188 protein-coding genes, 2 tRNA genes, 1 other RNA gene and 1 pseudogene (1 of these 192 cut by a window edge) are annotated in these 203091 nt (G+C 33.9%); 110 read left to right on the top strand and 82 right to left on the bottom strand.

Going from position 1 to position 203091, the window contains the following annotated elements; all coding sequences use genetic code 11:
- Positions 1-243 precede the first annotated feature (243 nt).
- From FVB9532_RS08175 to FVB9532_RS08165, 3 genes are all read right to left on the bottom strand, one after another.
- A complete protein-coding gene (locus tag FVB9532_RS08175) occupies positions 244-1002 on the bottom strand; it encodes an HNH endonuclease (RefSeq protein WP_150544718.1) in 759 nt (252 codons plus the stop codon).
- Between the two features lie 41 nt (positions 1003-1043).
- Entirely contained in the window at positions 1044-1364 is a 321-nt protein-coding gene (locus FVB9532_RS08170; protein WP_150544717.1) for a hypothetical protein, read from the bottom strand.
- 375 nt (positions 1365-1739) lie between these two features.
- Positions 1740-2156 carry a hypothetical protein gene (locus FVB9532_RS08165; protein ID WP_150544716.1) on the bottom strand — a complete coding sequence of 139 codons (417 nt, stop codon included), beginning with the start codon at positions 2154-2156 and terminating at the stop codon, positions 1740-1742.
- Between the two features lie 496 nt (positions 2157-2652).
- Here FVB9532_RS08165 and FVB9532_RS08160 point away from each other — a divergent pair, with 496 nt between their 5' ends.
- Positions 2653-3195, top strand: a complete 543-nt coding sequence (locus FVB9532_RS08160; protein WP_150544715.1) for a hypothetical protein — start codon at positions 2653-2655, stop codon at positions 3193-3195.
- Between the two features lie 270 nt (positions 3196-3465).
- On the opposite strand, the gene FVB9532_RS08155 is transcribed toward FVB9532_RS08160, so the two are convergent.
- The 3 genes from FVB9532_RS08155 to hisS all read right to left on the bottom strand — a co-directional run bounded on the left by FVB9532_RS08155 (position 3466) and on the right by hisS (position 6585).
- Complete coding sequence (locus FVB9532_RS08155; RefSeq protein WP_150544714.1) at positions 3466-3864, bottom strand: hypothetical protein; 399 nt, start codon at positions 3862-3864, stop codon at positions 3466-3468.
- A gap of 298 nt (positions 3865-4162) precedes the next feature.
- On the bottom strand, positions 4163-5155 hold the full coding sequence (locus tag FVB9532_RS08150) for a 2-hydroxyacid dehydrogenase (protein ID WP_150544713.1): 993 nt from the start codon (positions 5153-5155) through the stop codon (positions 4163-4165).
- Between the two features lie 59 nt (positions 5156-5214).
- Positions 5215-6585: a histidine--tRNA ligase gene (gene hisS / locus FVB9532_RS08145; protein WP_150544712.1), complete on the bottom strand. Its 1371-nt coding sequence runs from the start codon at positions 6583-6585 to the stop codon at positions 5215-5217.
- Between the two features lie 97 nt (positions 6586-6682).
- Between hisS and FVB9532_RS08140 the strand changes: the two genes are divergently transcribed.
- Positions 6683-7924, top strand: a complete 1242-nt coding sequence (locus tag FVB9532_RS08140) for an ABC transporter permease (protein ID WP_150544711.1) — start codon at positions 6683-6685, stop codon at positions 7922-7924.
- 4 nt (positions 7925-7928) lie between these two features.
- Here FVB9532_RS08140 and FVB9532_RS08135 read toward each other — a convergent pair whose 3' ends face one another.
- From FVB9532_RS08135 to rpsF, 4 genes are all read right to left on the bottom strand, one after another.
- A complete protein-coding gene (locus tag FVB9532_RS08135; RefSeq protein ID WP_150544710.1) occupies positions 7929-8405 on the bottom strand; it encodes a DUF6495 family protein in 477 nt (158 codons plus the stop codon).
- Positions 8406-8479: 74 nt separating this feature from the next.
- Entirely contained in the window at positions 8480-8929 is a 450-nt protein-coding gene (gene rplI, locus FVB9532_RS08130; protein ID WP_150544709.1) for a 50S ribosomal protein L9, read from the bottom strand.
- 13 nt (positions 8930-8942) lie between these two features.
- Positions 8943-9239 carry a 30S ribosomal protein S18 gene (rpsR, locus tag FVB9532_RS08125; RefSeq protein WP_150312930.1) on the bottom strand — a complete coding sequence of 99 codons (297 nt, stop codon included), beginning with the start codon at positions 9237-9239 and terminating at the stop codon, positions 8943-8945.
- 3 nt (positions 9240-9242) lie between these two features.
- Complete coding sequence (rpsF, locus tag FVB9532_RS08120; RefSeq protein ID WP_150544708.1) at positions 9243-9581, bottom strand: 30S ribosomal protein S6; 339 nt, start codon at positions 9579-9581, stop codon at positions 9243-9245.
- A 164-nt stretch (positions 9582-9745) separates the two neighbouring features.
- On the opposite strand from rpsF, the gene FVB9532_RS08115 reads away from it, so the two are divergent.
- Positions 9746-10456: a LytR/AlgR family response regulator transcription factor gene (locus FVB9532_RS08115; protein ID WP_150544707.1), complete on the top strand. Its 711-nt coding sequence runs from the start codon at positions 9746-9748 to the stop codon at positions 10454-10456.
- On the opposite strand, the gene priA is transcribed toward FVB9532_RS08115, so the two are convergent.
- On the bottom strand, positions 10453-12903 hold the full coding sequence (gene priA, locus FVB9532_RS08110; protein ID WP_150544706.1) for a replication restart helicase PriA: 2451 nt from the start codon (positions 12901-12903) through the stop codon (positions 10453-10455). The genes FVB9532_RS08115 and priA overlap by 4 nt on opposite strands.
- Before the next feature lie 133 nt (positions 12904-13036).
- Between priA and FVB9532_RS08105 the strand changes: the two genes are divergently transcribed.
- Positions 13037-13447: an OsmC family protein gene (locus FVB9532_RS08105; RefSeq protein ID WP_150544705.1), complete on the top strand. Its 411-nt coding sequence runs from the start codon at positions 13037-13039 to the stop codon at positions 13445-13447.
- A gap of 50 nt (positions 13448-13497) precedes the next feature.
- Here FVB9532_RS08105 and FVB9532_RS08100 read toward each other — a convergent pair whose 3' ends face one another.
- From FVB9532_RS08100 to nadC, 4 genes are read right to left on the bottom strand one after another with little or no spacing between them, the layout of a single operon-like run.
- The gene (locus FVB9532_RS08100; RefSeq protein WP_150544704.1) at positions 13498-13920 is read right to left on the bottom strand and encodes a DUF2147 domain-containing protein; all 423 of its coding nucleotides are present in this window, start codon (positions 13918-13920) and stop codon (positions 13498-13500) included.
- 4 nt (positions 13921-13924) lie between these two features.
- On the bottom strand, positions 13925-14488 hold the full coding sequence (locus tag FVB9532_RS08095; RefSeq protein WP_150544703.1) for a chalcone isomerase family protein: 564 nt from the start codon (positions 14486-14488) through the stop codon (positions 13925-13927).
- 27 nt (positions 14489-14515) lie between these two features.
- Positions 14516-15436, bottom strand: coding sequence for a YihY/virulence factor BrkB family protein (locus tag FVB9532_RS08090; RefSeq protein ID WP_150544702.1), 921 nt, complete (start codon positions 15434-15436; stop codon positions 14516-14518).
- The gene (gene nadC, locus FVB9532_RS08085; protein WP_150544701.1) at positions 15437-16294 is read right to left on the bottom strand and encodes a carboxylating nicotinate-nucleotide diphosphorylase; all 858 of its coding nucleotides are present in this window, start codon (positions 16292-16294) and stop codon (positions 15437-15439) included.
- Between the two features lie 43 nt (positions 16295-16337).
- On the opposite strand from nadC, the gene FVB9532_RS08080 reads away from it, so the two are divergent.
- From FVB9532_RS08080 to FVB9532_RS08055, 6 genes are all read left to right on the top strand, one after another.
- Entirely contained in the window at positions 16338-17189 is an 852-nt protein-coding gene (locus FVB9532_RS08080) for a hypothetical protein (RefSeq protein WP_150544700.1), read from the top strand.
- Positions 17189-17662 carry a 23S rRNA (pseudouridine(1915)-N(3))-methyltransferase RlmH gene (gene rlmH / locus FVB9532_RS08075; RefSeq protein ID WP_150544699.1) on the top strand — a complete coding sequence of 158 codons (474 nt, stop codon included), beginning with the start codon at positions 17189-17191 and terminating at the stop codon, positions 17660-17662. The genes FVB9532_RS08080 and rlmH overlap by 1 nt, the downstream gene beginning before the upstream one ends.
- Before the next feature lie 62 nt (positions 17663-17724).
- The gene (locus FVB9532_RS08070; RefSeq protein ID WP_150544698.1) at positions 17725-18297 is read left to right on the top strand and encodes a non-canonical purine NTP diphosphatase; all 573 of its coding nucleotides are present in this window, start codon (positions 17725-17727) and stop codon (positions 18295-18297) included.
- A 75-nt stretch (positions 18298-18372) separates the two neighbouring features.
- Complete coding sequence (locus FVB9532_RS08065) at positions 18373-20145, top strand: DEAD/DEAH box helicase (protein WP_150544697.1); 1773 nt, start codon at positions 18373-18375, stop codon at positions 20143-20145.
- An 83-nt stretch (positions 20146-20228) separates the two neighbouring features.
- Entirely contained in the window at positions 20229-20999 is a 771-nt protein-coding gene (locus FVB9532_RS08060) for a carboxypeptidase-like regulatory domain-containing protein (RefSeq protein WP_150544696.1), read from the top strand.
- Between the two features lie 64 nt (positions 21000-21063).
- Positions 21064-21921, top strand: coding sequence for a YjiK family protein (locus tag FVB9532_RS08055; protein WP_150544695.1), 858 nt, complete (start codon positions 21064-21066; stop codon positions 21919-21921).
- On the opposite strand, the gene FVB9532_RS08050 is transcribed toward FVB9532_RS08055, so the two are convergent.
- Together FVB9532_RS08050 and FVB9532_RS08045 are read right to left on the bottom strand one after the other, a co-directional pair.
- Positions 21900-22559 (bottom strand): TrmH family RNA methyltransferase, encoded by a 660-nt coding sequence (locus FVB9532_RS08050; protein ID WP_150544694.1) that lies wholly within the window; start codon positions 22557-22559, stop codon positions 21900-21902. The genes FVB9532_RS08055 and FVB9532_RS08050 overlap by 22 nt on opposite strands.
- Positions 22560-22622: 63 nt before the next feature.
- Positions 22623-23822: a CHRD domain-containing protein gene (locus FVB9532_RS08045; protein WP_150544693.1), complete on the bottom strand. Its 1200-nt coding sequence runs from the start codon at positions 23820-23822 to the stop codon at positions 22623-22625.
- Positions 23823-23940: 118 nt separating this feature from the next.
- On the opposite strand from FVB9532_RS08045, the gene FVB9532_RS08040 reads away from it, so the two are divergent.
- Together FVB9532_RS08040 and FVB9532_RS08035 are read left to right on the top strand one after the other, a co-directional pair.
- Positions 23941-24624, top strand: coding sequence for an SIR2 family NAD-dependent protein deacylase (locus FVB9532_RS08040; protein WP_150544692.1), 684 nt, complete (start codon positions 23941-23943; stop codon positions 24622-24624).
- Complete coding sequence (locus tag FVB9532_RS08035; RefSeq protein ID WP_150544691.1) at positions 24617-25180, top strand: hypothetical protein; 564 nt, start codon at positions 24617-24619, stop codon at positions 25178-25180. The genes FVB9532_RS08040 and FVB9532_RS08035 overlap by 8 nt, the downstream gene beginning before the upstream one ends.
- Here the strand turns inward: FVB9532_RS08035 and FVB9532_RS08030 are convergent.
- Entirely contained in the window at positions 25170-25355 is a 186-nt protein-coding gene (locus FVB9532_RS08030; protein WP_150544690.1) for a hypothetical protein, read from the bottom strand. The genes FVB9532_RS08035 and FVB9532_RS08030 overlap by 11 nt on opposite strands.
- 161 nt (positions 25356-25516) lie before the next feature.
- On the opposite strand from FVB9532_RS08030, the gene purB reads away from it, so the two are divergent.
- Positions 25517-26851 (top strand): adenylosuccinate lyase, encoded by a 1335-nt coding sequence (purB, locus tag FVB9532_RS08025; protein WP_150544689.1) that lies wholly within the window; start codon positions 25517-25519, stop codon positions 26849-26851.
- A gap of 70 nt (positions 26852-26921) precedes the next feature.
- Complete coding sequence (locus FVB9532_RS08020; protein ID WP_150544688.1) at positions 26922-27485, top strand: pentapeptide repeat-containing protein; 564 nt, start codon at positions 26922-26924, stop codon at positions 27483-27485.
- A 46-nt stretch (positions 27486-27531) separates the two neighbouring features.
- On the opposite strand, the gene FVB9532_RS08015 is transcribed toward FVB9532_RS08020, so the two are convergent.
- The gene (locus tag FVB9532_RS08015; RefSeq protein WP_150544687.1) at positions 27532-27882 is read right to left on the bottom strand and encodes a 4Fe-4S dicluster domain-containing protein; all 351 of its coding nucleotides are present in this window, start codon (positions 27880-27882) and stop codon (positions 27532-27534) included.
- Positions 27883-27947: 65 nt separating this feature from the next.
- Here FVB9532_RS08015 and FVB9532_RS08010 point away from each other — a divergent pair, with 65 nt between their 5' ends.
- The 6 genes from FVB9532_RS08010 (at position 27948) to FVB9532_RS07985 (ending at position 32824) form a co-directional block, all read left to right on the top strand.
- Positions 27948-28991 (top strand): acyl-CoA reductase, encoded by a 1044-nt coding sequence (locus FVB9532_RS08010; protein WP_150544686.1) that lies wholly within the window; start codon positions 27948-27950, stop codon positions 28989-28991.
- Between the two features lie 69 nt (positions 28992-29060).
- Positions 29061-30125, top strand: coding sequence for a 3-phosphoserine/phosphohydroxythreonine transaminase (gene serC, locus FVB9532_RS08005; RefSeq protein WP_150544685.1), 1065 nt, complete (start codon positions 29061-29063; stop codon positions 30123-30125).
- Positions 30126-30150: 25 nt separating this feature from the next.
- Entirely contained in the window at positions 30151-31113 is a 963-nt protein-coding gene (locus tag FVB9532_RS08000) for a D-2-hydroxyacid dehydrogenase (protein WP_150544684.1), read from the top strand.
- Between the two features lie 206 nt (positions 31114-31319).
- Complete coding sequence (locus FVB9532_RS07995) at positions 31320-32078, top strand: septal ring lytic transglycosylase RlpA family protein (protein WP_150544683.1); 759 nt, start codon at positions 31320-31322, stop codon at positions 32076-32078.
- 1 nt (position 32079) lies between these two features.
- The gene (locus FVB9532_RS07990) at positions 32080-32490 is read left to right on the top strand and encodes a DUF6146 family protein (RefSeq protein ID WP_228482271.1); all 411 of its coding nucleotides are present in this window, start codon (positions 32080-32082) and stop codon (positions 32488-32490) included.
- Positions 32491-32494: 4 nt separating this feature from the next.
- Positions 32495-32824 carry a DUF6787 family protein gene (locus FVB9532_RS07985; RefSeq protein ID WP_150544682.1) on the top strand — a complete coding sequence of 110 codons (330 nt, stop codon included), beginning with the start codon at positions 32495-32497 and terminating at the stop codon, positions 32822-32824.
- 60 nt (positions 32825-32884) lie between these two features.
- Here FVB9532_RS07985 and FVB9532_RS07980 read toward each other — a convergent pair whose 3' ends face one another.
- The 3 genes from FVB9532_RS07980 to FVB9532_RS07970 form a co-directional block, all read right to left on the bottom strand.
- Complete coding sequence (locus tag FVB9532_RS07980; RefSeq protein ID WP_150544681.1) at positions 32885-33433, bottom strand: type 1 glutamine amidotransferase domain-containing protein; 549 nt, start codon at positions 33431-33433, stop codon at positions 32885-32887.
- Positions 33434-33544: 111 nt separating this feature from the next.
- A complete protein-coding gene (locus tag FVB9532_RS07975; protein WP_150544680.1) occupies positions 33545-34534 on the bottom strand; it encodes a YihY/virulence factor BrkB family protein in 990 nt (329 codons plus the stop codon).
- 76 nt (positions 34535-34610) lie between these two features.
- The gene (locus tag FVB9532_RS07970; RefSeq protein ID WP_150544679.1) at positions 34611-35801 is read right to left on the bottom strand and encodes a proline dehydrogenase family protein; all 1191 of its coding nucleotides are present in this window, start codon (positions 35799-35801) and stop codon (positions 34611-34613) included.
- Between the two features lie 93 nt (positions 35802-35894).
- Here FVB9532_RS07970 and aroB point away from each other — a divergent pair, with 93 nt between their 5' ends.
- Positions 35895-36962, top strand: a complete 1068-nt coding sequence (aroB, locus tag FVB9532_RS07965; protein WP_150544678.1) for a 3-dehydroquinate synthase — start codon at positions 35895-35897, stop codon at positions 36960-36962.
- Between the two features lie 76 nt (positions 36963-37038).
- On the opposite strand, the gene bcp is transcribed toward aroB, so the two are convergent.
- Positions 37039-37494, bottom strand: coding sequence for a thioredoxin-dependent thiol peroxidase (bcp, locus tag FVB9532_RS07960; protein WP_150544728.1), 456 nt, complete (start codon positions 37492-37494; stop codon positions 37039-37041).
- Positions 37495-37807: 313 nt separating this feature from the next.
- Here bcp and FVB9532_RS07955 point away from each other — a divergent pair, with 313 nt between their 5' ends.
- Positions 37808-39166 carry a hydroxymethylglutaryl-CoA synthase family protein gene (locus FVB9532_RS07955; protein WP_150544677.1) on the top strand — a complete coding sequence of 453 codons (1359 nt, stop codon included), beginning with the start codon at positions 37808-37810 and terminating at the stop codon, positions 39164-39166.
- A gap of 157 nt (positions 39167-39323) precedes the next feature.
- Positions 39324-40004, top strand: a complete 681-nt coding sequence (locus FVB9532_RS07950; RefSeq protein ID WP_150544676.1) for an endonuclease III domain-containing protein — start codon at positions 39324-39326, stop codon at positions 40002-40004.
- 17 nt (positions 40005-40021) lie between these two features.
- Here FVB9532_RS07950 and FVB9532_RS19460 read toward each other — a convergent pair whose 3' ends face one another.
- Positions 40022-40171 (bottom strand): hypothetical protein, encoded by a 150-nt coding sequence (locus FVB9532_RS19460; protein WP_194716508.1) that lies wholly within the window; start codon positions 40169-40171, stop codon positions 40022-40024.
- Positions 40172-40232: 61 nt separating this feature from the next.
- The gene (locus tag FVB9532_RS07945) at positions 40233-40823 is read right to left on the bottom strand and encodes an RNA polymerase sigma factor (protein ID WP_150544675.1); all 591 of its coding nucleotides are present in this window, start codon (positions 40821-40823) and stop codon (positions 40233-40235) included.
- A gap of 241 nt (positions 40824-41064) precedes the next feature.
- Here FVB9532_RS07945 and uvrA point away from each other — a divergent pair, with 241 nt between their 5' ends.
- Both uvrA and FVB9532_RS07935 read left to right on the top strand, forming a co-directional pair.
- Positions 41065-43851, top strand: a complete 2787-nt coding sequence (gene uvrA, locus FVB9532_RS07940) for an excinuclease ABC subunit UvrA (RefSeq protein ID WP_150544674.1) — start codon at positions 41065-41067, stop codon at positions 43849-43851.
- A gap of 342 nt (positions 43852-44193) precedes the next feature.
- A complete protein-coding gene (locus tag FVB9532_RS07935; protein WP_150544673.1) occupies positions 44194-45288 on the top strand; it encodes a hypothetical protein in 1095 nt (364 codons plus the stop codon).
- Between the two features lie 60 nt (positions 45289-45348).
- On the opposite strand, the gene FVB9532_RS07930 is transcribed toward FVB9532_RS07935, so the two are convergent.
- From FVB9532_RS07930 to FVB9532_RS07915, 4 genes are read right to left on the bottom strand one after another with little or no spacing between them, the layout of a single operon-like run.
- Entirely contained in the window at positions 45349-46797 is a 1449-nt protein-coding gene (locus FVB9532_RS07930) for an oligosaccharide flippase family protein (protein ID WP_150544672.1), read from the bottom strand.
- A complete protein-coding gene (locus FVB9532_RS07925; protein WP_150544671.1) occupies positions 46798-48090 on the bottom strand; it encodes a glycosyltransferase family 4 protein in 1293 nt (430 codons plus the stop codon). It abuts the gene before it with no gap.
- A 15-nt stretch (positions 48091-48105) separates the two neighbouring features.
- Positions 48106-50532, bottom strand: a complete 2427-nt coding sequence (locus tag FVB9532_RS07920) for a YfhO family protein (protein ID WP_150544670.1) — start codon at positions 50530-50532, stop codon at positions 48106-48108.
- A 42-nt stretch (positions 50533-50574) separates the two neighbouring features.
- Positions 50575-50868: a DUF4834 family protein gene (locus FVB9532_RS07915; protein WP_150544669.1), complete on the bottom strand. Its 294-nt coding sequence runs from the start codon at positions 50866-50868 to the stop codon at positions 50575-50577.
- 101 nt (positions 50869-50969) lie between these two features.
- On the opposite strand from FVB9532_RS07915, the gene FVB9532_RS07910 reads away from it, so the two are divergent.
- A complete protein-coding gene (locus FVB9532_RS07910) occupies positions 50970-51950 on the top strand; it encodes a transporter (RefSeq protein WP_150544668.1) in 981 nt (326 codons plus the stop codon).
- 60 nt (positions 51951-52010) lie between these two features.
- Here the strand turns inward: FVB9532_RS07910 and FVB9532_RS07905 are convergent, their stop codons facing one another.
- The 4 genes from FVB9532_RS07905 to FVB9532_RS07890 all read right to left on the bottom strand — a co-directional run bounded on the left by FVB9532_RS07905 (position 52011) and on the right by FVB9532_RS07890 (position 57301).
- On the bottom strand, positions 52011-52613 hold the full coding sequence (locus FVB9532_RS07905) for a hypothetical protein (RefSeq protein ID WP_150544667.1): 603 nt from the start codon (positions 52611-52613) through the stop codon (positions 52011-52013).
- A gap of 85 nt (positions 52614-52698) precedes the next feature.
- Entirely contained in the window at positions 52699-53958 is a 1260-nt protein-coding gene (locus FVB9532_RS07900; protein WP_150544666.1) for a cysteate-C-fatty acyltransferase, read from the bottom strand.
- A 147-nt stretch (positions 53959-54105) separates the two neighbouring features.
- Positions 54106-55146 (bottom strand): cysteate synthase, encoded by a 1041-nt coding sequence (locus FVB9532_RS07895; protein ID WP_150544665.1) that lies wholly within the window; start codon positions 55144-55146, stop codon positions 54106-54108.
- 91 nt (positions 55147-55237) lie between these two features.
- A complete protein-coding gene (locus tag FVB9532_RS07890) occupies positions 55238-57301 on the bottom strand; it encodes a S9 family peptidase (protein ID WP_150544664.1) in 2064 nt (687 codons plus the stop codon).
- Positions 57302-57409: 108 nt separating this feature from the next.
- Here FVB9532_RS07890 and FVB9532_RS07885 point away from each other — a divergent pair, with 108 nt between their 5' ends.
- The 7 genes from FVB9532_RS07885 to FVB9532_RS07855 all read left to right on the top strand — a co-directional run bounded on the left by FVB9532_RS07885 (position 57410) and on the right by FVB9532_RS07855 (position 62932).
- Positions 57410-57724, top strand: coding sequence for a YbaB/EbfC family nucleoid-associated protein (locus FVB9532_RS07885; protein ID WP_150544663.1), 315 nt, complete (start codon positions 57410-57412; stop codon positions 57722-57724).
- Positions 57725-57779: 55 nt separating this feature from the next.
- Positions 57780-58334, top strand: coding sequence for a hypothetical protein (locus FVB9532_RS07880; RefSeq protein ID WP_150544662.1), 555 nt, complete (start codon positions 57780-57782; stop codon positions 58332-58334).
- The gene (locus FVB9532_RS07875; protein WP_150544661.1) at positions 58335-58742 is read left to right on the top strand and encodes a hypothetical protein; all 408 of its coding nucleotides are present in this window, start codon (positions 58335-58337) and stop codon (positions 58740-58742) included.
- A gap of 547 nt (positions 58743-59289) precedes the next feature.
- A complete protein-coding gene (gene nhaC / locus FVB9532_RS07870; RefSeq protein WP_150544660.1) occupies positions 59290-60771 on the top strand; it encodes a Na+/H+ antiporter NhaC in 1482 nt (493 codons plus the stop codon).
- 64 nt (positions 60772-60835) lie between these two features.
- Positions 60836-61552: a bacillithiol biosynthesis deacetylase BshB1 gene (gene bshB1 / locus FVB9532_RS07865; protein ID WP_150544659.1), complete on the top strand. Its 717-nt coding sequence runs from the start codon at positions 60836-60838 to the stop codon at positions 61550-61552.
- Between the two features lie 90 nt (positions 61553-61642).
- A tRNA-His gene (locus FVB9532_RS07860) sits at positions 61643-61718 on the top strand.
- Positions 61719-61849: 131 nt separating this feature from the next.
- On the top strand, positions 61850-62932 hold the full coding sequence (locus FVB9532_RS07855; protein WP_150544658.1) for a hypothetical protein: 1083 nt from the start codon (positions 61850-61852) through the stop codon (positions 62930-62932).
- Positions 62933-63082: 150 nt separating this feature from the next.
- Here FVB9532_RS07855 and FVB9532_RS07850 read toward each other — a convergent pair whose 3' ends face one another.
- The 5 genes from FVB9532_RS07850 to FVB9532_RS07830 all read right to left on the bottom strand — a co-directional run bounded on the left by FVB9532_RS07850 (position 63083) and on the right by FVB9532_RS07830 (position 80178).
- On the bottom strand, positions 63083-64006 hold the full coding sequence (locus FVB9532_RS07850) for a leucine-rich repeat domain-containing protein (protein WP_150544657.1): 924 nt from the start codon (positions 64004-64006) through the stop codon (positions 63083-63085).
- 67 nt (positions 64007-64073) lie between these two features.
- Positions 64074-72173, bottom strand: a complete 8100-nt coding sequence (locus FVB9532_RS07845; RefSeq protein ID WP_150544656.1) for a LamG-like jellyroll fold domain-containing protein — start codon at positions 72171-72173, stop codon at positions 64074-64076.
- Positions 72174-72585: 412 nt separating this feature from the next.
- A complete protein-coding gene (locus tag FVB9532_RS07840) occupies positions 72586-74565 on the bottom strand; it encodes a cytochrome-c peroxidase (protein ID WP_150544655.1) in 1980 nt (659 codons plus the stop codon).
- Positions 74566-74705: 140 nt separating this feature from the next.
- Positions 74706-78185 carry an alkaline phosphatase PhoX gene (locus tag FVB9532_RS07835; protein ID WP_150544654.1) on the bottom strand — a complete coding sequence of 1160 codons (3480 nt, stop codon included), beginning with the start codon at positions 78183-78185 and terminating at the stop codon, positions 74706-74708.
- Between the two features lie 157 nt (positions 78186-78342).
- Entirely contained in the window at positions 78343-80178 is a 1836-nt protein-coding gene (locus FVB9532_RS07830) for a cytochrome-c peroxidase (RefSeq protein WP_150544653.1), read from the bottom strand.
- A 212-nt stretch (positions 80179-80390) separates the two neighbouring features.
- On the opposite strand from FVB9532_RS07830, the gene FVB9532_RS07825 reads away from it, so the two are divergent.
- Both FVB9532_RS07825 and FVB9532_RS07820 read left to right on the top strand, forming a co-directional pair.
- Complete coding sequence (locus tag FVB9532_RS07825; protein WP_150544652.1) at positions 80391-81224, top strand: hypothetical protein; 834 nt, start codon at positions 80391-80393, stop codon at positions 81222-81224.
- Between the two features lie 111 nt (positions 81225-81335).
- The gene (locus FVB9532_RS07820; protein WP_150544651.1) at positions 81336-81638 is read left to right on the top strand and encodes a hypothetical protein; all 303 of its coding nucleotides are present in this window, start codon (positions 81336-81338) and stop codon (positions 81636-81638) included.
- 132 nt (positions 81639-81770) lie between these two features.
- Here FVB9532_RS07820 and FVB9532_RS07815 read toward each other — a convergent pair whose 3' ends face one another.
- Positions 81771-82790, bottom strand: a complete 1020-nt coding sequence (locus FVB9532_RS07815) for a threonine aldolase family protein (protein WP_150544650.1) — start codon at positions 82788-82790, stop codon at positions 81771-81773.
- A gap of 187 nt (positions 82791-82977) precedes the next feature.
- On the opposite strand from FVB9532_RS07815, the gene FVB9532_RS07810 reads away from it, so the two are divergent.
- The 5 genes from FVB9532_RS07810 to FVB9532_RS07790 all read left to right on the top strand — a co-directional run bounded on the left by FVB9532_RS07810 (position 82978) and on the right by FVB9532_RS07790 (position 88115).
- Positions 82978-83352: a methylglyoxal synthase gene (locus tag FVB9532_RS07810; protein ID WP_150544649.1), complete on the top strand. Its 375-nt coding sequence runs from the start codon at positions 82978-82980 to the stop codon at positions 83350-83352.
- Positions 83353-83440: 88 nt separating this feature from the next.
- Positions 83441-84536, top strand: a protein-coding gene (gene prfB / locus FVB9532_RS07805) for a peptide chain release factor 2 (protein WP_150544648.1) whose coding sequence is annotated in 2 segments (ribosomal slippage) — positions 83441-83503 and positions 83505-84536 — 1095 coding nt in all. Because the reading frame shifts where the segments join, the coding sequence is not laid out codon by codon here.
- 94 nt (positions 84537-84630) lie between these two features.
- Positions 84631-84972, top strand: coding sequence for an arsenate reductase (glutaredoxin) (arsC, locus tag FVB9532_RS07800; protein WP_150544647.1), 342 nt, complete (start codon positions 84631-84633; stop codon positions 84970-84972).
- A gap of 73 nt (positions 84973-85045) precedes the next feature.
- Positions 85046-85444, top strand: coding sequence for a hypothetical protein (locus tag FVB9532_RS07795; RefSeq protein WP_150544646.1), 399 nt, complete (start codon positions 85046-85048; stop codon positions 85442-85444).
- Between the two features lie 127 nt (positions 85445-85571).
- Entirely contained in the window at positions 85572-88115 is a 2544-nt protein-coding gene (locus FVB9532_RS07790) for a TonB-dependent receptor (RefSeq protein ID WP_150544645.1), read from the top strand.
- Between the two features lie 135 nt (positions 88116-88250).
- On the opposite strand, the gene FVB9532_RS07785 is transcribed toward FVB9532_RS07790, so the two are convergent.
- On the bottom strand, positions 88251-88433 hold the full coding sequence (locus tag FVB9532_RS07785; RefSeq protein WP_150544644.1) for a hypothetical protein: 183 nt from the start codon (positions 88431-88433) through the stop codon (positions 88251-88253).
- 193 nt (positions 88434-88626) lie between these two features.
- On the opposite strand from FVB9532_RS07785, the gene fumC reads away from it, so the two are divergent.
- Positions 88627-90024, top strand: coding sequence for a class II fumarate hydratase (gene fumC / locus FVB9532_RS07780; protein WP_150544643.1), 1398 nt, complete (start codon positions 88627-88629; stop codon positions 90022-90024).
- A gap of 413 nt (positions 90025-90437) precedes the next feature.
- Here the strand turns inward: fumC and FVB9532_RS07775 are convergent, their stop codons facing one another.
- A complete protein-coding gene (locus tag FVB9532_RS07775) occupies positions 90438-90836 on the bottom strand; it encodes a copper resistance protein NlpE N-terminal domain-containing protein (RefSeq protein WP_150544642.1) in 399 nt (132 codons plus the stop codon).
- Between the two features lie 5 nt (positions 90837-90841).
- A complete protein-coding gene (gene ccsA, locus FVB9532_RS07770; protein ID WP_228482270.1) occupies positions 90842-94072 on the bottom strand; it encodes a cytochrome c biogenesis protein CcsA in 3231 nt (1076 codons plus the stop codon).
- Positions 94073-94345: 273 nt separating this feature from the next.
- On the opposite strand from ccsA, the gene FVB9532_RS07765 reads away from it, so the two are divergent.
- The 20 genes and pseudogenes from FVB9532_RS07765 (at position 94346) to FVB9532_RS07670 (ending at position 111138) form a co-directional block, all read left to right on the top strand.
- A complete protein-coding gene (locus FVB9532_RS07765) occupies positions 94346-95095 on the top strand; it encodes a Rossmann-like and DUF2520 domain-containing protein (RefSeq protein ID WP_150544641.1) in 750 nt (249 codons plus the stop codon).
- Positions 95088-95612, top strand: a complete 525-nt coding sequence (locus FVB9532_RS07760) for a KdsC family phosphatase (RefSeq protein ID WP_150544640.1) — start codon at positions 95088-95090, stop codon at positions 95610-95612. Before FVB9532_RS07765 ends, FVB9532_RS07760 begins: the two co-directional genes overlap by 8 nt.
- A gap of 80 nt (positions 95613-95692) precedes the next feature.
- Complete coding sequence (locus tag FVB9532_RS07755; protein ID WP_150544639.1) at positions 95693-96604, top strand: geranylgeranylglycerol-phosphate geranylgeranyltransferase; 912 nt, start codon at positions 95693-95695, stop codon at positions 96602-96604.
- A 7-nt stretch (positions 96605-96611) separates the two neighbouring features.
- The gene (locus FVB9532_RS07750) at positions 96612-97193 is read left to right on the top strand and encodes a Maf family nucleotide pyrophosphatase (RefSeq protein ID WP_150544638.1); all 582 of its coding nucleotides are present in this window, start codon (positions 96612-96614) and stop codon (positions 97191-97193) included.
- 46 nt (positions 97194-97239) lie between these two features.
- Positions 97240-97785, top strand: a complete 546-nt coding sequence (locus FVB9532_RS07745) for a mechanosensitive ion channel domain-containing protein (protein ID WP_150544637.1) — start codon at positions 97240-97242, stop codon at positions 97783-97785.
- Positions 97786-97812: 27 nt separating this feature from the next.
- Positions 97813-98214, top strand: a complete 402-nt coding sequence (locus FVB9532_RS07740; protein ID WP_317132290.1) for a DoxX-like family protein — start codon at positions 97813-97815, stop codon at positions 98212-98214.
- Positions 98211-98945, top strand: a complete 735-nt coding sequence (locus tag FVB9532_RS07735; protein ID WP_150544636.1) for a DUF2071 domain-containing protein — start codon at positions 98211-98213, stop codon at positions 98943-98945. Before FVB9532_RS07740 ends, FVB9532_RS07735 begins: the two co-directional genes overlap by 4 nt.
- A complete protein-coding gene (locus tag FVB9532_RS07730) occupies positions 98912-99691 on the top strand; it encodes a class I SAM-dependent methyltransferase (protein ID WP_228482269.1) in 780 nt (259 codons plus the stop codon). The genes FVB9532_RS07735 and FVB9532_RS07730 overlap by 34 nt, the downstream gene beginning before the upstream one ends.
- A gap of 5 nt (positions 99692-99696) precedes the next feature.
- Positions 99697-100122: a hypothetical protein gene (locus tag FVB9532_RS07725; RefSeq protein ID WP_150544635.1), complete on the top strand. Its 426-nt coding sequence runs from the start codon at positions 99697-99699 to the stop codon at positions 100120-100122.
- A gap of 512 nt (positions 100123-100634) precedes the next feature.
- Positions 100635-102290 (top strand): phage tail family protein, encoded by a 1656-nt coding sequence (locus tag FVB9532_RS07720; RefSeq protein ID WP_150544634.1) that lies wholly within the window; start codon positions 100635-100637, stop codon positions 102288-102290.
- Between the two features lie 6 nt (positions 102291-102296).
- Positions 102297-102638, top strand: a complete 342-nt coding sequence (locus tag FVB9532_RS07715; protein WP_150544633.1) for a hypothetical protein — start codon at positions 102297-102299, stop codon at positions 102636-102638.
- A 158-nt stretch (positions 102639-102796) separates the two neighbouring features.
- Entirely contained in the window at positions 102797-103204 is a 408-nt protein-coding gene (locus tag FVB9532_RS07710) for a hypothetical protein (RefSeq protein WP_150544632.1), read from the top strand.
- Positions 103205-103235: 31 nt separating this feature from the next.
- A complete protein-coding gene (locus tag FVB9532_RS07705) occupies positions 103236-103571 on the top strand; it encodes a hypothetical protein (RefSeq protein WP_150544631.1) in 336 nt (111 codons plus the stop codon).
- 307 nt (positions 103572-103878) lie between these two features.
- Positions 103879-104139 carry a hypothetical protein gene (locus tag FVB9532_RS07700; protein ID WP_150544630.1) on the top strand — a complete coding sequence of 87 codons (261 nt, stop codon included), beginning with the start codon at positions 103879-103881 and terminating at the stop codon, positions 104137-104139.
- A gap of 315 nt (positions 104140-104454) precedes the next feature.
- Positions 104455-104916 (top strand): YrhA family protein, encoded by a 462-nt coding sequence (locus FVB9532_RS07695; RefSeq protein ID WP_150544629.1) that lies wholly within the window; start codon positions 104455-104457, stop codon positions 104914-104916.
- A gap of 99 nt (positions 104917-105015) precedes the next feature.
- Positions 105016-105285 (top strand): annotated as a pseudogene (locus FVB9532_RS07690) (zincin-like metallopeptidase toxin domain-containing protein); the annotation flags it as partial.
- Positions 105286-105319: 34 nt separating this feature from the next.
- Positions 105320-105607, top strand: a complete 288-nt coding sequence (locus tag FVB9532_RS07685; RefSeq protein WP_150544627.1) for a hypothetical protein — start codon at positions 105320-105322, stop codon at positions 105605-105607.
- A gap of 141 nt (positions 105608-105748) precedes the next feature.
- Positions 105749-108235, top strand: coding sequence for a PIG-L family deacetylase (locus FVB9532_RS07680; protein ID WP_150544626.1), 2487 nt, complete (start codon positions 105749-105751; stop codon positions 108233-108235).
- 122 nt (positions 108236-108357) lie between these two features.
- Entirely contained in the window at positions 108358-110043 is a 1686-nt protein-coding gene (locus FVB9532_RS07675; protein ID WP_150544625.1) for a sodium:solute symporter family protein, read from the top strand.
- Between the two features lie 117 nt (positions 110044-110160).
- Positions 110161-111138, top strand: a complete 978-nt coding sequence (locus FVB9532_RS07670; protein WP_150544624.1) for a Gfo/Idh/MocA family protein — start codon at positions 110161-110163, stop codon at positions 111136-111138.
- A 52-nt stretch (positions 111139-111190) separates the two neighbouring features.
- Here FVB9532_RS07670 and FVB9532_RS07665 read toward each other — a convergent pair whose 3' ends face one another.
- Both FVB9532_RS07665 and FVB9532_RS07660 read right to left on the bottom strand, forming a co-directional pair.
- Positions 111191-112036, bottom strand: a complete 846-nt coding sequence (locus tag FVB9532_RS07665) for a DUF2911 domain-containing protein (RefSeq protein ID WP_150544623.1) — start codon at positions 112034-112036, stop codon at positions 111191-111193.
- A 48-nt stretch (positions 112037-112084) separates the two neighbouring features.
- A complete protein-coding gene (locus tag FVB9532_RS07660) occupies positions 112085-112597 on the bottom strand; it encodes a hypothetical protein (RefSeq protein WP_150544622.1) in 513 nt (170 codons plus the stop codon).
- A gap of 99 nt (positions 112598-112696) precedes the next feature.
- On the opposite strand from FVB9532_RS07660, the gene FVB9532_RS07655 reads away from it, so the two are divergent.
- From FVB9532_RS07655 to FVB9532_RS07645, 3 genes are read left to right on the top strand one after another with little or no spacing between them, the layout of a single operon-like run.
- A complete protein-coding gene (locus FVB9532_RS07655) occupies positions 112697-113158 on the top strand; it encodes an SRPBCC family protein (RefSeq protein WP_150544621.1) in 462 nt (153 codons plus the stop codon).
- Between the two features lie 2 nt (positions 113159-113160).
- The gene (locus tag FVB9532_RS07650; RefSeq protein WP_150544620.1) at positions 113161-113856 is read left to right on the top strand and encodes an SDR family NAD(P)-dependent oxidoreductase; all 696 of its coding nucleotides are present in this window, start codon (positions 113161-113163) and stop codon (positions 113854-113856) included.
- Positions 113856-115166: a cryptochrome/photolyase family protein gene (locus FVB9532_RS07645; protein WP_150544619.1), complete on the top strand. Its 1311-nt coding sequence runs from the start codon at positions 113856-113858 to the stop codon at positions 115164-115166. The genes FVB9532_RS07650 and FVB9532_RS07645 overlap by 1 nt, the downstream gene beginning before the upstream one ends.
- On the opposite strand, the gene kdsB is transcribed toward FVB9532_RS07645, so the two are convergent.
- Both kdsB and FVB9532_RS07635 read right to left on the bottom strand, forming a co-directional pair.
- Positions 115163-115915, bottom strand: coding sequence for a 3-deoxy-manno-octulosonate cytidylyltransferase (kdsB, locus tag FVB9532_RS07640; protein WP_150544618.1), 753 nt, complete (start codon positions 115913-115915; stop codon positions 115163-115165). The two genes, FVB9532_RS07645 and kdsB, sit on opposite strands and share 4 nt — an antisense overlap.
- A gap of 49 nt (positions 115916-115964) precedes the next feature.
- Positions 115965-117398, bottom strand: coding sequence for an ATP-dependent DNA helicase (locus FVB9532_RS07635; RefSeq protein WP_150544724.1), 1434 nt, complete (start codon positions 117396-117398; stop codon positions 115965-115967).
- A 121-nt stretch (positions 117399-117519) separates the two neighbouring features.
- Here FVB9532_RS07635 and FVB9532_RS07630 point away from each other — a divergent pair, with 121 nt between their 5' ends.
- Genes FVB9532_RS07630 through FVB9532_RS07615 form a run of 4 tightly spaced genes read left to right on the top strand, consistent with a single transcriptional unit; the run spans position 117520 to position 119914 of the window.
- Positions 117520-118170 (top strand): hypothetical protein, encoded by a 651-nt coding sequence (locus tag FVB9532_RS07630; RefSeq protein WP_150544617.1) that lies wholly within the window; start codon positions 117520-117522, stop codon positions 118168-118170.
- Positions 118154-118981 (top strand): DUF3822 family protein, encoded by an 828-nt coding sequence (locus FVB9532_RS07625; protein ID WP_194716507.1) that lies wholly within the window; start codon positions 118154-118156, stop codon positions 118979-118981. Before FVB9532_RS07630 ends, FVB9532_RS07625 begins: the two co-directional genes overlap by 17 nt.
- Entirely contained in the window at positions 118978-119517 is a 540-nt protein-coding gene (gene rsmD / locus FVB9532_RS07620; RefSeq protein ID WP_150544615.1) for a 16S rRNA (guanine(966)-N(2))-methyltransferase RsmD, read from the top strand. The genes FVB9532_RS07625 and rsmD overlap by 4 nt, the downstream gene beginning before the upstream one ends.
- 19 nt (positions 119518-119536) lie before the next feature.
- A complete protein-coding gene (locus tag FVB9532_RS07615; RefSeq protein ID WP_150544614.1) occupies positions 119537-119914 on the top strand; it encodes a hypothetical protein in 378 nt (125 codons plus the stop codon).
- Here FVB9532_RS07615 and rnpB read toward each other — a convergent pair.
- An RNA gene (rnpB, locus tag FVB9532_RS07610) (RNase P RNA component class A) lies at positions 119907-120210 on the bottom strand. The two genes, FVB9532_RS07615 and rnpB, sit on opposite strands and share 8 nt — an antisense overlap.
- A 119-nt stretch (positions 120211-120329) precedes the next feature.
- Between rnpB and FVB9532_RS07605 the strand changes: the two genes are divergently transcribed.
- From FVB9532_RS07605 to FVB9532_RS07575, 7 genes are all read left to right on the top strand, one after another.
- Entirely contained in the window at positions 120330-122069 is a 1740-nt protein-coding gene (locus tag FVB9532_RS07605; protein ID WP_150544613.1) for a DNA polymerase III subunit gamma/tau, read from the top strand.
- A gap of 2 nt (positions 122070-122071) precedes the next feature.
- Entirely contained in the window at positions 122072-122653 is a 582-nt protein-coding gene (gene miaE / locus FVB9532_RS07600) for a MiaE family protein (RefSeq protein WP_150544612.1), read from the top strand.
- A gap of 16 nt (positions 122654-122669) precedes the next feature.
- On the top strand, positions 122670-123353 hold the full coding sequence (locus FVB9532_RS07595) for a response regulator transcription factor (RefSeq protein WP_150544611.1): 684 nt from the start codon (positions 122670-122672) through the stop codon (positions 123351-123353).
- Between the two features lie 56 nt (positions 123354-123409).
- Positions 123410-124714 carry a HAMP domain-containing sensor histidine kinase gene (locus FVB9532_RS07590; RefSeq protein WP_194716506.1) on the top strand — a complete coding sequence of 435 codons (1305 nt, stop codon included), beginning with the start codon at positions 123410-123412 and terminating at the stop codon, positions 124712-124714.
- A gap of 90 nt (positions 124715-124804) precedes the next feature.
- The gene (locus FVB9532_RS07585; protein WP_150544609.1) at positions 124805-126124 is read left to right on the top strand and encodes a TolC family protein; all 1320 of its coding nucleotides are present in this window, start codon (positions 124805-124807) and stop codon (positions 126122-126124) included.
- Positions 126124-127224 (top strand): efflux RND transporter periplasmic adaptor subunit, encoded by a 1101-nt coding sequence (locus tag FVB9532_RS07580; protein WP_150544608.1) that lies wholly within the window; start codon positions 126124-126126, stop codon positions 127222-127224. The genes FVB9532_RS07585 and FVB9532_RS07580 overlap by 1 nt, the downstream gene beginning before the upstream one ends.
- A 21-nt stretch (positions 127225-127245) precedes the next feature.
- Positions 127246-130344, top strand: coding sequence for an efflux RND transporter permease subunit (locus tag FVB9532_RS07575; protein ID WP_150544607.1), 3099 nt, complete (start codon positions 127246-127248; stop codon positions 130342-130344).
- An 89-nt stretch (positions 130345-130433) separates the two neighbouring features.
- On the opposite strand, the gene FVB9532_RS07570 is transcribed toward FVB9532_RS07575, so the two are convergent.
- The 9 genes from FVB9532_RS07570 to FVB9532_RS07530 form a co-directional block, all read right to left on the bottom strand.
- Positions 130434-131333 (bottom strand): Ppx/GppA phosphatase family protein, encoded by a 900-nt coding sequence (locus tag FVB9532_RS07570; RefSeq protein WP_150544606.1) that lies wholly within the window; start codon positions 131331-131333, stop codon positions 130434-130436.
- Between the two features lie 162 nt (positions 131334-131495).
- Positions 131496-133562 carry a polyphosphate kinase 1 gene (gene ppk1 / locus FVB9532_RS07565; protein ID WP_150544605.1) on the bottom strand — a complete coding sequence of 689 codons (2067 nt, stop codon included), beginning with the start codon at positions 133560-133562 and terminating at the stop codon, positions 131496-131498.
- Positions 133563-134051, bottom strand: coding sequence for a SixA phosphatase family protein (locus tag FVB9532_RS07560; protein WP_150544604.1), 489 nt, complete (start codon positions 134049-134051; stop codon positions 133563-133565).
- A gap of 37 nt (positions 134052-134088) precedes the next feature.
- Positions 134089-134739: a pyridoxamine 5'-phosphate oxidase gene (gene pdxH / locus FVB9532_RS07555; protein WP_150544603.1), complete on the bottom strand. Its 651-nt coding sequence runs from the start codon at positions 134737-134739 to the stop codon at positions 134089-134091.
- A 158-nt stretch (positions 134740-134897) separates the two neighbouring features.
- Complete coding sequence (locus tag FVB9532_RS07550; protein WP_150544602.1) at positions 134898-135806, bottom strand: ribonuclease Z; 909 nt, start codon at positions 135804-135806, stop codon at positions 134898-134900.
- Positions 135807-135859: 53 nt separating this feature from the next.
- A complete protein-coding gene (locus FVB9532_RS07545; protein ID WP_150544601.1) occupies positions 135860-136108 on the bottom strand; it encodes a hypothetical protein in 249 nt (82 codons plus the stop codon).
- 141 nt (positions 136109-136249) lie between these two features.
- Positions 136250-136969, bottom strand: coding sequence for a hypothetical protein (locus tag FVB9532_RS07540; RefSeq protein WP_150544600.1), 720 nt, complete (start codon positions 136967-136969; stop codon positions 136250-136252).
- Between the two features lie 729 nt (positions 136970-137698).
- Positions 137699-138136 carry a hypothetical protein gene (locus tag FVB9532_RS19690; RefSeq protein WP_150544599.1) on the bottom strand — a complete coding sequence of 146 codons (438 nt, stop codon included), beginning with the start codon at positions 138134-138136 and terminating at the stop codon, positions 137699-137701.
- Positions 138129-138611 carry a Panacea domain-containing protein gene (locus tag FVB9532_RS07530; protein ID WP_150544598.1) on the bottom strand — a complete coding sequence of 161 codons (483 nt, stop codon included), beginning with the start codon at positions 138609-138611 and terminating at the stop codon, positions 138129-138131. The genes FVB9532_RS19690 and FVB9532_RS07530 overlap by 8 nt, the downstream gene beginning before the upstream one ends.
- Positions 138612-138793: 182 nt before the next feature.
- On the opposite strand from FVB9532_RS07530, the gene FVB9532_RS07525 reads away from it, so the two are divergent.
- Positions 138794-139231 carry a hypothetical protein gene (locus FVB9532_RS07525; RefSeq protein ID WP_150544597.1) on the top strand — a complete coding sequence of 146 codons (438 nt, stop codon included), beginning with the start codon at positions 138794-138796 and terminating at the stop codon, positions 139229-139231.
- Between the two features lie 63 nt (positions 139232-139294).
- Here the strand turns inward: FVB9532_RS07525 and FVB9532_RS07520 are convergent, their stop codons facing one another.
- From FVB9532_RS07520 to pyrR, 3 genes are read right to left on the bottom strand one after another with little or no spacing between them, the layout of a single operon-like run.
- A complete protein-coding gene (locus FVB9532_RS07520; RefSeq protein ID WP_150544596.1) occupies positions 139295-139642 on the bottom strand; it encodes a ribonuclease Z in 348 nt (115 codons plus the stop codon).
- Between the two features lie 3 nt (positions 139643-139645).
- The gene (locus tag FVB9532_RS07515; RefSeq protein WP_150544595.1) at positions 139646-140575 is read right to left on the bottom strand and encodes an aspartate carbamoyltransferase catalytic subunit; all 930 of its coding nucleotides are present in this window, start codon (positions 140573-140575) and stop codon (positions 139646-139648) included.
- Positions 140576-140582: 7 nt separating this feature from the next.
- Positions 140583-141122 carry a bifunctional pyr operon transcriptional regulator/uracil phosphoribosyltransferase PyrR gene (gene pyrR / locus FVB9532_RS07510; protein ID WP_150544594.1) on the bottom strand — a complete coding sequence of 180 codons (540 nt, stop codon included), beginning with the start codon at positions 141120-141122 and terminating at the stop codon, positions 140583-140585.
- A gap of 120 nt (positions 141123-141242) precedes the next feature.
- Here pyrR and FVB9532_RS07505 point away from each other — a divergent pair, with 120 nt between their 5' ends.
- Both FVB9532_RS07505 and FVB9532_RS07500 read left to right on the top strand, forming a co-directional pair.
- On the top strand, positions 141243-142508 hold the full coding sequence (locus FVB9532_RS07505; RefSeq protein ID WP_150544593.1) for an NRAMP family divalent metal transporter: 1266 nt from the start codon (positions 141243-141245) through the stop codon (positions 142506-142508).
- Positions 142509-142522: 14 nt separating this feature from the next.
- The gene (locus tag FVB9532_RS07500) at positions 142523-143368 is read left to right on the top strand and encodes an aldo/keto reductase (protein ID WP_150544592.1); all 846 of its coding nucleotides are present in this window, start codon (positions 142523-142525) and stop codon (positions 143366-143368) included.
- A 63-nt stretch (positions 143369-143431) separates the two neighbouring features.
- Here FVB9532_RS07500 and dnaK read toward each other — a convergent pair whose 3' ends face one another.
- A complete protein-coding gene (dnaK, locus tag FVB9532_RS07495) occupies positions 143432-145366 on the bottom strand; it encodes a molecular chaperone DnaK (RefSeq protein WP_150544591.1) in 1935 nt (644 codons plus the stop codon).
- 270 nt (positions 145367-145636) lie between these two features.
- Between dnaK and FVB9532_RS07490 the strand changes: the two genes are divergently transcribed.
- A complete protein-coding gene (locus FVB9532_RS07490; protein WP_150544590.1) occupies positions 145637-147070 on the top strand; it encodes an L-serine ammonia-lyase in 1434 nt (477 codons plus the stop codon).
- Between the two features lie 35 nt (positions 147071-147105).
- On the opposite strand, the gene FVB9532_RS07485 is transcribed toward FVB9532_RS07490, so the two are convergent.
- The 5 genes from FVB9532_RS07485 to FVB9532_RS07465 all read right to left on the bottom strand — a co-directional run bounded on the left by FVB9532_RS07485 (position 147106) and on the right by FVB9532_RS07465 (position 150950).
- A complete protein-coding gene (locus FVB9532_RS07485; RefSeq protein WP_150544589.1) occupies positions 147106-148728 on the bottom strand; it encodes a dihydroxyacetone kinase subunit DhaK in 1623 nt (540 codons plus the stop codon).
- 153 nt (positions 148729-148881) lie between these two features.
- A complete protein-coding gene (locus FVB9532_RS07480; RefSeq protein WP_150544588.1) occupies positions 148882-149454 on the bottom strand; it encodes a GFO_1091 family lipoprotein in 573 nt (190 codons plus the stop codon).
- A gap of 9 nt (positions 149455-149463) precedes the next feature.
- Positions 149464-149988: a GFO_1090 family protein gene (locus FVB9532_RS07475; protein ID WP_150544587.1), complete on the bottom strand. Its 525-nt coding sequence runs from the start codon at positions 149986-149988 to the stop codon at positions 149464-149466.
- A gap of 4 nt (positions 149989-149992) precedes the next feature.
- A complete protein-coding gene (locus tag FVB9532_RS07470) occupies positions 149993-150454 on the bottom strand; it encodes a PG0215 family putative anti-sigma factor (protein ID WP_150544586.1) in 462 nt (153 codons plus the stop codon).
- A complete protein-coding gene (locus FVB9532_RS07465) occupies positions 150441-150950 on the bottom strand; it encodes a GFO_1088 family ECF-type sigma factor (RefSeq protein ID WP_150544585.1) in 510 nt (169 codons plus the stop codon). Before FVB9532_RS07465 ends, FVB9532_RS07470 begins: the two co-directional genes overlap by 14 nt.
- Positions 150951-151065: 115 nt before the next feature.
- On the opposite strand from FVB9532_RS07465, the gene FVB9532_RS07460 reads away from it, so the two are divergent.
- Positions 151066-152457: a GFO_1087 family putative carboxy terminal peptidase gene (locus tag FVB9532_RS07460; protein WP_150544584.1), complete on the top strand. Its 1392-nt coding sequence runs from the start codon at positions 151066-151068 to the stop codon at positions 152455-152457.
- Here the strand turns inward: FVB9532_RS07460 and FVB9532_RS07455 are convergent, their stop codons facing one another.
- A complete protein-coding gene (locus FVB9532_RS07455) occupies positions 152458-153684 on the bottom strand; it encodes a multidrug effflux MFS transporter (RefSeq protein ID WP_150544583.1) in 1227 nt (408 codons plus the stop codon). It abuts the gene before it with no gap.
- A gap of 146 nt (positions 153685-153830) precedes the next feature.
- Between FVB9532_RS07455 and FVB9532_RS07450 the strand changes: the two genes are divergently transcribed.
- The 3 genes from FVB9532_RS07450 to FVB9532_RS07440 all read left to right on the top strand — a co-directional run bounded on the left by FVB9532_RS07450 (position 153831) and on the right by FVB9532_RS07440 (position 156101).
- Positions 153831-153905, top strand: a tRNA-Pro gene (locus tag FVB9532_RS07450).
- A 405-nt stretch (positions 153906-154310) separates the two neighbouring features.
- The gene (gene eno, locus FVB9532_RS07445) at positions 154311-155594 is read left to right on the top strand and encodes a phosphopyruvate hydratase (RefSeq protein ID WP_150544582.1); all 1284 of its coding nucleotides are present in this window, start codon (positions 154311-154313) and stop codon (positions 155592-155594) included.
- 36 nt (positions 155595-155630) lie between these two features.
- Positions 155631-156101 carry an HAD family hydrolase gene (locus tag FVB9532_RS07440; protein WP_150544581.1) on the top strand — a complete coding sequence of 157 codons (471 nt, stop codon included), beginning with the start codon at positions 155631-155633 and terminating at the stop codon, positions 156099-156101.
- Positions 156102-156572: 471 nt separating this feature from the next.
- On the opposite strand, the gene FVB9532_RS07435 is transcribed toward FVB9532_RS07440, so the two are convergent.
- Positions 156573-157286 carry a hypothetical protein gene (locus FVB9532_RS07435; RefSeq protein WP_150544580.1) on the bottom strand — a complete coding sequence of 238 codons (714 nt, stop codon included), beginning with the start codon at positions 157284-157286 and terminating at the stop codon, positions 156573-156575.
- Between the two features lie 354 nt (positions 157287-157640).
- On the opposite strand from FVB9532_RS07435, the gene FVB9532_RS07430 reads away from it, so the two are divergent.
- The 3 genes from FVB9532_RS07430 to FVB9532_RS07420 are packed head-to-tail and all read left to right on the top strand — an operon-like array spanning position 157641 to position 160186.
- Positions 157641-157829 carry a hypothetical protein gene (locus tag FVB9532_RS07430; RefSeq protein WP_150544579.1) on the top strand — a complete coding sequence of 63 codons (189 nt, stop codon included), beginning with the start codon at positions 157641-157643 and terminating at the stop codon, positions 157827-157829.
- Positions 157830-157872: 43 nt separating this feature from the next.
- Positions 157873-159522, top strand: coding sequence for a tetratricopeptide repeat-containing sensor histidine kinase (locus tag FVB9532_RS07425; protein ID WP_150544578.1), 1650 nt, complete (start codon positions 157873-157875; stop codon positions 159520-159522).
- Between the two features lie 4 nt (positions 159523-159526).
- On the top strand, positions 159527-160186 hold the full coding sequence (locus tag FVB9532_RS07420; protein WP_150544577.1) for a DNA-binding response regulator: 660 nt from the start codon (positions 159527-159529) through the stop codon (positions 160184-160186).
- A gap of 181 nt (positions 160187-160367) precedes the next feature.
- Here FVB9532_RS07420 and FVB9532_RS07415 read toward each other — a convergent pair whose 3' ends face one another.
- The 5 genes from FVB9532_RS07415 to FVB9532_RS07395 all read right to left on the bottom strand — a co-directional run bounded on the left by FVB9532_RS07415 (position 160368) and on the right by FVB9532_RS07395 (position 165734).
- Positions 160368-160856, bottom strand: coding sequence for a DUF4168 domain-containing protein (locus FVB9532_RS07415; RefSeq protein WP_150544576.1), 489 nt, complete (start codon positions 160854-160856; stop codon positions 160368-160370).
- A gap of 166 nt (positions 160857-161022) precedes the next feature.
- Complete coding sequence (locus FVB9532_RS07410) at positions 161023-161919, bottom strand: NAD(P)-dependent oxidoreductase (protein ID WP_150544575.1); 897 nt, start codon at positions 161917-161919, stop codon at positions 161023-161025.
- Between the two features lie 129 nt (positions 161920-162048).
- Positions 162049-163593: an acyl-CoA carboxylase subunit beta gene (locus FVB9532_RS07405; protein WP_150544574.1), complete on the bottom strand. Its 1545-nt coding sequence runs from the start codon at positions 163591-163593 to the stop codon at positions 162049-162051.
- A gap of 89 nt (positions 163594-163682) precedes the next feature.
- Entirely contained in the window at positions 163683-165128 is a 1446-nt protein-coding gene (accC, locus tag FVB9532_RS07400; protein ID WP_150544573.1) for an acetyl-CoA carboxylase biotin carboxylase subunit, read from the bottom strand.
- Positions 165129-165248: 120 nt separating this feature from the next.
- The gene (locus FVB9532_RS07395) at positions 165249-165734 is read right to left on the bottom strand and encodes an acyl-CoA carboxylase biotin carboxyl carrier protein subunit (protein ID WP_150544572.1); all 486 of its coding nucleotides are present in this window, start codon (positions 165732-165734) and stop codon (positions 165249-165251) included.
- A gap of 108 nt (positions 165735-165842) precedes the next feature.
- Here FVB9532_RS07395 and FVB9532_RS07390 point away from each other — a divergent pair, with 108 nt between their 5' ends.
- Positions 165843-166157 (top strand): antibiotic biosynthesis monooxygenase family protein, encoded by a 315-nt coding sequence (locus tag FVB9532_RS07390; RefSeq protein WP_150544571.1) that lies wholly within the window; start codon positions 165843-165845, stop codon positions 166155-166157.
- Here the strand turns inward: FVB9532_RS07390 and FVB9532_RS07385 are convergent.
- On the bottom strand, positions 166154-166567 hold the full coding sequence (locus FVB9532_RS07385) for a DUF6691 family protein (RefSeq protein WP_150544570.1): 414 nt from the start codon (positions 166565-166567) through the stop codon (positions 166154-166156). The two genes, FVB9532_RS07390 and FVB9532_RS07385, sit on opposite strands and share 4 nt — an antisense overlap.
- A 91-nt stretch (positions 166568-166658) precedes the next feature.
- Complete coding sequence (locus FVB9532_RS07380; protein WP_150544569.1) at positions 166659-167210, bottom strand: YeeE/YedE family protein; 552 nt, start codon at positions 167208-167210, stop codon at positions 166659-166661.
- A gap of 171 nt (positions 167211-167381) precedes the next feature.
- Between FVB9532_RS07380 and FVB9532_RS07375 the strand changes: the two genes are divergently transcribed.
- Entirely contained in the window at positions 167382-167810 is a 429-nt protein-coding gene (locus tag FVB9532_RS07375; protein WP_150544568.1) for a PepSY-like domain-containing protein, read from the top strand.
- Between the two features lie 88 nt (positions 167811-167898).
- Here the strand turns inward: FVB9532_RS07375 and FVB9532_RS07370 are convergent, their stop codons facing one another.
- The 6 genes from FVB9532_RS07370 to FVB9532_RS07345 all read right to left on the bottom strand — a co-directional run bounded on the left by FVB9532_RS07370 (position 167899) and on the right by FVB9532_RS07345 (position 172823).
- A complete protein-coding gene (locus FVB9532_RS07370; protein WP_150544567.1) occupies positions 167899-169233 on the bottom strand; it encodes an MBL fold metallo-hydrolase in 1335 nt (444 codons plus the stop codon).
- A gap of 18 nt (positions 169234-169251) precedes the next feature.
- Positions 169252-170145: a sterol desaturase family protein gene (locus FVB9532_RS07365; protein WP_150544566.1), complete on the bottom strand. Its 894-nt coding sequence runs from the start codon at positions 170143-170145 to the stop codon at positions 169252-169254.
- 94 nt (positions 170146-170239) lie between these two features.
- Positions 170240-170851, bottom strand: coding sequence for a class I SAM-dependent methyltransferase (locus tag FVB9532_RS07360; protein ID WP_150544565.1), 612 nt, complete (start codon positions 170849-170851; stop codon positions 170240-170242).
- A 1-nt stretch (position 170852) separates the two neighbouring features.
- The gene (locus FVB9532_RS07355) at positions 170853-171659 is read right to left on the bottom strand and encodes a sulfite exporter TauE/SafE family protein (RefSeq protein WP_150544564.1); all 807 of its coding nucleotides are present in this window, start codon (positions 171657-171659) and stop codon (positions 170853-170855) included.
- Positions 171660-171723: 64 nt separating this feature from the next.
- Entirely contained in the window at positions 171724-172359 is a 636-nt protein-coding gene (locus tag FVB9532_RS07350; RefSeq protein ID WP_150544563.1) for a Crp/Fnr family transcriptional regulator, read from the bottom strand.
- 11 nt (positions 172360-172370) lie between these two features.
- Positions 172371-172823, bottom strand: a complete 453-nt coding sequence (locus FVB9532_RS07345) for a cytochrome c (protein WP_150544562.1) — start codon at positions 172821-172823, stop codon at positions 172371-172373.
- Between the two features lie 143 nt (positions 172824-172966).
- On the opposite strand from FVB9532_RS07345, the gene FVB9532_RS07340 reads away from it, so the two are divergent.
- Positions 172967-175150: a T9SS type A sorting domain-containing protein gene (locus FVB9532_RS07340; protein WP_150544561.1), complete on the top strand. Its 2184-nt coding sequence runs from the start codon at positions 172967-172969 to the stop codon at positions 175148-175150.
- A gap of 333 nt (positions 175151-175483) precedes the next feature.
- Here the strand turns inward: FVB9532_RS07340 and FVB9532_RS07335 are convergent, their stop codons facing one another.
- Positions 175484-175738, bottom strand: coding sequence for a type B 50S ribosomal protein L31 (locus FVB9532_RS07335; protein ID WP_150312745.1), 255 nt, complete (start codon positions 175736-175738; stop codon positions 175484-175486).
- Between the two features lie 161 nt (positions 175739-175899).
- Here FVB9532_RS07335 and FVB9532_RS07330 point away from each other — a divergent pair, with 161 nt between their 5' ends.
- From FVB9532_RS07330 to FVB9532_RS07300, 7 genes are read left to right on the top strand one after another with little or no spacing between them, the layout of a single operon-like run.
- Entirely contained in the window at positions 175900-176436 is a 537-nt protein-coding gene (locus tag FVB9532_RS07330; RefSeq protein ID WP_150544560.1) for a DUF4199 domain-containing protein, read from the top strand.
- An 8-nt stretch (positions 176437-176444) separates the two neighbouring features.
- Positions 176445-177401 (top strand): glycosyltransferase family 2 protein, encoded by a 957-nt coding sequence (locus FVB9532_RS07325; RefSeq protein ID WP_150544559.1) that lies wholly within the window; start codon positions 176445-176447, stop codon positions 177399-177401.
- Positions 177402-177455: 54 nt separating this feature from the next.
- Positions 177456-179171: a phospho-sugar mutase gene (locus FVB9532_RS07320; RefSeq protein WP_150544558.1), complete on the top strand. Its 1716-nt coding sequence runs from the start codon at positions 177456-177458 to the stop codon at positions 179169-179171.
- A gap of 13 nt (positions 179172-179184) precedes the next feature.
- Positions 179185-181011 carry an ABC transporter ATP-binding protein gene (locus FVB9532_RS07315; protein ID WP_150544557.1) on the top strand — a complete coding sequence of 609 codons (1827 nt, stop codon included), beginning with the start codon at positions 179185-179187 and terminating at the stop codon, positions 181009-181011.
- A 17-nt stretch (positions 181012-181028) separates the two neighbouring features.
- On the top strand, positions 181029-181580 hold the full coding sequence (locus FVB9532_RS07310; RefSeq protein ID WP_150544556.1) for an RNA polymerase sigma factor: 552 nt from the start codon (positions 181029-181031) through the stop codon (positions 181578-181580).
- A 14-nt stretch (positions 181581-181594) separates the two neighbouring features.
- Positions 181595-182095: a hypothetical protein gene (locus FVB9532_RS07305; protein WP_150544555.1), complete on the top strand. Its 501-nt coding sequence runs from the start codon at positions 181595-181597 to the stop codon at positions 182093-182095.
- A gap of 3 nt (positions 182096-182098) precedes the next feature.
- Positions 182099-182521, top strand: a complete 423-nt coding sequence (locus tag FVB9532_RS07300) for a hypothetical protein (protein ID WP_150544554.1) — start codon at positions 182099-182101, stop codon at positions 182519-182521.
- Positions 182522-182523: 2 nt separating this feature from the next.
- Here FVB9532_RS07300 and FVB9532_RS07295 read toward each other — a convergent pair whose 3' ends face one another.
- Positions 182524-183588 carry a WD40/YVTN/BNR-like repeat-containing protein gene (locus FVB9532_RS07295; RefSeq protein WP_150544553.1) on the bottom strand — a complete coding sequence of 355 codons (1065 nt, stop codon included), beginning with the start codon at positions 183586-183588 and terminating at the stop codon, positions 182524-182526.
- 139 nt (positions 183589-183727) lie between these two features.
- On the opposite strand from FVB9532_RS07295, the gene FVB9532_RS07290 reads away from it, so the two are divergent.
- The 14 genes from FVB9532_RS07290 to FVB9532_RS07225 form a co-directional block, all read left to right on the top strand.
- Entirely contained in the window at positions 183728-184942 is a 1215-nt protein-coding gene (locus tag FVB9532_RS07290; protein ID WP_150544552.1) for an RsmB/NOP family class I SAM-dependent RNA methyltransferase, read from the top strand.
- A 6-nt stretch (positions 184943-184948) separates the two neighbouring features.
- The gene (locus FVB9532_RS07285) at positions 184949-186832 is read left to right on the top strand and encodes an endonuclease (protein WP_150544551.1); all 1884 of its coding nucleotides are present in this window, start codon (positions 184949-184951) and stop codon (positions 186830-186832) included.
- A 117-nt stretch (positions 186833-186949) separates the two neighbouring features.
- Positions 186950-190636: a phosphoribosylformylglycinamidine synthase gene (purL, locus tag FVB9532_RS07280; RefSeq protein WP_150544550.1), complete on the top strand. Its 3687-nt coding sequence runs from the start codon at positions 186950-186952 to the stop codon at positions 190634-190636.
- 216 nt (positions 190637-190852) lie between these two features.
- On the top strand, positions 190853-192238 hold the full coding sequence (locus FVB9532_RS07275; protein ID WP_228482268.1) for a glycosyltransferase family 2 protein: 1386 nt from the start codon (positions 190853-190855) through the stop codon (positions 192236-192238).
- 308 nt (positions 192239-192546) lie between these two features.
- Complete coding sequence (locus FVB9532_RS07270) at positions 192547-193158, top strand: hypothetical protein (protein WP_150544548.1); 612 nt, start codon at positions 192547-192549, stop codon at positions 193156-193158.
- Between the two features lie 252 nt (positions 193159-193410).
- Positions 193411-195198, top strand: coding sequence for an AMP-dependent synthetase/ligase (locus FVB9532_RS07265; RefSeq protein WP_150544547.1), 1788 nt, complete (start codon positions 193411-193413; stop codon positions 195196-195198).
- A gap of 220 nt (positions 195199-195418) precedes the next feature.
- Entirely contained in the window at positions 195419-195976 is a 558-nt protein-coding gene (locus FVB9532_RS07260; protein WP_150544546.1) for an RNA polymerase sigma factor, read from the top strand.
- Positions 195966-196517, top strand: a complete 552-nt coding sequence (locus tag FVB9532_RS07255; RefSeq protein ID WP_150544545.1) for a DUF4179 domain-containing protein — start codon at positions 195966-195968, stop codon at positions 196515-196517. Before FVB9532_RS07260 ends, FVB9532_RS07255 begins: the two co-directional genes overlap by 11 nt.
- Entirely contained in the window at positions 196498-197589 is a 1092-nt protein-coding gene (locus tag FVB9532_RS07250) for a DUF4097 family beta strand repeat-containing protein (RefSeq protein ID WP_150544544.1), read from the top strand. The genes FVB9532_RS07255 and FVB9532_RS07250 overlap by 20 nt, the downstream gene beginning before the upstream one ends.
- A gap of 329 nt (positions 197590-197918) precedes the next feature.
- The gene (locus FVB9532_RS07245; RefSeq protein ID WP_150544543.1) at positions 197919-199358 is read left to right on the top strand and encodes a BspA family leucine-rich repeat surface protein; all 1440 of its coding nucleotides are present in this window, start codon (positions 197919-197921) and stop codon (positions 199356-199358) included.
- A 183-nt stretch (positions 199359-199541) separates the two neighbouring features.
- Positions 199542-199994, top strand: a complete 453-nt coding sequence (locus FVB9532_RS07240) for a MarR family winged helix-turn-helix transcriptional regulator (protein ID WP_150544542.1) — start codon at positions 199542-199544, stop codon at positions 199992-199994.
- Between the two features lie 2 nt (positions 199995-199996).
- Complete coding sequence (locus FVB9532_RS07235; protein ID WP_150544541.1) at positions 199997-202402, top strand: 3-hydroxyacyl-CoA dehydrogenase/enoyl-CoA hydratase family protein; 2406 nt, start codon at positions 199997-199999, stop codon at positions 202400-202402.
- 88 nt (positions 202403-202490) lie between these two features.
- Positions 202491-202838, top strand: coding sequence for a four helix bundle protein (locus tag FVB9532_RS07230; protein WP_150544540.1), 348 nt, complete (start codon positions 202491-202493; stop codon positions 202836-202838).
- A gap of 98 nt (positions 202839-202936) precedes the next feature.
- A protein-coding gene (locus tag FVB9532_RS07225) for an acetyl-CoA C-acyltransferase (RefSeq protein WP_150544539.1) crosses the window boundary here: on the top strand, positions 202937-203091 show its start. It continues 1033 nt past the right edge of the window; the window shows 155 of its 1188 coding nt (coding positions 1-155); it begins with the start codon at positions 202937-202939; its stop codon lies beyond the right edge, outside the window.

The following is a 203091-nucleotide window of genomic DNA, read 5'->3' as shown; positions in this document are numbered from 1 at the left end:
AAAATTTTCAGTTTAAAGGGTTCTGAATACCGTCTGATTACTTTGTCGTTTTTGTACATAATGTTTAAAATTATGTAGCCTTTATTCAGGACGGGTCAAAATGTTTGCCAACGAGTTTGTATATGGTTTGTTGCGTGGTTAAGCAACTAATTTAACAAATAAAAACTGAATAGAAAGTCTGCGAGGACTTTCGTAAGTAGGAGAGAAGCCAGCAATAAATTATATACGGCGTTAGCAAACGTACTACCACCATTCGGCGTATAAATCTGTTGTTTCAATAATATTTCCTGACTTCGTTAAATTACAGGATTGACATAGTAATTGAATATTCGTAGGGTCATTTACTCCAAATAAATTGAGAGGGACTATGTGGTCATAATTTTGTCTTCTGTCAGTAGAAAGTATGCCAGACAAATCTGTAGAGCATTTAATACACCTACCTTTATCCCTAGAATAAACTGCTTTTTTTACCCATTGTGGAATATTTTTTCGGGCAATTTTACCTTTTTCTGTTAAAACACTTTCTTCATATAAAGTGTCAGAAACTGTTTCCGCTATTTTTTCATTAAACTTTAATAGTAGACTTCTATTATTGAATAAAAGATAAAAAACATTATCAGCTATAATATTAAACAATTTTCTAAAATCGTTTTCTTTATTAATCCATATTTCAGTGAATTTGTCATTATACAAATCTAGTTCATAATCGTCCAGTTTTTCTAAATTTTTGAATGGATTTTTAGAAGGAACAAACTCGAGAAAAAGTTCATAAAAACTTTCAATGTGATGAGTGTAATCTCCTCCATATTTTCTTATATCTCGATTGTAATCATTCCAAAGTGTTGTTTCTATATAGTGATGAAGTAATGTTTTTCTATTAAAATTTAAACTTCTTTTTATAAAAATATCTTCATCATAATTCCACAATCCAATTTCACTTTGAATGTTTCCATCAATATGACTTGCAAAGGAATAAGTATGATTTAGATTTTGTTCAGTCATTTGAATGCAGGTTTGTGATTTTCGTTTCTAAAGCAATCTTCTTAATCTTGGATTTGATTTAAAATATCAATACTCGCATCAATTATTGTAATTATTTGTTGTTGGGTTTCTGAAGTCCAAACACTTTCCTCAAGTTCCACTAGAGCATCCTTATGTTCGCCTTCAGAATTATCAACAATTAATTTAGATAACACTTTAGATAATGCTTTTTTTCCATTTAAAGTTGGTTCAGGTACAAAACTGTTGTAAACATCTTGCGCGGCAATTCCAAAAGGGTCGCCATATTTGCCGCAGTTATCAAAAGCTGCTCTTGCTAATCCTTCATAGCGAAATGCTGGGTCGTGGTGGTCTGTATGTATCATAATTTTGTTTTTTTTTATGTTTGCTAACATGCGAATAAACGCAATTGCGTTTATTTACCATGTATCGATGATCTAAATATAAGATTTTTTATTTTTATACTTGCGGGTTAGCTAAAGGCTTATAAATTTCGGTGGTTTAGTGGGGTAAAAGCTATAGGACATCTTAAATCTACTCCATTTAACAAGAGACGATTGGCAAAACTATACCGAAACAAAAGTATAGTAAGCGTTTATTATACGTATATTCAATAGCTGTCAAAAATAATTAAAACAAACTTTGCCATTGCCAAATCTGGATGAATATATGATGATGCTTATAGCAATACTTTAGTAAAATGTTAATGAGTTTTTACTTGTTTTTACTACAGTACTTTGTTAGCTACTGTTTTTTTCTTTTGATTTTTCAGTTAGGAATTTAGTTAGCTTTAATAATTCAAATTGCTCATATTTAATTGGTCCCAAAATATCTTTCGCAAATTTTTCTGTTTCCTTTTCATTCCATTTAGAGATTGCTTGATAAGAACTTTTATCCAATACATTTAATCTTTCCAGAATAGCTTTTCCAACATAATTATCAAATTCATATCTAAATTCAGAAATTCCAGCGTTATTATTCCGCTTCTTAATTTCAGAAAAACGAGCTTCAAATTTTAATTCTATTTTTTTTAGAATTGAATTTCCAATTGGACTATTTGCGAATTGATTTGATTCAAACAAGTTCAGATTTCCATAGTTGACTTTATTCAGAAGTTTATTTATAAAAAGCAGTTCAATCTCATTAAATTCGTTCATCTTGTATTCTGATTTTAACTTGAGGCTAACGTACGTATGACAAAACAAGTGGTGTGATATGCATTTTAGTTATACTACTAATCTAATTATTTTTTTCTTTTAAAAGTTATTGTTGTGATTAGGTGCTCAGCAAGACTTACTGCTTCTATCCTTCTCTAAAAATACCTAAAAATCTCTAAAACGTATTAGGATTTGACTTAAAATGATTTTGGGAAGTGTTCTGTTTTATAGTGCAACTCTCCTACTTTATATAGTAAAACCAACAATTAAAACGTTTTTATCAAAAAAAAGCATTTTTTTTTAGCAATCACTTTTATTATTAACATTTTTAATCTACTTTTATTTAAAATTAATGCAATTAATGCGTTAGTTTAAATTGAAGTCAACTACAACCTATCTTCCCCACACTGTCGTAGTTTTTAAAAATTGGTACAACGTATTCGACAAAGTCGTTACAATTATATTTTTCATTATTAACCATTAAATTCATTTTATCATGAAAAAAATTAATTACCTAGCCATTTTTATTTGTTTACTATGTTTGGGGTCTTGTCAAAAAGATCAAATCCACGAGGAAGAATTAGAATCTAAGGATTTCTCTCTTTCTGCAAGTGCTACGCCGGAATGTCCATTAAACTACAACTTTATTGGCTATGCCGATGATGGTACAGCACCAATTACTGATCCTGTTACCGGACAAAGGACTTTTTTATTTAAATACGACTTTTCAAACAATTCTAGTTGCAATAACAAAAGGGAAAAAATAGAAGTTTACATTGAATTTAGATCAGACCCAGACATTTGGTGTGTAGGCTATCCAAGTAATAATACTCCAAGTAGTCATACTTATTTAACTCCCATTACTTCACTTAGCGGTACGCAACTCGTCTATTATAATCCTATAAATCAATTACAAGATAAAGTTTTCATGTACAGAACTGTAATGAAAGTAAGAAGTTGTTTTGATTTAGTAGAATGCTATGTGGAAGGACCTTGGCAAGGACCTCTATGTTCTTATATCTGGGAAGAATTTTTATAGAAGACAGTAGTGTCTTATCAAATAATTTAAGGCTCTATATAACAAAAACCATTCTAGACTTTAGGATGGTTTTTTATTTCAGAAAGATAAGCTAACCCCTTTTCGGTTATACCAACAAATCTCTTATCTTTTTCAATAATATATTCGATTAAACTATTTTGTAGAAGCCTATAAAATATATCGCGATCAAATTTTTGTATAATTTCTTCTTTTTCTAATTGTTTCGAATCACTTAGAAAATCTAATAAAATGAATTCACCAAGCACAATTCTAAGAAATCGGAGAATTAACTTTTAAAGCTGTTTCATTTATTTCTTTTTTCAACTCTTCATTTTGAGTTCGCATCTCTTTAATTGTTTCATCTTTCTTCTCATTAGTTTTAGTAAGCTGTTCTATCTGTTCACGCAAGTGTTCTAATTCCCTCTTGCCTGTTTTAGCCTGTTCTAATTTAAAATTATCCTTAGCAAGTGTAATTTCCTCTTTAATGTGTGTTTGCCTTTCTGTATAAGACGATTTAATATTTTCTATTTTAGACTTCCAAACTACTTTTGCTATTAAGTTTGATATATAAGGCAAAGCCAACACATAAAATAAAGCAATTGCTAAAGGAATAGCCAAGCTTGTCCACCACCCTAAATAATTTTCAATTAGATTAATTTTGGTTTCCACATCTTTTATAGAAACAGCAACAAAAACAGCTCTCCAATTAAAAAATAACCAAGAAATTAAAAATGAAGAAATTAAAGAATTCTTAATGTCATCTATAAAAGAAAAGTATTTGAGGAATTTTTGGAACTCATAAAGCTAGTTTAAGTATTTAAAAATAGCTAAAAACTAATATTATTTTCAAAACCTTTCTATCTTCAAAAAATTTCCATATATTTATTCAAAATAACCAGTAGTTCTGGTTGTTTGAGTTAAGGGGACTACAACAATTAACCCCACAGGTTGTAGTTTTTTATCAACTTCACTTGCTGACCCTATTTTCATTTTCTTTTCCGGCTTGAAAGTCCAGGATATTCTGAAAAGTAACTTTCGCTATTTCCTGTAAGGCTTCTTTGGTTAAAAAACCTTGATGCGCAGTAATCAATACATTGGGGAACGAGATTAAACGCGCAATCTGGTCGTCTTGTATAATATTCTCTGATAAATCCCGAAAGAATAAATGTTCTTCCTGTTCGTACACATCAATGCCCAAATACCCTAATTTGCCTTCTTTTAAGGCTTCAATGGCATCACCGGTATGTATCAACGCTCCACGACTGGTATTAATGAGCATACAGCCTTTTTTGAGTTGTCGCAGACTCGTGGCATCGATTAAGTATTTGGTTTCGGGAGTTAACGGACAGTGCAGCGAAATGATATCTGACTTCTCCAATAAGGTTTCTAAACTTACATACTCCACACCCATGGCTTTTACTTCGTCATTTTCAAATTTATCGTAAGCCAACAGTACATCGGTAAAACCTTTCATGATTTTACAGAAAGAAGCTCCAATTTTTCCCGTACCAATCACGCCAATGGTTTTGTTTTGAAGATTAAAACCTTGTAAGCGTTCCAAAGAAAAGTTACCATCCCGTACACGGTTATAAGCTTTGTGGGTTTTTCTATTTAAGGTTAGGATCAAGGCCAAGGCATGTTCAGCAACAGCTTGAGGAGAATACGCCGGAACGCGATAAATGTTGATATTGAATTTTTCTGCTGCATCCAGGTTCACATTATTAAACCCGGCGCAACGTAATACCACCAACTTCACACCTATTTCAGCTAATTGTTCGAGGGTTGCTGCATCTAAATGATCGTTGACAAAAACACAAACGCCATCGTAACCTCGGGCCAACGCCACCGTATCTTTGCTCAAGGAAGCCGAAAAATATTTAAAACTGACTCCTTGTTGCTGATGGTAGGTTTCAAAAAAATCTTTATCGTAAGATTTGGTACTAAAAAAGGCAATTTTCATAAGCTTAGATGAGTTTTAATCACCTAAAATTACAAAAATTGCCTTGTAGGAATTATGATTTATCTCAGTTTCTGGATAATTTCATCTAAGTGAATGGTTTCTTGTTCCCCACTTGCCATGTGTTTGATGGTATATTTTTCGGCTTCCATTTCTTGGGTTCCGGCCAATACCACATACGGAATATTTCGGCGATTCGCATGCGTCATTTGTTTTTTCATCTTCGCACTGTCGGGATAAACCTCTGCATTAATTCCGGCATCACGTAAAGCCCGAACAGCTTTCATGGCGTAAAGGGCTTCTTTTTCTCCGAAATTGATAAAAATAATTTTTGTGTTTTCTTCAACTGCTTCCGGGAAAAGATTTAATTCTTCCAAGACTAAATAAATTCTATCTAATCCAAAGGAAATACCTATACCGCTCATGTTTTTTAAACCGAAAATTCCGGTCAAATCGTCATAACGGCCACCGCCACCAATCGATCCCATGTGGACGCCTTCGGGAGCCGAGATTTCAAAAATTGCCCCGGTATAATAATTAAGTCCGCGGGCTAACGTGACATCTAAATCTAAGTTCGCCGTGTTTAAAGGCATTTCTTCAATAGCACGCTGAATAAACTCTAATTCTTCTATTCCCTTTTTACCCACTTCTGAAGTGGAAAGAATAGCTTTGAGTCCGTTGATTTTTGCAGAGAAATCTCCATTTAACTCAAAAATCGGATCAATTTTCTCGATCGCTTCTTCAGAAATTCCTTTTTCCTTCATTTCTTTCACCACGCCATCTTTCCCTATTTTATCAAGTTTATCGAGCGCTACGGTGAAATCAATGAGTTTATCGCTTTCGCCAATTACTTCGGCAAAACCAGAAAGTATTTTTCTGTTATTTAATTTAATAGTTACGCCATTCAGCTTTAACGAAGTAAAAACCGAATCATACAAGTGTACAAATTCTACTTCTTGCCAAAGGCTATCGCTTCCCACCACATCGGCATCACATTGATAAAATTCCCTAAACCTTCCTTTTTGCGGACGGTCGGCACGCCACACGGGCTGAATTTGATAGCGTTTAAATGGAAATTCTACTTCATTTTGATGTTGCACTAGATAACGCGCAAAAGGAACGGTTAAATCGTAACGAAGGGCTTTTTCTGAGATCTTCGGGGTAATTTTCAAACTATCTTTTTCAGCATACAAGTCATCTTTTACTTTATTTAAAAAATCTCCACTATTCAAAATTTTAAAAATAAGTCGGTCCCCTTCTTCCCCATATTTTCCCATCAAGGTGGAAGAATTTTCAAAACTTGGCGTTTCGATGGGTTGAAAGCCAAAATGTTGAAATTGCTTTTTGATGGTTGAAATAATATAATTTCTTCTATTTACTTCTTCCGGAGAAAAATCCCGGGTTCCTTTTGGGATACTTGGTTTTTGTGCCATAACTTTATTTGAAAGTGCAAAGATAATTAAAGAAAATACAAATTATAAGTAACTTTTAGGCTTCTGGATAGTCTTATCAATAAAGTCATTCATATTTATGTTCTCACTGGCCAAAGAAAACATTAAAATTGCGCTGAGTAGCATTAGGAGTCAGCTACTTAGAACTATTTTAACCGTCATCATCATTACGATTGGAATTACCGCATTAGTTGGAATTTTAAGTGCGATTAATGCTTTGGAAAATACCATTTCGAGTGATTTTGCTTCCATGGGAGCGAATACTTTTAACTTGCAACGCTACGATTTTACCATACAAACTCGTGGCCGCGGTGAACGCGAGAAAATAAATCCCATCATTAGTTATCGGGATGCGAAAGAATTTAAAGAAAAATACAACTTCCCCTACACGCAAACTTCTATTTCTTTTACCGGAACGGCTGGTGCCGAAGTAAAATACCAGACTAAAAAAACAGATCCTGAAGTAAATGTACTGGGGGTAAATGAGAACTTTTTAGCGAATTCTGGTTTAGAAATTGAAAGCGGAAGAAATTTCTCTTATTTTGATATTGAAAACAATGTGAATGTCTGTATTCTGGGAGCCGATTTTAAGGATGCACTTTTTAATGGTATGGATCCGGTGAATAAAACCATTAGCGTACGCGGAGCTAAATTTAAAGTGATCGGAATTTTAGAGAGTAAAGGTTCTACCTTTGGGAATAATGAAGATTTGCGGGTATTGATTCCTATTCAAATTGCCCGTTCGCTTTATAACCAGCCTTACATTAATTATAATATTAGTGTGATGGTAGATGATAAGCAGATGATGGAAGGTGCGCAAGATGAAGCGATTATTACTTTTAGGAATATTAGAAAGTTACAGCCTAAAGAAGAGAATAATTTTGGGATTATGCGCAGTGATAGCCTCATTAACCAAATTTTGAAAATTACGGGCTATTTAAATTTTGCTGCTTTTATAATTTCGTTTATCACTATTCTAGGTTCATCGATTGCGTTGATGAACATTATGTTGGTTTCGGTGACGGAAAGAACCCGTGAAATTGGCGTGCGAAAAGCCTTAGGTGCCAAGAAAAATACGATTGCTTTTCAGTTTTTTTCTGAAACTATTATCATCGGGCAATTAGGGGGTATTTTCGGAATCATCTTCGGCATGTTAATTGGCTTGTTGGTAGCTTCGGTGGCCGGTTTAAGCTTTAGCATTCCTTGGTTGGCAATTGGGATTGCCACCGGAGTATCGCTAATTATCGCTATCCTTTCCGGTTTATTCCCCGCCATAAAAGCAGCCAAACAAGACCCGATTGAATCCTTAAGGTATGAATAGAAGTTTATTCTACTTCTATTAACTTTTCAAAATACTGAAATAAATCACCTTGGGTAATGTTTGCTCCTTGTTTAATGAGCGCAAAAATATCTTGATTTCGGTCTTCCACAATGGCTTTTGTTGAAGTATAAATTTGCACTTGATCATTCAACAAATTATCTTGTAACCAAGCATACCCTTCTTTGGTTCTAATGTCTATAGTTGGGTTTTCTACTTTCACCCCTACTAAGGTCATTTGGGCTTCCCCTATTTTAAACAAAAACATTTGCTGTTTCGAGAAATGTTCTAAATATTTTGCTTGGTTTAATACCCCTTCCCAAACCAAATCGCTAAATACATCTAATTCTTCTTCAGCTACTTTTGGTTTTTCTTGTTTAATTTGAGCCCATTCTTCTGCGGTAATAGATTGTGCAGCCAAGAAATTTATAAATTCCTGATGCATTTCTTCCAGTTGCTCTTTTGTTAATCGGGTGTATTTCATTCTTGGAAATTTTTTATTATAAAAAAGCCTACTCTTTTTTACGAGAGTAGGCTGTACATTTATAAAGGGAAATCTTAGTTTTCTCCTACTACATCAAAAGTTAAAGAAGCGATTACTTCTCTGTGGAAACGAAGTTTAGCTTCGTATTGTCCTAATCTTTTAATGTTACCACCAAAGATAGAGATGTATTTTTTATCGATATCGATACCTTCTTTTGCTAACTGTTCACTTAAGTTAGCAGCGGTAATACTACCAAATAATTTATCTCCGGCTCCAGCTTTTGCAGTAATGGTAAGATCTAAAGCGTTTACCTTTTCTGCTTGCTTTTCTGCCTCTTCAATGTTCTTTCTTTCTTTATATGCTCTTTGCTTTAACGTCTCTTCCAACATTTTTTTAGCTGAAGGAGTAGCAAGCTCTGCATATCCGTGTGGGATTAAGTAGTTTCTCCCGTAACCATTTTTAACAGTCACGACATCATCTGTAAATCCTAAATTTTCTACGTCTTTCTTTAATATTAATTCCATAATGTCGTTTCTTTTATTTTAATAAATCACCAACGTATGGCATTAAAGCTAAATGGCGACAACGTTTAATAGCTTGGGCTACTTTTCTTTGGTATTTTAAAGAAGTACCTGTTAACCTACGTGGTAAAATTTTACCTTGCTCGTTTACAAATGCCATTAAAAAATCTGGGTCTTTATAATCGATATACTTAATACCAGATCTTTTAAAACGACAGTATTTCTTTTTCTTAGAAGTTTCTATGTTAAGCGGAGTTAAGTATCTAATCTCTCCGTCTTTTTTACCTTTTGCTTGTTGCTCTATAGATGACATAACTTATGCTTTTTGTTTTTTACGTTCTACTCTTTTTCTAGCCCATTCAACAGCGTGTTTGTCAAGCTTTACAGTTAAGAAACGCATCATACGCTCATCACGTCTGAACATTAATTCTAAAGGCTCGATTACCTCTCCATCTACCTGGTACTCAAATAAGTGATAGAAACCACTTTTCTTGTGCTGAATTGGATAAGCTAATTTTTTTAAGCCCCAATTCTCTTTGTTAATCATCTTTGCCCCTTTGGAATCAAGAAAATCTTCGTATTTCTTAACTGTTTCCTTTACCTGATCTTCAGATAAAACGGGATTCAAGATGAAAACAGTTTCATAATGATTCATAATAAAAAATGTTTAAATTAAATTGCGTGCAAAAATAATACTTTTTTTAAATTTACCAACGAAAATACTTATCAAATATTTTAATATATTGTGATTGCTAGGTATTCAAACTTGTGCAGTTTCAATTAAATTCGTAAAATTGTTTTTATTTATTCATTAACCCTATGAATATACCCAAATTAAAATGTTTAGTAGTAGACGACTCGACCTTACAGCGTTTATCTATTATCAAACTTGTTAAAGATCACCCACGATTAGAGCTGGTAGCAGAGCATAACAATGCTTTAGATACCAAGCGCGAACTAGAGAATTCTAAAATTGACTTAGTTTTCTTAGATATAGAAATGCCTATATTGTCCGGTTTTGACTTGTTGGATAATTTGAAAGTAAAACCTGAAATTATATTTATTACAGGAAAAACCCAATATGCTTTTCAGGCATTTAATTATCAGGCGATCGATTATTTGCAAAAACCGGTAAGCAGAGAGCGCTTTAATCAAGCTGTTGAAAAGGCCATCGATCAATACACATTGAAAAATGATAAGGTAAACCCTGTTGATGAAAACTTCATCTTTATTAAAAGTAACCTAAAAAAACATCGTCTTTATTTAGATAAGGTAAAATACGTAGAGGCTTTTGGTGATTATGTGAAAATTTTCACCGACACAGAAGTGTATACCGTATTATCTACGATGAAAGGTTTTGCAGAAACTTTGCCTAAAGAACAATTTTTAAGGGTTCACAAATCTTATATCGTTAATCTTTTTAGAATTAAGAACTATAGCAGTAAGCTTGTTTTCTTAGAAGACAAAAAAATTCCGCTGAGTAGAAATAGAAAAAAAGATTTGGAAGAAAGCCTTTCCGGTATTGCTTAATAAGGATCTACATTTATAATCACCCGTATTTTTCGGTAATTAGCAATAGATTGGTAACTTTTTAAAACCTTTTGAAGGTAATCTTTTGTCTTTTGAAGTGAATTTTTAGGTGGGATTTTTATAATGATATTTTTATAATATTCATTTCTAATTCTGGCTACCGGAGGAAATTCAGGTCCCAAAACATGATCGTGAAAAGCTTGCGCCAAAGCTTTAGCCAACCAAGAAGAAGCCTCGTTCACCATATTATAATCCCTTCCCTTCAAGGTTAACTTAATCAATCGGTAATACGGCGGATATTTAAAATTATAGCGATCATCCATTTGTTCTTTATACATCGCCTCATAATTGTTGGAAGATACTTGCTGAAGGATTTGATGATATGGGTTATACGTTTGGATGAGTACTTTCCCTCGCTCTTTGGTACGTCCTGCCCTACCTGCTACTTGCAATAACAATTGAAAACTTCGTTCGTGCGCCCTAAAATCAGGGAAATTCAATAAACTATCGGCATTCATCACCCCTACCAAATCTACATTTCTAAAATCGAGCCCTTTGGTTAACATTTGTGTTCCTACCAAAATATCGATTTGTTGCTGTTCAAAAGCAGTGATAATTTTTTCGTAGCCGTATTTCCCACGCGTGGTATCTAAATCCATCCGGCCAATTTTATGATCGGGAAACAAGGCTTCCAACTCCGTTTCTACCTGTTCTGTCCCAAAACCTTTGGTGGTAATATCGTTACTTCCACATGCAATACATTGTTGTTGCATCGCCATATGATAACCACAATAATGGCAACGCAATGAATTGTTATGCTGATGATAGGTTAAACTTACATCGCAATTGGGACATTGTGGAGAATGCCCACAGGTGTTGCACTCTAAAATTGGAGAAAAACCTCTTCTATTCTGAAAAAGAATTACTTGCTTACCTTCTGCCAAGGTTTCTTTCATTTCTTCTAACAATCTATCAGAGAAATGACCGGTCATTTTTCTTTTTTTATGCTTTTCTTTAATATCGACCAGTTCAATCTTAGGCGGAAGCACATTCCCGAAGCGCTTAGTGAGTTTTACCAATTCATATTTATGCACTTCGGTATTGTGATAACTCTCCAAACTTGGTGTTGCAGAGCCCAACAACAACTTACTTTTAAAAAAATTCGCTAATACGACAGCAGTATCCCGAGCTTGGTATCTTGGTGCAGGATCGTATTGTTTAAAAGTAGCTTCATGAGATTCATCTATAATAATTAATCCCAGCTCCTGAAAGGGTAGAAAAATAGAAGACCTCGCTCCTATCACAATTTTTCCTTTGGTATGATGAAGTACATGTTTATAAACTTCAACCCGTTCGTTTACAGAATATTTACTGTGATACACCAATACTTCTTGCCCAAAGTAAGCTTGTAACCTACTAATAAGTTGCGTAGTCAACGCGATTTCAGGAAGCAAATAGAGAACCTGCTTTCCCTTCGCTATAACTTCTTCTATTAATTTGATGTAAACTTCTGTTTTTCCTGAAGAAGTCACCCCATGCAACAAGGTAACTTGATTGTTCTGAAAATGGTTTTTTATTTCTGAATAAGCTTGCTGTTGTTCCTCATTAAAATGAAGCTGAATATCGTTGACCTCCCCTTCAAAATTTACTCGGTCTTTTTGAAGCGTATATTCTTCCAATACCGCTTTATCGATAAGTGATTTAATTGAAGAAGCGGAAGCACCACTTTCTTTTATCAATTGCTTTTTCTCAATAGGCTTTTTTAACTTCGCTTGAAGTGAAAAAAGCTGAAGTATAATTTCCCGTTGCTTAGGTGCATTACTTAATTCTTCCAGTAATTCATGAAGTTTTTGTTCTCCGCTAAATGCTGAAGTTAAGCGTATATATTTAATAAGTTTGGGTTTGTATTGCTTATAAAGTTCTTGATTAACAATAATTGCATTTTTTGCTACCAAACTGTTCAATACGGGAAGTACAGTTTTCTTTTCTAAAATCTGCATCACTTCATGAATTTTCAAGAGAGATTGATTTTGAAGTGCTTCTACTATCAAGAATTCCTCATCGGTTAACTCCTCTTCATCAAATTCACCTTTTTTATTAAGTTCCACGACCGTTTCACTTTCCAACAAAAAGGCACTAGGCAATGCAGCTTTCATCACTTCTCCTTCTGCACACATATAATAAGAAGCAATCCAAGACCAAAACTTAAGCTGCTGTTTTGTAACGATAGCTCGTTCATCTAAAATTTCTTCAATTAATTTAGCTTCATAATGTTGTGGAGCTTCATGGTGAATTTTAGCGACTACTCCGGTATAGACCTTAGATTTGCCAAAAGGAACTGCCACGCGCATTCCCACTTTCAATATAGCGATATCTTCTTCTGCTATTTGATAGGTAAACAGCTGGTCTAAGTGAAGCGGTAAAATAACATTGGCAAATGCTTGCATCAGGATTCAAGTTTCTATTACAAAAATAGTTTTCTTTGGGAGAGCGTCAAGTTATTTTAAAATTGAAATTCGTTAAGCTTTTAATAATAGTTTTCCTGAATGCGAAAGTCTACTTAATTTTAAAATAAAAAATATGATTAGAAAAGCAACAGCCGTTTGGCAAGGAACTTTAAAAGAAGGAAAAGGACATTTATCTACTGAAAGTGGAATTTTAGAGGAAACACAATATTCTTATAAAACACGCTTCGAAGATGGAAAAGGAACCAATCCGGAAGAATTAATTGGGGCAGCACATTCAGGGTGTTTTACGATGCAACTTTCAGCATTTTTAGCAGAGCAAGATTTTCCTGCAGATGAACTAAAAACTAAATCTGAGGTTACTTTTAAAGATGGTGCAATTAGTAAATCTCATTTAATACTATCTGCTAAAGTACCTAATATTTCTGAAGAAAAATTTAAAGAAATTGCTACAAAAGCTAAAGAAAGTTGTCCGGTTTCTAAACTTTTAAATACCGAAATCACTTTAGATTATACCTTAAACTAAGATTAAAATATTTAGTTAGCATAAAAAATCCGGCAAATTGCCGGATTTTTTTATTTATCTCGTTGCCATTGAACGGTTTTATAAAATATACCTACATAGCCTCTTACATTTAAGAGATCAGGATTATCTTCATCTAACCAAATTTTAGACCGATATACTTTACCATCGTCAGGATTCATAATGGTTCCATCTACATAGCGTTCTCCATCCTTATGAAAATGCTTCATCAACACCAATCCTTCTATCTTTTTATTTTTATCTTCTCCTTTACATTTGGTACAAAGTTTATCGCGCTTTTCTTCGTTTAAAATGCGAGTTACTCTACCATATACTTCTCCGTCTTCTTCATAGATTTTGACGATAGAACGAGCTTCTCCGGTTTCTTTTTTAATTATTTTCCAATTTCCCAACACACTTTGTCCTAACATTAATGCTGGAAAACATAAAAATAGAAATAGGGCTTTTACATTCATTAGATTAGTCTTTACCTAGCATTCCTTCTTTTAAATCATCATCTGCGGGGCGATTGGACAACCAAATACCGAAAAGGGCTTTTTTAAAGTCCATTCCTTCCACAGTTCCTTTTTCTTTACCGTTTTTATAAGCTACTACTCCTTTTCCAGGCTGATAGGTAATATCAAATACATCCCCTTTATTGATTTCTTCTTTAAAGAAACCTATGAATTTTTTTATTCTGCTTTCCAATGGAGCGATATTTCCTTCGGTTGAATTCTCAAAACCTTCTTCAACGGCATTAATCATTTTATCACTACTGATTAATTTGGAAACTATATGCAATTTTACAGCCATCGCTTCATCTGCATCCATTATTTGATTGGCATCACTTGATGGAGTGGTTAAATACAAACCTCCAGCATAAAGATCTATCCAAAGTTTTTCGCGTACACCCGCACCATTCAATTTCACGGTATATTCGCCAAAAGTTTCAGAGGCAGGTAAGGTTACCCCTCCTACTTTTTTTTGTGCAGAAGACACGGCCACCACACAAAAAATCATAATAATTCCCAGTATTTTTTTCATAATCAATAATTTTAGACCCTTAAAATATTAAAAATTTTGTTTCAAACGGTTAATTGATGCATTTAATTCAAAGCCTAATAACAAAATATTAGCATTAAGCCAGATATAAACCATCAAAATTAACAATGCTCCAATAGAACCGTAAAGTTTGTTGTATGTGCTAAAGTTTTCAATGTAAATAGAAAACAAAAACGTCGTGAGCATAATTAAGAGCGTTGTAAAAAACGCTCCTACAGAAAAGTAACGTGAATTTCTTCCTTCTTTGGTACCAAAATAATATAAAGTGGCCACCGCATTATAAATTAAAAGGATAAAAACCAAGTACCTTCCCATCTTTGCCCAATAAAGATTATCAGAAAATATGCCAATTGCTTTTAAATCTTCAATAATATAAGTTAAATACACAAATGCAATAACCGCAAAAAGCAACATTAGCGCAATAATAATTGAGGTTCCCAGCGCAACTAGGTATTGCCTGACAATAGATCTGTTGATGGTGGTATGATAGGAAAATTCAAAGCCGGTGAAGATGGCATTGATACCATTGGTCATTAAAAAAATAGAAAGAAAAAAGGTAAAAGATAGCAATCCGGCACGTGGAGTATTAACGATATCGGCAAAAATCTCATTGAAAAATTCTGAAGTTTGCGGCGGTAAAAGCGTGTCCATAAACACCAACACTTGCAATTGAAAATCGTCGATGAACCATACGTAGGGGATTAAATTTAAAATAAACAGCAAAAAAGGAAATATCGCCATAAAAAAACTAAAAGCGATTGATCCTGCCCGTGTAGAAAAAGTCCCTTTGATAATTCCTACGGAATAAATCTCCCAAAGGTCGTAAAGCGATAAGCCCTCTAAACCGGGTAAAATGACTTTCTTGGCTTTCTTAACAAACCAACTAAGCCCAGGAATTTTTTTAAGTTTTTTCTCTACTTCTTCAGACATTTACACTGCCTTTAAGCTCAAATCCAAATTATAAACCGAATGGGTTAATGCTCCACTGGAAATAAAATCTACTCCACAATCGGCATAATTTTTAGCGGTTTCTAAAGTAATTCCACCACTTGATTCAGTTTGGCATTTTCCATCGATTAATTGAACAGCCTTTTTGGTATCTTCATAATTAAAGTTATCAATTAAAATACGGTGTACACCGGAGTTACTCAATATTTCTTCAATTTCATCCAGATTTCTGGCTTCCACAATAATTTTTAAGTCTAAGTCCTTTTCCTTTAAGTACAATTTAGTTTTATCGATTGCTTTGGTAATTCCGCCGGCAAAATCAATATGGTTATCCTTTAACATGATCATATCATACAAAGCAAACCGGTGATTTTCACCTCCACCTATTTTTACGGCCCATTTTTCCAGTGCACGTAAACCGGGAGTGGTTTTTCGTGTATCTAAAATTTTAGTTTTTGTCCCTTTTAAAATCTTGGCAAACTCATGAGTCTTGGTAGCAACAGCACTCATGCGCTGCATCGCATTTAAAACCAACCGTTCTGCTTTTAATATAGACTGGCTATTTCCCGATACATATAAAGCTACATCCCCATCCACAATTTGCTCACCATCATCTATAAATTTCTCTACAATTAATTCTTTATCTACATATTGAAATACTTGATATGCAAAATTAACCCCAGCTAAAATCCCATTATCTTTAACTAGAAGTTTAGCTTTTCCTTTAGCATATGCAGGGATACATGCCAAGGAGCTATGATCGCCGTCACCTACGTCTTCACGAATGGCATTTTTTATAATTAAATCTACTTCTTTTTGAAATTGTTCTTGAGTAATCATTTATTTTCTATTTTAGTAGTACTAAATTATTTCGAAAAATATTTTGAACACATTATTAAACTTTTCATTAGTTGTACTTTTATCTTTGATTTTGAGTTGGAAATCAAAAGCGCAAGAAAATCTCTACTTTGATGAAACTTCAACCCAAATTAATAAAGCAGAATTTACTAAAAAATGCAATTCTAGCTATATATACAAATGTATATCTTATCCTACAGACACTTTAGTTATAAATAAAGTTTTTTTTAAGTATAAATTTGGTAAAATCTCACCTGAAAAATTTCAACAGATCAGGAAATTACTTATAAAAGACGGTAAATATAAAATAGAAAAGAATCAAATCATTATCATTAAAAAATTTGATAGTCTATATAATTACGAAAGAGAAATTGAATATCATAAAATTCATGAGAAAAATTACAAAAAGTATAAAGCTATAAATGATAGCCTAGGATATGAAAAGTATCATATTCATCAACATGATTTTAATAAAAAAATATTCCAAAAATCCTTAAATTCCTGGATAAGAGAAAAGCAAAAATGTATTGCTAAATTTGAAAAAAAATTTCATACTAAAGTGATCTATCTCCACGAAGACGATATTGAACAAGAAGAAAATTATAATAATTTCTCTTGGGTTAAAGATAGAGGCATTATAAAAAGAATTTTTTTTAGTGACAATAATGTTCATGATTTATTGATTCTCAAACCTAATGGGGAATACCTTTTATCTGGAGGTCATTTTATCGATAGGTATTTAAAAAAAATTCTCCAAAACCAAGACTGGAGTCAATTTAAAGAAGATTGGATAAAATCTTTAGAAGCTGATAATCCACATGGTAAAGGGATTTTTAAAGAAAGGAGAAGTATTTATCACAAAAAGCATTGTTTCTAATGACCATTAAATTACTCGCTGTAGGAAAAACCGATGATAAGGATCTTCAAAAACTTATAGACCACTATTTTAAGCGCTTAAAACACTATTGCAAGTTTGAAATTGAGCTTATTCCAGATATAAAAAAATCTAAAAAAATGGATGAGCAGCTTCAAAAACAAAAAGAAGGTGAGCTTATTTTAGCCAAAACGCAGGCTTCTGATATTTTGGTGTTATTAGATGAAAACGGAAAAAACTTTTCTTCGGTTGGGTTTTCTAATTGGTTACAAAAACAGATGAATACAGGAATGAAGCAACTTATTTTTGTAATTGGCGGTCCGTATGGTTTTTCTGAAGAAGTTTACCAACGTGCCAATCAAAAAATTTCCTTATCAAAAATGACTTTTTCCCATCAAATGGTTCGCCTCTTTTTCACAGAACAATTGTATCGCGCTTTTACCATTTTAAAAAATGAGCCCTATCACCATCAATAATTTCTAGGAAATACTTCTTCAACAGGAAAACTTTTATAAATTTCAATTTAAAAAATAATCGTATGCGACTTGTATTTGCCACCCACAATAAAAATAAATTCAAAGAAATCCAGAGCCTACTCCCCCATCACATCGAATTACTTTCATTGGATGATATTGGTTGTACTGAGGATATTGAAGAAACCGGAAGTACGATTGATGAAAATGCCATCATCAAAGCTAAATACGTAAAACGCAATTACGATTACGATTGCTTTGCAGACGATACGGGACTTGAGGTAGATGAATTAGGTGGAGAACCCGGTATGTATTCTGCACGTTATGCGGGAGAAGAAAAAAGCAGCGATGCTAATATGAATAAATTATTAAAAAAACTTGATGGTAAAGCCAACCGAAGAGCACGCTTTAAAACAGTAATTGCTTTAACTATTCAAGGAAGAGAAACACTTTTTACTGGAATTTGCGAAGGCAAAATCACGAAAGAAAAAAGAGGAAATGAAGGTTTTGGTTATGATCCCATTTTTCAACCCGATAGTTACGAGCAAACTTTTGCTGAAATGAGCCTTTCAGAAAAAAGTACCATCAGTCATCGGGCAAGGGCTTTTACGCAACTTACTGACTATCTTTCAGAATAAAAAAATAATACTTAACTATTTATCGCAGAAGCTGTAAAGGAATGATTACCTTTGCAGCTTATTTTATTTTTTAATATGAACAAATTTGAACAATTAGGCTTACAAGCCGAAATCGTGAATGCCGTGAATGATATGGGGTTTGAAGCTCCTAGTGAAGTACAAGAGCAAGCGATCCCTATTTTACTGGACCAAGAAACAGACCTTGTTGCTTTGGCCCAAACCGGAACCGGAAAAACCGCAGCATTTGGTTTTCCTTTAATCCAAAAGATCAACATTAACAGTAAGAAAACACAGGGTTTAATTTTATCACCTACTCGTGAACTGTGTTTACAGATTACTAATGAACTTAAGAATTACGCAAAATACCTTCCGCAGCTAAATGTGGTAGCTATTTATGGTGGTGCTAGTATTTCAGATCAAGAACGCCAAATTAAAAGAGGAGCACAAATTATTGTGGCAACTCCAGGGCGAATGAAAGATATGGTAGGCCGCAGAATGATCGACATTTCTGAAATTGATTATTGTATCCTCGATGAAGCCGATGAAATGTTGAACATGGGGTTCTATGAAGATATTACCGATATTTTATCTCATACTCCTAAAGAAAAGAAAACTTGGCTTTTTAGCGCAACCATGCCTAAAGAAGTAGCGAGCATCGCCAAAAAGTTTATGTCTAATCCTGTAGAAATCACAGTAGGGACTAAAAATGAAGGTGCTAAAAATGTTTCTCACGAATATTATGTGAGTCCAGGAAGAGATCGTTACCAAGCTTTAAAACGCTTAGCAGATGCTAATCCTGATATTTTTTCGGTTATTTTCTGTAGAACTAAACGCGATACACAAAAAGTTGCTGAAAAATTAATTGAAGATGGTTATAGCGCTGCAGCAATTCATGGAGATTTAAGTCAGAACCAACGTGATTTGGTGATGAAAAGTTTTAGAACTCGTCAAATCCAAATGTTAGTAGCTACAGATGTGGCTGCGCGTGGAATTGATGTAGATGATATTACCCATGTGATCAACTATCAATTACCTGATGAGATTGAAACCTACACCCACCGAAGTGGTCGTACCGGTCGTGCCGGAAAAAGCGGGGTTTCTATGGTGATTGTAAGTAAAAGTGAAGTTCGAAAAATTAAAAGTATCGAGCGAATCATCAAACAATCTTTTGAACAGAAAGATATCCCAAGTGGAGAAGAAATTTGTCAAGTACAACTTTTCCATTTAGCAAACGATATAAAAGATACTAAAATCAATCATGAGATTGATAAATTCCTTCCACAGTTAGAAGAAATTTTACAGGATTTTAGCAAAGAAGAATTAATTAAAAAATTCTTTTCGGTTGAGTTTACCCGTTTTCATAATTATTACAAAGACGCTACCGATTTAAATGCTAAAGCTCAAAACGATAGTTTTAGTGACGATGATAATTCTACCCGATATTTTATCAATATTGGTGCAAAAGACGGTTTTGACTGGATGTCTTTAAAAGACTTCTTAAAAGAACATTTAGATTTAGGAAGAGATGGTGTTTCTAGAGTTGATGTAAAAGATAGTTTTTCTTTTTTCAACACAGAAACCAGTGAAAAAGATAAGGTTTTAGCCGCTTTTGAAAATTACCAACATGAAGGAAGAAGCGTAAATGTTGAAATTACTAAAAATACCGGTGGCGGTAGAAAAAGTAAAGGAAGAAAAGGTGGCGGTGGTGGCCGAAGAAGAAACGATTTTCAAAATAAAAACTCCGGTGGTGGAAGAAAGTCTCCGAGAAGAGAAAATTCTGACAGTAAAGGAGGGAGTAGAAAATCGAATATCAAAAGCTCGATCAATAGAAGAAAAAGAAAAAAATAATAGTCTTGGTGTAATTTTTGAAAGTTTTTAAGGTCTATTGAAGAAATAATTTTTATTTTTCTTTTTTTACTGAATCGTCAATGATGCAAAAAATTCTCTTTTTTACTTTATTTATATTTTTCACGTTAACAAGCTTTGCTCAAGAAGCCGATTCTACCGAAGTGATTAGAGGTAGGGTTTTAAATGCAGCAAACGATCTTCCTTTGGAAGGCGTAAATATTGTTAACTTAAATGATGTGATTGGTACCAGCACAGCGCAGGAAGGAGAGTTTCAAATAAAAGCTTCTATTAACGATACCTTGTTTTTTTCTTATTTAGGTTACAAATCTATTGAAGTAAGGGTAACCCACGACTGGAAAAAATTTGGAGAAGTAAAAATAAAAATGACAGAAATTGGTATCGCGCTCGAAGAAGTAACGGTAAAGCCTTTAAAACTTACCGGTTACTTAGAAATCGATGCCAAGAATATTCCTATCTACGAAAATTACAGATACAGTATTTCCGGATTAAATTATGGTTACGAGGCCGGCGACAGTCAGCCTGGCGCTTTTACCCGCACGATGGAATCTATATTTAATCCGGTTGATTTTCTCTACAATGTCTTTGGCAAAAAACCAAAGCAAATGCGCAAATTGCGCAAAATGAAAGAAGATGATGAAATTAGAAATCTTCTCGCTAAAAAATTCAACCGAGAAACCTTAGCTGCTTTACTACAAGTCACCCGTGTAGATATCGATGAAATTTTACGTAACTGTAACTATTCAGAAAGCTTTATAAAAACAGCTAACGATTTGCAAATTCTAGATGCAATTAGTGGTTGTTACGAAGAGTATAGAGTACTTAAAAAGAAATAAGTTTTTTTAGATCTATCCTATCTAACGGCATAGCTTTTGTATTTTTAAAGAAAAAAACAAATCTATGAGCAAGCTGGTTTTCTTCCTTTTCTTTTCGGTATCATTGGTTTTTGGGCAAAACCAAAACCTAAAAGAAATCAAACATCTTTCTAAAAAACTTGCTGAAATTAGTGGTATCGAAATTTTAAAAGGTTCAGCTCTTATTTGGGCGATTAACGATTCTGGTACCCCTAATGTGGTTTATGGATTTACCCAACATGGAAAACTCAAAAAAGAAATAGAAATTGAAAATGCAGAAAATGTAGATTGGGAAGATCTTGCGAAAGACAATCATGGGAACCTTTACATTTCAGACACCGGCAATAACCATAGCGATCGTGAAGACTTAACAATTTATATCGTTGAAGATTTTCTTCAGCAAAAAAAGAAAGCTAAAGCTAAAAAAATAGAGTTTTCTTTTGAAGATCAAGATGAATTTCCTGCCGACGATGATGATATGAATTTTGGTTCTGAAGCGCTTATCTATAAAAGCGGAAATTTATATCTATTTACAAAAAACAGAAGTAAACATCCCGACGGTACCGTAAATGTATACAAACTACCCGCTAAATCCGGCAAGTATAAAGCAAAAAAAATAGGCTCTTATAAAACGTGTAAAGGTAAAAGGGAATGTTGGATTACTGCAGCAAGTATTAATACAGAAGAAAACGAAGTAATTTTATTAAGTGAAGAGCACGTATGGAAACTTAGTAATTTTAAAGACGATGATTTTTTTGGTGGAGATATTCAGCAATATGACATCCCAGGTAAACGCACTCAAAAAGAAAGTATTTGTTATAAAAACAGTACTACTGCTTTCTTAGCCGACGAGAAAGAAGGTAAGAAAAAAGGTAGAAACCTTTATGAATTCTCTTTAAAATAACGTTCAATAATCTTATCGCTGCTTTTAATGGAATTGGTTGCCCAATGCAGTCGTACATCAAATTTTTCTTCTTCGGTTAAACGCCAATTAATCTGACTTTTCTTTAAGCGTGAAGTTAAGTTTTGAAGAATAATCGCAGCAGAAACCGAAATATTTAAACTTTCAGTAAAACCGGCCATTGGTATTTTTAAATAGCTATCTGCTTCCTTTAGTAATTCTTCACTTAAGCCCTCTTTTTCTGTTCCAAAAAAAATAGCAGCGGGTCTTGAAATATCAAAATCATCTAACATACAAGCATTATTATGTGGTGTTGTCGCTACAATTTGATAACCTTTTTCTCTCAATGCCCGAATTGAATCTGAAACTGTATGGTAACGATTTACATTCACCCATTTTTGTGCGCCCATGGCAATTTCACGATCAATTTTCCGTAGGTTTCTTTCTTCAATAATATGAACATTTTGTACCCCAAACACATCACAACTCCTAATCACCGCACTCGTATTGTGTAATTGATAAACATCTTCTGTCGCAACGGTAAAGTAATTGGTGCGCTCTGAAATAACTTTATCAAATAATCCTCTCCTACGGGGAGTTAGGTAAGTTTCTATATAATCTAAAAGTTCTTGATCTCTCACAGGGTAAAAATAAAAAAACCCGACATAATAGCCGGGTTTTTATTACTTGTTTATTGACAAATATTACTCTGCATTAGCACCAATGTTACCTTGGGCAACAAGAGTTGCTAAATCATCTGCACTTAAATGTACATTTACATAACCATCATATCCAGAAATATCACTATACATAAAAGGATTTCCGTTGTCAAATTGGCTTACGTTAGTTCTACTAATTCCAGTTGCTCCATTTACCGGGGTAAAGGTAAATGCTATATCTCCACCTTCTGCTGCAGAATTCATATGAATATGTGCAGGGTGTTCTCCATCTTCTGGAGTGTTTGCTAACATAATAGTCGCTAAAGCTTCACCATTCATTCTTTCTTCAAACATTACTGAACCAGAAATCCCTGGGATAGCAACCTCATTTAAAGTATAAGAAAGAGATTCTCCAGTCAAAGAATTTTGACCTATATCACCTTGCGCAACAATAGTACCTAAATCATCAGCACTTAAATGTACATTTACATACCCATCATAGTCCATAATATCATCATACGTAAAAGATTGTCCTCCATCTAATTCGCTCACGTTGGTCATACTCATTCCGGTATCTCCATTTACAGGATTAAAGGTAAACTTGATTTCTCCACCTTCTGCTGCTGTATTTGCATGAATATGTGCTGGATGCATTCCTCCTGCAGGTGTATTATCTAACATAATAACTGCTAAAGCTTCACCATTTTTTCTTTGGTGAAAAGTAACCTCTCCTGAAATACCAGCTACAGCTCTTTCTCCTAAATCATAAGTAAGCGATTCTTCAGTTAAGTCATTTTGACCTATATCTCCCTGAGCTACTAAAGTACTTAAATCATCAGCGCTTAAATGCACATTAATATAACCATCATAATCAGTTAGTTGTTCAAATGTAATTGCCGTACCATCATCTTTTGCAGAAACTATAGTAGTACTCATTCCTGTGTCTCCATCTACTGGTTCTAAAGAAATAGCAATTTCACCACCTTCTGCTGCAGTATTGTTATGAATATGTGCAGGATGCATTCCTCCAGCAGGTGTACCTTCTAAATCTAATACAATTTTAACAGTACCATTTTCTTGTTCGGTAAAAGTAGCTTCACCTGAAATAGAAGGATCTGACACAGACATTAAATCGTAAGTAACACTTTCTCCATCAAAAGGAGTAGTACCATCATCATCGTCACTACAACTAATAATTAGTGTCGGAATTGTGACAAATAAGAATAATTTTAATAAATTTTTCATCATTTTTGCTTTTATGAATTAATAATGTTCAAATATTATATTTTGTTTCCTAAATGTTAAGTAAACATTTATTAAACATTACCCAAAATTTTTACTAGCCTGTTAAACTTTTAACAAAATGAAAACTATTGTCATATTAACCGGCGCAGGAATGAGCGCAGAAAGTGGAATAAAAACTTTTAGGGATGATAATGGCCTTTGGGAAGGTCACGATGTGATGGAAGTTGCTTCTCCTCAAGGTTGGGAAAAGAATCAAGAACTTGTACTCGATTTTTACAACAAACGGAGACGACAACTAAAAGAAGTAGAACCCAATGCAGCGCATAAAGCTTTAGTAAAGTTAGAAGAAAAATATAAAGTAGAAATTATCACACAAAATGTAGATGATTTACACGAGCGCGCTGGCAGTTCTAATGTAACTCATTTACACGGAGAGTTATTTAAAGTACGAAGTACTTTTGATGAACACCTTATTCTAGATTGGAAAGACGATTTACACCTAGGTGATTTCTGCGAACACAACCATCAATTACGTCCCCATGTGGTATGGTTTGGAGAGCAAGTCCCTATGCTGGAAGTGGCTGTTGAATTAGTTGAAAAAGCAGATATGCTTATAATTATTGGCACTTCTATGCAAGTTTATCCTGCCGCAAGTTTAATGCATTATGCGCCAGAAAATACACCGGTTTATTTCATAGACCCAAAGCCATCGATTGATTCTTCCAAAACTATTGAAGTGATCGCAGAAAAGGCCTCTGTTGGAGTTTCAAACCTTGTTGAAAAATTACTTCAAGATGAATAAAAAGCTTTTAGAAGGTTTAATTGATCTTAACACTATACCTGAAAATCGAAAAGTTTTCACACAGCAACTTATAAATCAACCTCAGCTTATTAAAGAAGTTATTCAAATAGCCGGTGACGAAAAAAATGAAATTGCAGGGAAAGCGGTACGAGCTTTAGAATTGGTTTGTAAAAAAAGTAACGCACTTATATTTCAGCATAAAACGGAAATTTATAAGTTAGCTAAAAACTCCAATAGAGACGATATTATTAGGCCCATTGCAAAAATTTTTGAGCTATGGACGCTAAATTTCTATAGCAAAAAGCCTTCTATTTTATTTCAACCAAATGACAAAGAAAAAATCACTGCTATCTGTTTCGATTGGATAATTACCCCACAAAAAGTAGCTCCACAAGCTTATAGTATGCAGACGCTATTTTTATTAGGAAAAGAAATAGATTGGGTACATCAGGAATTAAAGCTAATTTTAGAACAAAATTATGCTACCGGCACTTCAGGTTATAAAGCCCGTGCGAGAAAAATTATTGGAAAAATAGAAAAACAAATTACATCTTAAACCACTTCTCCATTTCTGTATCTAATTCTTCCACAGAAATATTCCCAAGGTTTCCATCGTACTTCATCTGAAGTTCTCGTTTTTCCAGCACAATAAGCCTACCAACAACCTCATCAATAGTCATGTAATCAGGAAAGTTATCCAATTCCTTTTTTAAAATTTCCTTACTTATCATTTTCAATTGTAAAAGTCCAACAATATACAAATTATTTTAAATGAAATAATATTTTACTGAATAACAAATAGTTAATTCAACTCAAAAATAACTTTTACATTCAGTTTTTTAGGTGACAGTTAAGTTTTATATTTACTGCTTTAATTTTTTAAAATAAACCTATGAATCCGCTTCAGGCAATTTCACCCATAGACGGGAGATACGCTTCCAAAACCAAAGACTTAATATCCTATTTTAGTGAAGAAGCACTAATAAAATACCGTGTAAAAGTAGAAATTGAATATTTTATTGCTCTTTGTGAGTTACCACTGCCTCAACTTCAAAAAGTAGAAGCTTCTTATTTTCCCCAACTTCGAAAAATTTATGAAGAATTCACAATCGAAGATGCCCAAGCGGTAAAAGATATTGAATCGATTACCAATCACGATGTAAAAGCGGTAGAGTATTTCATTAAAAAAGAAATGGACAAACTGGGTTTAACAGAATCAAAAGAGTTTATACACTTTGGTTTGACCTCTCAAGACATCAACAATACTTCGGTGCCATTAAGTTTAAAAGATGCGATTGAAAAGGTTTATCACCCTTTTTTAAATGAGGTTTTAGATAAATTAAAAGAATTAGCTGAAGACTGGAAGCAAATTCCACTTTTGGCAAGAACACACGGTCAGCCCGCCTCTCCTACCCGATTAGGAAAAGAAATTGAAGTTTTTGTAAAGAGGATTGAAGAACAACTCGACACTTTAAAAACCATCCCAACGGCCGCGAAATTTGGTGGAGCCACTGGAAATTATAACGCACACAAAGTAGCCTATCCAAGTATTGATTGGAAAAATTTTGGAACTCAATTTGTAGAAAGATTAGGAATGAAACACTCCTTCCCTACTACTCAAATTGAACATTACGATTATATGGCCGCAACTTTTGATGCTTTAAAACGTATCAATACGATTTTAATTGATTTAGATCGTGATGTTTGGACGTATGTTTCTATGGATTACTTTAAACAAAAAATCAAGAAAGGTGAAGTAGGTTCTTCTGCGATGCCGCATAAAGTAAACCCTATTGATTTTGAAAATAGTGAAGGAAATTTAGGTGTGGCCAATGCTTTATTTGAGCATCTTTCAGCTAAACTTCCAGTGAGTAGGTTACAACGTGATTTAACCGATAGCACTGTTTTGCGAACGATTGGAATGCCTTTAGGACATACCATTATTGCTTTACAATCTACCTTAAAAGGATTGAATAAATTATTGCTGAATGAAGAAAAACTGAATGAAGATCTGGAAAAAAATTGGGCGGTAGTTGCTGAAGCCATTCAAACCATTTTGCGTCGGGAAGCTTACCCAAATCCTTATGAAGCTTTGAAAGGATTAACACGTACCAACGAAAAAATCACCGCTAAAAGTATTGCCGACTTTATTGAAACCTTAGAAGTTTCTAAAGAAATAAAAAATGAACTTAAAGCCATTACTCCTCAAAACTACACAGGGATTTAAAAGTAAATAAGTTTTTAAATGATCATAAAAAAGCTCGAAGTTTATGTAACTTCGAGCTTTTACTTTTATAATGAAATTTCACCAAGACGAAACGTTTAGAAATATTGATTTTTCTGAAGAAAAAGAAATTGCTGAATTTGACAATTGCAGTTTCTATAATTGTAAGTTTAACAACAAAAACCTTTTTGGATTTAATTTTACAGAATGTGAATTCTTTACCTGTGATTTAAGTTCAGCTAATCTCAAAAATTGTAGTTTAAATAATTGTCATTTTGAAGAATGCAAACTCTTGGGCTTACGATTCGATATGTGCAATCCTTTTCTATTTGAAGTCAACTTTAAAAAATCGCAGCTTAATTTTTCTTCCTTTTTTCAATGCAACATGAAAAAAACGAATTTTGAAGATTGTAGTCTACAAGAAGTAGATTTTACAGAAGCTGAATTAGAAGGGAGTAATTTTGAGGATAGTATTTTAACCGGTGCTGTTTTTGAAAGAAGTAACCTAACCCAATGTAATTTCACAACCGCTCAAAATTTCAATATCAATCCGGAAATAAATATCCTAAAAGCAGCCCAATTTAATAAAGAAAACCTGAGTGGACTGCTTTTAAATTATCAGATTAAAATACATTAAAAAAGCCTTCCAAATTCAGAAGGCTTTTTTAATGCAATAACTCGTACTATTCGTGATGCATAAATTTTTGTTTTCCTAAAAGTTTTTCTTCAGATTCTACGTGGTCTTCATCAGGAACACAGCAATCTACGGGACATACTGCAGCACATTGAGGCTCTTCGTGAAAACCTTTACATTCTGTACATTTATCAGGTACTATATAGTAAAACTCATCGCTAATAGGTTCTTGAGCTTCTTCTGCATTGGCTTCTTTTCCTTCAAGAGTCACAATATCTCCTTCCAAATCTGTTCCGTCTGCATATCTCCAATCGTCTGCACCTTCATAAATAGCCGTATTTGGACATTCAGGTTCACACGCTCCACAATTTATGCATTCGTCTGTTATAATTATAGCCATTTTTTTATTTTTAGTTATGTAACTTTGTGCAAAAATAAAGCCATTAGCCTACATAACCAAATAATATGACGCTAGAAGCACGCAAAGAAGTATTTATAAAATTAGGGGATTTTTTAAGCGAGTTTATTAGGAATTCACCTTCCGTAGAAAATAAAAATTTCCATCAAAAACTTCAGGAAAAAGTAAACATTTCCGTTCACTACAATGGATGGTTCACAAAAGAAAATATTCATTTTTCTTTGGCTCAATGGGCTTCAGCTTTAAAAGAAGAAAATTTAGAACATTGGCTGTCTAACTATAATTTTCAGGAAAAGGAACCGAAAACCGTAGCCGTAATTATGGCGGGAAACATTCCGTTGGTAGGTTTTCACGATTTTCTTTCGGTGTTAATTTCAGGAAATAAAATACTCATCAAGCAATCTTCTGATGATAATCAATTATTACCGGTGTTAGCTGAATTTCTTTTAGAAGCAAATCCTTCCATAAAAGAATATATTAATTTCACCCAAGATCGCTTAGAGAATTTTGATGCGGTCATTGCCACTGGAAGTAATAACACTTCGCGTTATTTTGAATATTATTTTTCTAATAAACCGCATATCATCAGAAAAAATAGAAATTCGGTAGCGGTATTAACCGGAGAAGAAACCAAAGAAGAACTACAACCCATAGCAGAAGATATTTTTAGATATTATGGATTGGGCTGTCGAAATGTTTCTAAAATTTATCTTCCGGAAGATTATAAAATAGAACAACTTTACCAAGCTATTTATGATTGGCATCCAATTCTAGATTCAAATAAATATTCCAATAATTACGATTATAACAAAGCGGTGTATTTAATGAGTGAATTTAAAATATTTGATAACGGATTTTTAATTCTTAAAGAAGATAAATCCTTCTCCTCTCCTATTGCCACCCTATTTTATGAAAAGTATAGCAACTTGGAAATCCTTCAGCAAAAGCTAAAAGCAGAAGAAGAGAAAATTCAATGCATTGTTTCTAATAACTTAGCCGATAATCATATAGCATTTGGTAAAACTCAGCAACCCGGGTTATCAGATTATGCCGATAACGTAGACACCTTAGATTTCCTGTTAAAATTATAATACAAAGCTTTTTATTCGGTTATATACTTTGTAATTTTAGCAAGCTTATTATACCACAAAACAACAATTATGAAAAAACACAATTTTAGTGCAGGACCTTGCATTTTACCACAAAGCGTATTTAAAGAATCAAGTGAAGCCATCTTAAATTTTAATCACTCAGGATTATCTATTTTAGAAATCTCCCACCGAAGTAAAGATTTTATGGCGGTTATGGAAGAAGCCCAACATCTTGCTTTAGATTTATTAAGATTAGAAGATAAAGGCTACAAAGCGCTTTTTTTACAAGGTGGGGCCAGCACCCAGTTTTTAATGGCAGCTTATAATTTATTAGAAAAGAAGGCTGCTTATTTAAATACAGGAACGTGGTCTTCTAAAGCTATTAAAGAAGCAAAATTATTTGGAGAAGTAGAAGAAGTTGCCTCTTCTAAAGATAAAAACTTCAACTACATTCCTAAAAATTATAGCATCCCTGCTGATGCAGATTATTTACATTGTACCAGTAACAATACCATTTTTGGTACCCAAATAAAAGAATTCCCTACTGTAAATATCCCTTTAGTTTGTGATATGAGTAGTGATATCTTTAGCCGGGAATTAGACTTTTCTAAATTCGATTTAATTTATGCCGGAGCTCAAAAAAATATGGGGCCTGCCGGAACTACCTTAGTCGTTGTAAAAGAGGATATTTTAGGAAAAGTTTCCCGTCAAATTCCTTCTATGCTAGATTACCAAGTTCATATTGGTAAAGACAGTATGTTTAACACGCCACCGGTTTTTGCCGTTTACACTTCTATGCTCACTTTACGTTGGATTAAACAAAAAGGAGGTATTGCAGGTGTTCAAAAGTTAAATGAAGAAAAAGCAGCCTTAATGTACGGCGAGATAGACAGAAATCCATTATTTGAAGGTTTTGCTGCCTTGGAAGACCGTTCCATGATGAACGCCACTTTCAATTTAAAAGATGAAAAGCTAAAAGACCTTTTTGAAGATTTAGCAAAAGTTGCACACATTAATGGAATTAATGGGCACCGAAGCGTTGGAGGTTACCGCGCATCGATGTACAATGCATTGCCTAAAGAAAGCGTTGAAGTCTTAGTAAACGTAATGAAGGAGTTAGAAACCCAAGCCTAAAGTTAAATAAACACAACAAATTATAATGAAAGTATTAGCAAACGACGGCGTTTCACAAAGTGGAATTGATAAACTTGAAAATGCCGGTTATGAAGTAATTACTAAAAAAGTAGCGCAAGAACAACTCATCGATTATTTAAATGAAAATAAAATTGATGTGATCTTAGTAAGAAGTGCTACCAAAGTTAGAAAAGACATTATCGATGCTTGTCCGGACTTAAAAGTTATTGGTCGTGGCGGTGTTGGTCTTGACAATATAGATGTTGACTATGCTAAGGAGAAAGGTGTAAAAGTAATTAACACTCCTGCAGCATCTTCTGCGAGTGTAGCAGAATTGGTTTTTGCCCATTTATTAAATGGTGTTCGCTTTTTAAAGAATGCAAACCGGGATATGCCTTTAGAAGGTGAAAGTAAATTTAAAGACTTAAAGAAAAGCTATGCAAAAGGTGTTGAACTAAGAGGGAAAACACTTGGAATTATTGGCTTTGGTAGAATTGGCCAAGCCACTGCGAAAGTAGCCATTGGTCTTGGAATGAAAGTTGTTGCCGCCGATGCTTTTCTTGAAGAAGCAACGATTGAAGTAGATTTCTTTGACGGACAAAAATTAGATTTTCACATTAACACCATTAGTAAAGAAGAAGTTTTAAAACAATCAGATTTTATAAGCCTTCACGTTCCTGCTCAAAAAGAATACGTCATCGGTAAAAAAGAATTAGAAATGATGAAAGACGGCGCAGGACTAATCAATGCGGCCCGTGGTGGAGTAATAGATGAAGTAGCTCTGGTAGAAGCCTTAGACAGTAGAAAATTAGCTTTTGCAGGATTAGATGTTTTTGAATCTGAACCAAAACCGGAAATTAAAGTTTTAATGAATCCACATATGTCGTTAAGTCCACATATTGGTGGTTCTACCAACGAAGCCCAAGATAGAATTGGTGTAGAACTTGCTAGTCAGATAATCGATATATTAGGAACTCCTAAAAACTAATTTTAATATACTTATAGTTCATTAAGAAATTAAAAATTCGTCTGTTCGAGTGATTTTGTGAAGTGAAACGAAGCAAAATTGTATCGAGAACTAAATTATAACTTCGATCCCTATTCTCGATACAAAAATCTTAATAGATTTTCACTCGAATTGACACTTTTTTAAAATTGTAAAATGCACTAGAAGGTCTCATATATCTAAATTTTATGCTGAAACTAATCACTACTATCTGTTGCTTTTTGTTTTTTAGTACTAGCCTTTTAGCGCAAGTACAAACGGGAAAAGCTTCCTTTTATTCCGATAAATTTGAAGGAAGACGAACCGCCAGCGGAGTGAAATATCATCATAATAAAGCTACAGCAGCCCATCGCCATTTACCATTTGGTACAAAAGTGAGGGTTACTAATTTAGCCAATAACAAATCTACCGTAGTCGAAATTAATGACCGGGGGCCATTTGTAAGTGGAAGAATTATTGATCTTTCTAAATCTGCAGCTGAAAAATTAGGCTACTTGCCTATTGGAGTAACCGATGTAGTGATTGAAGTAGTAGGTAATTCAACAGACACCATTGATGACGTGAATTTACCTTCTGAAACCGAAACTGCTTCTACAGACAATCCAACAAGTAACAATTCAGAAATTACTTCTACTCCAATGAATGTAGAACCCAATGAATTTTATGAGTTGGATATAGACCGAATAGAACCAGATTGGTTTGGTGTGCAAGTAGGAAGTTTTCAGGAAGTAGCCAATTTAATTCGTTTGGCAGATAATTTAAAAATAAGCTATCAAAAAAATGTGACCGTTCAAGTAAAAACTGTACAGGACATTAAAGTATATAGTTTAATTTTAGGTAAGTTCAATACTAGAAATCAAGCTGAAAGTTTTAAAGATACAGTTTCTATAAAATATCCGGGAAGTTTTATAATAGATTTTAAAGCCCTACAGCAAAACAATAATTAATTTGAAAAATCTAATTGCCATAGTAAGTATTATCGCCATGATTGCTGCTTGTTCTTCAGCTCAAAAATCTGGTGATAAGACTAGTATAGGCAATTCTTCCGTAAAAAACGATACCATTAGGATTGCCAATGATAGTTTGGATTATGAAATTATCATATTTGAACAAGGCTTTAATTCTTGGCTAGCTACCCAACAACCCAGAGGGTTTTACAACCAAAATTATTTAGAACAAAAAAACTGGCGATATGTGGTTACTTACAATAGTAGAGTAACGAGCTATCCATATAGTATTACCGGATTATATCCACAGCAAATAGATTATCAACCTGAAATAGATTATGGTTACGAGGTAAATTATTTACTCTATAATTATTTCTTATATTTTCAACGGGAATACAATCAAAAGCTTTGACTAGATGAAGAAATTAAAAGAAAGGTGGGGAATTCACTCTAATTTTCAATTGGTTATTATTTTTATTGTATTCGCTATTACCGGTTCTTCTTCCGTTTACGTGGCCAAACCATTTCTAGAATATGTAAACTTAGACAGAGCCCATTTTCACGAAGGTTTTTGGGGAGGCTTTGGTTATTACACATTACGAATATTATTGATTTTCCCTTTCTATCAAGTTTTGCTCATCGTGATAGGAAGCATCTTTGGTCAGTTTAAATTTTTCTGGAATTTTGAAAAGAAAATGCTCAACAGAATGAGCGGTGGTTTACTATTTTCTTCAACTAAAAAATAAAAAAATCCGTAGTTTCTCAACTACAGATTTTTTCAACTTAAACTATTTACAAATTAAAAATTAAGCATGTTGTAACTCATGCTTACCTTCTTTAATTTCTTCAATTAATTTATCGTTAAAGGCTGGTAAATCATCTGGTGTTCTACTGGTCACAAAAGCTTCATCTACCACTACTTCTTTATCTACCCATAATGCTCCTGCATTTTCTAAGTCTTTTTTAATGGAAGGATAAGAAGTCATGGTTCTGCCTTCTACCACTTCTGCATTAATTAAAGTTTGAGGACCGTGACAAATCGCTGCTACCGGCTTTGATTGTTTAAAGAAATCCCGCACAAATACAAGTGCATCTTCATTGGTTCTTAATTGGTCAGGATTTAATACTCCTCCAGGTAATACTAAAGCATTATATTGTTTAGCAGAAACTTGATCTATTGTTTTATCTACCTCAAATTCTTTTCCCCAATTATCTACATCCCAACTTTTAATTTTTCCGGGTTTTATACTAATCACATCTACCTTAAAACCTTCTTTTTCCATCGCTTCTTTAGGGGAAGTAAATTCACTTTCTTCAAACCCATCAGTCGCTAATATTGCAATTCTCTTTTCCATAACAATTTTTGTTTTTGTAGTTAATTTTCTTTTTCACTCAAATTTAAAAAATTATTATGCAAGCTTGTATTAAAGATATTTTAAACCTTGTTACGAGTAAGTTAAACTCTCTTAAGAAGGCTGATTCTCCTCTGCATGTTCTCCTGGACCATCAGTTTCAAGTTCCCTTAGTTTTTTTCTCTTTTTTTTTATTTCTTTCTCTTTTTCTTTGAGTTCTTCCATTTCTTGTCTTTCAGCAGGTTCTGCTAAACTGTTGGGCTGAATATTATAGCCTTTAAATAGCGCAAATTGAACGGTAAATTCTGCCCCGAAAAGCATAATAATACAAGAGTAAAAAACCCATAACAAAATTAAAATAACAGAAGAAGCTCCACCATAAACTGAAGTGGGATCACTTTTTCCAAAATAAAAACCGATAAGAAACTCACCTATTAAAAATAAGAGGGTAGTAATAGAAGCACCAATAAAGGTAACCCTCCAACTAATTTTTATATCCGGTAGAAGTTTAAAAACACCGGCAAAAAGAAACCCGATAAAAATATAGGAAATTAGAAAATTGAAGACTGAAAGTGCTGCGGAAGTAATTTCTGGTGCGAAACTCTGCAAATAATTTCCCAAACCTTGAATTACTGCTGAAATAACCAAGGAAACCAACAGCATAAAACCAATCACTAAGATCATTCCTAAAGAAATAGCCCTATCTAATAATATACGCTTAAAGTTTTCTTTTTTAGGCCTTACTCCCCAAACCCGATTCATAGCTTTCTTAAGTTGAAAAAATGCTCCGGTCGCTCCAAAAAGTAACATTCCTATTCCAAATAAAATAGTAAACACAGAACCTCCTTCTAAAAAAGCGTTGGAAATCATGGTTTCTATAGCTTCCGCAGTTCCTTCTCCTATAAACGTACTAATCTCTGAAGTAATTCTATCTTGTACCGCATCGCGTCCGTAAAAATAGCCTGCAATGGTAATCACAATCACCAATAAAGAAGGCAACGAAAATAAAGTGTAATAAGCGATGACTGCACTTTGCTCAAATGGATTATTTTTCATCCATTCGACATAAGTATTTTTTATGAGCTTAAAATATTTCTTCAGCATTGAATTGATCTAGAGCTTAAAAATAAAACATCCCACAAGTTAATTGTGGGATGTTTTAGTTAAAATAACTTAAAAGTTAGGCAATGGTTTTGGTAAACGTACCTTCCCTTCGCTGTTTTTCCTCACGAAGTAAAGCCAATTCCCTACCGGTTTGTCCTTTAACTGAAGTATTTTCCTGCGCTCTACGTATTAAGTAAGGAATAACATCTTCTACCGGTCCAAACGGAACTAATTTAGCAGCATTGTAGCCATTTAAAGCTAAGTTGTAAGTAATATGATCACTCATCCCAAACAATTGACTGAACCAAATTCTATCGTCACGTTTGTCTATTCCTTTTTCATCCATTAACTGCATAGTAAGGTAAGAACTCACCTCGTTATGTGTACCTATATATAACCAAATATCGTCTAGGTTTTGCATCGCATAATAAAGTACCGCATTAAAATTCACATCGGTTGCCTCTTTATCTTCACAAATGGGAGTTGGATAACCTTTTTTCTCGGCACGGGCATTTTCTTTTTCCATATAAGCTCCGCGAACAATTTTAGCTCCCACTTTATAACCTTTGTTTTTAGCCCTTTTATGTAAATCTTTTATATATTGAAGCCTATCCCAACGGTAACACTGTAACGTATTATAAACAATTACTTTTTCCTTATTATACTTTTCCATCATTTCTTCCAGCAAATCATCGGCAGCATCTTGCATCCAAGATTCTTCGGCATCGGCAAGGATTCTCATATCTAAATCATAGGCCAATTTACAAATCCCATCTACCCTATTTCTTACTCGGGTCCACTCTTCTTGATCTTCTTTCGTTAATTCTTCTTTAGAACTCACTTTTTCCCAAATTTCAAAACGTCCTATTCCGGTAGGTTTAAAAACAGTAAACGGTATTTCTTTCTTTCCGTCGGCAAATTTTACAATTTCTTTTTTTGTCTCCAGTGTTTCATCAAACACTTCTTCAATATCTTCTCCCTCTTTAGAAAAATCGAGTACGCTATGCACATGCATTTTATACATTTTCCCTATAATATCTTCGCATTCTTTCATTGTTTCGCCACCACAAAACATTTCAAAAATAGTTTTCTTGATTAATCCTTGAATGGGAAGTTTTAAGCTTAAGGCCAAATTAGTAGCCCTAGTACCAATAGCCACCATGGTAGGTCGGTTCATCATTCCAAATACAAAAAGGGCTTTTTTAAGTTCTTTATCTGTTCGTAAAGCGAAGGCTCGCTTCGTGTTATTAAATATTTTTGTAACCATTAGAAATTTTTAATTTTTCGCAAATATACTGCTCGAAATAACAATAATTTCAAATTTCTAAGTAATTTCGAATCACATTTAACGTATATTTTAATGAAATCCATTCAGTCTGTTAATAATATTATAGTTTTTGGCCAGGAAATATATGCTCAGTTAAATTCCTATATAAAAGATATTCAACCTTCTAAGTTATTTTTATTGGTAGATGAACATACGCAAACCCATTGTGCTTCTTTTTTTCTACAGCAGTTAGAAACAGATATTGCTACCGAAATTATTGAGATTGAAGCCGGCGAAGAGCATAAGACGATAGAGACCTGCAACGGAGTTTGGCAGACTTTATCTGACTTAGATGCCGATAGAAAATCTTTAATGTTGAACCTTGGTGGTGGCGTGGTCACCGATTTGGGTGGATTTGTAGCCAGTACATTTAAACGCGGTATTTCTTACATTAATATTCCCACTACGCTCTTGGCCATGGTTGATGCCTCTGTAGGCGGAAAAACCGGCGTAGATCTAGGAAACTTAAAGAATCAAATTGGAGTGATTAGTAATGCCGAAATGGTTCTGATTGATGTTGGTTACGTGGCGACGCTTCCGCAGAATCAGATGAAAAGTGGTTTAGCTGAAATGCTCAAACACGGTCTTATTCAAGACCAAGCTTATTGGGAAAAAATGAGTGACCTCTCACAGCTTTCTTTAACCGATTTGGAGCAACTTATTTATGAAAGTGTTCTCATTAAACATAAAGTCGTTACTGAAGATTTAAATGAAGATGGGATTCGAAAAACTTTAAATTTCGGACATACTCTCGGTCATGCGATTGAATCTTATTTTTTAACTCATCCAAAAAAGAAAACTCTTCTTCACGGAGAGGCTATTGCGGTCGGGATGATTCTCGCTGCATCTATTTCTAACAGAATTACCGGTTTATCGCCAGAAGAAGTTGCTGAAATTAAAACAGTTTTATTGCAGACTTTCGAAAAAGTAAGTTTTGAAGAAGCGGATATCGAGCAAATCATTGAACTTTTAAAGTACGACAAGAAAAATAGCCACGGCAACATCAACTTTGTGTTATTAGAAAAAATAGGACAATGCAAACTAGATTGCATCGTCCCAAATGATTTGATTTATCAAGCTTTTGCTTTTTATGCTGAGTAAATTTTATAACTAGCGAAATTAAATTTCAATAAACACATCTCGACTACGCTCGATGTGACATCGTCTGATCATAAAATTATTCTCCTAAAATCTGTTCGGCGTGCGCTTTGGTTTTCACCTTCCCGATTACTTCTTCAATTTTTCCTTCTTCATCAATAATAAAAGTGGTTCGGTGAATACCGTCGTATTCTTTCCCCATAAACTTTTTAGGACCCCAAACCCCAAAAGCATTAATCACTTCTTTATCTTCATCGGCTAATAAAGGGAAAGGCAACTCGTGTTTATTTTTAAAATTGGTTTGTCTTTTGGCAGAATCTGCACTTACCCCTAAAATTTCATAACCTTTTTCTTGAAAAACTTCCCAATTGTCCCGCAAATTACAAGCTTCTGCGGTGCAACCTGGTGTACTTGCTTTCGGATAAAAGAACACTACTAATTTCTTTCCTTTATAATCGCTTAATTCATGTACATTCCCGTCTTGATCTTTTGCTGAGAATTGTGGAGCGGCATCTCCTACTTTTAATGTTGTCATATCTTTATTTCTATGTTCAATATTTACTTGCTGAAAAGTATGAACAATAAGAAGCATTCACAAGAATTTTAGAAATAATTAAAGCTTGTTTTAATATGAAAAATTTAAAACATCGATAAAATCAAACTTACAAATTCAATATAATTCAGCAAAAAAGCATTTTCCTTGTGAGGTCAATAAATATAAGCAATTAGGCTTTATTTTACTTGTTTAAAATACTTCGACATAATAACTTCGTAAGTCAAAAACCTTATTTAAAAAGCTTGATTTCTGTATTAGATTTCAAGTTTTTTCAGTTTATAAACTTCAACAAATGAAAATAGGAATAGATAGCCTAAGTTACGATATCCCAAAAATTCAATTACCTATAAAAGATTTAGCGATTGCCAGAAATATTGAACCGGCCAAGCTCGAAAAAGGTCTCGGACTCATAAATATGGCGTTCCCCGATGTGCATCAAGACGCCATTGTTTTTGCAGCTAATGCACTTACCAAACTTATCGAACAGGAAAACCTGGAACCTTCAGAAATTCATCGAATTTATGTAGGTTCAGAAAGTGGTATCGATGCTTCTAAACCTATTGGTTCTTATTTGGTAGGGATGATGGATGATTATTTTGATGAAAACAAATTTACGCATTGCGATGCAGTAGATTTCACCTTTGCTTGTATTGGCGGTGTCGATGCGTTTCATAACTGTTTAGATTTTGTACGCAGTAATCCCGATAAAAAAGCAATTGTAATTTGTACAGATATTGCAAAATACGATTTAGAATCTACCGGAGAATATACACAAGGTGCAGGAGCTGTTGCTTTATTAATAAGTGCAAATCCACGTTTAATCGAGGTTGAAAATAACTTCTCAGTAAGCACCAAAGGAGTTTTCGATTTCTTTAAACCGCATCGTACAGTAAAAAAAGAAAACATAGGGATCACCAATAATGAAGCCTGGGAAGGTGTGTTAGAAAGTGAAATTGAAATCTTTAAAGAACAACCGGTTTTTGACGGACAATATTCTAACGATTGCTATATCGAACGTACAACCGATGCTTATTTTCAGTTTAAAAAATTAAAAGAGGAAGAAGGCATTTTATATGATTCTTGGAAAGCCATTATTATGCACCTTCCCTACTCTTTTCAGGCAAGACGCATGTTTGCTGAAATTTATGCGGCCGATCATCCAGAACTAGCAAAAGAATACCAAAAAAATGATCCGGAATATTTTTCTAAAATTAAAGCTTTAAGCAAATCTGAAGAATACCGTGCTTTTGTAGCCGAAAAATTTGCTCCGGCAGAACGTGCCTCTTCCTTAATAGGAAATATGTATACGGCATCCATGTTTATGGGAATGCTTTCTACCTTATGTGATTATTATGAAAAGAAAGAAAATCTAACCGAGAAAACACTTGGTTTTATTGCCTACGGAAGTGGTGCGAAATCTAAAGTTTTTGAAGGAAAACTAGTTGAATCTTGGGAAAAAGTGATTGAAAAGCAGAAGCTTTTTGAAAGCCTTGAAAAATCTAAAACTATCGATATTAATACTTACCATCAACTTCACAAAAAAGAAAAAACAGTAAGTGTGATTACTCCTCAAAAAGAATGGATTTTAGAGAGCATCGAAACAGAAAAGCCTAACTTAATAGGCGCACGTTATTATAAGTGGGTGAAATAGTTTTTAGTTCTAAATAAAAATATCGTCATTCAGGATTTATTTCAGAATCTCATAAAGCTGATTAATTCATAATCATGAGAACCTCAAACAAGTTCAGGTTGACGGTTATTGAATAACTTCAAAATTCATACTTTTGAATTCAAAATTTAAAATCACCATGAAAAAAGCTGAAAAAGTTCAATTTGTGATCGATACCTTAGAGGAAATCTATCCTAAGATTCCGATTCCATTAGATCATAAAGATCCGTATACGTTATTAATTGCAGTTTTACTTTCAGCACAAAGTACCGATGTAAAGGTGAATCAAATCACCCCACTTCTTTTTGATAGGGCCGATAATCCCTATCAAATGGTAAAACTTACGGTAGAAGAAATTCGGGAAATTATTAAACCCGTAGGACTTTCTCCAATGAAATCAAAAGGTATCCACGGACTTTCAGAAATTTTAATTGAAAAATATAACGGAGAAGTTCCTGCCGATATGGAAGCTTTAGAAAGTTTACCCGCCGTTGGGCACAAAACGGCCAGCGTAGTAATGGCGCAAGCTTTTAATGTTCCTTCTTTTCCGGTAGATACACACATTCACAGATTAATGTACCGTTGGAATTTATCGAATGGCAAAAATGTACAACAAACCGAAAAAGATGCGAAACGATTATTCCCCAAAGAACTATGGAATAAACTTCATCTTCAAATTATTTGGTATGGTCGGGAATATTCTCCCGCTCGTGGTTGGAAATTAGAAAACGATCCCATTACCCGAACCATCGGAAGGAAGTCAGTTTTAAAAGCCTATGAAGAAAACCTCACTAAAAAGCAAAAAAGAACCCGTAAGTAAATACGGGTTTCATTTTTTTAATTAAGTAAGTTTTCATATTGCATATGCTTACCATCGAGCACATTAAGTGCTTTCGAATAATTTAAAAGAAAACTAATGGTTTCTTTTTTGGGTCTTAGTTTTTCCACCTTTTCGTTTGGTGATTCGTTGAGGTAAAGTTTGGCCATTAGCGACGTTTTTTGTTAGTTTCATATTAATAACGACAAAAAAAACGCCTTATTGTATCTTTTAATATTTTGTAAGCACAATATTATGTTTATCGATAACTTTACGTAAGTTGATTAATGCATAACGCATTCTTCCCAAAGCGGTATTTATACTCACATCGGTACGCTCAGCAATTTCTTTAAAACTCATATCTTTATAAATACGCATCATCAAAACTTCTTTTTGATCTTCCGGTAATTCTTTGATAAGCTCACGAACATCACTTTCTATCTGGTCTTTCACCATGAGCTTTTCTGCATTCAGTTCATCATCTTGAATCACAGAAAAAATATTAAAATCACCATTATTATCAAATTTAGGCATACGATTGTTTTTTCTAAAATAATCGATCACCAAATTATGAGAAATACGCATCACCCAAGGTAAAAATTTACCTTCTTCATTGTATTTACCTCTTTTCAAAGTTCTTATTACCTTAATAAAAGTATCTTGAAAGATATCTTCGGTGACATCCCGATCAAAAACTTTCGAAAAAATAAAATTATAAATACGTTGTTGGTGCCTATTAATTAATTTAGAAAGCGCCTCTTCACTTCCGTTTAAATATTGCCTAACAAGAGTAGCATCTGTAGTCGTTTCGATTTTTTTCATAGTGGTTACCTCAATTCTTAAGAAAAATCTTAAGTCAATTAAACTTTGGATTAATAAATTTTAACTTGAAGTAACTCTGCTATATAGGCTTCTAGACTTTTAGGGTTTGAAAGTGCTAAATATAACAACATATTTTTAACAAATACAAATAAGTTAAAAATTTTAACATTTATATAAACATATTCATACTTTACAAGCCCGCATAGATTAAGTATCTTCGCAAATTATTGTAAAAACAGCTATGACTCAAGATATTGCTCAAATAAACCCTAAGGAAAATATCATTATCAAGGGAGCAAAGCTCCATAATTTAAAAAATATTGATGCCGTCATTCCGCGTAATAAACTCGTGGTCATTACGGGGCTTTCCGGTTCAGGGAAATCTAGTTTAGCTTTCGATACTTTGTATGCGGAAGGTCAGCGTCGTTATGTGGAGAGTTTATCTTCTTACGCACGTCAGTTTCTAGGACGTTTAGATAAACCTAAAGTAGATTATATTAAAGGAATTGCTCCTGCCATTGCGATTGAGCAAAAAGTAAATTCTACCAATCCCCGTTCTACGGTGGGTACATCTACAGAAATTTACGACTACTTAAAATTACTTTATGCTAGAATTGGGAAGACCTTCTCTCCTATTTCTGGTGATGAAGTAAAAAAAGATACGGTAACCGATGTCGTCAATTACATTAAAGATTTTCCTGAACGTGAAAAACTTTTACTCTTAGCTCCTATCTTGGTCGAAAAAGGTCGAAGCTTGGAAGAAAAAGTAAAAGTTTTATTACAACAAGGTTATAGCCGAATAAAAATTAAAGATGAAGTAAGTAGAATTGATGAAGCTAATTTAAAAAATGTAAAGCCGAAAGATACTTTTCTGGTGGTCGACCGAATCATTAAAAAAGACGACGAAGATTTTTACAATCGATTAGCAGATTCTATTCAAGCCGCTTTTTATGAAGGAAAAGGAGAACTTTTTATAGAAAACCTTTCAGACCATAAAATCCGTCATTTCAGTAATAAATTTGAGTTAGATGGAATGACTTTTAATGAACCCAATGTTCATTTATTCAGTTTTAATAATCCTTATGGTGCTTGCCCAAAATGTGAAGGCTATGGAGATGTAATTGGTTTAGATGAAGATTTAATTGTTCCTAATACTTCACTTTCTATTTACGAAGAAGCTATTTTCCCTTGGCGTGGTGAAAGTATGAGCTGGTATAAAAATCAGTTGGTGAATAATTCACATAAATTCGACTTTCCTATTCATAAACCTTATTACGATTTAACAGACGCACAAAAACAATTACTTTGGGATGGTAATCGTTATTTCACCGGTTTAACCGAGTTTTTTGAAGAATTAGAAGCGAAAGCTTACAAAATACAAAATCGGGTGATGCTTTCCCGTTACCGTGGCAAAACCAAATGTCCCGTTTGTAAAGGTAAACGATTACGCGAAGAGGTAAACTATGTGAAAATTGGTGGCGCTCCGATTACTGATTTAGTTGAAAAACCCTTAGATAAAGTAGCCGTATTCTTTAAAGAGCTAGAACTAAGCGAACACGACCAACATATTGCGAAACGCTTATTAAAAGAAATTAATAACCGTTTGGCATTCCTATCGAACGTAGGTTTAGATTATTTAACGCTGAATCGAAAATCGAATACACTTTCCGGTGGAGAATCACAACGAATTAATTTGGCAACTTCGCTAGGGAGTAGTTTAGTCGGTTCGATGTATATTTTAGATGAACCTTCCATTGGTTTACATCCTAAAGATACTGAAAAACTCATTGGTGTTTTAAAAGATCTTCGTGATTTAGGAAATACAGTAATTGTAGTTGAACACGATGAAGATATCATGAAAGCTGCCGACGAAATTATCGATATAGGTCCTGAAGCCGGAAGTTTTGGTGGTGAAGTTGTCGCTACCGGCAATTACGATGAAATTTTAAAGTCGAAGTCACTTACTGCTCAATATTTAAATCATTCTATGGAAATTGAAGTTCCTAAAAAACGTCGGGACTTTAAATATTATATCGATATTATTGGCGCACGGGAAAACAATTTGAAAAATATAGATGTTCGTTTTCCTTTAGGCGTTTTTACAGCTGTTACAGGAGTTTCAGGAAGTGGAAAAAGTACCTTGGTTAAACGCTTGCTTTATCCTTCTATCTTAAAAGAAACCGGCGGTTATGGAGAAAAAGTGGGTCAACTAACCAAAATCGATGGGAAATTCAGTAATACCAAACATGTGGAGTTTGTAGATCAGAATCCTATTGGACGTTCTTCACGTTCTAATCCGGTAACCTATATTAAAGCCTACGACGATATTAGAAACCTATTTGCTAATCAGAAATTAGCCAAAGTGCGAGGTTTTAAAGCGAAGCACTTTAGTTTTAATGTAGATGGTGGAAGATGTGAAACCTGTAAAGGTGAAGGAGAAGTAACCATTGAAATGCAATTCATGGCCGATGTGCATTTAGAATGTGAAACTTGCCACGGAAAGCGTTTTAAGAAAGAAGTATTAGAAGTAAAGTTTGAAGACAAAACCATTGATGATGTATTGAATATGACCATTGATGACGCTATTGATTTCTTCAAAAAACATAATGAATCCAAGATTAAAAAGAAATTACAACCTCTACAAGATGTTGGTTTAGGTTATGTAACTTTAGGACAAAGCTCTTCTACCCTTTCGGGCGGTGAAGCACAACGTATAAAATTAGCTTCTTTTTTAGGAAAAGGAACCACTAAAGATAAAGCGCTCTTTATTTTTGATGAACCTACTACCGGACTTCATTTTCACGATATTAAAAAATTACTCAAATCTTTTTACGCTTTAATTGAAAAAGGCCATTCCGTCATTGTGATTGAACACAATATGGATTTAGTAAAATGTGCAGATTATGTTATTGACCTTGGCCTTGAAGGAGGTGAAAAAGGAGGCCATTTGATTGCTACTGGAACACCGGAAGATGTAGCAAAAAATAAGAAATCGTACACGGCTAAATATCTTAAAGAGAAATTATAAATTGGCACAGTAATTGAAATATTATTATACATAATTATCGATGTAATTCGTTTACATCATAATTAATTTTTTTGGTTGGTTAGTTGGAAGACCCTTAAGCAAATGCTTAAGGGTTTTCTCTTTTTTTAATATAGTTAATTCGAAATATTTCCTCATTTCGTCGTCACCCTTAACCTATCCATGGAATAGGCAGGTTTTATGAAGGGGTCTCATTTTGATTTTTATCAATTTCAATTTAAAAAAATTCTTATTAAATCAATATAAACCTAATAATCAAACATTTAAAATTATGGCACGCACTTTGTTTTAACTAAAGCATATTAACTTAAAAATTCCATAATTATGAAAAACTTAATCACCTTAGTAGTTTTAACCTTGGTTGGTTTAACTACTTCCGCTGAAAATAAGTCGAACGTATCGACTTATAATTATGGATATGGTTCTTCTATTATTTTTGTAGAGCGAAATGTAGAATTTGCTATTTATCCAGATGGTCAGTTTGATTTTTATTACCAACCCCGAAGCAAGTTTAATTTCAATGTTAGCACACCAAACGTAAATATAAGTTATAACGGTGGATATAATTATGACCCCTATGTTCAATATGACGATTATGGAGCAGTCATCCAAATTGAATCGATTCCGATTTATTATGATTATTATGGAAGAATCATTCAGGCCGGAAATACGCAAATTTACTATAACAGTTTTGGTCGCTTAACACGAGTTGGTGGTCTAAATATCTTTTATAACAACTACGGAAACTTTGCTCATTTTTCAGGATTTATTAATGTGTATAATAGAGGATATGTGTACAGACCTTGGCATCAATACTATTCTGTTCCTATGAGATCAAGATGTATTGTTTACTCAAGACCTTATCGTACGTATTACCGACCTAATCGTGTGAGTTATAGAAATTACCGAAAACACTATAATGTAAATAGTAGAAATAGAAGTAACTTTTATAGACCTTCTCAACGAGTAACTCACTACAATAGAGGTAAACGTACCAGCACCAGACGTGAATTGGCTAACAGAAGATCTAATGTTACAAGATCCAGAACAAACGCTACAGCAACAAGATCAAGTTCATCAAAAAGTAATAATGCGGTTAGAACCAGAAACTCAAACACAAAAGAAATTAGAAGAAATGACAAAAGGGCTTTAAGCACAATCGATAGAACCCCTACAAGAAATTCTTCTACTAGAAGTACTATTAATAATAATAGAGCTGTTGAAAAAAGGAATAATTCAACACCTATATCAGCAAATAATAGAAACAATTCACGTCGTGAATTATCAAGAAGTACGATAAGTAGAAAACCTCAACAGGTAAATTCTCGTACATCTACTACAAGAAATATTTCAAGAAGTACGGAAGGCAATGCTAGAAGCAAATCTACTAATGCTTCCCGTTCTTCTAGATTAAGATAGTTTTTGGTTGGTTAGTTTTTTCCCCTTTCAGAATTGACTTCGGTTGATGATGAAAGGGGTTTATTTTTTACGCTGCTTAAGAAATTGTGTAAGCTCTTCCGATAAATTCATTTTATACACTACAAAAACATACAATGCAGTAGTTACTAAACCTTTAATCGTAATACTGGCTAGCGGATGAATATTGAATTCCCAGAAATAAAACAATAAACTCGTTACTACAATCAAGATGCTAATGGGTAAAGTTTTCTGCGTAAACGGATGCATATGAAATTTTTTATACACCAAATATAATTTTACACTAAAGAATGCAAAAAAGGTAGAAAAGGTAGCAATCGCTGCTCCCCAAATTCCCAGGATCGGAATAAAAACAATATTAAATACAACCGCTAAAATCACTACGCCAATCCCAATCATTAATACCCATCGGTAATAATCTGAATTAAAGAGAATACTATTACAGTTGCCTAAGAAATTTTCATAGAGTTTAATTCCGCATAAAAAAACAATGATTCCCGTTTCAATTTGATATTCCTGCGGAATCAATTCATAGAGTTGTTCTACATTTGTAATAATTAATGCGAAAATCAATCCGCTCACCAATAGCAAACTCACCGAAGTCTGTTTATAGAGCTTTGCCAATTCCTGTTTCTTATTCTTATTTAAAAACATGGCCGTGATGGGCATTGCAATTTGCTTCATCGCACGGGATGGAACAGCAATAACTGAAGCGATATAAACTGCTATCGCATACACAGAAACTTGTTCAATAGGCAAATAATGCTCGATCATCACTTTGTCTAAATCTAACAAAGCCGTTGAAATTGAACCGGCGATCAATATTAAAAATGAATATTTAGCCACCCTTGAAAAATTATGGGGAAGCTTAAAATCTAATTTTGGCGGAAGTAATTTAAATGCATACACCATTAACACCAACATCCTAAGAATATAAATAGCTGTAAGCGAATAAATAAAACCATTTAAGCCTAAGTACTCAAAATACACTGCTAGAAGCAAAACGGTCACTCCTACCCGATGAAAAACTTCTTTCATAAAGTTGCCAAAAACACTTTTATAAGTCAGTTTAGCCCAAGCATAAAAAACTTCAAAATAAGCGATGGCCACACTAATTAAAAAAATGAGTCCTATGTAATTTTGAACCGCTTCATTGGTGTCAAAATAATCTAGCAAAGCTTGATAAAAAATAATTCCTAATCCCCCAATCACCACACTCACCACCAATGGAATGATCAGCATCGTGGTCAATAATCGGTTTTTTTCGGTATCAGAATTATAAGCCGTATAAAACTTAATTAAGGTATTGGGAGCACCAAATCCCATTATTGGCCAAACCAATGTACTTGCCGAAAGTAAAAATGTAATTAACCCATAATGCTCGGGCTCTAAAAAATGGGGATACAAAAACAATACATTTAACGCACCCACAGCAAAACCTAAATAAGTGGTTAAAATATTATTGAATGATTGTTTTAATACGATGCCCATTTAGCTGAATTGTTGAATAACTTTTGCCAATTTTTTGGTTAACTCTTTTCTATGAAATTGCTTAATTTTTTCTGCGGAAGAATGCACTGCTAATTTTCCCACTTTATATTCTTGGTACCAAGTGTAAAGTTGATGTTTTATTTCTTCTTTGGAAGTATAATCAAAATATTTTCCGACCTCTGTTTCATCCAACAATCGAATCACATCCCAATCTGTGGGTCCCATTGCTAAAATAGGTCGGTTAGCTTTTAAATATTCAAAAAACTTCCCGGGAATAATTCCTTTCGTTTCTTCTTTATCAATTTCAATGAGCAATAACACCTGTGCTTTTCGCTGCTGTAGTAAAGATTCTTCATGAGATAAATAACCTTTTTCAACTAAATAATTACCCAATTGATGTTCTTTCATGGAAGAAACAACACTTTCACTCACTTTTCCTGCCAGCACCAATTCAACATCGTTCTTAAAGTCTTCTTTTTCATCAATAAGTTCTTGTAATGCTCGCCATAAATTTTCTGGATTCCGTTCAGAAAGTAATGAGCCTATGTGAGCTAATCGAAATTTTTCAGCTAATTGGACTTGTTTCACTTCATCCTCATCAAAACCATTTGTAATCACCGTAATCGGTTTCTGAGTAATGGCTGAAAAATCCTTTTTCGTAGTAAAACTCGTCGTTAAAATATGATCTGCGGTTTGTAACACTTCCCGCTCTAAACGAAGATGCTTTTGCTGTGCATTTTTAGTTAATTTCAGTTTTTGATGATAGCCAATTTTTGTCCACGGATCCCGAAAATCAGCAATCCAATTCATGGGTAAACACTCTTTTAAATGCTTCCCGATTAAATGCAAACTATGTGGCGGTCCGGTAGTAATTACCGTTTCAATTTGATGTTCTTTTAAATAAGAGTAAAGAAACTTCACCGATGGTTTCACCCACAGCATTCGTGCATCGGGAATAAATAAATTACCACGTACCCAAAGCATCATTCTTTGTAAAAAACCTTGCTCCTTTTCGTCTTTAATAATTCCGGAACTAATGGTTTGTGATTCCTTTTTAGAAAAAATTCCTGCTAATTGATAGGGTTCCCTAATGGGTTGTTTTATAATTTTTATTCCATCAGGGACTTCTTTTTCAAAACTTTTATCGACAATAGGATAATGTGGATTTTCAGGAATGTAAACAATGGGTTCAACATCAAAATCACGTAAATACTTAACAAACTTTAACCAACGTTGCACGCCGGGACCTCCCGCAGGAGGCCAATAATACGTGATAATAAGTACCTTTTGCATCGCACCAAATTAGATTTAAGCCGATTTTCTTCGGAAAGTAATTACCAAACCACCGATTAATAAAATAGCTAATAGAGCTCCACTTGCCAAGGTGATGGTGCTTCCGGTTTGAATGATTTCTGGTTCAAAAGTAAATTTAATTTCATGATTTCCTGCCGGTAACATCGCTGCCCGTAAAACGTAATCAGCTTGGAGTATCGAAATTTCTTTACCATCTACCGTAGCTTTCCAACCATGAGGATAATAAATTTCAGAGAATACAGCCAACCGATCTTCATGGGTTGAATAAGAATAGACCAACTCGTTAGGTTGGTAAGATTTCAACTGAATTTGAGCCGTAGAATCTGTCGTGAATTTTTGCTGCGGAATTTCTGCTGAAAACTTTTTATTCACAATTGCGGTTTGCTTGGTATTTAAGCTATCTAAAGCTAAAATTTCTTCGTTCGCATTACCTACAAATTTCACTTCATTGACAAACCAAGCGTTTCCATTTGCTTGCGGATTGGGTTGCGCCATGACTTCCCCTTGATTCGATAAAATAATGTATTTGGTATTCAGCATATTTAATACCTGCTGATTGCCATCGTAAATATAAAAATCGAATAATTCCTGAATTCTACCCGGTTTTGCCGCGTGATAACCCCCTAAAGAATTATGAAAATAAGAAGCTCGAGCAGAGTTTAACGGACTTCCGGAAAAATCTAATACTCGATAATGACCATTGTCTTTTAAAATTTCCTGATCGGCAGCGTTTGCCTGAAAAGGTTTTTTCATCTGACGCTCTTGTACAAAATCTTCATTATTTACATAACGACGATCTACCCCTACCAAATCGATTACAATCAATAAAGCAAGTCCGCCAATAGCCAAACCTTTATTGACTTTATTTTTTAAATATGCCCAAATGAGTCCGGCTGCTAATGCCACAAATATTAAACTTCGAATGGTATCGGCATTAAAAATAGCTTTTCGGTCTTCTTTTAGTGCTCGTACAAAACTTTGTCCTAATTGTTGTAAATACTGTCGGTCTTGATTCCCGACAAAATCAAAGAATACAGATTTTGCCACTAGAAATAAAACGGCTAAGCCTCCCGTGATGATGGTTGCCCATTTTAAAGCATATTCCTTTTCTTCTTGCGTTCTTTTATTGCTGAAGAATTTTGAAAGTCCATAAACCGCCATTAAGGGTAAACATAATTCTAAAATTACCTGAGTTGAAGAAACCGCTCTAAACTTATTGTATAAAGGAACGTTATTAATGAAAAACTTAGTAAGCGGCGCAAAGTTATCTCCCCAGGAAAGCAACAAAGCTAAAATAGAACCACCCACGATCCACCATTTAAATCTTCCTTTTACTAAGAATAAAGCCAATACAAAAAGGAAAATAACAACTGCACCAATATACGCCGGCGCACCGATAAAGGTTTGATTTCCCCAATAGGTAGGTGCCGAATCTGCAAAACTTATCGCTTGCTGTGGGCTGGCTCCCATTTTCAGCAATTCATTATAAAGCTCAGAATCTTTTCCTAACTTCTCTGCGCTAGAGCCTCCCATAAAACGTGGGATAAACAAGTTAAAAGTTTCAACTACTCCATAACTATATTCAGTAATGTAATCGTATGAAAGTCCATTCGTATTTTCTTGTTGCTCGCCACTTGGAGTAATGGTTAAACCAGTATCTCCACGCGTACTAAAATCAGCATATTCTTTAGTAGCCAAAATGTTGGTAGCATTGGTTCCTATAGCAATAAGTACAGCAACCATCATGACTGCTATTGCTACAAAATACTGCTTGATCTGTTTCTTTTTAAGAAAATCGATGAAATAGGCAACTCCTAACACAATGACTAACAGCATTAGGTAATAGGTCATCTGAAAGTGATTGGCATTTATTTCCAACGCCATTCCTAGCGTAAGCAGTAAACCACCCCAGAGGTATTTTTGCCGAAACGTGAGAATAATTCCCGCTAATACAATGGGCATATAAGCAATGGCATGAGCTTTTGAATTATGCCCGACACCGAGAATAATAATGAGGTAAGTAGAAAAACCAAATGCCAATGCACCGAGAGCCGCTAATTTATAATCAACTTTTAAGCATAAAAACAGGATGTAAATACCTATAAAATAAAGAAACAAATAATCTGCGGGACGTGGTAAAAATCGTAAAGCACGATCTAATTCTTTAATATAATTATAAGGATATTCTGCTCCCAATTGGTAAGTAGGCATTCCACCAAAAGCAGCATCTGTCCAATAACTTTCAGTATCGGTATCTTCCTTAAACTCTTTATGTTGATGAGACATCCCAATGTACTGGGTAATATCACTTTGAAAAATTACTTTCCCCTGTAAAACCGGATTAAAATAAGCTAAGGCAGCAATGATAAATCCCACAATAATAACTACATGCGGAATAATTTTCTTCAAGTTAATGGACATAGTTGTTTCAAAATCGTTTAGCAGCTACTAAGAACGGAAAAATTATTCAATTTCTTCAAAATCTATGTATTCCCCCACTTCTTTATTTTCGTTTCTGGAATTAGATTTTTTCTTACCTATATTTTCTTTAGTTTTTTGTTGTGTTCTATTTTGCTGAAAAGGGGATTGAGCGTTTTCACCTTGGTTAAAATTCTGAAAGGCTTTTTCTCCCAGTTTTTTCATAAAGTATTTTAAAATAAGAGGACCAAACCACTTGAAAATGATCTTGATTCCGAAGTAAATCAAAAGAATAATCAGTATAATTTTTATAGCTCCTATCAATGATGCTTCTTGCATAATTTTTTTAATACAAAACTAAAAATTACTGGCCTTAAAAACTTGATAATACCTATAAAAATTACTAAAACTATTCTATATTTGGTTAAAACTAACTTTTTATGAAGATGAAAAACTTCTTAATGACCGGATTGTTGTTTTGCGGGCAATTTTTGTTTGCTCAATATACAGAAACCATTAACTCTAACCGACCTGGAAGATCTCAAGGTGCATTTGCCGTTGGAAATGGCGTTTTACAAGGAGAATTTGGAGGTCGTTATGGGAAAGATGAACATTCCTTATTAAATACGGAAACTTCACTTTGGGGATTGGATTATGAAGTTAGGTATGGCTTTTTAAAAGAAAGGTTAGAAGCCAATTTAAAGGGATCATTTTTAAACGCAAATGAAAAATATATGATGGGTGCTAACACTATAGAAAGCACTTACCGAAATTTGGAAAGCAACACATTAGGCTTAAAATATTTGATTTACGATCCGCACCGCAAAAAAATGTTGGAAGGCCCCAATTTATATAGTTGGAAAGCTAACAATACCTTACATTGGGACGATTTAATTCCTGCTGTATCTGGTTACATAGGATTAAATTTATTATTGGGTAGTACCGATAATCCTTTTATAGGACCTGGAAATGATGGTATTTCTCCACAAGTAGCCATTATCACTCAACATAACTTAGGAAGATGGGTGTTTGTCATGAACCTTATTGGAGACAAATTTACGAACGATTTACCCACCTATTCCGGAATTTTCACGTTAACTCACGCGTATACGCAAGAGCTATCCTTTTTTGCGGAAGCTCAAATTATAAAAAGTGATTTTTATAGCGATGATATTGCCCGCCTTGGAGCTGCTTATTTATTTAATAAAGATTTTCAAGTTGATGTTTCAGGTTTAGTAAATTTTAAAGATACACCTTCACGCTGGCAAGTTGCTCTAGGAGTTTCTTACCGAATTGATATGCATTCTACCGACGAATATATTATGGAAGATAACGATAATTCAAAGCAAAAAGAAGATGCAACTAAAGCGGTAGATAAAAACCGAAAAGACGGTTTTAAAAAACAAATTGGAGAAGATTAATTTCATTTTCAATTACGAATACAAAAAAACCCGATGATTAAATTTTCATCGGGTTTTTTATTAATAACACTTACTGGCTTTTTCAACAATCGCCGGTATATCTTTAAAGTCGTATTTGTGTTTATTTTCTTTTAATTCAGCAATTAACTGTTTGCAATTAGGATAGTATTTTTTTATGTGTTTTCTAAAATAACGAAAGCTTCTGGCATATTTTAGTAAAGGTAGTGCTTTTTCAAATTCAGCATCATATATATAATATTCACTTGTCATCCCATACATCACAAATCCCCCACCGGGTGTTGCACCGTGCATCTGCCTTCCATAAAGTGCTGGAGAAATAGTTTCGTTAATTACCCTAAAAAGTTGATACTTCCGTTTTTTTACAGGTATGTATTTATATAAACCGTTTTTTCCTTGTATTTTAACGATAACTTTTTCTATTTCTTCTCCATTTCTATACTTTTCTTTTTTCGCTTCTTCATTTTCTTTAAACTGAAGGCTGTTACCATAACTTTTTAGGTATTTAGCCGAAACAGGCAATCTTACTAAACCTTCTTTCACTTCTCCATTATTAAAATAAATTGTTCCTTCATAAAATTCCAACTCTTGCGAGAAAGAAAATAAAGGAAATAAAAGAAGTGCGAAAATGATTAGTTTTTTCATCTTTATAGAATTTGAAATTCTTATAAAAATAAAAAAATCCGATAAAATTATCGGATTTTTTAAACAATCTGTAATGTATAAATTTTTAAGCTCCCATAGCTTGGGCAACTGCTGCTGACAAACGTTTGTATGTCCCGTTTTCTAAACGCTCTCGAATTGCTGAAAAAGCATCTAAGGTTTCTTCCACATCCTGTAAAGTATGGGAAGCCGTTGGGATCATTCTTAGTAAAATTAATCCTTTTGGTATTACCGGATACACTACAATAGAACAGAATACTCCGTGATTTTCACGAAGATCTTTTACCAAGGCCATCGCTTCAGGAATACTTCCTTTTAAATATACCGGGGTTACACAACTTTGGGTAGTACCAATATCGAAACCTCGATCTTTTAATCCGTTTTGAAGTGCATTTACATTCTCCCAAAGTTTTTCTTTTAACTCTGGCATAGAACGTAACATTTCCAAGCGTTTTAAAGCTCCTTCAACCAATTGCATTTGAAGAGACTTCGCAAACATTTGAGAACGTAAATTGTATTTTAAATAATCAATCACTTCTTGATCTGCCGCAATAAATGCTCCGGTACTTGCCATCGATTTTGCAAAAGTCGCAAAATAAACATCGATATCATCTTGCACACCTTGCTCTTCTCCTGCTCCTGCTCCTGTTTTTCCTAAAGTACCAAAACCATGAGCATCATCAACAAACAATCTAAAATTGAATTTTTTCTTCAATTCAACAATCTCTTTCAATTTTCCTTGTTCTCCACGCATTCCGAAAACACCTTCAGAAATTAAAAGGATCCCACCGCCTGTTTGTTCAGCGATTTTAGTAGCTCTTTCTAAGTTTTTTTCAATGCTTTCTACATCGTTATGCTTATAGGTAAAGCGTTTCCCTAAGTGTAAACGAACTCCATCAATGATACACGCATGTGCATCTACATCATATACAATAACATCATCTTTACCTACCAAAGCATCAATGGTAGAAACCATCCCTTGGTAACCAAAGTTTAACAAATAAGCTGCTTCTTTATGTACAAAGTCTGCCAATTCATTTTGAAGTTTCTCGTGTAAGTCTGTATGACCACTCATCATACGAGCTCCCATCGGGTAAGCTGATCCGTATTTTTTACCAGCTTCTGCATCTACTTTTCTAACTTCCGGATGATTAGCTAAACCTAAATAATCGTTCACACTCCAAGTAATCACTTCTTTTCCTTGAAATTTCATTCGATTGCTAATCTCTCCTTCAAGTTTTGGAAATACAAAATATCCCTCTGCTTGATCTGCCCATTTCCCTAATGGTCCTTTGTCTTTGTATATTTTATCAAATAAATCCTTCATAAGATTTTAAGTTTAAACCAAGTTTCAAAAATAAAATTTTTATACCGAAATACGAGAAGTAATACTTATAATTGTTAACATTTATAAATAAAAAAGCACCTTAAACGGTAATTTAAGGTGCTTTTTTATAATTTTCGGTAAAATTCATTATTTTATGAATTCTATTTTTTCTGCTCCTACGTTATTTTCACTATCAGAAAACCCTTGTTCATGCATCCAATCGTCACTATATATTTTACTCATATAACGTGAACCATGATCTGGAAAAATCATGACTACATTACTGTTTTCATCAAACTCTCCTTCTTCTTCTAATTGTTTAATTCCCTGAAAAACAGCTCCACTAGTGTAACCTACAAATAAACCTTCGGTTCTGGCAATATATCTAGCGGTATGTGCACTCGCTTCATCAGTGACTTTTACAAATTTATCGATGACATCAAAGTCGGTAGCGGTTGGAATTAAATTTTTCCCTAATCCTTCAATTCTATAAGGATAGATTTCATCTGGATCTAATTCTCTGGTTTCGTGATATTTTTTCAACACAGAACCAAATGCATCTATTCCGATGACTTTAATATCCGGGTTTTGTTCTTTTAAGTATCGTGCCGTTCCAGAAATGGTTCCTCCGGTACCACTACAAGCTACTAAATGAGTAATTTTCCCTTGGGTTTGCTTCCAAATTTCAGGTCCGGTACTTTTGTAATGAGCATCGATATTCAACTCATTAAAGTATTGATTGATATAGACTGATCCTTTCATCTCTTGATGTAAGCGTTTTGCCACCTCGTAATAAGAACGGGGATCGTCTGGAGCAACATGAGCGGGACAAACATATACTTTGGCGCCCATTGTTTTTAGCATATCTATTTTATCTGCAGAAGATTTAGAACTTACGGCTAAAATGCACTCATAGCCCTTTATCACACTTACCATAGCGATACTAAAACCGGTATTTCCCGAGGTAGTTTCTATAATTGTACTACCGGGATGCAAAATACCTTTCCGTTCGGCTTCTTCAATAATATGAAGAGCTATCCTATCTTTTGTGGAGTGTCCCGGGTTGAAGGCTTCTACTTTGGCAAAATAATTACCTTCTAATTCTTTTGTAACTTTATTGAGCTTAATGAGCGGGGTATCACCTATGAGTTGCAATACGTCATTATAAACCTTTAAGTCTTCTTTCATAAGTTGAACTTCTTTTTAACATATAAAAATGTTCCCATTTAAAGCGGAAACATTTTCGCAAAACATCGCAAATTTACAATAATTTTTTTAATCAATTGCTAATTCCTTCTAAGTCTAATATAAAAGCATAATCTTCAGCTACTTCTTTTAGGGCTTCAAACCTTCCTGAAGCACCGCCGTGCCCTGCATCCATATTGGTATGTAGAAGTAATTTATGGTGATCTGTTTTTAATTCCCTTAGTTTGGCCACCCATTTTGCAGGTTCCCAATATTGTACTTGAGAATCGTGAAAACCGGTGGTTACTAAAATATGAGGATATTCTTGTGCCACCACATTATCGTAAGGCGAGTAAGACTTCATATACTCATAATATTCTTTTTCATTAGGATTTCCCCATTCATCATACTCTCCCGTCGTTAAAGGAATACTATCATCTAACATCGTAGTGACTACATCTACAAAAGGCACGGCTGCAATCACCCCGTTATACAATTGTGGAGCCATATTTAAAATTCCTCCCATCAACATTCCGCCTGCCGAACCGCCCATGGCGTATAAATGTTTTGCTGAAGTATACTTTTGTTCAATTAAATATTTGCTACAATCTATAAAATCGGTGAACGTATTTTTTTTGGTGAGCATTTTTCCGTCTTCGTACCAGTTTCTACCTAAATATTCACCTCCTCTTACGTGAGCAATGGCAAAAATGAATCCACGGTCCAATAAACTTAACCTAGAAGTGGAAAAGGAAGGATCGGTGGTATGACCATAGCTTCCATAGGCATATTGCAAAACCGGATTGCTTCCGTCACGCTGAATTCCTTTTTTATAAACCAAGGAAATAGGAATTTGGGTACCGTCTTCTGCCGTTGCCCAAATACGTTCTGATAAGTAATTTTCTTTATGGAAATTGGGATCTTGTACTTGTTGTTCTTTTTTAACTTCACTTTCTTTGGTTTCCATATTAAAATCGATCACCGAAGCAGGCGTCGTTAAGGAGTTATACCCATACCGAAGTATATTGGTATCAAAATCAGGATTATTGCCGGTGTAAGCCGTGTAGGTTTCATTATCAAAAGGCAAGTAGTAATCCTCTTGATTGTCCCAACTCATAATCCTAATTCGGTTTAAACCATTATAACGTTCGCTAAGCACTAGATAGTTTTTAAAAATATCCATATCTTCCAGCAATACCTCTTCGCGATGCGGAATCACTTCTTCCCAATGTTCTGAAGTAGTTTTATCGACCGATGTTTTCATCAACTTAAAATTCTGTGCACCATCTTTATTGGTGATGATGTAAAAACGATCTTCAAAATGAGAAAAACCATACTCCACTCCACGAACCCGTTCTTGAAACAACTGAAACTGTCCGCGAGGCTTATCGGCATCTAAAATTCGGTATTCATCACTCATTGTACTGCTCGAACCAATGATGATGTATTGTTTAGATTTTGATTTATAAACATAGGTATTAAAGGTTTCATCTTCTTCGTGATAGACCAAGATGTCATCGTCCGGGTTTTCCCCTAAAATATGCTGATAAACCTTGTCAGAACGAAGGGTTTCTTCGTCTTTACGAGTGTAGAAAAGGGTTTTATTATCGTTGGCCCAAGTAGAACCACCGGTAGTGGTTTCAATTTTTGTTGGAAGAATTTCTCCGGTTTCCAAATTTTTAATCTGAATGGTATATTTTCTTCTACTCACGGTATCTATACCAAAACTAACGAGTCTATTGTCTGGACTTACACTAATTCCGCTTAATTTGAAATAGGAATGACCTTCGGCCATTTCGTTACAATTGAATAGAATCTCTTCTTTGGCTTCCAAAGTTTCTTTTTTTCGGGCATAAATAGGGTAACCTTTTCCAACTTCATAACGTACGTAATACCAATAGCCGTTTGATTTATAAGGCACGGAAGAATCGTCTTCTTTAATTCGGCTTTTCATTTCTTCAAACAAGTTTTCCTGAAATTGCTTGGTATGCGCCATCATTCTATCGTTATACGAGTTTTCTTCTTCTAAGTATTTCACTACTTCAGGATTCTCGCGCTCGTTTAACCAAAAGTAATTATCTATTCGTGTGTCGCCGTGAATGCTTAATTCTTTGGCTATTTTTTTAGGTTTCGGTGGACGTATTTCTTCTTTTATCATCTTAATGACTTCTATTTTGAATGCTTACAAAGGTAAAATTTCGGCAGAAATGAGGAAGCATTCTAAGTATTTAATAACTTTGTCGTTGAACCAAAAAATAAAAAAGCTATGTTCGGAGATATGATGAACAAATTAAAGGAAGCGCAAGCGAAGGTTGAAGAGACCAAAAAGCGCTTAGATACGGTAACGATGCAGGAAAAATCGAGTGACGATTTGCTAAAGGTGACCATCACCGGAAACCGTGAGATTAAAAATATTGAAGTATCTGAAGAATTATTGGAAGATAAAGAACAATTGGAAGATTACCTAGTGTTAACGCTCAACAAAGCGATTAAAAGGGCTTCTGATATGAACGAAGCAGAATTAGGTGCTGCCGCAAAAGATGGTATGCCCGATATCCCGGGAATGGATATGTTTAAGTAAATATAAAAACGGAGGTAATTTTATTTAACCTCCGTTTTTTATTAAATGCCTCGCTTTGCTGAAAAGAATCATTCAAGTTATAACCTTTTTTCTGCTTATTTTTATTCATATAGGTTTTCTTACTGTTTTTTTAGTTGAAAAATTTAATGAAATCTGGGTCTTATTGGGAGTAATTATAGCATCAGCAATTATCACTTACGCCTATTACCATATTTCTCCTGACAAGGAAGATTTCTTTTTAGCCGATTTACAAGATGTTTTCTACATAGGGATTGGTGCCGTAATCACCTATTTTTTAAGTGTAGATATGGAACTCGGGCCTGTTATAGCAGCAGCTGCTTGTGGAACTGTTGCTTCTTTTATACCTGATTTATTCTCCGCTTCAAAAAATATGGAAAAAATACCTACAAGGGTTTATTGTGGTGCTTTTATTGGTATGACGGCTCCGCAAGTAGCTTATGGTTATGGTTTTATTTTATTCGCCTCTCTCCTAGCTGGTGTCTTATTTATCGGGACAAAAAATTACCTGAATGGTTTTGGCGGAAAACTGGGTACCATTGCTTTTGGAGGTGTGGCTGTTACTTCTTTTTTAATTTATTTATTTTTTTAGATGGAAGTCATAATACTCATCCTTACCGGAATCTTAGGAAGTTTAACCACTTATGTACTTCACAATTACTTGGGGCAAAGTGATGTTCGTGCTTCTGCCTTACCATCCTTAATTGTTGCCTTATTCTTTTTTATATTCCCTGAAATTACCTCAAGTTTTCTTCAACATAAAATTCCTATCATTTTTATAGGTGCCTCTTTTGTAGGAATGGTTTCCAATAAAGTATTGCATCATTGGTTATATATAATTTTGGCTGGTGCTATTTTTTCCATCATATACATTAATTTAGGAAGCTTCTTTAAAGGATTTGGTGGTAGTTTAGGAAATGTGGCTTGTATTTCGGTAATCACTACACTAGGTTTAGCTACCTTAAAAAAGCACAAGGGTATTAAAAAAAGAAAGAAGTGACAGATCCAGAGAGATTATAGTTTAGAATAGATTAAATTTAATTCGGCTTCAGGAAAGTTTATTAACAAGAGATAAATCTTTACTTGAAGTAATTGCTATTCTTGAAGAGTTGAAGCTTTTTGCAATACAAATAAAAAGGGAGTATCTTTTAAATAGGATATAAACTATTATAAAAAAAAGCGATATCAGGATTATGATTTTAAAGTTACCTAAAATCTCATAATCACTGATTTAATTTATGAGATTAATTAATTTTTCCATAAATTTTTTAGTCCTAGTCGGTACATAAATTACAATACAACAACCGGTAGCTCCTTTCCTCCCGTTTTTTAAAACATTCTAAGTAGTAGAACCAATACTAAAAAAGTAGGATCGATAAGAAGATTCAATAATTATAAAACTAGAAATCCCTCAACAAACCGCTGAATTATTTCTATAAAATATAGAAAAAGGTACTTTTTTAAGATTTTATGTATAGATATATAGATTTTTTTATCCTAAAGTTTTTATTATTGTAAGAAATAACTTCATTTAACAGCACTAAATCATGCAAGATACTTCTAATGAAATTGTTAGCCAAAATAAAGAATTAAGCATTTGGGAAGCATTGATCCCGGTTATTGCTTTAATAGGAATGCTAGCCTATAACGTATTTATTTTTGGAGAGGATGCATTAGGAGGTTCCAATCAGTTTATTTTATTAATGGGTGGTGCCGTCGCTGCACTTGTTGGTGCTTTTAATAAAGTCTCTTTTGATAAAATGATTGATAAAGTGGCCCATAACATTCAATCTACTACAGGAGCTATTCTTATCTTATTAATGGTAGGTGCGCTTGCCGGGACTTGGTTAATCAGTGGAATTATACCCACCATGATTTATTACGGACTTCAGGTGCTCAACCCTACTATTTTCCTAGCAGCTTGCGTGATTATATGTTCGGTAATTTCTGTAGCTACCGGAAGTAGCTGGACTACCTCTGCTACTGTGGGGATTGCCTTAATAGGAATTGCCGATGCCTTGGATATTTCCACCGGAATGACTGCGGGAGCCATCCTTTCCGGAGCCTATTTTGGTGATAAAATGTCGCCGTTAAGTGATACTACCAATTTAGCTCCTGCGATGGCGGGAACCGATTTGTTTACCCATATTAGGTATATGACAATTACTACTGTACCCACCATCTTAGTTACCCTTATTGTCTTCATTATTATTGGTCTTAATTTAGACGCTTCAGGGACAGCAAATACTGAAGGAATTTTGAATTCAATTGAAAAAACATTTTATGTAACGCCTTGGTTGTTTGTGGTACCTACACTTGTTATTATTCTAATTGTAAAAAAGACTCCACCGCTTATAGCCTTGCTTTTAGGTACACTTTTAGCTGCGGTTGCAGCCTTAATCTTTCAACCTGAATTAGTTGCTTTATTAGGCGGAAGCGAACAATTAAACTTTAATACTGCTTACCAGGGAATTATGAATTCCATTACGATAGAAACCGCTATAGAAACCGATAACAAAGTACTCAACGATTTATTTTCTTCAGGAGGAATGCAGGGAATGCTCGGTACTATTTGGTTAATTATCTGTGCGATGGTTTTTGGTGGAATTATGGAAGCCATTGGTGCTTTGGCAAGAATAAGTCAAGCTTTACTCAACCTGTTTCATACCACGTTTGGGCTATTTGCCAGTACCGTCGCCAGTTGTTTAGCATTAAACTTAACTGCGTCCGATCAATATTTAGCTATTGTAGTTCCAGGCAAAATGTTTTCTCAAGCTTATAGGGATAAAGGCTTAGCTCCTGAAAATTTAAGTAGGTCTTTAGAAGACTCTGCTACTGTAACTTCGGTTTTAGTCCCTTGGAATACTTGCGGAGCCTATCATAGCGGGGTTTTAGGTGTTCCCGTAGCGAGTTATTTAATGTATGCTATTTTTAACTACTTGAGCCCTTTTACCACTTTACTTTTTGCAGCTTTCCATATTAAAATTAAGCATTTAACTCAAAAAGATGCTGATGTTGCCCAAGTTTAAGATATCTATAAACTTGGTTTAGCAACAGACTTCTTATCTTTGCAAACCATACAAATCAACAAAAATGAAATTAGATATTTTAGCTGTAGGTGCGCATCCTGATGATGTTGAATTAAGTTGTGCAGGAACTATAGCCAAAGAAATTGCCAACGGTAAAAAAGTAGGTATTTTAGATTTAACCCGAGGTGAATTAGGAACCCGCGGAAGTGCAGAAATCAGAGATCAAGAAGCTAAAAAAGCAGCAGAAGTTTTAGGGGTTTCCTTGCGTAAAAACCTTGAGTTTAGTGATGCTTTTTTTATTAATAATACTTCTCATCAATTAGAAATCATTAAAGTTATTAGGAAGTATAAACCGGAAATTGTTTTGTGTAATGCCATCGATGATAGACATATTGATCATCCCAAAGGTAGTAAACTAGTTAGCGACGCTTGCTTTTTAAGTGGTTTACGCAAAATTGAAACTTATTGTGATGAAAATAAGCAAAAGGCTTGGCGGCCTAAATTTGTATATCACTATATTCAATGGAAAGATTTACAACCGGATATCGCAGTAGATATTAGTGGATTTATGGATAAAAAAGTAGAAGCGGTAAAAGCGTACCAGTCTCAATTTTTTGATCCCGAGAATAAAGAGCCCTCCACCCCTATCTCTAGCGACAACTTTTTAGATAGTGTTACTTACCGGGCACGGAATTTAGGTAGGCTTATTGGTGTAGATTATGCAGAAGGTTTTACTGTAGAACGCTGTCCTGCAGTGGATTCTATTTTTGATTTAATTTAATTGAAAAAATGTTTTGCAAAATTGAGGAATTCAACTAAATTTGCATCCGCATTTGCTAGGTGATGCTTAGCAAAAGTTCTTCAAACAAATGGTGGTTGTAGCTCAGCTGGTTAGAGCGCCTGATTGTGGTTCAGGAGGTCGTCGGTTCGAAACCGATCTTCCACCCTTTTTTAAAGTCCCTTCCTTTATTGGTTGGGACTTTTTTTATAGCTAGATTTCACTGACAATAACCGAAGTCTGCTTAAATAATTTTGGCACTATCATTGAAAATGAACTTTCATAACTAATTTATCTATTATGAAAAAATCATTACTATGCCTAACAGGTTTTCTATTTTTACTTTCCTGTATTGAAGATGAAAAACCAGCGAACACCACCTCTTTGAAAAAAAATATAGAGATTGAAAATAATATAAAATCACTTCAAAATCCATTAGCTTCTTTTAATGAAGTCGAAACTCAGGAATTTCAATTAAATTTAACAAAAGACAGTCTTCTTGTAGGAAAAAAAGGAACACTGATTTATTTTAATCGAGATAATCTTGATGTTGGTGCTACCAATCTGCTTACTTTTATATTAGAAGAGTATTATGATTTTAAAGATTTGGTAGCTCGCCAAATATCTACACAAACGAAAGATGGAAGATTATTAGAAACTTCTGGAGTAATTCGTATAAAAGTAAAATCTGATGATGGCAGCGATATTAAATTAAAAAAAGGCAAAAATATACAAGTTATTTTTCCCGATGATAGAATCGTGAATAATGATATTTATTATGGTGAAAGAAATAAAAAAGGTATTGTGAAATGGGAAAAAGATACCACATTAGTAGATACTACTATCTTAGATTATCAATTTGTAAAAACATATGGTATAGATAAGTATATAAGGATTAAAGTCCCTAAAGACTCCTTGGACTATTATTTAGAGTTGAATAAATCGTTTTCGATTGCTGATATTGCTATTGATTCTCAAGATACTAATTCCATTTATAACCCCATTATTGATCCTGCGAAAATTAATTTACAACAATTAAAATGGATTAATATTGATCGCTTAACAGAACCAGATTTTTTAAAAAATGTAACATTATCAAACCAAAGACTTACCGATTATTTTTCTGTTTATATACTTTACAAAGAACTCAATTCTTTTTTAAATTATAATTTTCGAGAGGCTAAAGCTGAAATAACTTTAGAAAAAATTCCTATAAAAGGAAAAACTCAGTTGCTAATAGTACAACTTACTTCTGAAAACGAACTAAAATCACAACTCATTAATTTAGGTGAAAAGAATCGTTACATTATGAAATTGAAAAAAACTTCTATCGAGAAATTGAGTGAGTTACTTAAAAATAGTACAACCAGAGACAGTATTTAAAATTCAACTGTTCAGCGTTAGTTAAATGAGGCTTTGTAATAGAACCGACCGACTATTAATAAAAAGACAGTAAAGTTTTATAAAAAGCAACTAAAAAATATTAAGCTACTCCAAAGTTTCAATTAAATCAAGGTCATACAAACCAAAAACCTAAAGATAAACTTTACAGTTAGGAAGTTCTTTTTTAATCCTAGTTTTTTCTGCTTGAGAAAAGTTATTGTTTAAAGCGATTAAGGTTTTTAAATTCTTTAACTTTTCAAGCTCGTTCGGTAATTGAGAGAGATTGTTGTTAGAAACTATCAACATTTGCAAAGTTGAGATTTCCGTAAGTTCTTCGGGTAAAGTCGTTAACTCATTATTATTTAAGATTAAAGATTCTAGACTTTTCAGCTTTGAAATTTGTACAGGTAATTCTTTAAGCTGGTTATGTTCTAAATTTAACTCTTTTAAATGGGGTAAGGCTAGCCAACTCCCATCCAATTCATTAAACTGGTTGAAACCTAAATGCAACAAGCTTAGGTTTTTCAATTGGCTTATTTCCGAGGGAAGGTAACTAAGCTGGTTATTGTCTAACTCCAATACTTCTAGATTTTCACAATTCCCTAATTGGGAAGGAATAGATATTAGCAAATTAAGGGAAAGGTGAAGGTTTTTAAGCTGTGATAGCTTTTCAATTTCTGAAGGGATTACAGCAATATTATTACTGCCTAAGTCAAGGCTTTGTAATTTATCTAATTTTTCAATTTTGCTAGGAATATAAGTAAGTGAATTGAGTTTTAAATTCAGATGGTTTAAATTTTTCAGTTTGAAAATTTCTCCATCCCATTTGGAAATGTTATTCCGCATTAGGTTGAGAAATTCTAACTCCTTCAGATTTTGCAGTTCACTAGGAACAAAAAATAAATGCTGATCGCGAAGATTGAGTTGTCTGGCAGACTTTGCTTGTAAAGCTTCTTCTACCGAATAATAAATAGAGTTTTCAATAGGATTAGGGATTTGCGCTTGAACACTACCTACTAAACTTATCGTTAAAATAAAAATTGTGAATAAGGTATAATACTTGAATTTTCTCATGCTTTCAAAAATAAAAAAGACCGGTAAAAACTTTACCGGTCTCTTTTTTAAATTATTATTATCAATCTTACTGGTTTGTTAAGACTTTATATCTTCCAGATTTTCCAGCTACATCTACTTGAATAATCAACATTTGATGAGCTTGAATGGATTCTGATAGATTAAGGTTTATCTTCCCATTTACAAGTTTTGTATTGGAAAGTTTTTTAACCCTTCTTCCCAGTAAATCGAATACCTCAACATTTATATTTTCTGTTGAAGCGTCTTTCACTTCAATATAAACTTCCCCTGAAGTTGGATTAGGATATACTGCGACCTTACCTTTTAAAGCGTTATCCACACTTAAAGTTTCAACTTGAATATATTCAGATTTTTCCATTTCACTGTTTCCTGCCACGTTAGATGTTTCCAATTTCACATTAAACAGACCATCAGCAGTATAAGTTACCGTTGGGTTTTCTTCTGTGGAAGTGGCCGGATCCCCACCTTCAAACGTCCAGTTCCAAGTGTCGGGATTATTGGTACTCAAATTGGTAAACGTAACTGTTTCCCCTTGTTGAATTTGTACTTGATCTGCCACAAAATCGGTTACCGGAGCTTGTATTCCTAGGTTTTCATTTAAAGAGAATACTACGGTAGAAGAAGCATTGATGGTAACATCATTAAACGTTGCGTCTTGTTGTGGTTCGTTATTTCCACTTGGATGTTGTACAGAAAAGAAACCATATTTAAAATCTGGAGAAAAAGTTAATCCTGTTGGTTCAGAACCATTGGGCATAGAAGCAAATAATTCAACTTTAGGATTGGCTTGCGTATGGTCTGGTCTAACTACCCAAATATAGTTGTTCCCCCCATCTTGTAATACCCAAAGGTTTCCTTTGTCATCAAAGGCAAGGTTATCATTACCATATCCCCAAGGTTCTGAGAATGTTCCCTCAGCAGTTTCGATATCATAATTCATTCCTCCTAAGAAGGTTTCAAAATTGGTTACTGAATTTGTACCATTATCGGTGAATCGATACGTTCTTCCTCTTCCTTTAGCAGTGAAATAAATTTGACCGGTGGTTGGATGAATTTCACAATCTTCCACTCCATTAAAATTGGTTCCCCCTAGCGTTGCAGCAGTGGTGTTTAAATTATTACGCTCAGCTTGCGTATCGTTAGGTACTTCGATCCACTCAGCAGTACTAGAGGTTGGTTCATCGCCTACCAATGGTAAATCTAACTTAAGTACGTAAACTGTTCCTGACGTTAAATCTCCCGGTGTATCCATCACGTATTTGTAAACACAGTGGGTTCCCCCGTCTTCACCATAATAAGCAGTAGTGGCATCTGGGGAAATCACCACATTTTCGTGATTCATTCTTCCCATCGCCCAAAGCTTTTCTTGACCATTACCATAATCCATTACTTGAGCAGTTTCCGGATCAATTTCCACTAACCAGCCTACGTCTTGGTAACCATCACCATTTTCATCTCCATTATTGGTAGATTCTTCTGCAGTAACTACCGTTCCCCACGGGGTAATCCCTCCGGAACAGTTTCTGGTAGTGGTTGCTAAAACATTATTATAGAGATCTACCGGCTGACTGTAATCTACTTCCCATAGATGATTATCGGTATTTAAGTGAAGATCGACAATGGAAACTCCCCCCGGTGTGTTTTCGTGGTTCACCGATAAATATCCGTTTTCACTACTTCCGTCGATTGGGATATAAGCCGTAAAGTCGTTATTACCAGGTACGTTCCCAGAACCATCCAAATAAGCATCTCCTTGCTTAAAGATCAATTGAAATCTATGGGTGTCTGAAGGAATAATTAAATTTGGCGTTTGAGCGGTTGGTACGATGGAAGTAAAACAACCTATACGCGGCTCATCACAATCAAAATCTATGGCCTCCACATTTTTAATGTATAGATCAAAACGCATATCAGAACTTTGACCGTCACGATTGTGCACCTCAACTGCAATGGTATTTACCCCAGCTTGAAATGCTGATTTCGGTACTTGATGAATTTGATAGTTAATTTCATCTGAACCGCTAATAATTTCTGCAGAATGGGTCTGGTAATCTATATCTCCTTCCGGCATATTGTCCCTAAATACTTCTTCACCGTTTACATACACTACGGCCCCATCATCCCTTCTGATTCCAAATTCAACCATATCGGTCATTTCTGAAAGGTCTACTTCCATTTCACGGACAAAATAGGTGGTAATGTATTTATCACTAGCATCAGGTCCATAAGAAACCTCGGTGATTACCGGATCTCCATATCCTAAAGTTCCAAAACCTCTGTTCCAATCGGTATAATCGAAACCGGTTTCATTCCAAGCTTCTTCATCTAAGCTTATTCCGGTATCTAAATAATTCCATTCTGATTCTTTCACTAATGGGTAAGCCGAAGCCGGAATTGGAGGCAAGTTGTAATCTACTTCCATATCGAAACGTAAATCTGAACTTCCTGCTGAACCTTGATGCAACTCTACTGCGATTACATTTTCACCTACTTGTAATAAGTTCTCGGTTTCTACTTCGTGCCAGATTTCTTCATCGGCACCTCCTATGGCTTCTAAAGCATAGGTATTATAATCAATAGCTCCTTCCGGCATATTCAACCTAAAAGCTTCCTCTCCATTTACATACACTACCACTCCATCGTCTTTCATGGTTTTGAATACCAACGAACCGATATCTGTTAAATCTTCCACTTCAAAACGATGTCTTAAGTAATAGGTCGGGTATTTGTTACTTGAATCACTACCGTAATCTAAGGTTGTACTTTCAATACCATCGCCATACCCTAAAATAGCATTTCCAAAAGCCCAATCTTCATCATTATAAGTGATGCTAGTCCACTCTTCTGAAGTTAAATCTTCACCATTATCGTTGTACTTCCAAATGCTTTCTTGAGCGATGGGAAAAGTCCCCATAGGATACTCATCGATATTCTTCCAAGCTAGATAGACTTCATTTGAATTAATTTCCATTTCCGGGAACGAAACGATGTTTGCTTCTTTAGTTCCGGTAGCAATCACATTTACTTCTAAAGCTGGATCGCCTTGTAATAAATAGTACTCATTGGCTATTAAATCGACATTATTTAAATTTTCAAACACCTTAGTTAAATCTACCTTAACACTTGCGTTTTCTACAAATAACGGATCGATTAACCAACGGCTATTTAAGTAAAGAATATCGGTGGTCGCAGAACCTAAACTAGGTAATACTTCCTCTCCTTCTTCTTTTCCTACCACAACGTTAGAATTGTAATCTTCAATTTCATTACCAATGTAAAACCCATTTCCGTTATCGTTCATCACACTCCAATGACCGGTTACCTGATTTCTAAATGGAGCTTCAACATCTCTGATTGGACCGGTTGCAGGAATAATTTCTGAATTATTATACTGAACTTCTACCGTTTGAGAACCACTATTTACAAGGTAACCGGAGTTTTCCTGATTAAAGGTATAATTATATACTAAATCTGTAGTTTCTTCTGCAATTGTTAAGTACATACTTTCTTTAATCTCCTCTTGGGTTTTAGCAGTCGTCCAAATTCTAAATTCATCAATTGAAGAGTTTGTTGGTGAATTATTGGAGATGTTTTTACCGAATGCTAAATTGTTTACACAAGGATGAAATTCTCCTACATTCATACTATCTACTAACTCTCCATTGATGTAGAATTTAAATTCACCATTGGGTACAAAGGTAACTGCGGCGTGATTCCATTCTCCTATATTCCAAACGTGGTTGGAATTTAAGGAGTTCCATCCTCCTGTTGGTCCTTTTCCTGTAATGGTTTGAAGAGTTTGATTATTTAAAAATTCCATCTCCCAACCATATTCTCCACCTCCAAAATTTGAGAAGCCGACCAATTTCGTATTACCTCCGGCAGTTTCATCTAAACGTCCCCAAAGTTCAATCGTAAATTCACCGGATAAAGCCGTATTTACGCCTTCTTTCGGGAGTTGAACATCGTGACCATTTTGTAAATCAAGAGCACCTCCTTGTAAAGCGATAGCAGCTTCGGTATCTTCTACAAAGGCTAAGTAGTAATTTCCTAAAGAAATATCAACATTATTGAAATCTACAGTTCCGTTTTCTTCCGTTCCTGTTGCTAACACTTCGTAGTTACTGGTTGGGTCACCTTTTAACAGTAAATATTCGGCTACGCTTGCATTTACAAATTCAGCATTATCAAAAACTTTAGACAAATCTACTTGTAAATCGGTAGTCTCAATATTTAATGAATTAATATGCCATCCGCCTGAAACGTAGAAGGTATCTTCTTCATCTGCTAATTCTAAAATTTCTGAACTGGTATGATGCCCAATCACTACATTTTCGGTATAACTGGTAATGACGTTTTTTAAATAAAGACCATTGTTGTCTTCATTCATAATACTCCAGTTTCCGGTGATTAAAGAAGGGAATTCAGGATTAATTTCACTTACCGGACTGGTTGCTGAAATAATTTGAGCTGAAGTATAGGTGATTTCATTTTCATAGCTTCCTTCATTTTCTAATACTCCTGTATCTTCTTGATCAAAATTGAAATTGAACACCAAATCTTCTTGTTCTCCTTCTACTTTACAGTGCATTTGTTCTACAATTTCTTCTTGGCTCTTTAGTTTGCTCCATACCCTAAATTCATCCATAGCAGCATAAGTTTGTCCGCCATAATTTAAACTTTTACCTAAAGCAAAATCCCAAGTACCATTACTGGCATAAGTTCCAAACGCATTGGAGTTTTTTAGTTCTCCATTTACGTAAAGCTTAATTTCTTGGTTAGGAGAAGCGGTTACCGCAATATGGTTCCATTCTCCGATATTTAAGCTTTCTCCTGAATTAATAGCATTCCAGCTTCCGGTGTTGGTACCAAATACTGCCGAAACTGAATTGTTATCGGGCATCTCTAAAGAAAAACCTGTGGTATTATTATTAATCCTACCATGATTAGAAAGTAAAGGATCATTATTACCGGGATCTTGGGTTACATTTACCCAAAACTCAATGGTTATATCTTCCGCTAGTAAAGCCTCCATATCAGCTGAAGGAATGTGTACCTGATGTCCTCCGGTTAAAGAAATAGCTCCTCCTCTACCCGGTACAAAATCTGCTTCTGCCCAAGCTAAGTAATAAACTGTTTCTTCTAAATTGGTATTGAAGAAGTTTACATTTTGACCGTCAAAGTTTCCATCGGCAACAGAGGTAAAACCATCTTCTGTATTTCCTTTGATTAAGAAATACTGTCCGGCCATATTGCTTACGGTTTCGAAATTCTCGCCTAAGGCTTCTGCTAAATTAATTTTTACAGTAGCAAAAGGAGTATTGATGGGATCTATTTTCCATCCTCCGGCCAAGTATTGTAATTCTTCTTCGGCAAGATCTGCCAAGGTGTTTTCAATTTGCTTTCCAACAATTACGTTTTTGTTATAAGCAGAAATTTCTTCCGGTAAGCTTAATCCTGCATTTAGAATATCGTTGTTTTGACTCCATTTTCCAGAAACTACATCTTGATATTCTATTGCTAAATTACTTACCGGTGAAGTTGCTGAAGCTAAGGTAGCTCCGTCCAATTCCATTTCGTAAGTTACACTTCCTAAACTCGTCACACTTGAAGCTTCCTCTTCTGTCTCACCAAAACTGTAGTAAATCGCTAAATCTTCTTCACTCCCGGTAATAGCATAATGCATATGTGCTTTTATTTCTTCTTCGGTAAGTGCTCTTTCCCAGACTTTTAATTCATCTAGTTCAGCATTTACTTCGCTTCCGTAATAGGGACTATGTCCCATACCTAATCCCCAGTCGTTAGGAACATACTCTCCAAAACTTCCCTCGGCAACCAAATCTCCATTTACATAATATTTCATGCTTCCATTTTGGATGGCTGAAACAGCGACGTGGTTCCATTCTCCGATATTCCAAGCTTCCCCTTGTTCAGAAAGTGTATTCCAGCCACTACTATTGTTTCCTACCACTACATTCAGTTTTTTACTATCTGGATATTCAAAAGAAATTCCTGTAGAGTTTCCGTTAATTCTTCCATTACTTGATAAAATCTTACTGTTAGAACCGGGATCTGCATTTAATTTTGCCCAAAATTCTATGGTGAAATTTTCATCTAAAACCGGGTTGAGTACACTACCGGGAATAGCTAATTGCTGTCCACCAGATAATTTTAATACTTCTCCTCTAGACGTTTCTACATCGGCATTTTCCATAATCTCTTCCTCAGAGATAAGTCGGCTGTAAAGATTTAATTCATCTAAACTTCCTTGATAATTTTCCCCGATCGTGATATTTCCCAATGACTCTTGATCGATCATCATATCGTTCCAGTTCTGGATTAGAAATCCGTTATAGTAAAGCGAAAGTTTTCTTCGGATGTTATCATATTTCCAAGTAACATACGACCAATTTCCGGTAATAATATTATACTGGCTTTCATAGGTTAAGCCTTCTTGATGGTTGGTAAAAGTAATATTACCACTTTCATTTAAACCGAAAGAAACTCCGTTACCATTCGCTGCATTCGTTAAAATAGTTGCTTCTGTTAATGTAGACGGATTTATCCAATAAGAAAGACTAAAAGATTTATCATGAAACTCTAAAGAATTAGCAGCATCGATTTCTAAGGAAGTTTCTCCTGAAAAAGCTAAAGCTTGGTTGGCTTCATTATCTTTATTGGCAGTAAAAGAATATGCTGAACCGGTTATATTATGTGTAAATTCAGAACTATCCTCTATAGAATTACTAAAAGCTAATGCTAAATTATGGGCATCTTCATTCTGACTGGTCAATAAACCTTCATGAATGATTTCCTCAAAATAAGCTTCCCCATTGTTGCCTACATATTCCACTTTCATTCGACGGTCATTTTCTTCACCGTAAACATTTACGCGTAAATAGGTTTGCTTTACCCCTTGAAGAATATGATTACTATCGTAATTAGTATTGAAGTTACCATTGCCTACATCTGAATTAATATTTCCTGATAGTACATCGTACAAAGGATAATTGGTATTCCCGTCGGTAACCAAAAACTTTTGCTGATGAATATCGGCACTAAATGCTAACACACCATTGATATTATTATTCTGAATAAAATTGAATAATTCGTCGTGCTGCGTACTCACGCTAAAGTTTCTTCCGCCTATCGGATAAAAAACCGGTGTTCCGCTAACAATTACTTTAAAAGTTGCTGTAGAATTTAAAAGACCTTGTTTTAACCAATCCAATTGATCAGGTCCAAAATGTTGGTGCGTGTTATCGCGATAACTACGGTTATCGGTTAAAAAATACTCTACATCTTTATATTTATAAGAAGAATGTAATCCTTGACCTTCCGGTGTGGAAAGGTATTCCGGATTTGGCCACCAATCCATAAAAATTTCCCTCATCTCTCCGATGGTAGGTAAGTTTTTATCAAACTCATTAGGGCCCAAATCATGATTATCTGTAATAGCTAACTGAGGCATTGCTACGGTTAAACTATCATGATAATCTCTTTGGAAACGATAACGATCGAAAGCCATATCTTTATTGGCCCAATCATCTACTCCATCAGGACATTGTCCCATCGCATGTTGTAAACCTAAAAGATAAGTAGCATCCCCTAACCAAACCATGAGGTCACTTCCTTCTTCTGCCATGGTATTAAACATGGTAGGTGTTCCGTTCACATGGAATTCTGCCTCCGGCTGATCGATACAACGGGTTATATCATAAATTCGACCACAACCTCCCGATAAAAATTCAAAATCACTTAAGGTATTCTGACCGTTGGTTATAGAAGTGATACGATTGGAGACCGGAGTTCCATTGGCAATAAGTTGAGTGGTGTACGTATCTCCTTCGGTAAGACCAGTAAATTCGTAAGATCTTAAATTATATCCTAAACGCGTATCACTGTTAAAAACAGTTCCTGTAATTTCTGTTTCGGGAGTGGTGTTATTGGTAAATGACAGTTCTAGGTTTTCTCCCGTTCCGGTGTCATTTTTTGTTAATACCCAAACCCGAACTGAGTTTTCATAAACAGGACTAAACATAGGCCCGTAAACAATGGAATCCCCAGGTATCGTAATTTGTGCTTGCGCTACAAAACCCATACAGAGAGAAATCCAAATACTTAAAATAAGTAAGTTTTTTTTCATTGGTTTTAATTAAATTTTAAAGGTTTTTAAGAAATTTTCACAAAAGTAGCGGTTGAATAGAGCGAAGTGAAAATTCTGCTTTTAAGCTTAGCTTACCAAAAAGTTACCTAGATTAAGTTATACTTAATTGAATGTTAAATCGATTAAGTTAATCCTTTAAGTAATTACGGATTATTAGTTAAAATTGAAATTTATATGAGAATACTATTTTAACCATCAGGCTTGTGTGCAATCTCTTTAAGAATTATTTAAAATAGTGCCTACGAATTATACTGTTTTCCTTAACCTTAAGGAAATATGGATACATTAAACCGAAGATAATTTAAAACACAACAAGGTTAATATAGAACATATTTTTAAAATAGACTTATATATTCTTATAGTCGAAATGGATTTTTTATAGGAGGAAAATCTATTGAAACGGATTATCTGAAAGTGAGTTTAAAAATGCAATAAGTGCTTCTTTTTCTTTTTGAGAAAGCTGAAGGGAATCCTCTGGTAAGGTTTGCTGCGGAAGCTCATAACTCAAACCAATTCCTGCTGCTCCACCTTGATCATAAAAATCAATCACTTCTTCTAAAGTTGCGTAAGCTCCATTATGAAAATAAGGAGAAGTAAATGCTACATTTCTAACGGTCGTGGTTTTAAAGGAATGCTTATAGATGTCTTGCTGTTCTGTAAATACGTGATTGTTATACCTGCCTAAATCTTTATCTATTTTGTAAGCATCCGGTTTTTCTAACACGCCTAACACTTCACTTTCATTTTCACGATACAAAGGTGGAACCAAACCGGAAAATGTTGGTGGAAAATGACAAGTGGCACAATTGGCTTTTCCCATAAATAAATTAAAACCTTGCTTTACTTGTTTAGAAATATTTTTTCGTTCTCCTCTTACATATTGATCAAATTCACTATTAAAAGAGCGTAAGGAAAGCACATAAGAAGACAAGGCTTTGGCAAAATTATATCGGGTTAATGGTTGTTTTTCATCAAAATTGAGAGTAAATAGTTTTTGATAAGTTTCATCTTGGGAAAGTTTCTCCATTATTTCTTCAAAATTCGTGTTGAATTCTAAATGATTTTCAATCACGTGTTCCGCTTGTTCTTCTAAATCCTGCGCTCGTAAATCGTAAAAATAACGATCGGCAAAAACCGCATTGATTAAGGTAGGAGAATTTCTTAACACCGTTTTCCCATTAATGCCGGAAAAAGATTTTTTCTTACCATCGGTAAAGGCTAATTCCGGTTGATGACAACTTGCACAACTCATCTTCCCAGAGTGGCTTAGTTGTTTCTCATAAAATAATTTTTCTCCCAATTTTCTTAATTCTTTAGAATCTTCCTTTTGATTTAAGAGACTGTAGTAATAAGGGTTTAAGAAATCGTCTGCAAAAATATTGGTGCTTTCGGCATTCCATGAAGGTGTTTCTTCATAAATACTGGCTGTTGATTTTATACTTAAACTTTGTTGCGCCTTCCATAAACTTGCATAAAGTGGGTTTATATAATTGATAAGAAATGCTAACCGATCAAAACTTTCAAAATTCTTACTTTTATCAATAAACTGAATGCTTGCCTTAAACAGCTTGTTAATTTCAGTTCTCTCTTTCTGTTTAAGCTTTCCTGTAATTGGTGTTAGTAAAACTTGTGTCCCGAGTAGTGCATGTTTTGCTTCTTCCAACGCATGTAAAGAACCTGGTGTATCAAAACCAGTAATTCCCAAACTAAAAATCCTAATTAATTCTAGTCTTGCTGCTTCTGCAATTTCAAAGTCATAAAAATAAACCCGATGTGAAATTGCTTTTTTAATCGGTTTAAAATATTGCTGAAGCGATTGAGAAAGTTTTAGAATTTGCTCTTTTTCTTCTTCTGGATTTTTAGAAAAAATTAGTTCATCTAAAATCTGTAAGCCTTTGGGTTCAACTACTTTGGCTTTCCCCCTAAAATGTCCTGTATCTAATACATCTAAAGGCAAACTTGTTTTATACGCTTCAGGTGACATAACATATGAATCGTCTTTCTTGTTTTCATCCATAGGAAACGCATCTAAATGCGGTAACGGCGCTCCATTGAGATAAGCTTTTACGTGTTCTGGATAGTAAAAAGCTATTACGGCTTCAATTTTCTTAAAACTGTTTCTTGTTTTTGTTAATTGATGCTGAAGTTGTGCTATAGAAATATTTCCTTTTTCAAATTGAACTGCAGTGGCTACCAATTTTTCAATTTCAGAAGAAGTCGCTTCCACTCCATTTTCTATAATTTCCGAAAAGTCTTTCGATTGATAACTTTCGCTTTCCTTTTTGCCTAAACTAAAAAAGGAACAAAATCCTATTAACATCAATAAAACAACTGCTATTTTAAGAATTGCCTTATTCAATTTCAGTATCATTTAAAGATTTTAAAAAAGTGATAATAGCTTGCTTTTCTACATCGGTTAATCCTATATACTTGAATTTTCTCATGCTTTCAAAAATAAAAAAGACCGGTAAAAGCTTTACCGGTCTCTTTTTTAAATTATTATTATTAATCTTACTGGTTTGTTAAGACTTTATACCTTCCAGATTTTCCTGCTACATCTACTTGAATAATCAACATTTGATGAGCTTGAATGGATTCTGACAGATTAAGGTTTATCTTCCCATTTACAAGTTTTGTATTGGAAAGGTTTTTAACCCTTCTTCCCAGTAAATCGAATACCTCAACACTTATATTTTCTGTTGAAGCATCTTTCACTTCAATATAAACTTCCCCTGAAGTTGGATTAGGATATACTGCGACCTTACCTTTTAAAGCGTTATCCACACTTAAAGTTTCAACTTGAATATATTCAGATTTTTCCATTTCACTGTTTCCTGCAACGTTAGATGTTTCTAATTTCACATTAAACAGACCATCAGCAGTATAAGTTACCGTTGGGTTTTCTTCTGTGGAAGTGGCCGGATCCCCACCTTCAAACGTCCAGTTCCAAGTGTCGGGATTGTTTGTACTCAAATTGGTAAAGGTTACTGTTTCTCCTTGTTGAATTTGTACTTGATCTGCCACAAAATCGGTTACCGGAGCTTGTATTCCTAGGTTTTCATTTAAAGAGAATACTACGGTAGAAGAAGCATTGATGGTAACATCATTAAACGTTGCATCTTGTTGTGGTTCGTTATTTCCACTTGGATGTTGTACAGAAAAGAAACCATATTTAAAATCTGGAGAAAAAGTTAATCCTGTTGGTTCAGAACCATTGGGCATAGAAGCAAATAATTCTACTTTAGGATTGGCTTGCGTATGGTCTGGTCTAACTACCCAAATGTAGTTGTTCCCCCCATCTTGTAATACCCAAAGGTTTCCTTTGTCATCAAAGGCAAGGTTGTCGTTACCTCCACCCCAATCTTCAGTAAAAGTACCATTAGCTGTGGTGATTTCATAACTCATCCCTCCCACGAAGGTCTCAAAATCGGTTACACTATTACCTAAATCGGTAAAGCGATAAGTTCTACCTTTTCCTTTTGAAGTAAAATAAACCTGCCCCGTAATTGGGTGAATTTCACAATCTTCAACTCCATTAAAATTGGTTCCGCCTAGTGTTGCAGCAGTTTCATTTAAATTATTTCGTTCAGCTTGCGTATCATTAGGTACTTCGATCCACTGTGCTGTAATGGAATTTGGCTCGTTACCAGAAAGTGGTAAATCCAATTTCAGCACGTAAACTGTTCCTGCCGTTAAATCTCCCGGTGTATCCATCACGTATTTGTAAACACAATGGGTTCCCCCGTCTTCACCATAATAAGCAGTAGTGGCATCTGGGGAAATCACCACATTTTCGTGCTTCATTCTTCCCATCGCCCAAAGCTTTTCTTGACCATTACCATAATCCATTACTTCTGCAGTTTCCGGATCAATTTCTACTAACCAACCCACATCTTTGTAGCCATCACCATTTTCATCTCCATTATTGGTAGATTCTTCTGCGGTAACTACCGTTCCCCACGGGGTAATCCCTCCAGAACAGTTTCTGGTAGTAGTCGCTAAAGCATTATTATAGAGATCTACCGGCTGACTGTAATCTACTTCCCATAAATGATTATCGGTATTTAAGTGAAGATCGACAATGGAAACTCCTCCCGGTGTGTTTTCGTGGTTCACCGATAAATATCCGTTTTCACTACTTCCGTCGATGGGGATATAAGCCGTAAAGTCGTTATTACCAGGTACGTTCCCAGAACCATCTAAATAAGCATCTCCCTGCTTAAAGATCAACTGAAACCTGTGTTCTTCCGGTATAATTAAATTTGGTGTTTGTCCAGTTGGCGTAATTGATGTAAAACATCCTACATGTGGCTCATCACAATCAAACTCAATACTTTCTTGATTTTTAATATACATATCAAAACGCATATCAGAACTTTGTCCGTCACGATTGTGCACCTCAACTGCAATGATATTTACTCCAGCTTGAAATGCTGTTTTTGGCACATAATGAAGCTGATAATCTATCTCATCTGAACCGCTAATAATTTCTGCAGAATGGGTTTGGTAATCTATATCTCCTTCCGGCATATTGTCCCTAAATACTTCTTCACCGTTTACATACACTACTGCACCATCATCCCTTCTGATTCCGAATTCAACCATATCGGTCATTTCTGAAAGGTCTACTTCCATTTCTCGGACAAAATAGGTAGTAATGTATTTATCACTAGCATCAGGTCCGTAAGAAATTTGCGTCATTACCGGATCACCATAGCCTAAAGTTCCTTCTCCTCTAGACCAACTTGAATAATCATAACCAGGTTCATTCCAAGCTTCTTCATCTAAGCTTACTCCAGTATCTAAATAATTCCATTCTGTTTGTTTAGGTAAAGGAAAATCTATAGGAGCCAAAGGAGCTAAATCATATTCTAAAGTCATATCAAACCTTAAATCTGAACTACCTGCTGAAGCCTGATGCAGCTCTACCGCAATTACATTACCACCATTTTGCAGTAAGTTAGCAACTTGGTTTTGGTGCCACGTACTTTCATCACTCCCTCCAACTGCTGTTGAGGCATAGGTATTATAATCAATAGCTCCTTCCGGCATATTTAAGCGAAAAACTTCTTGACCATTTACATAAACTACAACACCATCATCTTTTTGGGTACTGAAATTTAAATTCCCTATAAAAGAAGCATCTTCAATTGTAATATGTTTTCTAAAGTAATAAGTAGGATATTTATTACTTGAATCACTACCGTAATCTAAGGTTGTATTTTCAATACCATCGCCATACCCTAAAATAGCATTTCCTTGATCCCAACTAGCATCGTTAAAGTTTAGATCTTTCCAGGTCGTACCTAAATCTACTCCAGAATCGTTATAAAGCCAAGAGCTTTCTTCTTCTATTAAGAAATTACTTGGAGTAGTCTCATAGCTAAGTTTCATATCAAAACCTGTATCAGAACTAGAAGGACCTCTTTGATGTAATTCAACTGCAATTACATTATCACCATCTTGTAAAAGATTACTAGTGTAATTAATATCGTAATCATTTTCATCAGATCCATCTATAGTAGAGCTCGCATAGGTATAATAAGTTACTCCTGTAGCTGGCATGTTTAAACGAAATGCCTCTTGTCCATTTACATAAACAATAATTCCGTCATCATAAAGACTTTCAAAAATCAAACTTTGAATTAAGCTAACGTCAGCAACATTAATGGTTTTTCTAAAATAATAAGTAGGATACTTGTTACTTGCATCTGGTCCATAATCAAGTGTAGTAACCTCATTACCATCACCATAGCCAAATTTAGCATTACCGCTAGCCCAAGATTCATCATTAAAGTCAGGATCTTTCCAGGTTGTACCTAAATCAATACCAGAGTCATCGTATTTCCAGTTATCTCCTGTATCTATTAATACATTAGAATCGGAATACATCATACAATTTTCTTCAGTAACTACTGAAGGAGTTTTAGCAAGAGATAAGCTCAAGCAAAAAACACTAAAGAAAAATAACAAAAAGGATTTTTTTTTCATGAGTAGAAATTTTCGGGGTTTAAAATTTACCTCAAAAGTACTTATGAGATGTAAAGTAACTATGTATTAGATTTTAAGCTTTTTTTAGGAAAAAGTTATACATATTAGCTTAGGCTTAATTGAATATTACCAATGTAAATTTGGAGTTAATAGAATGCTACTCCCCTGTATCATTTAAAGCTTTTAAAAAAGAGATAATGGCATGCTTTTCCACTTCGGTTAATCCAAGTGGATCTTCACTTAAGGTTTGGTTGGTTACTTTTAATCCCTTTCCGGCACCGCCGCCATCGTTATAAAAATCCATCACTTCCTCTAAAGTTTGGTAAGCTCCATTATGAAAGTATGGCGCGGTTAAAGCAACATTTCTAACGGTCGTCGTTTTAAACGATTTTTCGTAAATCCAAGCTTCTTCGTTTTCAATTTTATTGGCCAACCTACCCGGATCTTGATCTAGTTGCAACAGACCGGGTCGCTCTAAAACTCCTAAAATTTCACTCTCAGTGTCGCTGTAGTATGGAGGTACCAAGCCAGAAAAAGTAGGCGCAAAATGGCAAGTAGCGCAAGCGGCTTTGCCCATAAATAAGTTAAAACCTTTTTTTGTTTCATCACTTAACGTATTAGATTCATTTCTTATATATTGATCAAATTCACTATTAAACGAAGTAAGCGATAGCACATAAGAAGCTAAAGCTTTGGTGAGATTTCCCCTATTGATAGCCGCTTTACCAAAAACCTTTTCAAATTTATCTGCATACTCTTTTTCCTCTCTTAATTTGGTTAGAATTGAACTGTAGGCGGTATTAAATTCATCTTGATTAAAAATTACGTGTTCGGCTTGTTGCTCTAAAGTATAAGCCCTTAAATCGTAAAAATACCGATCGGCATAAACAGCATTTAATAAGGAGGGTGAATTTCTTAAAACGGTTTTCCCCTGTACATTACTCATCGATTGCGGTTGCCCATCGGTAAACGCTAGCTCGGGCTGATGGCAAGAAGCACAACTCATCCTTTCGTTATTACTTAAAATAGGATCATAGAACAAAGATTCGCCTAAGTCTTTCAGCAATTTACTGTCTTCTTCTTTTTTTAGTTCGGTAAAGAAATATGGATTTAAAAAGTCTTCGCTGAATATTGATTTACTTTCCGGATTCCAAGCAGAATTGTAACTTAAAAATTCAGGCAACTCAGCCTTTACAACTCCTAACTTTTTATAAAGCGGATCGATATAATTTCTAAAGAAACTAAGTCTATCAAACGTATTGAAATCTTGATGCTGTTGGACATATTGAACCGCTTCTGCTAGTTTTTCTTGGAGAAATGCAGCCTCCTTTTTTCTGAATAATCTTTTATTTTCTTTAATAAATTGAAGCATACTTGCCAGCGAAACTTCAGCTTCCGGCAAAGCATTTAATGATCCCGGCGTATCAAAACCCGAAACACCCAAACTAAACACACGAATTAACTGAAGCCGAAGTGCCGGAATTAATGTTTTGGGATCAATTGGTTTATTGGGAAGACTTTCGAATAAAAGTCCATAGGAATTTCGCAGCTTGGTAGCGATGGAAGATAGCTTGGTTTTTTCTTCTTCCGGATTTTCGGCAAAAGCCAATTCATCTAAGACCTGTAAGCCTTCCGGCGGAACAATATTTGGCGAGGTTCCGGTTCGTTCAATTTGCAAAAGTGGTGCGCCATTAATGTGGCTATTTACATATTCGTGAAATTCATAGTCTAAGTAGAACTCCACTTTTTTATAAGCCAAGCGTGTATTTAACACTGCCGTTCTTAGCGAATCTTTTTCAACCGAACCTAATTGAAAGCCTCGGGCTATTTTTTGTAATTCTTCAACCTCCTCGTAAAATTCTTTGGCAGCGGTAAGAATAAAATCTGGTTGCTGGTAATATTCTTCTTTTTCACTTTGAAAAGAAAAAAGCAGTACGCCCACCATAACAGTAATTATTGCTATTAAAAAAGTTTTGACGGGACGAATAAACATAAGGCGCAATTTCAAAAATCGTTCAAACTTAATGGCTAACTATTACTTGGGTTGTACCTAAAGTTTAAGAAATGATTAATTAAAAGTGTAAGCCTGTTTTAGGGGTGATTAGGTGTTGTGTAAGAAATGAAAATATGGTTATTCAAAAATTTTATATATTTAGACAGTTATAATTTTGATTAAATAATATAGTGTAAAAAAGAAAATCTGAAATGCAAAAAATAGCCTTATTGCTTTTAATGATATCAAGCATTTTTTCTTACAGTCAGAATAAAGAAACTAAAAAAATTTTAAATGAAGGAAAATTACTTTTCAGACTAGAAAAAGGTTCTTGGTACGGAACTGATGACATATTAGAAAGATTTAAATCTAAAAAAGACTCCATAGGTGGATATTTATCTTATGAAACAGAAACAAATCATATTCATACAATTTTCTTTAGTCGTTTTGATTCTGATAAAATACTAGTACGATATGAGTTTGATAGCTTGCCAACACCTAACCCCATAAGAATAGATACAGTAAAACACAAAGCAACTACTTTAGAGCAAAACCTGATTGCCATACGGCAAGATGCAAGAGAAAAAGCTTCTTCTAATGAAGATGATTTTTTTAAGTTTTATGAAAATGCATCATTAAATTTCATCCCTCTAATTAACGAAAATGAAAGAAATGTTTTTGTTTTGACTGGACCTCAAGTTTCAGGAATTGTATTGATAGGAAATGATTATAAATTGAAATACAACAACAAAAATAAATTAGTAAAAAAAGAGAAGATTCATAATTCTATTTTAGAATTCCCCTACAATTCTGGAGATAAGGAAAATAAAACAGTTTCAACATACCATTCACACGTGATTACTGATTATATTTCATCAACTGATATTTGTACTTTATTGCTATACAAAGATTATGTAGAATGGAATCAACATATCGTAATAAGCCAAAAGGAAGTCTCAATATTTGATTTAGATAAAGAATCATTATTCACTATGAAGAGAAAAGCGTGGGAAAAAATATATCATCAACAAAAAGAGAAAAAATAATCATATCTACAAGTGTAAATTAAAGCCAGATTTCCTTTAAAAAATCTTTATAAGATGATAAGTAATGGACTCCTCTATTAAAATTAAAAAAATATATACCTAAAATAAAAGATGAAAGAATTAAAATTAATTGGATTTATAATTTGTTCACTAATCATAATTTCTTGCTCTACAACTAAAAATATAAAGCAAACTTCTAGAGATGGAAGTTCATACGAAAAAGCAATTATAGCCAAAAGTATAAGTGAAGAGTACGAATACGTAAAAACAGTATGTTCTAATTGTCAATTTTTAGGACAAGCTTTATCTTATTATAATGATAGGCCATATGATATTCTAAACCTGAAAAAACCAAATGGAGAAAAGGTTTCCTATTATTTCGATATATCAAGTTTCTTTGGAAAAGGTTTTTAGATAATAAATTTCACTCAAATTCACTCAAATTCAAATTCAATACCTGAACCTGAAATCAAACAAATAATAACTACTAAAAGTCTTAAACTTTTATTTTTTAAAAAAAGATTACAAATTAAAGTGGCTATCTATTCAAACCAATCCCTTTAAAATCTCCATCAACTCTTCGTGCATAGGTTGCGTATATCCTAAATGCGTAACAATTCTTAGTTTCCCTTGCCCCATGCCACTAATTATGACGCCCCGATCTTCCAAGCGTTTTAAAAAGTCGACTTCGTTGATGCCATCATTTAGGTAAAAAATAATGATATTCGTTTCTACCGGTTCCACTTGTTTTACATAGGCTTGTGCTGCTAAAGTTGTCGCCAATTCTTGTGCTCGTTGATGGTCTTCCGCTAAACGCTCCACATTATTTTCCAAAGCATATAAACCGGCAGCTGCCATAAAACCAATTTGCCGCATTCCGCCTCCAAGTACTTTACGAACACGCATAGCATTTTTCATTAATTTTTCATCACCTATTAATACGGAACCCATCGGTGTTCCCAATCCTTTCGATAAACACACTGAAATCGTATCAAATACTTCTCCATATTGTTTTGGGCTCTCGCCTTTGGCAACCAAAGCATTAAATAAACGCGCGCCATCTAAATGCAAACCTAATTGGTGTTCATCACAAACTTTTCTAATAGCTTGAATCTCTTCAAAATCATAACAGGCACCACCACCTTTATTGGTCGTGTTTTCTAAACAAACCAATGAAGTTAATGGACTGTGATAAAAATCTGGCGGATTGATATTTTCTGCCACCTGAGCAGCAGTGATCATTCCGCGGTTTCCATCTACCAATTTACAGGAAACCCCACTGTTAAATGAAGCTCCGCCACCTTCATAATTATAAACGTGCGCCCATTTATCACATATCAATTGTTCTCCGGGTTGCGTGTGAAGTTTAATTGCCGCTTGGTTGGCCATACTTCCGCTAGGAAAAAAAAGCGCTTGGTCTTTACCAAACATTTCCGCTAAACGCGATTCCAGTAAATTTACGGTAGGATCTTCTTTATAAACATCGTCCCCTACTTCAGCATTCATAATCGCTTCCAACATGGCCGGTGTAGGTTTAGTAACCGTATCGCTTTTTAAATCTATCATAGCTATTATTTACATTTAGAAAATTCAAATTTACAAGAAACCTTTCAGGTGTATGGGCTTTAGATAAATTATCAATTCATATAGAAATAACTTATTTGAAGAAATGCTCTTATTCAAAAAATATGTTTCTTTATAGCAGAAAGACCACCAGGTGGTTTTATAATTTTAAAACTTAAATTCAATAAAAATGGAAATTGCTATAATTGCGCACGATGGTAAGAAAGATGAAATGGTGAAATTCTTAAAAGAATATGAAGACTTTTTTCATCAAGATCATATTCAATTAATTGCGACAGGGACTACGGGTAATAAAGTAAAAAGTGCAGGCTTTAAAGTACAACCTTATCTATCCGGTCCAATTGGTGGCGATGCCCAAATCGCAGGTCGCGTAGCCGAAGAAAAATGTAAAATGGTGATTTTTTTTAGAGATCCTTTAGAGAAACACCCTCACGAACCTGATGTATTGATGCTCTTACGTATATGTGATGTGCACAATGTCCCGTTGGCCTCTAATCCTGCATCTGCAAAACTTTTAATAAAAGGAATTTCTCAAGCTGACTAAAAATTATTCTGAAGAAATATATGCCCAAATCTTTTTTTGAAATCTGATGAACTTCTATTTTTGCCCAAATACATAAAAACTAATAATTATGATTACTCAAGATACTTTAAAAGAACTCAAAGAACGTGTCACCTCCCTAAAACAATATCTTTGACGTTGATGCCAAGCGTGTCGAAATAACCAATCTTGAAGAAAAAACCTTAGCCCCGGGCTTTTGGGACAATCCACAAAAAGCACAAGTAATTGTCAGACAATTAAATGCCGAAAAAAAGTGGGTTGATAGCTACGAACAAGCCTTAACTTTTTACGAAGATTTAGAAGTTATTTTTGAATTCTACAAAGAAGGGGAAGCTTCTGAAGACGATTTAAACAATCGCTACCAAAAGCTTAAAAATCTACTGGAAGATTTAGAATTTAAAAATATGCTTTCTGAAGAAGGAGACGACCTATCTGCAGTTCTACAGATTACAGCTGGTGCCGGTGGTACCGAAAGTTGTGATTGGGCAAGTATGCTCATGCGCATGTACTTAATGTGGGCAGAAAAGCAAGGTTTTAAGGTTCGAGAGCTCAACCATCAAGAAGGTGATGTTGCCGGAATTAAAACGGTAACCTTAGAGATTGAAGGTGATTATGCTTTTGGTTGGCTAAAAGGTGAAAATGGAGTACATCGTTTGGTTCGTATTTCTCCTTTTGATAGTAATGCTAAACGTCATACCTCTTTTGCATCGGTATACGTCTACCCATTAGTAGACGATTCTATTGAAATTGAAATTAATCCCGCTGATATTGAAATCACTACCGCAAGATCCAGTGGTGCCGGAGGACAGAATGTAAATAAAGTGGAAACCAAAGTTCAATTGGTGCACCACCCTACCGGAATTCAGATTTCTTGTTCAGAGACGCGTTCCCAACATGAAAATAGGGCTCGTGCCATGCAAATGCTGAAATCACAATTGTATGAAATTGAACTTCAAAAGCAATTAGAACAACGGGAAGATATTGAAGCCAGTAAAAAGAAAATTGAATGGGGATCACAAATCAGAAATTATGTGATGCATCCATACAAATTGGTAAAAGATGTTCGCACCGCTGAAGAAACCGGAAATGTTGATGCTGTGATGGATGGTGATTTAGATGCTTTCTTAAAGGCATACTTAATGATGATGGGGCAACGTGAAGAATAAAGTGAAGTTGAAATCGAATTAGAAACTGAATAGAAGCTAATTCAACTTTGCAAATTCCTTAATTTCTTCTATATTATAGATAAATAAAAAAATCATGATTAAAATATACCACAATCCTAGATGTTCAAAATCTAGAGAAGGACTACAACTATTACAAGAATCAGGAAAGGATTTTCAAATCGTGAAATACCTCGATATCCCTATGAAAAAAGAGGAAATAAAAAAGGTATTGGAATTACTGGAAATTTCAGCAGAAGAGCTCGTCCGTAAAAATGAAAAAGTCTGGAAAGAGAACTATAAAGGTAAAGAGCTTTCTGAAGACGAAATTATTTCTGCGATGCAAGAACATCCTAAATTAATAGAACGTCCAATTGTTGTAAAAGATAAAAAAGCCGTGATTGGAAGGCCACCCGAAAAAATTAAAGATTTAATATAATTTTTAAGCTTTTTAACCGCTAATTAACGGTAATTAAAGGTAGTTATTCATAATTTGGAAAAAACTTTAAATTATGAAAAAAATCATACTACTTTTAATTGCCGTTTTTACTTTTCAACTTGGTCAATCGCAATATCGTACCGATCTTGCAGAGGCTAGCCCTAGAATGGAAGCAAGAGCCGATAAGCAAGCTAAAAAACTTACCAAAAAACTGGCTTTAAATGGCGAACAACCACTACTGGTTAAAAATAAATTAACCGAGTTTTACGTCAAGAGACAAGAAGTGATTGATGCGGATCTTTCTAAAGAAGAAAAAAAGAAACAAATAAAAGCTTTAGAAATCAATAAGCTTAAAGAAATGAGAGATATTCTTACCCAACCACAATACGATCAACTTCTAAAAGTTGAAAGAGAAATGCGCCAAAAGCGATTAGAGAAAAGAAAAAGCAAAATGAAAGCTAAAAAACATTAGTCATTCAATTGCTTTAAAATAGAACCTCTTCTTTTTAAGAAGGGGTTTTTTTGTTAACTTATTTTTAACACAAAGCCTATTAAACGATTTTTAACTAATCAGGTCTTATACTCAAACTGAAAAACTAATGACCCAAAAACTAACAATAGCGAAAGCTATTTTATTTTTTATTACCCTAAGCTTAACCCAATTTGCAAATGCCCAAAATAAAGTTGATGTTACCGGAAAAGTAGTCGACAAAGATGCCGGCGTTCCTCTAGAATATGCTACTATCACTTTTAAAGATGTTACTGGTGAACGTGCCCCACAAGGAGGAGTCACTAATTTTGACGGAGAATTTTCTATTGAAGTTTATAAAGGAACTTACGATATTCAAGTGGAGTTTATCTCTTTTGAAACTAAAACTTATGAAAATCGAGAATTAACAGAAGATTTTAGCATGGGAACAATTTCTTTAGGATTGGATTCCGATAGTTTAGATGAAGTAATTGTGCGTTCAGAAACTACCCAAGTAGAAGTACGTTTAGATAAAAAAATCTACACGATAGGCAAAGATCTCACTACACAAGGAGGAACGGTAACCGATGCGCTTCAAAACATACCTTCGGTATCGGTAGATATAGAAGGTGGAATTAGTTTACGGGGAAATGAAAACGTGCGTATTCTTATCAACGGAAAACCTTCCGCAATGGCAGGATTTGACGACACCAATATCTTTCAGCAATTGCCTGCAGATGCTATCGAGCGGGTTGAAGTAATTACGAGTCCGTCAGCTCGATATGATGCTGAAGGAACCGCCGGTATCTTAAATATAATTCTGAAAAAAGAAAAAACATTAGGTGTTAATGGTTCAGTACAAGCTTCTTTAGGTTTTCCCATTAACAATTCATTTTCAACTACATTAAACTTAAGAAGTGATAAGTTCAATATTTTCAATAATACAGGCGTGTATTACAGAAAATCACCGGGAAACGCATTTTACGACAATAATTACATCAATGATAATGAAGACCAGTTTGACAGAATTATCGAAGATCGTGAATATGATCGCAGACGTAGAGGGGTAAATACCAATTTAGGAGTCGAATACTTTATTAATGAAACTTCCTCGATTACTACTGCCCTTTTTGGTAGGTGGGGTAACGATTTAGATGTTAGTGAAACTAGTAATTATAGATATTTTGATAATACCGGCTTAGATAGTGAAACTTATAGAAGGCAAAATGAAAAAGAAATTGAAGAAACCTATCAAGCCTCGGTAAACTATATCAAAAGATTTAATGATGAAGGTCACAAATTAACGGCAGACGTTCAATATTCTTATGATCATGAAGATAAGCCAAATACAATTAATGAGGTTGAAGTTTTCCCTACCAATAATTTAATTGACAGAGAACGTATTCAAGAGAATGAAAAACAAAATGAATTTCTTGTACAAGCAGATTATGTGCTACCTATGGGCGATGCGCAATTTGAAGCAGGTTTTAGAAGTAATTTAAAATCTACAAAAAATGATTATTTTTTAGAATCATTTGATCAAGACTCGGATAGTTTTATCATAGACGAAGAACTTTCTTACAACTTTAATTATGATGAAAACGTGAATGCCATTTATTCACAATACGGTAATAAGCTAGGTGATAAATTCTCATTTTTATTAGGTTTACGTTTAGAACATACACAGTTAAAAGGTAGTGTTTCTTCTCCTTTTTTAACCACAGAGGAATTAGAAGATACTTTTGATTTCAACTTTAAAACAAATTTTGACAAAAACTATTTAGGGCTATTTCCTACTGTAAATTTAATTTATGAGTTAGATGAAAATGAAAATGTAACCTTAGGCTATAACCGAAGAATTAACCGACCAAGAGGATGGTTTATTAATCCATTCCCTTCCCGTTCAAGTAGAACCAATGTTTTTCAAGGAAACCCAGATTTAAACCCTGCATTTTCAAATACTTTTGATTTAGGATACTTAAAAAAATGGGACAAATTAACTTTTAATGCTTCTATCTATTACCAGAGAGAAACGGATTCTTTTGAGCGAGTACAACTGAATAATGAAGACAGCAATGAAACTGACGGAATTACACAAATTGTCTTTCTACCCATCAACCTTTCTACTCAAAATCGAATAGGTGGTGAAGTTGGTGCAATCTGGAATCCAACTAAAAAATTAAGATTTAATGGTAGTTTCAACTTTTTTAGATTTGAGACAGAAGGTACTTATACCGCTCCAGCTACAGAGAAAGTTCCTGACCCAGAGGTGCAAGATTTTGGGACAACCAGTACAAGTTTCTTTGGAAGGTTTAGTGCCAAATACACCTTACCCGCTGCAATCGACCTTCAAACCAATGGATTTTATGTAGGACCCAGACAAAATTCGCAAACCGAATCTGAAAGCATTTTTTCTATGGATGTGGCTTTAAGCAAAGAAGTGATTAAAGATAAGCTTACAGCCACCTTTAATGTAAGAGATGTATTTAATTCTAGAAAAAGAAGATCGTTTACACAATCAAATAATTTCACCTCCGATAATGAGTTTCAGTGGAGAGAACGTCAATTCACCATATCTTTAATCTATAGATTTAATCAATCTAGAGAAGATAGAATGAAGGAAAGAGGTCAAAGTGGTAATGGCAATATGGACGACGGCGGAGGCGAATTCTAAAAAGACATTTTTTTTTACTTACCCTCAATTTTTAAATCCCCACACAGTCTAAAATTTTTGAATTATTTTAGGCAACCCCACAAAAAAAAGGAAGCTAAATTTAGCTTCCTTTTTGATTTTTTATATGTAAATAGCTTACTTATTAAGCGCTTCTTGCTTTTTTCGCTTAGCCTCTTTCTTTTCTTTAATCATTTCTATAATAGAACCTCCTACCCAGTAAGGTACAACAAAGGTTAATAAGAAAATCATTAACCAAAAGCCAATGGTTGCAATGGTTAAAAATGCTAAAAAGCCAAGATATTGATCAAATTCAAACATAATTTCTAGATTTCAAGAATTTTTCCAAAAATAAATATTATTACTGAATTAACACAAATAAAATTCCAATTTTATTAACATAGTTGTTAGCTTTTCTAAATACAGCTCTATTTGGAGCATATTCATCCCTCAACTTTTACCTAAACAAAACTAAATCCTTAAATTTGTAAGACTTTAAAAATTAATCAACAAAATGGAATATAGAATAGAAAAAGACACTATGGGCGAGGTAAAAGTACCTGCCGATAAATTATGGGGTGCACAAACCGAACGCTCTAGAAACAACTTTAAAATTGGTCCGGCAGCTTCTATGCCACTAGAAATTATTTATGGTTTTGCTTACTTAAAAAAAGCTGCGGCTTACACCAACGAAAAATTAGGAGTTCTACCCACTGAAAAAAGAGATTTAATCGCTAAAGTTTGTGATGAAATTTTAGCAGGGAAACACGATGATCAGTTTCCGCTAGTGATCTGGCAAACCGGTTCGGGTACACAAAGTAATATGAATGTAAATGAAGTAGTCGCTAACCGTGCTCATCAGCTTGCCGGAAGAACCATCGGTGAAGGCGATAAAACACTTCAACCTAATGATGATGTGAACAAATCACAATCTTCTAACGATACCTTCCCTACCGGAATGCACATTGCCGCTTACAAAAAAGTGATGGAAGTAACCATCCCCGGAGTGAAACAATTAAGAGATACGTTAAAGAAAAAATCTGAAGAATTTAAAGAAGTAGTGAAAATTGGGCGTACGCATTTTATGGATGCCACTCCCCTAACCCTTGGGCAAGAATTTAGTGGTTACGTTTCACAATTAGATCACGGTTTAAAAGCCTTAGAAAATACACTTCCTCATTTAGGTGAATTAGCTTTAGGAGGAACCGCTGTAGGAACCGGTCTAAACACACCAAAAGGTTATGCTGAAATGGTCGCAGAATTTATTGCTGAATTCACTGAACTTCCATTTACTTCTGCTGAAAATAAATTTGAAGCTTTAGCGGCTCACGATGCGTTAGTGGAAACCCACGCTGCTTTAAAACAATTGGCTGTTTCTTTAAACAAAATAGGAAACGATATTAGAATGTTAGCTTCAGGTCCGAGAAGTGGAATCGGTGAGATTAATATTCCTGCAAATGAACCTGGTTCTTCTATTATGCCCGGTAAAGTAAACCCAACTCAATGTGAAGCCCTAACTATGGTTTGTGCACAAGTAGTTGGTAATGATGTTGCAGCAACCGTTGGTGGTTTACAAGGTCAGTTTGAATTAAACGTATTTAAACCAGTGATGGCGGCTAACTTGTTACAGAGCGCACAATTAATTGGTGATGCTTGTGTTTCTTTTGAAGAGCATTGTGCTAATGGAATTGAACCTAACCAAGAGCGTATTGATGAGTTACTGAAAAACAGTTTAATGTTAGTCACCGCTTTAAACACCAAAATCGGTTATTACAAAGCTGCTGAAATTGCCAATACAGCTCACAAAAATGGAACTACATTAAAAGAGGAAGCCGTAAATCTAGGCTACACCACCGCAGAAGAATTTGATGAATGGGTAAAACCAGAAGATATGGTTGGCGAAATGGATTAAACCTTATAGCCCTAACAAAAACAAAAGCCATTTCACTAGTGAAATGGCTTTTGTTTTTGTTGACGTTTTATTCTTTCAAAATACTCAATTAAAAAAATAATATTTATATTTTTATAGTAAAACGAACATCTTAAAAGCAATAACAAGCTAAATGAAAATACTTATAAATTTGATTAAAAACCCTTCAAAAAACATCTTAATCCTATTTACTGCTATATGGTTGTTAATAATTACGTTATTCATCTTTAGTATTACAGATGTATTTGACGAAAGTTTATTTCAGAAAAAATACATAGTACTTTATTTATTAGTATTACTGAATCCAACATTGCTTCTCATGAATATTTTTAAGAATTATAGAAAAAACAAAAAATCCCGATAAAATCGGGATTTTTGTTTCTATTATTATTTTTCTATTCAGTATCGCTTGTATCCTCAAATTGAGTTAACGTATAATTCTCTGGTTGTTCAAAAGGCTTTGCCTGATCATTTAATCGAATGAGCTTATGCTCTTCCACCTTAAAAAATAACGGCATCGCTTCTGGTTGGTTGATCCTAAAAACACCCTCGTGGTCAGTCCACTCAAATTCACCTGTCATTCTCTTGATTTCATCTCCTTCCTCGAGTTTATAAATCTCGTATAAAACATAATGTTGATCTTCACTTAAGGTAAGTTTAGTAATTACTTTATCACAAGCATTACAAGGTAAATCTCCTTCATATACGCCTGTATAATTTACTGATGCATTTTTATTACAACTCGTTACACCAATAGCAACACAAATAACTATGATAAAAAAATTCAATTTCATATCAATTACTTCTTCAAATATTTCACAAATTTTCTTCTAGCAAAATGACCTAGAATTAACCAAGCTACGAATGCAATCACAATAAATTTGTAGCTGATAATTTGGTCTCCACTTGCATAAGAATGCAATCCTGTTAAGTAAAAATTCACCCCAAAATAAGTCATCATAATGGAGGCAAAGGCAAAAACTGCAGCCCAATTAAAAGCAAACCTGCCACGTAAACCGGGAACCAATCGCATATGAATCACAAACGCATATACCATAATACTTATTAATGCCCAAGTTTCTTTTGGATCCCAGCCCCAATACCTACCCCAACTTTCATTGGCCCATTGACCTCCTAAAAAGTTACCAATGGTGAGCATTACTAAACCTACGGTTAATGAAAGTTCAGTAATAATAGTTAATTCCTGAATGTTCAAACTCATTTTCTTTCGGTTCTTCTCGTTGGTTAAAATCATTAAAATCAATGAAACCAAACCGAGAATCATTCCTAGCGTAAACGGACCGTAACTCGCTACGATCACCGCTACGTGAATCATTAACCAATAAGAATCTAATACCGGTACCAAGTTAGAAATAGCCGGATCCATCCAGTTCCAATGAGCAACCATTAGAATCATAGAAGAGACGAAAGCTGTTGAAGCAAAGGTTAAATCACTTTTTCTACCAAAAGCCAACCCAAAAAACATTGTTGCCCAAGCTACATAAATCATACTCTCGTAAGCATCACTCCAAGGAGCGTGACCCGAAATATACCAACGGGCAATTAAAGCTGCTGTATGCAAAGCAAACAAAATGATAATAGCCACTTTACTAATAGTAATAATAGCTTTCACTCCTTTTTTATCGTAAAAGAGTTGTAGAATCACAAAAATAAACATCACCAAACCGGCCAGCATATATTGCCAAAAAAGACCCCGGAAAACATCGTATTTATTGTACATGATCTCCAAGTTGATTTTTCGTTCAGAAGGCATGACCTGTTCTCCGTATTTTCGTTGGTAATTTTTAATGCCTTCCAATAGATCATTGGCTTGCTTATAACCTCCGGTTTGTTTAGCCAAGCGTACATTTTGCATATAGGCTGGCAATAAACGAATCACCATACTATCCCTAGCAGTAAACTTATCTTGGTTTTCAAATAATTCAGGATAAGAAAGCCATTTGTTATTCTCTGCATTTGGGATAGGGAAAATTTTAAGCACCTTTCCTTCCAAAGTTCGATATAACAAATTCACCTTTTCATCGGCAGCAATAAAATCTTTCTGAAATTGATTTTTAACCTTAGCTCGATAAGCGCCTTCCAAATATGGAGCAAGTTTATAAGTTCCGGTAGAATCATTAAAGAAATCATTTAAAGGAATATGTTCTGCCCCTTTCTCAACTCCTAAGATATGATGCAGGCTATCGTTTTTAGCTTTTACATAAATTAAAGGAACGCTATACCAAAGGCTTGGCATTTCTACCATCGAAAATAAAACCTGATCGCTATTGAGCCCTTCATAGCTATCAGATTTACTTAGTTTTCTTACTAATTCTGAAGAATAGGTATTTGCCGGTTTCATCCTTCCACCTTCATCCTGAATCACCAATCTCCCAAACTCTGAAGCGTGTTCTTTAGAAACCGCATTGGCTTTAACGATGGAATCAGCTTCAGCCTTGGTAAACCTTGGCGGCATCATAGTGGTATGACCGTTATTTTCAGTATGCTCGTGTTGGTGTTCTTTGTTTATTTCACCTGAAGTCACATTTACTTCTTGTTGAGCAAAGCCATTTAAACCAATGGCTAAAAACAAAACTCCTAGTGCTTTTGCTTTTTTTGCTTTTATTTTATCTAATTTTACTTTTAACTCTCCAAAACGAGAATGCTTATCAAATAAAATCCACATCAATCCTAAATAAAGTAAGAAATAACCAATGTAAGTCACCCAAGTTCCCCACCAGTCGTGATTTACCGATAAGACGGTTCCTTTCTCATCGGGATCAAAAGAGGATTGAAAAAAACGATAACCTTTGTGGTCCAAAACGTGGTTCATATAAATTGAGTAAGGCTTTGACTCGCCACCATCAATTAATTCAACTTTACTTTTGAAGGAAGAATAACTCGGCGTAGGATTATCTTCAGTTCCCGGATATTTTTCAGCAATAAAATCGTTCAGCTTTAAAGCAAAAGGAAGTTCATATTCTTTACTTCCATAACGCGCATAAATCTCCAGATTATCAACATTAATTTTTTTATAATCGTTGATAATCCCTTTGGCTCCCAGAAGCTTTAATTCTTCTGTTTTTCCGTTGGTGGTCACATCGAGTACCACTCCGTCTGCTTGTCCTTTTTGAGGTTGTTCTGAAGCAATCAAATCGTAATGACCTCGTACCGCAGGATCGGGAAATACAAACTGCATTCCTGCTAGTTGATAAAGTGAGCGTAGATTTAAATCCTGAAGTGAATCGGCAACTACTTCCCCTTTCTTTTGATCTGCCATTCGCATGTAATTCCCTTCAAACGGAGAAGATATTTTATATTCCCCATTTTCTAACTGAACATTAATAGCTCCGTCGGTGGGCGCATTAAATGCGAAAAGTACATTATGAATACTGCTTACTTCTCCTTCTTCTAAATAATGGTCATGGCGTTGTCCGCCTCCGGCTTCCACTACTTTTAAATACCGCTTTCCATTTTCATCTTCCACCAAGCCTTCTTCTGCATCATCTATAAATTTTTTAACTGTAAAAGTCACTTCCTGTCCTTTAAAATCGGTCGTTACAGTTTTATGATTATCAATTCCCGGAGCAAGGTTTAAAGGTAGTTTTACTTCCCTCCGTAAAGGACTTCCGTCTACTTCACCATCCAACAAAACAGAAAGGTAAGTTCTTTCTGAAAGCATGGTGTTAGAAACCTCGCCTTCTCGAATAGGCATTACTCCTTCGTAACCAATATAGCGGGTAATTCCTGCTCCTATAATAATTAAAAAGAAAGATAAATGTAAAATTAATGTACTTGCTTTTTCTTTACTCCAAAGGCGGTAGCGTTTGATATTTCCCAAAAAATTAATGGCAAAAACTAACATAATTGCTTCAAACCACCAAGCATTGTAAATCCACTCCCTTGCGGTTGCTGTAGTATAAGAATTTTCAACAAAAGTACCTACGGCCATAGATAATGCAAAAACAATAAACAAAATAGCCATTAATCGTGTGGAAAAGAGAATTTTCACCAGCTTACGTTCAATCATGGAGAAGTATTTAAAAACGCTGCAAATTTACCCAATTTAAACCGATTAGCCTTCAATATTTCGCTCAAAATCTCAATTAAATGTTAATTTTATAAGTATCTATATTTTTGATATGCTTAAGTAAATGAAGTTCTTTACAAAATTGTAGGTCATACCCAGCGGAGTAGAGATATTTTAATACCTTTCGACTCCGCTCAAGCTAACAAATTCTAACGTCAAAGCTTTTTTATAGCTATAGAAAATGGTTCTTCATGATTTTAATATTTTAGCCGAATGATAAAAATTGTAATTCTTGGTGCCGGGAATGTGGCCGGTCATCTTTTCAAAGCTTTTCAAGCCACTGAAAATATTGAAGTGGTCCAAGTGTATAACCGAAGTGAAACTGCTTTAGAAGATTTCAAATCGGAAACCGCAATCACCACTCATTTAGCCGACTTAAAAGATGCTGCTATTTATTTAGTTTGTGTGAAAGATGATGCCATTAAAGAAATAATTTCACGACTAGCTCACAAAGAAGGAATTATCGCACATACCTCAGGAAGTGTTCCACTTTCTACTTCTGCAAAGAGAAATGCCGTTTTTTATCCATTACAAACCTTTTCTAAACAGAAGGAAGTGAACTTTCAAGAAATTCCGTTTTGTTTAGAAACTTCCGAAGAGAAAGATTTTAGCTTATTGGAAAAGTTGGCGAAATCTGTTTCAGAGAAAGTATTTTCAATTTCTTCTGAACAACGTCAAAAATTACACCTTGCAGCTGTTTTCGCTAATAACTTTAGTAATCATATGTTTGCCATTGCAGAAGATTTATGTGCACAACATCAAGTTCCTTTTGAAGTATTAAGTGCTTTAATTAAAGAAACCGCACAAAAAGCAACTCAAAATTCTCCAAAAGAAGTACAAACGGGGCCTGCCAAAAGAAATGACCAAGCTACCATAAAACAGCATTTAGCACAATTAAACAATGCCGATTATAAGGAAATTTATAAATTGCTCACCCAATCAATAAAAAATAAAAATGGATAGAAATTATAAAGAAATTCTCAACGATATTACCACGTTTGTTTTTGATGTAGACGGCGTTTTAACCAACGGTTCTGTATTGGTTTCTTCAGAAGGCGAATTGTTACGCTCCATGAACGTAAAAGACGGTTATGCCATGAAAAAAGCAATTAAAAACGGTTACACGGTCTGTATTATTTCTGGCGGAAAAAATGAAGGCGTTCGCAAGCGTTTACGTGGATTAGGAATTACAGATATTCATTTGGGCGTGGAAGATAAAGTAGAATGTTTAGATGAATTTTTTGATATCTACGAAATTGATGCTAAAAATGTAGCGTATATGGGTGATGATATTCCTGATATTTTTCCGATGAAAATGATTGGTTTGCCTAGCTGTCCACAAGATGCTGTTTCTGAAGTAAAAGCTATTTCTAACTATATTTCTCATAAAAACGGAGGCGAAGGTTGTGTTCGTGATTTAATTGAGCAAGTCATGAAAGTACAAGGGAAATGGGAAAATGAAGTGATGAGCAACGAATAATTAGGTTTTAGGTAATGGGTTTTAGGAACTAGAAAAACTGCACACTGCCATCTGAATAATATTAATTAAAAAGAAGAAAATTGAAATACCTCCAACTTATACGTTTTCCCAACTTGTTAATGATTATTTTTACGCAAGTACTCATCAAATACTTTTTATTTGAACCTTTTGGGATTGCCATCACTTTAAACGATTTCGGATTTGCTTTATTGGTCTTAGCTACAGTTTGCCTAGCGGCTGCCGGAAACGTTATCAATGATATTTTTGATGTAGAAGCCGATCTAATTAACAAACCCAACAAAGTTCTCATAGGTAAGAAAATTTCAGAGAAAGCAGCTTATAATCTATTTTTTGCGTTAAATATCCTTGGGGTTATCATAGGTTTTTACCTCTCAAATATGATTCAAAAACCATCATTTACCGCCATTTTTATTTTTACTTCAGCATTACTTTACCTTTACGCCAAGTCTTTAAAAAGTTATTTAGTCTTAGGAAACATTTTGATTAGTTTTTTAGTGGCAATGACTATTCTTATTGTTGGTTTATTCGATTTATTTCCGGCCATCACCCCAGAAAACAAAGCTTCCCAACAAACCATTTTTTCCATATTAATCGATTATGCCATTTTTGCTTTCCTCATCAATTGGATAAGGGAAATGGTAAAAGATCAGCAAGACATTAATGGCGATCATAAAGCCGGCATTAAAACGTTACCCATTGCCATTGGTCAAGATCGAACTAACAAGCTTATTTTCTTTAGTTGTCTATTGCCTTTAATGGCTGTTCTTTATTATTTATATCAATACTTGTATCACCATAGCTATTCCTTGATGTATGCTTTATTTTTAATTTTAGCTCCACTACTCTATTTTATGGTGAAGATCCTGTCTGCCAAATCAACTAAAGATTATGCAACTTTAAGTTTGCTGTTGAAATTAATTATGGTTTTCGGACTTATTTCGATTGGATTGTATCAATTTGTTCTTTTATAACTGAATTATGTTGAAGGAAAAACTCGCTTCTAAAAAAATAGTCTTAGCCTCAGCGTCTCCGAGAAGGCAACAGTTTTTAAAAGACCTGAATTTAGCATTTGAAATCCGATTAAAACCGGTTGAAGAAATTTATCCCAATGATTTAAAAGGAAGCGAGATCGCTCTTTTTCTAGCTGAATTAAAAGCCAAAGCTTTTGAAAATGATTTAGCTGATCATGAAATTTTAATCACGGGTGATACCATTGTTTGTATCGATAATCAAGCTTTAGGAAAACCAAAAGATAAAGCTGAAGCCACAGCCATGCTTCAAAACTTATCGGGAAGAACTCACGAAGTGATTTCTTCAGTTTGCTTAAAATCTACTGAAAAAACAACAACTTTCTACGATAAAACCACTGTTTACTTTAAAGAACTTTCTTCTGAAGAAATAGATTACTACATTAAAAATCATCAACCTTTTGATAAAGCCGGTGCCTACGGAATACAGGAATGGATTGGACAAATTGGTGTGCAAAAAATTGAAGGTTCTTATTTTACCGTGATGGGAATGCCCGTACATTTACTGTACGACGAATTATTGAAATTTTAATACACCACATTTACCAATCTTCTATATTTGTATTAAAAACGAATATATGCCAGAGCTTTTCGCTAAGTTTCAAAATGAATTTATCTATACGCTAGCAGCGCTTATTTTTCTTATTGTATTCCGGTTTATATTAACCACTGCAGCTAACCGGGTGGGAAAAAAATCTAATATCAATCTGGCACGCGTACAATTAATGGTGAGGTACATTAATTTCTTAGTATTCTTTCTAGCCATTTTTACATTATTATTAGTTTGGGGCGTTCAAGTAAGGGATGTGACTTTAGTTTTTTCTTCGGTATTTGCCGTGATCGGAGTTGGTCTTTTTGCTGTTTGGTCAATTCTTAGTAATATCACTTCCGGTGTGATTATGTTTTTCTCTTTTCCCTATAAAATTGGCGACGAAATCAAGATTCATGACAAAGATTTTCCCGTTATTGCCATTATTGAAGACATTAAAGCCTTCCAAATTCATCTAAGAACTTCTGAAGGCGAACTCATCACCTACCCTAATAACCTTATCCTACAAAAAGCTGTTTCCCTAGTTAAAAAAGATGCTTTTATCCATTCAGATGAAGGGAAAGATGCTTTGTAAATTTTCTTTTTTTATCTTTAAGCTGAAATAAAAAGAAGCAAAATTAAAATCCTTCATTATATATTAACTATTTTCATAGCACTAGTATGGCTTGTCAATGGTTTAGTGTGTAAAGTATTAAATTTTGTACCTCGACATACCGAAATTGTTTCCGAAATTCTAGGAAAAGATTACTCAAGGACATTAACCATATTAATTGGTGTTTCTGAAATTATAATGGCAATCTGGGTATTAACTCAATTCAAATCAAGACTAAATGCTATTATACAAATAGTAGTTATAGCAACCATGAATACCTTAGAATTTATTCTTGTTCCTGATTTACTATTATGGGGTAAATTCAATTCTCTATATGCATTTATTTTTATTGTACTGGTTTACTACAATGAATTTTTACTGAATGAAAAAATAAAAAAATCATCCAAATGAAGTTTTTAAAAAACCATCCATTCGCGGTTGACGCATTTTTTGAAAGTTCAGTAGTTTTAACCTTCGCGGTTCCAAAAGAGCAACTTCAACAAATGATCCCTGAATGTCTTGAACTAGACACCTTTCAGAATAAATGGGCTTTTATTGCAGTTGCAATGGTTCAAACAAAAAATTTACGTCCAAAAGGATTTCCTGAATTCATGGGGAATAATTTCTTTTTAATCGGATATAGAATATTTGTAAAGTATAAAAACAAAGAAGGAAAACGACTAAGAGGATTATACATTATTAAATCGGAAACCAATAAAAAGAAAATGGAATTCTTCGGTAATATTTTTACTCATTACAATTATACCACAACAGATATTTCTCTAACAAATAATAATAAATCAAGAACCATCGAGTCTAAAAAATCTGATTTTAAATTAGTTATTAATAACACAGACGAGGATATCGAATTACCAGAAGATTCACCTTTTAATGATTGGAAAGATGCTAGAAAATTTGCAGGACCATTACCTCATACTTTTACTTACAATAAAAATGAAAATAGTGTTTTAATAATATTAGGAGTTAGAAAAAACTGGAAGCCTAAACCTTTAGGCATTTTTAAATATCATTTTAGTTTTCTAGACTCATTAAAACTCAATGGTGTGGTGTTAGCCAATGCTTTTGAAATTAAAAATGTCCCTTATCAATGGGAAAAAGGCAGGTTAGAAAAATGGAAGTAAAACGAAGAAATTTTCAAGGTGTTTTAAATATTCTGAGCTTCAACAGGCACTTTTACATTATAGGTATTTTAGTGTGGATTGTTATACTTGTTGTTTTGTCCCTCTTTAAATTATCACCCGTTTGGTTTTGGATAATTAGTATTGCTTTCATTTATGGATTGCTTATGCCGCTAATTGTTTCAGCTTACGCATATGATTTTTCAGGGTACTATCATTTCAATTGGCTAAAACAACTTAATTTAATTGAAACAAAACCTCAGCAAATTGTAAATATCAATGCAGGTTTTGATGAAACAAGTTTTATCCTGGAAGGTAAGTTTCCAAACTCTGATTTACAGGTTTTTGATTTTTACGATAAAAAAAGACATACAGAACCTGCAATAGTTAGAGCAAGAAAAGTAAGTCTTGTTTATCCTAATACACAAGAAATCAATTCTTATAAAATCCCCTTAGAAAGTGAATCTACGGATATTGTTTTTTTACTTTCTTCAGTTCACGAAATTAGACAAGAAAAAGAAAGAATAGCATTTTTAAAAGAATGTAAGAGAATCTGTAAACCAAGCGGCAAAATTATAACTGTAGAACATTTGAGAGATTTACCGAACTTTTTAGCATTTTCAATAGGTTTTACTCATTTTTTCTCAAGGAAAACTTGGAAAAAAGCTTTCGATGAAGCAGGGTTTATTTCTTTTAAAGAAAGAAAATTCACTCCATTTATGTCAATTTTTGAATGCTCTAAAAAATAGTTATCATGCTAATTCATTTAAAAATAACAGGATTTTTATTTATTGTATTGTCGTTAATTCATTTATTCTTCCCCAAGTACTTTAATTGGAAAAATGAGCTGAAATCTTTAAGCTTAATCAATAGACAGATGATGACCATTCATACATTTTTTGTTGCATTAATTGTATTTTTAATGGGACTGCTCTGTCTTACTTCTGCAAATGAATTAATCACTACAGAACTTGGAAAAACCATAAGTTTAGGATTAGCTGTTTTTTGGAGTTTACGTTTATTTATTCAATTTTTTGGATACTCTAATGAATTATGGAAGGGAAAAACATTTGAAACTTTTATCCATATTCTATTCATAATTTTGTGGACGTATATAAGTACAATATTTTGGGTAAATTATTTTTTAATCAATCCTTCAACAAACAGTCTTCCTAGTTAAAAAAGATACTTTGTAATTATTTTTCAAATCGTCAGCCTGAACTTGATTAAGGATCATATCTAACAGTTTTAAATTTAAAAACTTATGAGAAGCTGAAAATAAATTCAGTATGACTCATATAGTTTTTTCATTCTTTAAAACATTTCCCTTACAATAAAATTTATTACACTTAGTCGTTAGCTAAAATAACCTTGATAAATGGGACAAAGAAAATTTATAAGGGAACGGAATTTTGAAAGCCCTTGCGGAAAGGAAAGCCTTTTTTATAATGTATATCTAGACCCGGAAGGTACTACATATCATATCCAAATGATGAAACGGATAAAGATGATAAATACACTTACAAAATCATACCATGTGATAGTGGTGTTGATGTTTTCAATAACTATAAATCATCAAAATATAAACCAACATCAAGGCACATTTTCATTTTTATAGAAAAGGAAGACATTTCAAAATCTAACTTTTTTGGTACGACTTGCAGAGTTAAGATGGGAGCCGAATGGAAACTATTGGCTAAAAAATTAGTTCAAAAAAGCCAAAAGGTTTCTGTAAACGATAATACAAATCTTGCACAAAATTTAAAAGAATTAGCTGAAGATATAGCATATCACAGTAGAGGTAAGGATACTCAAATAGACAAAAACGTATTATTAGATGCTTTTAATCTAGAACTGTCCAATGTTCTTACAGACGATAATCTTTTTCAAGAAATTTTTAGTTTAAACAACAAACTAGCAGAATGGATATATTCAGGTTCTGAAGTTATTGAAAAGTGGAAATTCACTGAAGAAAACTATGAATTTAAGCGTAAAAACTATAATCAGGAAATAGAAGTTTACAAACCTATAATTCCCGTACCTTTTGAAGTTGTAAAACAAGACTTTTCAAATAAAGAAACCAAAGTTGCTCAAAATACAGGCATTAATAATATTTTAAATTTTGTCAATAGTTTTGACTCTGTTCTTTTTAACGCACAAACACTTACGGCAGTTCTTACGCCAGCTAACCCAATTGATGATTTGGTTGTATTGGGTTTAAGGGCCTACTATCAAGAAAAACTACCCGATAGTATTAAAAGAATATTCGAAAAAATAAAATCGGTTGTCAATCAAATCAAAAACTTTATCAATGATGTTGTAAAAGAAAAAATCAATGAAAATGTAGCCTTGCTCAATGCATTTTTGTGTGGGCTAATCAATGGGTTAATTTCATTACTACAAATGGTTATTCTGTTATTAGGCTTTGTGATAGACAATATTCCGTTTTGGGAAGTAGAAAAGACGTCTTCAAGAGAAGCTATTGATGAAAGAGAAAAACAATTTGAATTTATTGAAGATGTTGTAGATATCATCACAGAAAATGCTTCAAGTCTCTTTACCGGTTTAATAAAAACCTTTATAAACTTACCAAGAGATTTTGTAAACCTTGTTAGGGATTTAACGGTACAGGTAAGAAAAAAATCACAATACTTTTGGGCATATATGATTGGCGCAATTGGTTTTGAGCTAATACTGGATGCTGTGATCGCCTTTTTTACCGGGGGCACTTCATTGGCCGTTTCCTTTGCCAATAAAATATCCAGAGCAACAGCAAAAGCAACACAAGCAGGTATAAAGCTGGCCAAACAAGTGGGAAAAAAAGTGATGACCTCTATAGACGATATTTACAAATTTCTCAAAAAAGAGTTTGAAGATTTAATTGAGGCGATTAAAGATGGAGAATTTGTAAAATGGATCAAGGAAAAAGTAACTAGATTATTAGATGAGAGTATAGGCAAGCTATCTCTTGTAGAAATAAGAACTATAGCAAAACAAGCTACTAAAAACCCAAATGCTAAAAAAGTAATGCTAGGCAAATATGTTAAAAACTCATCTAGATCATACAATATCAGAGCAGGTAATAACCATACATATTTTGAACTAGATGATATTGCTTGGGAAGAACTTTTTAATAAAGTAAATGGAAATAAAGATGAAATATTTAAGGTTAATAAAAAATTCATCGATAATGAATTAAAAATAAAAAAAGATATATTCTTTAGCCACAATCCTTTTGATAAGGAGTTTTTATATGGGTATTATAAAATGGAAATAGATTATCTTACAATAACTCTAAAATATAAAATCGTACAAGTTGAGGAAAACTTGTGGGTAACTATAAAATAAATAAAAATGGATATAAAAAAAGATAATAAATGGATAGCAGATTGTAAAAAGGCCACCACCACTATTATGTCTGAAATGAAAGAAAAACTACCTGATTTTAAATTAATTGATCAGGACTTGAAAAGAGGTACATCTTTCTATGTATTAATATATGGATTTAATGATCTTATTATTAAAATAGGAGGATATAGAGGAGATATAGAATTTGAACTTTACATAAATGATAATTTTATCAGTCTTAGGAATGAAGATGACAGGTTTTCGGAATTACATACTGCAAGTGAAAATAATTTTATAATAGCTATCAATCTAATTAAAAAATATTTAAAAGCAAATAATCATATCTAAACTCGTATTCTGATTCTTTGAAATTTTTATCCAAGCAATTATGAATTTCAACGAAGAACAAATAAAAGAAATAGCAATTAGCTTTCTAAAAAATTACAATATGAATATAATGAAGAAGATTTACTCATTTATTCAAAATTATTATTCATTAAAATAATATGAGTTTAAAAGAATTTAAAAAAAACTATATAGAATTTTTGGAGAATCTACCAAAATATTTAAAAAAGGCTAAAGAATTACTCAAAAAAGAATACATAGACTATTCTTATGATGAGATTGAAGAATTTATAAAACTTTATGCAGAGAATTATAAAAACCCTAACGGTATATCTTATTATGAACTAAGCAATGTATTATACGCTTATTTAGGGACTGCATTTGTGAATTATCAAGGAGGGAATTGGGAGTTAAGCGAAGTTAAAACAGATGAAGCCTATGGCACACCAACTATAGTAAATTGGGGTGGCAAAGACTATCCTTGGACTAGATGTAGCCCATTTGTGTGGAAATTGATAATTGAAGAAAATGGAAATCTTAGAAGACCTATACATAGAGTTTTTGCATAGTATGAATAAATCAATAAAGTAAAATATTATTATGAGTGATTTTGGAGCAATGATTATCTTTAGAAAAGCTAATAGTGAAAGCTTTACTGATGATGATAAAAACACTATTAAAAGCGCATTAAAGAAAGTTATTAATAAAGGAAATTATTCAAATCTCATCAAAGAAGGTAATTACTTAAATTTAAAGGGATGGGATAACGATAAGCTTTGTTCATTACTAACAGAGTACTATATAGACGAAAATTATGATGAAACAGTTGAATTTGCAAAAGAAGAGGATTTGGAAGATGCAAAGAACATTTCTAGGCAATTACAAAAAGAATTAGGTGATGTTTATGAAGTAATCGCATCTTTTGAAGAATGGTAAAATTGATAGAAGAAATTAAAAATAAAATAACCGAAATTAAAATTCTTGAGGAAAAGTATAATGAACCTATTTCTAAAAAAAATAGAACCTTTTAAAATTAATTTTAATTTTTTTTTAAATGAAGAAATTGACTTAGAATATCTAAACTTTTTAAAAATAAAGACCGTTGGACGAAAGCAGAATTAGAAGATGCCTTAGATTATATAAATAGAGAAAGAAAAAAAGTTGATTTACCATTATTAAATTTAGAATTATAATACATACTGAAAAAGAAATAAAAAATATTTTGAATAATCTGTATTCAGATTTGAATTCAGAACTTCTTGAGAAAAACATAGAAAAAGTATGGTTTGAAAAAGAGGATAAATTAATTCGTGGGGATAAAAAAGGTGAATTAGTACCAAATTGGATTGTTGCTATTGACTTTCCTTTATTTGAAACAACAGATTTCCTTACTATTTCAGATCAAACAGGCGAACCTTTGTATTTTCAAACGAAGCATAGAGTGTATGAAATCTTTAAAAATGAAGAAGGTAAATATTATTCAAAAATTGAAGAAACAGAATAAAGATGTATTAAAAAATTGCAAATAAAGCAAACTCAATTTGAATATTTACTAAAACACCTTTTTGTTCCCTTATTAAAATTAGTGATAATGATATTTTAAAATTAAGTGATAGATACATTCCGAAAGATTGAAATGTTCATCGTAAACTACCTTTAGATAACGGAGGCAATAATAATTTTAAAAATCTTATGCTTATTCAAAATGAGCCATACCATTATGCAATTACTGGATACCAAAAATATTAAAAGCAAAAGATGGAATTGAGATTGATTGGCCATTTTTTAATGGTTATTTGTATCCTTAAAATATAATATAATGAAAGATATAGAAATAAAAATTAATGAAATAAAAAACGAAAGAGAGGAATATAATCTAAAAATTCCCTTACCAATAAATGAAAAAAACATAGAAAACTTTAAAAAAAAATTTAAGGTATTTTTTGATTTGGAGGTTGACAAAGACTATCTCAGTTTTTTTAAAATTTGTAATGGATTAGAGGAGAATGGGTTCATAATCTTTTCATCAAATAATCATATCGTTAATAAAGTCTATTACGGAATCTTTGAGAACAATGAGTTTTTTCATGAACAAGATGAAGAGGATAAAAAATATATACTTTTTGCTACATCAGGTCAAGACTTATTTGTTTTTAACAAAGAAAAATCTCAATATCAATTATTAGACAGATATACTGGAGACGTTTATAATGAATATGAATCTTTTAATGACATGTTATTATATATATTAAAGTTAATGCTTAATGAAGAAGTAGCTTAAGCGTTTTCAATTTAATGAATGTCTCTAGGTTTGATTAATTAGAGCCTCCTTCTCCTATTCTACTACTGTTGTTTAAGTTAAGTTGGAGTATTTGACTCTAAGACCAAACAAATGTTGTTACCAAAAAACTCTACAGAAATAGTTGCTTTTCACAAATTGGCACACGTAAAACACTGGAAAAGCATTGGAAAAGAAGCCTATAAAAATATTTCAAAACTCGATAGGGAAATGAATGTTTGGGAGCAAATATTTAAAAATAGAGACCGTTGGACTAAAGCGGAATTAGAGGACGCTTTGAGATATATCAATGATATTAGAACAAACCCCAAATACGGATTTAATGAACTTCCACTAGATATAAAACTATAATTATGAATTCAACGAAGAACAAATAAAAACCATTTTGGATAAACTATATAATGATTTAAACTCATCATATGAACAATACGAGATAAATATTTATTTCCAAGAAGAAAGAGAAATTGCTAGGGGAGAAAATAAAGGTGAAAAGATTAATGCTTGGGTTGTCTCTCTTGAAGATAATTCTTTTTTCGATACGATAGACTTCCTTACTATTTCAGATGAAACAGGCGAACCTTTATATTTTCAAATGAAGCATAGAGTATATGAAATCTTTAAAAATGAAGAAGGTAAATATTATTTGAAAATTGAAGAAGCAGAATTAAATTGATTAAAAATGTACTATATGGAGTAAACTCAATCTCTATTCATTTTTAATATTTTTAAAGTACTATTTTTCATTCTTCAAAAACTTTCCTTTGCAGTGAAAGTTCTTATATTTGAGGGATTTCTAAAAAACGATGCATTCCAGATGAAAAAACTCATTCTGCTATTTTTATTTATTTCCTTTCAATTTACAAAAGCACAAACTCCTCAAAAATTAAACAGCTCAGAGATTTTTGAAAACATACAAAAATTGAACTTTCTAGGTTCGGTTTTATATTTGGCGGCACATCCTGACGATGAAAATACCCGACTTATTTCTTATTTCTCCAATAAACTCCATGCGAGAACAGCTTACCTTTCTTTAACCCGTGGCGATGGCGGTCAAAATTTAATTGGACCAGAAATCAGGGAATTACTTGGCGTCATTAGAACAGAAGAACTATTAGCCGCACGTAAAATTGATGGTGGTGAACAGTTTTTCACGAGAGCTAATGATTTTGGTTATTCTAAAACCCCTCAAGAAACCTTAGAAATCTGGAATGATGAAGAAGTGATGCGCGATGTTATTAAAACCATCCGTAAGTTTCAACCCGATGTTATTATTAATCGTTTTGACCATCGTACACCGGGAACAACGCACGGTCATCACACTACTTCTGCGATGTTAAGTGTAGAAGCTTTTGATGAGGCAGCCAATAAAAACGTCTATCCCGAGCAATTAGAAAATGTTACTACTTGGCAACCTAAGCGTCTTTTTTTTAACACTTCTTGGTGGTTTTATGGTAGTCAAGAAAAATTTGATGAAGCCGATAAATCTAACTTTTTAACCTACGATATCGGAACCTATTATCCTGTAAAAGGAATTTCAAATTCTGAAATTGCCTCGGTCAGTAGGAGTCAACATAAATCACAAGGCTTTGGTAACACCTCTGAACGAGGAAAATCTACCGAATACATTGAATTGATTAAAGGTTCTTATCCAGAGAATGGAAATATTTTTGAAGGCATCAACACCACTTGGTCACGTGTAAAAGGCGGAAAGAAAATCGGGAAGGTTTTAAAGGAAGTGGAAGAAAACTATGATTTTGAACATCCAGATAAAAGTCTGCCTCAACTCATGGAAGCCTACCAATTGATTCAAAAGTTAGACGACAAACATTGGAGGAAATTCAAAACTGAAGAAATTTCTGAAATTATTGCTGCTTGCGCAGGGTTATATTTAGAAGCCAACACTTCCACTGAATTTGCCACTAAAAATTCTACGATAGAGATTAATTTAGAAGCTACCAATAGAAGTTCGGCAACCATCCAACTAGAGGGAATTTCCTTTAGTAATATCAATAAAGAAATTGCGATCAATTCAGCATTAACCAATAATGATCCTTTTTATAAAAATATTTCAGCAGAAATTCCGAAGAACATCAATTATACCAATCCCTATTGGTTAAACGAACCTAGCAGTTTAGGAATGTACACGGTGACAGATAAATCGCTTATCGGTTTACCGGAAACCCCGGCTCCTATTCAAGCTGAATTTGTTTTGAAGATTGATGGTAAAAATATCAGCTTTAAAAGAGATTTAGTTTATAAAACTAACGACCCTGTAAAAGGGGAAGTTTTCAAACCTCTAGCCATTGTACCTGAAGTTTCGGTTGCTTTAGAAAATTCAACCTTAATTTTTAAAGACAATCAACCCAAGAAAGTTACTGTAAAAGTTACCGCTTACAAAAAAGATTTAGAAGGAAATCTTTCCTTAAATATTCCTGAAAATTGGCAGGTAAATCCAAAGAATTTCGAAATAAAATTTAAGCAGAAAGGAGCTTCACAAAGCTTTACTTTTACACTCACACCACCAGAAAATGATGAGGAAGCTTTTATAAATCCGGTTTTTACAGATGGAGATGAAACTTTCACACAAGAAGTAAATGTAATTAACTATGACCATATCCCACAACAAACCGTAATGCTTCCTGCAAAAACGAAAGTAATAAAACTAAACATTCAGAAAAAAGGAAACAATATTGCATACATTCAAGGTGCCGGCGATGTAGTTCCTGAAAGTTTACAGGCAATTGGTTATAATGTGGAAGTTATGGAAGCTTCAGAAATCACCTCAGCAAAACTCAAAAATTTTGATGCTGTTGTAATTGGAATCCGAGCTTATAACACGCAACAAGATTTGGTTTACAAACAACCTATTTTGTTTGATTATGTAGAAAACGGCGGAACGATGGTCGTACAGTACAACACTACTCGTGGATTGAAAACCCAAAATTTAGCTCCGTACTCAATTCACGTTTCCAGAGACCGCGTAACCGATGAATTCTCTAAAGTGAATTTTTTAGCTGAAAAACATCCTGTTTTAAATTCGCCTAACCAAATTACCCACAACGATTTTGATGGTTGGGTACAAGAACGCGGACTGTATTTCCCTGATGAATGGAGCGAGGAGTTTACGCCTATTTTGGGGATGAAAGATAAAGGCGAAGAAGAACTCAAAGGAAGTTTACTGATTGCTGAATACGGAAAAGGGTATTATGTTTATACGGGACTTAGCTTTTTTAGAGAATTTCCTGCCGGAGTTTCCGGAGCTTATAAATTGTTTGCTAATATTTTATCTCTCGGAAAATAATGCAAGAAAAACCTGAAAAATATCACTGGAAGAAATCCTACACTTGGTTATTGCTCGCCAATGCCATTTACGTGATTTTGTTTTTCTTTTTTATGAATTTATTTCTTTAAAAACCACTGTAAATGCACACTTTAGATATTATTGTTTTAGTAGCTACGCTCGCATTTATAGTAATTTTTGGTTATTACAAAACCCGCGGAAGTAAGAATGTAAACGATTTTTTAAAGGGTGGTAATGAAGCCCGTTGGTGGACGGTCGGTTTATCGGTAATGGCCACACAAGCTAGTGCTATTACCTTTCTTTCGGCACCAGGTCAGGCTTTTCATAGCGGGATGGGGTTTGTGCAATTTTATTTAGGTGTTCCCATTGCGATGGTGGTTATTTGTATGGTTTTTATACCTATTTATCATCGTCTAAAAGTATATACGGCTTATGAATATCTAGAAACCAGATTCGATTTAAAAACCAGAACCTTAACTGCTTTCCTGTTTTTAATTCAACGTAGTTTAGCTGCAGGGATTACCATTTTTGCCCCTTCCATTATTCTTTCGGCAGTTTTGGGTTGGGATTTACTTACTTTAAATATTCTTATCGGAAGTTTAGTCGTGATTTACACCGTTTCCGGTGGTACGAAAGCCGTAAGCGTTACCCAGAAACAACAGATGGGGGTTATTTTTCTAGGATTAATTATAGCATTTACACTCATCGTTAGTGATCTACCACAGAATATTACTTTTTCTAATGCTTTGGAAATTGCCGCAGCAAATGAAAAATTGAATGTGCTCGATTTCTCTTTTGATTGGAAAAATCGTTATACCTTTTGGAGTGGACTTATCGGCGGAACTTTCTTGGCCCTCTCCTATTTTGGAACCGATCAAAGTCAGGTGCAGCGTTACCTTTCTGCACGTTCCTTAAAGCAAAGCCAAATGGGACTTATTTTTAACGGATTCCTTAAAGTGCCAATGCAGTTTTTTATTCTACTGATTGGGGTGATGGTGTTTGTGTTTTATCAATTTAATGCCTCTCCGCTCAATTTTAATCCGGCTGCAGAAGAAGAAGTTTTAAAATCTGAATATTCCTATGAATACCAACAACTTCAACAAGAATTAGAAAGCAACCGAAAAGAAAAAGCGCTATTAAGTTATGAATTGGTGAATACTCAAGAAAAAGCTCCTATTCAACAACAAATTCAAAACTTCAATAAAAAGGAAAAAAAATTAAGAGAACAAGGGGCTAAACTAATTAAAAAAACGAATAAAGAACTGGAGACCAATGATAAAGATTACGTTTTTATTCATTTTATCCTGCATAATTTACCCAAAGGATTAATTGGTTTATTGTTGGCCGTAATTCTTTCGGCAGCGATGTCTTCCACCGCTTCTGAACTGAATTCATTGGCTTCTACCACCACAATGGATTTGTATAAACGAAATGTTTCTTCAGAAAAAAACGACAAACATTTTTTAAATGCTTCTCGCCTTTTCACCTTAATGTGGGGGATTTTTGCAGTGATTATTGCCTGTACGGCAGATCTATTCGATAACCTTATTCAACTTGTCAACATTATTGGTTCTATTTTTTACGGGAATGTACTAGGGATTTTCTTACTTGCCTTTTTTGTAAAATTCGTAAAAAGCAATTCTACTTTTATTGCAGCTATTATTACTCAAATTATTGTGATTATTGGCTGGTGGTTCGACTGGATGCCTTATTTGTGGTTAAACATGTTTGGTTGTGCCCTCGTCATGTCAATCGCTATTTTAATTGAATTTTCGGTTAATCAAAAATTAGAAACCAGCAGGGAATAGAATTATTATAAACCTGTATTTCCGACAGGCAAACTTGACACAGCATCTCATCTTACTATTATTTCTTAATTTAGTATTGGAATTGAAAAGTATTTCACTTCATCAAAATTAAATTGTATGAAAACTAACTATAACTGGGGAATTATTGGACTAGGTAAAATTGCTAGAAAATTTGCGATTGATCTACAAAGTATCAAAAATGCTAATCTAAAAGCTGTTGCCAGTCGATCGCTACAAAAAGCAGAAGCATTTGCTGAAGATTTTTATGCTGATAAATTCTATGGGAGCTATAGTGAGTTAATCAATGATCCAGATGTGGATATTGTTTATATTGCAACACCCCATGTTTTTCATAAAGATATAAGCATTGAATGCCTAAAAGCTAAGAAAGCAGTTTTATGTGAAAAAGCCTTCGGAATGAATACAACCGAAGTAGAAGAAATGATCGCCACTGCCAAAGCTGAAGATGTGTTTCTTATGGAAGCTTTATGGACGCATTTTGTACCTCATTATCAATATGTTTTAAAGCTTATAGAAAAAAAGAAATATGGTAAAATAAAATCATTAACGGCTGATTTTGGTTTTAAAGCCCCATACGATGAAAATAAGCGTTTATTTAATAAAGACTTAGGTGGTGGCAGTTTATTGGATATTGGTATTTATCCGGTTTTTGCTGCCATGACTTTAATTGGAATGCCTGATAAAATCGAAGCTGTTGCAAAAATGAGCGAAACAGGCGTAGATTCAAGATGTTCTATTACATTTAAATACAAAAATGGAGCTATAGCCAATTTAAAAAGTACATTCCTTAAACAAACTCCAACGGAATGTATTATTGAATTTGAAAAAGCTACGGTAAAACTTACCGAACGTTTTCACGAACCTCCAAGTACTGTTGAGATTACCCAAAAAAATAAAGAAAAAAAGGTAATTGAATTTCCTGTAGAGACTTTAGGTTATAACTATGAAGCAATTCATGTTCAAAAAATGCTAGCTCAAAAAAGAAAAGAGAGTACTGTTATGACTTTTGAAAAAAGCTTAAATCTTATTTCTTTACTTGACAAAATTCGGAAAGATATTGGATTGAGTTATTAAATAAAAAAGGTGCTTAAAAAAGCACCTTTTTTATTATCATTTAAAAATGAAATTACATAGCTCCCCACTCTTTTAGGGAATCTTCATTCATTTTTACATAATCGTCATTTCCTGCAGCCTTAGCAGCTTTTAAAGAAGCTTGAGCTGTTTTAATGGCGTCTTTCTTCTTTCCTAATTTAGCTTCAATCAAAGATTTTTTACGCAACATCCAAAATGCAGGACTATCTTCACTTTCAATGGCCTTATTCATCCATTGTAAAGCTTGATTAAGATCTTTGTCACTCATATAGTAATAATCTGCTGCAGAATAATAATCTCTTGCAGATGGGCCATCAAGGGTAGCTTCAATACTTTCCATAGCTTTAGCTTCTGTAGGAACTTCAAATTTTAAAGAAGTAACTACATCTGCCCAAAGAAAATTCAACATTGCCGAATCATTTGTTAATTCATCGATAACAATAGTGAATGTTTCCATATTAAAAGGCATATCACTTACATTAACCTTAGTAGATAAAGCTACTTCAGCATTATCCCATTGTTGAGGTAACCCCCAATTATCTGTTTTTTTATAAAACATTACTTCCCAATTATTTTCATGAGGAACCGTATAGATGGCATAGGTCCCTTTAGGAAGGGTTTCCCCATCAATCTTCACATCATCAGAAAAAGATATGGTAGTGTTTTCGTTAGCTCCTGTTCTCCATTTTTTATCAAACGGAACAAGGTCACCAAAAATCTCACGGCCACGCATAGAAGGCCTAGAATATTCTACGGTAACATCTGTTAATCCTACTTTTTGCCAAATTTTACCATGTGGACTTGCCTGAGGAGTTTCTACCTGCGCTTGTATAGATAATGCTGCAAGTACAAAAAGGAACAGTGAAATAGTTTTTTTCATAAATTTTGATTGTTTAAGGTTTTCTCAAAAATAATAAATGATACTTAATTATTGAGGTATTTTAAAACTTATATGTTTTATCTTTTGCTGGTCTAACTCTACCGTGAATGTAAAGTCTATCTCATCCTTAGTAATTTTTAACGTTCCGGTCTTTATAGGATAATAACCTGCTACATCCCGGCAAAAACAAAATTTACCAAAACTTATATTAAAATCCTTTAAATCGTTTCCACTATATTCCCCTTCTTCAATTTTATAGGGTAAAATAAAAAGTATTTTCTCTTGATAAAAATCGTCTGTAAGTTCTTTATTTTTAGTTTTACTATAAGTAAAAATAAAAAGCTTGGTTTCTGTATTTTCTTTAAAAACAGGATTAATCACTCCGCCTTTTCCCTTCTCTAGTTCATAGGTGAATTCATCTTTAACCTCTACCTTACATTTTCCTTCTTTGGGACAATCTGAAGACAACTTAAAAACTTGATCTTTTTCTAAGTTTACATATTGACTTTTACAACTCACTAAAAAAACAATACAAATAATAGTTAATAAGTGTCTTTTCATCCTCAATTTATAATTTATTCAAATATATAATTTTAAACTATAACTTTTGTTTAACTTATTTTTTTAAAAACTGAACAAAATATAGATTATTTTTCAGCTATGAAGATATATAAACTCCATAAAACCCAAAAACTTCCCATTACTAAAGAAAAGGCATGGGAGTTTCTTTCAGACCCTTCCAACTTATCAATCATCACTCCAGATTATATGGGATTCGATATTATAGATGGGGCCGATAGAAAAATGTACCAAGGACAGGTCATTCAGTATATAGTTACTCCGGTAGCAGGGATAAAAACAAAATGGGTCACCGAAATCACCCATGTAAAAGAAAACGAGTTTTTTGTAGATGAACAGCGATTTGGTCCCTATAAGCTATGGCACCACAAACATTTTATAAAAGAAATTAGTGATGGTATAGAGATGGAAGACATTATCCATTACAAACTTCCTTTTGGAATATTGGGTAGAATGGTACATCCTTTTTTAGTAAAAAATAAGCTAGAGGAAATTTTTAGTTATAGAAAAGAAAAGTTGGAAGAATTATTTGGAAAATATTAAGAATGAAAAATATAGTATTAATTGGAGGAAGCAAAGGAATTGGTTTAGCAACTGCAAAATTATTAGAAAAAGACAATAAAGTTTTTGTATGCTCGAGAAGTAAGGAGAATCTTTCTGGTTTAGAAGTTGAACACTTAGCATTTGATGTTTTAAAAGATCAGGCAGAAGAGCTAGACTTACCTGAAACTATTGACGGTTTGGCTTACTTTCCCGGAAGCATTAATTTAAAGCCTTTTAAAATGCTGAAACCAAAAGATTTTGAAGAAGAAATTCAGCTTAACTTTCTTTCATTGATAAAAGTAGTCAATGCTTTACTTCCTAAATTAAAAAACGCAGATCAAGCTAGTTTGGTGTTTTATAGTACCGTAGCCGTAAAAGTTGGAATGCCTTTTCACACCAGCATTGCTGCATCCAAAGGAGCCATTGAAGGTTTTGCTAAATCTTTAGCTGCAGAATTTGCACCCAACATTCGGGTAAATGTAATTGCCCCTTCCCTAACCGATACTCAGCTTGCCGAAAAACTTTTAAATAAAGAAGAAAAGAAACAGAAAATGGCAGAACGCCATCCTTTAAAGCGAATAGGAACGCCAGAAGATATAGCAAAAATGACTAAATTTTTATTAAGTGAGGAGAGTAATTGGATGACCGGTCAAATTCTAGGACTAGATGGCGGACTTTCAACCTTAAACCTTCAATAATGAGTACAGAAAAATACACTGTTTTTTGGTTTAGACGTGACCTAAGATTAGATGATAATATAGGATTTTACAGAGCTTTGCAAGGAGACTTTCCTGTCTTGCCTATTTTTATTTTTGATGCTGAAATATTAAAAGATTTACCCAAAGATGATGCCCGGGTGAGTTTTATTTTTCAGGAATTACAAAAAATGCGAAAAGAACTTCAAGAAAATTACGATAGCTCGATTGCTATGTTTGACGGAAAACCTGAAGAAATTTTCAAAAAACTAATTGAAGATTATAATATAGCTGAAGTTGTAACCAATCGTGATTATGAACCATATGCGAAAGAACGAGATGAAAAAATAAGTGATCTTCTAAAAAAAGAAGAGATAAAGTTTACTACTTATAAAGATCAAGTTATTTTTGAAAAAGATGAAGTAGTAAAAAATGATGGTGATCCTTACTTGGTTTACACACCTTATATGAAAACCTGGAAGAGTAATTTTAAAGAAGATAAATTACGAATTTTTTACACCAACGATTACCTAGATAACCTCATTAAAAACACCCGACTTCCCAATCTTTCTTTAAGTGATATTGGCTTTAAAAAATCATCGATAGAAGTACCGGATTATACGGTTACAAAAACTATGATGAGAGCATATGATGATCAAAGAAATTTACCCGCAAAAGAAGGTACTTCCCGTTTGAGTGTCCATTTACGATTTGGTACGGTAAGTATTAGAAAAATGGTAAAAAAAGCGATTCAGGTAAAAGATGAAACCTTTTTTGAAGAATTAATTTGGAGAGAATTTTTTATGCAAATTCTTTATCATTACCCAGCAACCGTCACCGATGCTTTCAAGAAAAAATATGATCGAATTGAATGGAGAAATAACAAAACCGAATTTAATAAATGGAAAGAAGGAAAAACCGGCTATCCGTTGGTTGATGCAGGAATGCGACAATTAAATGAATCTGGTTTTATGCACAATCGGGTTAGAATGGTGGTAGGAAGTTTTTTATGCAAACACTTGTTAATAGATTGGCGCTGGGGAGAAGCTTATTTTGCTGAAAAGCTATTGGATTATGAAATGTCTTCCAACGTAGGCAATTGGCAATGGGTTGCGGGAAGTGGTGTTGATGCGGTTCCGTATTTTAGGATTTTTAATCCCATTTCTCAGAAAGATAAATACGATAAAGATGAAGAATACATCAAAAAATGGATACCTGAATATGGTACAGATAACTATCCAGAACCTATAGTGGAGCATAAAGAAGCCCGTGAACGCTGTTTAAAAGTTTATAAAAAAGCTGTAAGTAATTAATTTGCTAACAGTTTTCGAGCTTTTTCCAAATCTTCAGGAGTATCAATACCTATGGTTTTAAGATTAGTTTCTACCATTTTAATATTTTTTCCATATTCTAAATAACGAAGCTGCTCTAATTTTTCTGCGTTTTCCAAGCTTAACATTGGTAAGTGGTAAAAATCCATTAAAGCCTTTTTTCGAAAAGCATAAATGCCTATGTGTTTATAATAAGTAATTGTTGCTTCTTTATTTCTTATATACGGGATAGGAGAACGTGAAAAATAAAGAGCATAATCATTTTTATTGGTAATCACTTTTACGTGATTCGGATTCACAATATCTTCTTCAGTCTCTATAGCAGTTTTTAATGAAGCTAAATCAATTTGATGAGCATCTTTCGCCTTAAATACGGATAACAATTCTGCTAAACTTTCTTTTTCTATAAAAGGCTCATCTCCTTGCACATTTACCACTATATCAACTTCCATATCTTCCACGGCTTCAGCAATACGATCGCTTCCACATTCATGTTCCTTTTTACTCATAATGGCCTTGCCTCCATGCTCAGTAATTTCATTAAAAATAAGTTGGCTATCGGTTACTACATATACTCCATGAAAAAGTTTTGTTTTAATGGCTGCTTCATAAGTTCTGGTAATTACCGTTTTACCACCAAGATCCTGCATTAGTTTTCCCGGAAAGCGACTCGCTTGATAACGGGCAGGAATCATGGCTATTATTTTTAATGAATCTTTTTGTGCTGACATTGTTTTATTTTAAAACGCTTTCAAAAATACTAAAAATCACAGGAGATGATCATAATTTTTCCTCTTCAAAAAATTCGTCCTTAAATCCAATTAAATACAATTTACTCTTAGCCCTCGTGCAAGCTGTATAAAGCCATCTTAAATAATCTTCCGTAATTCCTTCTTTTAAATAAGGTTGTTCCACAAACACATGATCCCATTGTCCACCTTGTGACTTGTGGCAAGTCATGGCGTAACTGAACTTTACCTGTAATGCATTAAAGTATTTATTATTCTTCACCTTTAAAAAGCGTTTGTACTTAGAAGTCTCATCGGCATAATCTTTTAAGACTTCTTGGTAGAGCTCGTTAGATTGCTCATAGCTTAATGATGGAGCATTTACAGTTAGGGTATCGAGCATAATTACGGTTTCAAAAGCTGGCATCTTGGGATAATCTACCATTTGTACTTTTATTTCGGCAAACCTAAAACCATATAAATCTACAATTTCAAAAATCTCCAGTATTTCTACAATATCCCCATTAGCAATAAAACCGGCTTCAGAATTAGGCTTGATCCAGAAGTAATTATTTTTAACTACCATTAAGTAATCTCCGGTAGCGATTTCATTTTCCTGAAATAATATTCGGCTTCTAATTTGTTCATTATAAATATTGGCACGTTTATTAGACCTCACTACAATTGCAGTTTCTTCGTAGCCTCCAGCACTATACGAATCGTTAATGGCATCCATAATTTCATAACCATCTACCAGTCTTACAAAATCGTCGGCAATACCCAATTCAAATTTAAAATCTTCAAAAAATTGATCCTTAATAGCTTCCCTTATTAGAGTAGCATTATAAAGAATTCCACTCTCTTGTTGCTGGCGTACCACTTCTGTTAATTCAATATGATCTACGTCTTTCTGAAAGCTTAAAGAAAGTTTATCTTGATCGAGTGCCGGACTTAAAGTTAATTTTACTGGGGGTAATTGCGCAGTATCTCCAATAAAAATAAGTTTGCAATTTCTACCAGAATAGACATATTCAATTAAATCGTCTAAAAGCGAACCATTATCAAATAGTTTCGCATCTCCCCCATAATCTGAAATCATGGAAGCTTCATCTATAATAAAAATGGTGTTTTTATGTTTATTCTTTTGAAGCACAAACTGCACTTGGGTTCCTCCGGTTTTTTTAGGGTAATATATTTTTCGGTGAATAGTTTGAGCTTGATAACCAGAATAATTACTCATTACTTTGGCTGCACGTCCGGTTGGTGCTGCGAGTACCGGACTCATTTTCACTTTCCATAAATTTTTAACAATTGTACCAATAATGGAAGTTTTTCCCGTTCCGGCATAACCTTTGAGGAGAAATAATTGATCTGGTTTTTCAGATAAAATAAAATTAGACAATTTTTGTAAAGCTACATCTTGTTGTGTAGTTACTGTAAAAGGAAAATCGTTCTTTAAGAGTTTGTAAAATTCGTTAGGCGTCATTAATGGGTTTAAAGTTTCTGATAAAACCAAATATAAGGGTGATTTTTGACTTGGAAACTTTTACGAATAAAAAAAAATTGTAGATTTGCGTACAACTAATTAAATTAAATTTCTAGAAAAGATGAAACTTGTTATTCAATTACTATTATGGGTTGTTATTGGTGTTTTGGGTTATTTCACCTTTAACTCGGTTTACGAACCCATTCAATTTAATAAAGTTAGAGATAAAAGGTATCAAAAAGTAATTGATAAATTAAAAGATATTCGACAGGCAGAGCTTGCACACAAAACAATTACCGGAAGATTTTCAGGAAATTTCGATAGCCTTGTGACTTTTATTGATACTGCAGAATTTACAGTAACTCAACGTAGAGATACTACCATATTAGATGAAGAAAGAACCAAACAATTGGGAGTAGATCAATATAAATCTAAAGTATTAATAGATACTTTGGGCTATACACCAGTTAAAGATTCTTTATTTAAAAACTCAGACAGGTATAAGGAAATGATGTTCATTCCTTACACAGATAATAAGAAGTTCGATTTAGAGGCTGGTAAAACTTATAAAAACGGAAACTATATTCCGGTTTTTGAAGTAAAAGTAGATAAAAGTCTAATCTTAGAAGATCAAGATAAAGATTTAGTAGCACAAGAAAAGCAAACCGTTGCTGTTGATGGTGTAAATGGTGAATACATTCAAGTAGGATCGATGTCTGAAGTAAATACCAAAGGTAACTGGCCTAAAGTTTTCGGTGATAACGACGAATAAAAAAAATAATAACAACTATACTTTGTCCATCTTGATTGCTCAAGATGGACTTTCTTTTTGTATCCTAAACAAAAAGCAGAATTCTATTGAAAACTTTCATACAGAAAGCTTTTCTAAAATTTTAAATCCTGAAAAAATCTTAGAGGAATTAAAAAAAGCTTTTAAGTTTCATTTATTAGAAGAGACTAAGCAAAAAATAACTTCTGTTAAAGTAATTTATTCCAATGCGCTTTATAGCATTGTTCCCCATACCTATTTTTCTGAAGAAAACTTAACCGATTATTTAAAATTCAATATCAAAATATTAAAAACAGACTTTATAGCTTTTGACCATATTGAAGCTATTGAAGCCAAAAACGTTTTTATTCCTTATACCAATATCAACAATTACTTATTGGATAATTTTGGAGAATTTAATTACAAGCACGCTTCTACTCTATTTATCGAGCAATTTTCAGAAATAGCTAACCAGACAGAAGCATATGTGTATGTTGAAAAGAATATGCTAAGCCTTTACATTTTTAAGGACAAGGAATTACTCTTGGCCAATTCTTTTGAGTATTTTACACCACAGGATTTTATCTACTATATTCTTTTTTGTTTTGAACAGTTGAAATTAGATACTGAAAAAGTTCGACTAAAAATTTTAGGAAAAATCAACGAAACCGATTCAACTTACAACTACCTTTATACCTATATTAAAGAAATAGAATTTTTAAATACTTCCTTGTTAACCACTAACTTCACCAACCTCTCTCAAAAACAAATTAACCCTAAACAAAATTTCTTACTACTTAGTAATTTGCTATGAGAATAATTTCAGGAAAATATAAAGGAAAAAGATTAATAGCCCCTAAAAACCTCCCCGTAAGGCCTACTACAGATATGGCAAAGGAGGCATTATTTAATATTTTAAATTTTCAAATAGATTTCGAAAATACTGTTCTGTTAGATCTTTTTTCTGGCACTGGTAATATTTCCTATGAATTTTTATCAAGAGGAACTACCAATATCACAGCGGTAGATCAACATTTTGGCTGTGTGAAATTTATAAATAAAACCGCCAAAGAACTAGATGCTGAAATCACAACTGTAAAAAGTGATGTTTTTAAATACTTAGAAAAAGTAAAATCTAAAAACGATATTATTTTTGCAGATCCCCCATACAATTTTTCAGAAGAAGAGTTTTTTAAAATTATCGAATTAACCTTTAAAAATGAGCTTCTCACAGAAGACGGAATGTTAATTATAGAACATTCTAAACATACCAATTTATCCAACAGTCCCTATTTTTTAGAGCACCGCAAATATGGAAATTCAACCTTTTCCTTTTTTAAAGTGCAATAAATTTTATAACTTATCGGATATGTCTTCACCTATTAAAATAATAGATAGTGAAATTGCCTATATGGAGTTTTACGATAATTATGTAATTTCTTCTATCAAAGAAGATATCATTTTTGATATAGAAGAACTTCACTATATGATCAATATCATGGACGAGCAATTTCCAGATAAGAATTTCGGCTATATTGCCAACCGAATTTACAGCTACAATATGAACCCGGTTACTTATCCTGTTTCAAGTATTCATGAGCGTTTAAGTGCTATGGCCATTGTTTGTTATAGCGAGGTGTCTAGAAAAACAGCACTGTTTGAAAAAGACTTCTTTAAAAAACCTTTTGAAGTTTTTGATGAAATTGAAGAAGCCAAAAAATGGCTACAGGAAATCCTAAAAAAATAGCAGGCCTATAAGCCGGATTTTGTACTCTAAACGAGCCCTTATCATTTATCTGGAATTTTTGTTGCCAAAAATCTCTAGCTACCTACCCTCCGGCATCGATCGGGCAATCTTAAGCACCGGTTTACATGGTATTGCACCGCATAGAGTTTACCTGATTTCACTACAGCATTACCTGTACATTCTTTCTGTTGCACTGGTCCTAACCTTTCGGCCGGCGGCCGTTAACCGCTATGCTTCCCTTTGGTGTCCGGACTTTCCTCTAAATCCTAAAATTTAGCGATAAGGCGGCCTGCATGGCGCAAATATACTTTAATCTAATCACCTAGTCTATTTATTCAACAAATTGTGAATAATTATTTGTAAAAAATAACACAGAAAAAAGCCTTATTCAAGCACTATTTCTATTTTTGTACCAATGGAACATTTTGTTGTCTCAGCCAGAAAATACAGGCCCGAAACTTTTGAAGATGTAGTCGGACAAAAAGCGATTACCAATACTTTGCTAAATGCTATTCAAAATAATCATTTAGCACAAGCTCTATTATTTACCGGCCCTCGTGGTGTTGGAAAAACAACCTGTGCCAGAATTCTCGCCAAGAAAATAAATCAACAAGCTACAGAAAATAAAGACGAAGATTACGCTTTTAATATCTTTGAATTAGATGCGGCTTCCAATAACTCTGTAGATGATATTAGGAATCTTATCGATCAGGTAAGGATTCCTCCACAAGTGGGTAAATATAAAGTCTATATTATAGACGAGGTTCATATGCTTTCTTCTTCGGCTTTTAATGCGTTTTTAAAAACCTTGGAAGAGCCACCCAAACACGCTATTTTTATTTTAGCAACTACCGAGAAGCATAAAATTATCCCTACTATTTTATCACGTTGCCAGATTTTTGATTTTAAAAGAATTACGGTAACCGATGCTAAAGAATACTTAGCTAAAATTGCTAAAAATGAAGGCGTAGAGGCAGAAGACGATGCGCTACATATCATTGCGCAAAAAGCAGATGGAGCAATGCGTGATGCACTTTCCATTTACGATCGAGTGGTAAGTTTTAGCGGAAACAACTTGACTAGGGAAGCAGTAACCGAAAACCTAAACGTCTTAGATTACGAAACCTATTTTAAATCTACAGATTTTATTCTTCAAAATGATATCCCTAATCTTTTGTTGCAATTCAATGAAATTTTAGCCAAAGGCTTTGATGGACATCATTACATAGCCGGTTTAGCTTCTCATTTTAGGGATTTATTGGTTTGTAAAAATCAATCTACTATCGAATTACTAGAAGTTGGTGAACAGGTAAAAACACTCTATTTTAAGCAATCGCAAGAATCACCACAAGATTTTCTGCTAAAAGCCATTGAGTTGGCCAACGAATGCGATTTAAAATATCGAACTAGTCGAAATCCACGTCTATTAGTTGAATTATGCTTAATGCAACTTGCCTCCATCACTTTTGATGGAGAAAAAAAAAACGCTAAGCGATTCATAATTCCTGCGGAAAATTTTATTTCTACGGAAAAAATTCCTTCTAAAAAAGTTTCAGAAGAAGCTAAAGAAGTTATTGAAAGTAACGAGCATCCTGAACCTAAAAAGGAAACACCTGTAGCAGTTGAATTACCTACTTCTGAAGAAAAAGAAGTAATTACGGAAACCAAACCTCAGGTAGATTTAAATAAACGCAAAAAAGCTTCGGGGCTTTCTTTAAAAAGCATTCAGCAAAAGAAAAAGCACGAAAAAGAGATAAAAGAAAGACTTGCCATTCCTGAAGAAGAACTCAGTGAAGATTTTACTGAAGAGCAAGTTCAAGAAGCTTGGAAAGATTATGTAAAAAAACTCACCAAAAAGGGAAAGAAAATTTTAGCTTCCATTGTAGATACCGATAAGCCTACTTTGGTTGGAAATGTAATTCACATAGAACTTCCCAATGATACTATGCGAATCGAGTTGCAAAAATCACAGGGTGAACTTTTAAAGTTTATAAAAAGAAAAATAAAAAACACCTCCATTCAACTTGAAATAGATGTTAATGAACAGGTGCAAAAAAAATATGCGTTTACCACTCGTGAAAAATTTGAAAAGCTGAAAGAGAAAAACCCCCTTATCGATAAATTAAGAACCACTTTCGATTTAGATATACAATAATTATGCTTGGTTTAAAACTTCCTACAGATCCTCGTTGGGCAAATATTGCCGAAAAAAATATAGATGATATTCTAATCGATCACGCTTGGTGCGAACAAAAAGCAGCTTCAACAGCTATTTCATTAATTATCAATTACCCCGAATATCCAGAGTTAGTCAAAGAAATGATTGCCTTAACCGAAGAAGAAATGAGCCATTTTAAAATGGTTCACGATAAAATTCTCGAAAGAGGTTATCAATTAGGTTGGTATAAGCCCGATCCTTACGTACAAGAATTAATGAAATTTTTCCCAAAAGGAGGAAGCCGTTTAGACCAAATGATTCATCGTTTACTTTACGCAGGATTAATTGAAGCAAGAAGTTGTGAACGTTTTAAGCTTTTAGCTGAACAATTGGAAGACAAAGAACTTAAACTTTTCTACAAAAAACTCATGATTAGTGAAGCCAACCACTATACCATGTTTCTTAATTTTGCCAGAAAATATGGCGAACGTGAAATAGTAGAAGAAAAATGGCAGTCGCTTTTAGATTATGAAGCAAAAATTATTTCTAGCTTTAGTGAAGGTGAAAGCATTCACGGATAATATATAGTTTTTCATATTGAAAATTTTACTAGTTGAAGATAATAAGCGCATAAGGGAATCTTTAAGCACAGGCTTAAATGAAGAAGGATTTTTGGTACAAACAGAAGAAGATGGTTTTGCTGCCAGAGACCTTATTTTCAATCAAAATTGGGATTTATTTATTTTCGATATTATGCTACCTGGACTTACCGGTATTGAGCTTTGTGAACTTATTCGTTTTAAAAAAATAATTACCCCTATTATTATTTTAAGTGCATTGGGAGAACCCGAAGATAAAATTAAAGCTTTGGATAAAGGGGCTGATGATTATTTAGTAAAACCTTTTCATTTTAAAGAACTTATTTCTAGAATAAAAGCACTCAATAGAAGAACAACTAACTACCAACCAAAAATTGAAGAAGACCTGTTTTGCGATAATCTGAAACTAAATTTTAAAGCACACAAAGTAGAAAGAAATGGCAAAACCATCAAACTTTCCCAAAAAGAATTTTTACTATTAAAAATCCTTTTAGAACATAAAAACGAAGTAGTTACCCGCCAAACAATTCTACAAAAGGTTTGGAAAACACAGCAAGATACTTACACCAATGTAATTGATGTATACATTTCTTACCTGAGAAATAAAATTGACAGCAAAACAGAAACTAAACTTATTCATACCATTAAAGGAAGAGGTTATATGATTTCTGATGAACAATGAAAATTAGACAGAAAATAACGCTAATTTCAAGTGTATTATTTGGACTTGTTTTTTTGATGAGTTCGATCATCATTTATTTTGCATTTTACCAAAGTTCTAAAAACATTTATTTTCAAGAACTTTCAAGAACCGCAAAGATTTCAGCAATGTTTTATTTAGAACGGGATGAGCTGAGCCAAAAAGGTTTTCAACCTATTCAAAATGCTTTTTATAATGTAAGTCCAAATGAGGAAGTTAGTATTTTTGATGCTCAAAAAAATATTGTTTTTAACACCAAACAAATTAATGATGACTGGAGTGAGAGCTTAGAAAAAATAAAAAAAGAAGGAGAATTAAATTTCAGAAAAAATGACACCTACTACCACGGGCTATTTTACAAAGACAATCAGGGTGATTTTGTAGTCTTGGTAAAAGCTAAAAACCCAATGATCCAAAGTCAGAAAAAAAGATTAATCGGCATTCTGGCAATTAGCTTTTGTGTAGCGATGATCATTCTTATTTTTCTAACTTCTCACCTCTCGAAATTGGCCTATAAGCCGGTAAGAAATATTATTCAGCAGGTAAATAATTTGAATTTAAATAAAAGTCCGCTACAACTTTCATACACAAGCTCTAAGGACGAGTTAGAAGAACTTTTTCAGGCATTCAATAATCTTTTAAAGGAGATAGAAGCTAGTTACGAACAGCAAAAGAATTTTGTAGATTTTTCTTCTCACGAACTAAAAACGCCACTTGCCAGTATCATTAATCAGTTAGAAGTAAGCCTGCAACGAAACCGGAGCAACGAAAATTACCGTGAAACTTCAGAACAGGTATTGCAGGACGCCCAACAACTTAAAAATATTTTAGAAAACTTACTTACCCTTTCTAATCTTAATAAAAGTATTCAGCTTAAAGAAAATATTAGAGTCGATGAACTTATCTGGGAAATTATTGAAAAATTAACGCCATTATATTCTGCAGAAAAGTTTAATATTCAACTAGATATTTCTCCGGAAGATTTTCATTTACTGGAGTTTAAAGGAAATGAGACTTTACTTTATATGGCATTATTCAATATTATTGAAAATGCGGCTAAATTCTCTAAGATGAAACCGGTAGAGATACATCTTTACAAACAAAAAAATCAACTGCTGTTAGAAGTCCTTGATCATGGGATTGGTGTTTCTCAACAAGATTTAAAACATATCAATCAGCCGTTCTACAGAGGTCAAAACACAACTAGTATCCAGGGAAACGGACTCGGGATGAGTATTGCGCTTAAGATTTTCCAATTGCACCAAATTCAGTTTTCCATCACCAGTGAGTTAAAAAACTATACACAGATCCAATTAATTTTCCCTGTAATTCCTCAACATTAAAAAATTCTAATCTTCTTTAATCTGCTTTTAATATAGAACAAATTTGGCTCTAAGCTTCATTCTCTTCTTTTGTAATATCAAAATAAGGAAATGCAAAAGAGAAAAATTTACCTGTTACTTTTTATTATTTGTTGGGGGCTGAGTAAAGCTCAGTCACAAACGCAGGATACTTTACAATTAAATTTAAAGCAAGCTGAACGTCTGCTTTTAGAGAATAATATATCTCTTCTTGCCGAACGATTATCCATAGATATGGCAGATGCTGAAGTTATTCAGGCAAAAGTTTGGCCTAACCCTACGCTGGAAGTTAACGAAGTAAACCTTTGGACGGCAGATTACCAGAAAAAAACGGGTGAAGAGCAACCCAGTCTTTTTGGGAGCGATAGTTTTGGCCGATACCGCCAGATTTCAGCACAAATAGAACAGGTCATCGAAACCGCTGGAAAACGTAAAAAACGGGTGGAACTTGCAAAAGTTTCCACAGAAATGGCTCAATCTTACCTAGAAGACTTTCTTTTAAGCTTAAAAACTGAATTCAGAAAAACTATTTATGCTTTTCAATTTCACGAGAGCTATGCAAAAATGCTTGACCGCCAATTAGTTTCTTTGGAAAATATTGTAAAAGCTTACCAAAAACAATACGATCAGGGCAACGTAAACAAAGCAGAACTTATTCGATTACAAGCTTCCTTATTAAGTATTAAAGATGAATTAATTGAGGAAAGAAAAGCACTAAACGAACTGAATGAAGAACTGGTAGTAATGCTGAATTTACCGGATCAAACCACACTTTCTTTCGAAACCACATTTAATCTGGATAACGAATACCAACTCCCATTTAATTATACGCTCAATTATTTACAAGAAGAAGCACTAAAACATCGACCTGATGTTGCGATAAGTCAATTAGAAATTCAACGATCTCAAAAAAAATTAAATTATGAAAAAGCGATGGCGACGCCGGATATTTCCTTGTCTGTTGGTTATGACCGCGGCGGTAATATTTTACAGGATTTTATTGGCTTTGGTTTTTCTATAGATCTCCCCTTTTTTGATCGGAACAAAGGAAACATCAAAAAAGCTGAATTTGCTGTGCAACAGCAAAATTATTTAAATGAGAATAAGCTGTTAGAAGTTCGTGAGCAGGTTCGTAAAAACTATAAAAACTTTCTAGAGGCTGCACACTTTTTTGATGATATCGATACTGAATACCTAGAGGGCTTAGATAAAACAATGGAAGCTTATACTGAATATTTCAAATTACAATCGATCAACATTATTACCTATATGGATTTTCTAGAATCGTATATCGATACGAAACGCACCATTCTAGAAAATCAGCAAGAATATTTAAATGATTTAGAAGAATTAAAACACAACACAGGACTAGAAATAAACATCCCGAACTAATGAACTACTTAAAAAACATAAAACTCCCATTATTAGTTATGATGGGATCTGCAATACTTTTTAGTTGTAAGGAAGAGCAAAAGGCAAAAGTAAAAAAACAAGAATGCTTTACAGAAAATGAAGTAGCCGAACTTAAACCAATGGAGATCACTAATGATAATGTGATAAAAAGTTTACGTTTAAATGGCGTTGTTGCTTACAATTCCAATGCAGTGGTCAACTACGTAAGTTTAGTTGGTGGTATTATAACCAATACGTACTTCACCTTAGGGGATAAAGTTGAAAAAAATCAGGTATTAGCTGAAATAAAAAGTACAGAACTTAATGGGATTGAAACTGAGCTTAAACAAATTAAAGCGAATCTTGAAGTGGCTAAGCGTCAGTTACAATCTACCCAAAGCTTTTACAATGATGGTATTGCTTCAGAAAAAGAATTGATCGCTGCAAAAAGTGAAAAACAAAACCTGGAATCAGATTTAGAAAAGCTACAAACCAACCTTAAGCTTTACAGTGCCAGCCCTGAAAAAGGTGTATTTCAGATTAAAGCCCCAAGAAGCGGATTTGTAGTGGATAATAAAATTGCTGCAGGAATGCAGATTGGCGCAGAAGGCGATCCGTTATTTACCATCTCCGATTTAGATGAGGTATGGATCAATGTAAATATTTATGCTACTGATATCGATGCTGTTAAAGAAGGAATGCCTGTAAATATTAAAACCAATAGCTATCCCAACAAAACATTTAAAGGCAAAATCGACCGAATTTCTAATGTGTTAGAACCTCTAGAAAATGTGCTTAAAGGAAGAATTGTACTCGAAAATAAAGAGCTGTTCTTAAAACCGGGCTTACACGTAGAAGCGATTGTTAAAAATAATACTCAAGAAAAAGCACCGCATATTCCTGCAAAATCGGTGGTCTTTAGCAATAATAAGTACTATGTGGTGAAGTTAGCAAATAATTGCGATGCCAAAGTAAGCGAAGTAAAAATCCTCTCTAAAGATGAAAATTCTTTTTTCATCGAAAAAGGCTTACAAGAAGGGGATAAAATTATCACCCACAACGCACTTTTACTTTTTGAAAACAGCGCATCAATTAATTAAAGATAAGTAGAACAAATTAAGATGGAAAAATTCACCAATGCCATAGTCTCGTTTTCCTTAAAGAATACCTTCATCGTATTTTTTTTAACGGGACTACTAGCAGCCGCAGGAATTTACAGTTATATACACACTCCCATTGAAGCTTTCCCTGATGTAACCAACACAAGGGCAAGAATTATTACCCAATGGCCGGGAAGAAGTGCCGAAGAAGTAGAGAAATTTGTCACTTTACCTTTAATGAAAAAAATGAATACCATTCCTAAAAAGTCTGATGTTCGATCTATTTCATTATTCGGTTTATCGGTAGTGACCGTTATTTTTGAAGATGGCGTAGAAGATTTTTATGCACAACAATACGCAGCAAATAGATTACAGGGAGTAGATTTACCTGAAGGCTCCGATGCTGAAATCGATCCGCCTTACGGAGCTACCGGAGAAATCTTCAGGTATGTGATTGAAAGTGATCGTCCCATTAAAGAATTATCAGCCATCCAGGAATGGGTAATTGAAAGAGAGTTACTTGCCGTCCCCGGCATATCTGATGTGCAAAGTTTTGGTGGAGAAGAAAAAACCTATCAAATTCAGGTTAATCCTACAGCTTTAGAACAATACGATCTTACTCCGTTAGACCTCTACGAGGCCATCACCAAAAGTAATATTAATGTAGGTGGCGATATGATTCAGAAAGGCCAACAAGCATATGTGGTACGTGGAGTGGGTTTGTTAACGAGTATAGAAGATATTGAAAATACCTTAATTACTACCCATAATCAAACTCCGGTTTTAGTAAAAAATGTGGCCAAAGTAGAAATTTCGGCTAAACCAAGATTGGGCCAGGTAAGTTTAGATGACGATCAAGATGTAGTTGAAGGAATTGTGGTGATGCTTCGGGGAGAAAATCCTGCAGAAGTAATTGAACGCCTAAAAGATAAAATAGACGAACTCAACGAGCGTATTTTACCAGATGATGTAAAAATAAAATCATTTATCGATCGTACCGAATTGGTGAATTCTACCGTGAAAACCGTAAGTACCAATTTAGTTGAAGGGATTGTATTGGTATCACTTATCGTATTGGTGTTTTTATTTAATTGGAGAACTACCATTACGGTGGCGATTATTATTCCACTGTCATTCTTATTCAGCATTATTCTATTGAAAATACAAGGAATGCCGGCCAATCTTATCTCGATGGGAGCCTTAGATTTTGGATTATTGCTCGAAGGAACATTGGTAATCGTCGAAGCAGTCTACGTAAAATTAGAAGAAAAATCTGTAGAATTAGGGGTTGAGCGTTATAAACAAATTTCTAAAGGAGATATCATTAGAAAAAGTGTAAGCAAAGTAGCGCCACACATTTTCTTTGCGCAGCTAATTTTAATCATAGCGCTCTTTCCTATTTTCTCTTTCGAAAAAGTCGAAGGAAAAATGTTTAGTCCGCTAGCCTATACGTTAGGTTATGCTCTTTTAGGTTCGCTCTTATTAAGTTTAACCTTAGTGCCGGCGATGTGTAAAGTATTACTCAATAAGCACATTACGGTAAAAAATAATCCGGTAGTCAATTTTTTCCGCGGAAATATTTTCAGATTGTTTAATGCGGCAAGTAAATACAGAAAAATAACAATGCTTGCTTTTATGGGCATCTTCATCGTATGTGTAGTAAAATTACTGAATTATGGAACCGAATTTATTCCGCAGTTAAATGAAGGTGCCGTTTATATCCGAGCGACATTACCAAATAGTGTGAGTTTAGAAGAATCGGTAAAAACAGGAAAAGAAATCAAGCAGAAATTACGCAATTTTGATGAAGTAATGTTTGTTCTTAACCAAACCGGTAGACCTAACGATGGAACCGATCCTACCGGATTTTTTAATAATGAATTTCATATTGAGCTGAAACATCAAAACGACTGGAAAAGAAATATTTCTAAAGAAGAATTGATTGGAGAAATGAAAGATACCCTAGCAAAATTTAAAGGGATCAACTTTGGATTCAGTCAGCCTATCCAAGATAATGTTGAAGAATATGTTGCCGGAGTAAAAAGTTCTTTAGTCATCAAGATTTTTGGAGATAATCTATTTCTAATGGAAGATCAAGCCAATCAAGTAGCAAAAACCATTAGCAATATTGATGGAATCACCGATGTATTAGTTTATAAAAACATAGGTCTTCCAGAATTGCGTATTAGCCTTAAGGAAAACAAAATGGCGCAATACGCGGTAAGTACCGAAGATGCTCAAGCGGTAATTGAAATGGCTATTGGTGGTAAAACAGCTTCGTCTTTTTATGAAGATGAGCGTAAATTCGATTTGCAAATACGCTTTGACGAACCGTATCGTGATAGTGAAGAAGAGATTGGGAATATTCTTATACCTACCTTAAACGATAAAAAAGTTTCCCTAAAAAATATTGCTGATATCGAATTTAAAACCGGACCTGCATTTATTTACCGTGAAGGTAGTAGCCGTTACACCGGCATAGGATTCAGTATTGACGGAAGAGATTTAGGAAGCACCATTGCCGATGCTCAAAAAGCAGTAGATGAAGAAATTAATTTCCCAAAAAACACTAAAGTTGAATGGGCAGGAGAATTTGAAAGTAAAGAACGTGCTACCAAGCAACTTAGTTATATTGTACCGGCAGTAATGTTACTTATTGTTTTTCTATTGTATATGAACTTTGGAAATATAAAAGATACGATTATTTGTATTTCTACACTTTCATTTGCATTCATTGGAGGATTCATTTCCTTATGGTTAACAGGAACCATCTTTGGAATTTCCGCAGGAATTGGGTTTATTATTCTCTTCGGAGTTTGTACCATTGACGGAATTATTCTGGTAGCTGTGATGAAAGAAAACTTAGAACATATGCCGTTAAAAAAAGCAATTTCTGAAGGAGTATATAGCAGAATACGTCCGGTAATTATGATTGCTTTAATGGGTTCTTTAGGATTGTTACCCGCAGCACTTTCTAATGGAATGGGCTCTGAAGTACAAAAACCTTTAGCCATTATGATTGTAGGTGGACTGCTAATTTGTATGCTTTTGTCTTTTACCGTATTGCCACAAATATTTTACTTGTTTTATAAAAAGAAAACAAAAACAGATAAGAAGTAGGGTTTTAGTTAATTTGGTTAGTTTTTTTGATTTCTATTTCTTTAGAATGGCTTTATCTAATGATAAAGCCATTTACTTTTTGAAGCAGCTTACTCGCTTTTTTTTGTTTCGTTATAAATAGACTTAATTATACCATCGGCGAGACCAATTTTAGGAACATAGACTTTTCTGGACCTACTCCATTTCATAGCCGATAAATAAATTTTAGTTGCCGGAATAATTACATCGGCACGGTCGGTATTCATTCCCAATTGAGAGATACGATCTTCATAGGTTAATGAATTCAACAGCTGATAATAGGAACTTAAGTACAGATAAGATAAAGGCTTACCTATTTTTTTACCACTACTTTTAAAGATATTATTGATGTTTCCTCCAGAACCAATCAGGGAAATTTTAGTATATTTTTTTGTTTGTTCCTTCACCCATTTTTCAGCTTCTTGCCAGAGCGAATCATCAATCATATTATTGAGCAAACGAACTGTTCCCAATTTGAAACTCCGGGAAGCAATTGTTTTTCCTTCAGAATACAGGGTAAATTCGGTACTTCCTCCACCAACATCTACATACAAATAAGTTTTATCATCTTGAATAAGTTCATGTAAATCTGTCGCAGCAATAATAGCCGCTTCGTGTTCCCCATCAATAATTTCAATATCAATGCCCGAGTCTTCTAAAATATGAGCCGCTAATTCCTTACCATTATTGGCATCCCGCATGGCCGAAGTCGCACAAGCTTTATATTTCTCAATTTTATGAGATTTCATCAATAAGCTATACGCACGCATTGTATCTTTCATTCGGACCATATTTTCTTGGGAAATTTTCCCGTTTATAAACACATCGGCACCTAAACGAATAGGAACCCGAACTAAGGATGTTTTTTTAAAAGTGGTCTCTTTATTTTCCGGTTCAGTAATGGTCGAGATTAATAATCTCACAGCATTAGAACCAATATCGATGGCGGCGTATTTTCTTATTTTTAACACGTATAGTTTCTTTTTTATTCTTGTAAAAGTCCTGCTGAACCTGCCCTTCCGGCAGACGGACTTGATTAACTTCGTCGAATCTTCGATTTCAGCATCTTATAAAGCTATTAACATTTAGCTATTCTCAGATGAGCCTCACTTTCAAGTTCAGGTAATCATAAATTATTCTTTACTGGCTAGCTTTTCTAAGTAATAATCGTAAGTCGCAAACTGACTTCTTACTTTTGGCTGATTATCTTTCTTGTATGCATTTTCTTCAATAGCAGAAAAATCACGCGCCTTTACATTATCGCTCCAACAAATATTAAAAGTATCCAATAATTCTTGCTGGATATCTTTTTGGTAGATGGGACAAGAAATTTCTACTCGATTATCAAGGTTTCTTGTCATCCAATCTGCGGACGATATATACGTTTTAGGTTCTCCCCCGTTTTCAAAAATATACAAACGTGGATGCTCTAAATATTTATCAATAATACTTATAGCTTCAATATTTTCACTCATTCCTTCAACTCCCGGGATCAAACAGCAAATACCACGTACAATAAGTTTTATTTTTACTCCTGCCCTGCTTGCTTCATACAATTTATCAATCATTTTGTAATCTGACAAACTATTTAGCTTGATTTTCATTCCGCTGGGCTTTCCTAATCTGGCATTATTTATTTCATTGTCTATTAAACGCTCAAAGGTCGTTCTTGAATAATGGGGTGAAACAATAAGGTGTTTGTATTTATTAACTTTGTAATTAATCTCAAAGAAATTAAACACCTTATTGATGTCTTTTAAAATAGACTGATTTGCTGTAAATAATGTATAATCGGTATATATTTTAGCGGTAGACTCATTAAAATTTCCTGTACTTACAAAACCATAAAGCATCTTTTTTCTGCCTTCTAAACGCTCTATTACACAAGCTTTACAATGCACTTTTAAACCGGGAACACCAAAGATAAGCTTTACGCCTTCCCGTTGCATTTGCTCGGCATATCGAATATTATTGGCTTCATCAAACCTTGCCCGCAACTCGATAGAAACGGTAACTTTCTTGCCGTTTTTTACCGCATTAATTAATGAGCTGGCAATGTGAGAAATTTCAGCTAAACGATAAATCGTAATATTAATGGCCTTGACTTTTGGGTCTAAGGCCGCCTCTCTCAAAAACTTAACGGTATAAGAAAAAGTATGGTAGGGCGTATATTGCAAGTAATCTTTCTCTGCTATTTTCCCTAACAAGCTTCCCTGAAGGGTGAGCCCTTTAATAGGTAAGGCTGCATATTTTTTATACAATAAATCTGAAGCTCCTAAGCTAGGAAACTTCATATAATCGCGACGATTGTGGTAACGCCCACCTGGAATCAAGCTATCAGAATCATCAATTCCCATTTTAGAAAGTAAAAAATCTAATGTATCTTTTCCAATAGTTTTATCGTACACAAAGCGAACCGGTTCGCCCTCGATTCTATCTTTAATACTCGAAAGTAGTTTATCGATATAACTTTTGGTAAGATCTCCTGCCATGTCCAGTTCGGCATCACGGGTAATCTTAATCATATGCGCCGAAATACTTTCGTAATTAAATATACTGAAAAGGCTTTTTAAGTTATACCTGATTAAATCATCGAGGATAATAATGTATTTTTTTCCGTCTTCGGAAGGAATCTCCACAAAACGTTCAATCCCACGCGGAATTTCAATAAGAATGTATTTCTTTTCCTTTTTTCCGTCTTCATCTAAAATCATTCTTACGGCGAGATAAGCTGCGCTATCTTTTAATCGTGGCAATTCTTCTAAATCATTTAGAATAATGGTCACCAAGGCCGGACTTACTTTTTGAAGGAAATAATCTTGTACAAACTGAGCTTGTTTTTCGGTGACTTCATCTTCTTTAATGATGCAAATTTTATGTTTTTCCAGCTCTCCGCGAATTTCATCTAATATTTCTAAACTCGTCGATTGTTGATCAATCACAATATGCGTAATCTCTTTTAGCAAATCGGAAGCGGTTACTCCACCCAGCGCTTTTTTACCTCCTTTTCCCGCTTGCTCAATACGTTTGACGGTAGCGTAACGTACTTTAAAAAATTCATCCAAATTGTTAGAAAAAATCCCTAAAAAACGAAGCCGTTCAATTAACGGAACGGTTTCATCTGCGGCTTCTTGCAAAACCCGGGCGTTAAATTGCAGCCAACTTAACTCCCTGTTAATGTACTTATTTTTTTCTCTCATTTATTTAAACATTTTAGGAAATAAAGTAACGAGCGTTTTACCGTTGGCAATTTCACTCCATCTGTCGCATTCAAAATCAATAATAGCCATTCCCGTAGTTGGTAAATTTTCTAAATAGTTATCTCCTAAAAAATTCACTAATTGCGTCATTGCAGGGTTATGACCAAATACCATGAGTTTATCGGTATCATCGGGTTGACCTTTTATTACCTCTAACAGATCTTGGACATTAAACGTGTAAAGTGATTTTAAAACTTTAAAATCTTCATCATCAATTTTTAGTTCTTCTTTAAACATATTAGCCGTAGTCAATGCTCGGTTAGCAGAACTACTAATGACTTTTAAAGGAGGCTGATAATATAATTTGAAAGCACTAATAATAAGTTTTGCATCACGAAAGCCTCTTTTTTTTAATGGCCGGTCGTGATCTGCCAGACTTTCGTCTTTCCAAGAAGATTTTCCGTGTCTTACGACTATTAGTTTTTTCATTAATTTTTGGTTTTAGTGGTGGCTAGAATAAAGAATTTTAAGGCGCTAAACGTATAGGCTCTTCCCATTTTTTTTCTTTGGAAAGCTCGTAGACAAACCTATCGTGTAAACGGTTAGGTCGACCTTGCCAAAATTCAAAAGAAAAAGGTTTCACCAAGTAACCTCCCCAATATTCAGGCTTTTTAATTTCTTTGTTTTTATAATCTTCCTCCAATTCTTCTAATTTCTCTTCTAAATAAGAACGATTGGGCACCGGAGAACTTTGATGAGAAACAATGGCTCCTAAACGGCTTCCTTCTGGACGGGAATTAAAATAGTCTTCTGATTCTTGTTGACTTATTTTTACCACTTCCCCTTTTATGATCACTTGCCGTTCTAAAGCAGGCCAAAAAAAAGAAAGACATACCTTAGGGTTTTTAGCTAAAGCTTTTCCTTTTTCACTCTCGTAATTGGTATAAAAAACAAAACCTTCGGTTTTAATTTTTTTTAGAAGTACTACTCTATTTTTAGGAAAGCCATCTACACCAACCGTGCTTATGGTCATGGCATTAGGTTCTTCAACAAGTTGAGATTCTTCAGCTTCATTGAACCATTTTTGAAAAAAATCTAGCGGATTTGCCAGTAAATTTTCTTCTTTTAATTCTGATTTATCGTAGGATTTTCGATAATTTTCTAAATTCTTTTCCATACCTGCAATTTAAAGGAAATGCCGCTAAAGGAAAAGCAAATTTTAAAAGTTTACGAAATTTTAATCGAAAGAAATTAAAGTTGAATTTTTGATCAAATTAGATGAGATCCTGAAATCGAAGATTCAACGTAGTTAAATAAGTTCAGGATGATAATTAACTATTCGAAAGAAATAACCTTCCCATCTTCCGCTAAAATGACGTTTTCGAAAACAGTTTGAGCTTCTTCTTTAAATACTTCTATATTGCCATACCGGGTAGAGTAATGTCCTAAAATTAATTGTTGAGCGTTGGCGGCCTTAGCGATTTGTGCAGCTTCCTTAGCTGTAGAATGTTTGGTTTTTTCACACAAATGTTGGTGTTGCTCTAAAAAAGTAGATTCATGGTACAAACCGGTAACTCCTTGAATTTGTTCTGCTATTTCAGGTTTATAAACGGTATCGCTACAAAAAGCATAGGATTTTGGATTTTCTGGTGGAGCCGTTAGTTTCTCATTTGGAATCACCGTACCATCTTCCAAAGTGACGTCTTTTCCTTTTTTAATACTTCGGTAATAAGCGACATCAATTTCATATTGTTGTACTTCGTTGATCAATAATTTTCGATCGCCTTCTTTTTCTTTGAAAAAATATCCGTTGGCATAAACGCGATGCGCTAAGGGAATGGTTTCTACAGTAACTTTTTCATCTTCAAAAATAAGTTCAGGAGTGGTTGTGTCCAGCTCGTGAAAATACAGAGGATATCCTGTCCAAGATTTTGAAAGCTTTAGCTGTAATAAAATAATATCTTTAATTCCTTTTGGACCGTGAATATGAAGTTCAGTCTTTCGGTCTAAAAGTCCGAAGGTAGAAATGAGTCCAATAAGTCCAAAAAAGTGATCGCCATGAAGATGACTAATAAAAATATGTTTGATGCGAGAAAACTTTATTTTTCTTTTTCGAAGTTGAACCTGCGTACCTTCCCCGCAATCAATCAAAAACAAATGGTTATTGATTTCTAAAACCTGTGAAGTGGGATTGTTGAATGTTCTCGGAGTAGCTGAATAACAGCCTAAAATGGTAACTTCCATAAATAAATTAGATAATTATATACTTGGTTGTACCTAATAGCATACGTTCTACATTACATCTTCAAAATACCTTTTTCAATATCATCCATTTTTAGATAATCATTTATTCTATCATAAGATGAATCAAGACCATCAATCATACGCTTGGTGGTTTCATAGTGCGGAGGTCTCTTTTTATCCTTTTCAAAAGAACTTTCAAGACATTCTAGTCTTCTTAAGATTTGTCGATTACTTGCTAACACATATTTCAGCAAGTCTCTGTCGGTTGCATCTTCTAATGATTTCAAATTTCTAGCTTTCATAATTCAGTTTTATTTGTTTATATAAGACAAAACTATTGAAATAAATATAAATAATAATTTTTAGCTATCGTTATTTTTCAACTGATTATTAACAATTTTAATAAAATAGCTTATTGCTCTTTGTTATAATTATTTGATTTTCTAATGGTTAAGTCTAACCAAAACAAATTTAGGGGTTTTAGCATTTACTTTTCCAAGTGTAGTCTTTGGTATTGAATCTAGCTCTTTTTCTAATTCAATATATTGTCTATAATCATAGGTTTTCTGAGGCTCTTTAAAAGCCTCTTTTGTTTCAGTTATACTATTTATATAGATTTCAACTTCACTCTTTCTTGTTCTTTCGTCTTTCGAGTACAATACAATTTCTCGTTCCTTCGCCTTCGAGTAGCCATTGTTGTCACCTTCTGCAAGCTGCTGAAAAACAGCTTTGTTTTCCTTAGTGGTTGTAACGATAATATTATTGTAATCAGCGATTTTTTGAGCCTTTATAAGATAACCTTCTTTATTAGAATATCTCCCTTTAGTATCGAGAAATAAATTTGCCAAGCCAAGAATGCTATCTATTACTTGTCTCTTATTCTTATTATCTTCTAGAGTTTGATGATAAGCATCAAACTCGGGTCTGTATTTTTCTAATAGGCCATTAAGTCGAATTGCCTTTTTTGTTGGAACTTGACCATCTACTAATTGATAATATTCAATTTTCTTTTTTGAAACTCTGTAAATATCGAATTTAGCAATCGGTGTACTTTTCAGTACTTTCATAGAAATTTCTGGATTTATTGTAACTTCTATTTTAGACTCTTGTGAATGCGCAACCGTAGTGCCTGTTACAATTGTCAGTATTAAAAACAGCTTCAATAATTGACTAATTCTACTTAATAAAGTTCTTTTAATAATTGTGGTAATTTGGGTTTATAAATTGTTTTAAAAATGTAAAAAGCGTGGACATTGTACCATTTTAAACCCAGGATTACCACATCCTAAACAAGCCATGATACAAGCCACGCCATACTGGCGTGTCAACATCATCTGCTTGTTAAATCCTTGACTATTTGTCAAGTGTGGTAATTCGGATTTAGCAACAATGCTTACACATATATTTTACTATTACAAATTTAATTAAAAGAATCGACACGTAACAATTTAGGGGATTTATTAGCTCTGATAGAAAACAAAAAATCCCACACTCAGTAAGTGTGGGATTAAAAAAATTGCCTGAATAAACTGGCTAACTTTTTCAAGTATAAAAGAACATTTTTGAAAAATGTTAACTTAAAAATCTAACTTTTCAATATAACCGATATATTTTGAAAAAGTTCTTTTAAAAAGTTCAAAATTCATGCTCTCTCATACATAGGGTATGAATGATGTCGAAAAAGAGCCTAAACCTTCAAGGAGGGCAAGGCTCAATAAGATAATTGCTTCAATTATAATTAATGTGATAAGCAGTATTATAATTGAGATGTTAAAATTAATCATCGAAAGATGAATTAATTAAGAAAAAAGAAACCTGCTTAGAGAATTAAGTGGGTTTTCTTTTAATATGTATAAATTGAACAATATTTTGTAAATAGAGGCAAGCGTTTCCTAATCCTTGGAATATAGTTTATGGTCTGGATCAAACCATCTGATGAAAAATGTTGAATCGATTAAGAATCCGTGAACTCTTCCGTATTCGTTGGCACTTAATCCAAATTGATAAGGAGTTTCTACGAGTTGTTCTTCGTTTTTCAAATTAAAACATTCTTCGGTTGTATCATCCCAGTCTATTGGATGACATCTTAATGTCTTACCTCTATTTGAATAAAAGTCTTGAAGTTTAAATGTAGATATGTCTTTTAATCTATTGAGAAGAATTAAAAAATAGTCTAACTCCTTTTCATTAAGGTGAAATTTCTTATGATGTTCGTCAAAATATTTAAAGGAAAAACTAATAAAGTCATTGTGGTCAACCTTTATAGACTTTTTAGCTTTGTTAATTAAAGACTCTTGTTTATGCTTAGGCCTATCAAACTTTTTAGCCATCAGAAAGAAACTTTCCGTAGTACTCTATCATCCATTCATCTTCAATAATATTTTCAGAGGCCTCATCAGGGTCTACTCCGGCTCTTGCCAAAATCCAAGGCTCTTCTTTATGAGTCATTAACTCTAACTCATAGGCACTTTCTCCGAAGTATTCATTAACCACATCTCTAATGATTTCTACTTGCTCTCCGTCTAGATTTTCCAAAAACTCATTATGATAACCTTCGTCTACTTCAACATCGATTGGTTTCCATCTGAATTTCTTATAATTGTGATAAGAGTCAGGTAATACTGGACCATGAACCCAAGCCTGAAAAGAGTTGTCAAAAAGTCTTTCTTCGAACCTTGCTAAATGCCAAGCCTGTGTATAGTATAGCAGCTTTTGAAGTTTTAAATTACTAATAAGATTTCCTGTTTCATTAGATAGACTAATAAAAAAATCTTCTACTTCTTTTCTTGTAACTTGATTTATCATATCTATTAAAATAGGCAACAATGATGCAAAAGTACAATATTTTATATGACTTTTACAAATGCAATGGAATTTTTCTTTATTCTAGGAAATAATCCATTTTGTTTTTAATATCTATAAAAATCAATTTCTATTTTTGTAAATAGAGGCCAATGAACTAACTTTATTGAATAAATATCTTTTAAATGGAAAATACTGGATTGAAAGGACCCGGCAATACAATTGCACACCAAAGTGTTATAGCTGAATTGTTATATGCTTTTATGCATAAAACAAAAACCACTAAAAAGTATTCTAAATATAAAAGTCTACCGGAGCTTCCACTTTCGAACACTATCCCAGATATTACTATACTGAAAGGTAGCCGTCGGAAATATGAACCTTTAGCTATTTTTGAAGTTGCCAATGGAGATGCACTGAATAAAGATTTGAAAAAGTGTGAAGGTTTGTTTGACCAATATTCCTCAATCAAAGAGGCCTTCGTTATTGTTATTAACAACGACTTCCCAAAAATTCATAGAATCCGAAGACTGACAAACGGTAAGGCCTCAAAGCATAGACTTGACTCCTATTGTGAAACTTTCAGTCAAGATTTAAAAGACATTGTTAGGAAGGCTATATAAGTTTGAAAGGTTTGGTACAACCAAGTATATAATTATCATAAATTAAAATGTTAGAAAAGTTATTTAAAATTCATCTAAACCACCTAGATCTCGCTGAATTTCGTCCATCTGAATCACATCTCCGGCTTCTAACAAAGTAGGGACTACCATTAACTCTTCGGGAACTTGATCGATATTAATAGTATCGTTTACGATTACAAACGAATGTTGATGAGCCCGATGTTGATTGGATAATTGTAAAAAAGAAATTAATTCTTCCAAAGACAATTCTCCATATTTTAAAATATCGACGACTACATTTTTATCTTTAATCTGGTCGTAAGCATAATTTTCTAAATAGTTAGAAAAGCCCAAAACATCATTTTTATCGTCTTCAACAATAATATAGTTTTCTTTCTCGGTAACTTTCATCGCTTATTGCTTAATTTTTGATGCTAGAAGATAAATAACGGCCATTCTTACTGCCACTCCATTTTGCACCTGATCAAGAATAATGGCATGGTCAGAATCTGCTACATCACTTGTAATTTCTACTCCTCGATTAATAGGTCCCGGATGCATAATCGTTATTTCTTTATCTAAAGAATCGAGTAACGCTTTATTCAACCCAAATTGTTGTACATATTCACGTGTACTGGGAAAATAGCTAATATCCATACGCTCGTTCTGTACGCGAAGCATATTCGCCACATCACACCATTCTAACGCCCTTCTTAAATTGGTTTCTACCTCAACCCCTAATTTTTCGATATGCTTAGGAATTAAAGTTTGAGGCCCGCAAACTTTTACATTAGCACCTTGTAATTTTAAAGCGAAAATGTTACTCAACGCCACACGACTATGTAAAATATCACCTACAATGACCACATTTTTACCGGCAACTTCACCTAACCTTTCTCGAATGGAATACGAATCTAATAAAGCTTGTGTGGGATGTTCGTGCGCTCCATCACCCGCATTCACAATACTGGCATTCACGTGTTGCGAAAGAAAAACCCCAGCTCCGGGATTGGGATGACGCATCACGACCATATCTACTTTCATCGATAAAATATTGTTAACAGTATCGATAAGCGTTTCTCCCTTTTTTACAGAAGAAGAAGCTGCTGAAAAATTTACCACATCGGCGCTTAAACGCTTTTCTGCCAACTCGAAAGAAAGTCGCGTCCTGGTACTGTTTTCAAAAAATAAATTGGCAATGGTAATATCACGAAGCGATGGCACTTTTTTAATTGGCCTATTGATCACTTCTTTAAAATGATCTGCGGTTTCAAAAATTAAATCGACATCTTCTTTGGTAATATACTTGATGCCCAGTAAGTGGTTGACACTTAATTCACCCATTGATTTTCTATTTATTTACAAGATAAACACAATCTTCACCTGCGTTTTCTACCCAATTTACCTTTACTTTTTCTTCATTAATCGCATCTACCTGACGGCCGTTATAATCGGGCTGAATGGGTAAATGCCTACTAAACCTCCTATCGATTAAGGTTAACAACTCAATTTCTTTGGGTCTTCCAAACGATTGAATTGCCGTTAATGCTGAACGAATACTTCTTCCGGTATATAACACATCGTCTATAAAAACCACACGTTTGTTCTCCACTAAAAAATCTATTTTAGTAGAATTAGCTTCTAATGGTTTTTCGCTTCGTCTAAAATCATCCCTATAAAAAGTAATATCTAACCTTCCGGTTTTTACTTCTTCTATTTTATAATCTTTCTGAAGAATTTGCTGAATGCGCTCTGCCAAGAAAATTCCTCTAGGCTGAATACCAATAAGCACAGTTTCTTCAAAATTTTGATGATTTTCGATAAGTTGACAAGCCAGACGATGAAGTATAATTTCTATTTCTTTAGCACTGAGTAAAATTTTTTGGCTCATCTGTAGAAGTGTTCTTTTTCTGAAAAACAAAAGTAAAGAAAATATTGCTTTTGAAGAATATAAGTTAACGAAAGCTTGTTACAAAAAATTAAATCTTGTAAAATTGAATGACTAAACTAAATGATGTTTAAAAAATTTCTAGAAAAAAGCTTTTTAAAAAGTCTCGGGCCCGGGTTTTTATTGGCAGGTGCCGCCATAGGTGTTTCTCACTTGGTACAAGCTACACGTGCCGGAGCAGAATTTGGTTTTTCTTTAATTTGGGTGCTATTGCTCGCCTGTCTTTCTAAATATCCGTTTTTAGAATTTGGCCCACGCTATACCGCTGCTACCGGAAAAGATTTGATTACCGGTTATAAAGAACTAGGCAAGTTTTCTTATTATACTTATATCGCCATTACACTTGGGACGATGTTCGTGATCCAAGCTTCTGTAACCATTGTAACTGCTGGTTTAGCTGAACAATTGTTTCATCTAGGATGGTCACCATTTATTTGGAGTGCCATTATTCTTGCCTTTTGTATTGCTCTTTTATGGATTGGAAAATATGGTGGACTCGATTTTAGCATGAAAATAATTGTTAGCCTTCTAACTTTGGTAACCTTAATTTCTGTAATTTTTGCATTTAACACCGGTACTTTAGAACATACTTTATCTGCCTCTACTCCATCGTATTGGAACTTAGGCGGAATTGCTTTTCTAATCGCTTTTATGGGTTGGATGCCTATTCCTTTAGACGCATCGGTTTGGCATTCGATGTGGACACGGGAAAAAGCCAAAAATTCACACAGAGCACTTTCTGTAAAAAATAGCTTTATCGATTTTAACGTAGGTTATTTATCTGCTTCTTTTATTGGATTACTATTTCTTCTACTAGGAGCATTGGTCATGTTTGGACGTGGAGAGAGTTTTTCTAAAAACAGTGTTGTTTTTGCCGGTCAGCTTATTGAACTTTATCAATTTTTATTGGGGAATTGGAGTTATTTACTGGTTTCAATCGCTGCGTTGATTACCATGTTAAGCACCACTTTAACTGTGGCCGACGCTTACCCGAGGGTACTTTCTGAAGTGATTATTCCGCAAGAAAAAGAAAATGAAAAAACCCTTCATAAGAAAACAAATTTATACCGAATGGGTTTAATTCTCATTCCTATCTTCTCCTTAAGCATTCTCTATTTTACCGATAAAAATTTCACTTATTTGGTAGATTTTGCTAGCGGACTTTCGTTTCTATCGGCACCTGTTTTAGCTTATTTCAATTTTAAATTAGTGAAGAGTAAAATTTCAGCAGAAAACCGACCGGGTAAAGCTTATCAAATTTTTAGTTGGATTTGCTTGTGGATTCTTATTTTATTTGGAATTGGTTATTTGTATGTTCAATTCAACTAATTATTCAAAAGACTATGAAAATTACAGATATCAACGGAAAAGTCACCTTATCAAACGGAGTTAAAATGCCTTATTTAGGATTGGGCGTTTATAAGTCTAAAGATGGTGAGGAAGTAAAAAATGCCATTAACTATGCGTTTGATGCGGGTTACCGCCTTATCGATACAGCAAGTTTTTACAATAATGAAGAAGGTGTTGGTGAAGCGATTAGAGAAAGTGAAATTGAAAGAAAAGAATTATTTATAACTACAAAAGTCTGGAACGATGATCAAGGCTATCAAAACACACTTAAAGCCTTTGAAACTTCCAGACAAAAATTAGGGTTAGACTATATCGATTTGTACCTTATTCATTGGCCGGTTCCCCATGTGTTGGAAGAAACTTGGCAAGCCTTAGAAAAACTATACAACGACGGAAAAGTAAAAGCCATTGGGGTTTGTAATTGCTTACAGCATCAATTAGAAACTATAAAACAAGCTGGAAGTATTGTGCCTATGGTTTTGCAAAATGAATTTCACCCTAAATTGGTTCAGCAAGAATTAATAGATTACTGTAAAAGGGAAAATATTCAGTACCAAGCTTGGTCACCATTAATGCGTGGACAAATTTTAGAAAATAAAACCATCGCTGAAATTGCTAAAAAGTATAATAAAAGTATAGCCCAAGTGATTCTACGATGGGATTTACAAAAAGGCGTTTTAACCATTCCTAAAAGTGTTCATCAACAAAGAATTGAAGAAAACAGGAATATTTTTGATTTTAAATTAACTTCTGAAGAAGTAAAAACGATAGACGCTCTCCACAACAACGAACGTACCGGCGCACATCCCGATCATTTTATGGAACATTTCGCCAAATAATAACAAGTAATAAAAAAGCCGCTTTTTTCAAAGCGGCTTTTCGTTTTTATGTGGTGAAATGAATTACTTCACTTCTTCATAATCTACATCATCAATATTTCCGTCGTCGCTATCAGACTGACCGCCAGTTGCTCCTTGTTGAGGACCTCCTTGCGCACCTTGAGCTCCGGCTCCACCAGCTTGTTGCTGAGCTTCTGCCTGTGCTTTATACATTTCTTCTGAAACAGATTTCCAAGTTTCATTCAATTTGTCTAAAGCAGGAGTAATTTTCTCTAGCTCTTTGGTTTCGTATGCTTTTTTCAATTCTTCTAAAGCATCTTCTACCGGTTTTTTCTTATCGTCAGAAAGCTTATCTCCAAATTCTTTTAATTGCTTTTCAGTTTGAAAAATCATTGAATCAGCTTCATTCAGCTTATCAACTTTTTCTTTCGCTTTTTTATCGGCTTCAGCATTTGCTTCAGCTTCAGACTTCATCTTTTCGATTTCTTCTTCAGTTAATCCAGAAGAAGCTTCAATACGGATATCTTGTTTCTTACCAGTCGCTTTATCTTCTGCACTTACTTGAATAATTCCGTTTGCATCGATATCAAAAGTTACTTCAATTTGAGGTGTTCCTCTTGGCGCTGGTGGAATTCCGTCTAAATGGAATCTACCAATTGTTTTGTTATCTGCTGCCATAGAACGTTCTCCTTGCAACACGTGAATCTCTACAGAAGGCTGATTGTCTGCCGCAGTTGAGAAAGTTTGTGACTTCTTGGTTGGAATAGTAGTGTTTGCTTCAATTAATTTAGTGTTTACACCACCCATCGTTTCAATACCTAATGAAAGTGGAGTTACATCTAACAACAATACATCTTTAACATCTCCTGTTAAAACACCACCTTGAATTCCTGCTCCAATAGCAACAACTTCATCTGGGTTTACTCCTTTACTTGGCTTTTTACCGAAGAATTTCTCTACAGCTTCTTGTACCGCAGGAATACGGGTAGAACCACCAACTAAAATTACCTCATCAATATCTCCTTTAGAAAGACCGGCTGCTTTTAATGCTTTTTCACAAGGAGCAATGGTTCTTTTTACTAAATCTCCAATTAACTGCTCAAACTTCGCACGTGAAAGTGTTCTCACTAAGTGTTTTGGTCCACTAGAAGTTGCCGTGATGTAAGGTAAATTAATTTCTGTTGATGAAGAAGAAGACAATTCGATCTTAGCTTTTTCAGCAGCTTCTTTTAAACGTTGAAGAGCCATTGGGTCTTTACGTAAATCGATATCTTCATCTTTAATGAATTCTTCTGCTAACCAATCGATAATTGTTTCATCTACATCATCACCTCCTAAGTGAGTATCACCATCGGTAGCCAATACTTCAAAAACGCCATCACCTAATTCTAAGATAGAAACGTCATGCGTACCACCACCAAAATCAAATACTACAATCTTTTGGTCAGAATCTTTTTTATCTAAACCGTAAGCTAATGCAGCGGCAGTAGGCTCATTAATAATACGCTCTACTTTTAAACCTGCAATCTCACCAGCTTCTTTAGTCGCTTGACGCTGAGAATCGTTAAAATAAGCCGGAACGGTAATTACTGCTCTCGAAATATCTTGCCCTAAATAATCTTCTGCAGTTTTCTTCATTTTCTGAAGAATCATAGCAGAAAGTTCTTGAGGTGTATATAAACGACCATCGATATCTACACGAGGAGTATCGTTATCTCCTTTTACTACTTTATAAGCAACACGATCTGCTTCTCTTGAAGATTCTGAGTATTTGTTACCCATAAATCTTTTAATAGAAGAAATAGTTTTTTGTGGGTTAGTTACCGCCTGACGCTTTGCAGGGTCTCCCACTTTTATTTCACCATCTTCTACGAATGCAATCACAGAAGGAGTGGTTCTTTTACCTTCAGCATTAGGTATTACCGTAGGCTCGTTACCTTCCATTACAGAGACACAAGAGTTGGTTGTACCTAAGTCTATACCAATTATTTTACTCATAGTTATATCTTTAGTTTTTTTCAATTTTTAATTCGATTGGTATAAGTCAATCTCTATGCCACCAGAATATTTATGACAGGTTGTCACTTTTGCGATAAATACACCAAAATTTTATTGACATATTGTTATTACTTCTAATTTTAAATAGAATTTTTCAGTAAAAAACCATCATTAGATTTTAAGAAAATTTATTCAACTCATTATGGAAAGCTCAGAAATTTCTGTCATATTTGCGAAAATCTCAATAAGGTTTAAAATTTTAGTCTTGTTATGAAGAAAATTGAATGTATTAGTGTTTTTGATATGCTCAAGATTGGTGTTGGGCCTTCTAGTTCTCATACCTTAGGACCTTGGCGTGCTGGGCAACGTTGGATTGCAGAATTGAAAAAGAAAAATACGTTCGATTTAGTTGAAGAAATCAAAGTAGATTTATATGGTTCGCTCTCCTTAACCGGAAAAGGTCACGCCACCGATATTGCTTCTATTCTAGGTTTATGTGGTTACGATCCGGTAAGCATGGATTTATTACAAATTGAACCTTTAATTCAATCGATTAAAGAAGAAAAGAAACTAAAATTTAACCGGGAATTTGAGGTAAATTTCAATCCGGAAACCCAAGTGGTTTTCAATAGAAAGTTTTTAGATTTTCACCCTAACGGAATCAAATTTTCAGCAAAATTGAAAAACGGCAAAAAAACCAGTTCCTGTTTTTTCTCTATTGGAGGTGGGTTTGTCGTGAAAAAAGAACGTAAAAATGCGAAGAGGAAAATTGAAAACTTTGAGCAATTTCCTTTTCCTGTAGAAAAAGCCACCGAGCTCCTTGCCTATTGTCATCAAGAGAACAAAAAAATCTCTGATATTGTTCTTGAAAATGAAAAGTCTTTACGTAATGAACAAGAAATTGACGAAGGTTTAAAAGCTATCTGGCAAGTAATGCTAGAATCGATGCATACGGGTTGTCATACCGAAGGGATTTTACCGGGAGGTTTACAAGTTCAGCGGAGAGCTTACAATATGCATCAACGTTTAATTGGTGATGTTGCTTATAACAATCCGCAAGAATGGTTGGAAGGGATAAGAAACACGGAAGTTAAATTCAGACAAATTTTAAAATGGGTAAGTTGCTATGCGCTTAGTGTAAATGAAGTGAATGCTTCTTTAGGTCGCGTAGTTACCGCTCCAACTAACGGAAGTGCAGGAACCGTACCGGCTGTTTTAATGTATTACATGACCATTGAAAACCACGATGCGAATTTTGACCATGTAAAACAATTTTTATTGGTGGCCGGTGAAATTGGAAGTTTGTTTAAAAAAGGGGCTACGATTTCTGCCGCAATGGGTGGTTGCCAAGCTGAAATTGGCGTGTCTTCTGCAATGGCTGCCGGAGCACTTACCGAATTATTAGGCGGAACTCCTGAACAAGTTTTAATGGCCAGTGAAATTGCCATGGAACATCATTTGGGTTTAACCTGTGACCCTATTGCAGGTTTGGTACAAATACCTTGTATAGAGCGGAATGCAATGGGCGCCATTAAAGCGATAAACGCCGCCGAAATTGCATTAGAAACCGACGCTACTAAAGCAAAAGTCCCTCTAGATAAAGTTATTGAAACGATGTGGGACACCGCTAAAGATATGAATTCTAAATATAAAGAAACCTCAGAAGGCGGCCTTGCCGTTAAAGTAAGTTTATCTGATTGTTAAAAATAAAAAAGCAAGCTAAATAGCTCGCTTTTTTATTATCCAATTAATTTCTCAAATACTCTTGCGACAGCTTCTGCTCCTGGATCTGGAATATCTTTTAAAGATTTTTCAGATAAGTAAGAAGAGCGTCCAAAGTCGGTATTAGTAATTTTCTTAGTCTTTTCTGCTCCTTCACGGGCTTTTTCAGCAGCGGTTTTTAAATTTCCATCTTCTGCTAAAACTTTAAATGCCGGTTGTAAAGCATCGATCATGGTTCGCTGTCCTTCTTCCGCACCACCAAATTCTTTCATTTTTTGTAATCCTTCATTCAGGGCTTTTCCTAAATGCTCATTTTCTTTATAAGCATTTCCTGCCCGAGTGAACATTAAAGAAAGTAAAACCCCACTAGAACCACCGGTTTCCCTAGCTAAAATCCGGCCAATGCTTATGAATAGTTCAGCGGAATTATCCAGCGGAAGTTGAGGAATTAATTCTTTTATTTTTTTTGCACCGGCGGCAAAGGTAGAACCTGCATCACCGTCGCCTACTTTTTCATCGATTTCATTTAATTCCTTTTTTAAACTGATTAATTCTTCTGTTATCGTCTTTAAACTTTTTTCTACTTTTTCATTGGTAGTAGCTTCAAATGGAAGTGTTTCCGGAAGCTCCGGACTAGATACGGAACTAACATCTCCAAATTCCCTAATTATCCAGGCAGCTGGTTCTACATCGGCGGTTAAAGCTTTATTGATTTCTTCATCTAATTGTAAAAGGGAAAGTGAAAAACCATTCATATTCAGTGAAGTCATTAGTTGGGAAGGTCCTACTAAGCATTTTACTTTTGCTGCTAATTCTGATTTTCGAAAAGCATGTAGTAAAATATTCATTTCTATAGGAGTCACACTTCCTAAATTATTAAGGATGAGCGCATATTCTGCTTCTGCTGAAGGTAAATATTCTTTTAATTGCGTTGTGGCTTTTTTCATTAAGGCTTCGGCATTATCCATCGAAATAGTTTCTACACCGGGTTCTCCATGAATTCCCAAACCTAGTTCTGCTTCATCTTTATCTAAACGGGATTCTTCCGGATTTTGAAACTTCTGTCCTTCTTCTAAAGACAATCCAATGGAATACATTTGCTGTGCTACTTTTTTAGCCAAGCTTGTCACCTCTTCCAATGATTTTCCTTCTTCAGCTAAATATCCGGCTGCTTTATGCACAAACAAAGTTCCGGCTAAACCACGTTGCTCGGTGTCTTCGCCTAAAGCTATATCGTCACCCACAATTACTGTTTCCACTTTGTAACCCATTTCTCTCGCTTGCTCTGCGGCAAGTCCGAAATTTAATCGATCGCCGGTATAATTTTTAATAATCAATAAACATCCTTTATCGCCAGTAGTTGCTAAAATGGCAGAAAGCACGGCATCTACTGAAGGGGAGGCAAAAATATCACCACACACGGCAGCGGTTAACATACCTTTTCCTACAAAACCTGCATGCGCCGGTTCGTGACCAGAACCTCCACCAGAGATAATGGCGACTTTATTTTTATCTATATTTTTACGAAGCACTACCCTTATTTCGGGAAAATTATCTAGTTTGGTAAGTTTAGGATCGGTTAAAAGGCCTTCTATACCTTCATCAACTACTTTTTGAGGATCGTTTATAAAAAATTTCATGTGAGTTTTTATTTTTAAATTTATAAAAAGCTAACAATTTCAGCTAATAAAGAAAAGTTAAGCTTCATAAAAAAAGCGAGTCATAATGACCCGCTTTGTGTTTAAGGAAATTCTAGTTTTTAGTTTAAACCTATCACCTCACCTATCTTAACTCTAAAACTCCGATGATTTATTTCCTGATTTCTCTTCTATTTCCTTTCCAAAATCACCGAGAACATCCAAATTAACATTGACATCCCCTTTAGAAGCAGATTTCATTAACTTCATCAAGGCTGAAAAATCCATGTCGTCCCCCAATAAACGGGCTACTGCAAAACCTTTTGTATCGTCATTGGCATAAACAATAACTTCGTCTATGGCATTTTCTTCTCCTAAATACATCACTTTTACGTTTCTACCAGAACTCCCCAATTTCATTAAAACTTTATATTTTTTATCTTTTAAAATGGATTCTATAGTAGCTTTTTCGTTTTGATAAGCTTCCGTATTTCTATCATTAACCGGAAAGGCCAATACATTTGCTTTTCTAATTGATTTTAAGGCTTTCCTGTCTTCTTCTGAAAGATTGCTGTTATCTCCTAGAAATAAACTGGAAGGTACATCTAAAACCACAAAGTTGTCGTTTTCCTGATGATCTACATAGTACGATTGCAAGGTAGGTTCTGAGTTACAAGCAACAGCTAACACAGCCATCATCAGCAGAATTATTTTATTTATCTTCTTCATAGCAATTTTTTATTTTTCTTCAACTTTTTCTAATTGATCTGCCCCGGGTACTTCAAGGTCTTTTGCCAGTTTAGAGACTTCTTTTAAATCTATATCTCCTGTAATGGACATGATAACTGTCATAGGCTTCCCATCTTCCTTTCCATTTAAGAACATAAACAATTGACTAACAGATCCTTTTTTACTTCCGGGTTTAGAGTAAAAATTCACTTCTTTTCCGTCGTCTTTAAAGCTCATTAATTTGCTCATGGAAGAAGAAGCCAGAAAACTTTTTACATCTTGTTCCATTTCCCCAGAAATACTTACATCATTTGTACTTAACACTTTAATATCTTCAAGGTTTTCAATAAGCTGGATATAACGTTTTACTTCAGGATCTTCACTTTCAAAATCTATATCGGCCAAGAGTTTAAACATCTCATTGGTCATTACCATAGAGCTTACCCCTTTCATATCTGCATATTTACTAAAGCTTTGCGCTTGGGTAACTATGGGAGCCAATACAAGGACAATAATTACGATTAACTTTTTCATAGGACTATTTGTTTATTAATTGATTTTTAGTTTGGTTGATTTCTTTTAAATAACTCAATTGTTTTTTTCCGTTTACTACCGCGTCGGTCATCATTAGTAATAGGTCTTGGGTATTTTGCATTGCCAATTCATAGGCTACAGGTTCTGCTTTTGTAAGTGTATTTTTCTGATGGTTACGGAATAAAAACACCGAAGCTATAATGGCTATACTTGCAGCAATACCGACCCATTTGTAAATAGAAAACCTAATGGGTTTCTTTTCTTCAAAAGGCATTTTAAATTCTATTTCATCTGAAGCTGAGATATTCCTTTCAGATTTTAGAAAGCTAAAAAGCGGAATGTACTCTTCTAATTCTGGAGCTACATTTCCAGAAAGGAAATAAGCTTCGAGCTCTTTTTCTTCAGCCAAACTAGTTTCTGCCTCTAAATAGTTATCTAGTAGTTTTTTTATGTTAGACAGTTCCATAGCGATGTTTTTTTATAATTTCTTTTCTAATTTTTTTTCGTGCTCGGGATAAAGCGACACGAATAGCTGTTGACTTCATCCCGGTAATCTCCATAATTTCGTCATATTCCAGTTGTTCTATATCCCTAAGCTGAATTAAGGTTTGTTCCTGTTCTGATAAATCCTTAATGATTCCAGCAACAAGTTCTAATTCATTTTTAGCTTCTAAGTGTTTTTGGAGTGATTTACTTTCATCTTCATAGTTACTATGTACAATTCTTAGATTATTGTTTTTCTTTAATTTTAATTGATCTAGACAGTGATTTTTGGTAACTGTCATTGCAAAAGCATGAGCATTATCATAATCTTGAAGCGTATCCCTTTTATTCCAAAGTTTCACAAAAACTTCCTGAACCGCATCCTGCGCTGCTTCTTTAGAAACCAATAAGCGTACCGATAGCCGATACATTTTATCTTTTATGGGGTTTATAAAAACTAAAAACTCCTGTTGGTTCATTTCTTTTTTACTTTTGCTCTACACTATGGTGACGAACTACTCTAAATTTTGTTACAATAAATTTTCAATTTATAATTTTGTGAGTATTTTCGAGTTATACTTTTAAATTGCAATGATGAAAAATAAATTTGCGCTCTTCTTACTTATAGGTCTTACTACATTTTCTTTCCTTTCATGTTTTGATGATCGGGATGATGAGATTATTCCTTCTTCTACTAAAGAAATACAAAATTTTATATGGAGAGGACTCAATATTTATTATCTCTATAAGCCAAATGTTCCTGCGTTACAGAGACAAACCTATGCGAATGAAACCGAATTAGATAATTTTCTGAAAAGTTTTGAATCTCCAGAGACTTTATTCTACGATTTAATTTACGAGCCTGAAGATAGATTTAGCTTTATTGTTTCTGATTATGAAGTATTGGAAGATGCTTTACAAGGAACAAGCTATACCAATGGAATGGAGTATGGTTTAATTCGTAATGAAGATAGCGGAGCTATTTTTGGTTATGTACGTTATGTTTTACCTAATACAACTGCTGCTGAAAAAGGAATTAAAAGAGGAATGATATTTAACCGGGTAGATGGTATTGAAATAACTGCAAATAATTATAGAGAATTATTTAGTCCATATACCTATACTATTGGTTTAGCGAATTATGAAAATGGAAATTTAACTCCATTAGACGAAGAATATACGTTAACAAAATATGAATATACAGAGAATCCTGTATATATAAGAAAGACTATAGATCATGCCAATAAAAAGATAGGCTATTTAATGTATAATGGGTTTACCAGTAATTATGACAATGAATTAAATGATGCATTTGCTTATTTTAAAGCAGAGAATATTGATGATCTTGTCATCGATTTACGATACAATGGCGGAGGAAGTGTAGAGACCAGTAACGATTTGGCGAGTATGGTTACCGGACAATTTAATGGTGAACTATTTACCACTCAGGTTTATAATGATAATTTCGAAAATGAAGAACGTTATTTCAATAATAGAATAAGTACTGGTGGAACTATTAACAGTTTAAACTTAAATAAAGTTTATGTAATTACAACCGGTAGCACGGCTTCTGCCAGTGAATTATTAATTGCTTCTTTAAGACCTTATATTGACGTAATTCAGGTAGGTACTACCACAACAGGAAAATACCAAGGATCGGTCACGCTTTATGATTCTCCAAATTTTTCAAGAACAAATGCTAATATTGGTCATAAGTACGCTATGCAACCCTTAATTTTAAAAACGGTTAATGCCAATGGTTTTACCGATTATTTTAATGGATTAACCCCAAATATTGAAATTGGGGAAGATTATGAAAATTTAGGTATTTTAGGCGAACCTACAGAACCATTATTGCAAGCAGCCTTAAATCAAGCTGAAGGAAGATTTGCCTATCCCCTTTCAGATCATATTATTGAATTTGGAGAAAGCAACGAGAACACGCCAACTCACCAAAAAATGTATATTGATGATTTTGATTATTAATTAGCGGGAAATCATCACCAAAGCTCTTTTTTCTTTGGCTTTAAATCTAATTAATAAAAGTAAACTCAACGTCAAAGACACCAAAATTATGGTGGCTAAGGGAATTAAACTTGGCCCCGTAAATTTACTAATAATAAAAGAAGCTATTGCCCCAAAAATCATTTTTAAACTTCCTACCAGAGCAGAAGCTCTTCCTGCCCTTTTGGTAAATGGAAATAAGGATAGTGCAGTAGTATTAGGGTTTTGAAATCCTAATAAAAATAAAATAAAGAACAATAAAATAACAGTTGTATAAAAGTTTCCTATTAAATAGCCATTTATTAAAAATAGCACCCCTAAAGCAACCAGTATAAAACCAATAATTAGGGTAACGGCAAATGTGGTCGCTCTTTTAAGAACCAATCTGTTTAATTGACTACCTATGATTAAACCTGCTGCATTCATCCCGAACAACCATCCAAACTGACTTTCGGTTAAGTGAAATTTATCCATAAATAAACTAGGTGCGTTACTTATATAAGCAAACATAGCTCCAATGGTTAAACTTCCTGCAAAGGAAAACGTAAGAAAAATTTTATCTTCCAATATACCCTTGTACTTATTGATAACTTGACCTATTTTTAAATCAACAGTTTTATCTGGTTCAATACTTTCCGGTAAAAACTTAGTTACACTTATAAACATAAGCACAGCAAATACTGCCAATATTAAAAATATGATGTGCCAAGAGAAATGAGTAATCACTATTCCACCAATAGTAGGTGCAATGATAGGTGCTCCTCCCATAATTAACATTAAGAAAGAAATGGCCCTTGCTACTTCCTGAGGAGGAAAAATATCTCTCACCACTGCTTTTGAAGCTACCATTCCTGCCGATGAACCTATTGCTAAAAAGAACCTAGATATAATTAGCCAATACAAATTGGGAGAATAAAAGCAACTTATTGCCGAAACAATATAAACTACTAACCCAATTAGTAATGGTTTCTTTCTGCCAAACTTATCCATTATGGGGCCATAAGCTAATTGGCCAAAAGAAATCCCAATAAAATAACTGGTAAGCGAAAAGCCTACCTGAGCTTTAGTCGTAGTAAATTCTTTAGCTATACTATCAAAACTAGGCAGATACATATCTATGGAAAAAGGACCCAATGCAATTAAAGTCCCTAAAACCAATAGAATTATCTTTTCACGTTTCTTATTTCTGATGGTAAAATCTTCTTGCATTTTGCAAATTTCGTTCAATGCTAGTGAATTGATCAAGTGAAAATCTTGTTTAACAAATAATTAATAGCCCTTCTAAAGGATTAATATTTTTACATATAAATTTGACTGAAATTAGATGGAATTCTTATATTCGCAGTCCAAATTTTCGGGATGTAGCTTAGTCCGGTTAAAGTGCGCGTCTGGGGGGCGCGAGATCGGAGGTTCGAATCCTCTCATCCCGACAAATAGAAATCCAATCACAAGTGTGGTTGGATTTTTTGTTTTCATCAACTAATCAATTAAAAAACTTCGGTTTATTTTCTTTTTCTTCAGGGATTACGGTTAACTATAAATAAATTTAATATAAAGCTTTTTTCACTTTTAACACGAATATAATATACTGGGAATCAACCTAGCCTATATCCATAAATCAGGAAGTGAACACCATCAAATTTTTACTATAAGATGGTATTGAATTTTATACTCCTTTGACTACAAATACTTTTAAAGCAATTAAAAATACCTTAGATTAGTAGTAATTCTAAAATAGCTATAAAAGTAAAACCCGAAAATCAATCAATTTACTGCCAAATTTGACTTTAATTTTTGCTATAAAACGATAAATAAAACAAACTATTGACTTAATTATGAAAATTCAAAAAATTGAAGCAATCGAAATTCTTGATTCAAGAGGAAATCCAACAGTTGAAGTAAATTTAAAATTAGAAGATGGAACAACTTCTAGGGCTATGGTTCCAAGTGGTGCATCAACCGGAGAAAGGGAGGCCGTAGAAATCAGGGATGGAGACCCAAAACGCTACGGCGGGAAAGGCGTTTTAAAAGCTGTTGGGAATGTGAACTCCACGATTGCAAAGGCGATTGAGAATAAACATTTTAATAGTCAAAAAGAGATCGATTACTTCCTCATGGAACTTGATGGAACAGATAATAAATCAAACATAGGGGCAAACGCCATCCTGGGTGTTTCTATGGCCTTTGCCAGAGCAAAAGCAACAAGTTCAAGTATTCCATTATATCAATACTTGGGAGGAGGTAATGCTCACATTATGCCGGTTCCTTGTATGAATGTCATCAATGGAGGTAAACATGCAGACAATACAATTGATTTTCAGGAATTCATGATTGCCCCTCACAATGCATCATCATTTACCGAAGCAATACGTATGGGAGAAGAAGTTTTTCACGCCCTCAAAGTAGTTTTAAAATCAAAAGGGTTTAGTACCGGCGTTGGTGATGAAGGTGGGTTTGCCCCTGATCTAAAATCCAATGAACAAGCTGTTGAAATGATTTTGGAAGGGATTCATAAAGCGGGATATAAAGCGGGCAACGATGTTAGTATTTGTATTGACCCTGCTTCCAGCGAAATGTGGGAAAATGGCAGCTATAAATTTTTTAAAAGTTCACAAAAATTAGTAAGCAGTGATGATATGGTCAAGCTTTGGGAAAGTTGGGTAAAGCAATACCCCATTGTATTACTTGAAGACGGACTGGCTGAAAATGATTGGGAAGGATGGAAAAACTTAACAGAAGTACTGGGTAGCAAAGTTGAACTTGTAGGCGATGATATTTTCTGTACCAATAAGCGCATATTGCAGGAAGCAATCAATAAGGAAGTTGCAAATTCTATCCTTATCAAGCTGAATCAAATAGGAACAGTTACAGAAACATTAGAGACGATAGAACTGGCCTATAAAAATGCATACAATTGTTTTGTGTCGCATAGAAGTGGTGAAACCATAGATACTTTTATTTCAGATTTAACAGTAGGAATTAATGCAGGGCATTTAAAAACCGGAAGCGGATGTCGTGGAGAACGGGTTGAGAAATTCAATCAGCTCATGCGTATCGAAAACGAATTAGGTAAATCTGCCCAATTTGCAGGCTTAAAAGCATTTAAGAACGCACTATAAAACATTTTTTCAATATGAAATTTTAGATTCCTAAACATGTTAAAATTTGAAATTCCCAATAGAGAAACAATACAAGCTGAATACCTTGTTTTGGATTACAATGGTACGCTGGCCATTGATGGAAAGCTGTTACCCGGCATAAAAGAAAAATTAAATTCTCTGGCCGATGATATAAAAATTTATGTGGTAACCGGTGATAATTTTGGAAACGCAAGAGAAAGTCTAAAAGAAGTACGCTGCGAATGTATTATTGTCCAAGAAAAAATACAGCAACAATACAAAAAGGAGTTTGTTACCAAACTTAATGCAGCTAAAGTGATTGCCATTGGTAATGGACTGAATGATGCTTTAATGCTAAAGGAAGCAGCACTAAGTATGATCGTATTACAAAAAGAAGGAGCTTCTGTAAAAACACTCATTAATGCAGATATGGTTTTTTCATCTGTGATAGATATATTGGATGCTTTGGATAATCCATTACGTATCGCTGCTACCTTAAGAAGTTGAAGCTATAATTTAAAAAAGATGAACTAAACAACAGTTCATCTTTTTATCTAGTTAATTTCGAGATAACTCTCGGAATAGAAAATAGACTTTAAAGTAGAAACAAAAAAAGGATTTAATCTTTGAAGGAGATGGCTTTTTAGTTAATGGAATAAATCTTCATAGTGTTTTCAACTTTTTAACTTTCATTAAAATCTGAATCCTTACCCCTAGCGTAAAACCGTTAGGGAAGGCTTTTTCCAAGAAAATTCCAGTTTGGAAATATTTCGTGTTACAATTTTCCAAGAAAATTCCATACATCAATCATAAGGCCAAAAAGAAATTTATCACAACTTTATATGTGTGAATGCTCTTTCCGAAAAACCATCATTATTTTTTTCTTAAAAACAACTTTTATACTTCAGTAAAAATAACTCTAAGTAAAATAACTTTCTTGTTCAATTTTCAACTTATCTAGTTTTAAACTTCTTATTCCTAAGGGCAGACATGCTCATTAATCATATAATACGTAATTTTCTTTAAAGTTTCTCCTACAACGGGATGAAGTCCAGGTTTGGTAAAATATTCTAATTCACCATCACTTTTTTTATAATACCAAATCTTTGGACGACCTTTTTCATCAAAAAAAGTGGTTTGACAATTCACTTCTACTTTTTTAAAATTGTCTATCATATCTTGGTTATAGATTTTAAGCCTACCCTCATTAAATAACTTTTTATCGAAAGCGGCTTCTTCATAATGATCTTCTTGCCAAGCCATCCATTTAGGATCTTCGATAAAAGTGAAAGACCACATGCCTATTCCGATTAACAAAATAATCACTCCTATAAAAACAACTCTTCCTTCCTTTTGTAAATTATATATCATCAAAGGTAATTTTCCCTTTTCTTTTTTAGTGTACGCTGCAGAAAATTCTTGATAGGTAGTATACCCTAAATAATTAGCCAGTCCTTTAATAATTTTAAATTGTTTAATAGAAATATCCTTCTCTACTTTTCCTGCTTTTTTAAGCGCATCTGTATAATAATCACGATAACTTCTTTCATTTAGAAAAAGTTCTTCTTTTTCATCTACAAAATCTGAAAGCAACTCAGCTCTTTTTTGTTGCGAAGGTTTTTTTAAACCTTGTTTTTTCAGTTCTTCTCCGGCCTTATTAAAAGCCTCTATAATCAAGTATTTATGTGCCATATTATAAGTATTTACAAAATTTAAATCCTTTCATATTAGTTGGAAAAACATTGGATTATTATTTCCAAAAGCTTTCCTATTACTATCCACCCTATTTCCAAACATTACTGTGATTTCTCCCTTCATTTGCTTCAAGTTTGGTTCAAGTCCTATTCGCAGGGACTTTGCGAAAACCATCTTACAGAGGATAAAATGCAAGGCATTTAACTTAGAGAAGTAGTTCAAATTCCTTGACCAATTTCCTCCTCACTTCTCACTGGGGAATGACGTCTTCCCCTCTTTAAATAATGCTCCTAAAGCAATACCCAAATTATGGGAATGGGGAGCCTATGTCAAATTTTTAATTCTATAAAAATGAAAAAAATATATGTAATAGTCCTTACGGTTTTCCTTAATCTAGCATTTTTTTCCTGTACACCGGAAGCCTTGGAAGATCAAGTTTTGAATACGGAACAAGCAACAGATAGCGACGATGAAACTCCTTGCTGTGATGAAGACGGAGATATAGATCCACCGCCACCGCCACCAGAAGATGGTGAATAAACGAATAATTTATTTTTAATATTTAAAACTGTATTTTAGAGGAATGAAAAAGATTATAGTTTCATTCCTCTTTATTTTGGGGCTATCCTTAGGATGTAAATCACAAATAAAAAAAACATCTTCAATCGATAGTCTTTCCTATTATGTAAAGCTCATTAACAAATCTTCAAATGCAGAAAATCTTTTAAATGCATTTCATTACCTTCAGAAAAAACAAATAAGGGATGAAAAAAATGCTTCTAAACTTACCCAAATTTATAACCTTATCTATTTATCAAGAAGCCAATATAAATTAGGCTTTTTAAGTGATAGTGAGCAAACAGCTATTAAAGCACTACAACTTGCAGACGGAGTAAAACCAACTCCTATTTTACAAGTCTATCAAAACACTTTATATAATCATTTAGGTAAGCTTTATAGGGAAATGGGTATTTATAAATCTGCTTTGTACTTTTATGAAAAAGCTTTGGAGGAAACAGGTTTAGCTGAAAAAGTGATTATTTTTAATAATGTTGGAAATATTTACAAAGATTTAAATAAAGATTCTTTAGCCATTAGTTATTATAAAAAGGCTATAGAACTTAGCTCTTTAAAAGGTTATCAGGAAAACCTAGCACGCAGTCAAGATAATTTAGGTCATATTCTAATTAATTCTCAACCGTCAAAAGCATTTTCGTATTTACAACGAGCTCTTCAATTAAGAAGAAAACTTCAAGATAAAGAAGGGATTTTCACCAGCTACCTACATCTAAGTGAATATTATACAAGTATAAAACAAAACCTACAAGCGAAACAATACTTAGAAAAAGCGAAGCAAATAGCTAATGAATTTAATAATTTGAAATATAAAGAAGCTGCGCTTTATAAGATTTTAAAATTAAGTGGTTCTAAAGAAGCAGAAACCTATTTAAAAATTAGGGATAGTTTAGAAAGTATTCAGAATTCTATTAATAACAAATACCTTTCCCTACAATATCAAATTAACAAAGTAGAAAAGGAAGCCGATAAATTAGAAATTGAAAAAGCAAAAGAAGAGCAGAAAACCATTATTTACAGAGCAATAGGTATAATTATTTTACTGATTGCAGCGGCCATTTATTTCTTTCAAAAAATGAAGCATCGTAGAGAAAAGGAAGCACAAGTTTTTTTAATAGAATCAAGAATTGCAAAACAAGTTCATGATGAAGTAGCTAACGATATTTATCAATTTCTGGTAAAACTTGAAAATAATTCACAGGTAAACGAGCAAATTTTAAATGAATTGGAAGATATCTATCATCATTCCCGTGATATTTCACATCAATATAAAGCCTTTCCTGAAAATGAAAATTTTGGGCAATTGCTCAAAGAAATGTTTTTAAACTATCAAACCCCCATACTCCGCATTATTACAAAAAACACCTCTACAATTGATTGGACAAAAGTCCCTGCACTTAAAAAAAATACAATTTATAGGGTTACACAAGAACTTATGACAAATATGAAAAAACATAGCCAAGCCAATCTGGTTCTATGGGATTTTAATAAAAAAGGGAAAAAAATAATTATTACTTATACTGATAATGGCAAAGGGACTAAACTAAAAAAGAAAAATGGACTCCTAAATACGGAATCCCGTATAAAAGCCATGAAAGGAAATATTACCTTTGAATCTAACGTTAACCAAGGCTTTAAAGCCAAGATTATTATTTAAATTTATGTATTCAAAAATAATTATAGCCGAAGACTTAGCAAGCATAAATGAAGGAATAGCCCAACTCTCAAAAAAACTAGGTATATCTAGCATTACCCAAGTACAATACTGTGATGAAGCTTATTTAAAAGTAAAAAAAGCTATCAATGATAAACAACCTTATGAACTTTTAATCACAGATTTATCATTTAAAGCAAGTCATAGAGAAGAAAATTATACCAAAGGGGAAGAACTTATAGCAGCTTTAAAAGCTAAGCATACTCATTTAAAAATTATTGTTTTTTCTATAGAAGACCGTCCTACGAAAATTAAGAATTTAATGAATATGGGGATTGATGCTTATGTTTGTAAGGACAGGACAGGTTTGAAAGAATTGGAAGAAGCTATAAAAGAAACTTGGAGCGGCAATATTTATCTTTCTCCTCAAATAGCCAATAAAATGGGAAATGACCAATTGGAAATAGACGATTTTGACATAAAATTACTCAATTATTTGGCTGAAGGATATTCTCAGGAAGAAATAAGTAAACTGTTCAAATCAAAAAATATTAGCCCTAGCAGTTTAAGTTCTATAGAGAAAAGAGTAAGCCGATTAAAAATACACCTAGGGGCAAAAAATACTTACCAATTAATAGCCTTATCAAAAGATATTGGATTGATTTAAATTAATTACACCTCCATAAAATTTCCCCTTTAACGAAGCCTGTTTTTACGGAAAAAGAAATTATTCAATTATCAAGCAGCATAAACCTTTAAACTATATCCATCTAAAGAGAACTTTTAAAATAAAAAAAGGACGGTTTTTAAAAAACCATCCTTTTTTAGTAAGATATAATTTTATCTAATTAACCTTTAGAGTTAGCAGCGGGTGCTCCTCCTTGTGTCTTTTTAACCATAATGGCTTGAAGTTCTTGCTGAAGTTCACGATCTGCCTGTATTGCAGCGGCAACTTCTTGGTAACGCTCCATCGTTAACCCTGTATCATTGATAACTTCTTCCATTCTAGACTCCAGTTCAGGTTGCATTTTTTGAAAGTTATCAATAATTGCTTTATGAGAAGCTAATTCTTTTTCAGTAGCATCTAATTTAGTATTAGGATCTGTCTGAGCTTGTTGGATCTCTTGAAAACGGGCAACTTCTAAACCATTATCCTGAATAATGACCACCATTTCTTGCTGAGCTTTTTGATTTTCCATCTGCACCGCTTGATAAGCGTCTGCAAATTTGTTCAAATCTTGATCAGATACATCTTTTGAAGCTGTTTGAGCAGATATCCCTAAGGTACCTAACATTGCTACAAATAAAAATAAATTGAGTTTTACTGATTTTAACATAATTCTTTTTTAAATTTTAATTTCGATTTTAATAATAGAAGCCAATATTGTTATTTCCTCTTACCTAAATAACAAATTAAAGATTAAAACTCCTACTCTATCAATTTTCTCAAATGTAATGCCATTATTTGGGAATGCCAAAAAAGCAGCCTATCTTAACTTAGATTTACCTTTCTAAAAAGTTCTGTATATTTTGTAAGACTTTGAAAGACAAACGTTCTTGGGTTTGCTGAGACCAACCTGCACTTTTCTGAGAGGCAATAACATTTTCCCTATTAATTATTGATTCAGGTAAATAAGCTGTTGCATCACCATCAAAAATTGTGTAATTGTTTCTCACTTTTAACCAATTTTGAAATGATTTCTCTTCAAATGGTAACCCAAGTGAAGTATTGATTAATACTTTATTATCTCCAAATTGTTTAAACTCGTTTTCTTTTAACAAAACTGTGTTTTTAGGAAGATGAATAGAAATAATATCACAAGTTTTTAGCAACTCACCTAATTCTAAATACTTAAGCTTAGCATTTTCAAATTCTGGTTTTCTAGTTCTACTAAAATAATAAACCTCAACATTTAAAGCTTCTAAGGCTTTTGCCAATAGTTTACCTGTTGTTCCTAAACCAATAATCCCAAATTTTTGACCGCTCAACTCTAGTGGTTGTTCTTGCCATTGGTGCTCTCCAAAACCGTGTAATAATTGGATTACCTCAGAAATTACAAACTCAATGACTCCGGGATCTCCATAATCAAATATTCCGTTGACTTCTATATTTCTTTCTTGTGCATAATTAACAGCTACATTAGCAGATTCATCATCATATAGCGAACACGCCATTCCAATATATTTCAAATCTTTGGCGGCATCGATTATTTCTTCTGAAATTTGGGTTCGCCAAGAAACAATAATGGCTTCAGCATCTTCTACCCTGCTTTTTACTTCCTCTGATGTGGGTTCGTCGTGATACACTTCAACTTCATTAGCATATTTATTTAATTCTTCTAAAGTTGAAGTATTCATTTTGGTTTCATCAACAACAACTATCTTTTTAAATTTTCTCATAGCAGGAAAATAAAAAACCGATGAGGAACAACTCATCGGTTTTGGAAAATTTTAGTAGTTTCTTTATGAGATGCTGAAAACAAAGATTCAACGTTAGTTAATCAAGTTCAGCAGAGATAAGAGTAAAAACTATAAAGGAATATTACCGTGTTTTCTATTCGCTCGTAATACCTTTTTATGCTCTAACATACTAAACCCTTTCAATAATTTTCTACGGGTATCACGTGGCATAATCACTTCATCTATAAATCCACGTTTGGCAGCTTCAAAAGGAGTAGCAAACAATTCAGCATACTCGGCTTCCTTTTCAGCTAATTTTGCTTCGCTATCGTTGGCTTCGCTAATTTCTTTTCTAAAGATAATTTCACTGGCTCCTTTTGCTCCCATAACTGCAATTTCTGCACTTGGCCAAGCAAAGTTTAAATCGGCTCCAATGTGTTTAGAGTTCATTACATCGTAAGCACCACCATAAGCTTTACGAGTAATCACGGTAACTTTTGGCACGGTAGCTTCACTCAACGCATACAATAATTTGGCTCCGTGAAGGATGATCCCGTTCCATTCTTGATCGGTTCCCGGTAAAAATCCAGGTACATCTACCAACACTAATAACGGAATGTTGAAACAATCACAAAAACGAGTAAAACGTGCTGCTTTTTTAGAAGAATCTACATCTAAAACCCCCGCTAGGCTCATTGGTTGGTTGGCAACAATGCCAATACTTCTTCCTCCTAAGCGAGCAAAACCAACAATTATATTTTCAGCATAATCCTTATGAATTTCAAAGAAAGAATCTTCATCAATAATCCCATTAATTACCTCGTGCATATCGTAAGGTTTGTTGGAACTATCAGGAATTAATTCGTCTAATTTCGGGCGAAGTTCGTCTCCCAATTCATAAGGTAACTTTTCTGGCGCTTGCTGATTGTTTTGCGGCATATAGCCGATCATCTTTTTTATATCTTCTAAACAAGCAATATCGTTAATAGCTACCCGATGGGTAACTCCCGATTTAGTGGAATGAGTACTCGCTCCTCCTAATTCTTCAGACGTTACTTCTTCATTAGTCACGGTTTTCACCACGTTTGGACCAGTCACAAACATGTAACTGGTATCTTGTACCATTAGCGTAAAATCTGTCATTGCCGGAGAATAAACGGCTCCCCCCGCACAAGGTCCCATAATGGCTGAAATCTGTGGAATTACTCCAGAAGATTTTACATTACGATGAAAAATATCGGCATAACCACCAAGAGATCGCACGCCTTCTTGAATTCTCGCTCCACCAGAATCGTTTAAACCAATCATCGGTGCTCCTACTTTCATCGCCAAATCCATCACTTTACATATTTTTTCAGCGTGTGTTTCTGAAAGCGAACCTCCAAAAACTGTAAAATCTTGCGCGAACACATACACTAACCTACCATTAATGGTTCCGTAGCCGGTGATGACTCCATCACCATATATTTTTTGTTTGTCCATCCCAAACTCGGTGGTTCGGTGAGTGACTAAAATCCCAATTTCTTCAAAAGAACCTTCATCTAATAAATAATTTACACGCTCTCTTGCGGTTAGTTTTTTCTTTTCGTGTTGTTTGGCAATTCGCTTCTCACCACCACCCAAATGGGCATTTTTAATTTTTTCTTGAAGCTGATCTATATTTTTTTGACTCATTTAATTTTCTTTTTGAATAGAATGTTTCAACTATAAAATCTCTTGACTACGCCTTCCTGACCACAGGCAAGCACAGTATAGAAATCTTACTATTCTGTAATTGGTAAACGCAGTTGTTGCTGATCTTTTAAATATTGTCTTAAGGCAATAATAGCTGCTAACTTTGCCTCTTCTTCCGTTTTGGCATGAAGCTTATCTGCAGAATAATAGTTCTTCACAAAATGGGTGTCAAAATTTCCACTCCGGAAAGCTTCGTGTTCAAAAACAAATTTACCAAACGGTAACGTGGTTGAAACACCTTCAATTTGATAGGCATCAATCGCTTTGATCATTAATTGAATAGCTTCTTCTCTACTCTTACCGTAGGTGACCAATTTTGCCAACATTGGATCGTAATAAATAGGCACATCCATTCCTTCTTCAAAACCATTATCTAAGCGAATGTTTTTGCCTTCAGGAATTACATATTTTTCTAAATTACCAACGCTTGGTAAAAAATCATCTAACGGATCTTCCGCATAAACCCTTAACTCTAATGCGTGACCCGTAATATTTAAATCTTCTTGTGTAAAACTTAATTCCTCACCACGAGCTACTTTAATTTGCTCTTCTACTAAATCTATACCTGTAATTAATTCGGTTACCGGATGTTCTACTTGTAATCGGGTATTCATTTCTAAGAAATAGAAATTTCGGCTTTCATCAAACAAAAACTCAACCGTTCCTGCGCCAACATAATCACAAGCTTTAGCTACTCGAACAGCTGCTTCTCCCATTTCTTTTCGTAAAGCATTATCCAACACTACCGATGGAGCTTCTTCTACTACTTTTTGGTGACGTCGCTGTATGCTGCATTCTCTTTCAAAAAGATGAACCGTATTTCCATGTTCATCGGCCAACACCTGAATTTCTATATGTCGCGGAGAAGCCACGTACTTTTCAATAAATACAGAACCATCTCCAAAAGCAGATTCGGCTTCGCTTATGGCACGTTTCATTTGTTCTTCTAGAACTTCATCGCTCTCCACAACACGCATCCCTTTACCGCCTCCACCGGCAGAAGCTTTAATAAGAATAGGAAAACCTATTTCTTTAGCAATTTTTTTAGCTTTTTCGGTATCTGTAATCGCTTCGTCAATACCGGGAACCATAGGAATGTCATAAGCTTTCACCGCTTCTTTTGCGGCTAGCTTGCTTCCCATAATTTCTATAGCGTGTGGCTTAGGACCTATAAACTTGATCCCACTATCTGTTACAGCTTTTGCAAATTTGGCGTTTTCACTTAAAAACCCGTATCCTGGATGAATTCCGTCGACATTTAAGCTTTTGGCAGTTTCTATAATTTTATCGCCTAATAAATAGGATTGATTGGATGGTGCTTCCCCTATACAAACTGCTTCATCTGCAAATTTTACGTGTGGTGCATTTCTATCTGCCGTTGAGTAAATCGCTACGGTTTTGATTCCCATTTTTTGAGCGGACTTCATCACCCGTAAAGCAATTTCTCCCCGATTGGCAACTAATATTTTTCTCATTATTGATTGTAGTTTTTCTTCTTGTTATCTTCTGTCATTCAGCGTTTATTCAACATTTGATATGCTATACATTTTAACTCCGCTCAATGTGATAATTTTCATAATTCGATAACTTGAGTTTTATTCCATTTCAATTAAAAGTTGATTTTTCTCAACGGTTTGTCCCTTTTCAACACTTATTGATTTAATAACGGCATCTCTAGGTGCGGTTAAAGCATTTTCCATCTTCATGGCTTCTAAAACCAATAAGTAATCGCCTTCTTTTACTTCGTCACCTTCTTTTACATTTACTTCTAAAATTAAACCGGGCATCGGTGCTTTAATGTCGTTTACCATTTGCGCGTTACCCAACGATAATCCCATTTCTTCGATAAGTAAATCAAGTTCATTAGCAATATCTACTTCGTATGAATTAGAATTAATTTTTACGGTATATTTTCTATTTAAAAAATCACTTTTAGCAATTTCTGCTTTAAACGATTTATTTTCTTGAAGTACGTGATATTTTTGATTGGGAAGTGGCTGTGCATCGAGATTTTGAATTTCATCTAAGTTAAATTCAAGCTCAACATCTCCATTAACTTTTACTTTATAATTTTTATCCATATCGATAAATAAATAGACTTATTTTTGATGATTTGTAAATATATAAAAATATAAACGCATTTTTTTTCAGAATTTGTTTTTAATATGAATTTTCTAAAACTCAAAAAAATGAGCTCTAAATTACCACTACCTCCCTATTATGCAGTCATTTTCACTTCTAAATTGAAAAAGAAGTCTTTAGCTTATGAAGAAATGGCTCATAAAATGCTTAAGCTGGCACAGAAACAAAAAGGATTTTTAGGAATGGAAAGTGCCCGTGAAGAAATTGGGATTACGGTATCTTATTGGAAAGATTTGGAAAGTATAAAAAACTGGAAAGAAAATACAGCACACCAATTGGCTCAAAAATTAGGTAAGAACGAATGGTATGCTGCTTATAGAGTTAGAATTGCAAAAGTTGAACGTGATTATGAGTTTTTTTAATGGGGTAATTTTTTCCGAAGTAAGCCATAAAGAAAAGTTCCCAAAATAGCTCCAAGAATTACAATGAATATTGAAACATAACCAACTCCGGCCAAGGTATACATGGGTCCTGGGCAAGCACCTGCCAAGCCCCAACCTAAACCAAAAATGATTCCGCCAAATAGATATCTGGAAATTCCTTTTTCTTTAGGCTTTAAGGAAAGTTCTGAACCATCAATAGCTTTTACATTTTTCTTTTTTAAGAATTGTACGCCAATCATCCCGATGACAACGGCAGATCCCATAATGCCATACATATGGAAACTGGCAAAGTTGAACATTTCGTAAATCCTAAACCAAGATGCAGCTTCAGATTTATACATAATGATCCCAAAAATGGTACCGAGGAATAAATAAAGTAATGTTTTCATTTTGAATAATATTTTGAATAATATTTTGATAACCTCTCGACTCCGACTTCCTAACGGCAGTCAAGCTCAAGGAAACAGTTTTAATTTAATTTTAAAAAATAAATGGATAGAGTAAATGCACCATTATTAAACCTCCAATAAAGAAACCTACGATAGCTATTAATGAAGGAAGCTGTAGGTTACTTAAGCCTGAAATTCCGTGGCCCGATGTACAACCTCCGGCATAGCGTGCTCCAAACCCAACCAATAATCCGCCTCCTAAAAGAAGGATAACATTTTTAAGGTCTAGATTTTCCAATGCAAAAATTTCTGGAGGTAAATAGGCTTTTCCTGCACTATTGATTCCATATTCTTTTAGTTGGGGAATAAGACTTTCATTTATTTGAACAATGTTATCGGATAGATAATTTGCTGAGATAAATCCACCGATTGCAGCACCGATCATAAGGGTTAAATTCCATCGTTGGGATTTCCAATCAAAATTAAAAAAATCAGCTACTTTTCCGCCACCACCGATGGAGCATAACGATCTTAAGTTGGAGGACATCCCAAATTGCTTCCCAATAATTAAAAGCAATAGCATAAAAATAGCAATTGCCGGGCCGCCGATGTACCACGGCCAAGGTTCTAAAATCCAATTCATAGTCATAAAATTTTATACAAATATGCTAGATAAGAATGAACAATTCTGTAACTCAAGTTACTTAATACTTCTTTAGCAAAAATTGTTAAGTTTCTTCAAATTCACAAAACCTTAATAACCAAAACCTTATTACTATTCTATCTTAATAATGTAAAACCATAAAATTAATGAATGATGAGAAAATGGATCATATTAGGGATTCTAACCTTAAGCGCAGTTCTTGTGGGACAAGCTCAAGAAAACTTAGACAAATTACCAACCAAAGCTTTAGAAATTGTAAAAGTAAATTATGCCGGACACGAGATTGATAAAGTAAATGCAGATCCTAATTCTGGAGAGGATAGCTATCAGGTAAAATTTAAGAACGGAACGAAAATCGATTTTAATGAAAAAGGTGAACCAACTCAAATTTCAGGGGAAGAAAAAGTACCATACGATTTGATCCCTGAGAAAATGAAATTTTTCTTAGAAAACCGATATCAAGATGATTACGTCACCGATTGGAAAATGGATGATGACGGGCACCAAATTGAAATGAAAAGTGGCGCCGAACTTGTCTTTGATTCGGATGGAAACTTTTTAAGAAATAAAGATTTATAAAATATCTATTTATATTATTGTTATAAAATAAAAAGCCAAACTAAATTAGTTAGTTTGGCTTTTTAACAGATATGATTTGAATTTACAATTACATAAAATCTTTAATCGCATCGCTTAAATCGAGAACACTTACCTTATCAATTTCACGATCTAAAATACTACTTCCTGCGGCACTTCTGTAACCGGCAGCACAATGCACCACGATAGGCTTATCGGTTGGGACTTCATTTGCTCTTTCTCTTAACTCGTGCAACGGAATATTAATAGAACTTTCAAACGGTTTATTTTCTTCAACCTCAGGTACATTTCTAATGTCTACAATGGTATAATCTTCTTGGTTGTTTTTAAATTCTTCCAGATTTATTTCTTCTGAAGAATTTAAATTACCTGCTAAAGTTATTACTGCCTTTAATTGCTTTTCATAACCAATTTTTGCCATTCTACTTAAAGCGTTTTCCATCATATCTACCGAAGGAACTACCAAATAAAATGCTTCTTCCGGTTGTACAATTGCTCCTAACCAGGTTTCTAGCTTTTGTGGTTCCCTAATTCCCTGAATATTAAAACTTCCTGTTAAATGATTCGCTTTAAATTCTTCTTCAGCTCTAATATCGACAATTATAGCTTCGGCTTCTACTTCACTTACATTTAATAAAACAGGAACTTCTCCAATACTTTTCAGATAGTTATCGGGACCTTTTTTATTGGTATCAACATCAAATCCAAAGTAATGCGGAATCATGGGTTGGTCTTTTAAAATTTCTTCTACAAACTCTTCTTCGGTTTGTTCTTTAAAAGCCCAGTTGCCCATTCGCTCATTTCCTAAAGTAGAAGAAGAAGCATCACTCATATTTTTACCGCAAAGTGATCCGGCTCCGTGTGCAGGATACACCAAAGTTTCATCGGGTAAATGTGTAAATTTATCTTTAATCGTATGATACATTTGCTTGGCCAACTCTTCTCGTTTGGCTTGCATATTTCCTGCTTTTTCACGTAAATCTGGTCGACCTACGTTGCCTATAAATAAGGTATCACCGGTAAACATTGCTTTCTCTTGATCTTCTTCCGCTAAAATGGTAATACTATCGGGAGAATGCCCAGGAGAATTAATGGCAGAAAATTTTATTTTTCCCATCATAAAATCGTCTCCATCATCAAACGTTTGGTGTGGATAATCGGCTCCCAACAATTCACTTACATAAATGGTCGCTCCGGTTTCTTTATGTATTTGGTAATGACTGCTCACAAAATCTGCGTGCGGATGCGTTTCGAAAACCGCTACAATTTTTGCATTATTTTCTTCAGCAAATTGATAATACTGCATCGGGTTTCTTGCAGGATCTACTACGGCCATTTTTCCTTCAGAAATGATGGCATAACTATAATGAGCTAGCGCTTTATCGTTAAATTGTTTTATATTCATCTGTAAAGATTTTATATTTTATTTTTGTGTTGTTTTTTGTTGATGCTGAAACGGGTACATCAACTGTTTTTGAAAACTTTCCGGGAAATTTTCATCTCCTACAAAGCCTAATTCTATATTCTTTCCATTTTTGGGAATATAAGCCGTTCCAAACAAATAGTCCCAAATACTCAAACTTAATCCGTAATTCATTCCATAGGGACGATCTTGGGGAAATTCTTTTGAATGATGCCAAATGTGCATTTTTGGGTTGTTTAAAATATAACCCAACCAACCATAACTCCACCCTAAATTGGCATGATTTAAATGACCAATAAAAACTGAAAACATATGCACCACAAAAAATTGCTCAATCCCAAAACCAATCATCGCCAGCGGAATATATTGTACGCTTTTATACACAATGGTTTCCATAAAATGAAAGCGAAACTGTGCGGCAAAACCCATTTGTTTTACGCTGTGATGTACCTTATGAAACTTCCACAGCCAAGGTTGCTTGTGTAATTGCCTATGAACATTCCATTGTATAAAATCTGCCACCACAAACATAATTAGCAATTGTAGCCAAACAGGAAAATTTTGTACTTCAATCGCGACGATGTTTTTGATGCCAAACAGAGCGAGAAAATCGTTAAACAATTCGACTCCCACATTAGAAATAGCATTGTAACCTACCAAAGAGAAAAGAAAAAAGTTAAAGAGAATATAAAAGCTATCTAACCAAAATCCTTTTCTGAAAATAGGCTGATTTTTTCGCCAAGGAATAAATATTTCCAAAGCCCAAACCAATAGCGATAATCCAATAAGCCAATAGAAATAGTTAGTCCACGACGGATGAGTTATTTCACTCAACAAATAGTTGAAATAACCGGTAAACGAATCGCTTATTATTTTTAAATACTTTTCTAACATTTTTCTATCAACAGATAACAAAAATACACAATATCTACACTTATGTAAGTAACTGGAGTTACATTGAAAATTTCTTATCGTATCTCTAAAATTTTTACTTTTTTTGAGCAAACATTCTTACTACAGAACCTTTGCCTACATGCTTTTCACCTTCATTTAAACTGGTTTCAACTTCTTGAAGTTCTAGAAAATTATAATTGGTAAATTCTTCCTTAAATTCTTCTACAGAAAATAAAAGATCAGTGTTTTTAGGCCCTCCAATCTTGGGATACTTTTCCTGATAATCTGGATGTTTTTGTCCGAAACCTTCTACGATTAAATATCCACCGCTTTTTAAAAGTCGGTTTATTTTTTTAAAATAGGAGGCTCGTTTAGATTTTTCAAAGTGCGCATAAATTAAGGCAATGGTATCGAAAGAGTTTTCTTCATAATTAATTTCAAGAAAATCTTGTGTTGAATAATTGATCGCTACATTATTCGCTTCAGCAAATTGAAGCGCTTTTTCTTTTGCAACATTACTAATATCGAAGGCTTCGACTTTCCAATTATTTCTAGCAGCAAAAACGGCATTTCTCCCCTCGCCTTCAGCAGCAAATAAAATTTTACCGACTTGTAATTGTTTTAATTTTTCAGCTAAATAAATATTCGGAGACTTTCCGTAGATATATTCTGTAGTATTAAATTTTTCGTTCCAAAATTCTTTCATCTTACATCATCATTTCTTTGTAAAAAATATAAATTCCCATCACTAACACCAACCAACCAAAAGCTTTTTTTAATTTGGGACCATCTATAAATTTATTCAGATATATTCCGATAAAAATACCAATAATTGCAAATGCTGAAAAAGAAAGAAGAAAAACCCAATTGATTTCTATCTGTAAAGCATCGCCCAAAAAGCCTATTAAAGAGTTTATCGCTATAATAAATAATGAGGTGGCGGCTGCTTTTTTAATAGGAAGTTTTGCTAGAAACAATAAAATAGGTACTATAATGAAACCTCCACCTGCGCCTACTAGACCTGTAACAATTCCTGTTAAAACCCCTAAAGAAATTAAACTGAAATAACTGGTTGGTTTTGGTTTTTCTCGGGTTACATCAATAACTCTCTTAGTTTTATCTAAAATCATCGAAAAAGAAGCCGCCAACATCAAAATGGCGAAAAACACCATAATGGCGACATCTTTGGTAAGTAAAATATCTTGATTTTGAAAAATGATTTCTGGAATCGCAGGAATGATAAATTTACGTGTTGAAAATACAGCTATTACTGCCGGAATAGCAAAGATGAGTGATGTACCAAAACTCACTAAACCTTTTTGTAAGTTTTTAATGGCGCCAAACATAGAGGATATACCGACTACAAATAAAGAATAACCGGTTGCTAAAACCGGATCAATACCCAATAAGTAAACAAAAACAGGAACCGTTAATATTGAACCACCTCCACCGGTAAGCCCTAAAACTATCCCGATGATTAATGCTGCGATAAAACCTAAAATGCTAATTAACATTTGCTATTTTTTCATTTCTGCCAACAAAACTATAGAAAAGAAAAGTAAGACATAGTGATAAATGTTACACAGCTAATAATTTTATGGAATTTCGATGTAATTCGATGGCGTGCTGGTTTTCCAATTTTTTAAGCAATCTGGAAATAACTACACGAGAAGAGTTTAAATCTCTAGCAATTTCTTGATGGGTAATCTCTATAAAATTGCTATTAGAAAGTTTCTTTTTATGCTGAAGATATTTTATTAAACGATCATCTAATTTTGAAAAAGCGATATTATCAATAGATTGAAGTACCTCCATTAAACGGTGATGGTAACTATCGAAAACAAAATTACGCCAGCTTTTGTATTTAGAAGACCACTCTTCCATTTTTTGAATGGGAATCATTAAAAGTGTAGCGTCGGTTTCTGCAACAGCTTTAATTTCACTCTTTTTATTTCCGATGCAGCAAGCTAGGGTCATTGCGCACGTATCTCCTTTCTCTAAGAAATACAGCAACAATTCATCTCCATTTTCATCTTCGCGCAAAATTTTAATCGCTCCGGTCAAGATTAATGGCATCGATCTGATGTAATCGCCTGCATTTATAAGTTCTTCACCGGCTTTTACCTCCCGAAAAATAGCGACTTTATTAATTTCTTCTACCAATTCGGGCTGAAATAAACCGCCATAATTTTGTTGAAGTGCTGATGAATTCATGAAAAAGGAATTTATTTTTTTGCTTGAGAAACTTCTTCCGAAGATACCATTTTTTCTTGTTTGTTTCCCCAAGTATTCATGACATAGTTCAATACGTCGGCTACTTCTTGGTCTGATAATCCCATTGGGGTCATGATATTATCATAAGTATTCCCGTTTACGGTAATTTCTCCGCTTAATCCATATTTTACCGCCTGAATACTTTCGGTTCTCTTTTTGGTTAACCAATCTGATCTTCGAAGTGGCGGATAAACTTTAGGAATGCCTTTACCTGTGGGCAAGTGACATTGTGCACAGTTATTACTATAAATAGATTTTCCCCTAGCTATGCTTTCTTCTAATGGTGTTTTTTTTATTTCATCACCAGTAGAAACTATTTTATTTGAATTTTCTTTTTCTGAAGAAATATTCTTACAAGAATAAGCAAATGTAAAAATGAACAATAGAAAAAAAACCTTATACATACCAATAAAAATTTAATATAAAAACCAAAAACCAATAATTATCGTATTTATAAATGATATATGTTAATTGATAACATATTACTTAACATAAATTTAAAACACAATATCATTTTTAATATATTCGCAAAAATAGACATATTCATATGAGAAATACGATTAAATTACTATTTATACTTTTAAGTATAACAGCATTTTCACAACAAGCTTCAAAAATAAAAAAGGATATTGAAAAGTATCATCAAAATAGCTATGAGTTTGAGGAATATGAAATTTTTTCAGAAACATATGATAAGACTTTAAACGAAGAGCTAAAAGAATCTGTAACTGAAGCGGCTATTTTTAATATTAATAAAGAGACCATTCAAAATATATATCAGGATAAACCTCTTTTAATAAAATTAGCTATTCCTTTTAAAGGCGAAACTATCGAAATTGAACTTTATAGAAAAAATACATTAGATAAAGATTTTAAGGCTTTTGATAACAAGCAACAAAATCTATATTACAAACCCGGTGTTTTTTATCGCGGTGTAGTTTCCAATTCACAACAATCGATCGCTTCTTTTTCATTTTTCAACAATAGTGTTTATGGACTTGTTTCTACCATAGAATTAGGAAATATCAATATTGGAAAAATAAAAAACAGCAAGCAATATATAGTTTATGCAGAACACGATCTTACTGGAGAAAATCCTTTTGTATGTGGGTTTGATAATATAGAAGAAAATGTAGAAAAAACATTTCAGCAAAGTTTTAATCCACAAGCAAGAACTTCCACGGTAACCACTAATTGTGTAAGGGTTTATTACGAAGTGGCTTATGAACCTTATTTACAGAATAATTCTGATGTGGAAGAAACGATTAACTGGGTTACTTCCATCCATAACAATATCTCTACGCTTTATGAAAATGATGGGGTTACCATAGCTTTAAGTGAAATTATGGTTTGGACAGAGGATGATCCTTATGATTACGATTACGAAGGAAATTTAAATTACTTTAGTAATTACAGGGACTATTTTAATGGAGACTTAGCCCATTTAATCAATCAACCATCAACCACCAGTGTCGCTTATTTAAACTCTCTTTGTGAGTGGAACAACTATGCATATTCTGCTGTAGAACAATTTTATAATGAAGTTCCCACTTATTCTTGGACAATTGGAGCATCTACACACGAAATGGGACATGCTTTTGGCTCTCCACATACTCATGCTTGTGCTTGGAATGGTAACAATACTGCCATCGACGGATGCGGCCCAACAGCTACTTCTGAAGCTGATGAAGGCTGTGATGGCCCAATACCTTCCGAAGGAACTATAATGAGCTACTGTCATTTATTATCAGATGTAGGGGTTAATTTATCGTTAGGTTTTGGACCTCAACCGTCCCAATTAATAAGAAATACTATAGATAGCAAAGATTGTTTAGGTACCGATTGTATTAATTCCTGTTTTAGCTCTATACAGAATGTGAACTTTTTTGATTCTACGATAAATTCTACAAACTTTAATATCATCGATAATTACTCTTCAGAATGGGCTTATATTTTCTTTCCCTACAATAGCAATGCAAATGCTTCAGATTGGATCTACACCAATTCTAAAACAGTAATCATTGATGACCTAGCTCCAAATACATACTATGATATGTACATTGCAAATATTTGCTCGAATAATGATGCGGGCGGATATAGAAGTTATTTATATTTAAGTGACTGGGATTTTTGTAGTGGTGAAAATTTTGTAGACTCTGGGGATACTTCAGATGATTATGGTAACGAACAATACCTAATCAAAACATTCTTCCCTTCTAATGAGAATGAAAAAATACAACTAGATTTCCTAGAGTTCTTTACTGAAGAAGATTTCGATTTCATGACGATTTATGACGGGACATCTATTGACGCTCCTGTATTTGCTAACGGAGAAAACTTATCTGGTAATTTAACTTCCCAAGCTTTAAGTTTTACAGCAACTAATCCCGAAGGGGCTATTACAATTAAGTTCACTTCAGACACCTACTTAAATGAATCTGGTTGGGAAGCAGAAATTTCTTGTCTTCCTGCTAATCTAGCAGCAAATAATTTTGAGAAAAAGGACATTAGCATTTTCCCTAATCCTGCTCAATCAAATTTTACGATTAATAGTAGTCAAGAAATCAATAAGGTAATTATCTATGATATTGCCGGTAGAAAAGTGATAGAAAGAAAAAACATTAATGACCTTCAAACCACTATAGATATTGAAAACTTAAGTAACGGAGCTTATTTTGTAAATATCAATTCGCAAAATACCACTCAAACATTTAAGGTGATCAAGAATTAATATTAACTTTTAATTACAAATCAAAAGCCTGAAGATTAAAACATCTTCAGGCTTTTTTTATTTGTAAGAGTAAATTTGATACGTAAAACATCATAAAATATCGTCATCCTTTTTGTTATAGCTTTCATAGTAAAGCCATAGCCAAAGTATTTATTCTAACTATTATGATGTTTATTGGATTTTGAAAATGTATCAGAACAGTATCTTTTTTAAACAGGATATAAGAAATTTATATTAAATGATATTGTTCCGATTCTTGATTTATTAATAACACAAAAAACCTCTAAAGCTAACTTTAGAGGTTTTACTATATGGTAAGAAATAGCTATAAATTTATTTCTTCTTGAATTTCGCGTATTTATTTTTAAACTTATCAATACGTCCAGCAGAGTCAATAAGTTTAGTCTTCCCAGTATAAAATGGATGAGAAGTTCTTGAGATCTCTAATTTCACCAATGGATACTCAGTTCCATCAACATCAATAGTTTCTTTAGTATTCACAGTAGACTTTGTAATAAAGACTTCGTCGTTAGACATATCTTTAAAAGCTACAAGTCTATAATTTTCTGGATGGATTCCTTGTTTCATCTTCTTTAGCTTTAAACCTTATAATTTTCGAGGTGCAAATTTATATAAAATAAATTATTTCACAACTATTTACCGTACAAATTTAAGAAAGAATAAAAGTTTTTAAAAATGCTCTGTAACCTTTTTCTATATTTGTGTACTAAATAGCCAAAATAATAAATATGAATGAGCAAACTAGTACTAGTTTTAAAAAATTAGCAAGTCAATTCGGAATTGGCTTAGGAATACTATTATCTTTAATTACCGTTTTAAGTTATGTCTTTTATTTAGAACTCATTACAAAATGGTGGATGAATATCTTCAGTTTCTTACTTGTTTTAACAGTAGCAATAATCGGTTCTTATAAATGCAAAAAAGCTTATTCAGGTATTTATACTTACAAAAAAGCTTTCACTTCCTATTTCATTATTGTCTTAATTAGTACTACCATAGCTACCTTTACAAACTATTTAATATTTAATATTGTAGACCCAGAAGCTGCAGATTTTCTCTTGGATAAAACAATTGAAATGACAAGATCCTTTATGGAAAACTTTGGAGTATCTGAAGAAGACATTAATAAATCTGTCCAAGCTTTAAAACAAGAAAATCAATTTTCATTGAAGAATCAGATTTTAGGATTATTTTCAAATCTTGTTATATATATTCTAATAGGTTTATTAGTTTCGTTAGGATTAAGAGAGAAAAAGGAAAATTAGGTAAACAAATGCAGCTATCCATCGTTATCCCACTTCTTAACGAAGAAAAATCTTTACCGGAACTTTATAATTGGATTATTGAAGTAATGCAAGCCAACAACTACTCCTATGAAATTATTTTCATAGATGATGGTAGTAGCGATCACAGTTGGAAAATTATTAAGCAACTTTCTGAAACCAACACTTCTGTTAAAGCAATTCATTTTCAAAAAAACTACGGAAAATCTCAAGCTTTACATGCGGGATTTTTAATGGCACAAGGAGAAGTAGTAATTACCATGGATGCCGATTTACAGGACAATCCTGAAGAAATCCCAGATTTATTCAACTTAATTAAAAAAGAAAATTACGATTTGGTTTCCGGCTGGAAACGCAAGCGCTACGATAATGTTATCACCAAAAACCTTCCTTCTAAACTTTTCAATCTAGCCGCCCGAAAAGTTTCAGGATTGCCGCTTCACGATTTTAATTGTGGTCTAAAAGCCTACAGTCAAGAAGTAATCAAACAAATTGATGTATACGGAGAAATGCACCGATACATTCCACTATTGGCTAAAAATGCAGGCTTTCATCATATTGCTGAAAAAGAAGTAAAACATCAAGCCCGAAAATATGGTGAAACCAAATTTGGTTCAGAACGCTTTCTCCACGGCTTGTTAGATTTAATCACCATTTGGTTTATCTCACGTTTTGGTAAAAACCCGATGCACCTTTTTGGCGGTTTAGGAATATTAATGTTTTTTGTAGGTTTCATCGCCGCCCTCTACATTGGCGTTTCCAAACTCTACCACTTATACCATCATATACCCGATATTTTAGTCACCCAAAACCCTTGGTTTTACATTGCTTTAACCGTTATGGTAATGGGTACTTTATTATTTTTGGCTGGTTTTATTGCTGAACTTATTTTACGCTCACAACATAAAACCGAACGCTATAAAGTTAGCAAAACCTTAAATCAATAGGCATCCACTATTTTTTTCTTTATTTTCGTAGATACTGACTAACTCAGAATCACTATGGAAGAAATCTTATCTAAAGCAAAATATTGGCTTTCTGATGTTTTTGATGAAACAACCAGAAAGAACACACAACATTTAATAGAAAACGATAAAAAAGAACTAGAAGATAGTTTTTACAAAGATTTAGCTTTTGGTACCGGAGGAATGCGTGGAATTATGGGCATAGGTACTAACCGAATCAATAAATACACCTTAGGAAAAAACACACAAGGACTCTCTAACTACCTAAAAGAGCAATTCCCTAATGAAGCTATTAAAGTAGTAATTGCTTACGACTGTCGCAATAACAGTAAAGAATTGGCGCAAATCGTTGCCAACGTTTTCTCTGCTAACGGAATTAAGGTATTTATCTTTTCAGACTTAAGACCCACTCCAGAACTTAGTTTTGCTGTAAAATATTTAGATTGCCAATGCGGAATTGTTTTAACCGCTAGCCATAATCCACCCGAATATAATGGTTACAAAGTTTATTGGGAAGATGGCGGACAGTTAGTTCCACCACAAGACAAAGAAATTGTCGATATTATTAATGCCTTAGAATACAGCGAAATTAAGTTTAAAGCGAAAGAAGATCTTATTGAATATGTTGACCATAAAGTAGATCAAGCTTTTATTGAAGCTTCCCTAAATAATGTAGATTTTGGCGTTTCTAAAAAAGCAAAAGAAGATTTTAAAATTGTATTCACCAGTCTCCATGGAACCTCCATTACTTTAATTCCGCAAGTATTGGAAAAAGCGGGGTTCAAAAATGTTTTCATTGTAGAAGACCAGGCAGAACCCAACGGAAACTTCCCAACGGTAAAATCTCCTAATCCAGAAGAACCCGATGCGTTAAAAATGGCCCTGAAACTAGCCGATGAAGAGCAAGCAGATATGGTAATTGGTACCGATCCCGATAGTGACCGTTTAGGAATTGCAGTAAGAAACAACGATGGTAAAATGGTTTTATTAAATGGAAACCAAACCATGATCTTAATGACCGATTTTCTACTGAAAGAATACAAAGCAAAAAATGGATTTAAAGGAGATGAATTTATTGCCTCTACAGTAGTTTCAACTCCAATGATGAGCAAATTAGCCGAATATTACCAAGTAGAATGTAAACTTGGCCTTACCGGCTTTAAATGGATTGCTAAAATGATCAACGACTACCCGCAACAAACTTTTATTGGGGGCGGTGAAGAAAGTTTTGGTTATATGGTGGGTGATTTTGTTCGTGACAAAGATGCAGTCACCTCTACCCTACTCGCTTGTACGATTGGTGCTCAAGCCAAAGAAAAAGATAGTTCTTTTTACAATGAGCTTTTAAAACTTTACACGCAACACTGTTTGTATCAAGAAAAATTAGTTTCATTAGTAAAAAAAGGAATTTCTGGAGCAGAAGAAATAAAAACGATGATGACCAATCTTCGTGAAAATCCGCCAAAAGAATTCAACAATACTAAAGTTATTTTATTTGAAGATTACCAAACCGGTAAAGCGCAAGATTTCAACGAAAATTCAACCAAAGAATTAGATTTCCCAAAATCGAATGTCTTAATTTTCTATCTAGAAGATGGAACAAAAATTGCAGCAAGACCTAGCGGAACTGAACCAAAAATTAAGTTCTATGTAAGTGTGAATGGCGAATTAGATTCCATAGAGAACTATAAAAACACAAAAGAACAACTCGAAAATAAAATTGATTCGGTACTTTCGCACTTTGATTTTTAAGTGTACAAATTAAATGAAATACATTAAAAAGATTTTTCCCTTTGTACTTCCGTATAAGAAGTATGCCTTTTTAAACATATTTGCCAATATATTTTATGCGCTATTTAGCACCCTATCTATGGTAGCGCTTATCCCTATGCTTAAGGTGATGTTTGGTAAAGAAGAACCCATAACAGAAACTCCCAAATTTGAAGGTCTACTTCATTTGGGAGATTTTTTTAACAACTACTCTAATTATTACATTACGACTACTTCCGCAGAAAAAGGTGAAGTTTATACGCTTACAATAATTGTGATACTTATTATAAGTTTATTCTTATTAAAAAACCTTTTCAATTATATGGGCTTGTTCTTTATCGCCTATTTAAGAAACGGAGTTTTAAAAGATTTGAGAGATAAGCTTTACAAGAAAATCGTTGAGCTTCCTATTTCTTTTTATTCAGAAAAAAGAAAAGGTGATATTATTGCCAGAATGACTTCTGATGTACAAGAAGTTCAGAATTCATTTTTAGCAGTTTTAGAACTTATTGTCAAAGAACCGCTAACCATTATTTTCACCATTATAATGATGGTGATTATTAGTCCAAAATTAACCTTATTTGTATTTATTTTTATACCGGTTTCTGGGTATATCATTTCCTTAATTGGCAAACAGCTCAAAAAGAAATCGGATCGGGTACAACGTGAAAACGGACATATTTTATCAAATTTAGAAGAAACGCTTACCGGTTTAAAAATCATCAAAGCTTTTAATGCGGAAAATAGATTTACTAAGTTTTTTCAACAATCTACTCAACGTCATTATAAATTTTCCAACGATTTAATGCATCGTAAAAATCTAGCTTCCCCAGTAAGTGAATTTTTAGGAATTATCGTGATTGCTATTCTCTTACTTTACGGTGGCAGAATGGTAATTTTAGAAGGTTCTTTAGATGGAGCTTCATTTATCGCCTATATGGGATTAGCCTACAACATTCTTACACCTGCGAAAGCCATTAGCAAAGCTTCTTACGAAGTTAAAAAAGGGAATGCTGCTGCAGAGCGTGTATTAAGTGTTTTAGAAACCAAAAATCCTATTCGGGATAAAGAAAATGCAATTGTTAAAGATTCTTTTGAAAGTGGGATCTCCATCAATAACATTTCTTTTAAATATGATGACTACGATGTCTTAAAAAACTTTAGCATCGAAGTTCCTAAAGGAAAAACCATCGCCTTAGTTGGGCAATCCGGTAGTGGAAAATCAACCATTGCCAATTTAGTAACCCGTTTTTATGATATTGAACGTGGTGAAATCTTGATAGATGGCACCAATATTAAAGACATCAGTAAAGAAAGTCTTCGTAATTTAATGGGAATGGTCACCCAAGATGCTATTTTATTTAATGAAACCATTAAAAACAATATCCTGATAGCCAAAGAAGATGCAACCGATAAAGAAATTATCGATGCCTTAAAAATTGCGAATGCTTGGGAATTTGTTTCAGAACTACCAAAAGGCATCGAAACCAATATTGGTGATAGCGGTAATAAATTAAGTGGTGGTCAAAAACAACGACTTTCTATCGCTCGTGCGGTACTTAAAAACCCGCCGATTATGATTTTAGATGAGGCCACTTCTGCCCTAGATACCGAAAGTGAAAAACTAGTACAAAAGGCCTTAGAAAATATGATGAAAAACAGAACTTCCATCGTTATTGCACACCGCCTTTCTACCATTCAAAATGCCGATAATATCATTGTTATGCAACGCGGGGAGATTGTAGAGCAAGGCAAGCACAACGAATTACTGGCTTTAAATGGTACTTATAAAAATTTAGTAGAAATGCAGTCTTTTGAGTAGCTGCTAATTAACCTACAATGGCTACCCAAGAAGAAGATGATAAAATTGTTGAACAACTTCAACAAGGAGAACATAAAGAAGAAGCGTTCTCTAAGTTGGTAGCTCTTTACAAAGAACGATTGTATTGGCACATTAGGCACATTGTAAAAAACCACGAAGATGCCAATGATGTATTACAAAATACCTTTATTAAAATTTTCAGGTACATTAAGAATTTCAAAGGCAACAGTAAACTTTACAGTTGGATGTACCGCATCGCTACCAACGAGAGCATTACCTTTATTAATAAAAAAGCAAAACAATTGCAGCTTTCCAGTCAAGAAATGCAAGATTACTTAGTTGATAATCTTGAGAGCGATGTCTATTTTGAAGGAGATAAAATTCAGTTAGCTTTACATAAAGCTTTAGCCACTTTACCTGAAAAACAACGACAGGTTTTTAATATGAAATATTTTCAGGATTTAAAATATAAAGAGATTGCTGAAATCTTGGAAGTTTCTGAAGGTGCTTGCAAATCAAATTATCACCATGCAAGTAAGAAAATTGAAGAATACTTAAAACAGGGTTAAACCTTTGATGATAAATGAAGTCTAAATCAAACATGAAAGAGAAAAAGAACATACCCCAAAATTCTGGTTTTAAAACCCCAGCTTCTTATTTTGAAGAATTCAAGGTAGATTTTTCTCAGATTGAAAACTCTTCTGCATTCAACCAAATTGAGAATTCAGGTTTTAAAACACCTACTCATTATTTTGAAAGCTTTAAGGTTGATTTACCCAAAGAAGAAAAAACCTCAAAAGTAATTCAACTTCACACCAAGCAAATCATTACGGCTATTGCGAGCATAGCAGCAGTTTTTATATTTATAGTATTGATTTATAAAAATCCTGTACAGCCTTTTTCTACAGAAGAAATTAGCTCATTAGCTATCGAAGACTATTTAGAGCAAAACGAATTTGATTTTGAAAATGAATTAAATTTTAACACTAATATTCAAGCACAACTAAATACTGTTGATAATGAAGCTATTTTAGATTACCTTAGTAATAATTCTGATATAACTTCGCTACTCAACGACGAATAAGTTATGATTAAATATATTTTTTACCTCACCATTTTCTTGTTTACATGCCAAACTTTTTCGCAGAACGAAGAAGATAAAAAAATTGAATCTTTAAAAACGGCTTTCATTACCGATGCCTTATCGCTTAACAAAAAAGAAGCACAGAAATTTTGGCCTATTTACAACTATTATGAAAAGAAAAAAGATAGCCTTTATGAAGATAAATGGTGCCGAGTAAAAAACGGGTTAAACACCATTGAAAATATAGAGGAAAAAAAGGCCGAAGAACTTTTGGACACTTATCTTCAAATGAAAGAAGAACGCCTTGAACTACGCAAAAGTTTTATTGAAGAATTAAAAAAATTAATGTCGAATAAGAAAATTTTAATGCTCAAAAAAGCAGAGCATGATTTTCACAAAATGCTATTAGAGAAATACAAGAAGTAATTTCATTCACCTGTATTTTCCATAAAAGTAAGCTTCGAGATTCTATTTTTACCGGCAGCATAAGCGACAAATTCATTGATAAAAGCAATCGTATAAAAAGATTCATCGCTTAATTTTTTCCAAGTCTTACCGTAATCTGAACTATAAGAAATTCCTTTATAGCCTACTGCAATTATTTCTTTTCCACCAGTATTTGGTACAAATTTCACACAACTTCGATATCCGGGATTTTTACTTTTTGCTACTACGCTCCAAGTTTCACCACCATCGGTAGTAACAATTTTATTATTGAAATTATTTTCAGGATTGGTATAATCCCCGCCAACAATCACACCCAAGTTTTGGTCGAAAAAATCAACGCTATAAGCACCACTAGTCGATTTTCCTGAAGTGATCGGCAAGTCATAAACCTTCCAAGTTTTCCCTTTATTTTTAGACTTATAAATTCTAGACTTTTCCCCTCCTGAAATAAACCAAGCATGTTCCCCAACCACTGAGATATTCGAGTTACTAGCAGCAAAAGCAGCTTCCCCTTTTAAAGCTTTTGGTAAATTATCACAAGAAACTTTCTGCCAAGTTTCTCCTCCATCACGCGTAATAATTACCGACATACATTCATCGGTAGGATCTCCAATGGCAATTCCATCGGTAGCATTCCAAAACGTCATCGCATCATAAAATACCTTTTCCCCTTCTTCGCGATAAACCAATTTACGCTTGCCAAAATAATTCACTTTATACAATAAAGCCGGGGTTCCGGCAGAAAGGATAAAATCACATTCATCGGTACTACCAATTGCCCTAAATTCTGTAGACGTATTTTGCTCACCAATTCTTCCCATAAAGGCCACCGAATGATCTGCTGTATTCAAATAACCAAACTTACCATTAGATCCAGCATAAAAAATATGACTGGGGTTTACTTTTAACGCACGAATACTTATTTCTTTCGTAAAGATATCTTCCACTGCTACCGAGCCAAACTCGTGCATAGCATTTTCTTGTTTAGCTACATTCACGCAGCTGGCAAAAACAAACAAAAAAATAAAACCCCAAATTAATTTCATGAATAGAATTTTTTCAAATATAACATTATTCGCTTAGTAAAAGTTGTAACTTCGCAGCCGCAATTTTTGTTCCTAAAAACTAGGTAGAAAGTATTTTATACTGGTTATAGGTAAGAAAAATAAATAAAAAAATTAAGAAATGAGATTGCACAGAAATTTGGTTTTTGCAACGATAGACACTTTATCTTCTATTTTTAACGAAGGTAAATATGCCGATAAAGAAATAGCCAAAACATTAAAAAGAGATAAGCGTTGGGGTTCACGAGACCGTAGCTTTATTGCTGAAACCACTTACGATATTGTCCGTTGGAAAAGGTTATACGCTGAAATTGCTGAAGTAAAAGAACCTTTTTCAAGAGAAAATTTATTTCGGCTATTTGCCGTTTGGGCGACACTTCGGGGAATTAAATTACCCGATTGGAAACAAATTGAAACCACTCCTACCCGAAGAATTAAAGGAAAATTTGATGAACTTTCTCAAATTAGAAAATTCCGTGAATCTATCCCTGATTGGTTAGACGAATTAGGCGTGGAAGAATTAGGGGAAGAAAAATGGACCAAAGAAATTGCTGAACTTAACGAGCAAGCTCCTGTTATCTTAAGAACCAATACTCTTAAAACTACTAAACGTGATTTAAGAAACCAGTTACAGGAAGAAGATATTGATGCAAAATACATCCAAGGTTATCCACTAGCTTTAGAATTAGAAGAGCGTGCCAATGTCTTTAAAACCAAAGCTTTTAAAGATGGCTGGTTTGAAGTTCAAGACGCTTCCTCTCAATTGGTAAGTGATTTTCTTGATGTTCAACCGGGAATGAGAATTGTAGATACTTGTGCAGGAGCCGGTGGAAAATCACTTCAACTGGCAGCAATTATGGAAAATAAAGGTCAAATAATTGCCTTAGATATCTTTAGTAATAAATTAAAAGAACTAAAGCGTCGAGCTAAACGTGCAGGAGCTCACAATATAGAAACTCGATTGATTGACAATAATAAAGTCATCAAAAAACTGCATAATTCTGCCGACCGTGTATTAATTGATGCGCCTTGTAGCGGTTTAGGAGTTTTAAGCCGTAATCCTGATGCCAAATGGAAATTGCAACCAGAATTTATTAAAACCATACAAGAAACCCAAGCCGATTTATTAGACCGCTATTCTAAAATCATGAAAGATGATGGAAAAATGGTCTATGCCACTTGTTCCATTCTCCCTTCAGAAAATCAAAAACAAGTACAGGCTTTTCTTCAACGGGAAGCAGGCAAAGATTTTAAACTAGTTAAAGAAAAAATAGTCTTAGCTAACGAAAGTGGTTATGATGGTTTTTACATGGCTCAATTAGAAAAATCAAAATAAATTTAAATGAAAAAGAATTTAATTTCGCTATTATTAGTTATTGTAAGTATTTCACTTGTCCAAGCACAAGTACCTTCAGGCTATTACGATTCTGCTCAAGGATTAACTGGTTATAGCCTAAAAACTGAACTGAGCGATATTATAACCAACGGACATAATCCTCAAGGTTACGGTGATCTTTGGGATGCTTACTATAATTCAGATGTCGATGATTATTACGAAGATGATGGAAGCCTTTTAGATATCTATTCTGAAAACCCTACCGGAGCCGATCCTTATAATTATTCTTTAGGAAGCGATCAATGTGGAAATTATAACGGCGAAGGAAGCTGTTACAATCGGGAGCATCTTTTCCCTAAAAGCTGGTTTAACGACCAATCACCAATGTATTCTGATATTCATCATATCTATCCTACCGATGGCTATGTGAATGGACAACGCAGTAACTTCTCTTTTGGAGAAGTAAGCAATGCTTCTTGGACCTCTCAAAACGGAACCAAAAAAGGGAACAATAGTTACGATTTTCCCGGAGCTTATAATGGGACTGTTTTTGAACCTATTGATGAATTTAAAGGAGATGTAGCCCGAGTATATTTTTACATGGCAACGCGTTACGAAAGCCAGATTGACGGTTGGGAAAACAATACTGCCAATAGTGATATTGCCTTAAATGGTACCTCCACTCAAGTTTATGAAGATTGGTTTTTAGCCATGTTAATCGATTGGCATAATGCAGATCCTGTTTCACAAAAAGAAATCGACAGAAATAATGCAGCTTATAATTTTCAAGGAAATAGAAATCCGTTTATCGACAATCCCCAATACGTAGCTCAAATTTGGGGAACACCGGATAATGAAGCTCCAACTGCTCCCACCAATTTATCTTACACTAATTTAACCGATGATTCGGTTCTATTAACTTGGAATGCAGCCACCGATAACGTAGGAGTAGTTTCCTATGAAATAAAACAAGACGGGAATATTATCGCTACTGTTTCTGAAAATACTACCTCCTACCCAACCACCGGTTTATCTCCTGAAACTTCTTATACCTTTGAAATTTTTGCTTTAGATGCCTACGGAAATATTTCTAACCCCAGTAATAGTTTAACCATCACTACCTTAGAAGCACCAAATGTGATTTTTATTGAAAATTTTGAAGATTGCGAAAATGTACAATTTACTGCCATAAGTGAGTTAAGCGATTTAGATTGGGAATGCACTGAAGAATTTGGAGAAAACAATTCTGGAGCTTATCAAATGAATAGTTTTTCAAACGGACAAGTACCCAGTATTGATTGGTTAATTACTAGCAACAGCATAAATTTTGATAATTACACCAATGAAACTTTAAGTTTTTTCACAGCAGCATCTTATGGAGATTCAGAACTTCAGCTATTATATTCCAATGATTATAATGGCAATGGCTCACCCTCCAATTTTACTTGGGAGGAAGTACCTAATGTAACTATTCCATTACACTCAACTGGAAATGCAAATGTTGAAGAAAATTATTTTTCAAATATTAATATTAGTAGCATTACCGGTGAAGTATATTTTGCTTTTAAATACGACACTTCCAACGGAGAGCAAGCTACACGATGGACTGTAGATAGTTTTGTGATTGAAGGAGAAGAAGACCTTTCAACTACAAGCAAAAGTCAACTTCAATTTAGTATTTACCCTAATCCTTCCAATGGAATTTTGAATATTTCAATTCCTACTGTAGAAAAGTTTTCTTACAGGATTTATGATCTAAATGGAAGATTACTTCAACAAAACAATAATTCAACTCAAAAAATTTCAGTTGAAAATTTAGCTAGTGGACTTTATTTACTACAAGTTTCTTCAAAAGGAAAAGTGGCCACTAAAAAATTAGTCATCAACTAAAAGTTATTAACGATAGTAAGTGAAAAAGCGACAAGATTTTGTCGCTTTTTTTATATCTTAAATTCCCCATAAAAAGTTAAATTTGCCTTTTTAAAACACAACGCAAATCACCCAATTATGATTCTTTTCTTCGGGAACCCAAAATCTACCCTTTATGCGGTACAAGTTCAAAAAGACTTAACTTCAGAAGACGTAAAAAAACTCAACTGGCTTTTTGGCAATACAACACAAATTAACCAAAAAACCCTGGAAGGTCATTTTGTAGGTCCGCGTGCCGCGATGGTCACCCCTTGGAGTACTAACGCGGTAGAAATCACCCAAAACATGGGAATTGAAGGAATTAATCGTATAGAAGAATTCCATGGAGTTACCCCAGAGTTTAAAGATTTTGACTCGATGATATCACAAAAGTATCCAGAACTTCATCAGGGTATTTATGATATTGATCTTCAACCCGAAAAAGTAATCGAAATCGAAGACATTGAAGCCTATAATCAAAAAGAAGGTTTAGCTTTAAGTAATGAAGAAGTTAACTATTTAGAACAACTTTCTAAAAAATTGGGGAGAAAGCTAACCGATTCTGAAGTATTTGGTTTCTCACAAGTCAATTCAGAACACTGTCGGCATAAAATTTTCAACGGAACTTTTGTAATTGATGGCGAAGAAAAACCAACTTCGCTTTTTAAACTTATTAAAAAAACTTCTGAAGAAAATCCGAATGATATTGTATCGGCATATAAAGATAATGTGGCATTTATAAAAGGCCCAAAAGTGGAACAATTCACTCCAAAATCTGCTGATAAACCTGACTTTTATCAAAATACGGAATTTGAATCTGTAATTTCTTTAAAAGCAGAAACACATAATTTCCCAACCACTGTTGAACCATTTAATGGAGCCGCAACCGGAAGCGGTGGAGAAATCAGGGATCGTCTGGCCGGTGGTCAAGGTTCATTGCCACTCGCAGGAACCGCAGTTTATATGACGTCATACAGCCGATTGGAAGCGGGTTCATTAAACTCTAATCAAGAAAGGCCTTGGGAAAAAGCAATGCAAGAACGCAAGTGGTTGTATCAAACCCCAATGGATATTTTAATTAAAGCTTCCAACGGAGCTTCCGATTTTGGTAATAAATTTGGTCAGCCATTAATTTCCGGTTCTGTATTAACTTTTGAACACAAAGAAGATGATCGCGAATTAGGCTATGATAAAGTAATTATGCTAGCTGGAGGGATTGGTTATGGTAAAATAGACCAAGCCATCAAAGCCACACCACAAATCGATGATTCTATTGTGATTTTAGGGGGTGAAAATTACCGAATTGGAATGGGCGGTGCCGCAGTTTCTTCAGCAGATACAGGCGAATTTAGCAGCGGTATAGAATTAAATGCCATTCAACGTTCTAACCCAGAAATGCAAAAAAGAGCAGCCAATGTAATTCGTGGGATGGTGGAAGCCGATAAAAACCCAATTGTTTCCATTCATGATCACGGAGCCGGAGGTCACTTAAACTGCTTAAGTGAATTGGTAGAAGATACCGGCGGCAAAATAGATTTAGACAAACTTCCTATTGGCGACCCTACTCTTTCAGCAAAAGAAATTATTGGTAACGAATCTCAAGAACGTATGGGATTGGTAATCAGCAAAGAGCAAATCGCAACCTTAAAACGGGTAGCAGAGCGTGAGCGTTCTCCTATGTATGAAGTAGGAAATGTAACCGGAGATCATCAATTTACCTTTAAAAGTAAAACCACAGGAGAAAAACCGATGGATTTAGCACTTTCAGATATGTTTGGAAGTTCTCCTAAAACCATCATGAACGATAAAAAAGTAGATCGTAAATATGCTGAATTAATTTACGATACTTCTAAAATATACGATTACGTACAACAAGTTTTACAGTTAGAAGCGGTGGCCAGCAAAGATTGGTTAACCAATAAAGTTGACCGTTGTGTATCTGGACGTGTGGCCAAACAGCAAACCACCGGACCTTTACAATTACCTTTAAACAATGTTGGTGTAATGGCTTTGGATTATAAAGGAAAAGAAGGTGTAGCTACCAGTATTGGTCACTCCCCTATTTCAGCTTTGATAGATCCTGTTGCGGGTTCTAAAAATTCAGTTGCCGAAGCCTTAACCAATATGGTTTGGGCTCCATTAAAAGACGGATTAAAATCGGTGTCACTTTCTGCAAACTGGATGTGGCCCTGTAATAATGAAGGTGAAGATGCACGTTTATATGAGGCGGTTGAAGGACTATCAAATTTTGCCATCGCTTTAGGAATTAACGTTCCTACCGGGAAAGATTCACTTTCCATGAAACAAAAATATCCCGATAAAGAAGTCATTGCTCCAGGTACGGTAATTGTTTCAGCTGCCGGAAATTGTAATGAAATCTCTAACGTAGTTGAGCCTGTTTTCCAAAAGGAAGGTGGTGAAGTATATTACATTAATTTCTCGCAAGATGAATTTAAATTAGGAGGTTCTTCTTTTGCCCAGGTTTTAAATAAAATTGGAACCGAAGTCCCTACGATTAAAAATGATGAAAAATTTGCTTCTGCCTTTAACACCATTCAGCAACTCATTAAAGAAGGTTTAATCCTTGCCGGTCACGATGTCGCTTCCGGTGGCTTAATTACTACCCTTTTAGAAATGTGTTTTGCGGATACTAGTTTAGGTGCAGAACTAGATCTTTCTAAATTAAATGAAGAAGATTCTGCTAAAGTTTTATTCAACGAAAACAGTGGAATTGTTTTTCAAGCGAAAGACAATTCAGTAGAAAACTTATTGAATGAAAACGGAATAGAATTTTTCAAATTAGGATTAGTTACAAAGAATGCTGAATTAAAAATAATTAATCACAGTGATAATTTCATTTTTGATATTGAAATGTACCGAGATACATGGTTTAAAACATCTTATTTATTAGACCAAAAACAAAGCGGACAAAAAAAAGCAAACGAGCGCTTTAATAATTATAAAGAGCAACCACTTTCATTTAAATTCCCAGCAGAATTTACTGGTAAGCTCCCCATAATCGAAGGTTCTTCCCCTCGAATAAAAGCGGCCATTATTCGTGAAAAAGGTTCCAACTCAGAACGTGAAATGGCACGTGCGATGCACTTGGCCGGTTTTGACGTAAAAGATGTTCATATGACCGATTTAATTAGCGGTCGGGAAACTTTAGAAGACATTCAATTTATTGCTGCTGTTGGTGGATTCTCCAATTCTGATGTTTTAGGAAGTGCAAAAGGTTGGGCAGGTGCTTTTCTTTATAATGAAAAAGCAAATACTGCATTAAAAAAGTTCTTCGATAGAGACGATACTCTTTCTTTAGGAGTTTGTAACGGTTGCCAATTATTTATAGAGCTAGGTTTAATTAATGCGGGGCACGAAGAAAAACCAAAAATGTTGCATAATGATTCGCATAAGTTTGAATGTAATTTCACTTCTGTAGAAATTCAAAAGAACAATTCTGTAATGCTTTCCAATTTAGCAGGAAGCAAATTAGGAATTTGGGCAGCTCACGGTGAAGGTAAATTTAGTTTCCCTTACGAGGAAGAGAAATACAACATTGTAGGAAAATATGGTTACCATGCTTATCCTGCCAATCCAAACGGATCTGATTTTAATACCGCTATGCTCACCGATGATTCTGGTCGTCATTTAGTAATGATGCCTCACTTAGAACGTTCAACGTTTAGTTGGAACTGGGCATATTATCCAAAAGACCGAAAAGGCGATCAAGTTACACCTTGGCTAGAAGCTTTTGTAAATGCTAGAAAATGGCTAGAGCAAAAATGATTTATAAGAAATCATGAATAATCATAAACGCTTGAGATTTCCTCTCAAGCGTTTTTTTTGATCTTAATTCCACACTTTTTGTGGAATTCTTCCACAGTTCTTACAAACAACCATTTCCATAAAGCACTGTTTTTTAGCAAAATAAATTAATGGCACATCATTAGAATAAGCTATATCAAATCTAATGTTGTACAAACTAAAAAATTACTTATGGAAATGAAAAAAGAAGCAACCCCATCCCCGAAAAAAAATTCAAACTCTCCTAATCAATTAGTATTATTGGGTACTTTTCTATTGCTTTTTGGAGCTTTAGCAGTTTCTTATTTTTTCTATCCCTATTTCCAAGAAATTCATTTAGAAAAAATGACCAACTTTGACAATATTTTAAAATATGTTGGCTTTACCTTGTTGGCAATACAGATTAGTTTTTTAGTCTACCTATTTGTTTTATACTTAAAATATAAAGTAGTCAAACCGGTTGCTAATGAATCTCTCCCAACTTGTACCATAATTGTACCCGCATACAATGAAGGGGAGTTAGTCTATAAAACTTTGATCAGTTTAGCTGAAAGTGATTATCCCGAAGAAAAGATGCAACTAATTTCAATAGATGATGGTAGCGCAGATGATACATGGAATTGGATGCTTAAAGCTAAAAATGAACTAGGTGAACGTTTAACAATTTACCAACAACCTAAAAATAAAGGAAAAAGACACGCATTGTATAGAGGATTTAAGTTAGGTACTGGCGATATTTTCATTACCGTAGATAGTGATTCTATTGTACAAAAAAATACACTTAGAAATATGGTTAGTCCATTTGTTGGAAATCAAAAATGTGGTGCTGTTGCAGGAAATGTTAGAGTTCTAAATCGTAAAAAAGCACTTATCCCTAGAATGCTGAATGTAAGTTTTGCATTTAGCTTTGAATTTGTACGTTCAGCACAAAGTACATTGGGCACCGTAATGTGTACGCCTGGAGCTTTAGCGGCTTATCGTAAAGAAGCTGTTTTCAACTGTCTTTCAGACTGGATTAATCAAAAATTTAATGGTCAACCTTCAGATATTGGTGAAGATCGTGCGATGACCAATATGATTTTAAAGCAAGGTTACCATGTTTTATTTCAACGTAATGCACTTGTGTTTACTAACATTCCAGAACGATACAAAAACTTGTATAAAATGTTTATTCGTTGGGAAAGAAGTAATGTTAGAGAAAACATAGCCATGAGTAAATTTGCTTTTAAAAACTTTAGAGAAGGAGCTAAATTAGGTACGAGAATATTATTATTAAATCAGTGGATAAAAATATTACTTGCTTACCCTTTGTTATTGGTAATGCTTTATTTTGTGATTTCTTCACCTCTATTGTTTATAACATCAGCACTTGTAAGTATATTAGTTTTGTCTAGTGTTCAGGCTATATTTTATGCTAAAAAGCACGAACTATCAGACTCATTTTGGGCATATCCTTACAGCATATTTTACACCTTTACTTTATTCTGGATTACGCCTTATGCGATTGCTACAGCAAGTAAAAGTGGTTGGTTAACAAGAGAATTACCTCAGAAAAAAATAGCTATTACTTTAAATAAAAATTAAAGTCAGCAATAATATATATCATAATGAATTCCTTTTGATAATCCAACAAATAATTAAATTTCAATAATTTACCTAAAGCCATGCTCACTGAAGATCCTTATTATCATTTAGAATTAATACCCCACAAAGCATTCTATTTTTAGTTCGAACTGAGCATGGCTATATTATCCAAAATACCGAAAAGAAAATCAAGTTAGACCTTGGGCTATAAGCTTTTGTAAATACTAGAAAATGATTTGAGAAATTCTAAATAATTGCTATAATTGCATATATAAAATTTAACTTATCATTAACAATTATTTACAAGAATGAAAAGAATTCTACCCATTTCCCTATGCCTTATTTTAACCTTATTAACAAGTTGTGCTTCAAAGTATAAACTTATTAATCCAGAAAAAATAAATTACGTTTCAAAGAACGAAAATAAGGATGTAAGCTTAGAATATAAATATGATTTACTTCATAAAAAGTATGCAAAAAAAGAAGAAAATAAAGATATAAAAGTAGTAGCAGTTAAAATTACTAATAACTCTGACCGTGATTTAACGCTTGGTAGGGATATGAAATTAGCTTTTGACAATGGCAATGACATTCATATTTTAGAGTCGGAAAAGGTTTTTGACGAACTTAAACAAAAACCCGCTTTTTATTTATTCTATTTATTGCTTACCCCATTAAACTTATACACAACTAATTCTAGAGGAGAAACAGAAGACTCTGTCCCTATTGGATTAATTGTAGGACCTGGTCTTGCGGCAGGAAACCTTTTAGGGGCCAGTGGTGCAAATAAGAATTTTAAAGAAGAACTGATGCATTATGATATCTATGGAATGGAAATTCCTAAGGGCCAAACAAAATACGGTTTAATAGGTATTAAATCTGATAGCTACGAAACCTTGGTTTTAAAAGTAGAGGAATAAACATCTCATAAACTTAACTTTATAAAGCTGAATTAAATTTAATTCAGCTTTTTTATTTCATAACATTCAAAACTTGTAAGATTTTCTAATAATTAATTTAGAATATTAATTTGTTTTATGAATCTTTAAAAATTTTCCCAAAAAAAAATCAGAATTAGTTAATTGAATAATTTTAGGAAGGTTTTTTTATAAATTTAATATAAATTAAACAGTTTATTTTATATTTTGCAGTGTACAAATTGATTTCCCCCTATGACTGAAATTAAAAGATTATTCGATTTCCCATATTATCAGTTAGAAAAATTCAATCTAAACAAGTCGCTTGTTACCAAATATAACGGCGAGTGGATAGGTACTTCAACTGAAGAATACGTAGCAAAAGCCAACAAAATAAGTAGAGCTTTACTAAGAATGGGAATAAATGCAAATGATAAAATTGCGTTGATATCTACTTCTAACAGAACCGAGTGGAATATCATGGATATCGGTATTCTACAAGTAGGTGCTCAGGATGTCCCTATCTATCCTACTATTTCTGAAGAAGAATATGAATATGTTTTAAACCATAGCGAATCTAAATACTGTTTTGTTTCAGATGAAGAGGTACTCGCTAAAGTCAACAAAATAAAAGATCGTGTTCCTAGCTTGAAAGAAGTTTATTCATTCGATAAAATTTCAAACACAAAAAACTGGTCAGAACTTTTAGAACTCGGGGAAGATGAAAGTAACCAAGGAGAAGTAGAACGCATCAAAGATTCTATTACAGAAGATGATTTAGCAACGATTATTTATACTTCAGGAACTACCGGAAAACCTAAAGGGGTTATGCTATCCCATAAAAATATCACCAGTAATGCCATCAATAGTGCCACCCGTCTTCCCTTAAAAGAAGGAAGCAACGTGGCTATTAGTTTTTTACCGGTTTGCCATATTTATGAACGGATGTTGCTTTATATGTACCAATATGCCGGGGTAAGTATTTATTTTGCTGAATCTATCGATAAAATCAGCGAGAACCTCAAAGAAGTTCGTCCGCATGTGATGTCGGCTGTCCCCCGTCTTTTGGAAAAAGTTTATGATAAGATTATCGCAAAAGGTTCAGAATTATCTGGAATTAAACATAAACTATTTTATTGGGCAGTAGAATTAGGATTAGAATGGGAACCTTATGAAAATAATGGTTGGTGGTATGAGTTTAGACTCAAAATCGCTCGGAAACTCATCTTTAGCAAATGGCAAGACGCTTTAGGAGGAAGATTAAATGTAATTGCTTCCGGAAGTGCTGCACTTCAACCCAGATTAGCTCGGGTTTTCAATGCTGCAGGAATCGGTGTTATGGAAGGCTACGGGCTAACAGAAACTTCTCCGGTTGTTGCCGTTAATGATATGCGTAACCACGGATTTAAAGTAGGAACAGTTGGAAAACCATTACCTGATACAAATATAAAAATTGCAGATGACGGGGAAATTATGATTCAAGGGCCCCAAGTAATGATTGGTTATTACAAAGATGAAGAAAAAACCAATGAAGTTCTTACCGAAGATAAATACTTTCATACTGGTGATATAGGACAAGTGGATGCTGATGGTTTCTTAAAAATCACCGATCGTAAAAAAGAAATGTTTAAAACCTCCGGTGGTAAATACATTGCACCTCAACTTATAGAAAATGCAATGAAACAATCGCGGTTTATAGACCAAATTATGGTGGTTGGTGAAGGTGAGAAAATGCCCGCAGCTTTAATACAACCCAACTTCGAATTTATAGAAGACTGGGCTAAGCGCAAGAAAATAAAATTAGGTGATTCTAATGAAGAAATAGTTAAAAACAGTGATGTTATTGAAAGGATTCAGCAAGAAGTAGATTTTTACAATGAACGCTTTGGGAAATGGGAACGTGTAAAACAATTTAGATTAACACCAGATGTTTGGTTAGTAGAATCAGAACACCTTACCCCTACTATGAAAATGAAGCGTAAAGTAATTAAAGAAAAATACAAAGATCTTTACAACGATATCTACGGTCATCCTAACTCTTAAAAAATTTATTCAAAAAAATAATCATAACTCAGAATTGTATTAAATTCTGAGTTTTTTGTTTTTAAAAGATTTTCAAAACTCATGATTACTCTTCCTACCCAACAAATAGGTTTAAAATAAAGTAAATTTCCATTATCACACATAGCAGATATAAAAAAAACTATTCAAACTGTAACAAACCGCAACAAGCCATATCTTTATAATAGAAACAAGTTAATTTTTGCAACCGACCATTACCCATATTAACGATCTTATTAAGGACTGTCGTAAAGGAGACCAAAAAGCTCAACTGCAAGTTTACAATAGGTATTATAAAGCGATGTATAATACAGCACTAAGAATTGTTCACCATAGTGCTGAAGCAGAAGATATCATGCAAGAATCCTTTCTAAGTGCTTTTGCAAAAATAAACTCTTATAAGGGAGATGCCACATTTGGAGCTTGGCTGAAAAGGATTGTAGTTAATAATAGTATTAATGCTCATCAAAAAAAGTCGAGGTACGAAGAAGTAAACTATAAGGATTATCTTCAAAATGAAATCGAGGAAAATACAGGAATAACGAATGATGATATCCAAAACCAAAAGATAAAACTAGTCTTGCACAAAATGCAGGAACTTAAAGAAAATTATAGAATTTGCCTCACACTTCACCTTATTGAGGGATACGACTATGAAGAAATAGGAGAAATTTTAAATATCTCCTATGCCAATTGCAGGACAACCATTTCTCGTGCAAAAGAGAGTTTAAGAAAAAAAATGATGAAAGATGAAAAATGATGATTTTTTTGAAGAGTTAAAGAACTTAAATTTTGATACGGCTGAACCTACTTCGGGACACGAAGACCGTTTTCATACCAAATTAAAACAGTACCAACCTAAAACCAATAAAGTAAAAGTATTATGGTTCTCACTAGGCGGTGTCGCAGCTGCATTGCTAATTGGTTTACTTGTAATGGGTACAAGCTTTAATTCATTTTCTTTTTACAAAGAAGGAGATTTAGCCAGTGTTTCACCGGAAATGAAAAAAACTCAAAATTTCTATAGTAACCTTATTGAGCAAGAACTTAAATCTATAGAAGATAAAAGAACACCAGCAACCAGTCAAATTATCAACGATGCATTGGTACAAATGCAGACCTTAGAAAAAGAATACGACAAATTAAAAAAAGACCTTTTAAAAAGTGGAAAAGATAAACGCGTAATTTTTGCCATGATCAATAATTTTCAACAAAGAATTGATCTTTTAAAACAAGTACTAGAACAAACACAAAGAATTAATGAACTTAAAATTTATAAAAATGAAACCAATACTCTATAAATTGTTTTTACTGGCCCTATTCTTTCCGGCCGTAAGCTTTGCAAATCATGATTATAAAGAGAAACATACCAAAGAAAAAAAAGTATCGAAAGAATTTTCTGTATCCCAAAAAGGGACACTAAAAATAGATAACAGCTATGGAAACATTGATATATCTACTTGGGACCAAGACCGGATTATCATTAATGTCTTTATAAAAACCAATGGCAATAATGCTGAAGAAGTTCAAAAAAAATTAGATCATATTAATGTTGTATTCAACCAAAAAGGTAATGAAGTAAGTGCAGTCACTCATTTTGAAAATGAAAACAAATCTTGGTGGAGTGGGATCTTCGGGAATAGCAATAACGTAAATATGGAGATTAATTATGTGATAAAAGCGCCCGCACAACACAATATAGATATCGATAATGATTACGGAGCAATTTATATGGATAAACTCTTAGGAAATACAAATATTTCCTGCGACTATGGTAAAATTGATATAGGTGAATTGAGAGGGGAAAGTAATACGTTAAAATTCGATTATACTAGAAATAGTCATTTCGGTTATATTACCAATGCCACTATTCAGGCTGATTATTCTGGATTTACCATTGAGGAAGCCCAAAACATCAACCTACGGGCAGATTATTCTGATTCTAATATTTCCAAAGTAGAAAACCTTCAATTTAATTGCGATTATGGAAGCATCTCTGTAGAAAAAGCGAGAAATATCGAAGCCCGTGGTGACTACCTCAGCACGAAAATTGGTCGTGTATTTTCTTCATTAGACCTAAAACAAGCTTATGGCTCGGTACGTATAGATAAACTTATGAAGGGTATTAAAAATGTGGAAATAAAAACCGATTACTCCGGAATTAAATTAGGGTTTGATGCCGAAATGGATTTTCAGTTTAATGTTGATTCCTCTTACGGTGGAATTAGCGGCACCAGTGATCTAGAAATTCTTAAATCTTATGAAGAAAGCTTTAGCAAAAAAATCACAGGCTACTATAGAAACCAAAATAGTAACACTCAACTTCATATATCCAATAGCTACGCCAATATAAATTTTAAAAAAGTCCCTTAAATCAACACCTTTTTAATTATTTTAAAGCTTCTTAGTTTGATACTAAAATCTCTTCCGACCAAAATTAGGACAAAAATGTAGATAGCAAGAAGTTGATAATTACCATTAACCTTACTGAATTTATAAACGTTCAGCTTATATTAGCTAGAGAAAAGAAAGAAGTTTAACCATTAAAGCCGAAAGTAAAAGTTTGATTCCAAAAGGAATAAATTTAAGTATCCTGAGAAACCAAACGATATAATTTACTGTAAATTAGTTTTTTACATAAATTTATCAAATAAAATCTCAACATATTGTTTTATATTTATAGGAACCAAAATAATTATCCTATGAAAAACTTTTACTTATTACTCTTCTTTCTAACCACTAGCTTTTTTGCTTTTGCCCAAACAGAATTCATTACCACATGGGAAGTTAATGATAACGATTTAAGTATAACCATTCCTACTACTGGGACAGGTTATGATTACAGTATTGATTTTGGAGACGGTAATTCTGAAAATAACATTACCGGAGATGTAACACATACTTATAATTCTGCCGGAATATACACAGTTACTATTTCGGGAAATTTCCCGAGAATATATTTTTCTGATAATCAAACTGATGCTGATAAAATTTTAAGCATAAACCAATGGGGAAGCAACCCATGGCAATCTATGCAATCGGCATTTGCTGGCTGTTCTAATCTACAAATTCTAGCAGTAGATACTCCAGATTTAAGTCAAGCTACTAATTTAAACTTTATGTTTAGTTCAACAGAAGTTAATCAACCCATAAATAACTGGGACGTATCGAATATCACTTCCATGCGTGGAATATTTTTTGCTGCTACTAATTTTAACCAGCCTCTTGATAATTGGGATGTGTCTAATGTAACCGACATGAGCTATATGTTTACTGCTGCAAGTGCTTTTAATCAGCCTCTTAATAATTGGAATGTTTCTAATGTCACCAATATGGAAAGTATGTTTAGTTCTAATCAAAGTTTTAATCAGTCTTTAAATAATTGGGATGTTTCTAATGTAATCAATATGGAAAGTATGTTTAGTGCTTCGATTTTCAATCAACCAATAGACAATTGGAACGTATCAAATGTAACAAATATGAATTTTATGTTTATGAGTAGTCAATTTAACCAGCCACTTAATAACTGGAATGTATCAAGTGTTACAAAGATGGATAATATGTTCAGTAGTACAGAAAATTTCAATCAACCTCTTTCTAATTGGGATGTCTCCAATGTGACTACTATGTTCGCAATATTTAGCTTAGCAGAAAATTTTAATCAAGACCTTTCTAATTGGAATTTTAATCCTGCTGTAGATTTTAGAAGAATAGTTTCTAGCAGTAATTTGGATATTGAAAATTACGATGCTTTATTGGCTCATTTTGTAGAGTTAGGATATACTAACAAAATTTTTAGAGGTATTGATCTTATTTATTGTAACGAAAATGATCGAAATTTTTTAATCAATAATTTAGGTTGGGACATTAGCGAAGACACACCAGCTGAAAATTGCAACCTTTCTACAATGAATGTGAACTCTCCTAACTTTACGCTATACCCTAACCCAACTTCAGGAATTGTATTTATAGCATCTCCCAATAAAAACATCATCCAAACAATAGAAATACTAAATATTAACGGACAAAAAATCCAAACCATTAAAAAATCGTTTGAAAAAATTGATTTAAGCCAATTTTCATCAGATATTTATTTTTTAAAAATAAATGGAACTATTACCCAAAAAATAATTAAAAAGTAATTCAGGAAATAGGTCTATTCTATCAATAAATTACGATCATTTTAAAATTATTATTAAGTTATTGTTAAACTCCTCAAACAGAAGGAGTTTTTTTATGAATATCATTAATTTCAATTAAAATTTACCTACTTTTGTTATGCGTGCATAATATTTTTCATTATCTTTGATTGCACATCAAATTATATGAGAGAAAAAACAATAGATTATGTACTTAGAGCTACTTGGATTGCTGTAGCTAAAATGTACAACGAAGAAGCGGGTAAAAAAGGTAGCACGATGGCAACTGGATTTGCTCTTTTAAATATAGACCCTGAAGAAGGTACACCATCTACCTCTTTAGGTCCTAAAATGGGAATGGAAGCCACAAGCCTTTCCAGAACCCTAAAATCAATGCAGGAAAAAGGATTAATTGAAAGAAAAAGGAACCCTGAAGATGGCAGAAGTGTTTTAATTACCCTTACAGACTACGGTCGTGAAATGAGAGCCTTCTCTAAAGACGTAGTACTCCAATTTGACGATGCCGTAAAAGAGTCTGTACCAGAAAAAGACATTAAAACCTTCATTGAAGTAGCACATACGATAATGGAATTAATTAATAATAAAAAAATTTATAAACCTGAAACCTCAGCTAAATAATTATGAAGCGAACAATCAATAAAGTTGCTGTCATTGGATCAGGAATTATGGGTAGCGGTATCGCCTGCCACTTCGCCAATATTGGCGTAGAGGTATTACTGCTTGACATCGTTCCGCGAGAACTCAATGAAAAAGAGCAAAAAAAAGGACTTACCTTAGAAGATAAAGAAGTGCGTAATCGCATCGTCAACGATTCCCTTCAAAATTCTTTAAAATCCAAGCCCTCTCCTATTTACCATAAAGATTTTGCCAATCGCATAACCACCGGAAATTTAGAAGATGATATCGCTAAAGTTTCTGAAGCCGACTGGATTATCGAAGTGGTAGTAGAACGATTAGACATTAAAAAACAGGTTTTTGAAAAACTTGAAAAACATAGAAAACCGGGAACTTTAATCACTTCCAATACTTCCGGGATTCCCATTAAATTTATGAACGAAGGAAGAAGTGAAGATTTCCAGAAACATTTCTGTGGAACACACTTTTTCAATCCGCCACGATACTTACGCTTATTCGAAATTATTCCTGGACCCGATACTTCAGGAGAGGTATTAGATTTCCTCAATGACTACGGAAAAAAATTCCTTGGAAAAAAATCGGTGATCGCCAAAGACACACCGGCCTTTATCGGAAACCGCGTTGGTATTTTCAGCATTATGAGTTTGTTCCATATGGTAAAAGATATGGATATGACCATTGAAGAGGTCGACAAATTAACCGGACCGGTGATTGGCCGCCAGAAATCGGCTACCTTCCGTACTGTAGATGTTGTTGGTTTAGATACTTTGGTGCACGTTGCCAACGGTTTGTACGAAAACGTTCCCGAGGATGAAGCCCACGATCTTTTTGCACTACCAGACTTCATCCAAACAATGATGGATAACAAATGGTTGGGAAGCAAAACCGGACAAGGTTTTTATAAAAAAGAAAAGAAAGAAGATGGTTCCAGCGAAATCAAATCACTTGATCTTGATAAAATGGAATTCCGCGATCGAAAAAGCGCGAAATTTAGTGTATTAGAGCAAACCAAAACCATCGATAAACTTAGCGATCGCTATAAAGTTTTAATTAAAGATGAAGGAAAAGCAGGGAAGTTTTACCGCAAAAACTTTTCAGCATTATTTGCTTATGCTTCCAACAGAATTCCAGAAATTACTGATGAACTCTACAAAATTGATGATGCGATGCAGGCCGGTTTTGGATGGGAACACGGTCCATTTCAGGTTTGGGATGCACTTGGTGTAGAAAAAGGAATTGAAATGATGAAAGCTGAAGGTTACGAGCCTGCAGCTTGGGTTTCAGAAATGGTGGATGCCGGTATTACTTCCTTTTATTCCGTAAAAGAAGGAAACACCTATTATTATGAAATCCCGAAAAAGGAACACGTAAAAGTTCCCGGACAAGACTCCTATATCATCTTAGATAATATTCGCGAATCTAAAGCCGTATTCCAAAATAGTGGCGTTGTCGTTGAAGATTTAGGTGATGGCATTCTAAATTTAGAATTCCGCAGTAAAATGAATTCTATTGGAGGTGATGTACTTGATGGAATCAACAAAGCGATCGATCTGGCTGAAAAAGAATACCGTGGACTCGTAGTATCGAACGACGGAAAAAACTTCTCGGTAGGTGCTAATATCGGAATGATCTTTATGATGGCAGTAGAGCAGGAATATGATGAGCTGAATATGGCCATTAAATACTTCCAAGATACGATGATGCGTATGCGCTACTCCTCTATCCCTACCGTATCTGCTCCGCATAATATGGCGCTGGGTGGCGGCTGCGAACTTTCGTTACACGCCGATAAAGTGGTGGCTCACGCCGAAACTTATATTGGTTTAGTGGAATTTGGTGTTGGGGTAATTCCCGGCGGTGGCGGTTCTAAAGAAATGACCTTAAGAGCTTCTGATACCTACCAGAAAGATGATGTAGAGTTGAACCGATTACGCGAAAATTTCCTCACTATCGGAATGGCAAAAGTATCCACCTCAGCTTACGAAGCTTACGATACCAATATTCTGCAAAAAGGAAAAGATATTGTGGTGGTGAACCGCGACAACCAATTAACCATCGCGAAAAAACACGCGCTATTAATGGCAGAGAATGGCTACACCAAACCAATTATGCGCAAAGACATTAAAGTTTTAGGAAAACAAGCTTTAGGAGCTTTTTATGTAGGAACCGATCAGATGAATGCCGGAAAATACATTAGCGACCACGATAAGAAAATCGCTAACAAACTGGCTTATGTAATGGCTGGTGGAGACCTATCGGAAGCTTCTTACGTAAGCGAACAATATTTATTAGACCTAGAACGTGAAGCTTTCTTAAGCCTTTGCGGAGAACGAAAAACTTTAGAACGCCTTCAGCATATGTTACAGAAGGGAAAACCGTTGAGAAACTAAGTATAGATTGTAAACTGTAGAGTTAGAACTGTAAACCGTAGATTGTATACTGTAAAATGTAAATGGTAGACTGAAATTTGTAAGAGTTATGAATTACTTCAAAGAATTAAAAGTTTGGGAAAAAGCAATTAATCTAGTGACTGATACATACACAAAAAGTAGGAATTTCCCAAAAGAAGAGCTTTATGGTCTTACTTCTCAAATTAGAAGATCTGCTGTATCGATACCTTCCAACATTGCAGAAGGATGTGGCAGAAAGACCAATAAAGATTTTGCTAATTTTTTGGGAATAGCACTTGGATCTGCATTTGAACTAGAAACCCAACTGATAATTGCCAAAAATCTTAATTTTCTAAGTCCAGATGTTTTTGGACATTTTGAAAGGGAAATTCAACATATTCAGAATATGATTATCAAATTACAATCAACTCTATAAGAAATGAATTCAAGACATATTGTAAATACAGTATACAATTTACGAAATACAATAGACGTCTAAAGATATAGACTTCTCAATTCTAAATACTAAAAATAATGAAAACAGCATACATAGTAAAAGCATACAGAACCGCAGTGGGGAAAGCACCCCGAGGTGTGTTCAGATTTAAAAGACCAGATGAACTGGCAGCGGAAACCATCGAATATATGATGGACAAACTTCCGGAATTTGACAAAAATCGTATCGACGA

Origin of the sequence: Mesonia oceanica, from assembly GCF_902499555.1 — a bacterium.
GTDB lineage: Bacteria > Bacteroidota > Bacteroidia > Flavobacteriales > Flavobacteriaceae > Mesonia > Mesonia oceanica.
The sequence above is the reverse complement of the archived record's forward strand: the minus strand, read 5'-3'. Positions and strand labels throughout refer to the sequence as shown.

What these genes read in the sequence shown, in the direction of transcription:
- FVB9532_RS07810 (WP_150544649.1), top strand. Translation starts at nt 82,978, where the DNA reads ATGGAAATTGCTATAATTGCGCACGATGGTAAGAAAGATGAAATGGTG.
- FVB9532_RS08020 (WP_150544688.1), top strand. Translation starts at nt 26,922, where the DNA reads ATGAAATTTCACCAAGACGAAACGTTTAGAAATATTGATTTTTCTGAA.
- pdxH (WP_150544603.1), bottom strand. Translation starts at nt 134,739, where the DNA reads ATGGAAAAGAATTTAGAAAATTATCGAAAATCCTACGATAAATCAGAA.
- FVB9532_RS07410 (WP_150544575.1), bottom strand. Translation starts at nt 161,919, where the DNA reads ATGAGAAAATTTAAAAAGATAGTTGTTGTTGATGAAACCAAAATGAAT.
- FVB9532_RS07550 (WP_150544602.1), bottom strand. Translation starts at nt 135,806, where the DNA reads ATGGAAGTTACCATTTTAGGCTGTTATTCAGCTACTCCGAGAACATTC.
- FVB9532_RS07455 (WP_150544583.1), bottom strand. Translation starts at nt 153,684, where the DNA reads ATGCAAGAAGATTTTACCATCAGAAATAAGAAACGTGAAAAGATAATT.
- FVB9532_RS07585 (WP_150544609.1), top strand. Translation starts at nt 124,805, where the DNA reads ATGCAAAAGAGAAAAATTTACCTGTTACTTTTTATTATTTGTTGGGGG.
- rlmH (WP_150544699.1), top strand. Translation starts at nt 17,189, where the DNA reads ATGACCATTAAATTACTCGCTGTAGGAAAAACCGATGATAAGGATCTT.
- FVB9532_RS08010 (WP_150544686.1), top strand. Translation starts at nt 27,948, where the DNA reads ATGACGCTAGAAGCACGCAAAGAAGTATTTATAAAATTAGGGGATTTT.
- FVB9532_RS07325 (WP_150544559.1), top strand. Translation starts at nt 176,445, where the DNA reads ATGCAGCTATCCATCGTTATCCCACTTCTTAACGAAGAAAAATCTTTA.
- FVB9532_RS07360 (WP_150544565.1), bottom strand. Translation starts at nt 170,851, where the DNA reads ATGAAAGAATTTTGGAACGAAAAATTTAATACTACAGAATATATCTAC.
- FVB9532_RS07255 (WP_150544545.1), top strand. Translation starts at nt 195,966, where the DNA reads ATGAAAAATGATGATTTTTTTGAAGAGTTAAAGAACTTAAATTTTGAT.
- FVB9532_RS07300 (WP_150544554.1), top strand. Translation starts at nt 182,099, where the DNA reads ATGATTAAATATATTTTTTACCTCACCATTTTCTTGTTTACATGCCAA.
- FVB9532_RS07985 (WP_150544682.1), top strand. Translation starts at nt 32,495, where the DNA reads ATGAAGAAATTAAAAGAAAGGTGGGGAATTCACTCTAATTTTCAATTG.
- bshB1 (WP_150544659.1), top strand. Translation starts at nt 60,836, where the DNA reads ATGAAATTAGATATTTTAGCTGTAGGTGCGCATCCTGATGATGTTGAA.
- FVB9532_RS07425 (WP_150544578.1), top strand. Translation starts at nt 157,873, where the DNA reads ATGAAAAAGATTATAGTTTCATTCCTCTTTATTTTGGGGCTATCCTTA.
- FVB9532_RS07315 (WP_150544557.1), top strand. Translation starts at nt 179,185, where the DNA reads ATGAAATACATTAAAAAGATTTTTCCCTTTGTACTTCCGTATAAGAAG.
- miaE (WP_150544612.1), top strand. Translation starts at nt 122,072, where the DNA reads ATGCTTGGTTTAAAACTTCCTACAGATCCTCGTTGGGCAAATATTGCC.
- FVB9532_RS07615 (WP_150544614.1), top strand. Translation starts at nt 119,537, where the DNA reads ATGTCTTCACCTATTAAAATAATAGATAGTGAAATTGCCTATATGGAG.
- bcp (WP_150544728.1), bottom strand. Translation starts at nt 37,494, where the DNA reads ATGACAACATTAAAAGTAGGAGATGCCGCTCCACAATTCTCAGCAAAA.
- FVB9532_RS07355 (WP_150544564.1), bottom strand. Translation starts at nt 171,659, where the DNA reads ATGTTAATTAGCATTTTAGGTTTTATCGCAGCATTAATCATCGGGATA.
- FVB9532_RS07485 (WP_150544589.1), bottom strand. Translation starts at nt 148,728, where the DNA reads ATGAAATTTTTTATAAACGATCCTCAAAAAGTAGTTGATGAAGGTATA.
- FVB9532_RS07750 (WP_150544638.1), top strand. Translation starts at nt 96,612, where the DNA reads ATGTTGAAGGAAAAACTCGCTTCTAAAAAAATAGTCTTAGCCTCAGCG.
- FVB9532_RS07815 (WP_150544650.1), bottom strand. Translation starts at nt 82,790, where the DNA reads ATGATAGATTTAAAAAGCGATACGGTTACTAAACCTACACCGGCCATG.
- accC (WP_150544573.1), bottom strand. Translation starts at nt 165,128, where the DNA reads ATGAGAAAAATATTAGTTGCCAATCGGGGAGAAATTGCTTTACGGGTG.
- FVB9532_RS08055 (WP_150544695.1), top strand. Translation starts at nt 21,064, where the DNA reads ATGAGCAAGCTGGTTTTCTTCCTTTTCTTTTCGGTATCATTGGTTTTT.
- FVB9532_RS07980 (WP_150544681.1), bottom strand. Translation starts at nt 33,433, where the DNA reads ATGGAAAAGAGAATTGCAATATTAGCGACTGATGGGTTTGAAGAAAGT.
- FVB9532_RS07245 (WP_150544543.1), top strand. Translation starts at nt 197,919, where the DNA reads ATGAAAAACTTTTACTTATTACTCTTCTTTCTAACCACTAGCTTTTTT.
- FVB9532_RS08095 (WP_150544703.1), bottom strand. Translation starts at nt 14,488, where the DNA reads ATGAAAAAAATACTGGGAATTATTATGATTTTTTGTGTGGTGGCCGTG.
- FVB9532_RS07855 (WP_150544658.1), top strand. Translation starts at nt 61,850, where the DNA reads ATGAAAAAATCATTACTATGCCTAACAGGTTTTCTATTTTTACTTTCC.
- FVB9532_RS07235 (WP_150544541.1), top strand. Translation starts at nt 199,997, where the DNA reads ATGAAGCGAACAATCAATAAAGTTGCTGTCATTGGATCAGGAATTATG.
- FVB9532_RS07735 (WP_150544636.1), top strand. Translation starts at nt 98,211, where the DNA reads ATGAAGTTTTTAAAAAACCATCCATTCGCGGTTGACGCATTTTTTGAA.
- FVB9532_RS07935 (WP_150544673.1), top strand. Translation starts at nt 44,194, where the DNA reads ATGAAAAACTTAATCACCTTAGTAGTTTTAACCTTGGTTGGTTTAACT.
- FVB9532_RS07645 (WP_150544619.1), top strand. Translation starts at nt 113,856, where the DNA reads ATGAGTACAGAAAAATACACTGTTTTTTGGTTTAGACGTGACCTAAGA.
- FVB9532_RS07950 (WP_150544676.1), top strand. Translation starts at nt 39,324, where the DNA reads ATGAAAAAAGCTGAAAAAGTTCAATTTGTGATCGATACCTTAGAGGAA.
- FVB9532_RS08165 (WP_150544716.1), bottom strand. Translation starts at nt 2,156, where the DNA reads ATGAACGAATTTAATGAGATTGAACTGCTTTTTATAAATAAACTTCTG.
- FVB9532_RS07795 (WP_150544646.1), top strand. Translation starts at nt 85,046, where the DNA reads ATGAAAAAAATCATACTACTTTTAATTGCCGTTTTTACTTTTCAACTT.
- FVB9532_RS07680 (WP_150544626.1), top strand. Translation starts at nt 105,749, where the DNA reads ATGAAAAAACTCATTCTGCTATTTTTATTTATTTCCTTTCAATTTACA.
- FVB9532_RS07900 (WP_150544666.1), bottom strand. Translation starts at nt 53,958, where the DNA reads ATGAAGGATTTATTTGATAAAATATACAAAGACAAAGGACCATTAGGG.
- FVB9532_RS07675 (WP_150544625.1), top strand. Translation starts at nt 108,358, where the DNA reads ATGCACACTTTAGATATTATTGTTTTAGTAGCTACGCTCGCATTTATA.
- FVB9532_RS07240 (WP_150544542.1), top strand. Translation starts at nt 199,542, where the DNA reads ATGAGAGAAAAAACAATAGATTATGTACTTAGAGCTACTTGGATTGCT.
- FVB9532_RS07230 (WP_150544540.1), top strand. Translation starts at nt 202,491, where the DNA reads ATGAATTACTTCAAAGAATTAAAAGTTTGGGAAAAAGCAATTAATCTA.
- FVB9532_RS07580 (WP_150544608.1), top strand. Translation starts at nt 126,124, where the DNA reads ATGAACTACTTAAAAAACATAAAACTCCCATTATTAGTTATGATGGGA.
- priA (WP_150544706.1), bottom strand. Translation starts at nt 12,903, where the DNA reads ATGCAAGCATTTGCCAATGTTATTTTACCGCTTCACTTAGACCAGCTG.
- FVB9532_RS08150 (WP_150544713.1), bottom strand. Translation starts at nt 5,155, where the DNA reads ATGAAAATTGCCTTTTTTAGTACCAAATCTTACGATAAAGATTTTTTT.
- FVB9532_RS07825 (WP_150544652.1), top strand. Translation starts at nt 80,391, where the DNA reads ATGCAAAAAATAGCCTTATTGCTTTTAATGATATCAAGCATTTTTTCT.
- FVB9532_RS07590 (WP_194716506.1), top strand. Translation starts at nt 123,410, where the DNA reads ATGAGTTCGATCATCATTTATTTTGCATTTTACCAAAGTTCTAAAAAC.
- FVB9532_RS08030 (WP_150544690.1), bottom strand. Translation starts at nt 25,355, where the DNA reads ATGATAAGTAAGGAAATTTTAAAAAAGGAATTGGATAACTTTCCTGAT.
- FVB9532_RS07895 (WP_150544665.1), bottom strand. Translation starts at nt 55,146, where the DNA reads ATGAAAGAAGACTTAAAGGTTTATAATGACGTATTGCAACTCATAGGT.
- arsC (WP_150544647.1), top strand. Translation starts at nt 84,631, where the DNA reads ATGATTAAAATATACCACAATCCTAGATGTTCAAAATCTAGAGAAGGA.
- FVB9532_RS07850 (WP_150544657.1), bottom strand. Translation starts at nt 64,006, where the DNA reads ATGAGAAAATTCAAGTATTATACCTTATTCACAATTTTTATTTTAACG.
- FVB9532_RS07295 (WP_150544553.1), bottom strand. Translation starts at nt 183,588, where the DNA reads ATGAAATTAATTTGGGGTTTTATTTTTTTGTTTGTTTTTGCCAGCTGC.
- FVB9532_RS08070 (WP_150544698.1), top strand. Translation starts at nt 17,725, where the DNA reads ATGCGACTTGTATTTGCCACCCACAATAAAAATAAATTCAAAGAAATC.
- FVB9532_RS07330 (WP_150544560.1), top strand. Translation starts at nt 175,900, where the DNA reads ATGAATGAGCAAACTAGTACTAGTTTTAAAAAATTAGCAAGTCAATTC.
- FVB9532_RS07265 (WP_150544547.1), top strand. Translation starts at nt 193,411, where the DNA reads ATGACTGAAATTAAAAGATTATTCGATTTCCCATATTATCAGTTAGAA.
- FVB9532_RS08090 (WP_150544702.1), bottom strand. Translation starts at nt 15,436, where the DNA reads ATGTCTGAAGAAGTAGAGAAAAAACTTAAAAAAATTCCTGGGCTTAGT.
- FVB9532_RS07885 (WP_150544663.1), top strand. Translation starts at nt 57,410, where the DNA reads ATGTTCGGAGATATGATGAACAAATTAAAGGAAGCGCAAGCGAAGGTT.
- FVB9532_RS07460 (WP_150544584.1), top strand. Translation starts at nt 151,066, where the DNA reads ATGAAAAATAAATTTGCGCTCTTCTTACTTATAGGTCTTACTACATTT.
- purL (WP_150544550.1), top strand. Translation starts at nt 186,950, where the DNA reads ATGATTCTTTTCTTCGGGAACCCAAAATCTACCCTTTATGCGGTACAA.
- pyrR (WP_150544594.1), bottom strand. Translation starts at nt 141,122, where the DNA reads ATGAGCCAAAAAATTTTACTCAGTGCTAAAGAAATAGAAATTATACTT.
- FVB9532_RS07270 (WP_150544548.1), top strand. Translation starts at nt 192,547, where the DNA reads ATGAAAAGAATTCTACCCATTTCCCTATGCCTTATTTTAACCTTATTA.
- FVB9532_RS07530 (WP_150544598.1), bottom strand. Translation starts at nt 138,611, where the DNA reads ATGATAAATCAAGTTACAAGAAAAGAAGTAGAAGATTTTTTTATTAGT.
- FVB9532_RS08040 (WP_150544692.1), top strand. Translation starts at nt 23,941, where the DNA reads ATGAAAACTATTGTCATATTAACCGGCGCAGGAATGAGCGCAGAAAGT.
- serC (WP_150544685.1), top strand. Translation starts at nt 29,061, where the DNA reads ATGAAAAAACACAATTTTAGTGCAGGACCTTGCATTTTACCACAAAGC.
- FVB9532_RS07710 (WP_150544632.1), top strand. Translation starts at nt 102,797, where the DNA reads ATGAGTTTAAAAGAATTTAAAAAAAACTATATAGAATTTTTGGAGAAT.
- FVB9532_RS07650 (WP_150544620.1), top strand. Translation starts at nt 113,161, where the DNA reads ATGAAAAATATAGTATTAATTGGAGGAAGCAAAGGAATTGGTTTAGCA.
- rpsF (WP_150544708.1), bottom strand. Translation starts at nt 9,581, where the DNA reads ATGAATCATTATGAAACTGTTTTCATCTTGAATCCCGTTTTATCTGAA.
- FVB9532_RS07320 (WP_150544558.1), top strand. Translation starts at nt 177,456, where the DNA reads ATGGAAGAAATCTTATCTAAAGCAAAATATTGGCTTTCTGATGTTTTT.
- FVB9532_RS07365 (WP_150544566.1), bottom strand. Translation starts at nt 170,145, where the DNA reads ATGTTAGAAAAGTATTTAAAAATAATAAGCGATTCGTTTACCGGTTAT.
- FVB9532_RS08175 (WP_150544718.1), bottom strand. Translation starts at nt 1,002, where the DNA reads ATGACTGAACAAAATCTAAATCATACTTATTCCTTTGCAAGTCATATT.
- FVB9532_RS07975 (WP_150544680.1), bottom strand. Translation starts at nt 34,534, where the DNA reads ATGCTGAAGAAATATTTTAAGCTCATAAAAAATACTTATGTCGAATGG.
- uvrA (WP_150544674.1), top strand. Translation starts at nt 41,065, where the DNA reads ATGACTCAAGATATTGCTCAAATAAACCCTAAGGAAAATATCATTATC.
- FVB9532_RS07340 (WP_150544561.1), top strand. Translation starts at nt 172,967, where the DNA reads ATGAGAAATACGATTAAATTACTATTTATACTTTTAAGTATAACAGCA.
- FVB9532_RS07490 (WP_150544590.1), top strand. Translation starts at nt 145,637, where the DNA reads ATGAAGAAAATTGAATGTATTAGTGTTTTTGATATGCTCAAGATTGGT.
- FVB9532_RS07945 (WP_150544675.1), bottom strand. Translation starts at nt 40,823, where the DNA reads ATGAAAAAAATCGAAACGACTACAGATGCTACTCTTGTTAGGCAATAT.
- FVB9532_RS07475 (WP_150544587.1), bottom strand. Translation starts at nt 149,988, where the DNA reads ATGAAAAAGTTAATCGTAATTATTGTCCTTGTATTGGCTCCCATAGTT.
- eno (WP_150544582.1), top strand. Translation starts at nt 154,311, where the DNA reads ATGAAAATTCAAAAAATTGAAGCAATCGAAATTCTTGATTCAAGAGGA.
- FVB9532_RS07915 (WP_150544669.1), bottom strand. Translation starts at nt 50,868, where the DNA reads ATGCAAGAAGCATCATTGATAGGAGCTATAAAAATTATACTGATTATT.
- FVB9532_RS07350 (WP_150544563.1), bottom strand. Translation starts at nt 172,359, where the DNA reads ATGAATTCATCAGCACTTCAACAAAATTATGGCGGTTTATTTCAGCCC.
- FVB9532_RS07380 (WP_150544569.1), bottom strand. Translation starts at nt 167,210, where the DNA reads ATGAATTGGATTTTAGAACCTTGGCCGTGGTACATCGGCGGCCCGGCA.
- FVB9532_RS07345 (WP_150544562.1), bottom strand. Translation starts at nt 172,823, where the DNA reads ATGTATAAGGTTTTTTTTCTATTGTTCATTTTTACATTTGCTTATTCT.
- FVB9532_RS07480 (WP_150544588.1), bottom strand. Translation starts at nt 149,454, where the DNA reads ATGAAGAAGATAAATAAAATAATTCTGCTGATGATGGCTGTGTTAGCT.
- hisS (WP_150544712.1), bottom strand. Translation starts at nt 6,585, where the DNA reads ATGGCACAAAAACCAAGTATCCCAAAAGGAACCCGGGATTTTTCTCCG.
- nhaC (WP_150544660.1), top strand. Translation starts at nt 59,290, where the DNA reads ATGCAAGATACTTCTAATGAAATTGTTAGCCAAAATAAAGAATTAAGC.
- fumC (WP_150544643.1), top strand. Translation starts at nt 88,627, where the DNA reads ATGGAATATAGAATAGAAAAAGACACTATGGGCGAGGTAAAAGTACCT.
- rplI (WP_150544709.1), bottom strand. Translation starts at nt 8,929, where the DNA reads ATGGAATTAATATTAAAGAAAGACGTAGAAAATTTAGGATTTACAGAT.
- FVB9532_RS07375 (WP_150544568.1), top strand. Translation starts at nt 167,382, where the DNA reads ATGATGAGAAAATGGATCATATTAGGGATTCTAACCTTAAGCGCAGTT.
- FVB9532_RS07505 (WP_150544593.1), top strand. Translation starts at nt 141,243, where the DNA reads ATGATGTTTAAAAAATTTCTAGAAAAAAGCTTTTTAAAAAGTCTCGGG.
- FVB9532_RS19460 (WP_194716508.1), bottom strand. Translation starts at nt 40,171, where the DNA reads ATGGCCAAACTTTACCTCAACGAATCACCAAACGAAAAGGTGGAAAAA.
- kdsB (WP_150544618.1), bottom strand. Translation starts at nt 115,915, where the DNA reads ATGTCAGCACAAAAAGATTCATTAAAAATAATAGCCATGATTCCTGCC.
- FVB9532_RS07435 (WP_150544580.1), bottom strand. Translation starts at nt 157,286, where the DNA reads ATGGCACATAAATACTTGATTATAGAGGCTTTTAATAAGGCCGGAGAA.
- FVB9532_RS07955 (WP_150544677.1), top strand. Translation starts at nt 37,808, where the DNA reads ATGAAAATAGGAATAGATAGCCTAAGTTACGATATCCCAAAAATTCAA.
- FVB9532_RS07725 (WP_150544635.1), top strand. Translation starts at nt 99,697, where the DNA reads ATGCTAATTCATTTAAAAATAACAGGATTTTTATTTATTGTATTGTCG.
- ccsA (WP_228482270.1), bottom strand. Translation starts at nt 94,072, where the DNA reads ATGATTGAACGTAAGCTGGTGAAAATTCTCTTTTCCACACGATTAATG.
- FVB9532_RS08135 (WP_150544710.1), bottom strand. Translation starts at nt 8,405, where the DNA reads ATGAAATACACCCGATTAACAAAAGAGCAACTGGAAGAAATGCATCAG.
- FVB9532_RS07925 (WP_150544671.1), bottom strand. Translation starts at nt 48,090, where the DNA reads ATGCAAAAGGTACTTATTATCACGTATTATTGGCCTCCTGCGGGAGGT.
- nadC (WP_150544701.1), bottom strand. Translation starts at nt 16,294, where the DNA reads ATGATTACTCAAGAACAATTTCAAAAAGAAGTAGATTTAATTATAAAA.
- FVB9532_RS08105 (WP_150544705.1), top strand. Translation starts at nt 13,037, where the DNA reads ATGATTAGAAAAGCAACAGCCGTTTGGCAAGGAACTTTAAAAGAAGGA.
- FVB9532_RS08100 (WP_150544704.1), bottom strand. Translation starts at nt 13,920, where the DNA reads ATGAATGTAAAAGCCCTATTTCTATTTTTATGTTTTCCAGCATTAATG.
- FVB9532_RS07910 (WP_150544668.1), top strand. Translation starts at nt 50,970, where the DNA reads ATGAAGATGAAAAACTTCTTAATGACCGGATTGTTGTTTTGCGGGCAA.
- FVB9532_RS07545 (WP_150544601.1), bottom strand. Translation starts at nt 136,108, where the DNA reads ATGAAAGCTAGAAATTTGAAATCATTAGAAGATGCAACCGACAGAGAC.
- FVB9532_RS08015 (WP_150544687.1), bottom strand. Translation starts at nt 27,882, where the DNA reads ATGGCTATAATTATAACAGACGAATGCATAAATTGTGGAGCGTGTGAA.
- FVB9532_RS07470 (WP_150544586.1), bottom strand. Translation starts at nt 150,454, where the DNA reads ATGGAACTGTCTAACATAAAAAAACTACTAGATAACTATTTAGAGGCA.
- rpsR (WP_150312930.1), bottom strand. Translation starts at nt 9,239, where the DNA reads ATGTCATCTATAGAGCAACAAGCAAAAGGTAAAAAAGACGGAGAGATT.
- purB (WP_150544689.1), top strand. Translation starts at nt 25,517, where the DNA reads ATGAATCCGCTTCAGGCAATTTCACCCATAGACGGGAGATACGCTTCC.
- FVB9532_RS07385 (WP_150544570.1), bottom strand. Translation starts at nt 166,567, where the DNA reads ATGAAAACATTACTTTATTTATTCCTCGGTACCATTTTTGGGATCATT.
- FVB9532_RS07370 (WP_150544567.1), bottom strand. Translation starts at nt 169,233, where the DNA reads ATGAATATAAAACAATTTAACGATAAAGCGCTAGCTCATTATAGTTAT.
- FVB9532_RS07275 (WP_228482268.1), top strand. Translation starts at nt 190,853, where the DNA reads ATGAAAAAAGAAGCAACCCCATCCCCGAAAAAAAATTCAAACTCTCCT.
- FVB9532_RS07775 (WP_150544642.1), bottom strand. Translation starts at nt 90,836, where the DNA reads ATGAAATTGAATTTTTTTATCATAGTTATTTGTGTTGCTATTGGTGTA.
- FVB9532_RS07760 (WP_150544640.1), top strand. Translation starts at nt 95,088, where the DNA reads ATGGATAGAAATTATAAAGAAATTCTCAACGATATTACCACGTTTGTT.
- FVB9532_RS07390 (WP_150544571.1), top strand. Translation starts at nt 165,843, where the DNA reads ATGAGCTCTAAATTACCACTACCTCCCTATTATGCAGTCATTTTCACT.
- FVB9532_RS07305 (WP_150544555.1), top strand. Translation starts at nt 181,595, where the DNA reads ATGAAGTCTAAATCAAACATGAAAGAGAAAAAGAACATACCCCAAAAT.
- FVB9532_RS07890 (WP_150544664.1), bottom strand. Translation starts at nt 57,301, where the DNA reads ATGATAAAAGAAGAAATACGTCCACCGAAACCTAAAAAAATAGCCAAA.
- dnaK (WP_150544591.1), bottom strand. Translation starts at nt 145,366, where the DNA reads ATGAGTAAAATAATTGGTATAGACTTAGGTACAACCAACTCTTGTGTC.
- FVB9532_RS07310 (WP_150544556.1), top strand. Translation starts at nt 181,029, where the DNA reads ATGGCTACCCAAGAAGAAGATGATAAAATTGTTGAACAACTTCAACAA.
- FVB9532_RS07465 (WP_150544585.1), bottom strand. Translation starts at nt 150,950, where the DNA reads ATGAACCAACAGGAGTTTTTAGTTTTTATAAACCCCATAAAAGATAAA.
- FVB9532_RS07575 (WP_150544607.1), top strand. Translation starts at nt 127,246, where the DNA reads ATGGAAAAATTCACCAATGCCATAGTCTCGTTTTCCTTAAAGAATACC.
- FVB9532_RS08060 (WP_150544696.1), top strand. Translation starts at nt 20,229, where the DNA reads ATGCAAAAAATTCTCTTTTTTACTTTATTTATATTTTTCACGTTAACA.
- FVB9532_RS07290 (WP_150544552.1), top strand. Translation starts at nt 183,728, where the DNA reads ATGAGATTGCACAGAAATTTGGTTTTTGCAACGATAGACACTTTATCT.
- FVB9532_RS07665 (WP_150544623.1), bottom strand. Translation starts at nt 112,036, where the DNA reads ATGAAAAAAACTATTTCACTGTTCCTTTTTGTACTTGCAGCATTATCT.
- FVB9532_RS07605 (WP_150544613.1), top strand. Translation starts at nt 120,330, where the DNA reads ATGGAACATTTTGTTGTCTCAGCCAGAAAATACAGGCCCGAAACTTTT.
- FVB9532_RS07405 (WP_150544574.1), bottom strand. Translation starts at nt 163,593, where the DNA reads ATGAGTCAAAAAAATATAGATCAGCTTCAAGAAAAAATTAAAAATGCC.
- rsmD (WP_150544615.1), top strand. Translation starts at nt 118,978, where the DNA reads ATGAGAATAATTTCAGGAAAATATAAAGGAAAAAGATTAATAGCCCCT.
- FVB9532_RS07765 (WP_150544641.1), top strand. Translation starts at nt 94,346, where the DNA reads ATGATAAAAATTGTAATTCTTGGTGCCGGGAATGTGGCCGGTCATCTT.
- FVB9532_RS07840 (WP_150544655.1), bottom strand. Translation starts at nt 74,565, where the DNA reads ATGATACTGAAATTGAATAAGGCAATTCTTAAAATAGCAGTTGTTTTA.
- FVB9532_RS07430 (WP_150544579.1), top strand. Translation starts at nt 157,641, where the DNA reads ATGAAAAAAATATATGTAATAGTCCTTACGGTTTTCCTTAATCTAGCA.
- FVB9532_RS07835 (WP_150544654.1), bottom strand. Translation starts at nt 78,185, where the DNA reads ATGAAAAAAAAATCCTTTTTGTTATTTTTCTTTAGTGTTTTTTGCTTG.
- FVB9532_RS08140 (WP_150544711.1), top strand. Translation starts at nt 6,683, where the DNA reads ATGTTCTCACTGGCCAAAGAAAACATTAAAATTGCGCTGAGTAGCATT.
- FVB9532_RS07845 (WP_150544656.1), bottom strand. Translation starts at nt 72,173, where the DNA reads ATGAAAAAAAACTTACTTATTTTAAGTATTTGGATTTCTCTCTGTATG.
- FVB9532_RS07730 (WP_228482269.1), top strand. Translation starts at nt 98,912, where the DNA reads ATGGGAAAAAGGCAGGTTAGAAAAATGGAAGTAAAACGAAGAAATTTT.
- FVB9532_RS07560 (WP_150544604.1), bottom strand. Translation starts at nt 134,051, where the DNA reads ATGAAAAAACTAATAGTCGTAAGACACGGAAAATCTTCTTGGAAAGAC.
- FVB9532_RS07335 (WP_150312745.1), bottom strand. Translation starts at nt 175,738, where the DNA reads ATGAAACAAGGAATCCATCCAGAAAATTATAGACTTGTAGCTTTTAAA.
- FVB9532_RS08045 (WP_150544693.1), bottom strand. Translation starts at nt 23,822, where the DNA reads ATGAAAAATTTATTAAAATTATTCTTATTTGTCACAATTCCGACACTA.
- FVB9532_RS07655 (WP_150544621.1), top strand. Translation starts at nt 112,697, where the DNA reads ATGAAGATATATAAACTCCATAAAACCCAAAAACTTCCCATTACTAAA.
- FVB9532_RS07515 (WP_150544595.1), bottom strand. Translation starts at nt 140,575, where the DNA reads ATGGGTGAATTAAGTGTCAACCACTTACTGGGCATCAAGTATATTACC.
- FVB9532_RS07920 (WP_150544670.1), bottom strand. Translation starts at nt 50,532, where the DNA reads ATGTCCATTAACTTGAAGAAAATTATTCCGCATGTAGTTATTATTGTG.
- FVB9532_RS07285 (WP_150544551.1), top strand. Translation starts at nt 184,949, where the DNA reads ATGAAAAAGAATTTAATTTCGCTATTATTAGTTATTGTAAGTATTTCA.
- FVB9532_RS07395 (WP_150544572.1), bottom strand. Translation starts at nt 165,734, where the DNA reads ATGGATAAAAATTATAAAGTAAAAGTTAATGGAGATGTTGAGCTTGAA.
- FVB9532_RS07790 (WP_150544645.1), top strand. Translation starts at nt 85,572, where the DNA reads ATGACCCAAAAACTAACAATAGCGAAAGCTATTTTATTTTTTATTACC.
- FVB9532_RS07905 (WP_150544667.1), bottom strand. Translation starts at nt 52,613, where the DNA reads ATGAAAAAACTAATCATTTTCGCACTTCTTTTATTTCCTTTATTTTCT.
- ppk1 (WP_150544605.1), bottom strand. Translation starts at nt 133,562, where the DNA reads ATGAGAGAAAAAAATAAGTACATTAACAGGGAGTTAAGTTGGCTGCAA.
- FVB9532_RS19690 (WP_150544599.1), bottom strand. Translation starts at nt 138,136, where the DNA reads ATGGCTAAAAAGTTTGATAGGCCTAAGCATAAACAAGAGTCTTTAATT.
- FVB9532_RS07875 (WP_150544661.1), top strand. Translation starts at nt 58,335, where the DNA reads ATGGAAGTCATAATACTCATCCTTACCGGAATCTTAGGAAGTTTAACC.
- FVB9532_RS07830 (WP_150544653.1), bottom strand. Translation starts at nt 80,178, where the DNA reads ATGTTTATTCGTCCCGTCAAAACTTTTTTAATAGCAATAATTACTGTT.
- FVB9532_RS08035 (WP_150544691.1), top strand. Translation starts at nt 24,617, where the DNA reads ATGAATAAAAAGCTTTTAGAAGGTTTAATTGATCTTAACACTATACCT.
- FVB9532_RS07695 (WP_150544629.1), top strand. Translation starts at nt 104,455, where the DNA reads ATGAAAGATATAGAAATAAAAATTAATGAAATAAAAAACGAAAGAGAG.
- aroB (WP_150544678.1), top strand. Translation starts at nt 35,895, where the DNA reads ATGAAATCCATTCAGTCTGTTAATAATATTATAGTTTTTGGCCAGGAA.
- FVB9532_RS07520 (WP_150544596.1), bottom strand. Translation starts at nt 139,642, where the DNA reads ATGAAAGTTACCGAGAAAGAAAACTATATTATTGTTGAAGACGATAAA.
- FVB9532_RS07715 (WP_150544633.1), top strand. Translation starts at nt 102,297, where the DNA reads ATGGATATAAAAAAAGATAATAAATGGATAGCAGATTGTAAAAAGGCC.
- FVB9532_RS08065 (WP_150544697.1), top strand. Translation starts at nt 18,373, where the DNA reads ATGAACAAATTTGAACAATTAGGCTTACAAGCCGAAATCGTGAATGCC.
- FVB9532_RS07995 (WP_150544683.1), top strand. Translation starts at nt 31,320, where the DNA reads ATGCTGAAACTAATCACTACTATCTGTTGCTTTTTGTTTTTTAGTACT.
- FVB9532_RS07820 (WP_150544651.1), top strand. Translation starts at nt 81,336, where the DNA reads ATGAAAGAATTAAAATTAATTGGATTTATAATTTGTTCACTAATCATA.
- FVB9532_RS07785 (WP_150544644.1), bottom strand. Translation starts at nt 88,433, where the DNA reads ATGTTTGAATTTGATCAATATCTTGGCTTTTTAGCATTTTTAACCATT.
- FVB9532_RS07705 (WP_150544631.1), top strand. Translation starts at nt 103,236, where the DNA reads ATGAGTGATTTTGGAGCAATGATTATCTTTAGAAAAGCTAATAGTGAA.
- FVB9532_RS07525 (WP_150544597.1), top strand. Translation starts at nt 138,794, where the DNA reads ATGGAAAATACTGGATTGAAAGGACCCGGCAATACAATTGCACACCAA.
- FVB9532_RS07420 (WP_150544577.1), top strand. Translation starts at nt 159,527, where the DNA reads ATGTATTCAAAAATAATTATAGCCGAAGACTTAGCAAGCATAAATGAA.
- FVB9532_RS07660 (WP_150544622.1), bottom strand. Translation starts at nt 112,597, where the DNA reads ATGAAAAGACACTTATTAACTATTATTTGTATTGTTTTTTTAGTGAGT.
- FVB9532_RS07970 (WP_150544679.1), bottom strand. Translation starts at nt 35,801, where the DNA reads ATGGTTACAAAAATATTTAATAACACGAAGCGAGCCTTCGCTTTACGA.
- FVB9532_RS07630 (WP_150544617.1), top strand. Translation starts at nt 117,520, where the DNA reads ATGAAACTTGTTATTCAATTACTATTATGGGTTGTTATTGGTGTTTTG.
- FVB9532_RS07250 (WP_150544544.1), top strand. Translation starts at nt 196,498, where the DNA reads ATGAAACCAATACTCTATAAATTGTTTTTACTGGCCCTATTCTTTCCG.
- FVB9532_RS07415 (WP_150544576.1), bottom strand. Translation starts at nt 160,856, where the DNA reads ATGTTAAAATCAGTAAAACTCAATTTATTTTTATTTGTAGCAATGTTA.
- FVB9532_RS07500 (WP_150544592.1), top strand. Translation starts at nt 142,523, where the DNA reads ATGAAAATTACAGATATCAACGGAAAAGTCACCTTATCAAACGGAGTT.
- FVB9532_RS07635 (WP_150544724.1), bottom strand. Translation starts at nt 117,398, where the DNA reads ATGACGCCTAACGAATTTTACAAACTCTTAAAGAACGATTTTCCTTTT.
- FVB9532_RS07440 (WP_150544581.1), top strand. Translation starts at nt 155,631, where the DNA reads ATGTTAAAATTTGAAATTCCCAATAGAGAAACAATACAAGCTGAATAC.
- FVB9532_RS08115 (WP_150544707.1), top strand. Translation starts at nt 9,746, where the DNA reads ATGAATATACCCAAATTAAAATGTTTAGTAGTAGACGACTCGACCTTA.
- FVB9532_RS08000 (WP_150544684.1), top strand. Translation starts at nt 30,151, where the DNA reads ATGAAAGTATTAGCAAACGACGGCGTTTCACAAAGTGGAATTGATAAA.
- FVB9532_RS08160 (WP_150544715.1), top strand. Translation starts at nt 2,653, where the DNA reads ATGAAAAAAATTAATTACCTAGCCATTTTTATTTGTTTACTATGTTTG.
- FVB9532_RS07930 (WP_150544672.1), bottom strand. Translation starts at nt 46,797, where the DNA reads ATGGGCATCGTATTAAAACAATCATTCAATAATATTTTAACCACTTAT.
- FVB9532_RS07745 (WP_150544637.1), top strand. Translation starts at nt 97,240, where the DNA reads ATGCCAGAGCTTTTCGCTAAGTTTCAAAATGAATTTATCTATACGCTA.
- FVB9532_RS07670 (WP_150544624.1), top strand. Translation starts at nt 110,161, where the DNA reads ATGAAAACTAACTATAACTGGGGAATTATTGGACTAGGTAAAATTGCT.
- FVB9532_RS08170 (WP_150544717.1), bottom strand. Translation starts at nt 1,364, where the DNA reads ATGATACATACAGACCACCACGACCCAGCATTTCGCTATGAAGGATTA.